The organism is Mucilaginibacter sp., assembly GCF_035492695.1.
Classification (GTDB): Bacteria; Bacteroidota; Bacteroidia; order Sphingobacteriales; family Sphingobacteriaceae; genus Mucilaginibacter.
The window spans coordinates 57,672-288,357 of the sequence record NZ_DATJJC010000012.1 but is presented as its reverse complement, the minus strand read 5'-3'; the positions used below and the strand labels follow the sequence as shown (position 1 = coordinate 288,357).

At 45.8% G+C, this 230,686-nt stretch carries 188 protein-coding genes and 1 tRNA gene (1 of these 189 running past the window's edge); 92 read left to right on the top strand and 97 right to left on the bottom strand.

From position 1 onward, the window contains the following. A protein-coding gene (locus tag VL525_RS07950; protein WP_325385167.1) for an IS256 family transposase crosses the window boundary here: on the top strand, positions 1-738 show its 3' portion. The gene continues 489 nt to the left of window position 1, outside the view; only the last 738 of its 1,227 coding nucleotides appear in the window; its start codon lies beyond the left edge, outside the window; its stop codon occupies positions 736-738. A gap of 118 nt (positions 739-856) precedes the next feature. On the opposite strand, the gene VL525_RS07945 is transcribed toward VL525_RS07950, so the two are convergent. Further along, complete coding sequence (locus VL525_RS07945) at positions 857-3,718, bottom strand: PAS domain S-box protein (protein ID WP_325385165.1); 2,862 nt, start codon at positions 3,716-3,718, stop codon at positions 857-859. Positions 3,719-4,188: 470 nt separating this feature from the next. Here VL525_RS07945 and VL525_RS07940 point away from each other — a divergent pair, with 470 nt between their 5' ends. Continuing rightward, on the top strand, positions 4,189-5,199 hold the full coding sequence (locus VL525_RS07940) for a PAS domain-containing protein (RefSeq protein ID WP_325385163.1): 1,011 nt from the start codon (positions 4,189-4,191) through the stop codon (positions 5,197-5,199). Positions 5,200-5,864: 665 nt separating this feature from the next. Here VL525_RS07940 and VL525_RS07935 read toward each other — a convergent pair. The 12 genes from VL525_RS07935 to VL525_RS07880 form a co-directional block, all read right to left on the bottom strand. Then, positions 5,865-7,688 carry a beta-galactosidase family protein gene (locus tag VL525_RS07935; RefSeq protein WP_325385161.1) on the bottom strand — a complete coding sequence of 608 codons (1,824 nt, stop codon included), beginning with the start codon at positions 7,686-7,688 and terminating at the stop codon, positions 5,865-5,867. A gap of 175 nt (positions 7,689-7,863) precedes the next feature. Then, the gene (locus VL525_RS07930; protein ID WP_325385159.1) at positions 7,864-9,567 is read right to left on the bottom strand and encodes a RagB/SusD family nutrient uptake outer membrane protein; all 1,704 of its coding nucleotides are present in this window, start codon (positions 9,565-9,567) and stop codon (positions 7,864-7,866) included. Positions 9,568-9,580: 13 nt separating this feature from the next. Continuing rightward, entirely contained in the window at positions 9,581-12,760 is a 3,180-nt protein-coding gene (locus tag VL525_RS07925; protein WP_325385157.1) for a TonB-dependent receptor, read from the bottom strand. A gap of 198 nt (positions 12,761-12,958) precedes the next feature. After that, entirely contained in the window at positions 12,959-14,302 is a 1,344-nt protein-coding gene (locus VL525_RS07920) for a vanadium-dependent haloperoxidase (protein ID WP_325385155.1), read from the bottom strand. Further along, the gene (locus VL525_RS07915; protein ID WP_325385153.1) at positions 14,299-17,634 is read right to left on the bottom strand and encodes a VCBS repeat-containing protein; all 3,336 of its coding nucleotides are present in this window, start codon (positions 17,632-17,634) and stop codon (positions 14,299-14,301) included. Before VL525_RS07915 ends, VL525_RS07920 begins: the two co-directional genes overlap by 4 nt. Before the next feature lie 131 nt (positions 17,635-17,765). After that, positions 17,766-21,893 carry a hybrid sensor histidine kinase/response regulator transcription factor gene (locus tag VL525_RS07910; protein WP_325385151.1) on the bottom strand — a complete coding sequence of 1,376 codons (4,128 nt, stop codon included), beginning with the start codon at positions 21,891-21,893 and terminating at the stop codon, positions 17,766-17,768. A gap of 226 nt (positions 21,894-22,119) precedes the next feature. Next, positions 22,120-23,655, bottom strand: coding sequence for a glycoside hydrolase (locus VL525_RS07905; RefSeq protein WP_325385149.1), 1,536 nt, complete (start codon positions 23,653-23,655; stop codon positions 22,120-22,122). Positions 23,656-23,694: 39 nt separating this feature from the next. Then, positions 23,695-25,206, bottom strand: coding sequence for an RICIN domain-containing protein (locus VL525_RS07900; RefSeq protein WP_325385147.1), 1,512 nt, complete (start codon positions 25,204-25,206; stop codon positions 23,695-23,697). Between the two features lie 218 nt (positions 25,207-25,424). Continuing rightward, entirely contained in the window at positions 25,425-26,843 is a 1,419-nt protein-coding gene (locus VL525_RS07895) for a rubredoxin (protein ID WP_325385145.1), read from the bottom strand. A gap of 2 nt (positions 26,844-26,845) precedes the next feature. Then, the gene (locus VL525_RS07890; RefSeq protein WP_325385143.1) at positions 26,846-30,367 is read right to left on the bottom strand and encodes a molybdopterin-dependent oxidoreductase; all 3,522 of its coding nucleotides are present in this window, start codon (positions 30,365-30,367) and stop codon (positions 26,846-26,848) included. 21 nt (positions 30,368-30,388) lie between these two features. After that, a complete protein-coding gene (locus VL525_RS07885; protein ID WP_325385141.1) occupies positions 30,389-31,687 on the bottom strand; it encodes an MFS transporter in 1,299 nt (432 codons plus the stop codon). A gap of 32 nt (positions 31,688-31,719) precedes the next feature. Continuing rightward, on the bottom strand, positions 31,720-33,261 hold the full coding sequence (locus VL525_RS07880) for an alginate export family protein (protein WP_325385139.1): 1,542 nt from the start codon (positions 33,259-33,261) through the stop codon (positions 31,720-31,722). Between the two features lie 547 nt (positions 33,262-33,808). Here VL525_RS07880 and VL525_RS07875 point away from each other — a divergent pair. After that, positions 33,809-34,459 (top strand): Crp/Fnr family transcriptional regulator, encoded by a 651-nt coding sequence (locus VL525_RS07875; RefSeq protein ID WP_325385137.1) that lies wholly within the window; start codon positions 33,809-33,811, stop codon positions 34,457-34,459. Between the two features lie 102 nt (positions 34,460-34,561). On the opposite strand, the gene nirD is transcribed toward VL525_RS07875, so the two are convergent. Next, the gene (gene nirD, locus VL525_RS07870) at positions 34,562-34,912 is read right to left on the bottom strand and encodes a nitrite reductase small subunit NirD (protein ID WP_325385135.1); all 351 of its coding nucleotides are present in this window, start codon (positions 34,910-34,912) and stop codon (positions 34,562-34,564) included. Positions 34,913-34,983: 71 nt separating this feature from the next. Next, on the bottom strand, positions 34,984-37,476 hold the full coding sequence (gene nirB, locus VL525_RS07865; protein WP_325385133.1) for a nitrite reductase large subunit NirB: 2,493 nt from the start codon (positions 37,474-37,476) through the stop codon (positions 34,984-34,986). Positions 37,477-37,753: 277 nt separating this feature from the next. Between nirB and cobA the strand changes: the two genes are divergently transcribed. After that, on the top strand, positions 37,754-38,485 hold the full coding sequence (gene cobA / locus VL525_RS07860) for a uroporphyrinogen-III C-methyltransferase (RefSeq protein WP_325385131.1): 732 nt from the start codon (positions 37,754-37,756) through the stop codon (positions 38,483-38,485). A 7-nt stretch (positions 38,486-38,492) separates the two neighbouring features. Continuing rightward, positions 38,493-38,873: a DUF7009 family protein gene (locus VL525_RS07855; protein WP_325385129.1), complete on the top strand. Its 381-nt coding sequence runs from the start codon at positions 38,493-38,495 to the stop codon at positions 38,871-38,873. On the opposite strand, the gene VL525_RS07850 is transcribed toward VL525_RS07855, so the two are convergent. The 9 genes from VL525_RS07850 to VL525_RS07810 form a co-directional block, all read right to left on the bottom strand. Further along, positions 38,857-39,615 (bottom strand): DnaJ domain-containing protein, encoded by a 759-nt coding sequence (locus tag VL525_RS07850; protein ID WP_325385127.1) that lies wholly within the window; start codon positions 39,613-39,615, stop codon positions 38,857-38,859. The two genes, VL525_RS07855 and VL525_RS07850, sit on opposite strands and share 17 nt — an antisense overlap. A gap of 103 nt (positions 39,616-39,718) precedes the next feature. Continuing rightward, the gene (locus VL525_RS07845; protein ID WP_325385125.1) at positions 39,719-42,097 is read right to left on the bottom strand and encodes a GAF domain-containing protein; all 2,379 of its coding nucleotides are present in this window, start codon (positions 42,095-42,097) and stop codon (positions 39,719-39,721) included. 78 nt (positions 42,098-42,175) lie between these two features. Continuing rightward, on the bottom strand, positions 42,176-44,197 hold the full coding sequence (gene ppk1, locus VL525_RS07840; RefSeq protein ID WP_325385123.1) for a polyphosphate kinase 1: 2,022 nt from the start codon (positions 44,195-44,197) through the stop codon (positions 42,176-42,178). A 2-nt stretch (positions 44,198-44,199) separates the two neighbouring features. Then, positions 44,200-45,438 carry a Pycsar system effector family protein gene (locus VL525_RS07835; protein ID WP_325385121.1) on the bottom strand — a complete coding sequence of 413 codons (1,239 nt, stop codon included), beginning with the start codon at positions 45,436-45,438 and terminating at the stop codon, positions 44,200-44,202. Between the two features lie 41 nt (positions 45,439-45,479). After that, a complete protein-coding gene (locus tag VL525_RS07830) occupies positions 45,480-49,091 on the bottom strand; it encodes a BamA/TamA family outer membrane protein (RefSeq protein WP_325385119.1) in 3,612 nt (1,203 codons plus the stop codon). 240 nt (positions 49,092-49,331) lie between these two features. Continuing rightward, positions 49,332-50,099 carry a TatD family hydrolase gene (locus VL525_RS07825; RefSeq protein ID WP_325385117.1) on the bottom strand — a complete coding sequence of 256 codons (768 nt, stop codon included), beginning with the start codon at positions 50,097-50,099 and terminating at the stop codon, positions 49,332-49,334. An 85-nt stretch (positions 50,100-50,184) separates the two neighbouring features. Further along, positions 50,185-51,156, bottom strand: coding sequence for an FKBP-type peptidyl-prolyl cis-trans isomerase (locus VL525_RS07820; protein ID WP_325385115.1), 972 nt, complete (start codon positions 51,154-51,156; stop codon positions 50,185-50,187). Positions 51,157-51,201: 45 nt separating this feature from the next. Next, positions 51,202-52,185 carry an FKBP-type peptidyl-prolyl cis-trans isomerase gene (locus tag VL525_RS07815; protein ID WP_325385113.1) on the bottom strand — a complete coding sequence of 328 codons (984 nt, stop codon included), beginning with the start codon at positions 52,183-52,185 and terminating at the stop codon, positions 51,202-51,204. 3 nt (positions 52,186-52,188) lie between these two features. Continuing rightward, positions 52,189-53,199 (bottom strand): DHH family phosphoesterase, encoded by a 1,011-nt coding sequence (locus VL525_RS07810; protein ID WP_325385111.1) that lies wholly within the window; start codon positions 53,197-53,199, stop codon positions 52,189-52,191. Between the two features lie 165 nt (positions 53,200-53,364). On the opposite strand from VL525_RS07810, the gene VL525_RS07805 reads away from it, so the two are divergent. Continuing rightward, entirely contained in the window at positions 53,365-53,784 is a 420-nt protein-coding gene (locus VL525_RS07805; protein ID WP_325385109.1) for a nucleoside-diphosphate kinase, read from the top strand. A gap of 367 nt (positions 53,785-54,151) precedes the next feature. Here the strand turns inward: VL525_RS07805 and VL525_RS07800 are convergent, their stop codons facing one another. After that, positions 54,152-54,442 (bottom strand): DUF721 domain-containing protein, encoded by a 291-nt coding sequence (locus VL525_RS07800; protein WP_325385107.1) that lies wholly within the window; start codon positions 54,440-54,442, stop codon positions 54,152-54,154. Continuing rightward, positions 54,435-55,535, bottom strand: coding sequence for a DNA replication/repair protein RecF (gene recF, locus VL525_RS07795; RefSeq protein WP_325385105.1), 1,101 nt, complete (start codon positions 55,533-55,535; stop codon positions 54,435-54,437). Before recF ends, VL525_RS07800 begins: the two co-directional genes overlap by 8 nt. Before the next feature lie 273 nt (positions 55,536-55,808). Between recF and VL525_RS07790 the strand changes: the two genes are divergently transcribed. The 6 genes from VL525_RS07790 to VL525_RS07765 all read left to right on the top strand — a co-directional run bounded on the left by VL525_RS07790 (position 55,809) and on the right by VL525_RS07765 (position 59,980). Further along, positions 55,809-56,486 carry a tetratricopeptide repeat protein gene (locus VL525_RS07790; RefSeq protein WP_325385103.1) on the top strand — a complete coding sequence of 226 codons (678 nt, stop codon included), beginning with the start codon at positions 55,809-55,811 and terminating at the stop codon, positions 56,484-56,486. An 81-nt stretch (positions 56,487-56,567) separates the two neighbouring features. Further along, entirely contained in the window at positions 56,568-57,062 is a 495-nt protein-coding gene (gene ribH, locus VL525_RS07785) for a 6,7-dimethyl-8-ribityllumazine synthase (RefSeq protein WP_325385101.1), read from the top strand. Positions 57,063-57,276: 214 nt separating this feature from the next. Beyond that, on the top strand, positions 57,277-57,606 hold the full coding sequence (gene ytxJ / locus VL525_RS07780) for a bacillithiol system redox-active protein YtxJ (protein WP_325385099.1): 330 nt from the start codon (positions 57,277-57,279) through the stop codon (positions 57,604-57,606). 93 nt (positions 57,607-57,699) lie between these two features. Continuing rightward, positions 57,700-58,578, top strand: coding sequence for a lipoyl synthase (gene lipA, locus VL525_RS07775; RefSeq protein ID WP_325385097.1), 879 nt, complete (start codon positions 57,700-57,702; stop codon positions 58,576-58,578). Between the two features lie 26 nt (positions 58,579-58,604). Next, positions 58,605-59,156 (top strand): RNA polymerase sigma factor, encoded by a 552-nt coding sequence (locus VL525_RS07770; RefSeq protein ID WP_325385095.1) that lies wholly within the window; start codon positions 58,605-58,607, stop codon positions 59,154-59,156. A 2-nt stretch (positions 59,157-59,158) separates the two neighbouring features. Further along, positions 59,159-59,980, top strand: coding sequence for an anti-sigma factor (locus VL525_RS07765; protein ID WP_325385093.1), 822 nt, complete (start codon positions 59,159-59,161; stop codon positions 59,978-59,980). Positions 59,981-60,240: 260 nt separating this feature from the next. On the opposite strand, the gene VL525_RS07760 is transcribed toward VL525_RS07765, so the two are convergent. From VL525_RS07760 to VL525_RS07735, 6 genes are all read right to left on the bottom strand, one after another. Further along, positions 60,241-61,746 (bottom strand): NAD(P)H-hydrate dehydratase, encoded by a 1,506-nt coding sequence (locus VL525_RS07760; RefSeq protein ID WP_325385091.1) that lies wholly within the window; start codon positions 61,744-61,746, stop codon positions 60,241-60,243. A gap of 58 nt (positions 61,747-61,804) precedes the next feature. After that, positions 61,805-62,536 (bottom strand): phosphodiester glycosidase family protein, encoded by a 732-nt coding sequence (locus tag VL525_RS07755; protein WP_325385089.1) that lies wholly within the window; start codon positions 62,534-62,536, stop codon positions 61,805-61,807. Between the two features lie 29 nt (positions 62,537-62,565). Beyond that, complete coding sequence (locus VL525_RS07750) at positions 62,566-62,820, bottom strand: Txe/YoeB family addiction module toxin (protein WP_325385087.1); 255 nt, start codon at positions 62,818-62,820, stop codon at positions 62,566-62,568. Beyond that, the gene (locus VL525_RS07745) at positions 62,817-63,068 is read right to left on the bottom strand and encodes a type II toxin-antitoxin system prevent-host-death family antitoxin (RefSeq protein ID WP_325385085.1); all 252 of its coding nucleotides are present in this window, start codon (positions 63,066-63,068) and stop codon (positions 62,817-62,819) included. The genes VL525_RS07750 and VL525_RS07745 overlap by 4 nt, the downstream gene beginning before the upstream one ends. A gap of 61 nt (positions 63,069-63,129) precedes the next feature. Further along, positions 63,130-65,976, bottom strand: coding sequence for an excinuclease ABC subunit UvrA (gene uvrA, locus VL525_RS07740; RefSeq protein WP_325385083.1), 2,847 nt, complete (start codon positions 65,974-65,976; stop codon positions 63,130-63,132). 281 nt (positions 65,977-66,257) lie between these two features. Beyond that, positions 66,258-67,037: a lytic transglycosylase domain-containing protein gene (locus VL525_RS07735; protein ID WP_325385080.1), complete on the bottom strand. Its 780-nt coding sequence runs from the start codon at positions 67,035-67,037 to the stop codon at positions 66,258-66,260. Positions 67,038-67,257: 220 nt separating this feature from the next. Here VL525_RS07735 and VL525_RS07730 point away from each other — a divergent pair, with 220 nt between their 5' ends. From VL525_RS07730 to VL525_RS07720, 3 genes are all read left to right on the top strand, one after another. Next, a complete protein-coding gene (locus VL525_RS07730; protein ID WP_325385078.1) occupies positions 67,258-68,838 on the top strand; it encodes a pseudouridine synthase in 1,581 nt (526 codons plus the stop codon). A gap of 335 nt (positions 68,839-69,173) precedes the next feature. Then, positions 69,174-70,301 (top strand): lactonase family protein, encoded by a 1,128-nt coding sequence (locus VL525_RS07725; protein ID WP_325385076.1) that lies wholly within the window; start codon positions 69,174-69,176, stop codon positions 70,299-70,301. A 389-nt stretch (positions 70,302-70,690) separates the two neighbouring features. Beyond that, entirely contained in the window at positions 70,691-71,806 is a 1,116-nt protein-coding gene (locus VL525_RS07720) for a sulfotransferase (RefSeq protein WP_325385074.1), read from the top strand. A gap of 269 nt (positions 71,807-72,075) precedes the next feature. Here VL525_RS07720 and bshA read toward each other — a convergent pair whose 3' ends face one another. The 4 genes from bshA to VL525_RS07700 form a co-directional block, all read right to left on the bottom strand. Continuing rightward, a complete protein-coding gene (gene bshA, locus VL525_RS07715) occupies positions 72,076-73,218 on the bottom strand; it encodes an N-acetyl-alpha-D-glucosaminyl L-malate synthase BshA (protein ID WP_325385072.1) in 1,143 nt (380 codons plus the stop codon). Between the two features lie 204 nt (positions 73,219-73,422). Further along, positions 73,423-75,240: a serine hydrolase domain-containing protein gene (locus VL525_RS07710; RefSeq protein WP_325385070.1), complete on the bottom strand. Its 1,818-nt coding sequence runs from the start codon at positions 75,238-75,240 to the stop codon at positions 73,423-73,425. Further along, complete coding sequence (locus VL525_RS07705) at positions 75,227-76,870, bottom strand: amidohydrolase (RefSeq protein ID WP_325385068.1); 1,644 nt, start codon at positions 76,868-76,870, stop codon at positions 75,227-75,229. Before VL525_RS07705 ends, VL525_RS07710 begins: the two co-directional genes overlap by 14 nt. Before the next feature lie 124 nt (positions 76,871-76,994). Next, positions 76,995-77,309: a hypothetical protein gene (locus VL525_RS07700; RefSeq protein WP_325385066.1), complete on the bottom strand. Its 315-nt coding sequence runs from the start codon at positions 77,307-77,309 to the stop codon at positions 76,995-76,997. Between the two features lie 219 nt (positions 77,310-77,528). Between VL525_RS07700 and mutL the strand changes: the two genes are divergently transcribed. The 6 genes from mutL (at position 77,529) to VL525_RS07670 (ending at position 84,906) form a co-directional block, all read left to right on the top strand. Continuing rightward, the gene (mutL, locus tag VL525_RS07695; protein WP_325385063.1) at positions 77,529-79,388 is read left to right on the top strand and encodes a DNA mismatch repair endonuclease MutL; all 1,860 of its coding nucleotides are present in this window, start codon (positions 77,529-77,531) and stop codon (positions 79,386-79,388) included. A 17-nt stretch (positions 79,389-79,405) separates the two neighbouring features. Continuing rightward, positions 79,406-80,128, top strand: coding sequence for a rhomboid family intramembrane serine protease (locus VL525_RS07690; protein ID WP_325385061.1), 723 nt, complete (start codon positions 79,406-79,408; stop codon positions 80,126-80,128). 32 nt (positions 80,129-80,160) lie between these two features. Beyond that, positions 80,161-81,039 (top strand): rhomboid family intramembrane serine protease, encoded by an 879-nt coding sequence (locus VL525_RS07685; RefSeq protein WP_325385059.1) that lies wholly within the window; start codon positions 80,161-80,163, stop codon positions 81,037-81,039. Further along, a complete protein-coding gene (locus VL525_RS07680; protein WP_325385057.1) occupies positions 81,029-82,141 on the top strand; it encodes an endonuclease/exonuclease/phosphatase family protein in 1,113 nt (370 codons plus the stop codon). Before VL525_RS07685 ends, VL525_RS07680 begins: the two co-directional genes overlap by 11 nt. Before the next feature lie 301 nt (positions 82,142-82,442). After that, positions 82,443-83,906, top strand: a complete 1,464-nt coding sequence (cysS, locus tag VL525_RS07675; protein ID WP_325385055.1) for a cysteine--tRNA ligase — start codon at positions 82,443-82,445, stop codon at positions 83,904-83,906. A gap of 127 nt (positions 83,907-84,033) precedes the next feature. Continuing rightward, complete coding sequence (locus VL525_RS07670; RefSeq protein ID WP_325385053.1) at positions 84,034-84,906, top strand: hypothetical protein; 873 nt, start codon at positions 84,034-84,036, stop codon at positions 84,904-84,906. A gap of 60 nt (positions 84,907-84,966) precedes the next feature. On the opposite strand, the gene VL525_RS07665 is transcribed toward VL525_RS07670, so the two are convergent. Then, the gene (locus VL525_RS07665; protein WP_325385051.1) at positions 84,967-85,929 is read right to left on the bottom strand and encodes a MoxR family ATPase; all 963 of its coding nucleotides are present in this window, start codon (positions 85,927-85,929) and stop codon (positions 84,967-84,969) included. 9 nt (positions 85,930-85,938) lie between these two features. Continuing rightward, on the bottom strand, positions 85,939-87,327 hold the full coding sequence (locus tag VL525_RS07660) for a peptidylprolyl isomerase (protein ID WP_325385049.1): 1,389 nt from the start codon (positions 87,325-87,327) through the stop codon (positions 85,939-85,941). Positions 87,328-87,452: 125 nt separating this feature from the next. Here VL525_RS07660 and VL525_RS07655 point away from each other — a divergent pair, with 125 nt between their 5' ends. After that, entirely contained in the window at positions 87,453-87,956 is a 504-nt protein-coding gene (locus VL525_RS07655) for a hypothetical protein (protein ID WP_325385047.1), read from the top strand. Between the two features lies 1 nt (position 87,957). After that, positions 87,958-88,545, top strand: a complete 588-nt coding sequence (locus VL525_RS07650) for a non-canonical purine NTP diphosphatase (protein ID WP_325385045.1) — start codon at positions 87,958-87,960, stop codon at positions 88,543-88,545. On the opposite strand, the gene VL525_RS07645 is transcribed toward VL525_RS07650, so the two are convergent. Further along, a complete protein-coding gene (locus tag VL525_RS07645) occupies positions 88,539-91,070 on the bottom strand; it encodes an OstA-like protein (protein ID WP_325385043.1) in 2,532 nt (843 codons plus the stop codon). The two genes, VL525_RS07650 and VL525_RS07645, sit on opposite strands and share 7 nt — an antisense overlap. A gap of 50 nt (positions 91,071-91,120) precedes the next feature. Between VL525_RS07645 and tilS the strand changes: the two genes are divergently transcribed. After that, positions 91,121-92,452 (top strand): tRNA lysidine(34) synthetase TilS, encoded by a 1,332-nt coding sequence (gene tilS / locus VL525_RS07640; protein WP_325385040.1) that lies wholly within the window; start codon positions 91,121-91,123, stop codon positions 92,450-92,452. 149 nt (positions 92,453-92,601) lie between these two features. Next, entirely contained in the window at positions 92,602-93,087 is a 486-nt protein-coding gene (locus tag VL525_RS07635) for a hypothetical protein (RefSeq protein WP_325385038.1), read from the top strand. A 1,359-nt stretch (positions 93,088-94,446) separates the two neighbouring features. Here VL525_RS07635 and VL525_RS07630 read toward each other — a convergent pair. After that, complete coding sequence (locus tag VL525_RS07630; RefSeq protein ID WP_325385036.1) at positions 94,447-94,887, bottom strand: Hsp20/alpha crystallin family protein; 441 nt, start codon at positions 94,885-94,887, stop codon at positions 94,447-94,449. Positions 94,888-95,345: 458 nt separating this feature from the next. Between VL525_RS07630 and VL525_RS07625 the strand changes: the two genes are divergently transcribed. Further along, a complete protein-coding gene (locus tag VL525_RS07625) occupies positions 95,346-96,167 on the top strand; it encodes an alpha/beta hydrolase (RefSeq protein ID WP_325385034.1) in 822 nt (273 codons plus the stop codon). On the opposite strand, the gene VL525_RS07620 is transcribed toward VL525_RS07625, so the two are convergent. After that, positions 96,157-96,387, bottom strand: coding sequence for a hypothetical protein (locus tag VL525_RS07620; RefSeq protein ID WP_325385032.1), 231 nt, complete (start codon positions 96,385-96,387; stop codon positions 96,157-96,159). The two genes, VL525_RS07625 and VL525_RS07620, sit on opposite strands and share 11 nt — an antisense overlap. Positions 96,388-96,706: 319 nt before the next feature. On the opposite strand from VL525_RS07620, the gene VL525_RS07615 reads away from it, so the two are divergent. The 13 genes from VL525_RS07615 to VL525_RS07555 all read left to right on the top strand — a co-directional run bounded on the left by VL525_RS07615 (position 96,707) and on the right by VL525_RS07555 (position 114,657). Then, positions 96,707-98,026 (top strand): hypothetical protein, encoded by a 1,320-nt coding sequence (locus VL525_RS07615; protein WP_325385030.1) that lies wholly within the window; start codon positions 96,707-96,709, stop codon positions 98,024-98,026. 163 nt (positions 98,027-98,189) lie between these two features. Continuing rightward, positions 98,190-98,756 (top strand): HD domain-containing protein, encoded by a 567-nt coding sequence (locus tag VL525_RS07610; protein ID WP_325385028.1) that lies wholly within the window; start codon positions 98,190-98,192, stop codon positions 98,754-98,756. Positions 98,757-98,759: 3 nt separating this feature from the next. After that, positions 98,760-99,632 carry a YitT family protein gene (locus VL525_RS07605; protein ID WP_325385026.1) on the top strand — a complete coding sequence of 291 codons (873 nt, stop codon included), beginning with the start codon at positions 98,760-98,762 and terminating at the stop codon, positions 99,630-99,632. A gap of 232 nt (positions 99,633-99,864) precedes the next feature. Further along, positions 99,865-101,859 (top strand): tetratricopeptide repeat-containing sensor histidine kinase, encoded by a 1,995-nt coding sequence (locus tag VL525_RS07600; RefSeq protein ID WP_325385024.1) that lies wholly within the window; start codon positions 99,865-99,867, stop codon positions 101,857-101,859. 3 nt (positions 101,860-101,862) lie between these two features. Next, entirely contained in the window at positions 101,863-103,878 is a 2,016-nt protein-coding gene (locus tag VL525_RS07595; RefSeq protein WP_325385022.1) for an ATP-binding protein, read from the top strand. Next, on the top strand, positions 103,875-106,088 hold the full coding sequence (locus tag VL525_RS07590) for an ATP-binding protein (RefSeq protein ID WP_325385019.1): 2,214 nt from the start codon (positions 103,875-103,877) through the stop codon (positions 106,086-106,088). Before VL525_RS07595 ends, VL525_RS07590 begins: the two co-directional genes overlap by 4 nt. Next, positions 106,085-108,229 carry an ATP-binding protein gene (locus tag VL525_RS07585; protein WP_325385017.1) on the top strand — a complete coding sequence of 715 codons (2,145 nt, stop codon included), beginning with the start codon at positions 106,085-106,087 and terminating at the stop codon, positions 108,227-108,229. The genes VL525_RS07590 and VL525_RS07585 overlap by 4 nt, the downstream gene beginning before the upstream one ends. Before the next feature lie 4 nt (positions 108,230-108,233). After that, positions 108,234-110,462 carry an ATP-binding protein gene (locus VL525_RS07580; protein WP_325385015.1) on the top strand — a complete coding sequence of 743 codons (2,229 nt, stop codon included), beginning with the start codon at positions 108,234-108,236 and terminating at the stop codon, positions 110,460-110,462. A 47-nt stretch (positions 110,463-110,509) separates the two neighbouring features. Beyond that, on the top strand, positions 110,510-111,820 hold the full coding sequence (locus tag VL525_RS07575; protein WP_325385013.1) for a sensor histidine kinase: 1,311 nt from the start codon (positions 110,510-110,512) through the stop codon (positions 111,818-111,820). A gap of 26 nt (positions 111,821-111,846) precedes the next feature. Further along, positions 111,847-112,224, top strand: a complete 378-nt coding sequence (locus VL525_RS07570; protein ID WP_325385011.1) for a response regulator — start codon at positions 111,847-111,849, stop codon at positions 112,222-112,224. After that, complete coding sequence (locus VL525_RS07565) at positions 112,224-113,267, top strand: adenylate/guanylate cyclase domain-containing protein (RefSeq protein WP_325385009.1); 1,044 nt, start codon at positions 112,224-112,226, stop codon at positions 113,265-113,267. The genes VL525_RS07570 and VL525_RS07565 overlap by 1 nt, the downstream gene beginning before the upstream one ends. 86 nt (positions 113,268-113,353) lie before the next feature. Continuing rightward, positions 113,354-114,256 (top strand): metallophosphoesterase family protein, encoded by a 903-nt coding sequence (locus tag VL525_RS07560; protein ID WP_325385007.1) that lies wholly within the window; start codon positions 113,354-113,356, stop codon positions 114,254-114,256. A gap of 38 nt (positions 114,257-114,294) precedes the next feature. Continuing rightward, positions 114,295-114,657 carry a glyoxalase superfamily protein gene (locus VL525_RS07555; RefSeq protein WP_325385005.1) on the top strand — a complete coding sequence of 121 codons (363 nt, stop codon included), beginning with the start codon at positions 114,295-114,297 and terminating at the stop codon, positions 114,655-114,657. On the opposite strand, the gene VL525_RS07550 is transcribed toward VL525_RS07555, so the two are convergent. Beyond that, a complete protein-coding gene (locus VL525_RS07550; RefSeq protein ID WP_325385003.1) occupies positions 114,654-115,412 on the bottom strand; it encodes a PIG-L deacetylase family protein in 759 nt (252 codons plus the stop codon). The two genes, VL525_RS07555 and VL525_RS07550, sit on opposite strands and share 4 nt — an antisense overlap. 57 nt (positions 115,413-115,469) lie before the next feature. Here VL525_RS07550 and VL525_RS07545 point away from each other — a divergent pair, with 57 nt between their 5' ends. After that, positions 115,470-117,446: an FAD-dependent oxidoreductase gene (locus VL525_RS07545; protein WP_325385001.1), complete on the top strand. Its 1,977-nt coding sequence runs from the start codon at positions 115,470-115,472 to the stop codon at positions 117,444-117,446. Here the strand turns inward: VL525_RS07545 and VL525_RS07540 are convergent. The 5 genes from VL525_RS07540 to VL525_RS07520 all read right to left on the bottom strand — a co-directional run bounded on the left by VL525_RS07540 (position 117,443) and on the right by VL525_RS07520 (position 120,996). Then, on the bottom strand, positions 117,443-118,093 hold the full coding sequence (locus VL525_RS07540; RefSeq protein WP_325384998.1) for a 4'-phosphopantetheinyl transferase superfamily protein: 651 nt from the start codon (positions 118,091-118,093) through the stop codon (positions 117,443-117,445). The genes VL525_RS07545 and VL525_RS07540 overlap by 4 nt on opposite strands. Beyond that, positions 118,093-118,347 carry an acyl carrier protein gene (locus VL525_RS07535; protein ID WP_325384996.1) on the bottom strand — a complete coding sequence of 85 codons (255 nt, stop codon included), beginning with the start codon at positions 118,345-118,347 and terminating at the stop codon, positions 118,093-118,095. Before VL525_RS07535 ends, VL525_RS07540 begins: the two co-directional genes overlap by 1 nt. After that, positions 118,348-119,619 (bottom strand): beta-ketoacyl-[acyl-carrier-protein] synthase family protein, encoded by a 1,272-nt coding sequence (locus VL525_RS07530; protein ID WP_325384994.1) that lies wholly within the window; start codon positions 119,617-119,619, stop codon positions 118,348-118,350. Further along, positions 119,612-120,076, bottom strand: coding sequence for a 3-hydroxyacyl-ACP dehydratase FabZ family protein (locus VL525_RS07525; RefSeq protein ID WP_325384992.1), 465 nt, complete (start codon positions 120,074-120,076; stop codon positions 119,612-119,614). The genes VL525_RS07530 and VL525_RS07525 overlap by 8 nt, the downstream gene beginning before the upstream one ends. Positions 120,077-120,198: 122 nt before the next feature. After that, the gene (locus VL525_RS07520; RefSeq protein ID WP_325384990.1) at positions 120,199-120,996 is read right to left on the bottom strand and encodes an SDR family oxidoreductase; all 798 of its coding nucleotides are present in this window, start codon (positions 120,994-120,996) and stop codon (positions 120,199-120,201) included. A gap of 209 nt (positions 120,997-121,205) precedes the next feature. Here VL525_RS07520 and VL525_RS07515 point away from each other — a divergent pair, with 209 nt between their 5' ends. The 8 genes from VL525_RS07515 to VL525_RS07480 all read left to right on the top strand — a co-directional run bounded on the left by VL525_RS07515 (position 121,206) and on the right by VL525_RS07480 (position 127,553). Continuing rightward, on the top strand, positions 121,206-121,694 hold the full coding sequence (locus VL525_RS07515) for a hypothetical protein (RefSeq protein ID WP_325384988.1): 489 nt from the start codon (positions 121,206-121,208) through the stop codon (positions 121,692-121,694). Positions 121,695-121,706: 12 nt separating this feature from the next. After that, entirely contained in the window at positions 121,707-122,606 is a 900-nt protein-coding gene (locus tag VL525_RS07510) for a hypothetical protein (protein WP_325384986.1), read from the top strand. 4 nt (positions 122,607-122,610) lie between these two features. Beyond that, the gene (locus VL525_RS07505; RefSeq protein ID WP_325384984.1) at positions 122,611-123,759 is read left to right on the top strand and encodes a beta-ketoacyl-ACP synthase III; all 1,149 of its coding nucleotides are present in this window, start codon (positions 122,611-122,613) and stop codon (positions 123,757-123,759) included. Between the two features lie 90 nt (positions 123,760-123,849). Beyond that, entirely contained in the window at positions 123,850-124,257 is a 408-nt protein-coding gene (locus VL525_RS07500) for a hypothetical protein (protein ID WP_325384982.1), read from the top strand. Next, the gene (locus VL525_RS07495) at positions 124,247-125,257 is read left to right on the top strand and encodes a BtrH N-terminal domain-containing protein (RefSeq protein ID WP_325384980.1); all 1,011 of its coding nucleotides are present in this window, start codon (positions 124,247-124,249) and stop codon (positions 125,255-125,257) included. Before VL525_RS07500 ends, VL525_RS07495 begins: the two co-directional genes overlap by 11 nt. Next, positions 125,251-126,009 (top strand): ABC transporter ATP-binding protein, encoded by a 759-nt coding sequence (locus VL525_RS07490; protein WP_325384978.1) that lies wholly within the window; start codon positions 125,251-125,253, stop codon positions 126,007-126,009. Before VL525_RS07495 ends, VL525_RS07490 begins: the two co-directional genes overlap by 7 nt. Continuing rightward, positions 126,002-127,282 (top strand): ABC transporter permease, encoded by a 1,281-nt coding sequence (locus VL525_RS07485; RefSeq protein ID WP_325384975.1) that lies wholly within the window; start codon positions 126,002-126,004, stop codon positions 127,280-127,282. The genes VL525_RS07490 and VL525_RS07485 overlap by 8 nt, the downstream gene beginning before the upstream one ends. Before the next feature lie 7 nt (positions 127,283-127,289). Next, positions 127,290-127,553: a phosphopantetheine-binding protein gene (locus tag VL525_RS07480; RefSeq protein ID WP_325384973.1), complete on the top strand. Its 264-nt coding sequence runs from the start codon at positions 127,290-127,292 to the stop codon at positions 127,551-127,553. Here VL525_RS07480 and pfkB read toward each other — a convergent pair whose 3' ends face one another. The 12 genes from pfkB to acpS form a co-directional block, all read right to left on the bottom strand. After that, positions 127,554-128,495 carry a 1-phosphofructokinase gene (gene pfkB, locus VL525_RS07475; RefSeq protein ID WP_325384971.1) on the bottom strand — a complete coding sequence of 314 codons (942 nt, stop codon included), beginning with the start codon at positions 128,493-128,495 and terminating at the stop codon, positions 127,554-127,556. A 113-nt stretch (positions 128,496-128,608) separates the two neighbouring features. Next, on the bottom strand, positions 128,609-129,634 hold the full coding sequence (locus tag VL525_RS07470; RefSeq protein WP_325384969.1) for a M64 family metallopeptidase: 1,026 nt from the start codon (positions 129,632-129,634) through the stop codon (positions 128,609-128,611). A gap of 58 nt (positions 129,635-129,692) precedes the next feature. Continuing rightward, entirely contained in the window at positions 129,693-130,067 is a 375-nt protein-coding gene (locus tag VL525_RS07465; RefSeq protein WP_325384967.1) for a hypothetical protein, read from the bottom strand. Between the two features lie 9 nt (positions 130,068-130,076). Continuing rightward, positions 130,077-131,132, bottom strand: a complete 1,056-nt coding sequence (locus VL525_RS07460; RefSeq protein WP_325384965.1) for a beta-ketoacyl synthase chain length factor — start codon at positions 131,130-131,132, stop codon at positions 130,077-130,079. A gap of 1 nt (position 131,133) precedes the next feature. Then, the gene (locus tag VL525_RS07455) at positions 131,134-132,333 is read right to left on the bottom strand and encodes a beta-ketoacyl-[acyl-carrier-protein] synthase family protein (protein ID WP_325384963.1); all 1,200 of its coding nucleotides are present in this window, start codon (positions 132,331-132,333) and stop codon (positions 131,134-131,136) included. Continuing rightward, complete coding sequence (locus VL525_RS07450) at positions 132,333-132,788, bottom strand: hypothetical protein (RefSeq protein WP_325384961.1); 456 nt, start codon at positions 132,786-132,788, stop codon at positions 132,333-132,335. The genes VL525_RS07455 and VL525_RS07450 overlap by 1 nt, the downstream gene beginning before the upstream one ends. 192 nt (positions 132,789-132,980) lie before the next feature. After that, on the bottom strand, positions 132,981-134,087 hold the full coding sequence (locus VL525_RS07445; RefSeq protein ID WP_325384959.1) for a beta-ketoacyl synthase N-terminal-like domain-containing protein: 1,107 nt from the start codon (positions 134,085-134,087) through the stop codon (positions 132,981-132,983). A gap of 199 nt (positions 134,088-134,286) precedes the next feature. Further along, positions 134,287-134,709 carry a 3-hydroxyacyl-ACP dehydratase gene (locus VL525_RS07440; protein WP_325384957.1) on the bottom strand — a complete coding sequence of 141 codons (423 nt, stop codon included), beginning with the start codon at positions 134,707-134,709 and terminating at the stop codon, positions 134,287-134,289. A gap of 1 nt (position 134,710) precedes the next feature. After that, on the bottom strand, positions 134,711-135,430 hold the full coding sequence (gene fabG, locus VL525_RS07435) for a 3-oxoacyl-ACP reductase FabG (protein ID WP_325384955.1): 720 nt from the start codon (positions 135,428-135,430) through the stop codon (positions 134,711-134,713). After that, positions 135,427-136,974, bottom strand: coding sequence for an aromatic amino acid ammonia-lyase (locus VL525_RS07430; RefSeq protein ID WP_325384953.1), 1,548 nt, complete (start codon positions 136,972-136,974; stop codon positions 135,427-135,429). The genes fabG and VL525_RS07430 overlap by 4 nt, the downstream gene beginning before the upstream one ends. Before the next feature lie 163 nt (positions 136,975-137,137). Continuing rightward, entirely contained in the window at positions 137,138-138,427 is a 1,290-nt protein-coding gene (locus VL525_RS07425; RefSeq protein WP_325384951.1) for a phenylacetate--CoA ligase family protein, read from the bottom strand. After that, positions 138,424-138,801, bottom strand: coding sequence for a holo-ACP synthase (gene acpS, locus VL525_RS07420; protein ID WP_325384949.1), 378 nt, complete (start codon positions 138,799-138,801; stop codon positions 138,424-138,426). Before acpS ends, VL525_RS07425 begins: the two co-directional genes overlap by 4 nt. A 119-nt stretch (positions 138,802-138,920) precedes the next feature. On the opposite strand from acpS, the gene VL525_RS07415 reads away from it, so the two are divergent. After that, a complete protein-coding gene (locus VL525_RS07415; RefSeq protein ID WP_325384947.1) occupies positions 138,921-139,850 on the top strand; it encodes an alpha/beta hydrolase in 930 nt (309 codons plus the stop codon). Between the two features lie 363 nt (positions 139,851-140,213). On the opposite strand, the gene glgP is transcribed toward VL525_RS07415, so the two are convergent. Beyond that, a complete protein-coding gene (glgP, locus tag VL525_RS07410) occupies positions 140,214-141,863 on the bottom strand; it encodes an alpha-glucan family phosphorylase (protein WP_325384945.1) in 1,650 nt (549 codons plus the stop codon). A 100-nt stretch (positions 141,864-141,963) separates the two neighbouring features. After that, positions 141,964-142,731 carry a ThuA domain-containing protein gene (locus VL525_RS07405; protein ID WP_325384943.1) on the bottom strand — a complete coding sequence of 256 codons (768 nt, stop codon included), beginning with the start codon at positions 142,729-142,731 and terminating at the stop codon, positions 141,964-141,966. Positions 142,732-142,784: 53 nt separating this feature from the next. On the opposite strand from VL525_RS07405, the gene VL525_RS07400 reads away from it, so the two are divergent. From VL525_RS07400 to VL525_RS07375, 6 genes are all read left to right on the top strand, one after another. Continuing rightward, positions 142,785-144,113: an APC family permease gene (locus VL525_RS07400; RefSeq protein WP_325384941.1), complete on the top strand. Its 1,329-nt coding sequence runs from the start codon at positions 142,785-142,787 to the stop codon at positions 144,111-144,113. A gap of 217 nt (positions 144,114-144,330) precedes the next feature. Next, positions 144,331-145,737 (top strand): glycosyl hydrolase 53 family protein, encoded by a 1,407-nt coding sequence (locus VL525_RS07395; protein WP_325384939.1) that lies wholly within the window; start codon positions 144,331-144,333, stop codon positions 145,735-145,737. A gap of 145 nt (positions 145,738-145,882) precedes the next feature. Continuing rightward, positions 145,883-146,653 carry a Ku protein gene (locus VL525_RS07390; RefSeq protein ID WP_325384937.1) on the top strand — a complete coding sequence of 257 codons (771 nt, stop codon included), beginning with the start codon at positions 145,883-145,885 and terminating at the stop codon, positions 146,651-146,653. 3 nt (positions 146,654-146,656) lie between these two features. Further along, positions 146,657-149,158, top strand: a complete 2,502-nt coding sequence (gene ligD / locus VL525_RS07385) for a DNA ligase D (protein ID WP_325384935.1) — start codon at positions 146,657-146,659, stop codon at positions 149,156-149,158. Positions 149,159-149,177: 19 nt separating this feature from the next. Continuing rightward, a complete protein-coding gene (locus VL525_RS07380) occupies positions 149,178-149,627 on the top strand; it encodes an AraC family transcriptional regulator (protein WP_325384933.1) in 450 nt (149 codons plus the stop codon). Positions 149,628-149,671: 44 nt separating this feature from the next. After that, positions 149,672-150,085, top strand: coding sequence for a VOC family protein (locus VL525_RS07375; protein ID WP_325384931.1), 414 nt, complete (start codon positions 149,672-149,674; stop codon positions 150,083-150,085). A gap of 46 nt (positions 150,086-150,131) precedes the next feature. Here VL525_RS07375 and VL525_RS07370 read toward each other — a convergent pair whose 3' ends face one another. Both VL525_RS07370 and VL525_RS07365 read right to left on the bottom strand, forming a co-directional pair. Beyond that, complete coding sequence (locus tag VL525_RS07370; RefSeq protein WP_325384929.1) at positions 150,132-150,287, bottom strand: lmo0937 family membrane protein; 156 nt, start codon at positions 150,285-150,287, stop codon at positions 150,132-150,134. A gap of 128 nt (positions 150,288-150,415) precedes the next feature. Beyond that, on the bottom strand, positions 150,416-152,170 hold the full coding sequence (locus VL525_RS07365; RefSeq protein WP_325384927.1) for a M61 family metallopeptidase: 1,755 nt from the start codon (positions 152,168-152,170) through the stop codon (positions 150,416-150,418). A 174-nt stretch (positions 152,171-152,344) separates the two neighbouring features. Here VL525_RS07365 and VL525_RS07360 point away from each other — a divergent pair, with 174 nt between their 5' ends. From VL525_RS07360 to VL525_RS07335, 6 genes are read left to right on the top strand one after another with little or no spacing between them, the layout of a single operon-like run. Next, the gene (locus VL525_RS07360; RefSeq protein ID WP_325384925.1) at positions 152,345-152,797 is read left to right on the top strand and encodes a MarR family winged helix-turn-helix transcriptional regulator; all 453 of its coding nucleotides are present in this window, start codon (positions 152,345-152,347) and stop codon (positions 152,795-152,797) included. Further along, the gene (locus VL525_RS07355) at positions 152,794-153,870 is read left to right on the top strand and encodes an efflux RND transporter periplasmic adaptor subunit (RefSeq protein ID WP_325384923.1); all 1,077 of its coding nucleotides are present in this window, start codon (positions 152,794-152,796) and stop codon (positions 153,868-153,870) included. The genes VL525_RS07360 and VL525_RS07355 overlap by 4 nt, the downstream gene beginning before the upstream one ends. Before the next feature lie 7 nt (positions 153,871-153,877). Next, entirely contained in the window at positions 153,878-157,003 is a 3,126-nt protein-coding gene (locus tag VL525_RS07350; protein ID WP_325384921.1) for an efflux RND transporter permease subunit, read from the top strand. A gap of 5 nt (positions 157,004-157,008) precedes the next feature. After that, complete coding sequence (locus VL525_RS07345) at positions 157,009-158,322, top strand: TolC family protein (RefSeq protein WP_325384919.1); 1,314 nt, start codon at positions 157,009-157,011, stop codon at positions 158,320-158,322. A gap of 47 nt (positions 158,323-158,369) precedes the next feature. Further along, on the top strand, positions 158,370-158,753 hold the full coding sequence (locus VL525_RS07340; protein ID WP_325384917.1) for a response regulator: 384 nt from the start codon (positions 158,370-158,372) through the stop codon (positions 158,751-158,753). After that, on the top strand, positions 158,750-159,601 hold the full coding sequence (locus VL525_RS07335) for an N-acetylglucosamine kinase (RefSeq protein ID WP_325384915.1): 852 nt from the start codon (positions 158,750-158,752) through the stop codon (positions 159,599-159,601). The genes VL525_RS07340 and VL525_RS07335 overlap by 4 nt, the downstream gene beginning before the upstream one ends. A gap of 49 nt (positions 159,602-159,650) precedes the next feature. On the opposite strand, the gene VL525_RS07330 is transcribed toward VL525_RS07335, so the two are convergent. The 3 genes from VL525_RS07330 to rsmI all read right to left on the bottom strand — a co-directional run bounded on the left by VL525_RS07330 (position 159,651) and on the right by rsmI (position 162,550). After that, positions 159,651-160,091 carry a thioredoxin family protein gene (locus tag VL525_RS07330; protein WP_325384913.1) on the bottom strand — a complete coding sequence of 147 codons (441 nt, stop codon included), beginning with the start codon at positions 160,089-160,091 and terminating at the stop codon, positions 159,651-159,653. Between the two features lie 16 nt (positions 160,092-160,107). Further along, complete coding sequence (gene lnt, locus VL525_RS07325; RefSeq protein ID WP_325384911.1) at positions 160,108-161,754, bottom strand: apolipoprotein N-acyltransferase; 1,647 nt, start codon at positions 161,752-161,754, stop codon at positions 160,108-160,110. A gap of 124 nt (positions 161,755-161,878) precedes the next feature. Further along, positions 161,879-162,550 (bottom strand): 16S rRNA (cytidine(1402)-2'-O)-methyltransferase, encoded by a 672-nt coding sequence (gene rsmI, locus VL525_RS07320; RefSeq protein ID WP_325384909.1) that lies wholly within the window; start codon positions 162,548-162,550, stop codon positions 161,879-161,881. A 111-nt stretch (positions 162,551-162,661) separates the two neighbouring features. On the opposite strand from rsmI, the gene serS reads away from it, so the two are divergent. Next, positions 162,662-163,933: a serine--tRNA ligase gene (gene serS / locus VL525_RS07315; RefSeq protein WP_325384907.1), complete on the top strand. Its 1,272-nt coding sequence runs from the start codon at positions 162,662-162,664 to the stop codon at positions 163,931-163,933. 230 nt (positions 163,934-164,163) lie between these two features. On the opposite strand, the gene VL525_RS07310 is transcribed toward serS, so the two are convergent. After that, positions 164,164-164,571: a hypothetical protein gene (locus VL525_RS07310; RefSeq protein WP_147030768.1), complete on the bottom strand. Its 408-nt coding sequence runs from the start codon at positions 164,569-164,571 to the stop codon at positions 164,164-164,166. 148 nt (positions 164,572-164,719) lie between these two features. Then, a complete protein-coding gene (locus tag VL525_RS07305) occupies positions 164,720-165,415 on the bottom strand; it encodes an SIMPL domain-containing protein (protein WP_325384904.1) in 696 nt (231 codons plus the stop codon). A gap of 138 nt (positions 165,416-165,553) precedes the next feature. On the opposite strand from VL525_RS07305, the gene VL525_RS07300 reads away from it, so the two are divergent. Beyond that, positions 165,554-167,194 (top strand): M28 family metallopeptidase, encoded by a 1,641-nt coding sequence (locus tag VL525_RS07300; RefSeq protein WP_325384902.1) that lies wholly within the window; start codon positions 165,554-165,556, stop codon positions 167,192-167,194. A 238-nt stretch (positions 167,195-167,432) separates the two neighbouring features. Here the strand turns inward: VL525_RS07300 and VL525_RS07295 are convergent, their stop codons facing one another. Genes VL525_RS07295 through ileS form a run of 3 tightly spaced genes read right to left on the bottom strand, consistent with a single transcriptional unit; the run spans position 167,433 to position 171,838 of the window. Then, positions 167,433-168,038: a lipoprotein signal peptidase gene (locus tag VL525_RS07295; RefSeq protein WP_325384900.1), complete on the bottom strand. Its 606-nt coding sequence runs from the start codon at positions 168,036-168,038 to the stop codon at positions 167,433-167,435. Further along, positions 168,038-168,424 carry a TraR/DksA family transcriptional regulator gene (locus VL525_RS07290; RefSeq protein WP_325384898.1) on the bottom strand — a complete coding sequence of 129 codons (387 nt, stop codon included), beginning with the start codon at positions 168,422-168,424 and terminating at the stop codon, positions 168,038-168,040. Before VL525_RS07290 ends, VL525_RS07295 begins: the two co-directional genes overlap by 1 nt. After that, on the bottom strand, positions 168,425-171,838 hold the full coding sequence (gene ileS / locus VL525_RS07285; protein WP_325384896.1) for an isoleucine--tRNA ligase: 3,414 nt from the start codon (positions 171,836-171,838) through the stop codon (positions 168,425-168,427). A gap of 72 nt (positions 171,839-171,910) precedes the next feature. Here ileS and VL525_RS07280 point away from each other — a divergent pair, with 72 nt between their 5' ends. Continuing rightward, positions 171,911-172,114 carry a hypothetical protein gene (locus tag VL525_RS07280; protein WP_325384895.1) on the top strand — a complete coding sequence of 68 codons (204 nt, stop codon included), beginning with the start codon at positions 171,911-171,913 and terminating at the stop codon, positions 172,112-172,114. A 13-nt stretch (positions 172,115-172,127) separates the two neighbouring features. Continuing rightward, positions 172,128-172,313 carry a hypothetical protein gene (locus VL525_RS07275; RefSeq protein ID WP_325384893.1) on the top strand — a complete coding sequence of 62 codons (186 nt, stop codon included), beginning with the start codon at positions 172,128-172,130 and terminating at the stop codon, positions 172,311-172,313. Between the two features lie 150 nt (positions 172,314-172,463). On the opposite strand, the gene VL525_RS07270 is transcribed toward VL525_RS07275, so the two are convergent. Together VL525_RS07270 and VL525_RS07265 are read right to left on the bottom strand one after the other, a co-directional pair. Further along, on the bottom strand, positions 172,464-172,883 hold the full coding sequence (locus VL525_RS07270; protein ID WP_325384891.1) for an endonuclease domain-containing protein: 420 nt from the start codon (positions 172,881-172,883) through the stop codon (positions 172,464-172,466). Positions 172,884-173,053: 170 nt separating this feature from the next. Next, positions 173,054-173,830: an SDR family oxidoreductase gene (locus tag VL525_RS07265; protein WP_325384889.1), complete on the bottom strand. Its 777-nt coding sequence runs from the start codon at positions 173,828-173,830 to the stop codon at positions 173,054-173,056. Between the two features lie 215 nt (positions 173,831-174,045). Here VL525_RS07265 and VL525_RS07260 point away from each other — a divergent pair, with 215 nt between their 5' ends. Beyond that, complete coding sequence (locus tag VL525_RS07260; RefSeq protein ID WP_325384887.1) at positions 174,046-174,414, top strand: diacylglycerol kinase family protein; 369 nt, start codon at positions 174,046-174,048, stop codon at positions 174,412-174,414. Continuing rightward, a complete protein-coding gene (gene recO, locus VL525_RS07255; RefSeq protein ID WP_325384885.1) occupies positions 174,404-175,129 on the top strand; it encodes a DNA repair protein RecO in 726 nt (241 codons plus the stop codon). Before VL525_RS07260 ends, recO begins: the two co-directional genes overlap by 11 nt. A gap of 37 nt (positions 175,130-175,166) precedes the next feature. Here recO and VL525_RS07250 read toward each other — a convergent pair whose 3' ends face one another. The 5 genes from VL525_RS07250 to VL525_RS07230 form a co-directional block, all read right to left on the bottom strand. Continuing rightward, positions 175,167-175,712 carry a hypothetical protein gene (locus VL525_RS07250; protein WP_325384883.1) on the bottom strand — a complete coding sequence of 182 codons (546 nt, stop codon included), beginning with the start codon at positions 175,710-175,712 and terminating at the stop codon, positions 175,167-175,169. A 625-nt stretch (positions 175,713-176,337) separates the two neighbouring features. Next, a complete protein-coding gene (locus tag VL525_RS07245; protein WP_325384881.1) occupies positions 176,338-176,589 on the bottom strand; it encodes a hypothetical protein in 252 nt (83 codons plus the stop codon). Positions 176,590-176,670: 81 nt separating this feature from the next. Then, positions 176,671-177,153: a hypothetical protein gene (locus VL525_RS07240; protein ID WP_325384879.1), complete on the bottom strand. Its 483-nt coding sequence runs from the start codon at positions 177,151-177,153 to the stop codon at positions 176,671-176,673. Then, on the bottom strand, positions 177,153-178,460 hold the full coding sequence (locus VL525_RS07235; RefSeq protein ID WP_325384877.1) for a caspase family protein: 1,308 nt from the start codon (positions 178,458-178,460) through the stop codon (positions 177,153-177,155). Before VL525_RS07235 ends, VL525_RS07240 begins: the two co-directional genes overlap by 1 nt. A 35-nt stretch (positions 178,461-178,495) precedes the next feature. Further along, positions 178,496-179,128, bottom strand: a complete 633-nt coding sequence (locus VL525_RS07230; protein WP_325384875.1) for a papain-like cysteine protease family protein — start codon at positions 179,126-179,128, stop codon at positions 178,496-178,498. A gap of 216 nt (positions 179,129-179,344) precedes the next feature. On the opposite strand from VL525_RS07230, the gene VL525_RS07225 reads away from it, so the two are divergent. The 3 genes from VL525_RS07225 to VL525_RS07215 are packed head-to-tail and all read left to right on the top strand — an operon-like array spanning position 179,345 to position 181,280. Next, complete coding sequence (locus VL525_RS07225) at positions 179,345-180,055, top strand: glycosyltransferase family 2 protein (protein ID WP_325384873.1); 711 nt, start codon at positions 179,345-179,347, stop codon at positions 180,053-180,055. A 5-nt stretch (positions 180,056-180,060) separates the two neighbouring features. Continuing rightward, positions 180,061-180,414: a DUF2304 domain-containing protein gene (locus VL525_RS07220; RefSeq protein ID WP_325384871.1), complete on the top strand. Its 354-nt coding sequence runs from the start codon at positions 180,061-180,063 to the stop codon at positions 180,412-180,414. Between the two features lie 5 nt (positions 180,415-180,419). Further along, positions 180,420-181,280 (top strand): class I SAM-dependent methyltransferase, encoded by an 861-nt coding sequence (locus tag VL525_RS07215; protein WP_325384869.1) that lies wholly within the window; start codon positions 180,420-180,422, stop codon positions 181,278-181,280. A gap of 42 nt (positions 181,281-181,322) precedes the next feature. Here the strand turns inward: VL525_RS07215 and VL525_RS07210 are convergent, their stop codons facing one another. Next, a complete protein-coding gene (locus tag VL525_RS07210) occupies positions 181,323-183,656 on the bottom strand; it encodes a tetratricopeptide repeat protein (protein WP_325384867.1) in 2,334 nt (777 codons plus the stop codon). A 170-nt stretch (positions 183,657-183,826) separates the two neighbouring features. On the opposite strand from VL525_RS07210, the gene VL525_RS07205 reads away from it, so the two are divergent. Next, positions 183,827-184,195, top strand: a complete 369-nt coding sequence (locus VL525_RS07205; RefSeq protein WP_325384865.1) for a hypothetical protein — start codon at positions 183,827-183,829, stop codon at positions 184,193-184,195. Positions 184,196-184,276: 81 nt separating this feature from the next. Here the strand turns inward: VL525_RS07205 and VL525_RS07200 are convergent, their stop codons facing one another. The 3 genes from VL525_RS07200 to VL525_RS07190 are packed head-to-tail and all read right to left on the bottom strand — an operon-like array spanning position 184,277 to position 187,272. After that, positions 184,277-186,118, bottom strand: coding sequence for a hypothetical protein (locus tag VL525_RS07200; protein ID WP_325384863.1), 1,842 nt, complete (start codon positions 186,116-186,118; stop codon positions 184,277-184,279). 25 nt (positions 186,119-186,143) lie between these two features. Further along, entirely contained in the window at positions 186,144-186,704 is a 561-nt protein-coding gene (locus VL525_RS07195) for a hypothetical protein (RefSeq protein ID WP_325384861.1), read from the bottom strand. A gap of 28 nt (positions 186,705-186,732) precedes the next feature. Then, positions 186,733-187,272, bottom strand: a complete 540-nt coding sequence (locus VL525_RS07190) for a hypothetical protein (protein ID WP_325384859.1) — start codon at positions 187,270-187,272, stop codon at positions 186,733-186,735. 208 nt (positions 187,273-187,480) lie between these two features. Here VL525_RS07190 and VL525_RS07185 point away from each other — a divergent pair, with 208 nt between their 5' ends. From VL525_RS07185 to VL525_RS07170, 4 genes are all read left to right on the top strand, one after another. Then, positions 187,481-189,535, top strand: coding sequence for a tetratricopeptide repeat-containing sensor histidine kinase (locus VL525_RS07185; RefSeq protein WP_325384857.1), 2,055 nt, complete (start codon positions 187,481-187,483; stop codon positions 189,533-189,535). Between the two features lies 1 nt (position 189,536). Then, positions 189,537-190,289 carry a LytTR family DNA-binding domain-containing protein gene (locus tag VL525_RS07180; protein ID WP_325384855.1) on the top strand — a complete coding sequence of 251 codons (753 nt, stop codon included), beginning with the start codon at positions 189,537-189,539 and terminating at the stop codon, positions 190,287-190,289. A gap of 4 nt (positions 190,290-190,293) precedes the next feature. Next, complete coding sequence (locus VL525_RS07175) at positions 190,294-191,181, top strand: glutamate--tRNA ligase family protein (RefSeq protein ID WP_325384853.1); 888 nt, start codon at positions 190,294-190,296, stop codon at positions 191,179-191,181. A 118-nt stretch (positions 191,182-191,299) separates the two neighbouring features. Next, the gene (locus tag VL525_RS07170; protein WP_325384851.1) at positions 191,300-192,400 is read left to right on the top strand and encodes a hypothetical protein; all 1,101 of its coding nucleotides are present in this window, start codon (positions 191,300-191,302) and stop codon (positions 192,398-192,400) included. 20 nt (positions 192,401-192,420) lie between these two features. On the opposite strand, the gene VL525_RS07165 is transcribed toward VL525_RS07170, so the two are convergent. Both VL525_RS07165 and pafA read right to left on the bottom strand, forming a co-directional pair. Next, positions 192,421-193,446 carry a hypothetical protein gene (locus VL525_RS07165; RefSeq protein ID WP_325384849.1) on the bottom strand — a complete coding sequence of 342 codons (1,026 nt, stop codon included), beginning with the start codon at positions 193,444-193,446 and terminating at the stop codon, positions 192,421-192,423. Between the two features lie 54 nt (positions 193,447-193,500). Beyond that, the gene (gene pafA, locus VL525_RS07160) at positions 193,501-195,159 is read right to left on the bottom strand and encodes an alkaline phosphatase PafA (RefSeq protein WP_325384847.1); all 1,659 of its coding nucleotides are present in this window, start codon (positions 195,157-195,159) and stop codon (positions 193,501-193,503) included. Between the two features lie 85 nt (positions 195,160-195,244). On the opposite strand from pafA, the gene VL525_RS07155 reads away from it, so the two are divergent. Next, positions 195,245-195,886, top strand: coding sequence for a Pycsar system effector family protein (locus VL525_RS07155; RefSeq protein WP_325384845.1), 642 nt, complete (start codon positions 195,245-195,247; stop codon positions 195,884-195,886). Between the two features lie 6 nt (positions 195,887-195,892). Here VL525_RS07155 and VL525_RS07150 read toward each other — a convergent pair whose 3' ends face one another. The 9 genes from VL525_RS07150 to VL525_RS07110 form a co-directional block, all read right to left on the bottom strand. Next, positions 195,893-196,918, bottom strand: coding sequence for a phospholipase D-like domain-containing protein (locus VL525_RS07150; RefSeq protein ID WP_325384843.1), 1,026 nt, complete (start codon positions 196,916-196,918; stop codon positions 195,893-195,895). Positions 196,919-196,953: 35 nt separating this feature from the next. Then, on the bottom strand, positions 196,954-198,813 hold the full coding sequence (locus tag VL525_RS07145) for an ABC transporter ATP-binding protein (protein ID WP_325384841.1): 1,860 nt from the start codon (positions 198,811-198,813) through the stop codon (positions 196,954-196,956). A gap of 86 nt (positions 198,814-198,899) precedes the next feature. Then, positions 198,900-200,321: a glycoside hydrolase family 140 protein gene (locus VL525_RS07140; RefSeq protein WP_325384839.1), complete on the bottom strand. Its 1,422-nt coding sequence runs from the start codon at positions 200,319-200,321 to the stop codon at positions 198,900-198,902. Positions 200,322-200,336: 15 nt separating this feature from the next. Continuing rightward, positions 200,337-202,496, bottom strand: a complete 2,160-nt coding sequence (locus tag VL525_RS07135; RefSeq protein WP_325384837.1) for an FN3 associated domain-containing protein — start codon at positions 202,494-202,496, stop codon at positions 200,337-200,339. Positions 202,497-202,499: 3 nt separating this feature from the next. Next, positions 202,500-203,525 carry a hypothetical protein gene (locus VL525_RS07130; protein ID WP_325384835.1) on the bottom strand — a complete coding sequence of 342 codons (1,026 nt, stop codon included), beginning with the start codon at positions 203,523-203,525 and terminating at the stop codon, positions 202,500-202,502. A gap of 108 nt (positions 203,526-203,633) precedes the next feature. Next, a complete protein-coding gene (locus VL525_RS07125; RefSeq protein ID WP_325384833.1) occupies positions 203,634-205,091 on the bottom strand; it encodes a DUF1501 domain-containing protein in 1,458 nt (485 codons plus the stop codon). A gap of 5 nt (positions 205,092-205,096) precedes the next feature. Beyond that, positions 205,097-207,412 (bottom strand): PSD1 and planctomycete cytochrome C domain-containing protein, encoded by a 2,316-nt coding sequence (locus tag VL525_RS07120; RefSeq protein ID WP_325384831.1) that lies wholly within the window; start codon positions 207,410-207,412, stop codon positions 205,097-205,099. A gap of 572 nt (positions 207,413-207,984) precedes the next feature. Continuing rightward, positions 207,985-208,059, bottom strand: a tRNA-Val gene (locus VL525_RS07115). Between the two features lie 101 nt (positions 208,060-208,160). Continuing rightward, positions 208,161-208,565 carry a response regulator gene (locus VL525_RS07110; RefSeq protein WP_325384829.1) on the bottom strand — a complete coding sequence of 135 codons (405 nt, stop codon included), beginning with the start codon at positions 208,563-208,565 and terminating at the stop codon, positions 208,161-208,163. 250 nt (positions 208,566-208,815) lie between these two features. On the opposite strand from VL525_RS07110, the gene cysC reads away from it, so the two are divergent. Next, the gene (cysC, locus tag VL525_RS07105; protein ID WP_325384827.1) at positions 208,816-209,379 is read left to right on the top strand and encodes an adenylyl-sulfate kinase; all 564 of its coding nucleotides are present in this window, start codon (positions 208,816-208,818) and stop codon (positions 209,377-209,379) included. Positions 209,380-209,411: 32 nt separating this feature from the next. Continuing rightward, positions 209,412-210,242, top strand: coding sequence for a sulfotransferase (locus VL525_RS07100; RefSeq protein ID WP_325384825.1), 831 nt, complete (start codon positions 209,412-209,414; stop codon positions 210,240-210,242). Here VL525_RS07100 and VL525_RS07095 read toward each other — a convergent pair. From VL525_RS07095 to VL525_RS07085, 3 genes are all read right to left on the bottom strand, one after another. Further along, on the bottom strand, positions 210,239-210,694 hold the full coding sequence (locus VL525_RS07095) for a 3-oxoacyl-ACP synthase (RefSeq protein ID WP_325384823.1): 456 nt from the start codon (positions 210,692-210,694) through the stop codon (positions 210,239-210,241). The two genes, VL525_RS07100 and VL525_RS07095, sit on opposite strands and share 4 nt — an antisense overlap. Positions 210,695-210,774: 80 nt before the next feature. Then, on the bottom strand, positions 210,775-211,086 hold the full coding sequence (locus tag VL525_RS07090; RefSeq protein WP_325384821.1) for a hypothetical protein: 312 nt from the start codon (positions 211,084-211,086) through the stop codon (positions 210,775-210,777). A gap of 301 nt (positions 211,087-211,387) precedes the next feature. Then, entirely contained in the window at positions 211,388-213,061 is a 1,674-nt protein-coding gene (locus tag VL525_RS07085; protein WP_325384819.1) for a DUF6600 domain-containing protein, read from the bottom strand. Positions 213,062-213,241: 180 nt separating this feature from the next. On the opposite strand from VL525_RS07085, the gene VL525_RS07080 reads away from it, so the two are divergent. The 6 genes from VL525_RS07080 to VL525_RS07055 all read left to right on the top strand — a co-directional run bounded on the left by VL525_RS07080 (position 213,242) and on the right by VL525_RS07055 (position 220,794). Continuing rightward, entirely contained in the window at positions 213,242-214,204 is a 963-nt protein-coding gene (locus VL525_RS07080) for an isopenicillin N synthase family dioxygenase (protein WP_325384817.1), read from the top strand. Between the two features lie 174 nt (positions 214,205-214,378). Beyond that, the gene (locus tag VL525_RS07075; RefSeq protein ID WP_325384815.1) at positions 214,379-215,203 is read left to right on the top strand and encodes a universal stress protein; all 825 of its coding nucleotides are present in this window, start codon (positions 214,379-214,381) and stop codon (positions 215,201-215,203) included. 18 nt (positions 215,204-215,221) lie between these two features. After that, entirely contained in the window at positions 215,222-217,768 is a 2,547-nt protein-coding gene (gene mgtA, locus VL525_RS07070; RefSeq protein ID WP_325384813.1) for a magnesium-translocating P-type ATPase, read from the top strand. Between the two features lie 83 nt (positions 217,769-217,851). Beyond that, complete coding sequence (locus tag VL525_RS07065; RefSeq protein WP_325384811.1) at positions 217,852-218,286, top strand: hypothetical protein; 435 nt, start codon at positions 217,852-217,854, stop codon at positions 218,284-218,286. Positions 218,287-218,441: 155 nt separating this feature from the next. Beyond that, positions 218,442-219,911, top strand: coding sequence for a L,D-transpeptidase family protein (locus VL525_RS07060; protein ID WP_325384809.1), 1,470 nt, complete (start codon positions 218,442-218,444; stop codon positions 219,909-219,911). Positions 219,912-219,936: 25 nt separating this feature from the next. Beyond that, a complete protein-coding gene (locus VL525_RS07055; protein ID WP_325384807.1) occupies positions 219,937-220,794 on the top strand; it encodes a universal stress protein in 858 nt (285 codons plus the stop codon). A gap of 20 nt (positions 220,795-220,814) precedes the next feature. Here the strand turns inward: VL525_RS07055 and VL525_RS07050 are convergent, their stop codons facing one another. After that, complete coding sequence (locus VL525_RS07050) at positions 220,815-222,068, bottom strand: divalent metal cation transporter (RefSeq protein WP_325384805.1); 1,254 nt, start codon at positions 222,066-222,068, stop codon at positions 220,815-220,817. A gap of 142 nt (positions 222,069-222,210) precedes the next feature. Here VL525_RS07050 and VL525_RS07045 point away from each other — a divergent pair, with 142 nt between their 5' ends. From VL525_RS07045 to VL525_RS07010, 8 genes are all read left to right on the top strand, one after another. Beyond that, positions 222,211-224,604, top strand: a complete 2,394-nt coding sequence (locus VL525_RS07045; protein WP_325384803.1) for a heavy metal translocating P-type ATPase — start codon at positions 222,211-222,213, stop codon at positions 224,602-224,604. Then, positions 224,601-224,774 (top strand): cbb3-type cytochrome oxidase assembly protein CcoS, encoded by a 174-nt coding sequence (ccoS, locus tag VL525_RS07040; RefSeq protein WP_325384801.1) that lies wholly within the window; start codon positions 224,601-224,603, stop codon positions 224,772-224,774. The genes VL525_RS07045 and ccoS overlap by 4 nt, the downstream gene beginning before the upstream one ends. 85 nt (positions 224,775-224,859) lie before the next feature. Further along, on the top strand, positions 224,860-226,986 hold the full coding sequence (gene ccoN / locus VL525_RS07035) for a cytochrome-c oxidase, cbb3-type subunit I (protein ID WP_325384799.1): 2,127 nt from the start codon (positions 224,860-224,862) through the stop codon (positions 226,984-226,986). 4 nt (positions 226,987-226,990) lie between these two features. Then, positions 226,991-227,182 carry a hypothetical protein gene (locus tag VL525_RS07030; RefSeq protein WP_147030710.1) on the top strand — a complete coding sequence of 64 codons (192 nt, stop codon included), beginning with the start codon at positions 226,991-226,993 and terminating at the stop codon, positions 227,180-227,182. After that, positions 227,179-228,105, top strand: a complete 927-nt coding sequence (locus tag VL525_RS07025; protein WP_325384795.1) for a cbb3-type cytochrome c oxidase N-terminal domain-containing protein — start codon at positions 227,179-227,181, stop codon at positions 228,103-228,105. Before VL525_RS07030 ends, VL525_RS07025 begins: the two co-directional genes overlap by 4 nt. 23 nt (positions 228,106-228,128) lie before the next feature. After that, a complete protein-coding gene (gene ccoG / locus VL525_RS07020; protein ID WP_325384793.1) occupies positions 228,129-229,520 on the top strand; it encodes a cytochrome c oxidase accessory protein CcoG in 1,392 nt (463 codons plus the stop codon). After that, the gene (locus VL525_RS07015; protein WP_325384791.1) at positions 229,507-229,944 is read left to right on the top strand and encodes a FixH family protein; all 438 of its coding nucleotides are present in this window, start codon (positions 229,507-229,509) and stop codon (positions 229,942-229,944) included. The genes ccoG and VL525_RS07015 overlap by 14 nt, the downstream gene beginning before the upstream one ends. Further along, complete coding sequence (locus tag VL525_RS07010; protein ID WP_325384789.1) at positions 229,941-230,627, top strand: sulfite exporter TauE/SafE family protein; 687 nt, start codon at positions 229,941-229,943, stop codon at positions 230,625-230,627. Before VL525_RS07015 ends, VL525_RS07010 begins: the two co-directional genes overlap by 4 nt. Positions 230,628-230,686: the final 59 nt, after the last annotated feature.

Here is a 230,686-nt window from a genome sequence, read left to right as displayed (position 1 = left end):
CTCTACACGATTGTTTGGCTGGACGCCATGCATTACAAAGTTAAAGAGGATCACCGGATGGTATCCCACGCTGTTTATAATATCCTGGGCATCGACCGTCATGGCCACAAAGAGTTGTTAGGGATGTATGTATCTCAAAGCGAAGGTGCTAACTTTTGGTTAAGTGTGCTTACCGACCTGCAGAACCGGGGAGTAAAAGATATCCTGATTGCCTGTATCGATAACCTGAATGGCTTCCCGCAAGCAATAAATGCCGTGTTCCCTCAGGCAGAGATACAAACGTGTGTAGTGCATCAAATACGTAATAGCCTAAAGTATGTAGCCTCGAAAGACCAAAAGCCATTTATGAAGGACCTTAAGCCCGTCTATCAGGCGGAGACGCTTGAACTGGCTGAACTTCGTTTAGATGAACTGGAAGAGAAATGGGGTAAAAAATATGAGAAAGTGCTGGAGTCGTGGCGTAGAAACTGGCCGAAACTGACCACATATTTCCGATATGACGCAGCCATCCGTAAACTGATATATACCACTAACGCCATCGAAGGCTTTCATCGTCAGGTCAGGAAAGTGACTAAAACCAAAGGAGGATTTACTTCCGATATGGCGCTGTTAAAGCTAATTTACCTGGCCCATAACAACATTAAAGAAAAATGGACGATGCCACTTTCCAACTGGGCGACGACCGCCCAAAAGCTGGCAATTTGGTTTCCTGATAGAATGATATTAGATTTGAATTAGCAATCAAGCCCAGGCAGGCTCCGGCCCATGGGCCGGAGCCTGCCTGGGCTTGACACAGTTTATTTTACAGACCCTATTATTCAGCATTTTTGTATTGAATACAAGCTATTGTGCTTTCTCAAACTGGCAACATTACCTTAAATGTAGTTCCTTGTCCTGGTGTGCTCTGAATGCTTATCTGACCTTTCAACGCTTCGACGTGGCTTTTGACCAGAAACAGCCCCAGTCCCTTTCCTTCAATGTGAGAATGGAACCGCCGATAAGGTTTGAAAATCTCATTTGAATGCTTTAAAAGGTCGATTCCGACACCATTGTCCGATAGTTCAATCAGCACCTCATCAGGTTTTTTGATAATATTTACTAATATCTTCAGCCTCTTTTCAGATCGATACTTTATTGCGTTCGTAATAAGATTATAAAAGATGCTGTACACGTAAGCTTTATGGGATTTTATAATAAAAGATGCTGACGGGTATTCAATTTCAACTTCAAGGCGGCTAATTGAATCATTTAAAGCTTCAATGATCTCCGCTACAATACCACGTAGATCAACTGTTTCTTTTATTAATTCCACCGAACTGTCGGTAACCGATAAAATCTTACTCATATCCCGGATAACATTGTCCAATCTTGTTACGCTGAATTTCAGATCGATTGCACATTTTTCAACGGTTAGCGGATCCTCCTTGTCTAGTTCCAGCAATTCGGAAATGCCCATGATATTAGCCACGGGAGACCGTAAATTGTGGGAGATCATATAACCGAACTGCTGGAGCTCCTGGTTTCTCTTATAAAGATCGTCAGCGAATAACTCAAATTCTGCTTCTGCTTTCTTTTTTTCAGTAATGTCGCGTTGTATGGTAATATGGTGACTTACGACATCCTTCTCGTCCCGTACCGGAGTCACAGAAATATTCGCCCAAAATTCTTCACCGGTGCTTTTATAATAAATTGTATTGATCTCACAGGGTTGGTGGCATCGTAACGCTTCGCTTAACCTGTGTAACTCGTCTTTATCGGAGCGCGGCCCTTGCAGGATCTTTGGCGTTTTTCCAAGCAACCCTTCAGGGGTGTGCCCAGTCATTTCTGCAAACGACTCATTTGCGTAGACGATAACCGCATTTAACCCATCTTCCGGAGTAGCCAGGGTAATCAGCACGCCATCCCGAGTATTCATGATGACCGACTCTAACAGCCTCAAATGTCGCTCTTCGTTCTTTCTGCGCGTTATGTCGTGCATTGAACCGATCATTTTTAAAAGCTCGCCCTGATGGTTTCTTAGTAATATTGATTTCTCCTTGATATGAAGGTAATTCCCTCCTGCCGTTTTGAAGCGATATTCCAGCGTCCATTCATTAATATCCGGATTTAATCTGGCTGCCCCCATGGCTGCCCATATCCTGTCATAGTCCTCCCGATGTACCTTTGACTGCCAAAAAGCGACTTCACCCTTATTGCCGGAGAGTTGATAACCGAAAAGCTCGGCATATCCATATTCTTTAAACACCGAAGGTTCGCTGGCATTCCATTCCCAAATCGCCTGGGATGTGGCCTGCGCAGCATATTGAAAGCGCTCATTGCTCTCTTGCAATGACATTGCCAACAGCTTTTGTCCAGTGATATCCTGAATGGTACCTTGTATTTTCAATGGCCGTCCGTTTTGATCCCGGACCACCTTTCCAATTTGGCGTACCCACTTTATTGTAGAATCTGGCAAAACCACACGGTATTCCAAATCGACGTTTTTGGCAGTCCCCAGCAACTCAGCCCGTTCGGCAGCGAAGAAATCTCTGTCATCCGGATGTACTCTCTCCCGTATGTAACTCCAATCATTCAAGTCGGCATTCTTGGGAATCATCCATATATTAAATACCTCATCAGACCAATACCTATTCCTGCCTTCAGCATCTATCTGCCAATACCCTAACTTTGCAATAGTTGTGGCATCAGTTAACCGCTCATCTTTTTCTTTTAACAGATTGAGAGCCTTCTCTTTGTCAGTAACGTCATTGGTGAGAACCATTACACATTCCTTACCCATATATTGGAACCGATGACCATACACTTCCACCCTGATTACCTCGCCGCCCTTTTTCAGGTGGCTGAAGATTCCTGTAAGATGCACCTGTTTGTTATTTTCAACCTGCTTTTGCGAACTCAAAAATTTGGAGGTTTCTTCTTTAGGCCGGATATCCAGCAAGCTCCTGTTCAGGAATTCTGCCTTCGAATAACCATATTTGTTTATTGCGGTCTCATTGACCTCCAATATTTTCAGCGTATCCGGGTCGTAAATCCACATTGGCAACGGGCTGGACTGAAACACAGTCCTGTATTTAGCCTCGGACTCCCTTAACTGTTTTTCAGCTAACTCCATATCTGCATTAATCGAAATCAGTTCTGCATTCGCGTCCGTAAGTTCCTCGTTCATAGCTGTCAATTCTTCATTCAGTGTTTGCTCCTCTGCGAGCAACAGCGATACTTCGCTGCGACTTTTCACCAGTGCTGTGGTCTCATTGCAAATAACCAATACTCCCCTAGTTGTTCCTGCCTCGTCCAGCGTTGGGCTAATGCTGAAGGTCCAGTAGGAGGCGTTCAGTGTATTATTGTTATAGAACGAGAAAAGGAAATCCTCGGTGAAAGTGGCTTTGCCTTCTCTTAACGCCTGGTCAATTAACGGATTGATTTTAGGCCAGATTTCCTGCCAACAATCTTCAACCCGCTGTCCCAACGCCCCTGGATGTTTGGAAAATCGAGTTAAGACCTCTTTATAAGCATCATTGTAAAATTGGATCAGTTCGGGTCCCCAGCATAAAAGCATTGGGAATTTGGAATTGAGTATCGTCCCCAATACTACAACAAGACTGGCGGGCCAACTTTCAGGAGAACCTAATGACGTTTGTTCCCAATTAAACCGCTGGATTGACTGTCCCATTTCGCCGCCTTTATTGAGAAGATCCGTCTCTTTGCTTTCAAAATCCATGTAACCGTTTAATTTCATTCAACTTGCTATTTTTTCGTGATAACATGTTTACGTTAATTTTCATGACTCAGTTGCTAAAAAATTGCCTTTTAATTTATAAAAATTACTATTGATATATTTTCAAGTTAAAACTCATCAGGCCTGAGGTCGGCTAAACTGTCTAGTTGGTTAACTTTAAAAAATGGCATTAAGGCATCGATTTAAATCAATGGTGCTTTTACAGCACTTTCATAAGCATCGGATTTTTGATATGTAAAATCATTCTCACTTGGCCGGCGGCAAGCTTGTATGAAAACAAGGCCGCCATACTTTAACCCTATCATTCTTTGAATGGATTCTTGCGTCAGCTATTCATTTATATAAAAACTTGTAATACAGTGCATAAGAAGCCATTTTTGTCAAACAAAAGCATTGTTATGTCGTATATCTAATATACCATCATATTATTATGGGAGTATTAGTTCTGAACGATGAGTGATTCTTTTTACTTTAGGGAAAACAGGCTCGAGGCATTAATTGAAAGTGGAAATGACTTAATCGCTATCCTTGACGTTAATGGCATTTATACGTATGTCGCTCCCTCAGTGAAGAAAGTTTTAAATGAAGATCCGGAAGCTTTTGTTGGTCGATCCTTTACTGAATTCATCCATCCGGAAGACTTTTCAAGATTGACCGACGCTTTCAGGCTAATATTAAATGGCATCAATGAGCTTCAATTAGCACCATTTAGATTTTTAAAGAAGAATGGCGACTGGTGCTGGGTCGAAACTTTTGCAACCAACAAAGTCGAGGACCCTTTAATTCAGGGCATAGTAGTTAATTCGCGCGACATAACCGCTAAAATAAAGGGTGAGCATGAAAAGGCTGCCATGTTTGAACAGTTGCGCTTAGCAAATGAACGGTATGACCTTGTAATGAAAGCTACCCATGACGTTATATGGGAGTTGGATATTCAATCGAACCAAAGGACAGGGGGCAAGATTTTTAGGAAGTTTTATGCTGATTACAACTATTATAACGGCAATTTGGAAAGGTCTTGGGAAGATAACATCCATCCAAGCGACAAATTACGAGTACTGAAAAGCCTGAAGGCGGCCAGAAGCGATCCAAACGCTAAATTCTGGCGATCGAATTACAGATTTATGAGAACCGATCAATCAATAGCCTATATAATTGATCAGGCTTACATTGCCAGAGACAATGATAAAAACGCGATTCGAATGGTAGGTGTAATGCACGACAACACGAACTTAAAAGAAAAAGAGCTTAGCATATTGGAGCAAAATAACCGATTGCGCGAAATAGCTTATATCACCTCCCATGAGATTCGAGGCCCCGTCGCCAGCATTTTGGGGCTTTTAAATATTTTTGACAAAAAAGCACTTGGAAACGAGGAAAACCTGGAAATATTTAATTTACTGTGTACGGCGACCTCGGCATTAGATGACATCATAAGAAAGATTGTCAATAAGGCGGGTTAGGCAAAAAGTTGAAAAAATCTGATGAGATGACTAATTATTTCGATCTTAATGAGGGCGGCGATTCGAGCACATCATTGAGATTTTCAATCTTCTAATCGGCTTAAATGGAATTTTCATGTAACTAAGCATTCAAGAAGGGGCTCTTCTGCGGGCCATATTAATTGGGTATCCGACCAAGATATTCCGTTTCACGATAGTCTATCCAAAATTACTGGAAAGCTTGGTGACGTTTCAAAAGGATCAAAATCGTTTCAAATGCACGTAAATAATGTCAGTTGCCATCAGAAAAATTGTTCAGCCTGTCATTTTTTCATATTTTTGAGATAAGTTATTTAAAATCAACAAAGAATAAATTCACTCGGTTACCTAATCGGTTACCTGTTGATTTTGGAAACGAAAATCACTGATATAAAGGCATTTACGGCAATGGTTCGAGTCCCGTCCATTCCGCTAAAAGTTTATAGATGCCTGTAGTTCCACGAATTGCAGGCATTTTTTGTTTACTCCAAAAACTGGGAACATTTACGCCAAATATTCTGACTTGATCGTCAATATAATTAAACGATGGTCTGCCCCGACGAACAGGTTTGCAGCTTTATCATCATCAAAAAAGCGGAATATCTCTTCGATTTCCGCTTTTCTTTTACCATGCTGATCGCTACCGGTTATTTGAGTTTATCCAAAATTGGCCGTGCAAGTGATGAGAGATCGCTTCCGCGCTGAAGCAGTTCGAACACCACAACCTCATTATTGCCTTTCTTCAGCCATTCAACCGGTATATACAGTGTTTGCTGCGGACCTATATTCCAATATCTGCCCAGGTTATGGCCATTTATCCAAACTACCCCTTTGCCCCATTTGCTCATATCCAGGTAGGTATCGCCCGTCTTTTTCAACTGAAACACACCATGGTACAACGATGGCTGACTTTGTGTTGAAGAAATGTTAGCCAGGTATCTAACCGAATGAATATTGCTAAAAGGGTACTGATACATTTTCCAATTATCCACTTCTTTTCCGTTAAACGTCACCTTTCCGGTAATACCTTTCTTATTTTGAAGCAAATACTTACCGAAATTTATCCGGCCCAGGTTTTCTGCAAGTATATCCAGTTTTACTTTGCCTTTCGGGAGTTTAATTAATAAACTGTCCTGTTTTAAACGCCGATCGAGTACGCCGGCTGTTTTGCCATTGACTACCACAACAGCGTAATCGCGGAGGCCATTAATTTTGAGGAAACCTGTTTTGCCACCTTCGATAGCCGCCCGGTACAACACGTAGCCGTAGGCTTGTTTCATATCTTCGAAAGTGAGCGGTTCCTTACTCAATTTAGCTTTTGGCAGGTTATCTTCCAGGGTCGCCGAACCCGTAAGTTTAATTGATGGAATTGCAATTGCTGGCTTGGCCGGGGGCACTTCAGGAAGTGCTTGCCCAACCGGCAAGTGCTTTTCTATAACTTTCCTGAAAGCCATGAATTTCGCCGTGGCGTTACCGGCTTCATCCAGCGGAGCGTCGTAATCATAACTACTGATCTCGGGTTCAAAAGGAGTACCATCTTTAAAATTGGCGCCATTCATAAAACCACGGGTAGTGCCGCCGTGAAACATGTACATATTGATAGAAATGCCCGCGGCCAGGATGGTATCCAACTGGCCCGTATATTTTGCGGCCGGCACGGTATGATGTGCTGTGCCCCACCAATCGAACCAGGCAGGGTACCACTCCGCAATGTAAAACGGCCCTTTGCCATCATGGGCTGCTTTTACCAGCGATTTTACCTTTCCCGGATCGTCGCCGTTTACAGCTGGTAACAGCCCTGGCAGGTAGCCTTTCATCAGGTCGGCCGGCGGATCGCAAGTATACAACAGTCCGTCAAAACCGGCGTCGCGAAACATTTTTTGATTTATGGCCAGGTATTCCCTATCGCTGCCGTAGGATCCATATTCGTTCTCGACCTGGACCATCAAGATATTCCCGCCATGATTAACCTGCAAAGGCGCCAGTTGTTTTCCCACCTCCCTGATGTAGGTATCATACGCTTTAAGGTATTGCTGTTCCTTGCTTCGCACCTCGAGGCCTTTTTCGTTTTGCAACCAATACGGATAGCCGCCAAATTCCCACTCGGCGCAGATATAGGGGCTTGGCCTCAGTATAACCCAAAGCCCTTCTTCTTTAGCAATTCTTACAAATTCAGCAACGTCGTTATTACCCGAAAAATCAAATTTCCCCTTTTCAGGTTCATGCACATTCCAAAACACATAAGTGCCAATGGTATTCAGCCCCATGGCTTTAGCCATCTTCATTCGCGCCCTCCAGGCTTCGCGGGGTATGCGGGGATAATGCATCTCGCCGCTTATCATCTGGAATGGCTTACCGTCCAGCAAAAAAACTGAGTCGCCAAGCGAAAAAGTGTGCTGACTTTTTTGCGCAAACGACGACGATACCACAAACGATATAATCAGTAGTAAAAAATATTTAATATTCCTCATTTTAAAAATTACAAACCGCCCCTGTCGTTGCAAGGGTCATTTAGTTTAAGAAGCGCAAGGTGATCCTGTAGCAACATCGTCACGGCTTTCATTGCGCAGGGAATAAAAGCGGAACCGCAACACTTAAAAAAGCCGGGCCAAAGATCGCCTTTGGCCCGGCAACAAACCAATTCAACTAGTACCCGGGATTCTGCTGTAACTGATTCCCTGAGGCCTGTATTTCAGACCGTGGAATAGGCAGCCAGTAGTGCTGCGGCAGGAATAACCTACCGTCTAACGCCACTTTTGGAGTGTAGGTGAATGAGCCATCTGCATTCTTGGTAATGATTACGCCTGCAGCTGGTTTATTTTCGGTAACATCGGCAATCTTCCACCGGCGGACATCGTAGAAACGATGTTCCTCAAACGCAAGTTCCACACGGCGTTCGTAACGTACGGCATCGCGCATTTGCGATTGTGTCAAACCGGCGGGCAGGTCGGGCATGTTAACACCGGCACGTTCGCGGATCATATCGATAGCCTGCCTTGCCGAGAACGTTGATCCGGAAGGGATCTGGTCAGGACCGTATGCTTCATTTGCTGCCTCGGCAAAGTTTAACAGTATCTCGGCATACCTGAAATATATCCATGGATGGAAACCTGCATTGCCCCATGGGTTTACCAGCGGGTAAGCGTCGTCCATATATTTACGCAGGTAGTAACCCGTTTTGGTAGTGTTCCAATTGCTTGGACCATCCTTGCTGTCTTTACCCCCCGGAATAAACGCCTCAACAACATCGCCCCTGTATGAAGAGCCATTATGGAGGACAGTATAATCAAAGCGCGGATCGCGGTGATCATACGGATGGGTTGGGTCGTAGCCCGACGCAGGGTCGGTTATCGGCTTACCATTGTCCATCTCGTAATCATCTACCAGATTCTGAAGCGGGGTGTTACCGGCCCAGCCTCCATAACCGTTGGGGCCGTTGGCGATCTCCATGTGTGTATGGTTGGCATTTTTTGTATATAAGCGCTCAAATATCACCTCGTTCGTTTCGTTGGTTAGAAACATATTGGCATAACCTCCCTGGTAGATACCATACTTGTTAAGGTTGATGACAGCCTGTGCGGCGGTTACAGCGTCTTCCCAGGTGCCGGCACTATACAACGGGCTGGCGGCATACAATGCCAGGCGCGATTTCAGAGCAAGCGCGGCACCTTTGGTTGCACGGCCCAATTCCCACGATCCATCATTGTCTAAAGGAAGTTTTGATGCTGCATCATCTAATTGCGCAAGTACATAGTCCATGCTCTCCTTGATAGTTGCACGCTTAAATAAAGAAGGGTCCTGCAGGTTATCGGTCAGGCTGAGCACTTTATCACCCATCAGCACCGCACCGCCATAATTGCGGATTATGTCCTGGTAGCGGAAAGCGCGGATAAACTTAAGCTCGCCTTCAAGACGGGTTTTATGGCCGGCGCTCATATTCAGCTTTGGCAATACACTTAACCCATAATTGCACTCCCTTATGCCCCGATAACTGCGAGCCCAAAGCACGCCGGCATCGCCGAGGTTTTCCGGAGCCAGCTGCCCCCTTTGTATCAGCCACGTAGCATCATCGTTGTTATATATAGATTCATCAGTCAGAGAACTCCACATGGCGTATTCGAAGCCCCGGCCAAAACCAGGGTTCGAACCGTCCCCCTCTTTATCCTGGAGCTTAACACCGATATATCTGTTGGTAACGTAAGCCTCAAACACCGATGTATCTGTCTCGATCGCCGAGGTCGATATCCTGTCTGTTGGCTGTATCGTTAAAAAGTTTTTCTTACATGCCGTCATCCCAAGCATCCCGCACAGGATAATATATAACGACGGCCTTTTATATTGTAATTTCATTTATCTTATCTGATTAAAATTTCACGTTAACACCTAAGTTTATAATTTTCTGCTGCGGATAGAACTGGCCGCTGCCGCTTGTCCCTTCCGGATCATAGTCCTTAACCTTGGTTATGGTGAACAGGTTGAACGCACTGGCGTAAACCCTCAAGCCCGAAACTTTGATCTTCGATAAAAAAGCCGATTTAACATTATAGCCCAACTGTATATTCTTTAAGCGTAAAAAGGAGGCGTTATTCAGCCAAAACGTATTTGGAAAAAGCCCACCGCTTATTGCGCTGGAAGCACGATCGGAAACACGCGGGTAAGACCCGTTAGTGTTCGAAGGGCTGTACCGGTTATCGGCCCAGCTGCTGTAAAAGTTGCCGATGGTACCAGATTCTGGCAGTACATATTGGCTAACATGGGTTTGCCCGGCAAATAATACAGACAGATCGAATTGCCTGTAAGCTGCGTTAAAGCTAAACCCGTAAGTAATTTCGGGGATGTTGCCGTATTTGCTTCTCACCTGGTCGTCGGCGGTAATTTTTCCATCATGGTTATAATCCTCCAAAATAACATCGCCAACCTGTGCCCCGGTCACGTGCGGGGTAGCATCCAGTTGCTCCTGCGATCTGAAAATACCTACGGCCTTATATAACAGATAAGTATTCAGAGGGTGATCTGTTTGGCGCTGGTAGCTCAGCGCGCCACTGGCTTCGTCAACAAAAATGACCTTACTTTTCGCGTAAGTGATATTGCCGCTTAATCCCCAGCTAAAGTCGGACGTATTATGGCTATAGCCCAGGGTCGCCTCAAAGCCCGAACTGTTTACCTTACCGATATTTTCAGAAGGCACAAGAGGATCCGAGCCATAAGGATTTACAATTCCCGACGTTGCAGGCAAGGATGCATTCCTGGTGGCCAGGATGTCCGAACGTTTTTGCTGGAAATAGATCATCTCGAGGCTGAAATCTTTCAGGAAGATCGCATTGATACCGATATCGAGTTTTTTTGCAACTTCCCAGGTAATATCAGGGTTAGCCAGTTTTGAGAGCGTTACGTTTGGTTGGATAACGTTTGAACCGCTACCCGGTACGCTGGCCACAAAACCGTTGCCCACCAATATATAATTGTCGAAGTATTGAAACCCGTTAACGTTATCATTACCTAACGAGCCATACGAAGCGCGCAGCTTCAGGTCGTCAATAAATTTTACACTATTTTTAAACCAGTCTTCTTTTGATATTCTCCAGCCTATTGATGCCGATGGGAAATAGCCCCATTGTTTACCTGAAGGAAATATAGAACTTCCGTCGGCACGTAACTGGCCTTCAAACAGGTACTTCTCGTCATAAGAATACGCCAACCGGCTGATAACGCTTTGACGGGTATAGTTTGAGCTATAGCCCGAATTTAAATAATCGGTTGCTGCGGTACCACCCTGTGATAACTCGGGCAATGTCGACGACAGGTAGTTATAACGGGTCGCGTCAAAGTATTCCAGGTGATTTTTGCTCTGCTCGTACCCAACAAATGCATTGATGTCGTGCTTGCCAAAAGTGCGAACGTAATTTAACTTTATGTTGGATGTTATAAGCGACTTATTGGTTTGGGATTCGAACAGCATTGGGTTACTGTTATTACCGCCGACAATGATCGGTGTATAAACATCTGTGCTTGATGAATATTGGTAAACATTATAAGGCTTGCTGAAATTCTTATCAAACGCATCCGATCTGTCAACAGAAAAGAAACCGTCCAGCGATAATCCTTCTACCCCCGGGATGGCATAGCTGCTATGCAATATTCCGTTAAAAGTTTGGGTTGGGTTGTTATTGGTACCGCCTATATCAGTAACCTGTAAAGCGGGGTTGTTACCCTCAATACCATAAGTTGGCAAACCGTTAGGGTAAAATGCGGAAACTGTGGGATAGGCGCGGTAAATGGATCTGAAAATATCGCCTGCACCGGTTTCAGGAAATACCCTGTCCTCTTCCCTGCCTGACAACGACAGTCCTACCTTCAAACGTTTAGTAATATTCGCATCAACATTCGACCGAAAATTATACTGATGATACTTGGTCGATCCGTTTTGGTATAAACCGTCCTGGTAAATGGTCCCTGCTGAAACGAAATACTTAACGTCTTCGCTACCGCCGGTTACCGAAAGGCTCTGCTGGTTTTGGAGCGTAACATTTTTCAGCACCTGCTTTTCCCAGTTGGTATTTGGATAATTGAGCGGATCAGAGCCATCTTTAAACTTTTGTATCTGATCGTCCGAATAAACCTGGTTCATGCCGCCGCCCGTATTATCATAGTAGTTGATCTCGTTGACGAGCTGGGCGTAGGTTGCCGCATCGGCCATTTTGGGCAGGCGCGTTGGCGAGCTAAAACCCTGGTTAAAACTGTAATTAATGGTAGGTTTACCCAGCCTGCCGTGCTTGGTTGTAACGAGAATAACGCCGTTGGCTGCGCGGTTACCGTAAATAGCTGCAGACGCGTCTTTCAGTACAGACATGCTTTCAATGTCATTCGGGTCGAGCCTTTCTAAGCCACCTATCTGGCCGGGCACACCGTCCACTACAATAAGTACACTGTTGCTTCCGGTAGTAGCCAAACCACGTACGCTGATGTTGGAACCATCATAACCTGGTTCGCCACTGGTGTTATTCACAATAACACCCGAAATACGGCCGGCTATCGAGTTGGATAAGTTTGGCTGCGGGCTCTTTAGCAGATCGGCACCTTTTACCTGCGATATGGAACCCGTTAAAGTAGCCTTTTTCCGTGTACCATACCCTACAACCACTACCTCGTTCAATGATTTTGCGTCCACTACCAACTGCACATTTACCACACCATCTGCGGGCACTGTCACTTCCTGGGTCAGGTAACCGGTCATGCTGAATACCAGTTTGGCGCCGGCATCAGGAACCACGATAGAGAAGCTCCCTTTCTGGTCGGTTGCTACTCCGCGGCTGCTTCCCTTTATTATCACGGTTACGCCAGGCAGCGGTAAACCCTTTTCGTCGGTCACTGTACCGGTGACGGTGATATTTTGTTTATAGGCCGATAGCCGTATGCCGGGCTTGCTTGCGGTACCGGCAAATGCCGCCAAACATGGGTTAACCATTGTCGCGGCTAACACCAGGCATAACAAACGTTTTTTTCCTCTCGGAGGAGAGAATTCACAAAGTAGTTTTTTCCTCATGTTTTTAATAATAAAATAAATAATTGGTTTCTCTTTCGTTCAATCTCCTGCCCGGTGGTTTAAGGATCAAACGAGGTTGGTTAGGGCTAATGTCAAGTAAAAACTATAATTTAAAGAGGGGATATATCGCATAATTGAAGGGGTAAATAAGTATTTAAGTTGCAAAAAGGTGGCTTTTCTGCCATTCTGCCTATTTTCTCATTTTTTGTTCCTGTTATAATCCCGCCCGGCTATTTTGCCAAGCACCCAATTGCCTACGTTTATCCCCTGCAACCGCCCGTTATCGATAGCGTCTTTAAAATGGATACCTCCATATAACCTGGAAATACCCGCTTCAATGGCTGCTTCGTCGAATGAGTGGAATTTGCGCGGCTTCAATCCATAAGACTCTTCAACGTTATCGGTATACTCAAAATGGTCGCCGAAATAGTAAGTCAGTATCACGGCCGAGGTTGCAGAAATACAAGAGTGCCCGCTTAAATACTCGGGAAACGGAGGGGTTTGCAGCAACGGTTTCCAATCAGGATCCAGTAATTGACGAATGGCTGTTTCAGGCCTTATCCGGTTACTCCGGTACTTTTCATCCCAGCAGCAAATGAAACTATCCATCAGGCCAACCGATACGGCTGTATTTATTTCCATTGTTTTTGAGAAACCTGTTTTAGATTCCTGGCAGGCAATCGCTGTTATACCCAGCCAATGCGCTCCCGGCGATATCTTTTTTAGCCCTACGAGCATATGCCCGTCGTCCTGTACGGCAAAAGGATTACAATCCCAAAAGCCGGCAATGCTACGCTTATCTGCCGGCAGCTTTGAAGCATCCTGATCGGCTGTCAGTAACATAAGTTTGTAAAACGGCGAGCTTTTTTTTGTTGAGAATTTAGCAGGTAGGGCCGGCTTAAACTGCGAACATGAATCGAGCGTGAATGAACGAACTTTTTTAAAATACGGCTCGACTGGTGGCAAATATGCCGGGGGGGTAGGATACCAGGCTCCCGGGGTGTCCAAAGCAACGTACCTTTTGTAATTGCTGATATTCCTGTACCCGTCGGCTTTGGCATAAGCAAGTATTACTTTCGAAACGGACAAGGCATATTTCAGGGAGCTGTCGATAACGGCCTGCTCATAACCCAACGCCCTGCAAGAATCAAGGAATTGTTGTTTATACTGAACCACCGCAGTGCCGGAGGGTTGTAGTTTCGCGGCGGTTTCCATCATGGCAAGTAACGCGCTTAAGCGGTAATCGTACCCTTTAACCGATGTTGGCCTAAAGTGAGGATAGCCATTTAGGTTATGTTGCCATGGCCTTGCATTGGGGTCATTCTCGGTAACCACTTCGTAGCCCGCCAGACATGAGTATGCAAAAAATCTCGCCGCCAGTGGAGGGTTGGTAACATCATGCACCATGATCCGCGTCATTGTTGTTACAACGCCGCTTATATCCTGGTTCCGAAGACCGGGTTTTGGCAATGAATGTTTACAGCTGATACCGGCGGAAAGCAGAGCCGGCAACAGCGCATAAATAGTTAGTCTTCTAATCATCGGTTTTTAGCTTGATAGGCCTCAACGGGCTTTTGGTTGATACCAAACAACCAGGTATTATTCACACCGATCACACTTCTCACGTCGCCGCTTAACTTAAAGCCGGATTCGGACTGATCTATGTAGGAAAAACCGCCCTTGCCATTTCCCTTGAGCAACATACCAAAGTTGGCATCGCATTTACCCAGGCGAAGTTTGGCCTTATTCATATTGCCGCATATCAACAGGTCGGCGTTACCGTCATGGTCAAAATCGAGTGTGTTGATTGTAAAAACCGGGGCAAACTCTACCTGCAAAGGCAATGTTGATGGATGCCATTTGCCTTTGCCATCGCTCAGGAAACAAGTAGTTGCAAATGTATTGGCTACCAGGTGGCCTGCGCCGCGCATTTCCTCGGCAGTAAATACATCGTTGATGGTTGCATCTGCATAGCTTTTATAGTCAGGGAAGCGCGTACGCATCATGCTTAACTGGTCGGTAAGTTCATCACGGGTGATATAAGGGTAGCTTTTATGCTGAACATAGAAACACAAAACAGGGTCGACGGAACCATTATCATCAAAATCTTTGTAAAACATTTCAGCGGGTTCATCATCGCTGGCTTTACATTGTGTGTTAAACCCCTGGTTACCCACTATAAAATCCGGATGGCCATCATTATTAAAATCCCCAACTGTTAAACAGTTCCACCACCCCGAATAACTCTTTCCCAAATATTGTTTAGTTGCCTCTTTTAGGCGGCCGTGTTCGTTGGTAAAAATACGCACCGGCATCCACTCGCCGACAACAACCAGGTCGGGTTGTTTATTCCCATCCAGATCTATCCAGGCGGCATCTGTAACCATCCCGGGTTTCACCAATGCCGGACAAATGTTAGCCGTCTGGTCCGAAAAATGGCCCTTCCCATCATTGATAAGGATATAGCTTACAGGTGTTTCGGGATATCTCCCCGGTATTACGCGACCACCCACAAACAGATCGGGATAGCCATCTCCATTGATATCGGCGACGCGTACGCAACTTTTGCTAACAAGCATTTTGGGTAAAGCATTTTCGGACCGTCTGAAATTTCCTTTCCCATCGCCCAGCAACAGTTCGTCCTGCAAAACAGGGTCATCGGGCATAATATCGCCGTAGCCTCCGCATGCCAGGTATAAGTCGGGCTTCCCATCTCCATTGGCATCAAAAATGGCCGCACTTGCGATATGTTTATTGCTGACCTGGTCAAACACCTGTTCCGGCTTCTTTAAAAACCCATCGCTTTTTTGACCGAGATATAATACAGGCGGCTCGCCGTTGCCGCCGGCAATAAAAATATCTTCCAGATGGTCGCCATTTACGTCTCCTTTGATCATGCACGGCCCGTTGAATGATAAGGGGTTTACCAAAAGTGGCTGACGTTTAAAATCATTAACAGTAGTCGGTTTATCTGCGTAAACGATAGGCGACGTGAGTGGTGTAAATACCGGTTTGATTGCAGGCTGCACGGCTGACGGCTTAAGTGCACCCCGTTCGTCGAGCGTTAGCAGCTGATCGGCCTTTACGTGGTATAAAAATTGCGATAGACCCGAACGCCACGTTATTTTCAATGAGTCGATCTCTTTCACTTTTCCAAGGCCAAAATGCAGCACCGGCGAAACACAGGATTCGTAGCCGCGGGCCGGCATTTGTTCAAGCCCCTGGGCGTTGCCTCCGGCATAGATAACAACCTTTGACCCTATACCCTCAGTATTCCCACGCAAACCTTTCAATGATATGCTGAGATAATGGTTGTGATTTTGCCCATGTGAACGGTTTTCATAAACAAATGCAGGCTGGTTAACATTATTAACCACAAGGTCCAGATCGCCGTCGTTGTCCAGATCGACGTAGGCCGCGCCATTGCTGTTCGAAAAATCTTTGATCCCCCAGGCAGCAGACACATCGCTAAAAGTTAAATTGCCGTTGTTTTTGAATAAGTAACTTTTAACCTTCGACGAGGGCATCTTTTGAACGATATCTAAAAGATCCTGCCGCGCCACACGCCTGTCCTGCAGATAGTCGCCCATATATTTCAGGAAATCCATATCGGTATAATCGCGCAGGAAGCCGTTGGTTACGAACAAGTCCTTCCATCCATCATTATCGTAATCTGCAAGCAATGGCGCCCAACTCCAGTCGGTATTGGAAATTCCTGCAACCTGGCCAATCTCACTAAACTTCCCGTTTCCATTATTAAGCTGCAGCATATTGCGCATGTATTGGTAATAAAATCCATTTTTAACGTTCAGGTCGAAAAGCTCATAATTATCCGGTCCGGCTAACAGCTTTTGACTATGGTTATCCCCGGGCAGCATGTCCAGCGTAATGATGTCAGGTTTTTCGTCGTTATTTATATCGGCAATATCATTACCCATCGAATAGAATGACGTATGTCCCAGGTAATCCTGCAAATGATCGGTAAAAGTTCCGTTTTTATTGTTGATATAAAGTTTGTCGGGAATATTATAATCGTTATTGATATAAATATCGGGCCAGCCGTCGCCATTGATATCAGCAATACCTGCTGCCAAACCATAGGAAACAGTGCCGTTTTCAATATGGCTCTCTTTTGTACGATCCGTAAAATGCCCATTCCTGTTCTCAAGGAGGCGCACCCCCCGCTCTTTATCCTCTTTTTTGATCAGCAAAGGCAATTGGTTTATATCGATATTGTTCAGGCGTTCGGGACTGTGATTGACCAGCAGCAGATCGAGATCGCCATCGCCGTCATAGTCAAAAAAGTACCCCTGAGTTGAATAGGATGGAAAGTCGAGGCCAAATTCAGTGGTCATATCCTTAAAAACAGGCACATTCTGTCCATCGTTACCCTGGTTGATGAACAATTGATTTACTCTTTTTTCCGGCCTAAGCTTCCCCGAATAGCAGATATAAATATCAAGTTTGCCGTCCCCGTTTACATCGGCAATAGTGGCACTGGTTTTCCAGGGTCCGCTTCTGCCTGCCAACCCGCATTTATCGGTCACATCTTCAAACTTCATGCGGCCTTTGTTCAGGTACAATTTATTATCAACCATATTGCCGGTGAAGTAAATATCCTGGAGCCCGTCTCCATTCAGATCACCGATGGCTACGCCGCCACCGTTATAAAAATATTCGTAAAGCAACACGTTGGTGTTCAGCCCTTCGGTAAGTGTATTTTCAAAATTGATATTCGTTTCGGCGGGGGTAAGCTGGCGGAACAAGGTATCCTGCGCGTGTACCACGGGCGTTTTATGGGAGCAACCAATCAGGCCGGCAAATATAAACAGGGCAATAAAACCCAGGATACAGCTCGTAAAAATTTTCATCATCAGGAATTGGTAATAAGCGGGATATAAACATGGAGTATGGTTATCCTGCCACAATTCAAAACAACTCAATTAAGCCAATATGGAGACGGGGGTAATCTGTCAAGTTAGAGGGGTAAATTCATAAAACAGGCTTAACTGTACAAGCTCCTGCCTGTTTCGTGGTGAACCAACTCGTTCGAGAAAGTTTTGCGGTATTTCTTAATATATTGTGATGGGTTCATGTTGAAGAGTTTTTTAAACTGCTCCCTGAAATATTTAATATCATTTATACCCACCAGGTAGGATGTTTCCAATATGTTGTAATTGGTGTTGATAAACAAATGCGCCGCCTTTCTAAGCCGTATGGACCTTATAAAACTGCTTGCCGATTGCCCGGAAATAAACTTGATCTTTTTGTAAAGACTGGAATGCGAAATTGACAATTCTGAAGCGAGAGTTTGAATGTTGAAATCGGGGTCGGTCAGGTGTTTTTCGACTATATTGATACAATTTTCGAGAAAACTTTTGTACTCGATGGATATTTTATGCGGGTTCTTATTAAGCGTGATCTCGTTGTAGAAGTATTTTTGCAGGTTGTTTTTACTTTTCAAAATACCGGCAACCCTGGCCTTAAGAATATCCTTATCAAAAGGCTTACTGATGTAATCATCAGCGCCACCTTCGAGGCCTTTCAGTTTGATCTCGACAGATGAGCTGGAGGTGAGTAAAATAATGGGGATATGGCTGATGGACATGTCCTCGCGTACCATTGAACATAACTCGATACCGCTCATGCCTTCCATCATTACATCGCTGATCACTATTTCGGGTAATATTTCCCGTATCATCTCCAACCCTATTAAGCCGTCAGAGGCCTCATACACGTTGTAATCGATCTTGAAGATCTGTTTCAGATACTCCCTGAAATCGCGGTTATCGTCTATGATCAAAATAGATTTCAACTCAGAGTTCAGGTCTGATTCTGCCAACAGTTCGTTAGCTTCTTCAACTACTGAGTTTACCGTTATTTCATCCTCTATCAGCTCTTTAAGCATACGTGAACTGCTGGCCTCGTCGTCTGCCCAAATTTCACTGTCCAAATGCCCCGTTCCTTTCAGAAGCGTGATAGAAAACACTGTTCCCATGCCCGGTTCGCTCTCATAGCTAACACTCCCCTTGTGACGTTCAACAAAGGTTTTAACCAGGAACAACCCTACGCCAAACCCGCCTTGATCATTCTTGGCGCCGTTATACTCCTGGTAAAACCGGGTATAAAGCTTATCTCCGGCCTCCCTGGGTATGCCGCAGCCCGAATCGCTTACCTCAATTAATACCTGCCGATCGTCTTCTTTAATGGCAAACGTCACCTGTCCATTTTCAGGTGTAAATTTCAGCGCGTTAGTTACCAGGTTAAATAAAACGATCTCGAGTTTCTCCCTGTCGCCGTATAATTCAACCTCTTCGCTGCAGGTATAAAAGTCGAATCGTATTTTCTTCGTTTTGGCCTGGTGCGAAAAGCATAAAAACACCTCCCGGCTTAAATCTGCAATATTCAGCTTACTAACCATTAGTTTTTCCGCACCAGCCTCGGCCTTTCTGAACAGCAACAACTGGTCGACCAAACCCAACAGACGCCGGGCGTTGCGATAAACCGTATTTATACCCGAAATATCCACCTCATGCTCCTCCTCGTACAGCAACTCCTTAAGCGGGTTAATAATGAGCGTGAGGGGGGTACGGAATTCATGCGATATATAAGTAAAAAAGGAAAGCTTTTTTTCATTCAGTTCCTTTTCCTGCTCGCTTTGCAAATGCGCCAGCTTTATCTCGTAGTGCAGCCTGGCTTGGTTCTCCCTGTATTTTACATAAATATAGACCATCAGCACAACAATCAGCAGGTAAAGCAGGTAAGCATACCACGTTTTGTACCAGGGCGGAGTAACAACGATAACCAGTGACCGGCCCACCTTATTCCAAACCCCGTCGTTATTGGCCGCTTTTACTTTAAAAGTATAAGTACCGGGGTCAAGGTTAGTGTAGGTGGCCTTATGCTGGGGGCCGCTGAAATTCCATTTTTTATCAAAACCCTCCAGCATATAAGCATATTGATTTTTTTCGGGAAGCGTGTAATTAAGTGCAACAAATTCGATGGAAAACACGCTCTGCCTGTAGTTCAGCACAATTTTTTCCGCACTGTTGAGATTTTCCTTTAACGGACCGGAAGCGGTCACATCGATCGACTTGTTGAATATCTGAAAATCCGAAAGAAACACCGGAGGTATCTCGCGGTTACGTTTCATTTTTAACGGGTCAAAAAATTCAAGCCCCTTATCGCCGGCCAGGTAAATGTTGCAGCTTTTATCACAGCAAATGGCGCTGTTCACAAAGGCGCCATCTGCGTCATCATAATTTCTGACTGCGCGGGTGGCGGGATTAAATTGCGATATTCCCTTTTCGGTTGTTATCCATAGATTGCCGTTACGGTCTTCTACTATACTATTGAAGACATTGCTCGCAAATCCATCGACTTTTGAATAAACAACAAAAGAGTCTGTGGCCTTGATATATTGATTAAGGCCATCGGGCGTACATATCCAGATATTGCCGCGGCTGTCAAGAAACAGTCCCTGGATAGTGTTGTCGCTTATTGCGCCTTTTATCTTATCGTTGCTGAAATAGGCTTTAAATTTTCCCGTCCGCGGATCAAACCTGTTCAGGCCGCCCCCTGTTGTACCGATCCAGATATTACTACTCCTATCCTTAAGTAAGCAATTGAGGTGATTGTTGCTAATACCCGAAGGGTCATCGGCCCGGTTGAAATAATGACGGAACTGCCCGGTCTTGCTGTCAAATATTTTGAAGCCGGCATCGGTCGCCAGGCCGTATACGCCTGGTTTGATCTCGATCATATCCCGGAAAACGTCTTCGTTAAAGAGGCTCCCGAGAGCGGAATGGTGGTAGTGGTGCCGGAATGTTTGAGATTTTGCATCAAACTCGTCAAATCCAAACTCGGTTAGAACCCAAATTTTGCCAGCCTCATCCCGGTAAATCTTTCTTACCTGGTCGCTACCGATGCTGCCCAGGTTGGCAGAATGCTTAAACAGGGTTGTTGTTCCCGCTTTAAAATCATACTCTGTCAACCCCTTATTCGTGCCAAGCCAAAGGGTGGAGTCTGTCACCAGCAAATCCGTGACTTCCCGTTGTTTGTTATCAAGCGGCAGGTAGTTAAACTTATTTTGATTTTGATCGATCTTGCTTAAGCCGTTTTTCGACCCTATCCAGATCAATCCATCGCGGTCGCGGTAGGCATGGCCGTGCGGGTTATTCTCAATACTCGCTATTTTTGTCCATGTATTTGCCGATGTGTTAACCCACCAGAAGTTTTCGTTGCCGCCCACCAGTAACGTGTTCCTGTCAATAGTAAGCAGCGTAAAAACAGATGTGTTATTTGTTAAAGGGCCGTTAACCGACCTGAACGTTTGCGTTGAAGGGTCGAAACTGTAAAGACCTTTCCAATAAGTACCTACCCAAATCAACCCGTGCTGGTCTTTACAAAGCGACCAAATGTCATTCGGGCTTTTTTCTGCCGACGACGACACCTGTTTAAAATTGTAAAACCTATTTGTCCTGGTATCGAATTTATTTAAACCTTCGCCCCAGTTTCCCAGCCATAAAGTATTACCATCTTCGATGATGGCGTTAACCGACTTACCTTTCATAGCATACCTGTCCGCTGCATCGGGATGGTAAGTTTTAAACGTGCGTGTATTTTCTTCGAAAAGGTTGAAACCGTCGTCGGTGCCAACCCAAACACGATCGATATGATCGGCCAACAGGCTCCACACTTTATTGTTGCTTAAAGAATTTTGCTTTCGTTTGTTATGATAAAACCTGCTAAATTTTTCGGTGGCGGGGTCGAAAACGTTAAGGCCGTCCATGGTACCTATCCATATACGCCCGCGTTTGTCTTCGATAAGTGCGTTAACGAAATTATTAGAAATACTTGTACTGTCTCCCTTTTTGTTAATATAGTTTTTGAATGTGTAACCGTCAAACTTACACAGGCCATTCTCTGTGCCTATCCACATAAATCCCCTGGAGTCCTTTATCACAGTTGTACTATTCCTGGACGGGAGCCCGTTCAAGATAGTATACCGTGTTATCGCGTCATTTTCGGTTTCGGCATTATTAATGCGGCCTTTCTTCCATATCTGTCCATAGGAATACTGCAAAAGAAAACAGCAAAAACCGCAAAGTAATACCTTCGAAATACGCATCATTTTACAGATACAGGGTAATTGGTTAAGCTAAATTGGTTTATATGGCAACCCGTTAAGGCGGTTACGCCATAACTAAGGTAACGCTAAATTTACAATTGTTAAAATAACATTTAAAAATATTATAAATATTTATCTGCGTATAAAAAGCAAAAAGGCGCAGTCGTGGTGACTACGCCTTGATTATAAATTATAAATAGAAGTTTAGCCTATGATGATGTCCGGGCAATTACTTTATTATGCCGGTGATGCTTGTAACCGAGCGCCCTGCAATATCTATTTCGTCCCCGTTAGGCTCCAGGAGCCCTGCTTTTAAGTCGCTTGTTTCTGAAGTAACATAGCTGCGGTGTAAGGATATTTGCCCGCTGTTGATATATAATTTGACCCTAACCGGGTCATCATTTGAATTAATGATTACCATTGTAAAGGCTTTTCCTTTTTTATATGCAGAGACGAATACCGGCTTATTAGTTGTTTGCATGCCTTCAATTGCCGCACTTAGCCTGACCGCACCCGGCCTGATGAACCTGCTGTAATTACCGAGTGCCCAAAGCATTTTGCCTGGATAAAAGTTACCACCGGCTTTTTCCTTATCAATGTAAATAAGTCCGTCTTTGTAGTCATAAGGCGAAAGCGCCATCCACCACTGCCAGGCTGAGGCGTTCGCAACGGTCAGGTCGTTATGGATGACACCTGCCATATAAAGTGCCGCATCCATCCCTAAGTCCCGTTTGGAGCCATTGATCTCGCCACTATTATCCCCTAAAATGCAATACTCTGACTGCCAGAACCTAAGGCCGCTGATACGCGAAATCGTATCGGCCAACATCGTCCTCATTTCAACCGAGCGCGATAATGGCGATGTTGTAAAATAACTGTGCGCTGAAATTATATCAGCAACCCGGGACAGGCCGCCTACATGATCGGACGATGACCCTTTAAAAAAGTCGTCCGCCTGGTTACCCTTACCTCCCTTATTGTTTGTATACAAGTAATCAATGCTTCCGGCCTCGCCAATCACGATTTTCGATGAAACGTTTGACGCCTTGAATGCCGAGTCGATTACCCGTACCAGCGCGGCTATTTCTTTGTTGGTATACGGGCATCCTTCCTGCCCCCCGTCGCTCCAGGCCCATTGCGGTTCATTAACCGGGCTGATATAGTTCAACCTGATTTTATAGTTCCTATCCAGTCCGTTAACCACATCCGCCAGGTAATTAGCAAAAGCATGGTATCGACCCGGTGAAATATTAGTACGGCCCTTATCAGCAAAAGTTTTGTGGTTAAGTGTGTACAGTGCGGGAGGGCTGTTACAAAATCCCAGCAATTGCTTTACTCCGTAAGCCTTTGCCGCTTTTAAAAACCATAACTGCCCCGGCTGCCGTTCCCAGTTATACCTGCCTGTACTGTCCAGGAAAGACTCTGTACGCCGCCATTCATCCCTGATCCCGCTTTGCTCTCCCTGCTCTGCGCTACCGGCGCCGATATTGAACCGCCATAACGAAAGTGCTATACCTTTTGGTGATCCGTCATCAAGCGTATCTCCGCTAAAAAGCAATTCTGCTATCCGTCTTCTTTTTGCGTCAGGCCAGGTACCCGCGTACTGGCACGACCAGGCGTCCGATGCTCCGAAATTGTCTATCGTTTGATAAGTTTTAGATAAATCTATCCGGATGTCGATTGTTTTAGACTGAGCCCACCCGAACTGAACAGTGGCAATAGCTAATAAGTAATTCAAAAAAGCTTTTTTAATATAAGCTGACATAAAAATAAAGTTAAAAGGTAATCAGTTTCTATTACCCGGTTACTGCTGCACAATCAGCCATTGCTGGTTAAGCCCGCCGTTCGCGGACCATTGAATAAGATTGGCGCCGTTATTCTTTGAAGCGCCGTCAACATCTAATGCCTGGCCGCTATTCCGGTTTACTACCTTATAAATAGCGGTACCCGCCAAAGTAAGCTGCCATTGCTGGTTGCTACCACCGTTCCAGGGCCATTGAATAATCCCCGCCCCATTGGCGGTTGAAGCGCTATTGACATCCAATGCCTGGCCGCTGTTTCGATTGGTTATTTTATAGTAGCCATTTCCATTATCAGTGATGATCCACTGCTGATTGCTGCCGCCATTTTGAGGCCATTGAATGATACTTGCTCCATTTACCGCCGAGCCTCCATTAACATCCATAGCTTGTCCACTATTTTGATTCAGGAAACGATAAAAGGCGCCTGTATAAAATACGTCCGTTCCGCCAGTACCGATTCCCCAACCGAATTTTAAACGGCTAAGTCCTGAAGAATTTGTAATGGATAAGGTAGGGTTCCCTGCATTGCCACCTAATTGAAGCAGCGCATAACCATCGCCGTTACGTATACCCGGCCAGTAAACGCTTCCCATGCCCAGCATCCTGACCTGGTTTGTCAAACCCTGCATATAGGCGTTATCCTGGCTTCCACCTATCGCGCCCGTATAGTTGATACCGCTATTCATTGTATCACCAAATTCGGTCAAAACGGTGCGGCTTCCGTAGCCTCCAACATTGGCAGCCAACCTGCTCTCCCATTGCGCAGCGGTGTTTAATGTTCCATTGCTAAAAAAAGTGTAGTCGTGTATTGACAGGAGGCAACCTGCCAGGCGGCTGTCGGCACCCACTCCCTTTATATCCTGGGCGTACGAAGTGCCGTCCACTAATACACGCCCCGGTGATACCGATCGGTAATTATTTAGCCATTGAGCACAAATAGACGTCCAATTCACCAATGAATAGCCATGCGGTTCGTTAAATATCTCGAAATATACATGCGGATTGTTCCCGTACTTATTGACAACTGTTTGCCACATCGACCAAAACTGCGTGGTATCATCTATCAGCCCATCTTCTGACGATTTACCTTCCCAGCAGGCTATAATTACGTTCATACCCTTGCTCACGGCCTTATCTATCACCCCGGTATAGGAGTTCCACCATGTTTGCGAGGCAGTAGGGTAGTTGATGGGAATACGGATAGTGTTAGCTCCCGTACTGGCTTGTATTCCTGATAGAATAGCTGCGCTCTTCGCTTGCACCGTGTTGTAGCTGTCGGTTGCCGACAAACCACTTAAGACAAGTATGGTATCGCAAAAATTATCCGCCGTGCATGCCCAGTTGACCCCGTTTAATGCGCCGGCAGCTGTGGTTGTATTTATAGTTTTGACATTTGCTGTTGTATCCCCGGTATTTGTCACCCTTCTTTGCACCGCATCTTTTTTACATCCTGCTATTATATAAAGCCATAGAACTGCTGCCAAAAATAATATCTTCCTTATCCTGTTTTTCATTCATTAATGGTTTGACCGGGTTTATAACTTTCAAACGGACGCTAAGTTGATGTAAAAAGCATATATACATGAGGGGGCAGGCCACAATGTTTAAGGGGTAAACCGGTAAAACTGTGAATATTTGATATTCACATGAACCGCTTGTCCGAACGTGAAGCATTTTGATGGAAATCTGCCGGGCTGTAAGAGGCCAATGCCTTTTAATTACCCGCCGCTTGTCAGCTGAGTCGGCTAAACTCAGTTTTTGGAGCCTCACAAACCGGGCAACGATAATTCGTTAAGGCAGCAAACTCAACATATTTGCTGATATTATTTACGTAATCTCCGTATTGCTTATCATAACGGGTTAAGCAATTGTTGCATTGATAAATTTCGGTCTCGTAATGTTTAGGAGTGGGTTCTTCTGGAACAGTAACCTGTACCGCATTGTTGTTTTGAATAGTATAAAACCCGGCACAAAGCTCAATTAAACACGCACCCAAATCTGAAACATCTATTTCTTGTAAATAGGTAACGTAATCTTTTGAGTTGGGATTGAAATCGCGGGTATGTAAAATATCATACAGGCAGGTATTGCATTTCTTTAGAATAATCGAACCGGTCAAGCCGGTTTTGGGTTGTGTTTTGACGGCGAAACAAAGCTGATAGGTCCGCATGTCTGCCTCTTCAAACTCGCGTACCAACTTTTGCTTCAGCTCTAAGCCTTCGCTGCAAATATCTTCTATTTGCCAATTTAACTCGTTTGCGGCATGGCGCACATTCAGGCGGTACTTACTCAATATCAGGCCCCATTGACTACGGTCGGTTTGCTCAATACCTTTTATAATGATAGACTTCCAGGGCGTGGTATATATTTGACCTATGCGGGTCTTAAGGCATAGTAAACATGTGTCTTTCAAAAAATCAATTGAAAAAAGTTCGTTGCGGCGATATATACCAAGCCAGTATTTATTGTTATATTTATTAAAACCCTCATAATAAGGCAGGTAAAAATCCGGAAGTTTCAAGGGCGGCGCCATTTCCTGAAATTTGGCATCGCTTTTTTTTGAAAGCATTTTGAAAAACTGCTGTTCATCCGCATCCTTCTGATCATAAAACAGGCGTTTGTTTTCGAAGATGATCTTTTCAGCTGTTTTAGCCACCCGGGGTATATCTTCCGAATAAACAAGGTATGGGTAACAGTGCTGCTTCCCTGATTTTGGGAAGCGCATATATAGGTGCCAGTAATTATTGGTCTCGGAAGCGATAAAATTGATGTTTCCCGTAAAAAACGGAACAAATGACTGCTGGTTATCAACCAAGTTTATTTTTAAACCGGGGGCGTAATCAAACAGGTCGAGGATATCCTTATAAACCCCTTCGCGCAGCCAGCCCTCCTGGTTAAAGATCGAATCGGCAACGTAGGAGCTTACAATGTTGGGCCGCAGGTCGGCGTTGATCTCGAATTGTATCTCGGCGCCCAGCATCGCTGTTTCGATATCCTCCAGATGCTCATCCGGAACTGTAAAATAAAGCTGCTGCCTGATACCAAACCTTATGTGCCCGGCGCCTGCATTTTCGGCAATCACCAATATCTCGTAAAGATCCCCTGCCGATATAAAACCTCCGGGAAGATTAACTTTTACCAGGTTTTCCATGCCTAATTAATTGTAGCCGCCATATTTTGCAATGCCTCGTCGAGGAGGCGTTTTACCTCGGGCCTGCACGACCCGCAACCGGTACCTGCGCCGGTTGCGTTACAAAGATCATGGATGTCCGTACACCCGCCACTTATTTTTTTCCGGATATTTTCGCTGCCTACGTTATTGCAACTACACACCAGTTTGCCAAGTACCGGGTCGACCTTTTTACCGCTGCGCAGTAATTGCAGCCTTTTTTCGCTCAGTTCGGTTTTATTGGTAATAAGCCCGCGGTATTCCAAAAATTCGGCTTTATCCCCTATCAAAATGGCCCCCACCAGGCGGTCCTGGTGGATGATACATTTTTTATAATAGCGTTTGGCTTTATCAATAAAAACAACCTCTTCATACGCCTTGTCGTCGGGGCATTCAGGTATCCCGATACTGCAAAGGTCGAACCCATGGATCTTGATAATATTCATCAGCAAACTCCCTTTGTAATAGCTGGCGATATCTCCGTTCAAGTAGGCGGAAACTACCTCCGCCTGCTGTTCGGCAGCAGCAGTAATGCCATACAACATACCATTGAACTCAGCGATCTCACCGACCGCATAGATATCGTGGTCGCTGGTTTGCATACGTTCATTAACCAAAACTCCTCTGCGGCAGTCGAGCCCGCAATCTTTTGCTAGTTCAAGGTTAGGAGTGGTGCCAATAGCCAGTATCATGGCATCGCAGTTGATCTTACGGCCGCTTCTTAAACTGACACCGGTTAGTTTCGACCGCCCGTAGTATAATTGCACCTCGTCATCATAATATATATCGCAACCCTGGTCGACCATTTCTTCGTGCAAAAGCTGGCTGCCAAGCGCATCAAGCTGCCGGTTCAGGAAAGCCGATGTGCGTTGTATAATAGTGACCTTAGCGCCGGTTTCCCTTAGCGATGCTGCCATTTCCAAACCCAATAAACCGCCGCCTACTATTACCACGTGAGCGTTTGGCGGAGTATGTTTTTTAAAATTATCGGCATCGGTGCGGTTACGCATAGTGAATATGCCGGGTAGTTTTGGCACATTTTTAGGCACGGCTGCCCTGCTGCCTGTGGCAATAATTAAAACGTCATAATCTGTTCGTATTCCCCTTGAATCGGTTACCTGCTTCTTCTCCCTGTCTATTTTCTCAACGCCCACCCCCCTTAATAAGCGTATGTTATACCCCGGCTCCTCTTCATCTTTCATCTTCACCAATTGCTCCCACTGCTGTTCGCCACTGATATAATCCGGCAGCATTACCCGGTTATAAAAAGGGTAGTTTTCCTTGCTGAAGATGGTTATCGTATCGTCCGGATTAAGTGTGCGATACGACCGGACAAAACCATAGGAACCGGCGCCGGCGCCGATCACTACAATACGTTGAAAAGGCTTTTTATATTTAGCTATGCTAACCGCACAATATTTAAAATCGGGCTCTTTGGAGATCGGGTCCACACGGTCGGACGTAATATTATTCACCCGGTTTAAGTCGTTTCCTAATATCTTACCCCAGTGCATGGGCACGAATACTACTCCTTTCTTAATTTGAGCTGATAGCTTGGCTTTTACCCTGATCTCGCCACGGCGCGATGCGATCACAGCAATATCGCCTTCTCCTATTTGCAGCGCCGAGGCGTCTGCCGGGTGTATCTCTGCAAACGACTGGCTGTAATGCTGGTTCAGTTTGTTTACCTTACCGGTTTTGGTCATGGTATGCCATTGGTCGCGGATACGACCGGTGGTGAGAATAAAAGGAAAATTAACATCTGGTTCTTCGCTGGTATTTGCATCAGCTATGGAATATATTATTGCCTTTCCCGACGCGGTATAAAATCGCCTGTTGGTAAACAGGCGCGGCGTTCCGGCGGCACCTGCCTTCTTTTTATATGGCCATTGTAAGGCACCGTGCTCTTTCAACAAGGCATAATTAAGGCCACTCATATCCATATTGGTTTTGGCGGTCAATTTTACATGCTCATCAAATATTTCAGCGGCTGAATCAAAGTTAAATCCGTTGTATCCCATCTTCCGGGCAAAACGGCATACGATCTCTGCGTCGGGCAATGCCTCGCCCGGCGCGTCTGCTATCTTATTCAAATAACTAACACGGCGTTCGGAATTGGTCATTGTGCCCTCCTTTTCGGCCCAGGCGGCCGCAGGCAGTATCACATCAGCATAAGCCAGGCTTTCGGGTTTATTGCTTATCTCCTGCACAACAACAAACTTGGCCTTCTTTAAGGCCTCTTCGGCCAGGCGAACATTAGGCAGGCTGGTCAACGGATTGGTACAAAGTATCCAAATCGCCTTTAGACTGCCCTCGTTTAGCGCTTCGAACATCTCGGTTGCCGTTAAGCCAGGTTTAGGGTCGATAACCGTCCCGCCCCAAAATTTTTGCACCTCTTCGCGATGCAGCGGGTTTTCCAGGTCGCGATGAGCGGGCAGCAAATTTGCCAGGCCACCTACTTCACGGCCACCCATAGCATTTGGCTGGCCGGTTAAAGACAGAGGCCCCGATCCCGGCTTGCCAATGTGACCGGTTATCAGGTTAAGATTGATCAGGCTCAAATTTTTATTAACCCCAACCGAGCTTTGATTAAGGCCCATTGTCCACATCGAAATAAAGCCTTTTGCTTCGGCGATGTAGCCGGCAGCTAAACGGATGTCTTGTTCGCTCACTCCGCATATCTTTGCAGATTCAGCAATGCTTTTCCGGAAGACCTGTGCACTGTACAGTTCAAAGCCTTCAGCGTGATCGGTGACAAAATTCAGATCGATGTCGCCATTTTCTATTAATATCCTGCCAATAGCGTGATTCAACGTGATATCAGTGCCTGGGTTTATCTGCAGGTGCAAATCGGCAATTCCGCAGGTATCAGTGGCCCGCGGATCGACGACGATTATTTTGATATGCGGATTAGCCGCTTTATGTGCCTCTACCCTTTGCCACAAAATAGGATGGCACCAGGCAGGGTTCGCGCCGGCAACATAAAAACAATCAGCCAGTTCAATATCATCATAACAAACAGGAACGCTATCTTCACCTAAAGCCATTTTATAAGCAGCAACGGCGCTGCTCATACAAAGCCGCGAGTTGGTATCAATATTATTACTGCCTATAAATCCCTTCATCAGTTTATTGATCACATAGTACTCCTCGGTAAGGCATTGGCCCGAAGCATAAAACGCAACCGAACCGGGACCGTACTTGTTAATAAAGGTTTTGAAGACGGCGGCGGTCCGGTCAAGCGCCTCATCCCAGCCAACCCGTTCCATAGGCATATTTTTGTTGTATCTCATTTGCGGGTAAAGCAGCCGGTCCGACCTGTCATTCACCGTATAATGCAGGTTAAGCCCTTTACTGCAAAGCATCCCCTTGTTAACGGGATGCTCCTTATTACCTTCAACCATTAGGTTGCCACTCTTATCCTTGTGCACAAGGACGCCGCAGCCAACCCCGCAATAGCAGCAGGTTGTTGTGGATGTTTGTATATGCTGTTTTTTTACCGGCATTTATCTAACTTTATTTTACCTTCAGGCTACACTCTGCACTAAAATTTCCCTTGGTTCGGCGGCCTCTTCCGCGGCTTGCTGCCTGTGAAACCGCGTTATCAGGACGATCAATGCCACCGCAATTACCCCATAACCGATATGGGTGAATGCCTGTACATAAGTAATGGCTGATGACTTGAACAGGAAACCAAAAAGCATACCCCCCATATTGCCCCCCGCACCGACGATACCGCTTACCAGCCCGACATTTTTAGTGTTAACAAAAGGCACAATGCCATAAGTTGCACCATTAGACATCTTGAGGAACAAAGCGAACGTGAGCATGGAGACGATAGCCATGATCAATGTACCCGACGCAGCAAACAGGATGAGCCCGCAGCCCTCAAGCAACAGCACACCGGCAAGTAAAAGGCCTTTCCCCCTCATGCCGAATTTGCCGCCGACCTTATCCGACACTATACCGCCCAGCGCACGCGCAAACAGATTCATGAAACCGAATATCCCCGCCCAAAAACCTGCTGTGCTTTGCGAAAGATGGAAAGAATCGACAAAATGGAGCGAGGCAACATTATCAAAGGTAATCTCCATGCCAAAGCACATGGCATAAGCTATCGTCAACGCCCAAATACGCCAATCTATTAAAACCGACCAATCCGTTTTGGCTTGCTTTTTACTATGCCCGATCTCATCATAGTTACCGTTTGGCGTGTCTTTTGTATACTTATAATAGATATAAGCAATAATGAGCATCATTGTTCCGGGTACGATCATCGCATAGCGCCATGCATCGGCTTTGGTATAACCAAAGCCCACAATAGCAGCAAATATCAAAGGCATTACCATATTGGTTACGCCCCCGCCCAGGTTACCCCAGCCGCCGGTAATAGCATTTGCAGTGCCTTTGATCTTAGGGGCAAACATCATCGATGTGTGGAATTGAGTAATCACAAAGGATGCTCCTATAATGCCAATCGCCAGTCTGAACAAAATGAAAGTTGTATAGCTGTGCGCAAGTCCCACAAAAAAAACCGGCACCGAGCCGATCAACAGCAACCTGACGGCCGTTTTCCGTGGCCCCCATGTGTCGCACAATTTGCCGATAATTAAACGGGAAACAATTGTGGCAGTCACGGAGGCAATGATAATATTACCTACCTGCCCTTTGGTCAAATGCAGTTCGGCCCGTATGGTCGGCATCAACGGCGCAAGACCGAACCACCCGAAGAAGCACACAAAAAACATGAGCCAGGTAATGTGAAAAGTGCGCATCTGCACGCCTTTGAGGGAAAATATGTTGAGTTTGGTTAATTGATTCTTCATGATATTTAAACTTTATCAGTTTTTAAATTCTGTTACTTATTTAAAAATTCGGGCCGTATGTTAAATTGCAGGTAAGCCCAAACCGGACTTAGTTTTGCGCTGCCGGGTGCAACGTTCTTTGCATATTCCATACTGCTTGTGGCCGCCATATAGGACAGTCCAAAATCGACCGAAGTGAATTTGTTAAGTTTGTAGGCGGTTGTCAGGTCAAATTCGGTTCCAAGGTATTTACTTACCGATGCGCCGCTAACATCCTTTTGACCGTTAGCGAGGTAGAAATAATGATTTGCCAGCTCCGCTGAAAAACGCTTATCGGTTGTTATATACTTCACTTTTAAGAATGGGTTGCTCAAACCGCCTGATGGTGAGCCGCTGCCGGCATAGAAATAGTCCATATAACCCCAAAACTTATGAGGTGTGCCATACAAGGGATCGAAGCGATGATCGGTTGTTGAAGTTGAAAATGAGTTATTGCCCGACAAGTAGTCCCAACCCACTGTATAACTCACACCGCCTAACCTGTAAAGTATGGCTATGGTTGAGGTGTAAGCACTTAAAACAGCGCCGTCCTTATCATGCCCGCCCTGGTAATAGAACCCTCCGTTTACCGACCATTCGTTGCTGCTCCCAAATACGGGGTTAATTAAGAGTCCGGTTGTATATCGTGAGTTTACTCCGGGCTGATTGAATCGGCGGCCATACACGTAGCCAACATCGGTACCGGACGCATTTTTGACCGAATCGAGTTTATATCTGCCAAACTGATCGCTCAAAAACAAGCCTGTAAACCTGGTTTTCCCAGTTTTCTTAGCGAAATATAAATACTCCATTGCCTTATAATTTTGATTGAGGCCATTGGTGCCTGGTGGATTTACAAATGCCGGGTTGCCGTTTTTGGCGCTGATTCCTGAACTGCTGACCAGGGGTATGAGCCCGGCGGGAGTATTAACCAGGTTGCCCTTGCTATCTTTAATAGTTGCCGGAATATTGGCAGGTGTGTAATAAGTGCCATTGTAATTGACGGCATCGGTATTCTGATTGAACGCGCCCCCGATATCTACCTGCCAACCTTTTTCTATCATTTTAAAAACAATAGCGTCATGGCGGCGTGCCTGTTGCGCCCAATCCAGGTTTCCCAGCAAACGCTCGTCATCATAAACCAACTCTTGCCGGCCAATTTTGATAGCGAAATAGTCAAAAGGAGATATTTTAAAAGAAGTATCTTTCTTATTGAATAAGATCAATTCGGCCCAGGCTTCGTGCAGCTCCAGTTTATTACCATCGGCACTACTTATGGTAGAGGCATCCTGCCCCCACAACCTTACATCCTGTATGGCTGTATGAAAAATTAGCTTACTGCTGTTGTAATTAAAGGTGAGGCGGGTTCGCTGAGAGATAAATGCAGCATTTTTATTCCCAATGGGCTCTAAAGTACCGTAGCCATCGCGTAATTCGGCTCTCGTACGCAGTTGACCTCCCAATGAGACCTGCGAAGATGCTCTATATGACGAAAAACATGATGAAAGTAATAGAATTGCCCCAACTGTATATTGGTTTAATACATTTTTGTACATTTGATTTAGTTTTTTATTTGTTAAAGCGATTAAAAACTATTTAACCCTGCCCGGGAATGCGACCTCCCGGCAGGGTTTTTTTATGTTTACTGAGTCTTGTCTTCCGCCATAGGCCCAAATTATTTATGAACTACTTAAATTAGTTGACTTATTTGTTATAAATATAGCTCTCGCAATGGAAAATATCAATTACAAGTGTACAATAGACACACTTTTATGATTTATATTATATAATTCCTGATTTTTTAGAAAATTATTAAAAGTTGTAAAGGAATATTTAAGCATAATGTGAATTTTATAATGAAATTTGGACTAATCGATTACATAAAATTACTTTCCATGAAAAAAATATCATAAAAATTCTCAATTTTTATGATTTAAGTCATTAAAAAATTAAAAATCGCCTACTATTACACCAAATTCCGATAATTTTAACCAGTAAAATCACTATAATCGTCCATACAATAAATTTTTAGCACAGCATATAAGGAGATATCTATTGAAGATGAAAAAAAGCAAGACCGAATGCGATATAAATAGCTGTTTTATGTGCCGAGGTTGTTTAAAACAATGGGAGCCAGCCATAGCGGCCAACAAAAAGAATTTTAAGGTAAAAAAAGGCGAAGTGATATTTAATGAAGGCGACGAGGTGAAAGGCGTTTACTTTGTTTACGAAGGGATTGTTAAAGTTCATAAAAAATGGGGATCCGATAAAGAGCTGATCATCCGGCTGGCATCTGCCGGGGCTATTTTGGGGCACAGAGGACTTGGCGGGAACAAAATTTATCCTATTTCGGCGACTGCACTGGAAGATGGAATTATTTGCTATTTTGATATTGAATTTTTCGAATCGTCCTTAAAGGTGAATGCTGATTTTACCTACAACCTGATGATGTTTTTTGCAAGCGAATTGCAGGAGTCGGAACGGAAAATGCGGAACCTGGCGCATATGTCGGTAAAGGGAAGGGTTGCACAGGCATTGGTCTCGTTACAGGACCAATTTGGTACCAGGCCCGACCGATCCATCAACATCGAGCTCTCAAGGCAGGACCTGGCCTCCTATGCCGGTGCAACCTACGAAACAGTGTTCAGGGTTTTAAATGACATGTTAAAGGACGACCTAATAAAAACATCAGCCAAGAAGATCACTATCAATGATCGGGAGAAACTACTGGAATTAACTGCAGAGGAATTGTAAAAGAAGCCTCGCGCCGGGCGGCGGCGAGGTCTTCGTCATTCTTCTCAAATAAAATAGGTTCAACCTGCGGTTGCAAATTGAAATTTCCTGGCCTGCTCAATATCAGGCAAGTCCAATATAAACTTTCCCATCAGCTACCTTTACCGGGAATGTTTTTATGGAGTACGACCCATTTGTTAAGCACTGCCCATTTAGCAGCGAAAATGTGTTTTTATGGAATGGACACGCCACTTTGGGTTCACAACTTTCACCGGCGCTGCCTATCATACCTCTCGATAGCACCATTTGCTGTTTATGCGGGCATAAATTTTGGGTAGCGTACCATTCGCCGCGTCGGGCAAAATTATAAACCGCTATTTGTTCGTCCTTTAGTTTAACGCAAGCACCGCCATTCGCCGGAACGTCGTCCGCGTAGCAGGCCAAAATCCATTCGACAGCAACTGTTGCTTCCATAGTTTTTAAATTCTAAACTTTATCACCAAAATTCTATTTATCTCATCAGGTATTCAGCACCAATAAACGAGCTACCATTTAGCTTTTACCTGTTCGCGCATTGACTCAAATTGCACCGTCGGATCTTTTTCTTCGGGCGCGTTAATAAAGTGGCTGAACCTTTTACGTAACGAAGGGTCGTTAACAACCTCCTTCCATTCGCAATGGTAAGTGTTCACCAGCGACTGCATTTCATCTTCCAACTGGGCAGCTATCCCGAGGCTATCGTTTAGTACCACGTTTTTCAGATAACTAAGTCCGCCATCCATCTTATTGAGCCATGTTGCCGTACGCGACAGCGGCTCGGCTGTTTTGATGTAAAACATAAGGAACCTGTCGAGATACTTTACAAGTGTTTCCTTGTCAATATCCGCCGCGAGTAATTGTGCGTGCTGGGGCTTCGATCCGCCGTTACCACATACATAAAGGTTCCAGCCTTTTTCGGTGGCTATAACACCAAAATCTTTAGCCTGCGCCTCGGCGCACTCGCGTATGCAGCCGCTTACGCCGCCTTTGATCTTGTGCGGCGCGCGAATGCCCTTATACCGTTCCTCTATCTCGATAGCAAACGACACACTGTCGTGCAAACCGAAGCGACACCAGGTGCTGCCAACGCAGCTTTTTACCGTTCTGAGCGCCTTTCCATAAGCGTGCCCGCTTTCAAACCCTGCGTCTATCAGTTCTTCCCAAATTTCCGGCAGATCATTCAAATGCGCACCAAACATATCTATGCGCTGCCCGCCAGTTATTTTGGTATATAAGCCGTATTTTTTTGCCACCTGGCCCAATACGATCAATTTATCCGGCGTGATCTCTCCGCCGGGAATACGCGGAACTACTGAGTAGGTGCCCCCTTTTTGAATATTCGCTAAAAATCGGTCGTTGCTATCCTGTATGGTATCCTGCCTGACAATAACATCGTTCCACAAACCCGAGAGTATACTGGCCACGGCAGGTTTGCAAACTTCGCAGCCATCACCTTTACCAAAGTGATCGAGCACGAGGTCGTAATTTTTAAGCTGGTTGATCTTTACCAGGTCAAAAAGCTCCTGCCTCGAATAATTAAAATGCTCACATATAACGTTTTTGATATACTGCCCGTTGGCTTTCATGGTGCCGGCCACCAGGTCCTTGATCAAAGGCACACATCCACCGCAGCCCGTTCCGGCTTTGGTACATTTTTTTATACCGTCTACCGAGGTAATTCCAAGGTCAGTTACAGACGAGCATATAGTTGACTTATTTACCGCTTCACACGAGCAGATCAGGGCATCGTCTGGAAGGCTCATCACCCCGGCGCCTTCACTTTCGGCACCACCCCGCAATCCCAGTATCAGGTCTTCCGGGTTGGGCGGCAAAACAATTTTATTGCTGACCGTTTGCAATAACATATTGTATGCTTCGGCATCGCCTATCAAAACACCACCCAGCAGATGCTTTCCGTCCGTGCTTATATTGATCCGTTTATAAACACCTTTGTGCGTATCCTCAAAGACTATGGTACGGCAATCGGGCTCTGTAATAAAAGCGTCCCCGAAGCTGGCCACGTCAACACCTATTAACTTTAACTTGGTGCTCATGTCATATCCATGAAAAAACTTATCGCCGTTGGTGAGCTGACTCACCACAGTATCGGCCATTTCATATCCCGGCGCCACAAGGCCATAGACCATGCCTTCGAATAATGCGCACTCACCAATAGCGAAAATACAACTATCACTGGTTTGCATGTTTCCGTTAACTACAATTCCGCCCCTGGAACCCGTGTGCAGGCCCGATAGTTTGGCCAGTTCATCGCGGGGCCTGATGCCCGCAGATATCACAAGCATATCTACCGCCAATAAGCTTTCGTCTGTAAAGTGCAGGGAATTGATATTGTGATCGCCGCCTATATAGGCCGTACTTTTATTAAGATGAATGGTTAGCCCAAGTTCTCCCAGTTTTGATTGCAACATAGCGCTGCCAGCAGAGTCGATTTGCCTTGGCATTAAGCGCGGGGCATATTCTATCACGTGGGTTTCTCTGATACCAAGGTCAAGCAAAGCTTTTGCAGCCTCCAAACCCAGCAACCCGCCACCCATTACCGCACCAATTTTTACGTTTACGGCAAATGCCTTTATCAGGTCCAGATCCTCGATGGTACGATAGACAAAAACCCCCTCTTTTTGCACACCGGGCATATCCGGCACAAAAGCCGATGAACCGGTGGCCAACACGAGAAAATCGTATTTAAGGTTAAGACCAGACATAGAACTGACCGTCTTTGCCGGCCGATTTATCTCGAGCACAGGATCGTTGACATGAAGGGTAATATTGTTCTCCTGGTACCAGGAGAACGTCGACATGGAAAGATCATCTGCAGATCTGCCGCTAAAATACTCACTCAGGTGAACGCGGTCGTAAGCATGGCGTGGTTCTTCGCCAAATACAATTATATTGAAATCAGCCGACCTGGCTACCAGTTTTTCGCAAAACTTATAACCAACCATACCGTTCCCAACTACAATTACCGTTGGTTTGATCATACCAAATTTTTTAAATGTTAAAGCTTTTAAAACCAGTAAATGAAATTAGTGCGACCTTATTTGCATTTACAATAGCAATTATAGAGAATAAAAATCATTATTCCAATGTTTTTTATTACTTTAGTCATGTTTTATATATGTTTTTATAACAAAAAATTGAATAAATATGATTTTGAGTCAATTTTAATTGATATTTTTAGATTCAATCTCCGATATAATTAAATTTTTGATTGATTTTGGTAAAAAAAACGACATAGATTTTAAGAAATTAGTAAAAATGAAGGAAATAAGTGACACCATACCGGAGTTATATGTATTAGGAGCAGGACCGGGCGATCCGGAATTGATTACGGTGAAAGGTTACCGGATATTACAGAAAGCAAAGGCGGTATTGTATGATAACCTTGCGAATAAGGACCTACTAAGCCTGACCCCCGACGGCTGCGAGCACATATATGTTGGCAAGCAGCCATACGGCGATTATACGCCGCAGGAACAGATACATCAACTGATAAAGCACTTTGCGTTTAACAAAGGGACGGTTGTTCGCTTAAAGGGCGGCGATCCATTTATATTTGGCCGTGGGTTTGAGGAAGTACTTTTTGCGAGAGAAAACGGCATTAAGACCTGCTTTATCCCCGGCATAACCAGCATGCAGGCGTCAGGCCTGGAGGATATCCCACTAACACACAGGACCATAAGCGAAAGCGTATGGATAGTGACAGGCACAAAGAAAGATGGCCGCTTATCGGCGGATCTTCAATTGGCGATACAAAGTAAAGCAACCGTTGTTATCTATATGGGCATGAAAAAGCTGGATGAAATAGCCCAAACATATATTGAAGCCGGCTGTGGAAATATGCCGGCGGCAATTATACAACACGCTTCGCTCCCGAATCAGAAGTCGGTACGGGGAATGGTGAAAGATCTGCCCGAACTGGCAGAAAGCAACCAGCTTACGTACCCAGCCATTATCATTATAGGCGAAGTAACAAATCTGTCCAACTAAAAATAGTATGAAAATCAGGATAAAAGGAAATTCATTGAGGTTCAGGCTCACTAAAAGCGATGTGGCACAATTTGCCGAAGACGGCTATGCAGAAGAAACAACTGATTTCGGCAACCATGTATTTACTTATGCCGTTCAAAAAAACAATCTCCATAACCTTTCGGCTGTATTTGAAAATAGCAAGATCACTTTATTTATGCCCGAATATATGGCCAACGAGTGGGCAAACACTGATAAAGTTGGTTTCGAATACACAGAAAACGACCTGTATCTTTTGATCGAAAAAGATTTCAAATGCCTGGACACTATAGCCGAGGACCAAAGCGACAATTACCCTAACCCCCTTGCCATAGATCATACATCGCCGCGTGTTATGGCCGGCCGTTGATACTACTGCTGAGCACGTATCCTATCTGCCCATTAAAGGCTATTTTGCAGTAGAGCTTCCCTTTCTGCATCAACTGAACCCTGGTTTCGCCGGGTATCTTTGCGATAACCGGCGAATTATAATCGGCCGATTGATGAAGATAAACGATACCTGTGATATTGGCATGCAGGGTGGGGAAACCTGGTTCCGGCGTCTGATCTGACGCCATTGTGTCGGGCACAGGCGTCACGGCTTGCACAGCGGGAGGAATCGGTTTAATTGGCGCTGCCTGATCATCCGTTGCCATACCGGGCGCGGCAAGTCGGTTTTTGACCGGCTGCATTAAAGCCTTGCGATGCCTTTTGGGGACGATGGCCGTTTTGCTTGCAGCAGACTGTTGCATAACAGCTTTTACAGGTGGCCTTTTTGCCGGGCGGCCCCGAAGGGCGCTGATAACATAGCTGGCAAAAAGCGCCGTTACCGCCAGGAATGTAAGCGTGAGCGCAATATTAAGATACTTGAGTTTGAACGCAGCAAGGCCGTGTTGCTGATTTCGCTTAAAGGCAGCATCATACTTTCGGCGGCGCACTGCGTCGCGCAGGATATCATAAGCTTCGGCTATTTCGCGGAAATGGGCATCCATAAATTCATCCTGCCCCTCGCCGTCACGATAAAACTTTCGGGCAAGTTTCTGATATGCCGCCTCAATTTCGGGCTGACCGGCATCGCGGGGTGTACCAAGAATGTAGTAAAAATCCTTCATGTTTGCTGCTGCAATGATTGGATTTGTTTTTGGCAGGATGGTTTAACGGGAGATGCCCGGCGGGCAAGGCACGTCCATAAAATAATTTCAGGCGATAGGAATTTTAATTAGCCGGCAGGCTATCAAGGTGTTTATAGACCTGCTCATAAGAAAAACTTCCGGACATAAAGCTTTGAGAATTGTACGAAACGCCCACACGGAGAGCCTTTAATCCGGATACGCCCTGCAGATCCTCGACATCAAAGTGTTCCAGGCTGTCGGTCAGCAAGCCTGCCGATTGCATAACCTTAATATAACCACGGTATTCGGCCTCTTCCCCGGCTTTTGAATAAACAACGGTTATGGTACCCTCGCGAGTTATACGCTCGTAGGTGCCTTTTATATGGGCCTTGTCAATACGCTTTTTTATCACTTCGTACCGGATGTTATAAGCGCCGTCGATATCAAAATGCTTCTCATCCATCCTGAAGCGGATAGCAATGGTATTGCTGAAAACCAGTATGAGTGAAGTAACATCCAGGTGATACGGCAGAATGTCCTTTAGCCGGTGCTGTTCTATTTCCATTTCAGCAGTCACCATTAGCTGCCAAAGCCTGAGGCGATGCAGATCGGTCATTTCAAAACCTGCTTCGGGCGATATAGCGGTACCGATATAGAGGTTATGCTCTACACCATCCGTCTTAAAGCGTTCGTAATAATGCGGAAAAAATGCTTGTATCTCGGCCTGGCGGCCATCCAGGATGCTGACCAGCTTTTCATTAACCAGGGCAAGCGTTTTTTCATAGTTTCGGCGGTTCAGGTAGAACGCGCCGGTCGCTTCGTCGGTCTGGTTAAAATAATCATCGATCCCAGCTGTACGTTCGTCGCTAATGTCGCCTTCTTTCAACAGCGGATACAGGTGTATTTCAAGATAGTGCTGGATATTTTGCTCCGTGTCTGCCTTGATACCGCTTTCAAGGTCGTCAATAAACTCGCGAAGGTCGTACAAACTCTGCTCAGCCAGTATTATCTGTCCCGTTTGGCGTAATGGTTCCAACAGCAACATCAGTGCATCAAGCTGATTCTTCAGATCGTTCTTAACGCTGAGGTTACGGGTGATAGATGAATTTTTAATATCCACTTCGCCGTATAGCGGGTAAACATGCTTGAACCTGATCTCCTTTAGCGCATAGGCCAGGCCAAGGTTAGCATTGATAATATAGTTTTTTGCCTCGCGCCTGAATTTCCAGTTTACACTCGGGTGCATTGTGGTGTAGTTGTTTTGGATGACGGCCTCGATCTTGTTTTGAAAATCGGTGATCTTACGATCGACAGTATCTACCAGGAAGGGCATCACTATCTCCAGTTTGTGGACATTGACACTATTAAATTCACTTATTTTTGATGAAACCAACTCGACGATCCCCATAGGCAGGCCATCCTTTACCAGCGGCGCCAGGATGAGACTTCTTATGCCCTGCGCGTACAGTTGCGCGGCAGTGTAGTTATCGGGATTTTGCCGCACAAATTCGGAAAGATCCGAAAGGGCAATATTATCTTTTTGTTTGATCAGCTTATCATAGGTATCCTTTGAAAATACTTTTCCGCAACTATCTTCATCCTTATCCGGCAAAAGGAAGCTTTGAACTCGCCGTCCCATGATCAGTGTGCTAAATTTTCCCTCGTCTTTCTGGAAAGAGGTGAAACCAACCCTGATATCGGGCGACCTGAAGATTGATCTGAATACCGTTTCGAGTGTATGCTGTAGTTCGGGTGCATCGGCGTTTGCCAGCAAGTCTGTCTTTAAGGCCGATACTGCATTTTCCGTAGTAACGTCAAATAACGTAACTAATGCAAACCCTTTCAGAATATAGCTATCTGCGGGAAATTTCGATTTCCATAAAGCAAGGTCATCATAATTATCCAAAAGCAGGCTGATATCCTGCTCCGTAATTTTAACAGCCCTTTCAGTTGGTACAACTTCCATGAAGTCGGCATTGTACGTAATGCGGTAATGTTTCATAACGCCGTTTGCGGCGGGGATGTCGTAAAAAAGGGGCTTGCTAAAGTCGACGCTTGTACCGTACAGCTGATTAAGAATAAGGCAACAGCTTCCTACATAAAACTGGTGTTCATCAAAATCACGGATGGCCATGTCAAAAGCTATCCCTGCATCGTCAATTATCCTCCTGAACCTTTCCGTATAGTTAAAGGTGAGCCCCTGGTAAGGAATAGTAACCGCCTTTATTTCGTTTAAATTGAGCGGAGCGGGAAATAATTCAGATAACATGCGCGAGATCAGCCCTGCATTGTCTTTGATCTGTGAGATATCTTCGATACCATCCCGCAATTCCGGCACAGCATTTATTTCGGCCAGCAATGCCTTAACATCCATACCAAAATAGTGTGATTGTATGGTTGCGATATATTCCAGCCTTTCGATGATCTTATGAAAGGATAGCCTGACCTGGAAAGGATTATCAAAGAATTGCGGCAGCAGCATATACGGCAAATTTATATAAAAATAAATACGGCCGTTAACTTCGCTGCTGTTTGTGACATGGTGGTGAAAAACAGCCGATTAACGATATTCAGAAGATAGCATTTTATAGATCTCCTGCTGTGCATGTATCGCAGGATCTGTCGTTTTTATTTTTACATTCTGCAGGTTTTCGTCCAGCTGAACTGCCTGTATATTATCCCTGAGTAACAGATCGACAATAGCTTTGAGTTGCTTTTTTATCTCTTTGTCAAGTATTGGGAAACAAACTTCAACCCGGCGATAAATATTGCGGTTCATCCAATCGGCTGAGCCTAACCAGACTTCTTCATCGCCCTTGTTGTGAAAGATAAATATCCTGCCGTGCTCCAGGTAGCGGTCGACAATGCGGTGTACCTTTATATTTTCGCTCATGCCTTTAACTCCCGGCATAAGGCAGCAAATACTGCGTATGATAAGCGATATCTTAACGCCGGCCTGCGAGGCTTCATACAATTTACTGATCAATACCTGTTCCTCCAGGTTGTTCATTTTGATGGTAATGCCGGCGGGCAGCCCGTTGCGAGCGTTACCGATCTCCCTGTCTATCAATTCAACAAATCGCTGCTGCAGGTTGAAACCCGCAACCAGCAGGCGCTCAAATGCTATCGGCTCAAACGCCTGCGGCCGTTTACGCTTGGCCAGGAAAATAAATAACAATTCCACCTCGCGAAGCAGGCCGTGATCCGCTGTGAACAGAACATGATCGGTATAAAATTTCGCAGTCGACTCGTTGAAATTCCCTGTAGCCAGCAAACCTGTATAAACCATGCGGTTGCCAATTTGGGTTTTTACCAGCGCAACTTTAGCGTGCACTTTAAGTGCGGTAACGCTGTAAACTATCTTCACCCCGGCATCTTTCATCCGTTTGGCCCATTTAAGGTTATTGGCCTCGTCAAACCGGGCCTTAAGTTCGACCATAACTTGTACGGCTTTGCCATTTTTTGCGGCACTTATCAACGCATTGACAATGCGCGAGTTGGCCGCAACACGGTACAGCGTAATGTAAATTTCTTTCACATCGGGATTAACGGCAGCCTCGTTAAAAAACCTTAAAACAGCGCCGTAATTTTGATAGGGCGTATTGATGAGGATATCCTTTTTCCTGATCACTGATTGCATATCGCCCCCCGTATCCATCCCGGGCAGGTTTACTGCGGGCCAGGCATCGTAAGCCATACCGGGCAAACTGACCGGTAACGAAAAAAGATCCTTCAGGTTGTGATAGTGACCGCCTATGGTCATGATTGTATCTTGCAGCGCCAGCTTTTGTATTACAGTTTGCAGGGTACGGAGAGGCATGTCCGCGTCGTACAAAAAGCGGGTGGCCAGACCCATATCGCGCTTTCTCAGCTGAGTTTCTATTTCTTCGGAAAGGTCGCCGCCGTATTCATCCTTCAGGTCGAGTTCGGCATCACGGGTTACTTTGATGCTATAGCATCCCCTGATAGTCTTTCCTTTAAATACCCTGTCCAGGTTATAACGGACAATATCATCCAATAGAACAATGAAAGTTTTTCCATCATCCTTTACCGTAAAAAACCTGGGCAGCTCGTCCGACGGCACATTAAGCAGGTACAGATCTTCCGTGCCTGATACGTCTACTGTATTAACTACCAGGTACAGCTTATTATTCCCCGGGAAAAAAGAGCTGCCATTGTTTAATTGGGCCGGCTGTAAAAATGCAAGCACTTCGGAAAGGAAATATTCTTTGGCTGCTTTTTCGACCACAGGTGGAAAAGGAACATTGTATATCAAATGGATATTCCTTTCCCCCAACAAGGGCAACAACTGTTCCCTCAATATTTGCCCGAACCTGTTTTGCTGATGGTTGATGGTATCCTTTGCCTGCTGTAATACATCATTTGCATCGTTGCCAAGCTTTTCAAAGGCGTGCAGTACCGGCATCCGTACACGGTAAAATTCGTCGAGATTGGATGAGAAAATGCTAAGAAATTTGATCCGCTCCAGCAGCGGCACTTTGTCATTTGCCGCTTCTTCCATTACACGCCCGTTGAAGGACAGCCAGCTCAGGTCGCGGTTATAAAACTGGTAGTTTGCCATGCTTATAAAGCTGCATTTGGGCTAAAAAAAGCTGAAGCGATGATAAAAGCAAACACGGCGATGATGAGTCCGTACATAAAGACATTGTAGGAGACGCGAAGCAAATGATATTTTTTGCCGAGCACTATTCCCTGCGCATACAAATCCTTTATCAGGCTGCCGTACAAAAATTGCTTGTCCTCCATCATTTGTTCCATGCCATAGTTAAATTCATCCAGCTTCATCTTGTAAAAATTACCAAAGAACAGGAGGTTCACTTTTTTATTGTCGACATCCTCCCGCGAAAAAACACCATTCGGAATAGACGGCCGGGTGGAAAGTATAGCAAATGTCATGGCGGCAACACTGATGCCCAGCAATATAAACGATGGTACAATGAGGTATCCATACTCATTTAGCCTTCGTAATACCAAACTGATAATGGCCGACAGGATAATAGAGTTGACCGTTATCATGATATGCGCCTTGCGGTCGGCCATATCGCTCAAGCGCTGGTGATTGCTTGAGCTGATCCGGAACATGGTTTCGATGCCTTTATCGGGGCGCTCGCTGTTCTTTTTCTTTTTAGGTGATGCCATTTCTTCCTGCGTGCCGGCAATTGCTTCCTTCGGCGCTGAGGTTGATTCTTCGTTCGTTTTTTTATCGGCTTTGGCTACCTTTTCCTTCAACTCTTGCAGGTGTTTATTTTTAGTATCGTTCAATAATACTTTGCAATATTCGGTAAAGTAATGGTGCGATTCTAAAAAAAGGATCGTTTTGCGGCGCCATTCCTGTTTATTCAGGTCCTTGTGGTACAGTTCAAAAACCTCGCTGTGCATCAGCTTATCTTTTTTGGCGAAATCATCAGTACCTAAATGAAAAACATCGGCATCGCAAACAATTTCTTCGAGCAGAGTTTTGGGCGATTGCGGCATTTTGGTTGCCAAAATGCAGCCGCGTACCAATTGGATATCATTGTCACTTACGCGGTGGTTCATTAAAAATTCCGCGGCAATGTCAGCGCCCTTTTCTTCGTGCGCCATAATATCCACCATGTAACCCAGGTCGTGAAACCAGGCAGAGATCACCACAATAAAAAAGTCGGCATCATCCAACTGGTAATGATTAGCTATACGGGTTGCCGCTGTAACAACATCTTCGGTATGTTGCAGGTTATGATAGATGAGCGCAGGCATCCCGTGCTCCTTATAATAGCCCCGCACGTATTCACTTGCTTTCTCCAGTATATGCTGATAATTCATCGGCGAAAAATTAGATAACTAATATAGACTTTATTCCGTTGTTAAAACCTGAACTGGAGCGAAAAAGAAGGATACCAGCCCTCTTTGGAATAGCCGGCCTGTATTTGCAATACCGTCAGCACCGCGGGCGCAAAGTACACCCCGCCGCCCACGCCCTGGTGCCAGGTTTCCGACTGATCATTTTTATTCCATACCCGGCCGGCATCGTAAAAGGCGCTTAGCCCGAATTGGCCGGGTATCACATAACTGGCCACATCGCCCAGCCGCAGCCGGGCTTCCAGGTTATTGTAGAACATGTGCTGTCCTGCAAATCGGTTTTGACGAAAACCCAGCAGATTACCCTGCCCGCCCAGGAATAACGATTGATAAAAGGCCGTTTGGCCAAGGGTAACACCGCCTCCCAATCGCTCGGCAATGATCAGCCTTGAATCAGACCCAATGCCACGGTAAAAGGCAATTTCAGGTATGAGCTGCGCGAATGATTTTGAATACGTATTCAAACCCGCATAACCCTGTAGTTTTACATTAATATAAATGCCCGATGAGGGAAATATAGGGTTATTGCGTTTGTCGCTGATATAATTCATTACTATGCCTGCGTGTATCCGGTCCTTACTGACAGTCGTGCTATCGTAAGAGCCCACTTCAGAAGGATTATTGATCAGCCTGCCTGTATTATCAGCGGGATCGAGGGTGTAATAACTGAGCGACGGCCCTATACTGAACGTTGCCCCAGTGTGCGTGTGCCAGCGCAATGCCGGGTTAAGATCATATATATTGAAGCGTATGCGGTAATAACCTATATCGGCCGATTTGTTATAAACCGACCCATTGCCGCGCCCGAAAAAGTTCATGGTGTTATCCGGGGCTTTTACAATTGCCTGCATAAGCAGGTCGGCATTACCTACGGCTTTAGTCCATGTGCCGCTGTAATTGATGCTGAATGCATTTGTACTGAACGAATGGGTGACCATTAATTCCTGCAGGCTGGTAAAAGGAAATTTCCGGAATCCATCCTGCCCGGTATGCCGAAAGCCGAGCCCCAGCAAAAAGCCATCGTCGCGGTTTACATTGGCGGTAAGCAGCGGCATCCACACATCGTACATATTGGAGTTATGGATCGCTGTTGTCGCCGTATCATTATTAAAATGCGTAATAAACCGGGTCGAATCGCCAATAAAAGTATGATTAGCCGGTTTTCCATACAACCTTACCTTGTTGTTGGCGCCAATTACTTCGTATTCCTTTTGTCCTTCGCCGCCAACTATACGCAATTTGATATCTGTACGGCTGGTATTCAATGTCACATGGTCGTCGCCACCGGCAGTAAATAATCTTACTTCTTTAGTAATTGCGGGATCGTAAGCCGCTTTAAGTAAGGTATCGCGAAGTTTCCCTTTTTTATTAATCTTAATCACGGTTACCGACAGCCCATTATTGGGGGCGTCGCCAATCTCCACCTGCTCATTTTTATCGCTGAGCCTGATGTCGGCGATCTTGTTGGCAAAACGGTAATATTCGTCCATAGCAGGCAGGAAGTTTTCGCGGCGCTGCTTGAACTTCCGCATCAGTTCATCGTGCCTTATCCTGTAAATTTCTGACGGAAGCCTGCGTAACCCCTCCTCAAAAACAGTATCGGTAAGGGTTGCTTTCACTTCGGCGGCTATCTTCATCCATTCCGTGTAACCAAATTTCGATTCAGGATACGGATTCATGAACCTGCTTTTAAACATAGAATAGCGAACGTCGGTTATCTTTCCGTCAAAGCCCTGTAAAGGCGGCAATATCCATCGCCGGGCGGCAACATCTTCTATGGCCTCGCGTGTATACAAGGTCTGGTCCCGATCGCGCGGAACACCGGTATACATCAAATTACCATTATCATCTTTCCCGCGCTGCCATCGCCATTGGTCCTCGTGCCTGTCCCAATCCCCTATCATAACATCCAGCATGCGGGCCTTCGCATAACGGTGCCCGTCAAAATGATTGTCATTATCCTTCTCCAGCATCTTTTCCATCTTTTCGGTATTGTCCGATCTTCCAGTTGGTTCCCGCTCCTCGAACAGGCAAACCTTTCCGATATAGAAACCTGCATACTGCCCCAAATTAGCATCGGGCGCCACTACGCCGATGACGGGGTTTGAATGAGGTATATTAAGCGCATCGGCCATAGGTGGAACTATCAACGCGCCAAAAGGGTGTTGTCCGCTGGTGGCGTCGTCAAGCAAGCCAAATGCAAATGTTTGTATCAACTCCTCTGGCAGTAGTTTAGTGGGGTCTTTCTCTACTGTACGAAGTACCCATTCCTTGCCTCCGGGATCGATCAGTCTTAAGGAATGCGACTGGAAACCGCCCCCTTGCTTTTCGGGAGTGAGACCTCCGTGAAGTTGTGATATCTTAAGATAAGGAAGTTTTACTTTGGCCGCCCATTCCTTACGGTAGTTTTCGCCGAAGATAGCCCGGTGCAAGCCACTCACGCTATCATATTTGGGGTGGACGCTTACAGTGACACTATCGGCGACCGGCGAGGTTATTGTTTTTGATATTAGAGCCGTTACCGGTACATAAGGTTTGCTATAGGTAAACGCAGCCTTCATACCCTTATCAGTATACGTATAGTAGGTGAACTTCATACTGTTATCAGCCATCAGGTCGGCAGTAACAAAGCCTTGCACAGCTTCGGCAAACAAGGAATTTTTTCCCTTTCCTACATGAACTTCTTTGGCGCCGGCGCCGCTTACTATTTGTATTTCGCCTTTATCGTCCTTAATAAATTGCAGGCCATGATCATGCCCGGCAACATGGACCAGGTCGGGATAGTCGCCAAATACACCGCCGATCTTTTTGATCATATCCTTGTATTCGGGATGGCCCAAATCTTCGGGGTCTACAAAAACAGTGCGCAGCAGTGGATAAAGCGATCCTACTACGGGCATGGGTATATACAGGTTCTTGTTGACGGCTGTTAACGGAAAAAGATGGTCCTTTACCGAAAATACTCCTCCGTGCACACCATAGCTTTGAAACGGGTGATGTGAAGCGAGTATAATGAATTTTCCGCGGTTCTTATAAAAAAGCGCCCTCAGCCGGTCAGTAACGTCGCTTTTGGTGTTGCAGCTGCAATCGGCCCCGGGATTACTTTTGTGATAAGGGAACAGCCACCATTCGCTATCGTAAGCAATAATTACTACCTTATCGTTAACTTCAATCTCATAAGGATCGGGGCAGCCGTTTTCGGGCACTACACGTAACAGCGAATCCTGCAATTGATCGATATATTCCCATTGTCTTTTTATTTTTTCCAGGCCATTCAGACCCATTCTGTCCCAATCATGATTCCCCGGGAGAAAATAAACAGGAGCGCCTTTAGCTCGCATCGGCCCATATTCCGACTTCAGGATGTTTTGCGTTCGCGTGGTATCAGGGCTTTCCGGCAGGGCCATACCCCGCGGATAAATATTATCGCCAAGAAATAATACAGTGGTCTTGTCTTTAATAATGGTGTTAGCGGCAAAGCCGAGTACGGCCATTTGCTGTTTATCTATTTCTCCTGCATCGCCGATCAGTATTATCCGGTGAACGACGCTATCCTGCGCTTTGGCTGTAAAAGCAAAACAGGCAACTATTACCCAGAGCAATAAATGTTTTTTCATAAGCGATGGCCTAATTTACTTATTATACTGGAAAAAATATCTATTACCTCATTTTCAGCACCCTGCAATTCTTCATCGCTGTGCATTTACAGGCGATTTAATTTAGCATATAACGATATTTCGTTATTTCGCAAAGGCTTTTTCCAAATAAAGTCGCCCTAAGTGCTTAACAAAGCAATGTCATAATACTTTAGGCAAAAAAAATAAAGGGAGAATAATATCATTTTTGCGTGTGCCGCTTCAAACCCCGAAAATGTTTTTTGAGTTTTTGGTCGTAATATCAGCTACGGTTTCGATACTTACCTGGTGAAGATCGGCCACTCTCTGTGCTACATAAACAAGGTACGAACTCTCATTGGGTTTGCCGCGAAACGGTACCGGGGTTAGGTATGGCGAGTCTGTTTCTAAAACGAGGTGTTTCAAATCGATCTGTTCCACCACTTTATCCAGCCCTGAGTTTTTGTAAGTTACCACGCCGCCAATACCCAGGTAAAAACCCATATCGATAAGCCGCCGTGCCTGTTCCACCGTACCGGTAAAGCAATGTAGTATACCGCGCAGGTTTTCATCCTGTTCTTCTTTCAGCACTTGTAATACTTCGTCGTATGAATTGCGGCAATGGATAACAATAGGCAATTTCAACTTCTTTGCCCAACCGATCTGTATCTTAAATGCCTCGACCTGTATGTCGAGGGTGGTTTTGTCCCAATAAAGATCGATGCCTATTTCGCCGATGGCATAAATTCTATTAGACGGGATGGCATCACCTATCAGTTTTAGTTCGTTCTGCCAGTTCTCCTTCACATCGCAGGGATGCAGGCCCAGCATAGCAAAGCAGTTTTCGGGGAAAGCAGCTACCTGGCTGAACACCAATTCCATCGAAGCTGAATCGACATTTGGTAAAAAAAGGCGCCCGATATTATTATCAAGGCAACGCTGCATTAGCTCCTGCCTTTTTTGCGGGTCCGTTTGGTAATATTGATGAGTATGGGTGTCTGTTAGTAACATAGGTATCTGCTAAATCCTCTGCAAAGCGCGGATTTTTAATAGGGCAAAGTTAATAAAAAAGCCCCCGGTCAACGGAGGCCTTATATCAGCTTTTCTTTTTTGCAACGGCGTGCTTTTTAATCCCCGGCTTTTTAGCGGCCGGTTTGGCTGCCGGCGGCGTATGCTTTACCGGCTTTATGCCTGCAAGTTCAAGGTCGAATACCAATGTGGCAAACGGGGGTATATCGCTGTAGCCTTCCTGCCCGTAAGCCAGGCTGGATGGTATAACAAAAGTTGCTTTTGCGCCATTGCCTAACAAAAGTAAACCCTCATCCCAGCCGGCAACCACATTGCCTTTGCCTACCACAAATTTGTATGGCTCGTAGGTACGGCCCGGTTGATTAAGCCCGGCTTTTTCCGCCTCGGTTTGAATACTGGTGTCAAATATCTGCCCATTTAAAAACCGACCCACGTAATTAACCAATACGGTATCGCCTGCCAGCGGTTTGTGCTTTAACGAAGGCTTTGTTATTACATATTGAAGGCCTGAGGCCGTTGTTTTGAGAACGAGTTTATGATCGGCAATATATTTATTGCGTTCGGCGGTCTCATTAGTTTTCATGCTGTCGATGATCTTATTACGCTCGGCCATGGCATCGTCAAGCGTCTGTACACGCTCTATTTTTACCTGGCATACCAGGTAGCTGCCTTTGGGCAGAAACGGGGGCCGCTGATCGTCGTGTCCTTTAAACAGCGAGTCGGTAGGAATTCTTACCAAAGCACTGTCCTTTTCGGCCAGCACGGGGAATATGTCCATCAGGTCCGCCGCATTCTTTGATTCCTGTACCTGTATTTTGATAGGGCGGCCCATCGTATAGGTTGACCCCAATACCGAGTCCTTTTCAGTTTTCTGGGTGAGGTTAAAAGTCACCACATCGTTCACTTTTATTTTATCACCGGGTTTATTGGTAACATTCTTCACAAGATCACCCTGCGGCGTTTTCACAAAACCATCCTGCGCTTTCAACCCAACGCTTATAGCCATGAACGATAAAAGCGCTACTGCAATTTTTTTCATATTTAAAATAAAAGCCCCCGCAAAAGCGGGGGTTGTATTGATAAATTAGTTATGGGCCGGTTTTAGCTTTGCCGTCGGCTGCAACGCCGGGGGCGCATTTTTCGGCGCGTTTGGATCTGGGTGAATAATATTCAGCAGTTCTACTTCAAATACTAATGAAGAGTATGGAGCTATAACCGGATAATATCCCTGCTCGCCATACGCCAGTTTTGAAGGTATAACGAAAGTTGCTTTTTCGCCTTTGCTCATTAGTTGCAATCCCTCGTCCCAGCCTGCTATTACTCTTTTAACACCTACCGGCACACGTATAGGCTTATACTGCAACCCGGGATTATAATTATTCCCCTTTTGAGCTACTTCCTTAATGTTGGTTTCGAAAACCTTGCCTGTAAGGAATTTACCTGTGTAAAATAATTCTACAGTATCTCCCACAGCTGCTTTTTCACCATTGCCCGGTTTATTTATCACGTAATATAAGCCGTCGGCAGTAGTTGTACCGTTAAGCTTATTATCCGTAATATATTTTTTCATACTTGCATCTTCATGTTTTGCCATTGCCTGCACTTGCGAGGCCATATATTTTTTAACCTGGCCGTTAAAGCTGCTATCAGCATCTTTGCCTGTACCTTTTGAGATCACCTTCTCGATCTTTATCTCGTAAACGATGTATTTTCCTTTTATAGGCGGCTTGCGCATGCCTCTTTTCACCATCGAATCGATATTGGCTTTTACTGTAACGCTGTCGCCTTCGGCCAGGTATTGGAAAATATTCGACACGTCACCTACCGGCCTGTTTTTCTGCATGATGCTGTTTGATGCAGCCCCTTGTTCATAACTGCTGAACAGCACCGAGTCGCCGTCGGTTTTGGTAACGGCATTCAGGCTGATAAAATCCCCTTCTTTTATTTTAGGGCCGCTTTTATCAATATGGATATTATATAACAAACCGCCCGGCGCCTGTTTAAATCCTCCATTACAGCTTGCCAATCCAAGCGCTGCAATCACCAAAAACATTAAGTTTTTTTTCATTATTTACTGTATTAATAGTTTTTTATATTCAGGTAAAATTAATTTGAACTTATTGACCACCTCTTCCAGGCTATCGGTCGATTCTCCTCCTGCAGCGTTGCGGTGACCGCCCCCGTTAAAGTATTTTTTACATATCTCATTCGCCGGGAACTCCCCTTTCGACCTTAACGACAATTTTATTTTGTCTTTTCGTTCAACGATAAAGGCGGTAAGCCGCACACCTTCCAGCGATAATCCATAGTTCACAATACCTTCCGTGTCGCCTGTCTCCACCTGGTATTTTTCCAATTCCTCCTTGTTCACCGTTATCAGCGTCGTGTTAAATTCGGGAAACACCTCCAGCTTGCTGCTCAGGCAATGGCCCAAAAAACGCAGGCGATTTTCCGACATATTGCTGTAAACCAGGTCGTGAATATGCCAGTTAACGGCGCCGAGGTCGATCAGGTCGGCCGCTATGCGGTGCACACCCGATGTGGTGTTCGGAAGTTTGAACGAAGCCGAATCAGTCATGATACCTGTGTAAAGGCAGGTGGCCACGTCCTTATTGATCAGTTGTTTGTTATTAAGTTGATTAACGATAAAATCGTAAACCAATTGTGCCGATGCGCAGGCATTGATATCCCAATGGCGGTAATCGTCGAAATCCTCCGGCTCAAGATGATGGTCTATCATTACTTTTACCGCAGTGCTTGAGCGCACCAGTTCGCCCAGTTCATTTATGCGGCTCAGCGTATTAAAATCAAGGCAGAATATCAGTTCGGCATTGGCAACCAGTTCGGCACTTTGTTGAATGTTATCGGTATAAATGATCACCTCGCCGTTGCCCGGCATCCAGGCCAGGAAATCGGGATAATCTGTCGGTGTGATCACTTTGGTGTGGTGGCCCTGCTGTATCAGGTAATTGTATAAACCCAGCGACGAGCCCATAGCATCACCATCAGGTTTATGATGGGTAGTTATGACAATTCGGCGGGGTTGTTCTAAAAGTTCCTTAAGCGCGGCTAATTCCAGCATTCATTTAAAAATAGCGTGCAAAGCTAAGGAAATAAATTAAATACAAACTATTACCGGCAAACACTTATTCAATTGTATTTGAGTTTTAAACTAAGTGTAAGGTTTACAAAAAGGGTTTATTTATTAACATTAAAACGCTACTTTTGCGGCAATTTAAAAGAGACGATGGAAACCAATAAAACATTCACCATGATAAAGCCCGATGCTGTCGCTAACGGACACATCGGCGCTATTTTAGACCACATTATAAAAGGCGGCTTTAAGATCACCGCGATGAAATATCTTTGGCTGACACCCGAGAAAGCAGGGCAGTTTTACGCTGTGCACAGCGCGCGCCCGTTCTACAACGATCTTGTGACTTTCATGTCATCAGGCCCGATAGTAGCGGCTATACTGGAAAAAGACAATGCGGTTGAAGATTTCAGGAAACTGATAGGCGCTACCGACCCGGCTAAAGCCGAACCCGGAACTATCCGCAACCTGTTTGCCAAGTCAATTGATGCGAACGCGGTGCATGGTTCAGATTCGGACGAAAACGCTCAAATTGAAGGTAATTTCTACTTTTCGGCTTTCGAAAAGTTCTAAATGCTATATTCCGGAAAGCGGTAATTTGCTTCCGCTTTCCGGAAATATTTTCCCCGTCCCCCTTGTTTTTCCTGATTTAAGTTGATACCTTTAGGTTGTTGTAAGCCTGCAACTTATGGATATATAGGCGTTGGCAGGCTTTTTGTATTGGTTTGTGATACCTTAAAACAAAATTTTATGAAATTACTCATCAAAAGCCTTATATACGCTGTATTGATTGCAGCCATAATATTCATTAATTCACTGTTCTTCATTCATCACCCGCCTGAAGTGCAACTGTTATTCATCACTCCCGGATTTATGATCCTGGGCTATTCTATTATCAGTGATGATTTCAGGAAAAAGTCTGTAGCAAGGTCCCGCTGGTCTAGAGGAAGATAACTTCTTCGATCAGCAACGCGTTAGCATCTTTATTTATCTTTTCGATTATCTGCGAACGCATCATCAGCAGTTCATTTTTTATTACAGACGATTCGATGCGCAGGAAAAGCTTTTTATCGCTAATGAATATTTCCTTTGTACGGTTTGCTACCGACTTACCCACCAGTTCGGGCCAGGCAGATATAATGCCCGTTTCGTCGTATCGCCGTTTTATCTTGTAAACTTGCAGCATCTGCTCTATGGCCTCTTTCAGGGTCTTATCGTTGGCTTTACGCATTTACTTCGCCTCCCTTTATATCAAACATGCGGATATCTACCCCTATCTTATTAAATATCCCTTCCACTTTTGCGGCGCTGGTATCGGTTAAAAAAACCTGGCCAAAGTCATGGTTCGATACCATCTGCATCAGTTTGGTCACGCGCTTATCGTCCAATTTATCAAAAATATCATCAAGCAGCAACAAGGGTTTAAAGCCCTTCTGCTTATAAAGGAAGCTGTATTGCGCCAACTTTAAGGCGATTAGGAAAGACTTCTGCTGTCCTTGCGATCCAAACTTTTTCATCGGCATGCCGTGTATGGCAAACTGCAGTTCGTCGCGGTGGATGCCGGTGGTGGTCCGTTCCAGCGCGCGGTCCTTTTCCGTATTCTTTTTTAACAGCGAGGCAAAATCGTCCTGTAACAATTGGGATTCATAAACCAGGTCGACCTGCTCGGCTTGTTCGCTCAAAAAACGATAGTGTTCATTAAAAATTTCCGTAAAGCTTTCCATAAAAGCTTTACGTTTTTCGAATATCTGGTTGCCTGATGTTATCAGCTGTTCGTCAAAAACAGCCAGCAGGTCGGGATCATAGCGGCCGGTATCGGCAATGCGTTTAAGCAGCGCATTGCGGTTCACAAGTACCTTATTATAGGCTATTAATTCGTCCAGGTAGCGGTTATCGGTTTGTGATATTACATTATCGATAAACTTGCGGCGCTCCTCGCTGCCCTCAATAATGATACTTATATCATAGGGCGATATCATCACCAGCGGGAACAGCCCGATATGGTCGGCCAGTCGGTTGTATTCTTTTTTGTTGCGTTTGAATTGCTTTTTCTGGTTACGCTTTACGCCGCATGATATGGTACTCGGTTCTTCATTCTTATCAAAAACACCGTTGATAATGAAAAAGTCGGCACCCTGTTTTATCTGCTGGGTATCTATCGGGTTGAAATAACTTTTGCAAAGCGAGAGGTAGTGTATGGCGTCCAGCAGGTTTGTTTTTCCGGCACCATTATCACCTGTAAATGCGTTTACGCCTGCGCTAAAAGCAAGTTCGGCTTCGGCATAATTCTTAAAATTGATGACAGATAATTGCAGGAGGTACATTAGTTGCAAAGGTAGTGATTTGTGGTTAGTTGATTGGTGATTAGTTAACTTGTTAATTAGTGATTGGTTAACTGGTGCAATTACCCGATTGCAAGTCAATAACTACCAATTACAGGTTAATTAATCACAAATCACCGGTTACCGAGTCGACCAAATAACACCAACTAATCACTAATCACAAGCTAACCAATCACTAATAACCAAATATTTCGATCCGCCTATTGCTAACAAACTTGAAAACCGTATTTTTGCAACCTTTAATTTAGAATAGAAATGTCGAAAACGCAAGCGAACAGCAAAGCTCCGGTTAAAAACAATGATTTTGGGCAATCGGGCAAATTTGTACGCGACAACCAAAAAAGTTTAGTTTTTATAGCGGGTGCTATCGTCCTGATGATACTGCTGTACCTGGGATACCAGAAATTATACCTTGCCCCGCGCGAGGTGACAGCCAACAAACAAATGTATGTGGCGCAGGATTTTTGGGCCAAAAAAGAATGGGATAAAGCAATAAAAGGCGATGCCGGCTATCCGGGTTTCGAAAAGATCATTGCTGATTATAGCAATACCAAAGCTGCAAACCTGGCTTATTACTACCTGGGTATTGCTTATTTGAATAAGGGCGAGTTCCGTAAAGCGATAGACAACCTGACCAACTACCGCGGCAGCGACAGCATGGTGGCAGCCGAAGCATTGGGCGGTACCGGTGACGCTTATGTTGAACTGAAGGATTACGACAAGGCGGAGACCTACTTTAAAAAAGCGGCAGATAAGGCCAGCAATAAGTTCCTGTCGCCTTTTTACCTTAAAAAACTTGGATTGGTTTACGAGGCCGAAAAACAATACAAAGACGCATCCGATACCTACAAAAAAGTAAAAAGCGATTATCCTGAAAGCAATGAGGCGCAAAACATCGACGCTTATATTGCAAGGGTTGACGCTCAACTATAAAAAATATCATGTTGATATTATCAGACGGCCTCATTCATCATGAGGCCGTTTGTTTTTTTATTAACTTCGGACCGATAAATAATGGCCACACAACTTAAAAACCTTTCTGATTTTTCGCACACCGACGTTCCGTCTGCCGAGCGATACCGTTTTGGCATTGTAGTAGCCGAATGGAACGCTGAAATAACCCATGCGCTGTACCAGGGCGCTTACCAAAGCCTGGTAAATAATGGTGCATTGCCTGATAATATCTTTAATTATTCGGTACCGGGAAGTTTTGAGCTGACATCGGGCGCGGACATTTTATTAAAAAATCTGCATCTTGATGCGGTAATATGCCTTGGCTGTGTGATACAGGGCGAAACCCGGCATTTTGATTTTATTTGCAGCGCAGTAGCCAACGGCATAAGCAATGTTGCCATAAAATATTCAAAACCTGTTATATTTGGGGTATTAACCACCGACAATCAGCAACAGGCAATTGACCGCGCAGGTGGCAAGCATGGCAACAAAGGCGATGAGGCGGCAATAACCGCTATAAAAATGGCAAGCCTGGCTGAAACATTGAACGGCTGATATACGTTTAACCGGAAAGTAATTTGAACGATGAAAAAGATAATTTACATAGCCCTTTTAGTTTTGATAGCAGGCAGCATAGCCTCATGTTCAAACAAACTTTGCCCGGCCTACGGATCATATCCAAAAAACAGCCGATAGTCATTTTTACCTTTCAGTAAAACTAATTTGTCTTTCGCTGCTTATTTTTGCGGATTAGTTTATCAATATTTTTATGAATTGGATACCGTTGGAGTCTGCTGAGCAGGTGAAAGAGATAAAACAGCAACAGGGCTATAGCATCATTTTCAAACACAGCATCCGTTGTGCCACCAGCCTGATGGCAAAAAGAAGGGTTGAAATGGACGAGGAACATTTACCCGAAGGACTCCATATCTATTTCCTCGACCTGATACGGCACAGGGACATCTCTAATCAAATAGTGCACGATTTCCATGTGCATCACGAATCGCCCCAATTATTGGTTATTAAAGACGGCGAATGCATACTCGACCAATCACATGGCGGTATATCCATCGAGGAGGCTATTTCGGTACTAAATTAAAACTGTTAAAGTATTGCCACGTTTCAGGCTCTACCCCTTTTAAGGCTATCACAACCTTTCAACTTATATACGGTTTTTACTTAACTTTGCATCATGATCGAATTACCGGTAGTGCCCGTAAATCAAACCCAGCGCAAACCTGATTGGTTACGGGTAAAACTTCCTGTCGGGAAGGAATATGCCGAGGTACGCAGCCTGGTAGATACGCATAAGTTGCATACCATTTGCGAAAGCGGCAATTGCCCTAATATGGGCGAATGTTGGGGTGCAGGCACCGCTACATTTATGATACTGGGCAATATTTGTACGCGTTCATGCTCTTTCTGCGCAGTTGCCACCGGCCGGCCCCTGGCAGTTGACACGGATGAGCCAAACCGTGTAGCCAACTCGGTAAAACTGATGAGGGTAAAACATTGTGTGATCACATCGGTTGACCGCGACGACCTGAAAGACGGCGGCTCCATTATCTGGGCCGAAACGATCAATGCCATCCGCAGGGAAAGCCCTGAAACTACCCTTGAGACCCTGCTTCCTGATTTCAGGGGCATTTGGGATAACCTGGAGCGAGTTTTAGAAACCAGGCCCGAAGTTGTGTCGCATAATCTCGAAACCGTTCGCCGACTGACAAAAGAAGTAAGGATACAGGCCAAATACGACCGCAGCCTCGAATGCTTAAGGCATGTGTCGCAAGCCGGGCTTCGCACCAAATCAGGCATTATGCTTGGCCTGGGCGAAACGGAGGAAGATGTTTTAGAAGCTATGAACGACTTGCTGCAAGCAGGCGTGCACATCCTTACCCTAGGGCAGTATTTGCAGCCGACGCGGAGTCACCACCCGGTAATTGACTGGATACATCCCGATCAATTTAATAAATACAAACAATTGGGCCTTGATATGGGTTTCAGGTACGTGGAAAGCGGCCCGTTAGTTCGTTCGTCCTATCATGCAGAAAAACATCTGTTTGAATTATAACCAAAGCTTCCTATATTCACGACGGATTGGCCAGAAAACTTAAAATATCCCTTTCAGAGGAGGAACTTATACGCGCCTTGCGTAATCGCGAAAAAATAGCGGTTGAGGCGTTGTATGATATGTATTCCTCGTCGTTGTATGGTGTAATTTCGCGAATTGTCATCGATACGGCAACAGCAGAGGATGTTTTACAGGATACCTTTGTTAAGATATGGAATTCGTTTACTACTTATAGCTCTGACAAAGGGCGGCTATTTACCTGGATGGTGAATATTGCACGAAATTTGGCCATTGATAAAATCAGATCCAAGGATTTCAAGAACCAGAACAAAAACCAGGAACTCGAAAATAACGTAACTTTTATCGACGAGCAGAGGAACACCGTTTACAAGCCGGAACTATTAGGCATTAAGGAGCTGGTAGACAAACTTAAACCCGAGCAGAAATCGATCCTTGACCTGGTATATTTTAAAGGTTATACCCATGTTGAAGCTGCCGACGAACTCGGTGTGCCCTTGGGTACCATAAAAACACGTTTGAGGATGGCAATAGTGCAGTTGAGGAAACATTTTAATTGATAGTGGAAGATATTAAGGCATATATCGAATCGGGGATACTGGAACTTTATGTTTTGGGCGATGTCTCACACGAGGAAAAACTCGAAGTGGAGGCTATGGCTGCGAAACACCCTGCGGTAAAAGCTGAATTGGAGGAGATAGAAAAGTCGCTTGAATTATATGCAAAGGCAAATGAAGTTGACCCTGCGGAAAATTTGCGCGACCGTATACTGAACAGCCTGGTAGTAAACCTGGGCGACGACCGGAATTTTGTATCGAAAGAAAAAGTTCAGGATGCTAAGGTGGTTCCTTTAGAGCGGCCCAAAACATCTGATTTTTATAAATATGCATTTGCTGCCTGCCTGGCCTTGCTGGTAGCAAGCGTTATTGCACTGATATCGGTTTACAGCAGGCTACAGGAATCAAATAACCTGGTGGCATCTTTGCAAAGTCAAAATCAAAAGTTTGCCAATACTGTAAGCTTTAAAGATGACGAAATAGGCGTACTGCGCGATCGCTCCTATAAAGTGATAAGAATGGGCGGCACAACCAAATCGCCTAATTCGGGCCTTACCGTTGCCTGGAGCCCGGCTAAAAAGAAGGTGTGGATAGATATGTCGGATGCTAAAATGCCAGCAAACGACCAGGCTCACCAATACCAGTTATGGGCACTGGTTGGCAAGACGCCGGTAAGCCTTGGCGTTTTCGATGCAGATACCACTTCAAAGGATATGAAACAAATGCAGTCCATCGCATCGGCCGATGCATTTGCGGTAACGCTTGAAAAACGCGGCGGCAGCGTTGCGCCAACCATGGATCAAATGGTTGTGATCGGTAAATTTTAACAGAAAGAAATATTTTAATATAAAGGTCCCGGCGCAAACAGTTCCGGGACTTTTTTGTTACCAAAGGTGAGTTTGGCACACAATATGTCGCTCAATTGTTAATTTTTGTTAAAAAACCGAGGCGTAAGGTGCCATAGTGTAACAAATACTCAATACCAACGTCTTGTAAATAAACCTACAAATAAGAGTATTTCGTTCTTTATAAGATCAGTTAATATATTAATTAAAAATGCGGCCGGATAATACTACGGCCGCTTTTTTTATGCCATTAACTTAGCCATGGTGACCGGTAATTGGGTCATGAGCCGGCCAGGTAACACCACATACATTCGGTTTGGCAAAGCCAGTTCGTCGCCTGCTTTGCCATGTATATAGTTACCGATGATACATGCATCCTCCGGTGTATACTTTTGAGCTAATAAAGCGCCCATTATTCCGGTCAGTACGTCGCCCATACCGCCGGTTGCCATCGCCGCATTGCTGGTTGAGTTGAAATAAAATTTTTCATCAGGCGTAATGGTTATGGTATAATCATTTTTTAGCACGATGTACACGCCGTGTTCCTTTGCTTTTTGTTTAGCTGTTTGCATACGCTGCCACCAATTTTTATGTTCGCCAAACAGGCGGTCAAACTCTTTAACGTGCGGCGTAAGTACTGAGCCTTTAGGAACGTACTCCCACAGACCCTGATTTGATGCCAGCATATTGATCGCATCAGCGTCGATAACCATAAGATTATTAAAATTTTTAAGCACCGCCGTAAATAACTTTAATGCATTCGCGTCTTTTCCCAGTCCCGGACCTATAGCTATAGCAGTAAATTTTGTCCAGTCGATATCGGGCAAAGTGTTCCCTTTCCGAACGATTGCCATAACTTCAGGCTGATGACTGTTTAAAGCGGTCAACCCGCTTTCCGGAATACAAGCCGTTGTAAGCCCTGCCCCGGCGCAGGCACAAGCGGAGGAACTTAATAGCGCGGCCCCCATCGTCTCAGGCTGACCTGCTATTATCAGTGCATGCCCGTAAGTACCCTTGTTGCTGAACCGGTGACGTTGTTTTAGTTTAGCGCGGATATCTTTCTCTTCCACCAACTGGTATGGAGAGTTTAAAGAGCGGATGAATTTTTCATTAAGGCCAATGTTAACTACTTCGAGGCATCCTACGTAAGGGCTGGATTCGGGCAGCAGAAAGTTGATCTTAGGCTGCTGAAAGGTGATAAGCAGGCCGGCCTTCAGGATCGTGGCATTAGGGTTAATTTCCCCATCGGCAAAGAAACCGGTGGGGATATCAACGGCTACCATCGTACATTCAATGCTATTTAAATATTTAACCAGCTTTTCATAATCTCCTTCGAGGGGCTTATTTAACCCGGTCCCGAGCAAAGCATCGATGATAATGCCGCTGTTTTCTTCGGGCAGATCGTCGCCGTTTTCTATTTCGGTTAATGGAATATCCAGTCGTTTTAACCGGGCAAGATTCTTATCAAACTCGTCGGTCGACCGGGAAGAGAAACGGGCTATTTTAACAGATAAAGCCTCGTAACCGTGATCGTAGAGCATACGCGCGATGGCGACGCCGTCGCCACCATTATTCCCGGTGCCGCAATAAATTGCAATACTTTTATTTCTATCGGGAAAATGGTTAACAAACCAGCCCACAAAAGCTTTGGAAGCACGTTCCATCAGATCAATAGAAGCAATAGGCTCATGCGCTATAGTATACGCATCCGCTTCGCGGATTTGGGAGGCAAGGAGTAGTGGTAACATAATTCTTAAAGTTAAGAATTATGGGGATTGTTTTGAGAAGAACCTTATTCGCCGGAGATTAATCTGAACTTATAGTTACGCCAACGATTACGCCGAAGTTCCCATCGGTCTGCGTCCAACTCTTTTCAGGCAAATAAGTACGGGAAACCAGACCATCAAAATACAGGGCATTTTTGCAGCCGAGGCTTTTAAAGTAGCTGGCGAAGTCGAAAAAGTTGACGGCTTGTTTCGACATAGCAAACACCACCCGGCCGTCAGTCAAAAGTCCTACGCCGTTCCTTATATTCAAGTTTTGAGAGCCTTGTTTAAATGCAGGATGCATCTGCCCGTCGACGATGAGCATTGGGCCCGATTGCGTCGCATATTTTATCTTACTGCTAACAGGGAATTTTTCGGTAAGGCAAATACCGGGAACATTATTAGTTGTTAAATAAAAAACGCCGTTGGGCTTCAGGTAGAAATTTCCGCCGCCGGCTGAAGTGTCTAATGGAGATAAAACTTTCCCGTTTTCTATAAACAGCCCCTGGGGCGAACCATCTGGCTTATACATTCCGCCATTCATGGCAAAAATAAGTCTTCTTTTGTGCGTCTCAAGCCAAGTCCGAAGATTGCCAATACTCCCGAAATTTTCACTCTTATTATTTTGCCAGTATAGTTTCAGATCCTGCTTTTTTGGGTCGACGATATAACTGACAAAACGGTCATCCTGCTGCCTGTTAGCTATAAAAGCCGATAGACCGATAGCAAGGATAAGCACGCTAATAACAATAAATGCCTCCAGGCGCTTCATGCGGTCGTGATTATTAAATTATTAAATCATCAATAATGATATCGGCATTGCAGGATGACTATTGAATGATCCTCAACCTTGTAAACTAGTCGATGCTCCAGGTTTATCCGTCTCGACCACCATCCTGCTAAATTGTGACGTAAAGGTTCGGGCTTGCCACTGCCTTCAAATGGGGTTCTCTCAATCTCTTTGATTAAAACGTTAATCTTCTTTAATACAGATTTATCAGAACCCTGCCAGTACAAATAGTCTTCCCAACCGGAATCAAGAAAAACTATTTTCATTCCTCAATAAGCTTCCTTTCCTGGCCAAAACCTTTTTCATAATCCTCTATTCCTTTTAACAGGCGAATAGCATTGGCAGGACTTTTAAGCAAATAGAAGGTCTCCTCCATACTTTCATAATCAGACTTTGAAAGTACAACAACATCTTCCCCGTTAGCGCTGGTAACGAAAAGAGGTGTATGGTTATCTCTTACTTTATCCAGATAAGTTCTCAATTTTTGCCTGAAGTCGGTATAGGTGGTGATCATTACTCAATAAATTTTTATAAAGTTAACCAATTAAACTAATTGTACAAGATTTTGTACATAATTACTTTACCCCCATCTCCTTCTTCAAAAACTTACCGGTAAAACTGTCTTTTACTTTGCATAGCCCTTCGGGAGTGCCGCTGAAAAGTATTTTTCCGCCGCCCGAGCCACCCTCGGGACCAAGATCTATCACATGGTCGACCACTTTGATCACATCCAAGTTGTGCTCGATAACCAATACGGTGTTGCCTTTGTCCACCAGTTGCTGAAGTACGCCGAGTAGTACGTTGATGTCCTCAAAATGCAACCCTGTAGTCGGTTCATCCAGGATATAAAAGGTATTGCCGGTATCTTTTTTGGAAAGCTCGGTGGCCAGCTTTACACGCTGTGCCTCCCCGCCGGAGAGGGTGGTAGATGCCTGGCCGAGTGTAATATAGCCCAAGCCAACATCAAATAATGTCCTTATTTTGCGATGAATGGATGGGATATGCTCGAAAAAATCACAGGCTGTTTCAATGCTCATGTCCAGCACATCGCTGATGGATTTGCCCCGGTAACGTACTTCCAGCGTTTCGCGGTTGTAACGCCTGCCCCCGCATTCCTCGCACGGCACCTGTACATCGGGCAAAAAGTTCATTTCGATCACCTTCATACCGCCGCCCTGGCAAGTTTCGCAACGGCCGCCTTTTACGTTGAACGAGAATCGCCCCGGCTTATATCCCCTGATCTTTGATTCGGGCAGTTGGAAATACAGGTTACGGATATCAGAGAAAACACCGGTATAAGTAGCCGGGTTCGACCGCGGCGTACGCCCGATAGGCGTTTGATCGATCTCGATCACCTTATCGATATTATCCAGTCCTTCAATCGCCTCGTAAGGCAGCGGGTGTTTTTTGGCCCTGAAAAAGTGGTGGTTTAGTATAGGGTATAACGTCTCCGTTATCAAACTCGATTTGCCGCTGCCCGATACCCCGGTAATGCCTATCAGCTTACCTAACGGGAAATCAACCGAGACCTTTTTAAGGTTGTGCCCGGTTGCTTTTTTTAGCGATAACACCTTCCCGTTTCCTTCGCGCCTTTTGGTTGGTATTGCAATACTCTTTTCGCCGTTAAGGTACGACGTGGTGAGTGTATGCTTGCTCATTAATTCGGCAGGGGTGCCTTGCGCTACTATTTCTCCGCCATGCATGCCGGCCGCCGGGCCCATGTCTATCACATGGTCGGCTTCCAGTATCATGTCCTTGTCGTGTTCCACCACCAGTACGGTATTACCCAGGTCGCGCAGGTTTTTCAGCGCATGGATCAGCCGTTCATTATCACGCTGGTGAAGGCCGATGCTCGGCTCATCCAGTATGTACATTACGTTCATCAGTTGCGAGCCTATCTGCGTAGCAAGCCTGATGCGCTGCGCCTCGCCGCCCGAAAGTGTACGCGCGGTACGGTCGAGCGTAAGATAGCTTAGGCCAACATCCAACAGGAAAATGATACGCGCCCTTATCTCTTTCAATATCTCCCTGCCTATTACATTCTGGCGTTCATTCAGCCGGTCCTCCAGGTTGGTGAACCATTCCTGAAGTTCGCGGATATCCATACAAGCCAGTTCGAAAATGTTTTTATGGTCGATCTTAAAATGGAGCGACTCTTTTTTTAACCGCGCGCCGTCGCATACCGGGCACGTCCTGAGCACACGATAGTTTTCCATGTCCTCCATACCCTCGTCGTTACGGCGTTCCTGCTGCTCTTCCAGCATCCGTATGATGCCATCGAAGGTGATCTGGTAGTTTTGCACGTTCCACTTATTGTATTCCACCGCCACAGTAACCATATCGGGCGTACCGTTCAGGATAATATCCAATACTTCGCGCGGAAGTTTATCAATAGGGGTAGATAAGGAAAACTCATATTTTTTTGCGAGCGACTTCAATACCTGGAATATCCAGGTCTCGCGGTATTCGCCCAGGGGGGCAAGGCCGCCATTCAGAATGCTTAACTTCGGGTTTGGTATCACCGAGGCTTCGTCAACCTCAAAAATATAGCCCAGCCCGTCGCATTTTTCGCAGGCGCCATAGGGTGAGTTGAACGAGAAAGTATTAGGCTGCGGTTCGTCGTAGGAAATCCCCGAAACCGGGTCCATCAGGTATTTGCTATAATAGAATACATTATTATCCTTATCTGCTATCCTGATAATGCCCTTGGCGGTTTTTAGCGCCGATTGGATGGAGGTATGTAAACGTTTGCTGTCCTTTTCGCTGACAAGCAGCCTGTCCACAACAATATCAATATCGTGTATCTTATAGCGGTCGAGCTGCATTTTAGGTATCACGTCGACGATCTCACCGTCCACCCAAACCTTCAGGAAGCCTTGCTTGCGTATCTGTTCAAATAATTCGCGGTAATGCCCCTTGCGGCCTTTTACCACAGGCGCCAGGATATTTACCGGCTGATCTTCGAATTTTGTGGTGATGGTTTTCAGGATCTGGTCTTCCGACATCCGCTCCATCTTCTCTCCCGTAACATAAGAATAAGCCTCGCCGGCGCGCGCAAAGAGAAGGCGCATAAAATCGTATATTTCGGTAATGGTGCCGACCGTTGAACGCGGGTTTTTGCTGGTGGTTTTTTGCTCGATAGCGATAACCGGGCTAAGGCCCGACACCTTATCCACATCGGGCCGCTCCATACCGCCCATAAACTGGCGCGAATAGGCCGAGAAGGTTTCCATGTACCGTCGCTGGCCCTCGGCGTAAATGGTATCAAATGCCAGCGAGGATTTGCCGCTCCCGCTTAACCCCGTTACCACAACCAATTGGTTGCGCGGAAAGGAAACGTCGATGTTTTTTAAATTATGCACCCGGGCACCGTACACTTCAACTTCGCTTTGCTCGCCCAGGTCAACAGGTTTTGTAATCATTTATAGATTTATTGAATTATTGATTTACTGAATTGAAAAACCCAGCTCAAGAATAAATTTAGCTTAATCAGCATACGCCAATCGCGATTGCTAAATTAGTTAGTATTTTGTTAATATAAATGTCAATTTTTAAATAACCTTTAATGACCGGTAAAAGTTTAAGATTCAGGCGAATTGCCCCCTGCTGCCGACCCGTTATTTAAGGGTGCAAAGATACAAAAAAAAGGCCGCTTTACCATTGGGTAAAAGCGGCCTTCCAGTGCTCCGTGAACTAAGGGCAATTAATTGAATGCCATTAAGTCTGCAGGCTGCAGATTATCAAGGTTGTAATATTTTTTGTAGCCGTATTTTTGGGGCCGTTCTATCACTGCCTTCATCGCAATTATACGGTAAAGGTAGCTCCCGGTCTCGGCGTTAAAGTGCATACGGAAATAATTATCTTCACTTTGTGCTTTTATGGCCCTGGCCATTTTTATCTCGCCTATATTATAGGCGGCAGCGGCAAGTGTCCAGCTATTAAACTCAGCGTGAAGTTCATTCAGGTATTTACAGGCAGCAATGGTCGATTTGCGGATATGGTACCGCTCGTCCCTGCCGTGGCCAACTTTTAACCCGTAGGTACGTGCCGTACCCGGCATAAACTGCCACCAACCCGCGGCGCCGCGTTTTGAAACACCCGACTTAAGCCCGGCCTCAACCAGCGGCATATACTTAAAATCTTCAGGAATACCATTGGCCTTTAAGATAGGCTCGATGATCGGGAACAATTTTATCGCTTCTTCCTGTAAAACATTCGACTGGATATGACTGTAGCTGGTGCGCACAAGTGATTTGCGCAGCTTTTGGTTTATCCGTTTGTCGTTTAAAGGTATCGCCTCATCAGCGAAGTTAAAATCATTACTAAAGTCATTTTTGGCGTAAATAAATCTGTATTCTGCCTTGTGCCTGGCCACCTTTTTGGTGTCGGTTTTACCGCAGATAAACAGCCCGGAAATGAACGCCAACACACCCAACACGGAGCACGTAATTAAGTGTTTTTTTGTCATTTCTTTTTTCGTCATTAATTAAATATAAGAGATAAATGTGATGCAAATGTAGGGTATATAAGTCAGACTATCAAACACTTATAACCGGCCGATTGTTTTAGGGTGCCTGGAATTTATTTAAAATCAATGTTTAAAGTATGTTAAACGCCGTTTTTGAACCGAATAAAAAAGTTGTAAAATCTTTCCACATTTTGTACCTTTGACCCTCTCTTAGAGATAGCGCAAAGCAAAAATTATGGTATTTAAAAGACCAGCGAACAGTCGTGATGACAGGTCCGCCAGAGCACCTAAAAGATCCCTCACAGGTGACGATAAGGCGAAAAAAACTACTAACTCCAGGACTGCTAAATCCGGTCCTGAGAACACAGGTAGCAAACTCAAACGAAATCATTATGGCGACGAAGCGGCCGGTGGCCGTAAAAAATCATTCGCTTCAGGTAAGTCGTACAGCGGCCGTGCCGGATCGGATGACCGCCCTAAAAAAAGCTACGGGGCTGATGCACCGGGTGAAAGAAAAAGCTATTCGGACAGAACCAATCCCGATAACCGTTCAAAAAGGACGTTTGACGGTGACGGGGAGAAGAAAACCTTTAAACCACGGAATACACCTTATTCGGGCCGGCCATCTTCGGATGATCGTCCAAAAAGGAACTATGGCAGCGACTCAGCAGGAGAAAAGAAAGATTATAAACCAAGAAGTGCCCCTTATTCAGGCAGGCCATCTTCGGATGACCGTCCGAAGAGAAGCTATGGTGGCGACGCTGCGGGAGAAAAAAGAGAATATAAACCAAGAAGTACCCCTTACTCAGGCAGGCCATCTTCGGAAGACCGTCCAAAACGTAGTTTTGATGATAAGCCGGCCGGTGAAAGAAGATCAACAGGTTATAAAGGCAGCGAACGCAGCGATAAGAACGCAGATAGCTATCGGGGCGGCAGCCGCGGCGCAGTCAGTGGCGGTTTCAAAAAACGCGACAGTGACTTTAAGGGCAAACCCTTCCGCAATTCAGAAAATTCATCTTATAACAATAAACCGGTAAGAAGCGAACGCAGCCCCGAGGACAGGGTAATGCGCAGCCGCAAAAAACCGGGGAGCGACGATTCGGGCCTTATCAGGCTGAACCGTTATATATCCAATGCCGGTATCTGTTCGCGCCGTAAGGCTGATGAACTGATAGCTGCCGGTGTAGTATCGGTAAATGGTGAAGTGGTATCGGAACTTGGCCATAAGGTTGACCCGCTGAAAGATGTGATACGCTATAATGGCGAAACATTGAAGAGGGAGAAAATGGTTTACGTGTTACTGAATAAGCCTAAGGATTATATCACTACCACCGACGATCCGCAGGAACGCCGTACCGTGATGCAATTGGTTGAAAAAGCCAGCAGGGAGCGCATTTATCCTATCGGCAGGCTCGACCGCAATACTACTGGTTTGCTGTTAATGACCAACGATGGCGACCTGGCCGACAAGCTGTCGCACCCAAAAAATAACGTAACCAAAATATACCAGGTTGAACTGAGCAAAAGCCTTACCCAGGGCGATTTGAACAAGATTGCCTTCGGATTGGAGCTGGAAGACGGGCTAATAAAACCGGATATGGTTTCCTACGTGCAGGGTGGTACCAAAAAGGAGATCGGAATACAAATACACAGCGGTAAAAACCGTATTGTGCGCCGTATTTTTGAGCACCTGGGATACGAGGTAGTAAGGCTTGACCGTACAGTTTACGCCAACCTAACCAAGAAAGACCTGCCCCGCGGGCGCTGGCGTTATCTGGACGAAGCAGAATTGATACAACTGAAGCACTTGGTTTGATTTAGGTGAAAGGAAAAAGGTTAAAGGCGAAAGGTTTTTAAAGCAGAAAGACTAAAGCCTTTCTGAGGATAAAGGCGAAAGGTTGAACTTTTCGCCTTTTTTTGTTATCGGCACCGGCCTGAAACCCGCAGTTACAGGATTAACAGCGCCGATAGTTCCCGCTTATTTTAACCCGCCCTGTCATTGCTGCGCTCGACCATCCTCGCCTTTGCAGGCAAAATGGAGGGAATTTAAAGGCTTCAATTAATTGGAAATGATAAATAAAAGCTTTCGGCTTTAGTCTTTCTGCTTTTCGCTATAAAATTTTAGCTTTGGAAACTAACCATTCCTGAAAAATGAAAAAATTCCTGCTCATCATTTCCCTGCTGTTCCCGGTGCTTACCTATGCGCAAAAGGACAAGACCCCTGCTACTTACGACCTGGTAATAGGTACTTATACCAAGGGGACCAGCAAAGGCATCTATGTTTACCGGTTTTATACCGAAACCGGCAAGTTGGCCTACCTGAGCCAGGTAGACAATGTGAGCAATCCATCATACCTGTGTGTTTCAAAGGATAACAAGTTTATTTACGCTGTGAACGAGGATGGAAAGAACGGCGGTGTTAGCGCATTTACTTTCGATCCGCATGTGGGCACCATGAAATTTCTGAACAGGCAATCATCGGCCGGCGCCGATCCATGCTATATTTCGGTGGATGAGGACCGCAAAAATGTTTTTGTGGCCAACTATTCCAGCGGAAGCCTGGCGGTACTGCCCATTAGTAAGGATGGTTCGTTACAGGCCCCATCGCAAGTGATCCAGGACCAGGGCAAGGGCCCCGATGCATCACGCCAGGAAGGTCCGCATGTGCACACGGCTTACTTATCACCCGATGAAAAGTATCTGCTTTATACCGACCTGGGTACCGATAAGCTAAATATCATGCGCTACCGTTCGTCGAAACCGCAGCCGCTTACTTTAGAGAATACCGTAAGCGTAAAACCGGGCAACGGGCCACGGCACATAACCTTTTCTCCCGATCATAAATACCTGTACCTGCTGCAGGAAATGGGCAGCGCTATTAACGTTTATGCTTACAGCGGCGGCAAAGTGAAAGAACTGCAAACTGTAAGTATGAAAGACCCGAAAGCCAAAGGCACCAACGGGGCTGCCGCCATCCACATGACGCCTGACGGGCATTTCCTGTATGCTACCGACCGCCTGGATGCCAGCTCGATACTGGTTTATTCGGTAAATCCTGCGAACGGGCAATTAACCTTTATGGAGCGCCATACCACGTACGGTCAAAACCCCCGGGATTTTACCATCGACCCGACCGGCAAATATCTGATCGTAGCTAACCAGGACGGCAACAACATTGTCGTGTTCAGGATAAACCCGGGCACAGGCACATTAACTACTACCGGCAGCGGCATCCAGCTGGGCAACCCGGTTTGTTTGAAGTTTACGGCAGCGGAATAGGCGGAAAGCTTAAAGCAGAAAGACCAAAGCTATATATGTGCCGTTGTTGGGATTGTCTCCAATAACAGACTATACATTTTGCTTGTAGGTAGCAATACCTGCGAGGGTGAATATTGCCTCACCCTAAATCCCTCTCCAAAGGAGAGGGACTTTTTACTTTTTTTTAGAGAGAATGGCTTAACCTAACCTATAATAATATCGGGAACCCATCGGGATTATAACAGCTATTATACAAACCTGCCAATACAGTAACTCCAGTGCGGCTTGTTCGTTATTTAGCATCTTGAAATATCCGGCTGCGCACTACAATTTATCCATCAAAACAACCTTTTCAAAAATAAGCCTGTATTGTTAGTTAGTAAGCGAAACACACTCGCCCGGTACGGTCAATGTTTTCGAAAATAATTAACGCAGAACAGCTGCTCAATAATTTGCTCCCCGCTACGCGGCTGGAGGGCGGGCTGCCTGCTGGTTTGATTACCACCGCCAGGGCGTGGTCGGAAATTGTATGGGCCGCTGCAGAACAATTGGGGCCTATGCCATTAAGTGATGAGCAGATTGACCAGGGCGTACGACTTGCGCAGGCGCCTGTCTTTATCTGTGGTGTCCACCGCAGCGGGACAACGCTTTTGAAAGACATGCTGGACGGGCACCCCGACCTGGTAGTTCTTCCCTCTGAAGGTACTTACTATACCAACCTTGAAGACAAACTGCTGGCGCTTCCTGAGCATGAGTGGACAGCGTTTTTAGGTAAAGAATGGCTGCGAAGGCTGGCTAACCCGATAAACCAGCCGCCGTATTGGCTGCTTGGCCGCAGCGGCGACAAGGCATCGCCCTACATAAATTTTGCGCGCTACGTAATGGCCTGGTGGCGGGCGATAGATCACATACCGGGTACGCAATGGCCGCACATGGCTATCGTGCTGGCTTATGCCTCCTGTACGGGCAATCTAACCGCCAGGGCATGGGTTGATAAAACGCCTACAAACGAGCGCTTCATTAACCGTATAAGGCAGGAAATGCCAGGCGCAAAGATCATCCACGTGGTGAGGGAGCCTGTAGCAACCTTAACATCGCGCATGAAAATGGAGCCATCGGTACGCTTGCGCAATGCACTACTCTTTCTCAAAAACTCGTTTCGTATAGCGGCACTACAGCAGAACACGCCCGGGTTTTTACTATTACGGTACGAAGACGTATGCAACCAATCGCAAACTATTACCAAACAACTGGCCGCTTTCCTCGGTATCCCGGCATTAGCTGTTTTGAACAGGCCATCGGTTGCAGGCAGGCCATCGCTGGCAAATAGTTCGTTCAGCAAACCGACACAAGCCGGTATTATCCTTAAAACCACCGGGCATACGCAAGCAGGCCTGTTAACCCATGCCGACCGGCAAATGATATCCGCCTGTACAGGAAAACTGGCAGGTAAACTTGGTTACGCATCCGAGAAGGTCGGGCTTTTACGCAGCATATACCTGAAACTTCGGTACCGGATGTTTTAAATGACACGAGTTGAAAGCAATTTCGGTCGTTGCCAACAAAAAGCCTACAAGACGTCGCCCGAAATCCTTAAAACCGGTGTTCACGAAAAGTGCAAAAATGGGGCACTTTTTGCACTTTGTAATTTTTAGAGCAGCTGATAATGAGACAATTAAACGATTGCAATGTCCGGCAAGCGGCGGTGGCGTGAACACTTAGTGTATCGGTGGGTTTATGGTTGATGGTTCATGGATCAAAGCCACCACGGAAATATTACCTGTTCCCTTTCACCTTAAAGCACGTGTGTGCGGCTTTTCTCTATCACCTCGGCATAGTAGTTCTCATATACCGGCAGGATAATGGACAGGTCGAATTCTTTGGCGCGGGCCAGGGCATTTTCCTTGAAGGTTTCAAGACGTTCCTCGTCTTCTAAAATATAGACCGCACTTTCAGCCATGCCGTCGATATCGCCTATCTCTTTCAGGAAGCCGGTGACGCCATCGACGTTTAACTCGGGTAAACCACCTGCATTCGAACTTACCACGGGCACCTTACAGGCCATGGCCTCCAGCGCCGCCAAACCGAAGCTTTCGGACTGCGACGGCATCAGGAACAGGTCGGCCACGGAAAGTATCTCCTCAATGGCATCCTGTTTGCCCAGGAAACGCACATTATCGTTCACACCCAAATCGCGGGCCAGCTGCTCGCATTCCGATCGTTCGCCGCCATCGCCTACCATCAATAGTTTGGCAGGTATCTTTTCAGTCACCTTGGCAAATATCCGGATGACATCCGTTGTGCGCTTTACCTTGCGGAAGTTGGAAGTGTGGATGAGTATCTTTTCGCCTGACGGCGCTATGGCTTTTTTGAAGTGATCCTTTGCCTTAAGGCTGAAACGGGTAAGATCGATAAAGTTGGGGATCACCCGGATCTCGTTCTCTATCTCGAAAAACTCGAAGGTATCTCTTCTCAAATGTTCAGAAACAGCGGTAACTCCGTCGGATTTATTGATGGAAAAAGTAACCACCGGGCTATAGGTCCTGTCCTTACCAACCAGGGTTATGTCGGTACCGTGCAGCGTAGTAACCACCGGGATATAAATGCCATAGGTCATCAGTATCTGCTTCGCCATAAATGCTGCCGATGCATGGGGTATGGCGTAATGCACGTGTAAAATATCCAGTTTTTCAAACCGCACCACATCCACCAGCCGACTTGCAAGGGCCAGTTCATAAGGCGGGTATTCAAATAAAGGGTATTTGGAAACTGCTACCTCGTGGTAAAAAAGGTTCTCCGAAAAAAAATCGAGCCTCGCAGGCTGATTATAGGTCACAAAATGAACCTGGTGCCCATGGTCGGCCAAAGCCTTGCCAAGCTCAGTAGCTACAACGCCGCTGCCGCCAAAAGTGGGATAACAAACTATTCCGATTTTCATCAATGTGACTTGCTATAGTAATGAAACTACCAGTTGCGGCCCCGTTAACTCAGGTCATAGTGCAAGTGGTAGTTTCACTGCTGCAAGTTTAACAGCAAAAAAAGACAATAGTGTTAAAGCTGTGTAAAGATATTAAGGAGGTCGGATTTCGGAGACTGGATTTCGGAGTTAAATCTTGAACTATTTTAAAATAGATCTGACATCCTACAACCCCTTGTCTATGGCCTGGTAAACGGCATCCTGTATCCTTGGCCTTATGTTCAGGGTTGAAAGTTTATCACTCACTTTAGGATTTACCCTGTTCGACAGAAATACGTAAACGAGGTTATACTTAGGGTCAACCCATATACAGGTGCCGGTATATCCCGTGTGCCCAAAGGTTTGATCGGATGCCAGTTTAGAAGGGTAGTGCCTTTCGGCTATGGGGTCCTGCCTGTCGAAACCCAAACCGCGGCGACTTACAGCCGATTGTTTAGCGGTGAACAATTCAACTGTCGATGGCTTAAAGTATTGCACACCGCCATAGGTGCCTTTGTTCAACAACATCTGGTATAATATGGCAAGGTCGTTAGCCGAAGCAAACAGACCAGCGTTGCCAGATACCCCTGCCAGCAGGGCAGCCGTAGGATCGTGCACATAACCGATAAGCAATGTGTGCCTGAATGCCTGGTCGTTTTCAGTGGGGATTATCCGCGTGCGCGGAAAACGATTTAATGGCAGAAAACCCGCTGTTTGCATTCCCAATGGGTCATAAAAATTCTTTTGCACATAGGTATTCAAAGGCGTCGAAGTAATGGTTTCGAGTATCTGCTGCATCATCACCATACTCAGATCGCTGTACACGTACTGGCCACGTGTACGCAGCGGCGAATTGACTATATCTGTTAACATCACATCCCTGAAATAATCCTTACGCAAAAAATAATGATCGACCACCTTATGAGTAAACAAAGCCGACGAATCGAGGCTGACGTCAGTAGGTTTTAATTTCTCGTAAGTCGGGATATCGGGTATCAGGCCCGACTGGTGCTCCAGCAGCTCCTTGATCGTCAGGTCGCTTTTGTTTGTTTTACGCGCTATCGGCATATAGGTGCCAATGGTCGAATCAAGGTTCAGGCGCCCTTCCTCGTATACGCGCATGGCCTCCATTGTAGTTGCGGAGACCTTGGTTACCGATGCCAGGTCGAAAATATCATTCAGCTTGTCGGGCATCACATTATCATAAGTATGATAGCCGTACGCTTTGTTAAAGATCACCTTGCCGTCTTTCGCCACCAATACCACGCAGCCCGGCGTGGCCTGGTTGCGAATAGCCTCGTAGGCGATCTTGTCTATCTCATCAAGATTAGAAGATTTAATACCTACTTCCTCGGGCGCGGTGTACCCCAGCCGTATCTTTTGGGTTAAAAAGCCACTGTTCCGTTTGTATTTGGCCGAATAATTGGCAATAAGGTTTTGTGTTACCGGCACGCCGCCGAATATGGCCTGCGCGCTGTAAAACGCAGCAACCGGCGAAGGCCGCGGGCACCAGATGATCGGCGCATTTACACTATCGAATTTCGCAAGGTTATCCCTTGAGCCAAAAAAGGCAACAACCACATTTTTGATACGCTGATTGTCGTTAATAAAACCAATGATGGCGGGGTTATCCAGGTCGGCGTCGTTAACCTGTACGATAAGCGTGTTATAAGTTTTGGTGTCGAAATCAAGGTCGCCCAGTGTTTTGATGGTGACATAATCGGTACCGTTATAGGCGTCGATACCGGCGTACTTATTTAGCAGGCTGTCAAACGCGGCGGCATACTGGTAGGTAAAATGAATGCTAGCGATCTTCAGCTCACCCACATCCGACAGGGGAATAAGCTGCTGCTGGTTATTAAACAGGAACGTGGCTTTTTCTACAAGTTTTTCCTCGTTAACATAAGCCTGGCCAGAGAACGGAGGGTTTTGCGCGCAGGCCGAATGAGCTAAAATAAAACCAGATAATATAAAAAGATAAGCCCATCCTTTAGTTTTTGCCATATACTTTCTCTCCGTTTATATAGGTGTACAATACTTTTACGCCGGGCAAATCAGCCCCTTTCACTTTCATAATATCTTTATTAAGTATCACAAAGTCGGCATACTTGCCCGGTTCTATGCTGCCTTTTTCTTTTTCCTCAAAGTTGGCTTTAGCGGCCCAGATCGTCATTCCTTGTAATGCCTGTTTACGGCTGAGCGCATTCTCGGGCTGAAAACCTCCCTGGGGGTACCCCTTCAGGTCCTTGCGTTCCACAGCGGCGTAAAAGGTATATATCGGGCTGATATTCTCAACCGGAAAGTCGGTTCCGAGCGGCAGCCAGCCATTTTGTTCAAGCAGTTGTTTATAAGCATAAGCAGTTTTTAACCGCTGCGGCCCAAGCCGCGTACCTGCCCACCGCATATCCGAAGTGGCGTGGGTGGGTTGCACGGATGGGATGATATTATAATCGCCAAAATAATGAATGTCATCCGGCGATAGCACCTGGGCATGCTCGATGCGCCAGCGCCTGTCGTTCTTGCCTTTCAGTACAGAGGCATAAATTTTCAGGATCACACGGTTGGCCGAATCGCCTATTGCGTGTGTACACAACTGGAAACCCTTACCGGCCACTTTCTGCGCTACCTCTTCAAAATGTTTCTGGCTGCTCAACAAAAACCCTTTCCAGTCCTTCTGATCTTTTTTGTTGTCACTATATGGCTGCAATAAACATGCTCCTCTCGAGCCAAGGGCGCCGTCGGCATACATTTTAAACGAACGCACATCCAGCCGCGGGGTTTTGAACACACCGCGTTTAAACAGGTATTCGTAATTGTCGGGGCGGTCGGACAGCATAACATACAGGCGCATTTTTAAAACGCCTTTATGCTGAAGGTCTTCAATAGTGTTGATCATGGTGTAAGGTAAACCGCAATCCGAAACCGTGGTCAAGCCGTCGGCAAAACACTTTTGCTGTGCGTCGGTCAAAGCCGTTTGTATGATCTGATCCGTCGGTTCGGGTATTTTCCGGCTTACTATACCCACTGCATTATCTACCAAAATTCCGGTAAGCTTTCCTTTAATGGTCTCAATCTCGCCACCCGTTATGGTCTGCCCGGGCTTTACTCCAGCCAAATTTAAAGCAGCCTGGTTGGCGATAGCCGCGTGCCCGTCGATGCGGGTAAGCAGTACAGGCCTTACCGGGAACATTGAATCGAGCTTAGCTTTGTCAGGGAATTTTTTTACAGACCATTTGTTCTGGTCCCACCCGCGCCCTATCACCCATCCATCGGGGTTACGTTTGGAGAACATCATCACCGAATCGGCCACCTCGCTCCAGCTTTTGGTATTTACCAGGTCCACTTCCTGCAAACTCATGCCATAGCCGTAGAAATGCGAATGATCGTCCATAAAACCGGGATAAACGGCCTTGCCTTCGGCATCGATAACGGAATGGGCCTTGTATATCTTTTCTAGGGAGTCGTCTTTCCCTACAGCTATGATCATGCCCTTACGAACTACAAAGGCATCCGCCATTGTGAAATTACTATCAACGGTATAAACTACAGCATTTTTAACCAGCAGGTCGGCATTGAAATCCTGTTGCTTACAGGCTACAGCAAAAAGCAGGAGTAAGGGTAAAAGCTTTCTCATAAGTGTGGATTTACAATTATCCAAATATTAACTTGAAACAACAACCCTTAATTGCAATTGGGGTCGGAACACTAACAAAAGACACGATAAAATGATTTGAGGAGATTGATAGATATGAAAATTTTTATGTTGCTCGGAATTTTTCTAATGCCCGGTCAAACGCCTCAGCCCATTCTATGTACTCTTCTCCCCACCCATTTGAGATTGACAGTTCCTGGAAAGCTCCGGTTGGCAAGAACCACAAATATATTTGACCTAAATCTTCATAATTAGCTGATTGAAGTTTTTTAATCTCATTCGAAAGGTTATCCTGCAGTTGCTTTGCATTGTCGAAATGTGTCCAAGCCACGTCTGTATCCGAATTAATTTTGTTTCCTATGGCAATTAGAATGTCGATTATTTTTTTAATATCAGGGTCGATTAGGTTTTCGTCTTCCATAAATCAAATATAATGATTGAGGGTTTGAGGAAGTAAAGTTATGCGCTCAAATAACTAATTTAGCACCGAAAATAAAGAAGTGACCTCTCTGTGTTCTCCGTGTAAAATCTCTGAGTTCCCTGTGGTAAAAAGCAATTCTCAATTTAACCACAAAGGACACAAAAGAAGAAACACAGAGTTCACAGAGGCCAATCATTTTAACGGGGGGAATTAATTTACATGCCAGATATAATCCAGCTTTTACCAGATTCTGTTGCCAACCAGATAGCAGCGGGAGAAGTGGTGCAACGCCCCGCTTCTGCCGTGAAAGAGCTGGTTGAGAATTCGATAGATGCCGGGGCCGATAAGATACAACTGATACTAAAGGATGCCGGAAAATCGCTGATACAAGTAATAGACAACGGCGCCGGCATGAGTATCACCGATGCCCGCATGTGCTTTGAAAGACATGCTACTTCCAAAATACGCAAGGCTGAGGATTTGTTCGCTATCCGCACCATGGGTTTTCGTGGCGAGGCCATGGCGTCGATAGCAGCTATAGCACATGTCGAACTAAAAACCCGCCGTCATGGCGACGAGCTGGGCACCTGCATCAATATTGAAGGATCGGAAGTTGTGAGCCAGCAACCTTGCTCGGCCAATACAGGCACTTCCATATCTGTCAGGAACCTTTTTTACAACACCCCCGCCCGCCGTAATTTTTTGAAAAGCAACCCGGTGGAAATGCGGCACATTGTGGACGAGTTTCAGCGGGTGGCATTGGCTAACCCCGGCATATTCTTTACCCTGCATCACGACGGGCAGGAGGTTTACCATTTGCCTGCCACAGCGTTAAAACAACGTATCGTGCACCTTTTCGGCAATAACTATAACCAGCGTTTGGTACCGGTGGAAGAAGATACTTCCATCATCAAACTCCGGGGTTATGTCGGCAAGCCCGAATTTGCCCGCAAAACGCGCGGCGAACAGTTCTTTTTCGTGAACAACCGCTACATACGCGATGCTTATTTAAATCATGCGGTGCTGGCCGCATTCGAGGAATTGCTGCCCGACGAAAGCTTCCCCCTTTATGTGCTTTTTATCGAGATAGACCCGTCGAAGATCGACATCAATGTACATCCTACTAAAACAGAGATCAAATACCAGGATGAGAAATCCATCTATGCCATCATCAGGTCGGCGGTAAAACGTTCGCTCGGAAAATATAACATTACGCCTACGCTGGATTTTGACCAGGAAAATAGTATCGGTCACCTGATAACGCCTACGCCGCTCGACCGGATCGTGCAGCCCACCATATCCTTCAACCCGGATTTTAACCCCTTTGCAGCCGAAAAGAAAAGCTCAGAACGGGAAATCCCATTCCTGAGAAATACCGGCGACTATAACAAGACTGCCATCCCTCAAAACTGGGATACGCTGTACGAGATCAGTAAGCGCGAAACAGCGCAGCAGCACGAGATTCATACCGAAAGGACGATCCCGGTTGAGGAGCAGGAAGTGAGCAAACCGAGCGAACGGCAGTTGTTCCAGGTGCAAAACAGGTATATCCTTTCGCAAATCAAGTCGGGCTTTATGCTGATCAACCAGCAGGCGGCGCACGAACGTGTACTATACGAGCGTTTTTTACAGCAGCTGGACACCCATTCGGGAACCAGCCAGCAAAGTTTGTTCCCGCAATCGGTTACGCTAAACGGCGGCGATTTTGAGTTGCTGCGGGAACTTTTGCCTGATATACGTGCCCTGGGTTTCGACATCAGGGAATTCGGTAAAAATACCGTCGTGGTGGAGGGCATACCTGCCGACCTGGGCGATGTATCGGAACATGCCCTGCTCGAACATTTGCTGGAAGGGTTTAAAAACAACCTTTCGATACTGAAACTGGACAAGCGCGATAGCCTTGCGCGGTCGCTTGCGCGTAACGCCGCCACCAAAATTGGCGTCAGGTTATCATTGGAGGAAATGAATTTGCTGATCGATCAGCTTTTTGCTTGCCAGATGCCTAATATTGCGCTGAACGGAAAAGCAATTATCAGTACTTTTACCATGGCCGAACTGGCCGAACGATTTGAGAAATAAAATAATTTAGCTAAACTATGAGTCAATACCGGCAATCACCCTTCGCCAATTTAACCCCGGTTGTTAAAAACCTGCTGATCATAAATGTTATATTCTTTGTAGCCACTTACGTACTGCGTAATACTTTCGATATGGACAAATGGCTGGCGGTTTATTATTTCGATTGTCCCCAATTCAGGCTATGGCAGGTCATCAGCTATATGTTTATGCATGCCAATATCGGGCACATATTTTTCAATATGTTCGCTTTGTTCATGTTCGGGCCGATACTGGAGTACAGCATGGGTGCTAAAAAATTTTTCAACTTTTATTTTATTTGTGGCATAGGTGCAATTGTGCTGCAAATGGTGGTGCAGGCTATCCAGATACACAGCATAACCGGCGGCATCACTATCCCTCATCCTATTACAGATCAAAGCTACCTGGCCTATGGCATGCCCGCCGCGCAAAAATTGTATGATATTTATAACTCGCCGGTAATAGGGGCATCCGGCGCTATTTTTGGGATATTGGTTGCATTTGGGTTGCTTTACCCTAATATGGAGCTATTGTTATTTTTTATACCGGTTCCTATAAAGGCAAAGTACCTTGTTTCGTTTTATGTGGTGTATGAAATATACGACGCCATTAAGCAAACCAATGGCGATAACGTGGCCCACCTTGCCCACATCGGCGGAGCACTATTTGGTTTCCTGATGATCAAAATATGGGGCATGCGGCGTACGGACAACTTTTTTTAACCGATCAGCGTTATCGACTGTAAAGAATAGCTATGAACACGCTCTGGAACGAACTCAAGATCAAAATGCTGCACTCGGGCAGCAGGGTTAGCCTGCTGATCGGGATCAACCTGATCGTGTTCCTGTTAATTAATATCCCCGCCGTTTTTGAGTGGATGTTTTGGGGCCACAGGCAAAGCATTATTGCCTACTATGCGGACGAGTATCTCGATCTTCCGGCAAATTTTTCGCATCTCGCCTACCGTTTCTGGACGCCGCTTACCTATATGTTTATGCATGCAGGGATACTGCATATCGTGTTCAATATGCTATGGCTGTTTTGGATAGGCCAGATATTTGAAGAGTACCTGGGCAACAAGCGCACCATTGGCCTGTACATTATGGGGGGATTAACCGGGGCCTTGTTTTTTGTGTTGGGATACAATTTTATACCGGTATTTGCGCAGGAAAATGCTGCATTGAACAGCACCGTAGTGGGGGCTTCGGCGGCGGTAATGGCCATCATCGTAGCCACGGCAACCCTGCTGCCCGACTACACCATGGTGCTGATGCTTTTCGGCCCCGTTAAATTGAAATGGCTGGTAATCGCTTTTGTAATACTTGATTTTCTGCTGATAGCCGGCTCGAACGCAGGCGGCGAACTGTCACATCTTGGCGGGGCCCTGTTTGGCTTTATTTACATCAAACAGCTACAGCGGGGGAACGACTGGGTGGCCTTTTTTACCAAAATGTTCAGCAGGCAGCCCAAATTAAAAGTGGCCTCAAACAATGCTGCGAAAAATGGCGGCAACGTTCCGCGGCAGGAGGATATCGACCGTATACTGGATAAAATATCACAGTCGGGCTACGACAGCCTGAGCAGGCAGGAAAAAGAAATATTATTCAGGGCAAGTAAGGATAATGAAGGCTAAAAAAGGGTTAGGTTTTATTGATAAATTATTTTTATGGATCAATATTTTCCTGTGCGCTTGCCTGCTTACCAGTTACCTGGCGCCGATAACTAATCCAACAAAATTCTGGCCCGTTGCCTTTTTTGGGCTGGCTTATCCACTGCTGCTTTTGGGCAATGCCATACTGATCGTTTACTGGCTTTTCCGCAAAAGGAGCCTGGCGCTGCTTTCGGTAATTTGCATTGCCATTGGCTGGAAAATACTGAACAGGAACATCGGCCTGCGGTTCACCTCGCCCGAAGATACCAAAAGCAGTGCGGCTTTCGCCAGGATAATGACCTACAATGTCCACAACTTTAAACGTTACGGCTCGAAGAACGACCTCTCAACCAAGCAGGAAATTTTGCAGATCATAAAAGACCAGCAGCCCGACGTTATCGGGTTCCAGGAGTTTTACACCCGTAAAAAAGGGCAATATGATATGCTCGACTCTATTCAGAAAATACTGGGTAGCAAAAATTATTATTTCGAGCCGGTGCGCAGCAATGCCGATGTGGGTATAGGGCAGGCCGTCTTTTCTAAATTCCCGATCATAGCCCATGGCATGATCCAGCTATCCGAACCCACAAGTGAGAACCAATGCATCTACGTCGATATTAAAAAGGGTAATAAACCTTTCCGCATTTACAGCGTCCACCTGCAATCGATCCGTTTTGACCCCGATGACTACCGCTACCTCAACAGCGTATCCAAACAGGACGGGAAGCCAGAAGTCGGCTCAGCCAAAAGGCTGGGAAGCAAGCTTAAAACAGCCTTCCTGAAAAGAAGCGACCAGGTTTTTAAAATAAAGGCCCACGCCGCCAATTGCCCTTATCCGTATATTATTTCGGGCGATTTTAACGACACCCCTACCTCATTCGCGTTGGCTAAAATGAGCGGTGGGATGAAAAATGCCTTCGCAGAATGCGGATCGGGACTGGGCCGCACGTATAATGGCAGTTTCCCAAACTACCAGATAGATTATATACTGGCTACCCCACAGTTCGATGTGCTCAATTATTATATCATCGAGAAAAAGCTGTCCGATCATTATCCTGTCCGCAGCGATCTTGATCTGAAATAAATCTCTCCGGTATTACCAAATGTTCCTCCGGAACGCAAAATGGCGTATTGCTGATTTCTACCAACCAGGCGTCCCTATCGGACGCCCTTATACTCACCACCACCCCATCGGGGCGATTGGTTTGTAGAGCAGATGAATATCTAAAATCGCGTTCCATCGGAACGCTTCGCGAAATTTCACTTGATAGGTAAACTTAAAAGCCTGGGATAGGGCCAAATCCTTGCAAACGGATGATAAAAAAACCGGCTATACCATTTGTACAGATTTATTGCAGGTGGTAAAAAATCGTAAGTTTGCCGGTATGAAACAAAATCTATTTGTTTACAACACTTTAACCCGTAAAAAAGAGGAGTTTAAACCGATAAACCCGCCCCATGTGGGCATGTATGTTTGCGGCCCTACAGTTTACAGCAATGCGCACCTGGGCAACTCGCGCACTTACATTTCGTTCGATTTGATCTTCAGATACCTCACCCTGTTAGGATACAAGGTGCGTTATGTGCGTAATATTACTGATGCCGGCCATCTTGAGGGTGACGCCGGCGACGAAGGAGAAGATAAAATAGAAAAAAAGGCGAAGCTGGCGCAAGTAGAGCCGATGGAGATCGTACAGAAATACACGGTCGATTTTCGCGATGTGATGCGCACTTTTAATGTGCTTCCGCCAAGCATTGAACCAACCGCAACCGGTCATATTATCGAGCAGATAGAACTGGTAAAGCTTATCCTGCACAACGGGTACGCCTACGAGGTAAACGGTTCCATTTATTTCGACGTTGAAAAATATAACAAAACCCAGGACTATGGCATATTGAATGGCCGTAAACTGGAAGACCTGATCAATAATACGCGCGACCTGGGCGGCCAGGATGAGAAACGCGGCAAGCTTGATTTTGCCCTTTGGATAAAAGCCAAGCCCGAACACCTGATGAAATGGCCCTCGCCCTGGAGCGTAGGTTTCCCCGGATGGCATTTGGAGTGTTCGGCTATGAGCAACAAGTACCTGGGCAAGCAGTTTGACATCCATGGCGGCGGTATCGACCTGATGCCTACACACCATACCAACGAGATAGCCCAAAGCATGGCTGCCTGCCATACCAACCCAGCCAAATATTGGATACATACCAATATGCTTACCATTAACGGGCAAAAAATGTCGAAATCGCTTGGCAATAGTATTTTGCCGCACGAGCTTTTCTCGGGCGATAACCCGATATTAAGCAAAGGCTACAGCCCCATGACGGTGCGTTTTTTCATATTGCAGGCACACTACCACAGCACGCTGGATATCAGTAATGACGCCATGGATGCGTCCGAAAAAGGGTTTAAACGGCTGATGAATTCGTTCGGCCTGTTGGACAGCCTCGTGGCGTCATCGAACGGCGAAGTGGAAATTGCCCCTTTAATTCAGCGTTGCTACGACGCGATGAACGACGATTTCAACAGCCCGGTACTTATTGCAGAGCTGTTTGAGGCTTCACGCATTGTCAATTCGGTAAAGGACGGCAAATTGAAGATAGATGCTGAAAACCTGGCGCTGCTGAAACAATTGATGGACACTTTTGTACAGGATGTACTGGGTTTGAAAGACGAACAGGCCGCCAACGACGACCTGCCGAACGTGCTGAACATGATCGTTGACATCCGGAACGGGGCGAAGACAAATAAAGACTATGCGACATCCGATAAGATCAGGAACGGACTGCAGGAGATCGGTTTTCAATTAAAAGACGGGAAAGACGGCACTACCTGGAGTAAAATTTAAAATGTGCGTAAAAAATTGATATTTGTAATTTATAACGCATAATGCCGTTTACTGTTGAGAATAAATCCTGGCAACCGGCGGCATTTGCTAAAAGATGGGCAGGATCGCCAAAAACCTGAAAATAAGCATGAGAAGAACCCTATTAATTGCAGCGGCAATTTTGACCTACCCCATATTTGCATCGGCACAAAAAACAGTTGCTGATGTAAACCAGGTTGTAGAAGCGGAAAAATCTTTTGACAAACTGGTAGAACACCGGGGTATTAAAGACGCCTTTTTAGCAGTGGCCGACCCGGAGGGTATTGTTTTTAAGCCCCATGTGATCAAGATAACTGACTTTTATAATTCGATAGATAAGCAGCCCGGTTCATTAAAATGGGAACCGAAATTCGCACGCATATCGGCAAACGGCGACCTGGCCTTTACAGCCGGGCCATATATTTACCAGAACGATAAAAGTAACGACGATGACAAGGTTTATGGCGATTACGTATCGGTGTGGCACTTTGACCAAACCGACAATAAGCTGAAACTACTGATCGATCTTGGCATCCAGCATCCTGAACCTGAACAATCTGAAATACCCGATTTCAGGCAGCCCGACACCGCAAAAGCTACCGCGCCGAGCAAGGACCCGTTTAATGGTAAAGGCATTATCCTGAATACAGATAAGGTATTTAATCATGAGCTTACCGTTTCGACAATTGCCTCCTATAAAGAATTTCTCAGTCCCGAAGGGCGTTATTATTTCCCGGGTTTCGAACCGATCACCGGTCCGGATAAGATCATGAAATTTATCGATAACGAAGGCATCAGCATTTCGGCGCAAACCATCAATGTAGGGCGTTCAACAAGTAATGACCTGGCTTACAGCTATGGCACAGCCCGTATCCGGAAAGGCGCTATCGTTAGCGATTACAATTATGTCCGCGTTTGGGAAATCGACGCCAGCCACAAATGGAACATTTTGCTGGAAGTGTTTTCGGCAGTGGAGCAGTGAGGGGGTAGTGATTCGTGATTGGTTAACCAGTGACTTATTGATTGGTAAACGTTCCCCAGGTTATAATAACTTCTGTATAATATCATCGGCTGAAAGTCCCTCCGCCTCCGCGTGGTAACTGCGGATGATGCGGTGCCTTAACACCGGCTTTGCGATGGCCCGCACATCTTCGATATCCGGCGAATACTTTCCGCTGATAACGGCATGGCATTTGGCGCCAAGTACAAGAAATTGTGACGCACGCGGACCGGCACCCCAGTTTAACAGGCGTTTTATTTCGGCAGGGGCAGTGTCGCCGTTTGGGCGGGTTTTGGAAACCAGTTTCACCGCATATTCGAGCACATTATCTGCTACCGGGATATTTCTGACCAGTTGCTGAAAATAAATGATCTGCTCGGCATTCAACACTTTGTTTACCTGCACTTTCGAACTGCTGGTTGTGTTTTTTACGATCTGCAGTTCTTCTTTGAACGACGGATAATCGAGCGACACATTGAACATAAAACGATCGAGCTGGGCCTCTGGCAGCGGGTACGTACCTTCCTGCTCGATTGGGTTTTGGGTAGCGAGCACAAAAAATGGCTGCGCCAGTTTATGCGTTACCCCCGCTACGGTTACCGCTTTTTCCTGCATGGCCTCCAGCAGGGCGGCCTGGGTCTTGGGCGGGGTGCGGTTTATTTCGTCGGCAAGGATGATATTGGCAAAAACCGGACCCGAAATAAATTTAAAGCTCCTGTCCTCACCTAATATTTCCGAACCGATAATATCCGAAGGCATCAGATCAGGTGTAAATTGTATGCGGCTAAAATCCAGGTCGAGTATTTGTGCTACCGTTTGCACCAGCAGGGTTTTTGCCAACCCCGGCACGCCAACTAAAAGGCAGTGCCCGTTACTGAATATCGAGATCAGGACGGACTTGATCACTTCGTCCTGGCCTATGATAACCTTGCCAATCTCAGAGATTATACGTTGGTGAGCATCTTTCAGTGCATCAGCAGCTTCCACATCCGTCCGGTATTGCATAACAGTCTATCAGGGAGTTTTAGTGGATTGTGCCGACATCGGGACATTGGCCCAGCCTTTTAGTTCGGGGCACACTTCAAATTCCGGATCGATCTTGACAAATGTTTCTTTCCTGCGTTTTTCGAACCATTCGCTGATAACCCGGTTGGTTTTATCGTCAAGCGCTGCGGCCTTTAATTTGGGAAAATCCTGTTTAAGGTTTGCCTTATGCGCATCTGTCGCCGATTTCAAATAAAGTATTTTATATACCTTCTTCCCGGTTTGTTCAGTAAAAAGCTGGGGCTGCGATACTTCACCTACCTTCATGGTGTCAATGGTCAATGCCACCTGCGGGTCGAGCTTATCGGTAGGGATATAAGTGGTGCGCGTCTCCACATTCTCGGCATTAAGCATCATACCGCCGTTATACTTCGTTTCTTTATCATCAGAATAATACGAAGCAACAGCCGAAAAGTCGGTATTCTTGTTTTTGTTAAGCAATAGGTAAACACTATCGGCTCTTTTCTTTGCCCGTTCAATACTGGCTTCGGTAACAGAAGGCATAATGAGTATATGCCGCACGTGCACCTGCTCGCCGCGGCGTTCGATAACCTGCAAAAAGTGAAAGCCATATTCGGTTTCGAATACCGGTGACATTTCACCTGCTTTCAGCTTAAAGGCCCAGGCTGCAAACTCTTTTACAAAAGTGTTCCTGTCGGCAAAGCCCAGGTCGCCGCCATCACCGGCCGAACCGGTATCATTTGAATACAAGCGCGCCAGGTTACCAAAGTCTTCCCCCTTTTTAACACGCGCAAGTAATTCTTCGGCTTTCTGCCTGTAGGGCTCTTTCTCTTCCTTATCCATTTTAGGCTGGAAGACGATCTCGCCGACTTCAACTTCCTTATTAAATGTAGGAAGGCTGTCCTTCGACAGTTTTTTAAAGTAGTTCTCAACATCAAGCGGCGTCACATTTATTTTCTCCGTTATCTTACCCCGCATCCTGGTTGCCACCATATTTTCCTTGATATCATCGCGTATCTCGTCCTTATACTGGATCACCGACCGGCCCAGGAATTGCTCGAGCCTGTCCTGCCCCCCGGCCCTGCTTATCATGCCGCGCATCCTGCGGTCAACTTCATTATCTACTTCATCATCCTTCACGGTAACACTATCGATGACCGCCTGCTGGGCAAGCAGTTTTTGGGTAATAAAACTCTGCACTATCTCGCACCGCACCTTATCATTTGGCTGGCCGCCCGAAGCCAGGTAATTAGCGTAACGCAGTTCGACATCCGACTTAAGCACGATACTGCTGCCAACAACCGCAACTATTTTATCCAGGTTCCGTACTGGCTGTGCCTGCGCAAACGACGCTGTCAACACTATACTTAAAAAAATTGCTATCCCGATCTTTCTCATTAACATTGTGTATGTTGTAAACATGCAAAGGTGCGAATTTATCGGCACACGAGCATGAATAATTTGTGCGAATATGCTGATAAAGCCTCTAACAATTAACTATTTTTGGTTAAAATTTGTTAAAAGTGAAAGTTGAAGATACAAATGCCCTGCGATACATCCTGCAGGACGAATTATACCTGCTGGCTGAAGATAAGGACCTGTACAACGAAACAAAAGTATTTGCACCCGAAATAAAAACGCCTCCGCCTGCTTTTAATTACCTCGGATCGAACAAAAAGAACTTTTTGATACTGGTAAACTACCCTGATCGCGAATTTATACAGGACGATCACCTGGTTGCGCTTGAGAAGGTATTGAGTGGCATAAAGCATACCCGTGATGACGTGGCCATACTTAACCTGGCAAAAAATGACAGCGTAAACTATGAACAGATAGCTGCATTTTTTAAACCGCAAACGATAGTCATTTTAGGTAAACCCGCTTTACCCAAAGGGATGGGCGATGCCCGTTTCAACGCCATAGAAACCCTTGATGGTGCAAAGGCACTACTTACCTTCAGTTTTGAGGAGATGATGACCAACATCGATAATAAAAAAGCCTTTTGGGAACAAATAAAGAATATTTGATATGCCTGTGAAACTTGTATTTGCTACCAACAACAGGCACAAGCTGGAAGAGGTATCGGCCAAACTCGATGGCGCTATCGAGCTGGTAACGTTGCATGACATAGGTTGTGATGAAGATATAGAAGAGACAGGCGCCACATTTTACGAGAACGCCTCGATCAAAAGCCAGTATGTTTATCAAAACTACAAACTTGACTGCTTCGGCGACGATAGCGGACTGGAAGTAGAAGCATTAAACGGCGAGCCTGGCGTATATTCTGCCCGTTACGCCGGTGAGCACGGCAACCACGATGCCAACATCCAAAAAGTGCTTGAAAAGCTCGGCGATGCAGCAAACAGGCGCGCCCGTTTTATCAGCGTAATATCGCTGATGTGGAACGGTTCCGAACATTTTTTTGAGGGAACGGTGGAAGGAACTATCCGGCACGAACGCACAGGAACAGGTGGTTTTGGTTACGATCCTATTTTTCAGCCGGACAGCTTTGATATCACGTTCGCTGAAATGACCTTAGAGGAAAAAAATATGTTGAGCCACCGGGCCCGTGCGGTTGAAAAGCTGGTTGCTTTTCTAAACCGGCAAAATCACTGATCGGTCTTTATAGCTGTTTTCTTAACTGCCAACGTATCCTTAACTTTCTTATTCGTATCTGGCTGTTGTTTTTGCAAACTATCTTTCGCTTGTTTGATGCCGGGCAATATACCCGGTTTAACAGCGGTTGAATCCTTACCCGCCTTTATTACCGGCTGACTTTTCCCTGGCAAGCTTTTTTGAGGCAGGCCTTTGATAGCAGGCTTGCCCTTTAGCGAAGGCCTACCTTTATCATCTTTTGCCGGTACTTTTTTATTAAACGACGGGATAATGGACTCTTTCGAGACAGGCCGCTCGTTTGGCTTCCAGATAAAGCCCTTCAGCAGCTTGTCTTCTTCACTAAATTTCCCCAGTGGCCCGTAGCGGTGCTCGGGCTTGTCCATAAACAGGAGCGTAGTTACCTTGCTGTCTTTAAAATTGACGCGTATCCTGCTGCTCAGCGAGCGTTGCATATTGGCCACCTTACCGCTGTCCCGCGAAAAATAGATGGTTTCGGCATTGCCCGACACATATAAGCTCTCCAGCTTATCATCTTTAAAAAAACCGCGCATCTTTTTCCCGGCCATCTGGTTATAATGTACGGAATCCTCCTTTTCGATGTTCACCACAAAAGCATTGGGGTAAAGCTCCATGTTGTTCATCTTCTTATCCTTCATTTGCAGGTTAATGGTATCAGCTGATAGCTGGGACCCTTGCGTCCATACGATGGGATTTATATATAATCGGATGGTCGAATCGCTGCTGGCATAAAACGCGGAGTCGGATTTTCCCTGCAGGTCCGACTTGAACATTTTTACATGATGGAAGGCACTTAATATCCTCACCCGGGCAGTGTCGTCCAGCTTAACTGGTCGTACCAGGTAAACCGAGTCGAGCCGGGCCTTTTTCAAACTATCGCGCTTGCTCAGCTTTTTCTCCGCAACAGGAGGCGGGGTTTTACCAGGGGCTTCGCTGCCGGGTGTCCCCGCGTCCGGCGCATCTTTCCCGGAAGCTGCTTTTTTTGGCGCGATGTTGTCTGCAGCCGGCTTATTTTTGTCTCTTTTTTTCTTCTTTTTGCCGGTAACAGGCACATCTTCGCGCTTTATGGTATCCACTTTAAAGTTATCGAAGTAATGCCTGTGCAGGTACGAACTGTCAGGTATCATTCGCGGCGGCGAAAGGTCGATATGCTTTACGGGTACTTTGTAGACTATTGATTGCGGCGCTGCCTTACTGTTACTATCTTTTTTGGTTGTATCCCTGATATGTGATAACCTTATTTTCTCTTGTATATCCTTTAAATCTTTCCAGGTCAGCACCCTGGTTTCCAGCGTATCGGCGGTCATGTAGATCGAATCGTGCTTCATCTTGGTGGTGTCTTTTTTACGGATCGAAGTATCCACCGGTAATTTGGACAGGGTAAGCGGTTTACCTTTTTTCGCAGGCTTTACGATCGCGGCATCATCCTTCGTTTTAACATCCTTTGAAACAGGCGTTTGCGCCTTGTTTTGCGGAACATTTTTCAGCGGCATGGTGTTGGGTGGCGGAGCGGTTTTCACCTGTCCATTGCCGGCCAAATCTGCTAATGTCTTTTTACCGGTATCAGTTGCCATAAGCGGCTTCTTTGCAGCCGAATCGGTCTTAGAAGTATCCTTTTGTTCCGTAACAATTACCGCATAGGCGTTTTTAGTAACTACCGTACGTTCTTCTGCTTTGTAATAATTAGCCAGGTCGCCACGCAGCTGCATCTTTTGCTCGGTGTCGTTAAAAATGATGTGATCGATGGCCTTGCCAAACCCTTTTTTGCGGTCGTAAAACAAACTATCGCCGGTCAGTGTCTTGGTGCCCTGCTTGTAAAGGTTTTTCTTACCAAAAAAAGCCTGCTCGGTGTTGGTATCGTACGATCCGTTCTCGGTATAAAGGGTATCATTATCCTTGCCCTTCTTTTTGCCATAGATATTTGTGGGGCCATAGAAATAAGCGATCTTCGAACCTGAATTATATTTCATCGTATCCGTCAGCGTTAACGCATCCGGGGTTACCAGCCTAACATCGTACCGGAAATACGAATCGCGCGTTTGGGCGAAATAATACCCGTTTTTACTGGTTAATACATTATCCTTGTTCACCAGTTTGCCACCGCCGGTGTAGGTTCCGTATTTGGTGGCTGTATTGTAGGTCAGGTAATTGGTAGTTAGCGTAGCGTCCTTATCGATCATCCTTACATTATCAGTCAGGATGGCAATTTTTGTGTTCCCGTTATAATTCAGCTTATCCGAATAGATATGCATCGTATCGCCCTGCGTGATCAGCACATGGCCGAACGCATCGAAAGTATTCTCGCGCTGATGAAAATAAGCGCTGTCCGACTGCAGGGTCGAATTATCCTGCTGAAAGATAGCGTCGTACACTTTGAGTACATCAACTCCATTTACTTTAGCGCCCTGCACGCTGGACGATTTTATCAAATTAATGACCGATTTTTGCTGGGCCGAAACAGCTGATACAGCCGCCAGCATAAAAAAGGTTAATATGTACTTGATCACGGGGCAAAATTAGTTTTTTGGATGGGGTTATTAAATTAATAATTTTGGTGATGCTGCCGACCGAACTCTTCCGGGAATTTATCGCAAAAAATAGTCTTTTCGGGCATAACGATAAAATATTAGCGGCCGTAAGCGGTGGCAAAGACTCTGTTTTGATGACGCACCTGCTTAAAACGGCCGGTTATAATTTCGGCATAGCCCATTGCAACTTTCAGCTGCGCGGCGATGAAGCATTGGCCGATAAAGCCTTTGTTAACAACCTCGCATCGGAATTGAATGTACCTGTTCACAACATTGATTTTGATACCAAAAAACATGCCGCTGATGAAAAGGTCTCTATCCAGATGGCAGCGCGCGAGCTAAGGTATCAATGGTTTCAGCAGATCAGTCGGCAACACGGGTATGATGTAATTGCGCTTGCGCATCACCAAAACGACAGCATCGAAACAATATTGCTTAACCTTACCCGTGGCACCGGTATCGCGGGCCTGCATGGCATATTGCCTAAAAATGAAAACCAGGTACGCCCGTTGTTGTTTTTAAGCAGGGAGGAGATCGATGAGATCGTCCAAAATAATCAACTCGCTTACCGGGAAGACAGCTCCAATTCTTCAACAAAGTATGCCCGCAATAAGATCAGGCTGGAGGTTATCCCGAAATTAAAAGAACTCAATCCCGCACTGGAAGAAACATTTGAGCGTAACATCGAACACTTCCGCGGACTGGAGATATTGCTTGATCAAAAACTTGCTGAATTACGTAAAGAATTAATTACCGGCGATGGCGACAGTATCCGTATCCCGGTCGGAAAAGTAAAAAAACTGGTACCGCAGAGGCTATTGCTGTACGGGCTATTGGACGAATTCGGTTTTAACGAATCAACTGTAGCCGATATTATTTCATGTCTTGATAAACATTCCGGCCGAACCTTTGAATCAGCCGGTTTCATTTTATTGCTCGACCGGGATGACCTGGTGGTTTCAAAAAAACAGATCGAACCACCCGCCATAACCATTAACCTGGGCGACCACGAGGCCCATTATGGCAATTACCGGTTGAGCATTTTGCACGATGATTCGCCGCTAATTATTAAAGATAATCCTATGGCCGTTTCGATAGATACAGATCTGCTCATCTATCCGTTAACTATACGCAGCTGGCAGCAAAGCGACTATTTTTATCCACTGGGCATGAAAACCAGGAAAAAACTAAGCGACTTTTTTATCGGGTTGAAAATTCCGCTGCATCAGAAAAAACAGGTGCCGCTTCTGGTAAACGGCAATGGCGATATAGTCTGGATCGGTGGCTTTCGTCCCGACAACAGGTATAAAGTGAGTACTAAGACCAAAAAAGTTACTATCTTCGAACTGTATAAATTATGAGCGATTTCGTATCGACTCACCCCCAGCCCCCTCTCTCCGCCTCCGGCGTGAAGAGGGGAGCAAATAACCCTCTTTGCGCGAAGCGGAGAGAGGGTGGTCGAGCGAAGCAATGACCGGGTGAGTCAATAACCAATCTGCAAATTAAAATTATGAGCGACAAACCGCAATTTATCGAAAAACAATACCTGGGCAGAGAATGGATACCGATTACCATTCGCCTGATGCTGGCTATGTTTTGTTTTGCCGCTTACACTTTCAACTTTTTTACCGATAGCACCGAAAAAGCCGACATCCTGGCCGTAGCAGGGTTTGGTATCATCACCATATCCATCATCATGGGCTTTTTCCTTCATTTCCGCACAAGGGTTATCAACGGCAGCATTCTTATCGACGGCCTGTGGACCACCAAACTGGTTAAAATAGATCTTAACAGCATTGTGAAGGTGGAAAAAGGCATTTACAGCCGCTACTTCTTTAACAACCCGGTTTACAACCTGCATCAAAAGGGCACCATCCGTTTCTACACGTCGGGCAAAGATGCCATATACCTTACCGACCGCGACGGCTTGGTTTACGTCATCGGCACCCGCCACCTCAACGAGTTTTACCGGGCGATACAGGAAGAAATAAAGTGATACACTAAGTGTTCACGCCACCGCCGCTTGCCAAGCTTATTTAAAATTAACTATTTAATAATCAGATAATTACATTTGTCATAACACCAAAAAGTGCCCCATTTTTGCATTTTTCGTGAACACCTCTCTCGTGATATGGCTGATTATCACCACAGTAAAGCACACACGCGACGGCCCTTTTTAATGCATTTTTCTGTTAAAAATTCCACAAAAGTCAAAAAAAAGCAAGATCAGGCCAATTTGCGCCAAATGGCATCTACCGCTACCATAGCGATCAACGCCAAAACAATACTGCGTCGCGCACATTTTTTTCAAATTCGGTACACTAAGTGGCCCCGAAGCTATCAGGAATGGACGTTGGCCTATTATCGCGCCGGTATGTTTCCCAACCCGGAGGTTAATTTTTACCCATAAAATTTTAACCGGCAAATAAAAGCATTTGGCCCGCCGGACTATCACCAAACGTTCCTACGGAACGAAAAATTGGTTATTGTGCTATTTTCTACCGACCATGCGTCCTTACAGGACGCTCTTTATTTTCCGCCCCATGGGGGCGGTTGGTTGGTAGAAAAATGAATGTTTGGAAATGCGTTCCATAGGAACGCCTGGTGAAATTAGCCCCCGCAGCGTCTCCGGCACGGCGCCCTGCGGAATGAACGTCTGCCGCCCCGCAGGGTCTTCGTCGAGAGACCCTGCGGCGACAAAATTTTCAATAGCTTTTAGGAGCCCTTGGGCTATTACCAAACGTTCCTACGGAACGAAAATGGGTTATTGTGTCGTTTTCTACCGACCATGCGTCCTTACGGGACGCTCTTTATTCTCCGCCCCATAGGAGCGGTTGGTTGGTAGAAAAAATGAATATTCGGAAATGCGTTCCATAGGAACGCCTGGTGAAATTAGCCCCTACAGCGTCTCAGGCACGGCGCCCTGCGGAATGAGCGTCCTGCGGCAGCGCAGAATCCTCGCCGAGATACGCTGCGGCGACAAAAAAATTTCATTAGCTTTTAGGGGCCCTTGGGTTATCACCAAACGTTCCTACGGAACGAAAAATGGGTTATTGTGTCGTTTTCTACCAACCATGCGTCCTTACAGGAAGCTCTTTATTCTTCGCCCCATAGGGGCGGTTGGTTGGTAGAAAAAATGAATGTTTGGAAATGCGTTCCATAGGAACGCCTGGTGAAATTAGTCTCCGCGGCGTCTCCGGCGGGGACTAAAAGAAAAAGAATTCGCCGAAACATTCATACCTACCCAGGCTCTTCATGCTAAGCATGATATAAAATGTCCTTTTCATATGCTGCTCCTATTAGCCAGAAAAGGCCCCTCAATGAGCGGCCTTTTCTGCTGGATTAAAAATTCACTTTACTTAACTTCTATTTGCCTGCGGACAGATTTAGCTTCTTCTTTCTTGGCAATGTTTATTTTCAATATACCATCGGTATATTCTGCTTCAATGCTGTTATCATCAGCTGTTTCCGGCAAAGTAAACGACCTTACAAACGAGCTGTAACTGTATTCACGTTTGCTGTAATTTTTCTGATCTTCGTTGTTTTCAGAGCGTTGCTCAACTGATATGCTCAGCATGTTTTTGTCGAGATTCAGTTTGAAATCCTCTTTCTTCAGGCCGGGTGCTGCCAGTTCAACATGAAAATGATCAGGCGTTTCGCTGATGTTGGCGGCAGGTACACGGGTTACCATGCGGTCTGAAATAAAGGAATCGTTAAAAAATGATTCGAAAATGTCATTAAAGCCTGGCAATAATACATTGTTCTTTTTTTCGGGATTTAATTTAACCAATGTCATAGGTTTTCCTCCTTAATATTAATGATTGAACTTCTTAATTAATTAAACTCTTTTACCCTAAAACAAAGACGATACCAATTATATTTTCGAACCAACAACTGAAAAAATTTCACTCTGAAAATGAAACTTTTTCAGTTACGCTGTCAAAATTTCTGACACATCAATTCATTAAACCGGGTTTGTAAATAGCTTCGCGTTATTTCAGTTTGTTGAAGATTTGTCATGTTCATACAGGCCGGTTGTTTTTTGGATTCGGCGAGTTGCAATCCGCTTTTTAGTTCCTACTTTTAGGCATTATTTGGCCCACGGGTCATTTTTTTACCTGTATAATGTCAGTTTGCGGCTATGCCAAAAGCTCATAAGCAGTTCCGCAGGAATTTACCCCTGCGGGTATGCTGTTCAAATACATCCATCTCTTAAAATCACACAATTCAATACATTAACCAAAATCAAGCACTATGAAAACCATTAAAGTAAAAGACGGAACCGAAATTTTTTACAAGGACTGGGGAACCGGGCAACCGCTGTTCTTCCATCACGGGTGGCCCTTATCCAGCGACGACTGGGATGCACAAATGATGTTTTTTCTTAAACAAGGCTACCGCGTTATCGCGCACGACCGCCGCGGCCATGGCAGGTCTACCCAGGCTTCGGACGGACACAATATGGATACCTATGCCGCCGACGTGGCCGCTGTCGCCGAAGCGCTCGACCTTAGAAATGCCGTTCATATCGGCCATTCTACCGGCGGCGGCGAAGCCATCCATTATGCCGCTAATCTTGGAAAAGCACGTGTAGCTAAAGTTGTACTGATCAGCGCCGTTACCCCGCTAATGCTAAAAACGGAGAATAATCCCGACGGCGTCCCGATGGAGATATTTGACGAAATACGGCAGGGTACGGCATTTAACCGGGCGCAATATTTCCAGGACTTTACCATACCGTTTTATGGTTACAACCGCGAAGGCGCAAAAATATCGCAAGGAATAAGGGACAACTGGTGGCGCCAGGGTATGATGGGCGGTGTAAAGGCGCATGTTGAAGGTATCAAAGCTTTTTCAGAAACGGACTTTACCGGCGACCTTAAAAGTGTAGACATCCCGGTACTTGTTTTACACGGCGAAGACGACCAGATCGTACCGTTTCCAATTTCGGGCGCCAAGGCCATAAAACTTTTGAAACACGGTAAACTGATCTCATACCCCGGTTTCCCGCACGGTATGCCGGCTACCGAGGCAGCAACCATTAATAAGGACCTGCTGGAATTTATCAGATCATAAATAGCAGCATTTTAACCAATTCCTTTCCTACAAAAGCTGCCATAGTTTTATGGCGGCTTTTCTTTTTAGTCCCCGCAGGCTCTCCGGCACGGGACCCTGCGGAATGAATGTCCTGCCACAGCGCAGGGTCCTCGTCGAGAGACCCTGCGGGGACTAAAAAAGCCAGAACGCTGTGGTCATTATCCGGATAGTATTTACGGGTAAACTTAAATCGGGTCAAATCCAATGGTATCGCAGAAAACCGTATATTGGTAATAATGAACCAATACCCTGACATCAGACCGGAATGGGTGCCGTCAGCATACAGGCAACAGACGGAAACACAGCCAGCACCTGCTATTGAAACTCATTGCACTAAACCTGCCTTATACAGGCAAAGCAAAATTTCTCCCGGGCAGCTTAAACGCCACAGGCAGCGGCAACGGAAGTCGCATTAAAGCAGCTTCTCCCATCTGGGGACAGGTAACGATTTGGATCAAAATACATTGTTGATCGCCGAATTTTTGTATATTTATATTCCAATTCAACCCAATTTCTTCATGCCTTCAATAAAACTAAGACGCTATCTCATCGGTTTACCGGCGCTTTTATTAATAATATGCTCAGCCTTCATCTGGCTTAAACCAAACTCCATTGACAAGCAGCCGCAATTCAAACTGACACCCACCAAACCATTTGTATTCAATTCCTTTGTCGATTGTAATATGTCCGAAGTTTGGGTGGGCGACACTTTCCGAATCTTCCCCGGAAAGTATGGCGAGGACCCGCTTTGGGGCTATTCCAACGAACTGAAATATGCCGACGGTAAGACTGTCGATCAGGCATTCGGCCGCAAATCAACAGAATTTACGGCGCCAAAAATGCCGCTGAACGCCAGGCCGGGCACACCGGGATTGCATGGCGCCGTTTGGTTCGAGTCGGTTTACCAGGATGTGAACGACCAAAGCGGCAAAACACTTTATGCGCTTTATCATAATGAGAACTACCCTTCTACCCTGCCTTATGACACCAAAACAGGCGAAGGTTATATCAATGCTAACTGGCCGCAAGGGCTAAAAGGGCCATCGTCTCCGTCGGCGGTATGCCGCATCGGTATCATGAAATCGGCAGACGGCGGCCTTAGCTGGAAAAACAACGGTTTGTTCATACAAGACCTGCAATCGCGCCTCATCCTGAAACAGCATAACACCGCTGCTAATTTTGCAGGCGGCACCGGTGACCCGTCTGCTGTAGCAAGCGGCAAATACCTGTACCTGTTTTATGGCGAATATGGGTACCCCGAAAAATACAGTAACACTGCCTACAGTGCCAAAAAGGAATGGAGCGAGCAATGTATCAGCATAGCCCGGATAGCCTTAAGCGACCTGGATAACCCGCAGGGCAAAGCCAAAAGATGGGACGGCAGCGGGTTCAATGCACCTTATAACGGTGCAGGCCAACCTGTAAAGTCTTTACAAATACCTATGGAAAAAGGCGGCGGACCCGCATCGTCGCCGACGGGGAAATATTATTGGGGACCGTCCGTCAGCTGGAATACTTACCTCAATTGCTGGGTGATGCTAATGGCAAAAGCCGAAGGACCGTCGTGGAAAGGCAGCAGCATTTATATTTCTTTCAACAAAAACGCCGATTTGGGTGCCGGCGACAATGCGCAGCAATGGTCGGCCCCGCAATTGCTTGTCGACAAACCCGGCCATACCATCTGGTACCCCTCGCTGCAGCCGGAAAGCAGCGTAGCTAATGGGACTAACAAATATTCATCCCTCAAACTCGGCCAAAAAGCACGGCTGTTTTATAAAGACAATTACAAGGACCGGGGCGATTATATTTCGGAATATACGCTGGAGTTTGTCAAATGACTGTTGGCTTCCAAGAGCCATCGGCTCGGCCCAATTTTGTAACGCCGGGTTTCAACCCGGCGCATTGGACCGGCACAATCAACCCGGCGTTAATACCCAATCAACCCTGTTTTTCGTATAAACCCGCTAAGATTTTTATATTTAGCAACGAAAACTACTAAGGATGCAATTTGAACAAGCCGGCGACTTTATATTGAATAAGCTGGAGAAGGAAATACCCGCACATCTTTGTTACCATAATATCGGCCATACCCGGGATGTTGTTAATGCTGCGGAAAGATTGGGCAGGGCCGAAAATATACCCGGTTACGAATTGAAATTGCTGCACGTGGCTGCTTGTTACCACGATTCGGGCTTTCTGAATGTATCGCACGAGCACGAAATGGAGTCGTGCCGGATAGCGAAAGAAAGCCTGCCTGCCTTTGGCTTTAGCCCGGAGGAAACAGACCGTATATGCGGGATGATCATGGCTACGCGTATACCGCAATCGCCAAATAATAAGCTGGAAGAAATATTGGCGGATGCAGACCTGGATTATCTCGGTCGTGATGATTTTTTTGCTATCGGCGATAAGTTATACCATGAACGCGGCCTGACCGATCGGGATGAATGGAACGCCACACAATTAAAATTTATGCAGGCGCACCACTATTTTACACAAACAGCATTAAATTTACGCGGCTCGAAGAAGCAGGATAATTTGGACAAGATAAAAGCATTATTACAATAAAATATGAAAAGACTCAGGTTACCCGGCCCTGTTATCGATACGATCTACGTGATCGCGGGTATATTGTTTTGTGGTTTTGCATTAAAAAGCTTCCTGGTACCCAATCAATTTTTTGACGGCGGTGTAACCGGCGTATCGCTCTTAATATCCGAACTTTACCATATCCCCATTGCTTATGTAATAGTGGCTGCCAATATACCCTTTATCATTATGGGGCTTAAGCAGGTAAACCGCACCTTTGCCATTAAAACTGTTCTGGCCATCGTCGGTCTTGGGCTATGCCTCCTGTATATGCCCGAACAGCACGTTACTTCAGATAAGCTGCTGGTATCCATTTTCGGCGGTGTATTTATGGGAATTGGTGTGGGTTTATCTATTCGCGGGGGCTGCGCCCTCGACGGCATCGAGGTATTAGCGCTTTATACAGGTAAACGCATCAGCTTTACCATTAGCGAAATTATTTTGGGCATCAATATCGTTATATTCCTTATTGCGGCCATTAAATTGGGCTTACCAACTTCCTTTTACTCAATCATAACCTATTATGCTGCTTCCAAAACCAGCCACTTTGTGATCGAAGGCCTTGAAGAATATACCGGTGTAACCATCATCTCGGCGCAAAGCGAGATCATCAAAGAGCGGCTGGTAATGGAACTTGGCCGTGGTATTACTGTTTACAAGGGAGAGCGTGGTTTCCTGAAAAACAGTTTTGATGTTAGCCACCCGGTCGATATTATTTTTACCGTTGTAACGCGCCTCGAGGTGCTCCGGCTAAAAGACATGGTGCATGACGTGGACGAAAAAGCGTTCATCTTTACCAGCACCATCAAGGAAGCCGCGGGCGGTGTACTTAAAAGGCGCGCAAGGCAGCACTAAAGTCTTGTTGAACATCCAACAATGGATTTTGAATATCGATGCCGAAGTTTGATCCTTAATCCGGTTATCAGGTTTTCAGGTTTTCAGTCTGAAATTTTTACTTCATTATCCGCTATTCAATATTCGGTGTTCGATATTTAACTTCAATGGGCTAACTGCCTGAAAATCTATAAATTCTTGTAAATTTATGGGTTATTGCTATTTTTATAAAATAACGATCAGCCCAAACCAAATGACAAAAAAGATCCTGACAATTGCAGCAATGCTTATCGCTTGCTGCAGCACTGCCTTTGCCCAAAAAAACAAGGTCGACAGCCTGCAAAAAGCCTACAATAAAAACAGACAGGATACCACGCTGGTGATGTATTATTTTTTTAAAAGCGCTACCATATTTCTTACCACAAATACCGATTCGGGCATGATCTATTCGAAAAAAGCGCTTGAGTTGGCCCAAAAAATACATTTTAAACGGGGCGAGGTTCGTGCCCTTTCCGGCATAGCTACCTTTCAGAACATCAGCGGCGATCTGCCGGGATCGTTAAAAACAACATTCGACGCGCTTCCTGAAGCTATCAGGCTCAACGAGGTGCGTGTTGTTGCTTCGTGTTATAATACCCGGGGGCTCACCTATTCTACGCTTAAAGATTTTAAAAAATCGCTTGACAATTATTACATGGCAAAGAATGTGGCTGAAAAACATCATTTAAATGATTTGCTGGTGGTTGAAATGAACAACATAGCCCGGCAATACCTGGATATGAACAGACTGGACTCCGCTTACTATTTTACCAAAAAAGACTATGATTTTGCTTTGAAATCGCATATCGTGAATAACCTGGGTTACCTGATCCGGAATTTTGGTATCATCCAGCACAAAAAGGGCGATTTCAGGGGTGCCATTGGTTATTATCAAAAAAGCCTGCGCGATTCATCGGCCCGCAATAACCATTATCTGCAAAGCGAGGACTACCGCCGCATTGCAGAGGCCTACCAGCAGATGAGAATGCCTGATTCCTGTATTGAATTTGCAAAACTGGCTTTTGAACAGGCAAAGCTCGACCGCAACCCCGACCAGGTACAACGCGCAACCAAGTTGCTTACCGATGAGTTCCTGGCCAAAGGGAACTACAAAGATGCCTTTGATTACCAGCAGATAACGCTTAAGGCCCGGGACAGCCTGTTTAGCCAGCAAAAGACCTTGCAGGTACAAAACCTGGCCTATAACGAACAGCAACGTATACAGCAAGCCCGCGCTGCAGAAATTGCTTACCAAAACCGTGTGCGCTATTATGCTTTGCTGGGAGTAATTGCAGTATTTATACTGGTAGCCGGTATCCTTATTTACGCTAACGGAAAGCGAAAAAAAGCAAACACCCTGCTCCACGAGCGTAACGCGCAAATAGAGGCACAAAGTAAAGCGATCGAAAAAACACTTGCCGACCTGAAGAATACGCAAACCCAGTTGGTACAATCCGAAAAAATGGCCTCGCTGGGCGAACTGACGGCCGGCATAGCGCACGAGATACAGAACCCGCTCAACTTCGTTAACAACTTTTCAGAAGTAAATACCGAATTGATAGAAGAAATGGAGCAGGAAATAGCTATGGGCCATTTCGACGAGGTTAAGGCTATTGCCGCCGATGTAAAAACAAACCAGTTCAAAATAAGCCAGCATGGCAAACGTGCCGACTTTATCGTGAAGGGCATGCTTCAGCACAGCCGTGCCAGTACCGGCGAAAAGCAGCCCACTAACCTGAACATGCTTGCCGATGAGTTTCTTAAACTTTCCTTCCACGGCTTAAGGGCGAAAGACAAGTCGTTTAATGCCGAAATGGCTACACATTTCGATCCGGATCTGCCCAGGATCAATGTCGCGCAGCAGGAAATAGGCCGTGTGCTGCTTAACCTGTACAACAATGCTTTCTATGCCGTAAATCAAAAAGCGAAAACAGCCGGCACTGGCTATAAACCCGAAGTATCGGTTAGTACCGCAACTGAAAACGGGCAGGTGGTGATCAAAGTAAAGGACAACGGCAATGGCATCCCGAATGCTATAAAAGATAAGATCATGCAGCCATTCTTCACCACCAAACCAACCGGCGAGGGTACAGGCCTGGGCTTGTCATTGAGTTATGATATTGTAGTAAAGGGGCATGGGGGCACAATGGATGTAAAAACCAAAGAAGGCGAGTTTACCGAGTTTACGGTTGTACTACCGATAATGTAATCTATGAGAAATACAAAATATAGTTATTTAATACTCCTGGGCCTACTGCTTTGTGTACGCATGGGGCAGGCACAAACCTATAATAGTGCCGATTCGGTGAAAAAGTATCGAAACATATATAATTCGGATAAAAGCGTTTACAATTTGGGAGCGCTGTACCATTTTGAGTCGAATTACTACAGGGGTGTTAATGCCGATTCGGCGTTGTACTACGCAAATTTATACCTTGATATTGCAAAGAAAATTAAAAACAGCCACGCGGAAACCCTTGCTCTGGCCGATATGGAACGCGCCCTTCGCCAATCGGGCAACCTGGCCGAGGCGTTAACCATTGAACTGCAAAATCTCGAACGTATAAAACAATCAGGTACGGCGTTTAGTGAAGGGTTCGAATTGAATAGCATCGGAAATACGTATCTGGATATGGGCGACCCGCGTACCGCGTTAAATTATTACAGGGCGTCGTACGCCACGTTTCTAAAAAGCGGCGGAAACAGCCATTACTGGAAATTGAATGAGTCTTCAAATATTGGTGACGCTTACGAGAAGCTAAATATGCCTGATTCAGCTTTGTATTACGAACTAAAGCTGTACAACAATAAACATTTTCCCAGCGATATTATACCCGAATTGCTTGGACGGATTGGAAATGCATACCTGGCAACCGGCAAATACCAGGATGCCTTAAATTATTACCGCAAGGGCTTACTATTAGCGCCGGCAGGCTCTAATAGTACCACAGATGCTGCATCGATGCACTTGCACCTGGCAAAATTATTTAACAGGATAAATAATGCTGATTCAAGTATTTTTTATGCCCGTAAGGCATATGCTATAGCTAAGCCAACTTCGTTTCGTGGTACGGTACTTGATGCCAGCCGCTTGCTGGCCGACCTGTATGGCAGGCGAGCTAATATTGACAGCGCTTATAATTACCTACAAATTGCAATGCGGTATAATGATTCACTTTTCGGGGCCGAAAAATTTAATCATATACAAAAAATATTATTAGGTGAACAGCGGCGGCAGCAAGCCGTTTTACAGAAACAGGAGGATCTGAAAAACCGCTACCAGCTTATTGCCGGTATAGCTATTATAATTTTTGTGCTTATAGTAGCCTTATTAATTTGGCGTAATAACAGGAAGCAAAAACATACTAACCTACTGCTAAGTGAGCAAAAAGAGGAGATAGAAGCACAACGTGATGATCTTGAAAAAACACTGACCGATCTTAAAATTACTCAAACGCAACTCATTCAATCCGAAAAAATGGCCTCGCTGGGCGAACTGACGGCCGGCATAGCCCACGAGATACAGAACCCTTTAAACTTCGTTAACAATTTTTCAGAAGTAAATACCGAATTGATAGAAGAAATGGAGCAGGAAATAACAAAGGGCCATTTCGACGAGGTTAAGGCTATTGCTGCCGATGTAAAAACCAACCAGCTAAAAATAAGCCAGCATGGCAAACGTGCCGACTTTATCGTGAAGGGCATGCTTCAGCACAGCCGTGCCAGTACCGGCGAAAAGCAGCCCACCAACCTGAACATGCTTGCCGATGAGTTTCTTAAACTTTCCTTCCACGGCTTAAGGGCGAAAGACAAGTCGTTCAATGCCGAAATGGCGACACATTTCGATCCGGATCTGCCCGGGATCAATGTCGCGCAGCAGGAAATAGGCCGTGTGCTGCTCAACCTGTACAACAATGCCTTTTATGCCGTAAATCAAAAAGCGAAAACAGCCGCCGCTGGTTATAAACCCGAAGTATCGGTTAGTACCGCAACTGAAAACGGGCAGGTGGTGATCAAAGTAAAGGACAACGGCAATGGCATCCCGGATGCAATAAAAGATAAGATCATGCAGCCATTCTTCACCACCAAACCAACCGGAGAGGGTACAGGCCTGGGCTTGTCATTGAGTTATGATATTGTGGTAAAGGGGCATGGGGGCAAAATAGAAGTAGATACTGAAATGGGGGAATTTACGGAGTTTATAATTTATCTTCCTGAACGGTTATGATAAAGAAACTGATATTTCTGTTCGCATTTTTCCTGCTGGCGGGCCGGTGCCTGGCGCAGAATGATTTCGCCCATGCGGCCATGGATTCCCTGCAAAAAGTCTTGGCAAAGCAAACAACAGCAAAAGATAGCTTACTCACGGTGCAAAAGCTGGTGGATTTTACGCCTATCCGTTCCGACGAGACATCGGGCTTCGCCGATCATTATAAAATGTTGCTTGGCCTTAATGAAAAGCTGAATCTGATAGATGTTACGCCATACCTGCTAATGCAGGATGGTAACAAATATTGGGCTAAACGGGAATATAGCGAATCGTTAAAGAGTTTCCAGGCCGCTGTTGAAATCTTTGATAAACAGCATAAGGTTATTTATCCCCTGCTGATCAACATGCGCATCCTCTATAATTTCCTGAACGACCAGGATGCGCGGCTGCACTATTTTCAGAAAAAACTGGAGTACTACCTGGTGAATGGCCCTTATGAAAACACAGCTCCCTGTTACCACGCTATCGCCGGCTTTTATTTATACAAAGGCGCTTTTAACCAGGCTATCAATAATTATATGAAGGGGGCCGAAGTATTCAGAAAATTCCAGCCTAATTTTTATGCCCAAATTATGTATGTACTCGGCATGACCTACAATCAATGGGGCAATTTTGATAAGGCGCGTTACTATGCCCACAAAGCCCTTCCCTTGTCGCAAAAGCAAAAAGATACCAGCGGGATAAATTATTGCTATGCCACGATAAGCCGTATAGAGTATAACGCCGGAAAATATAATGAAGCCCTGGCTGCGATAAATGAGAGCATTCGCTTTATGAGTAAAAGAGTATCGCAGCGCGTGGCCAACATATACGCCACTAAAGCAGAGATCTACCTCAAACTAAATCACCCCGACCTGGCATTCCCTTTACTAACCAGGGCGAAAAAGGTAACCGATTCAGCGGGTTTTAAAACGGTTAGCTCTGTTGGCTATACTGAGATCGATTACGATTTTTACGATTATTACCTGGGCCAGGGAAATAGCGCCGAAGCAGAAAGATCCCTGTTGACGGCTTATCAAAAGTCGTCCAACGAACAAGGGGTGCCGTTACAATTGAAATACCTGCGCGAACTCGGCAACTTCTACCAGAAGCGTGGCCAACCTGAAAAGTCGGAAAAGTATTTCCAGGAATTTTTTAAAGTTTTCGACGCCCGGGAGGAAGGGCTGCACGATTTTAAAGTGGCCCAGTACGAGATAGACCAAAACGACAAAGTTCAAAAAGAACACATCAATCAGCTGAAGCAGGAAAAAGCTGTTCAGGATTATGAATTAAGCAGGCGCAACGTTTTGCTTTGGGTTTCGCTGGCTATTGTGTTGCTGGTAAGCGCTCTGCTGGTGTTTATCTACCGGCAACTTAATATCAACAAAAAAACATTGATCGCCCTGCGCCAAACCCAGCGGCAGCTCATACAATCAGAAAAAATGGCCTCGCTTGGCGAACTCACCGCCGGCATCGCCCACGAGATACAAAACCCGCTCAACTTCGTCAACAACTTTTCAGAAGTTAACATCGAGCTCCTGGAAGAAATGGAAGCCGAACTGAAACGCGGCGATATAGACGAAGCCATTGACATCGCCGGCGACATCAAACAAAACCTCGAAAAAATAGGGCACCACGGCAAGCGCGCCGATGGTATAGTAAAAGGCATGCTGCAGCACAGCCGTGCCAGCAGCGGCCAAAAGGAACCAGCCAATATCAATACCCTGGCCGACGAATATCTCCGGCTCGCTTATCACGGGCTGCGCGCCAAGGACAAATCGTTCAACAGCGAATTAGCAACTGATTTTGACGAGAAACTGCCGCCCGTAAACATGATTCCGCAGGATATTGGTCGGGTGCTGCTTAACTTGTTTACCAACGCGTTCTATGCCGTTCAGCAAAAGCAAAAAACCGCCGGCGCCGGTTATAAGCCACTGGTAGAACTGGCAACCAGGCTGAAAGACGGTTTTGTTGAAATAACGGTAAAAGATAACGGCACCGGCATCCCTGATAATGTAAAAGATAAAATATTACAGCCTTTCTTCACCACCAAACCCACCGGCGAAGGGACCGGTTTGGGCCTCTCCATGAGTTACGATATTGTCGTGAAGGGGCATGGCGGAAGTATTGATGTGGATACAAAAGAGAACGAATACACCTTATTTACAATCAAGTTGCCGGTACAATGAAGAAGGCCTTCCTTTCCATACTATTAATAACAATAATGGGGGTTGCGTCCGCCCAAACCAGCCAGTTTTTTCATTTGGATAGGCTTTCGAAAAATGATACTTTATTACGCGGATGGAAATATCACGCGGGTGACAATCCGAAGTGGGCCGGTCCGGATGTTGACGATAGCAAGTGGCAGTTTACCGACCCTACCCGGGACGTAGAGAGTTTTACAGAACTTCGCAAATCAGGGATTGCATGGCTGCGCTTACACATTAGTGTGGATAGCGCCATTGCGAAACAGCAACTGGCGGCATATATCATCCAATATACTGCTTCAGAAATTTACTTGAATGGAAAACTGATCCGCAAATACGGGATCGTCAGTCCTGCCCCGGATAAGGTGTTAGCCTATCTTCCGTCGCCACGGCCTTTCAACATTGGGCTTAAGCCGGGCGAAAACGTACTGGCGGTGAGACTTGCCTACCAACCGGGAATACCCTATCTGTCAATTTTCTACACTCCTCTGCCCGTTTTTTCAATTTATGTTGACGATCAGCAAACGGCCCTGGCCAACTACGATGATAGTCAGCACAGGATGACGATGTACATTCTTATTTTTGCGCTGGCTTCGGGCGTATTGCTTATCATCAGCATTATCTACCTTGTCTATTTTCTTTATGACAAAACTCAGAAAGTCAATCTGTATTACGCCGCGTTCACCTTAGCATTGTGCATAAATTCATTGCCAATAGAAGTATGGGGTGTTGGGCGATTCGGGTTCGTGAGCTCACAAATGTGGGTATTCTTTATGGAAGGAGTGGGGGTTACTATAGGTATGCTAATGCTGCTGCTAACCATTTATACGCTATTCGGATACACACGCAGAACCATATTTAAGATTTTGGTACTCGCTGGTGTAATAGTAACTATTTTGATGTACACGTCGTCACTTTTGGGTTTTGTGATCGCCAGTATCGGATTCCCGGTAATTTGCCTCGCCGCGGGATTGCATGTATGTATTTGGGCAATAAGGCATCGCAAAAAAGACGCGGGCATAATTTTAGCCGGGGTTGTTTTCTTTACATTATTTACTGTCTCTTATTATTTTATCAATGCCGATACCGTTTTAGCCCAGGTAACCTTTTATATAGCACAAATGTCGTTCCCCATCGGCATGTCCTTTTATTTGAGCCTGCAAAGCTCGCTTACTAACAAAAAGTTGAGAACGACGCTTGAGGACGTACAAATGCTTTCGGCTAAAAACCTTGCGCAGGAACAGGAAAAGCAGCAAATACTGGCCGATCAAAATATATTATTGGAGACCCAGGTAAACGAACGCACTGCCGAACTTAACCAATCCTTAACTCATTTAAAAACCACCCAAACTCAACTTATTCAGTCCGAAAAAATGGCAAGCTTAGGTGAGCTTACCGCGGGCATAGCCCACGAGATACAGAACCCATTAAATTTTGTCAATAATTTTTCGGAGGTAAGCGCCGAATTAGTGGATGAAATGGATGAGGAGCTAGATAAAGGCGATATTAACGAAGCAAAAGCCATCGGCGCAGATTTGAAGCAAAATCTTGAAAAAATACGCCACCACGGCAAACGTGCGGATGCCATTGTAAAAGGTATGCTGCAACACAGCCAGGCGGGCAGCGGCACAAAGGAGCCCACTAATATCAATACCCTCGCAGATGAATATCTCCATTTGGCCTATCACGGCTTGCGGTCAAAAGACAAATTATTTAATGCCGAATTGGCCACCAGTTACGATGAAAATCTTCCCAAAGTAAATGCCATTCCGCAGGATATCGGCCGCGTGCTGCTCAACCTGTTTAACAACGCTTTTTACGCGGTGAATCAAAAACAGAAAGCAGCGACGGATGATTATAAGCCCGAAATATCGGTAAGTACAAGGTCAGAAAATGGACAAGTAATCATCAAAGTAAAAGATAATGGTACAGGCATCCCCAACGCTATTAAAGAAAAGATCATGCAGCCGTTTTTTACCACCAAGCCAACCGGAGAAGGAACTGGTTTGGGTTTATCTTTAACTTACGATATGGTGGTAAAAGGGCACGAAGGAACTATCCAGGTAGAAAGCGAAGACGGGCAGGGTTCAGAGTTTATTATTAAATTACCTATCCTAACATAATCACATGAAAAAAGCAGTTATCATCCTTTTACTAACTATCTTTTCCATAGCGGCCCGCGCGCAGGAGGCCCGGATCAAACAGGTTCAAAAAGATTTAAAGGAGCATACGCAAGCCGATACCTTTAGGGTGAACCGCCTGAATGAATTGCCAGGCTTGATTACCTTGCCTGCCGACCGCGTGGATAGTATGGCAAATGAAGCTTTGGCCATTTCGCGTAAGCTTCACTATGACGATGGCGAAGCAGAGTCAATGATCACCCTGGCCAGGTTAACGTACCGGAAAAATAACTTACCACAGTCGAGAGTGCTCATGCAACAGGCTATTACCCTGGCACAAAAGCTTGAGGATAAAACGCACCTGTCAAATGCTTATGCTGCAATGAGCTCCTTAAACAATCTTACAGGCGAAAGCAAACAGGCATTAGATTATGCTTTTAAGTCGGAGGCAGCCGCTCAAAAAACCATGGATAAAGCTTTGATCGCCCGCCGACAGGTCGGCCTTTCTGGTCTATACTCCGCATCGGTAGGCGACTATACCAAAGCCATGGAGTGGGCGTTGAAAGGGGAAAAAAATGCAGAGGAAGCGAATGACCTTAATGCGCTGGCACAGGCGTGGTCGGCAATAGCTACAATTTTTACCAATATTGGCGACCAGCCCAATGCTATTGCTTACTATAAAAAAGCGTTGGACGCCAACAAAAAACTCGGTAATCGTAACTTGGAATTTAACCTGCTTAATCGCATAGGTGAAATGTACCGTCTTACCGGCCGCTACCCCGATGCAATAAAGGCTTACGAGGAAGGGTTAAGCAAAACTCAGCTGCCCTATAACACCGAGCTTACACAAAGCAACCTGGCCGATGTATATGTACGGTTGGGCAATTTGCCATTGGCTTTTAAGTATGGTTTCCTGTCGCTGCATGGAGCCCAAAAAATTAATGATGCCGAAGGTGAAGAATGGATAGACGGCATATTGGCGCGGGCCTATTTGAAATTAAAGAAGCCGGATAGCGCGATTTACTATGCTGCCAACGGCTACGGAAAAGCTAATCGTACCGCAACAATAGAATTCAAGCGGGATAATAGCGAGGCATTGGCCAATGCGTATGTAATGAAAAAGGACTTCGCCAATGCCTATAAATATCATTTGCTTTATATCTCCTATCGCGACAGCATGAACAGCGCACAGGTTACCAACCAGACAAGTTTGTTGCAGTATAATTATAGCCTGGCTAAAAAGCAGTCGCAGATAGTTACCCTTAACCAGCAGAAAAAGCTGCAAAATGCTTTGTTATGGGGCTCGCTGGTAGTTGTATTGTTGATTGGCATTACCATGGTTGTATTATATCGTAATAACCGGCAAAAACAAAAAGCCAACATCCTGTTAAGCAAGCAAAAGCAATTAATAGAAGAAGAGCGCGACAAAACCAATAAAGCGCTGGCCGATCTGAAATTGACCCAAAATCAACTGGTGCAATCCGAAAAAATGGCATCGCTGGGCGAATTGACAGCCGGTATTGCGCATGAGATACAGAATCCGCTTAATTTCATCAATAACTTTGCCGAAGTGAACCGCGAGATGATAGATGAAATGACCGAAGAGCTAAAAAGCGGTAATACCGGCGATGCCCTGGAAATTGCGGCAAATATAAAAGCGAACGAAGAAAAGATAAACCATCACGGTAAACGCGCCGACGGTATTGTAAAGGGAATGCTGCAGCATAGCCGCGCCAGCAGCAACGTCAAGGAATTAACGGATATCAACAAACTGGCCGATGAGTATCTCCGGCTGGCTTATCACGGGCTGCGGGCAAAAGATAAATCGTTCAACTCCGAATTGGTTACCAGTTTTGCCGGGGAGTTGCCCGAGATCAACGTTATTCCGCAGGACGTGGGGCGCGTGCTGCTTAATCTTTTTACCAATGCCTTCTACGCCACACAGCAAAAACAAAAAACATCGGCGGCGGGTTACAAACCGACGGTCGAAGTAAGCACTTTGGCAAAAGACGGTGTTATCCGCATCAAAGTGAAGGACAACGGAACAGGTATACCTGAGCATCTTAAGGAAAAAATTATGCAGCCTTTCTTTACCACCAAGCCAACCGGCGAAGGTACCGGCCTCGGCCTGTCGTTAAGCTATGACATGGTGGTGAAAGGGCATGGGGGCCGAATTGAAGTGGATAGCAAAGAGGGAGAATACACTGAATTTACGGTGATCCTGCCATTTTCTTAGGTTTAAATAATTACTTTAGTTTTTTGAATTGAACTTACGGCAGATATATGTCAATTTTTTATTTTCTTACCGCATTTCTCCTTGTACGACGTATAAATAAGCGCCTGAAAGGCAACCTGTTCTTATATCCTAAGTGGCGTAACATTATTACTATAGCCACATGGAGTACCATAGGACTGTTTATAGCATCATGGGCCCTTCCCGAAGAATATCATGATCTGCTCGGCGCTTCGGTATTACTTAGTATGGCGTATTATGGTTATAAGGAAGAAGACTTTAAAGTTTACAAAGTGGTCTTTCAGGCCACATACCCGCTTATAGCAATTGGTTATATCAATGCAGCCGTAAAAATATTTTTTAATTTCTTTTACGAAACAGATAACTACGATCAGTATTTTGTTTTTGCGGTAATTGCGGCTTTCATTTGGACATTTGCACGTTGGGCCAGCACCAAAAAGCAGGAAGAAGCCTTACGCATAAGTGCCGACCGCCGTGCCGAGCTGGAGGTTTTGGTAAGTGAACGTACTACCGAATTGCAGCAGCAAAAAGAGGAACTGCAGGAAGCCCTGCGCGAACTGAAAACTACCCAGGCCCAGTTAATACAGTCCGAGAAAATGGCCTCGTTGGGTGAACTGACCGCCGGTATAGCGCATGAGATACAGAACCCGCTCAATTTTGTCAACAACTTCTCGGAAGTAAGCGGGGAATTGGTGGATGAAATGGAGGAGGAGCTTAAAAAAGGTGATGTTGAAGAAGCCATGGCTATAGCCAACGATATCAAACAAAACCTTGAAAAAATACGGCACCATGGCAAACGTGCTGATGGCATTGTAAAAGGAATGCTGCAGCATAGCCGCGCCAGCAGCACCACAAAAGAACCGACAGACATCAATAAATTAGCTGATGAATACCTGCGGCTGGCTTATCATGGACTGAGGGCAAAAGATAAATCATTCAATTCAGACCTTGTCACCCACTTTGCTGAAGGGCTGCCGCAGGCAGAGATGGTACCGCAGGACGTAGGCCGCGTACTTTTGAATTTATTCAATAACGCTTTTTATGCCGTTCAGAAACGGCACATTGCCGAAGGCAACGCCTTTAAACCGGTGATTGAAGTAACAACGGCGCTAAAGGGGAAAAACCTGGAAATTACGGTAAAAGACAACGGGACCGGCATACCGGATGACATAAAAGACAAAATTCTGCAACCCTTTTTTACTACCAAGCCAACCGGCGAGGGAACGGGCCTGGGTTTGTCGCTTAGTTATGATATTATCGTGAAAGGCCACGACGGTAAAATTGATGTAAAAAGTAAAGAAGGTGAGTTCACCGAGTTCAAAATAACCCTGCCTGTATAGTTTAATTAAGTATATTTATCACAATTATGAAAATACTCGTAGTAGACGACGAAGCTGATGTACAGCCGCTTTTCCTGCAAAGATTCCGTAAAGAGATACGTGAGCATGAGTTCGAGTTCGACTTTGCCCTTTCCGGCGAGGACGCGCTCAGCTACCTGCACGATAAGCATTCGGAGATCGTGCTGATCCTTTCGGATATCAACATGCCAGGCATGAGCGGGCTCGAACTGCTGTCGCGTATCCGGCACGAGTACGACACGCCGCCGCCGATGGTAATGATGATAACAGCGTACGGCGACGAGGAAAATCACCGCCAGGCAATGGAGCGCGGTGCGAATGATTTTTTAACCAAGCCACTTGATTTTAGCCTGTTGAAAGAAAAACTAAAAACCTTTAGCATATAATGGCCAAGATACTTGTTGTTGACGACGAGGCTGACCTGGAAGCGTTGGTAAAGCAAAAGTTTAGACGAAAGATACGTGAGAACGTGTATGAGTTTGTATTTGCCCAAAATGGCGAGGAAGCTCTGCAGAAAGTAAGTGAGCACCCCGATCTGGATATCGTGCTTTCAGATATTAATATGCCAGTGATGGACGGGCTGACCCTGCTTAGCCGCCTGCCCGAGGCAAACCCGGTTTTAAAAGCCGTAGTCGTTTCTGCCTATGGCGATATGCAAAATATCCGCACTGCCATGAACCGCGGCGCTTTTGATTTTGTATGCAAACCTGTCGATTTTGATGACCTTGACCTGACCATGGAAAAGACCATCAACTACGTAAAGCAACTGCACGAAACCATGCAGGCCATTAAGGAGAATAACATCCTGAAAATGTACGTTGATGCTAATGTGCTCAACTTTATGTCGCATAAGGAGTTTGAAAGCACATTGCTGAAAAACGAGTTGATGGATGCTACCGTAATGTTTATTGATGTATGCGGTTTCACCAAAATAACCGAACACGTACCTGCCAATAACGTAGTGAATTTACTGAACGGCCTGTTCGATAAAATAGTGAAGGAAATAATTGCACAGGACGGGCACGTAGATAAATTTATGGGCGATGCCGTAATGGCCGTTTACCGCGGCGATTACCACCTCGACCGTGCTATCGATACCGCATTAGCTATACGTACCGAGTTGGCCAAAATGGACCCTGTATCAGCAGGCGACAAAACGTTTAAAGCAGAGATATCCATAGGCATCAATTCGGGCGAAATGGTTTCGGGTAATATCGGATCAGCTTCACTGAAAAGGCTCGACTATACGGTTATAGGCGACTCGGTAAACGTTGCGCAGCGCCTGCAGTCAGTTGCCAAAGCGGGGCAGATACTGATTACCGAAGATGTGCATGAAAAGATCAAAGAATCTTTCAAAAGCGAAATAAACGGCGAATTCACCTTAAAAAACAAGGAGAAGCCCGTTGTTACCTATGCGGTGATAGAATAAACTTTCATTTAACTTTCTGTTAAGACAAAATCCAAAAAGATAAAGCAAATTTGTCCAGGTATTTATATCCCTGCAAATTCTTTACTATGGAAAGACGATCGGCCCTCAAAGGCATCGGCAGCATGCTGCTGGCACCGGCACTGCCCTTTAAGAATATTTTACCTGGTGAAAAACCCGTATTACGGGTGGCCCATCTAACAGACATCCACCTGAAGAACAAGTTTGATGCGCCCGCGCGGTTCACCAAATGCCTGCACCACATGCAGGAGCAGTCCCCTAAAGTCGACCTGGTACTGAACGGCGGCGACGTGGTGTTCGACATGAATAAGGAAAATATCGGCACCATCACCGATCAGTGGAAACTCTATAAGTCCGTCTGGGAAAATGAATGCAAACTACCCGTTAACTATTGCCTCGGCAATCACGACATCTGGTGGAACGAGAATGATAAAGCCCAGGCGCTGTATGGGAAAAAATATTCGATGGATCAGCTGGGCCTTCAAACCCCTTATTACAGTTTTATAAAAGGCGGCTGGAAATTTATTTTACTGGATAGCGTTCATCTTGACATCGACAATACCTGGTACATTGGCAAATTGGGCGATGAGCAGTTTGCCTGGCTGGAAAATGAATTAAAAACCACAAACCCCTCAATGCCTGTGCTGGTGATGACACACATCCCTATCCTGACCGCCACCAACCTCATCGAAGATAATATTGTGAATAAATGGACGATGCTTGGCGGCGATATGCACACCGATGTTTCAAAGATCATCAGCTTGTTTTATAAGCATCCTAACGTGAAGCTATGCCTGAGCGGTCATATCCACCTGCGCGAAAAATTGATCTATAACAACGTCACCTACATCTGCAACGGTGCAGTAAGCGGCGCCTGGTGGGAAGGCAACCGTCGTGAAACAGCCCCGGGTTACGGCGTTATCGACCTTTTTGCTGATGGCAGCTTTAAGGAAGATTATGTCAATTACTGATTGTTTTAACTATACATTTGTTATACAATTAGTTAGCCATGGAATTTGAAAGCCTCGTACCGATACTCTATTCGGATGATATCCCCAGGAGCATCGCTTATTATAAAGATATCCTCGGTTTTGACAACGACTGGATATGGGACGAAGAACCAACTTTTGGCGGCATAGGGTCTGACCCGGTCAGGCTCTTTTTCTGCAAGGGAGCACAGGGTCATCCCGGTACCTGGATATGTGTCAACCTGGATAATTTGGACGAATACTACGGGCAAATTAAAGCCAAAGGCGCCATCATCTTATCCCCTCCTAAAGACAAACCCTGGTTTATGCGCGAAATGCTGGTTGGCGATCCCGATGGGCACGTGATCCGCTTTGGGCATGGCATAGAATGCCCGGAGGACTAAGAAGCAATAACACCGCCCATCCCTTTCCCGGTCATAAACACAAAAGCCTCAGCAGCTTTTACACCCAATTCGCGCCCTCGAAAATCTTCCATAGAAGCGTGTCCGCAGCCATATATCCCCGGCGGGTCCTGGCTGGTATGGCAATACACTGCTTTTCGCTTTTGTTCCTGCGTTTCGCTGATATCTACGTAATCTGTTGGCTTAAAACCCATAGTTTGCTCGCCCGTACACACCTCGAAAAAATACAGCGGGTATTTATGCTCCGCCCTCACCCAGGTCTGTATCATCAGTAAGCTGGCTATTTGGTGGTCTTTATGTGTATCTACCGGCCAGTGCGTAAAAACAATGTCCGGCTTTTCGTCGGCTACCAGCTTTTGCACTTTAGCCAGCCAGGCATTATCCATAATGGTGTCGCCATCTATCTGTCCGGCAAAAACAGGTTTAGCTTTTAACACGGCACAAGCGTTTATCGCTTCCTGTTTTCGTATCGCGGCAGCTTCGTTATGGCTTTTTCCTACAATGCCTGCTTCGCCGGTTGTCAGGTAAATGATCGTTACCTCGTGCCCCATAGCCGCCAGTTTGGCCAGCGTGCCGCCGCAGCCACTTTCGGGGTCATCGGGGTGAGCGCCAAAGCAAATTACTTTTTTCTTAGCTGCGGTCGATTTTGGCTTTGCCTGAAGTAGGTTGGGCAGCGTCAAAAAGCCCAGCCCGGCTGTTTTAACAAAATTGCGGCGGTTTGTAGAACGTTTTTCCATATACTGAATTGAATAACTGAAATTACATATTTACCTTAGATTTACGCTATGTATCTTATGAAACGTTACTTACTTATCTGCCTGCTGCTGCCTTTATCCTCATTGGCCCAAACCCTGCCGGTTAAAACTTACGACATCTGTGTTTACGGCGCAACATCAGGCGGGGTAATAGCCGCTTATAACGCCGCCGCACAAGGCAAAAAAGTGGTACTGATAGCAACCGGCAACCATGTAGGCGGTTTATCATCAGGCGGGCTGGGTTATACCGATATCGGCAATAAATATGTGGTGAAGGGCCTGGCGCTGGATTTTTACCGCCGGGTTGGTAAACACTACGGCAAGCTGGAGCAATGGATATTTGAGCCGCATGTGGCAGAAGATATTTTCAGGGAGTATTTAAAGCATAAAAATATCACCGTTATTTACGGGCATAGCTTAATCAAAACCGACCTCAGTATCAAAAAGATCGGCATTACCATCAAAGGGATCAGTCTGCATCCTTCCCTTACTGATAAGGAGCCTGATATCAGGATAGCGGCAAAAGTTTTTATCGACTGCTCCTACGAAGGCGACCTGATGGCTAAAGCAAAGGTCCCATACATCGTGGGGCGCGAGGCCAACAGCCGGTATAATGAAACTTATAATGGTGTCGAACTGCGCGACAAGCACCAGTTTGCCGATGGGGTAGATCCGTATAAAGCTTTGGGCGACCCGAAAAGCGGCCTGTTATGGGGCATTAGCAGCGATATATTAAAGCCTAACGGTACCGGCGACCGCCGCGTGCAAACTTATAACGTACGTGTTTGCCTGAGTAACGACCCGGCAAACATGATCCCGGTCACCCGCCCGGCCGATTATGATTCGACCCATTACGAGCTTTACCTCCGGATGATCCACTATAAAGCACCAACCAGTCTGCCCATGTACATCAGCATGATGCCGAACCATAAAACGGATATCAACAATAATGGCGCATTCTCCACAGATATGATCGGCGTGAATTATGATTATCCTGATGGGGATGAAGCCACGCGCGAAAAGATCGTGCAAATGCACAAGAGCTACACCCAGGGTTTATTTTATTTTTTAGGGCATGATGCCCGGATTCCGGAGAATATCCGCAAGCAAATGCTGCAATGGGGCTACCCTAAAGATGAATACACTGATAACGGTAACTGGACGCCACAGATCTACGTTCGTGAGGCGCGCCGGATGATAGGTCGTTACGTGATGACACAGGCCAATTGCGAAGCTAAAACGACAGTTGACGATGGTATTGCGATGGCCGCTTACACGATGGATTCGCACAATGCCGAGCGTATAGTAACCAACGGCATGGTAAAAAACGAGGGTGATGTGCAGGTAGGTGGTTTCGGGCCTTATCCGATCTCGTACCGGGCAATTACGCCTGAGCATGTTTTCAATTTGCTGGTGCCTGTTTGCCTGTCGGCCAGCCATATCGCCTATGGTTCTATCCGGATGGAACCTGTGTTCATGGTATTGAGCCAGAGCGCTGCTCAGGCAGCCATTTATGCCATCGACCATCGCACCACGGTGCAAAAAGTGAACGTAAAGGATATTCAAAAAGCGCTGCGGGAAAACCCATTAGCCGACGGCAGTACGCCGGACATCATCATCGACGATAATGATAAAAAACAGGTTACCACAGCAGGCAAATGGATAACCGGTAAAAACGGCTACGGCCCAACTGTACTGATCAGCGACACGGCCGGCACATCAATTAAAACAGTAAAGTACTCGTATCCGGTAACCAAACCGGGCTTGTATAAAATTTATACCTATTCGTCGACCGAAAATAAAACCCCGTTCCGGGTAGATGTAAGCAATGGGTCATTGACTAAAACTTTAACGATAGATCCGGGTGAAACAGAGGTAGAAGGCCAAACCAGCGGCGAATGGGTATCCCTGGGTGAATATCAAATGCAAGCAGGACGGATAAACATAAAAATTTCAACTATTCATCCAACGGACAAGATACATGCGGATGCTGTTTTGCTTGTTCCTGATCGCTAATTATTTAATACAAAAGAGTAGGCGATCCAATGGTCGTGGTGGGCAAAAGAAACGATCACTGGTAATTCCTTATCACCACTTGAAACGAAGGGATAGCCATGCGGGCTTTTTTCGATACGGAGATCTTGCCTGGGAAATAAGTCGGGCAATGTACCTGAGATAAGTCTTCTTACCTCAGCCGATTGCACATCCGGCTCTGATGAACCGATCTTTTTGACAGCCCAATGTATGCCGGTAAAATCATCGCTATCGTTTACGGCCGAAAAAATGAAATCGCCCGTTATTACCGATGCTGAATGAAACTGCCGGCCGTCAAACATAACAAGCCCCTTATAGACGGTATCACTATCAAAACCCCGTCCTCCGGTTAATGAAGAAGCAGAAGCCGGAACCTTTAGTTGCTGAATAACCATCTTTGATGGTGAAAATACCAGGTCCGGTTTCCCCCGCTGCAAAAATTTATACACCGATTCCTTCACCGACCACGCCAGCCAAACAAAATGTTCAAGCGGCATTATAGCAGAAAGAGCCTTATCATAAAAGCTCTTTTCCACATCGGTGATTATCTTCGAATAAAACCTGGATTGCTGGCTGCGGGCAACATTGATAGCTTTTAAAGCCACAATATCGCAGCCTGTGCCGCTCATTACTTTTGATTGAGTTTGTCGTATATCACATCAATGCAGCTTCCCACATTGATCATCTTATCGGCCGAATCATAATCGATCTCGATATTGTACTTTGCCTCCGCGTCGATAATAATATCCACCAAATTTGCCGAATTGATCTTTAAATCTCTTATCAGGTCCGTTTGGTCATTGATGCCGTCCAGCATCTCCTTATTGGTTGTGTATGGCGCGAAAACCTTTTTAAGCTCATTTAAAATCTCTTCCCTGGTCATTTAATTTTTGAATTTTGAAAATATCAGGCAGCAATTGACATCACCGAAGCCAAAATTTGCCTTTGCAATTATATTAATTTCTTTCTTTATCATACTTACCGGCAAACACGTCTCATCTACTACGTTGAGTATCTCGGGGTTTGGGTCCTCTAAGTTAATATTTGGATGTACAAATCCATGCACTATTTGCAATACGCATGCCACAGATTCAATAGAGCCCGCCGCGCTTAAACAGTGGCCTATCATCGACTTTACGGAATTCGTCAGCGGGAAGTTTTTCCCGCTCCGTCCCAGTGCCTGCGCCCAGCTTTGTATCTCGTACTTATCAGCCATAGTAGCCGTAAGGTGACCGCTTATGAGGTCGATATCATCGGCCTTAATGCCTGAATTTTCTATCGCTTCGCTAATACACCTTGTTACCCCTGCCGGGTTAGGCGCCGTCATGGTGCCGCCTCCGCGTTGCCCACCCGAATTAGCACATCCGCCCAATACCTCGGCATATATTCTTGCGCCGCGTGCTAACGCAAAATCAAGATCTTCCAGTACAAACGCCGCTGCGCCCGAACCAGGAACAAATCCGCCATACGACGCACTCATTGGCCGCGAGGCCCGTTCGGGCTGGTCGTTAAATTTTCGCGAAAGCACCCGCATGGAATCAAACGTGCCGAAAATATAAGAGTCGATATATTCGCCGCTGCCCACAAGCATCCTTTTGGCAAGGCCGCTCTGAATATATTCACAGCCCATCAAAATAGCCTGGGTACCCGTGGCACAAGCGGTTGAATTGGTTACCACCCTGTTCCCCAATCCTAATCTCCCTGATATAAAGGAGGTAACACCACTATTCATGGTTTGCTCTACCACGCGCGAGCCTAATTTTTTAACCTCTTTATTATCAACCTTGATAATAACATTCTTGGTAGCCTCCGAATCGGGTGCGCTATTGCCAAACACGCAGCCGGTTTCCCAGCGCGGCTCGTCAGTGTCGTAAGGCAACCCTGCATCGGCCCACGCGTCAAGTGCAGCGGTGATACCGTAGGCAATATTGGTGCCCTTCAGACCATGATAGCTGACCTCGGATATATAATTTTTTAAATTTTCCCACTCAAATTCGGGGATACCGGCTACATGGCAGCTCATATGCAGGTCCTCGTATTTCGGCACGAAACGGATACCCGATATACCGTTTTGAATTGCGTTTAAAAAAGCGGGAATACCGACACCATTGGGAGAAACTACTCCCATGCCCGTGATCACTACGCGTTTAGCCATTCTTTAGATCCACTTTTTTGACTATCCCCGAAAACATTCCCTTGGCGACCAAATCGCCCGAACTGTCATGCATCTCAACATAACACTTCAGCTTACCGAAACGGAAGTATTCTTTTTCGGAAGTAACCTTTACCTTTTGGCCGGGTAAAACCATTTTATGAAAAGACACTTCAGTCGATGTTAGCAAAGGAAACGCAGCAACATCGTCGCCGAAATTAAAATCACTTTCCTTTAACAACAAAAATATACCCAACACCACCAAGCCTATCTGCGCCATTATTTCAGTAATGATAACACCGGGCGTCACCGGGTTACCCTCAAAATGATCCTCGTAAAAAAAGGCATCTTCCCGTAAAGTGTATTCGCCCGCTACGCCATCTTCACTCAATTCAGATATATGGTCAACAAACCTGAATGAGGATTTATAGGGTAAATGACTAAGTATATGATTATTCATAAATTCATTTTAATGTGCGGATGTGCAAATTACAGATGTGCAAATGTAATCCACGAACCAGCTAAATTTTTATTGTCATGTTATTCATCTGCATATCTGCACATTTTAAATTTGCACATCACCTAACGGCAGTGTTCGCCGCCATCTACATGAATTAACGCCCCGTTTATCCAGAAAGCCTCGACGGTACAAAGCAGGTAAATAACATTTGCCACATCGCCGGGCTGTGTAATACGTCCCATCGGGTTGCGCTCGTTGCCTATCGCCATCAGCTTTTCGCTCCCGGGAATCATTTTTAACGATGATGTCGGGGTAATGCCCGCCTGTATGATATTGGTTTTCAGCCCAAAGGGCGCAAACTCCACCGCCATATATTTCGCCAGGCTCTCCAGTGATGATTTTGCAAGCGATACTGCCGCGTATCCCTCCCAGTGTTTATGGGCGCCCTCGCTCGTCAGTCCTATAACACGGGCGTCCTCATGAAAAAGATCAGCGTTCAGGATATCCCTTGTCCAGTCTAATAAACTGTTCGACATAGCGTAAGTAGTAAACTGGATATCATCGGTAGTCAGAACATCATTACCTGTTAAAGGTTTTAAATTGCCACGGGCGATGGAATGCAGCAATAGCTTTACTCCTTTTTTGGCGATGCCTTTTTCGGAAGTTAGTTTTTGTATGACAGATGCACGCCCCTCGGCAGTTAAAGCATTAACATTAAATGGCAGGATAGTAACGCCGCTTTCGGCTGCGATCTCCGGGAATTTCTCCAGCAAAGGTTTTTCGCCAACGGCAGTCTCGCGGTAAAGTACGGCGATATTCATGCCATGCCGGGCCAGTTTTTCAACCGAAGCAAAACCAAAACCGCTTGATCCCCCCAAAATAACCGCCCACAAACCTGAAAACTGCGTGTTTGTATCCAACTTTCGATTTTTTAAACTTTTACAACCTTAGCCTGTCTTAACAAGGGGTATCATAAAGGCAATTTATTCTCAAAACAGAAAAAATTGCAGCCTCAAAGTAAGCAAAAGTAAATTAGTTTTAAGGTATAAATATCAGATATTCTCACAACTATGCAGCCCTTGCGTTGTTGCGGGGCCATCGAATATTTGTTATGTTTGGTATAACTACAATGAGAAAAATAATATTTGTTATAGCACTGACAGTACTAACCGGAGGTATCGCCATTGGCCGGCCTTTACAGCAGAAATTTGAAAAGGCGGCATTTTACGCGGTGATGAAATCGGGCGATATCGCGGCTATAGATAACGAGATCCAAAACTTATCCACCGCACCAGAAAAGGATCGCGACGGCTACACCGGGGCCTTATTGATGAAAAAGGCAGACCTGCTAAGGAAAAACAAGGACAAGTTAAAGTCTTTTAAGGAAGGCCGCATTAAGCTGGAAACAGCGCTTATAGCCGAACCGGATAATACCGAGTTTCATTTTTTACGGCTAACCATCGAGGAACACGCGCCAAGGATCGTGAAATACCGGTCTGATATTGAAAAAGATAAGGCATTTGTCATCAAAAATTTTAAAAACCTGTCGCCTGCCGTTCAGCATGCCATTTTAGATTATTGTTCAAATTCCAAAGTGTTGCATAAAGAAGATTTATAATTTTGCCGCGGAATGAATAAAAAGGTTTTGGCCATTTACTACACGCAGTCCGGGCAGATGCGCGATATTATCGATTCATTCACAGCCCCGCTTATTGAGGCGGGTAACAGTGTCGAAAAGGTGCAGGTAAAACTGGTATCCGATTACCCCTTCCCCTGGACAGGGCAACGCTTTTACTCCGTAATGCCCGATTGTGTGCAGGAAATCGCAGCGGAAGTAGAGCCATTTGATCTGAAAGAAAAGCTATACGACCTGGTGATCCTGGGTTATCAGCCCTGGTTCCTGTGGCCAAGCATACCATCCAATTCTATATTAAATAACCCCAACATAAAAAGTATCATCAAAGGTACTCCCGTTGTAACCGTCAGCGAGGCGCGAAATATGTGGCTGAATGCTTACGAGCGTATCCGACAGAAATTGAAAGATGCGGGGGCAAACCTGGTCGGCAATATCGCGCTGGTGGACAAACATCCCAATGCCATCAGCTTTTTCACTATCTTCCATTGGATGCTTGGGGGTAAAAAGGACAAATACCTGGGCATATTTCCAAAACCGGGGGTATCTGCTGATGATATCGCCCATACTAAAGTTTACGGGCAAACCGTTTGTAAGCATCTGGCGATGAAAGATTGGGAAGGCTTGCAGGACGAACTGCTGAAACAAAACGCGGTAAAAGTAAAATACCCGCTTATGCTGCTGGAAACCACCGCTGTTCCAACTTATCTGAAATGGGTAGGATTTATTGAACGCAGGCGCAATCGCGGCTTCTGGCTCATGGTATTTAAGTATTATCTTTATGTGGCGCTTTTCGTTGGTGCGCCTATTCTTCTTACCTTAGATGCAATTTTTATAAAACCTTTTTCCCAAAAAAGAATTAAAGCTAAAACAAAAAACTATTTACAAGTAAGTTAGTAATATGTCTGTAAACCAAGTTTATATAAATTCTACCTCTAAATTTTTCCCTAATAACCCTGTTTCGAACGACGAGATGGAGGAATACCTGGGCTATATAGACGGCCGCCCCTCCAAATCAAAAAAAATAGTATTGCGCAATAATGGTATTGTTAACCGTTATTATGCGCTGGATAAAAACGGCAAGTCGACCCATACCAATGCCGAAATGACCGCTTTGGCGGTGAAGGAACTATTGAAAGATAACCCCGAAAAAATAAAGGAGATCGAACTGCTTTCCTGCGGCACCTCATCGCCCGACCAGGTAATGCCGAGCCACGGTGTGATGACGCACGGCTGGCTGCCCGAGTTTGAATCGATTGAAGTAGTATCTCCGGCGGGTGTATGCTGCGCTGGCATGCATGCGCTTAAATATGCATACCTCGCTATTAAGTCAGGCGAGGTAAAAAATGCTGTCGCTACAGGCTCCGAGCGGTTTTCCGGTCTTTTAGTTTCAGATGTTTTCGAAGAAGAAGCGCAGAAACTGAAGGAGATGGAAGAAAACCCGTTCATCGCTTTTCAGAAAGATTTTTTACGATGGATGCTGTCCGACGGTGCTTCGGCGTTTTTAATGTCAGATCAGCCCAATCCTGATGGATTGAGCCTGCGTGTCGATTGGATAGAAGGCGCTTCGTACGCCAACGTAATGGATACCTGTATGTACATGGGTGGCGAGAAAATGGAAGATGGTTCGCTGAAAGGCTTTATGGACTATACGCCGGAAGAGATCATGAACAAATCCATATTCAGCGTTAAGCAGGACATCACTTTGCTTAGTGATAATATTGTTCACCTGGGTGGAAAAAAGATCAAGGAGATCATGGATAAAAAAGGCCTTACGGCTGACGATGTGGACTACTTTCTACCGCATATATCCAGCGATTTTTTCAAAAGTAAGATATACGACCTGGTGCAATATTATGGCGGCGGCATTCCTTACGAAAAATGGTTTATCAACCTGTACACGGTGGGTAACGTAGGCGCTGCATCGGTTTATTTGATGATAGACGAGCTGTTTCACAGTGGCAAACTAAAAAAGGGAGACAGGCTATTGCTGCTCGTTCCGGAAAGTGCACGCTTTTCATATATGTATGCAATGCTGACGGTTTGTTAGCTTGTTATTAGTTAATTAGTGACTTGTGATTAGTTAAGACGAATCTGTATATGATCTTTTCAATCCATAAAATCCCATAATCGTGTCATCATGAAGAAGGAAAATGTGCCGCAGGACCTGGGTGCGCTCGGGAAGATCACGAAAGAGGTTTGTTATGCCACGGATAGCTCGGGCAAATACGTTACGGAGCTGAGCAATGGCTGGGAGGTAAAAACCGAAGCGCTTAACGTAGCCTGGAAGGATGTGGAAGAACGCATAGCCAAAGCCCGGCAGCAGGTTTTAAACGGCGAAGCCAGCCCGCTTTTATTTTTTATGGAGTACCGTTTAATGGATATCGGGATATTGTCCGATTATACCGGCTATTGGAAATGGCAGATCAACCGTCATTTAAAGCCCGAAAAATTTAACCGTTTATCAGCCAAAAAACTACAAAAATATGCCGATGCCTTTAACGTAAAGGTAGGTGAGCTAAAAACAATGACCGTGCATGAAGCTTGATTTTGAACACCGCCAATCGGCACATTGCGAATCCGGTGTTACCAGCAGCTTACTGCGCAAAATATCAGGAGGCAAAATAACCGAGCCATTGGCTTTTGGCATTGGCGCGGGGCTTTTCTTTACCTATCTGCCATTTATTAAGATCAATAATGGTCCGGCTATCGCTTTCCGCACATTTCCGGGATTGATATTCAAAAAAACCTGCCAGGCTTTGGGCATACCTGTTGTCCGCAAAAAGTTCGGCTCAAAAGAAAAAGCCGAAGCTGCCCTAAAGCAATGCCTGGACGAAGGCCGCCCCGTAGGCTGCCAGGTCGGGGTTTACTACCTATCCTATTTTCCGCGCGAGTACCGCTTTCATTTCAATGCCCATAACCTCATCGTTTTTGGCAAGGAAGATGATAACTATCTCATCAGCGACCCAGTGATGGATACACCCACCAAACTAACAAGCTATGAGTTGGAACGTGTGCGGTTTGCCAAAGGCACTCTTGCCCCCAAAGGGCAGCTTTACTATGCGGAAAGCAAAACGGAGATAACCGACGACCAAATACGCAAGGCCATCATTAATGGCATAAAACGGAACACGTTTATGATGCTGGGCATACCCGGCCCTTTTGCAGGGGTTAAAGGCATCAAATACCTGGCGGGAAAGATCAGGAACTGGCGGGATAAACTGGGTGTGCAAAAAGCCGGGTCGTACCTGGCACAACTGGTTCGTATGCAGGAAGAAATAGGTACGGGCGGCGGCGGATTTCGCTATATTTATGCAGCGTTTTTACAAGAGGCGCATGCCTATACCCGCAATGATGAACTGCTTGAGATCTCAAAAATATTTACCCAATCTGGCGACCTTTGGCGCACCGCAGCCGTACATGCTGCGGGGATATATAAGGGCCGGTTGGGCAGTCAGCAGGATTTTGACCAGATGGGCGAGTACCTGCTTGAAATTGCCGAACTGGAGAAAAACGCCTTTTTGGCTTTGAAAAAGATAAAATGGTAAGTAACGAACTGGCTGTAAATATCGAAAACCTGGGGTTTCATTATCCCGGCAACGACGGCGTAGCCTTTTCCGGACTAAACCTGAAAGTAAAAAAGGGCGAACGTTTTGGCCTGTTCGGACCGAACGGGGCGGGAAAAACCACCCTGCTTAGCCTGATGACCGGGCTATTGTCAGCCGACCAGGGTACCGTTGAATTGCTTGGTCACGATGTAAGCAAACATAGCAATAAGGTAAATGCGTTGTTCGGCTTTGTCCCGCAGGATTTTTCTTTTTACCAGGAAATGAGCCCGGTAGAGAACCTGGAATTTTTTGGCGCGTGGGCCGGGCTTAACCGGCACCAGATAAAAACGCGGACGGACGAGTTACTGCGTATACTCGGACTGGAAAACGTCCGGAATAAACAGGTGGATAAATTTTCGGGCGGGATGAAGCGCAGGGTAAACCTGGCTATCGGGGTTATCCATAACCCGGCCGTATTGATACTGGATGAACCAACCGTAGGCGTGGATGTACAAACGCGGCATGCCATTATTAATTACCTGCTCGAACTGAATAAAAACGGCACCACGCTCATTTACACTTCGCACCAATTGAGCGAAGCTGAAGGTTTGTGCGAGCATGTCGCACTGATCGACAGCGGCGAGATCATCGCCCAAAATACCTTGACCGAATTATTAAAAGAACATAGCAAGGATAGTTTAGAAGGTTTATTCCTTGAACTTACCGGCAAAGAATACCGCAACGATGTTTAAACTTTGGGCCGCTATATTGAAGGATCTCCGTGTACTTCTACGCGATGGGGTAGGGCTGGCCCTTATGTTCGTAATGCCTATTGTGCTGGTGGTGGTGATCACTGATATCCAGAACAGCACTTTCCAGCTCATTAATAAAAACAAGCTGCCTGTTTTGGTATGCAACCGCGACACCGGGGCATCAGCAAAACAACTGATTGCGGCTATTGAAAAAATAGGGATGTTCAGTGTATCGGCGCTGCCCAAAAACCAGGATGAAAAAACCATTGCCGATTCGATGAAGAAAAATGATGCGTTGATGAGCATCATTATTCCAGCGGATTTTACACAAAAAGTAATGGCCAAATCCAAAACAACTGCCGGGAAGGCGCTCACCAGCTTTGGCCTGCAAGCTGATTCAACCCAAAAGGATCTGGGCGACCCGGAGCCGTTAAAGTTATATTATAACCCTGTTTTGCAGGAATCGATACGCTTGTCGGTAAAAGGAGCTTTGCAAAGCGCATTGCAGTTGGTGGAAAGCAGGCAGACCTTAAGAAGTCTTTATTTTTCCATCAACGAAAAACCGCTGCCTTCCAAACTGGAGGACGAAATGCTGAATAATAAAGCGGCAATTAATGATATCCCGGTTTCTATCAGCGGCTCCCTTAAACCGCCAAATGCCGCACAGCACAATGTTCCGGCCTGGACGATATTTGCCATGTTCTTTATTATCATGTCACTTGGTGGCAGCGTGGTAAGGGAAAAAGTGAGTGGCAGCTTTATACGGCTTAAAACTTTGCCGACAAGCTACCTGGTCGGTATGGCTTCCAAACAGATCGTATATATTGTCGTTACCCTTATACAAGCTGTTGTAATATTCTCGCTGGGTATATGGTTATTCCCGCTGATAAATTTACCTGCGCTCAATTTACCCAATGATATTTTGGGCCTGTTTGTGGTAACGATTCTGACGGGGTGGTGCGCGGTAAGTTATGCTATTTGCGTGGGTGTATTTTCAGAAACCCATCAGCAAAATAATGGGTTCGGTGCAATCTCTATCGTCATTTTAGCGGCCATTGGCGGATTGATGGTGCCCACTTTTTCAATGGATACCTCGCTGAAAGCCATAGCCAATTTCTCGCCGATGCACTGGTGCCTCGAAGCTTATTATGGCTTATTTTTGGAGAATGGCAAACTAATCAATGTAGCAGGTTATCTTGCGCCGCTTGTGGTGATAATAATTGTGCTCCAGTTGGTGGCGTTTTGGGGACTGAAAAGAAAAAATTTAATATAATTACCAAATGGAAATTGCAGAACTGAAAGAAAAGCTGAAAAGCCAGATCATATTATTTTTAAACCTGACCGATCTTACTCCAGCCGATATTAAGGACGACGAGCCTTTGTTTGGCGATGGTCTTGGGTTGGATTCTATCGACTCGCTCGAGTTGATCGTATTACTGAAACGCGAATACGGCATTACTATACAGGACCCAAAAGAAGGCCGCAAGGTACTGGTGGATGTGAATACCATGGCTGAATATATTCAGCAGCACGGGAAGCAGTGATTAGGCGAGGGCATTTTGCCTGACAAGCATTTTATACAAACGCTCTACATCATCTTTATTGCACAAACCGGTGCCTGGGTTCATCGTTGCAGCGGTGCCACAGGCCACGCCGTATTGAAGCGCTTTTTCCAAAGTGCCATTGCGCGCCAGGCTAAGTACCAGCCCTGCCACCATGCTGTCACCCGCCCCAACGGTTCCTTTTACATCGACGGTCGGCGGCTTTGCCTTCAACACCACGTCTTTTGTTACAAGTATCGCTCCATCACCACCCATCGAAACCACCATCACTTCGCATCCACCCATGTTGATCACTTCTTTTGCCGCATCAATAACGTCTTGTATTTCCATATGTTCCCGTTTTATCAGGGCCGCCAATTCTTTTGTGCTGGGTTTTATCAGATAGGCACCCGCTTTTATGGCATCTTCCAACGGCTTACCCGAAGTATCAACCACCAATTTGGCTTTCTTCCGGTGGGCTATAGCTGCTAATCGTGCAAAAATATCAGCGGGCATCCCGGCGGGTAAACTTCCGCTTGCAACAATAAACGGTACGTCGGCTAACTTTTCGATACTATTAAGGCAATTCATCCATTCTGCTTCAGCTATGGTTGGTCCGGGCATAACAAAACGATATTGACGGTTCGTTCCCGTTTCGGAAACAACCAGGTTTTCCCGGGTATTTTCCTTGATCTCCGTAACTACCGATGTCACCGCTTCTTCCGCCAATAATTGATTGAATTTTTTCCCTGAATGCCCACCGGCCATATAAACTGCGATCGCGTCGCCACCGAGTTTTTTTATCACGCGGGCCACGTTTACACCGCCGCCCCCGGGTTCATAAACAGGCTCAGAACAATACATCTTCTTTTCCGCAACCAGTAGAGGAATCGTTGTGCTTTTGTCGATCGCAGGGTTAAAGGTAATGGTGATTATTGGTTGCATTTCAGGGTTTGTTTCATAGCATAAAACAACCCAATTTTACAAAGCTTCACAATAGCTATCGTCATGGCAGATAATGACCTCTGTCACTTTTGCGCGGAGAAACGGGCCGGCCTTTATTGCTTTTTATTCTTTTTCATCCTCATTATCCTGTCTTTTCTGCCGATAAAATCATGCATTGGGGGGCGCATTGGTCCAATTCCCAGTACAGTTGCAAGAGCCGACGAACTGTCGGTTTTCAAAAAGGCGTTAAAATCAAAAGGGACATTCAGGATGGCATCTATCTGGCGGCTTATCGCTTCCCTGCTGGGTGCATTGTAATTGGGATGGCCCAGGTCGGCCATTACGCTGTAAAGCTCGGGGCGATAAACGCCCGTTGCCCGGTAATACCCGCCGGCATAAGCGCCGACGATCCCTTTATAAGCATGTACCGGGAAATATTGCGCCCATTTTATCTTCGTGGGGTCATTCGTTGTATCCGTATTCGGGAAAAATTGAGCATCAGAGGCTGTTGTAAAAGCAGCTTCCTGGGCATCGATATATTCGTCGGCCAAACCGCCGAAGGAATGGCCGATCTCGTGGATCATGATATATTTTGAAAGCTCATTGGTGGATACTACGGCTAAATCCCCACCCGACCCACCATAAGTCTTATCATTCACCAGTACTACCATCATATTAGCTGCGTAAAGCGGAACGGCATTCTGGACATATTTATAGCAAGTCGCGTAATCCCCTACCTGGAGCAGGCGGGTGACATCTGTCGAAAAATAAGACTTTAACCTCGTGGAGGTATCGTCAGGATGATACCCCTGGGACGCACCCCGCTTATTAGATTGCGTATAGACTACATAAACATTAAAATGTTCCTTATTTTGTTTATAAGGCGGCACACTAAAAAAATAATCAACCAGCATCTTAACCTGTTGGTCGTAATACCCGCCGGTATCAAGGTCGTCTTTTATAAAAGCATCGCCCACAATAACCATGTTAACACCATTGGGGTCATTGTCGTGCAATTTTTTTACCTCTCCGTCAGTATGATAAACAAGGGGTTTAGGCTCGGTTTTAACTGGCTTTTTCTGGCACGAAAAGAAAGCCACCATCAGGCCAATGCAACCAACGATAAGGCATTGTCTCATTTTAATCGTTTACGTTTAATCAGGATTACAGGTAATTGCTTAATATGAAACAAGATAGCTACATTTTTACGAAAGTACATTGCAATTTAAAATATAAATTCTCTCCTGAGAATAACCTGGATGTGAGAAAGACAGCGTCCTCATCCAAAAAACGGTATGTTATTTCAAGCTGCACAACGCGTTGGTTATCAGCTGCTATCAGCGATACGAATTTCAAATGGTCGGCCTTCTTTAGTCGGAGTGTCCTGTCCAGCGCTCTTTCCAAAACTTCTTTTACGACCTGCAGCATACAGGCGCCCGGCACGACAGGGTGACCCGGGAAGTGCCCTTTCAATATCGGGCTATTGGGGTTGACGGAAATGTCAGCCAGCACTTTGCCTTCTTTGTGTTCGGTTTGAAGGGCACGGAAAATATCGTTGCCTGAAGCGTCCATCGTGCAGCATTAAACAGCAGAAACAAGTATCAGCGAATGATACTTGTTTTGATAGTGATTATAAATGAGAATATTTTTAGGAGCGCCATCGCCCGCCTTTCTTTCTAAAACCACCCTGGGAATAACCCCTTTTTTCGAAATATTTGCCGCCAGCCATAAGGCAAATGATGTCGATACCGGGTACTCGCCGCAAAGATGCTTGTAATTTGCGATGGTGCTGTTTTTAAATAACCCGGTTGATAGTTCCTTGTAGATCGAATCGTTATTTATATCGCCGTTTTTGCCTGTGATCAGCAGGCCGATATCTTCTGGCCCAAGTTTATTTGCAGCAAGGAACGCCCTAATGGTTTTTTGCAGGTTATCCGGCTTATAGAATGCCTGTACGGCAAGCAACGTAGCCATATTTTCGGCAGATGGCTTATCGGTAAGCAGGAAAAATGCAGCCCCCTCGCCGCCTATAGTGCCCTTTGATTCCTCTTCAAAAAGTTGGAGGTTAGAAACCGGGTGCCGCTTGTACAGGCCGAGCCGTGTCAGCACTTTAAAGCTGGTATCTACCATTTCTTCGGTACCGCCAACCAATATGTTATTGGCGTCGCCTTCGTTCAACAGCATTATAGCGTCGGTAAGTGCGCTTTCAAAAGAAATACCCTTATGCACAAAAGTATTGTTGTATTCATGGCATTTCAGCATCAGGGCTATCTGCGCGGCAACGGTGTTGTGGGTTGATTGAATAAATGCCGTTGGCGGAAGCATCTCCTCGTTGCCTTCAACTATCCGGGTTAAAAAAGTAATAGTATCTTCCATACAGCCGAAAGCCGTTCCGGTTATTACAGCACCCGGCATTTCGATATCGGCCTCGTTCAGGCATTCTCTGGCAGCTGCAACCCCTCTTTTGATCACGTGGCTCATGCGCCGTATCAGTTTGGGATCGATGTATTCTTTATAGTCAGGCTCGATAATAGGCAGGCGTGTGCCGGTGTGCTCCACAGGATCATCCAGGAAGCCTTCGTTACGAAAGGTGTTTTGTGCAGATATGGCGGCGGCCGACCGGATAAATACTTTCATATTATGCCTGCGAAAATATTAACGATGTACAATTACCACCAAATCCAAACGAGTTGGACATAACGTTTTTAATGTTTTGCCCGCTCAAAAATTCTGTTTCCGGTGCAAAGGGCAGCTCGCTCATTTGCGTTTCAAAACGCAGGTTTGGATAGATGATGCCATGCCTGATAGCCAACACCGAAAACACTGCTTCGATTCCACCACTTGCCCCAAGCGTGTGCCCGGTATAGGATTTGGTCGAACTCATCGGCGGATAATGCGGGTCGAACAGGCGCTTGATAGCTGTGCCTTCCGCGCTGTCGTTATTAGGTGTTCCCGTGCCATGCAGGTTGATGTAACTGATATCCGACGGTTGCAGCCCTGCCTTTGCCAATGCCCCCTTCATAGCCAGGTACGATCCCGTACCATCAGGCGACGAGGCCGTTTGGTGATAGGCGTCGTTGCTGTTATTGTATCCGCTTATTACTCCATAAGGCTCCTTGTTCAAGGCTCTCATCACCTTATCCGAAACCAATACAAGGTATCCGGCGCCTTCTCCCAAATTCAACCCCTCACGGTGCTCGTCAAATGGCTTGCAAAACTGCTTATCCAATATCATCAGCGTATTAAAACCATTAAGGGTAAATTTGGTGAGCGCATCGGCCCCGCCGGCAATCACGACATCCAGCACCTCATTTTTAATAAGCCTTGCGGCATAAAATATAGCGTTTGCAGATGACGAACAAGCGGTGCTGATAGTTGTCATGAAATCACGGATACCCAACTGGTCGGCTACGATCTCGGTCATGCTGCCGCATTCGTGATCGAATACATTCCGAAGTTTACCCTTGTTATTATCCGCCAGGAAGTCGATAAAGAAATCCTCGCTTTTGTCCATACCGCCCACTGTATTTGCCGAAACAAAGCCAACACGCAATGAATTCAGATCAGGAATACCTGCATCCGCCAAAGCTTCTTTAGCCGCTACCAGGCTCAATAGGGTGGTGCGGCTGTTGTGCGTGGTCAGGCCGGTCATGGCAACCATTTCAGCATCGGTCAGCTTTACTTCAGCAACGGGCAATTCGCCTTTGTGAATGGTATTAAGCATGGTAATATCACCCATCCCCGCCTCTTCTCGCTCAAAAGCGGTCAAATGCTCCGCCACGTTATTCCCGATAGCCGAAATAACCCCTGCACCTGCTATATAAACTGTTGAACTCATTATGATAAAAAGATCTTAGTCATGTTTTCAGCAGAAAATTCGATGGCCGATCGGCCGCCTTCCTTTTCCACCAAATATAAAACCGCCTTGTATTCTTCACCCAGCACATCTACCCAGCCACAAATACAAGCCTGTAAAATATTATTACCCAACAGGTAATTTACCTGCTTCGCTATAAAATCGGCGTCAAACTGCTCCTGTATATAAAAAGTATGTTCACCCTTAAAATGATTGCGGATGCATATCTCGCCGATCACAATATTAGGCAAAGTATATACGAATAAAGACGGACTTGCGACTTCCTTTGCCGACTCCCAATATTTAATATCATCGTCCAGGCTCGAGTTTCTGTTTGCCAATACCAAGCCCACTTCTTCCGGCTTATAGCGATCTTTTTTAAAATCCTTCAGTAACACCTCCGCTGCCAGCCAGCCCAGCTTGCTCAAATTATCCATCTTATAAAATTTAGGATAATTGATTTGGAAGCGTTGGTAAATTGAAAGTAAAAACGCGGACATATCAAGCCCGTCGCATTCAAAAAGGGATTCACCATTCCTGAAAACGGTTGCATTGCTGATGGTACAGCTTGCTGTTGTATATAAAATTCCGGACAATGTGTTCTTTACCTTAGCCGCAAAAATAATCGATTATTTGCCAAAAACCACGGCAGCATTACAACCGCCGAAGCCCGATGCTGTTTTGAGAATATTTTCAGCTGAAATATTCAGCTGTGAGGAGCAGACATTTACCGTTTGCGTAACACCCAATTCGTTGAACCCTGGAGTAGGTAGGAACAGACCCTCTTTCATAGACCGGATAGATATAATGGATTCGATCAACCCGGCCGCACCCAAAGTATGACCGTAATAACCTTTCAGGCTATTCAATGGCACATGCTGCAGTTCCGATAAGCCGATAGCGTTGGCTTCCATTTCATCGTTATACAGCGTAGCCGTACCATGGGCCGAAATAAATTCAATATCCCCGGCGGTAAGCCCTGCATCCATTAATGATCTGTTTATGGCGTAAGCCAGTTCCTCGCCCGTACGCGACGGGCCCGAGATGTGATTGGCGTCATTACTTATACCGCCACCCAATACTTTAATACTGCCGGCATACTTTTCATGAGACGATAGTATCATCGTCGCCGCTCCTTCACCTAAATTCAAACCATCACGCGATTTGTCAAATGGCCTGCATACCTCCGCACTTAATGCCTGGAAGGACCGGAAACCTGACAATACAAATTCTGAAATAACATCGGCTCCCACAACCACAGCGGTTTCATATTGCCCGGTACGAAGTAACCGCATAGCGGTAATAATAGCCACTACGCCTGAAACACAGGCATTGGAAATAACGACGGGTTGATTAACAAAACCAAAATGTGCTGCTACCAATTTCGCTGAAGTAGATAAAGCAATTCGTTCTTGTAAACCGGGACTATTTTCTTCCGTTTCCAGCAAGCTGATATTTCCCTTGGTGGAGGATACGATCAACACAGTATGGCTATCGGCGGCATCAATATTGCCTTGCTTTAGTGCATCAGCAATTGAAGCGATGAGCAACTGCTCAAATTTGGTACAAGCTGTACCGTCATTAAGATCCATATCACCGAAAAACGCAGCGCAATGATCCCCGTGCCGCTTTACAGCGGACAGGTTTTGCGTCAGGTTCGAAAAATTTTCCGTGGTAGTTTTACCCAAAGGGGTATAGACATTATCGGCAACTACAAATACATCCGTTTTAATCATATCTCTATTTTTCCAGCAGTATTTTCTTATTTTGGCTAAAGCCGAATGTTGTTCACTTTTAATCCGTCTCATAAATGGGACGGCAATGAAGTCCGATCTGTTATCATAGCCCTGCCCTTTAGGGCGGGGTTAAGAAGAATCAAAAATCTGGCTTTAGCCAAAAATCGCCTTCAAAGAAGCGGAACAGATACAGAAAAACTTATTCATTTTTGCTGAACACTTTCATTTCGCATTGAGCTATCAGCGTTTCCCCCAGCCAAACCTTTCCTGAAAGTACGGCAATGTCAAATACCTGGTTTTGAATGCTGATCTCTGTCACAATTTCGTCGCCTGTTTTGGGCAGGTCAAATACTTCAAATTTGCTTACCGCGCCTATATACCCTACGGCAACAGGCTTATTTTCTGCCTGTGCTATATAGCCTGCACGTAAGGCGGCAGTTTGGGCGATGTTTTCCATCAATCCGGCTTCCTGGAAAAATGTATTCTTCACAAATACGTTATTTGCCGGGATAACAAAACTGCTCCGGGTCAGGTTTTCATCACTGCTGAGCAGTTTACCAACCATCACAAACGGCGGCTTTTGTGGAATTAACGGGATAATATCTTCAACCGGCAGTGTCATGTCAGGTATATAACCCTCCGTTGATCGATAACACCTGCCCGGTAATATAAGCCGCCTCCGGCGACGCGAAGAACGCAGCGGCATGGGCAACTTCTTCGGGCAGACCGAAGCGTTTGGCAGGTATAACGGCTTTCAATTCTTTTTCATCCAGGCCTTCGGTCATGTCTGTTTTAATGAAACCGGGGGCCAGCGCATTTACAGTAATGCCCTGCCGCGCAACTTCCTGCGCCAGCGCCTTGGTGGCGCCGATAACCCCTGCCTTGGCAGCCGAATAATTGGTTTGCCCGGCCAGTCCTTTGATGCCCGAAAGAGATACGATATTGATAATGCGCCCGTATTTATGGGCGAGCATGCTGTTTAAAACGATGCGGGTGACATAGAAGAAACTATCAAGGTTAGTTTTTAATACGTGGTCCCATTGCTCCTCGCCCATCCAGGCCATCAGGCTATCATCGCGGATGCCGGCGTTGTTCACCAGCACTTCTATTGGCTTATCTTCATTGGCGGATATCCAGCCGCCTAATATCTGTTGGATCTGTTCCCGTTCCGCTACATCAAATTGCAGTAATTCGCCTTTGCCGTTTATTTGTGCAAGTGTATTTTCAGCTTCCTCTTTATTGCTTTTATAGTTAACCAGTACATAATAGCCCCTGGCAGCCAATTGCAGGCAAATGGCCCGGCCAATACCCCTTGAACCGCCGGTAACTAAAGCGCATTTCATTTTACTGAGATGAAATTATCTGAATTTTCGAGGAAATCCTTAACCAGCGCCATTTCCTTATAGCGCGCCTTATCTTCCACAAATTTGGGAAATATCGGGCGAACACGGTCGTATAACGACATGGAAACCGAGGCCAGCCTGTCGTGGCATTCGATATAATCGATAGCTTGTAAAATAGTTACCAGGTGTATCGCCAGCACTTCAAACGAGTTGTCGATAACGCGTTTGGTCATCAGTGCAGCATTACAGCCCATGCTTACAATATCCTGGTTATCGTTGTTATTCGGTATACTGTGCACATACATCGGGAACGACATCGTCTGGTTTTCTGCCACTGTAGACGTAGCTGTAAATTGCATCCCCTGCATGCCGAAGTTAAATCCCAATACGCCCAGGTTCACAAACGGCGGCAGCTTTTGGTTCAGTTTATTGTTTAACAGGTAGTTCAGCTGGCGCTCGCAAAGCATGGATAGTTTGGTAATAGCGATCTTCAGCTTATCCATTTCCAGCGATACATAATCGCCATGGAAATTACCGCCGTGGAAAATGTTATGATTCACATGATCGATAACCGGGTTATCATTTACCGAATTCAACTCGTTTACCAGCACATTTTCAGCCTGCGCAATAGTATCGTATATTGGTCCCAAAACTTGCGTTACGCAGCGCAGCGAATAATATTCCTGTACCTTATCTTCAAACACTTCCTGGTCAAGGTTATCCGGGTTGTATAAATGTTCTGAGCGGTCGCGGATCATTTTACTGTCCTTCAAAATATCACGCATGGTAGTTGCCACGGCATTCTGGCCTTTGTGATGCTTAACGATATTAAGCTCGTGCGAATAATGGTCGTCAAAAGCCTGTACCACTTCGTTGATCATGGCAGAAAACAGCACCGCCCAGTTTAGCAGTTTCTTAGCCTGTATAATATTGATCAGCCCGATACCCGTCATGGCTGAGGTGCCATTGATTATCGCAAGCCCCTCCCGGATATGGATGGAAAGTGGCTTGATATTAAAGCGGTTGAATATTTCGATGGTAGGGTAAACGCCTCCCTCAAACTGCACCTCGCCTTCGCCAATCAATACCAGGCCTAAATGCGCCAATTGTACCAGATCGCCGCTGGCGCCTACACCGCCGTGTTCGTAAATGCAGGGGCAAATGTCATGATTGATCATGGCCTGCAACAATTCGATCACTTCGCTATGAACACCCGAATAAGCCTGCATAAAGCTGTTTAGCCGGGCTACCATCAAAGCCCGCGACAATTGTGGCGGCATCAGTTTACCGCTGCCGGATGAGTGGCTGCGTATGAGGTTATATTGAAGCTGCAGGATATTCTCCTCGCTTACTTTGTATTGCGCCATTGGCCCGAAGCCGGTATTGATACCGTAGATGAGCTTATTTGACGAGAATTTTTTCAGGAATTCAAAATTGGCCTTTACCTTATCCATAGCGGCCTTATCCAAAGCAACCTCCTTGTGTTTAACTACCAGTTCAGCAAAATCTTCGAGGGAAAGCGTGCTTTGTCCAATTCGTATCATGGGCAAAAAATAATGTTTTATGAGGTTAAAAATAATGGGCTAAAGTAGGAAATTAGTCGGGAAGTCCGAAAGTTCGCTTAAGTCCGAAAGATGACAATCAAGGAGATTATTTGTTTCGCATAGGGCCGTCTTTCGGACTTTCCGACTTATGCGGACTTTCGGACTATCTTCTATCAATAAATTTTATCGCTTTGCGGCTTGCTTCGTTAAACTGCATTTTGTGGATCTGCTCGGGAGTGACATATTTAATATGCGGACTCACACGTAACCGCGCCTGCAAATATGCCCGTATGCGGTGGTCGCATTCCTCACTGTTATCTGCCGGAACAAGGTAAAGCGACACCTGGTCGAGACCAATATCATTGGAATACACTTCAACAACGAAATCCATTATCTCTTCGCGCTCAGCAAGCAGGTCAAACAAAGCAGGTGGATATAAAGTGGTCCCCTTGAATTTGATCATCTGTTTCTTACGGCCCATCAGGGGTGACAGGCGCAATGTGGTTCTGCCGCACGCACAGGGTTCGTCAAAATACATGCAGATATCGCCGGTTTTGTAGCGCAGCAAGGGCATACCTTCAACGCCAAGGGTCGTAATGGTAACTTCGCCGGGCGTACCGGGTTCAACCTGTTTGTCATTCTCATCCAGTACCTCAACAATAACAAGATCGGGCTGGCAATGGCCGCCCGCGCCCTCACTGCATTCCGTAAAGGCTGTCTGCATTTCGGTGGAAGCATAGGTGGAGTATAAATGAATATCCCAAGCTTCGGTGATCTTTTTGCCGAGCATATTCAGCGAAAAATCAGTATTGCGGATATTCTCCCCTATACAGATAGCTTTTTTGACGGACGAAGCATTAATATCGATATTATTCTCTTTTGCAAAATTGATCAGCTTTAAAATGAAGGAGGGAACCGCAACTATTGCCGTCGGTTTCAATCTCTTGATGGTTTCCCATTGCAAGGCAGGCACACCCGGACCAAGCCGGATGATGCCTGCGCCTATTTTCCGGATACCGGAATAATAAGCAATGCCGGCCATAAACTGCCTGTCGAGCGTAAGCATCAATTGGTAAATGTCATCCTCCGAACCATCGGCACAGAGGAAAGAGTTGTATTCGTTATGGGCCAAACGAACCAGGTCATTCTCTGTCAGGGCAATGGTGACCGGTCCGCCCAGTGTTCCGGACGTAGAAGTATATTCAACCACTTTGCCCGGCGGAACGCATAGAAAATCATTATTCCGTTTCTGAATATCGTCCTTTTCCGTTGTAGGGACCTTGTAAAGATCATCAAGCGTATTAATACCGGCGGCGTCAATATTATGTTTGGCAAATAACTCGCGGTAGAATGGCGAATTGGCCGCAACATATTGCACCAGCTCCCGCAGTCTCTCTTCCTGCATTGCTGTTGACGTGCCAGCGTACTTTTGTTTTTCCTGTATTACTGTCATTGCTTTTCTATAATCACGATAGCCGATGCCATTGTTTTGGTATGCGTTAATGAAACTGAGAATCTCAGCTCTCCCGCTTTGCCGATCGTTTCAAACGTCAGGCCTGTCAAATTTATTTCGGGTTTCCCGTTTGCTGTATTTATTATTTCAACTTCGTTAAAGCTCGTGTTATCCGCCCAACCTGTCCCCAGTGCCTTAAAGAAAGCTTCTTTGGCAGCAAACCGGGCAGCGTAATGCTCGAATTTTTGTGTCTTTGACTCACAGTAAGCAATTTCAGCTTCCGAAAACACCAATTCCCTGAACCCGCTTTCCTTGCTGATACTGGCTGCTATACGCTCCACTTCAGCCATATCTATACCTACACCTAATATCATGTCCGGGCTTTTTGTTTAGTTTGGCTATTTTTCAAATGTAATAAAAAACGCAAATGACTATTGAATTCAATAGTTCCCGAACATCCATATTTACCAATTGTATCGTATATTATTCCGTTATGCGTAAGTATTTTATATTATTCTCATTCGTTTTTTTGCCATTTTTTTCAGCAGTAGCGCAAACCGGCAATGGCTACCGGTACAAGGATATTGTTTTTCCCGATATCACCATCGAGAAAAATTTGGTCTACGATGGCGACCTTGTTTCTAACAAAAAGAATGCGCACGCCTTTGATCTTTACCAGCCCAAGGCCGATTCGGCAATTGACCGCCCGCTCATCATTTGGATGCATGGCGGCGGATTTAAATACGGAAGCAAAGAGGCAAAAAGCATGAAAATCTGGTGTGCCTCATTTGCCCGGCGCGGTTATGTATGCGTGGCTATTAATTATCGTTTAAGTAAACGAAATCCTGTGTTTCACTTCGACCAGTTGCTCACCAGTTCTTATTACGCAGTGATGGACGCTAAAAAGGCTGTGGAATTTTTTAGGAAAAATCATTTACGCTATGGTATCAACCCGGATAAGATCATCCTGGCCGGTAATTCGGCGGGCGGAATTATTGCTTTGCAGGCGGCATTTGCTACCGATAAGGCTTTTGGCGGAATGGCCAAAGTGCCTGATACCACGGAGAATGCCGGTAATGCTGAATTGCCCGGTATAGCGGGCGTAGTCAATTTTTGGGGAGCGATATTTAACCTTGACTGGCTTAAAAATGCACATACGCCAATAGTAAGCGTTTTGGGTAGCGATGATTCGCTGGTGCCCCCAACACATAAAAGCGCTCCGCTATACGGGGGCATAGATATTCATAACCGTGCCGACTCTCTACACTTGCCAAATGCATTAAAAGTGTACAAGGGTTACTCGCACGAATTACAGAGATATTTCAACCCGTTTTTCAGGAGCCCGGATGGAACAAAGAAACGGTGGCGTGAAGCCGGGCAGTTTGCCGCTGATTTCCTATATGAAAACGTAATAAGCAGGTAGCAACAGCGCATCCCAAACATTATAAAAGCTCAGGAGTTATGAGTATACTTGTTAACCAACAATAATCGCAGATAATGAAATTGATCAGACTTACCATCGTGACAGCGTTGTTTATTGGCTGTTTGTCCATGGCACAGGCCGAACCCGGACTACGGCTAAGGGTATCACAGCTTCCACCCAGGCACGCCCCGCCACCGCCGCCAAGGCCTCCGCGCCATCCAAGGCACCCGAGATTGCATATACGGAAACCTCATATTCATAAATTGCATGTGAAATTGCCGCCGCCACCACCCAGGCCGCCGGCACCGCCACCGCATCCATGATGTAAATAAAAATGCCCTCGCACCGGAGGGCATTTTTATTTTATGCGTTATACATTATGTTATAATATTCATCAGCCATCCGGCCCGAGTCAAATGCCGGGGCAACGTCTGTAGCTGCCGTTTTAATAATAGACAACCACTTCTTTTGGTCGTTATAATACATAGGCAGGATCGTATTTTCCAGGGTATCCATCAAACTTTCGGCTTCCTTGTGGTCTTTCTCGTCGTTGGAAAGGTTACTATCGGCTGGTGCGATAACAAAACTATTCTTTCCGTCTTTGGCAAATTCCGGCACCCAACCGTCTGGTAACGAAAGATTGATACTGCCGTTAAAGGCAGCCGTCATACCGCTGGTACCCGACGCTTCGCGATACATGCGCGGATTGTTCAACCATACGTCCGAACCCTTTTTTGCAAGCGCCGAAAGCGCCAGTTCATACCCTGTGAGCACCGCACAGTTGGCTAAGGGACGGGCACGCCGTATGATCTGGTTAAATTGTTCTATTGCGCCATAATCCTCGGGGTAGGGCTTGCCCGCCCAAATTACCTGCACAGGATAGTCAGCATTAAACACAAGTTTGATGAACCTGTCCCAATCGCGCATCATCAGGTCGGCTCTTTTGTAACCGGCAAAACGCCTGGCCCACACAATGGTCAACACATTTTCGTCAAATATTTTCCCGCATTGGTCGGCAACAACTTTAAAAAACTGGCGTTTCATTTCCTTTTTCCGCGTAGTTATGGCCTTATCATCATTGTTCGCCAATGCCTTTTCCAATTCATCATCCTTCCAGTAAGTCTTGTTCTGCGCGTTGGTAATGTCAACAATATCGCAAATGCCCGAATTACCTTTCCACATCTCGCGCGCCACCTCGGCGTGCATTTTGGAAACCCCGTTAGCTTTTTTGGCAAATTTTAACGCAGCAACGGTATAGTTGAGCGAATCACCCTCAAGATTTAAGATGTGCTTTACTTCATGATCCTGTAAATGGTAAAAGAAAGACATTTCTTTCAGCAGGGCGTACCGGTGCTCCTCGTTACCGGCAGCTTCGGGCGTATGCGTGGTGAATATAACCCTCTTTTTTACCTCCGCCAGGCTTTGATATTTCGAATAGAGATAAAAATTCAAAGGAAGCGAGTGCCCTTCGTTCATGTGATAAATATCAATGTTCAATCCAAGCTTATCGATCAGCATGGCGCCGCCTATTCCGAGTATGATCGACTGCGCGATACGTGTAGCCTCGTTTGAATCGTATAATTTATAGCTGATCGAGCGCGATTGTTCGTCGTTTTCATTCAGGTTGGTTGTCAGCAAAAAAATTGGCGCCGAACCAAACGTTGATGGCTGCAGCAGGTATGCCCTGACATGCACCTGCGAATCGTGCACGGGCACGGTAAACATAATGCCCGTGTCTTTAAGGAAAGAATATCCCTTTTCCACAAACATTGGTTTCATTTCGGCATTCAGGTCGCGAAACTGGTCGTAGTAACCATATTTCCACAGCATACCGATGCCAATTACATTTTGTTTCAGTTCGTAGGCGCTGCGCATGTGTGAACCAGCCAGGAAACCAAGACCGCCGCTGTATATTTTCAACGCCTGGTCAATCGCAAATTCCATGCTGAAGTAAGCAACTGCTTTGTTATATTTTGGGTCGGGAGTATAGCCGAATATCTCTTCTTTTGTCATATTGAATTAAATAATAATGATCTGTTTTTCAGGGGCGCAATATAGCAAAAGATGGAATGCCGATCAGAATTTCTGTTATTCAGAAATGTTCAATATGCCTTTACCGCGTTGCACCGGCTGCCCAGAATATTGCGTTCGAGAATATCTTTTTATAGGCATCGTTCTCAAAAAGGATTGGCGAATGCCCCATAAATATGTAAACATTGCGGGCTTTGACATGCTCGTTGGTCCAGATAACCGGGTGGTCGCCCATTTTGACGTCTGAACCCGGCGAATACGTGTTTTCGTCCACGCTGGCTATAACATGTACGTTGGGCCGGGGGCTCTTATCGTAGGTATAAAATTCTTCTTTTTTTACAAGAAATGAAGCCGGAACGCCTTTCATAACCGGGTGCTGCCTGTCTTCCACATTTACCTGTCCCTGTACAAAAGTGGCGATATAGCCCTTCCAGCGGATACCGCCCATAAACTGGTGAAACCATTCCCACATGGGGTAGCCGTCAAATTCGCCGAGCAACGATGCATGATGAAAACCTATCCATCCCCCTTTGCCCGCATCAATATATTTTTCAAATGCAGCAACCGCACCCTGCTTCCAGGCGTAAGGTGGATAATCGAGCTGGATGAAAAGCTGGTAGCGACTTAAAAATTCATCGTTTATCTTATCGGTATTTTGTATGTAGTCGATGCTGAAATTGCTATCGGCCGCCAGTTTATCAAGCCAAACTTTTGCTGCTTTGGAATATTCGATATGATGGCCGCCATTTTCATAAAGAGCGATAACATGGAAGCGGGGCGCCTTTTCCTGTGCGAAGGCTGAAGTAAAAATGCATAGCAACGCAATTACAGTTATGGTAATTTTTCTCATCCCGGTCGATTTTAGCCAAATATAAATTACAAAAACAATATTTTTAGTCCGTTATGCCATCAACATCTGTCATAAAAAAAATACGGCCGCTTCAACTTATAGCTGTAATATTTTTTACTGTATCCGGCGGACCGTATGGATTAGAACCGCTATTAGGTTATGCCGGTGAACACGCTGCTTTATTGGTACTGATGATAACGCCCATGCTATGGGATGTGCCCGCCATATTTACCGTACTTGAATTGAACAGTATGATGCCAGTTGAAGGCGGATATTACAAGTGGGTTAAATATGCTTTGGGCACGCGGTGGGGCTTTTTCGAAGGCTGGTGGACCTGGCTCTATACTTTTATTGACCTTGCAATATACCCGGTACTATTTGTAACCTACGCTTCGTTTTTCTTTCCCGAACTCGCGCACTATAAGATACCGGTGTGCCTGTTGGTGATCTGGTCTTCTGCCGGGTTAAATATTTTGGGCATTGTTCCTGTAGGCCGTGTTTCGCTCCTGCTTAGCGTGTTCGTCCTTATGCCTTTTATCATCCTGATCGCAGCATTTTTCTATCACCACTCCGGAGGTGTCGCTTTGCCTTCACCATCGGTAAAAGGTATTGGTTTCCCGTCAATGGCTATGGCGCTGTACACCGTTATGTGGAACTGCCTGGGCTGGGATAACGTAACTACCTATGCCGAAGAAGTTGAAAAACCTGTGAGATCCTATATGGTTTCCGTAATTGTCGCTTTCATCCTGGTATTGATCGTCTATTTTTTTACCATACTGGTAGCACAGCAATCACACATAAATTATGGAGCGCTTGAAAAAGATGGTTTTCCCGCGCTGGGTACCCTGGTCGGAGGCAATTGGCTGGGTATATTGGTGGCTGCGGGTGGCATGGCCAGTACTTTAGGCATTTATGCTGCCGTGTTATTATCGGTGTCAAGGGTGCCCAAGGTGATGTCAGATGATAACCTGTTGCCCGGCTGGTTCAATAAGCTTCATCCAAAATTTAATACGCCGTATGTTTCCATCATCGTATGTTCGCTGGTAGTAAGCCTGATGGTGCTGTGGAGCTTTGCCGAACTCCTGATAATAGATGTTACGGTATATGGAGCGGGACTTTTTTTAGAATATGTTACCCTTATCAGGTTGCGTATTAAAGAACCATCCACTCACCGGCCTTTCCGCGTGCCATTGAACATTACCGGCCTTTGCCTGGCAACCCTGTTTCCTGTTGGGGTGTACGTAGTTGCCCTTACAGGCGCCCTCGTATCCGACGAAGGGGGCATTAAACCAGCCATTTTTGCCGTATGCACATTGCTTACTGCCGAGGTAGCCTGGCAACTGGTGAAATGGATCAGGCTCTCGCCCGGGACATCGTCCTGATCTTTGTAAAAAATCAGCTATTAAGTAGCATAACAGGGTTAACATGGTTAACACAATTTTGATTATTTTGAAGTTAATATACTCATTATCAATTTTTTACATAAAAATGGTGTTAACCATAGTTTGAGCAGTCCGGCCATTACTTTTATTTTCTTTTGCTTTATAATTGTCACTTATACAATTTATTAATTACCTTTAGCTACCAATTGTTAAGGCTATGTTCAGGAGGTTCTTCTTACCCGCACTCATCGCGTCTCTATTTATTTTTTCTTTTTCGGCAACAAATGCACAAGGTAGAAGAAAGGGCTCACCGGGACAGCCCTTTGAAGTACAGATAACTCCCTATAAAACAACCATGAAGGCCGATGGTAAGGACACCGCCCTGATAGCGGTAAACATCATCGACAACCAGGGTAAAACTGTTGAAACAGCCAATAACCTGGTAACTTTTGTGGTGAGCGGCAAGGGGGGAAAGATCGTAAGCGTTCGCAGTGGTGATAAGGCAATTGAATCCCCGGCGAATGGCACATGGCAGGCGCAGGTTTATCATGGCAAATGCGATGTTATCCTTCAAACCACAACGGAAAGGGGCGCTATAAAATTTGAAGCCAAAGCCGATAGTTTGTGGACCGGCTCGACCGATATACAGGCTGTTTGGCCAGGCACGCCGCACGCTGTTACAAACGCAAAATATAAACCCAGATTTGTGAAAGACAGGATATTAGGCGCCGATATTTCCTTTTTGCCCGAACTGGAAAGCCGGGGGATAAAATTTTCAGATAAGGGCGTGCAGAAAGACGCCATCGAGATATTGAAGGACCACGGTTTTAATTATATCAGGCTGCGGATATTCAATGATCCTGCGGAACCGAAAGGCTATTCGCCCGGCAAAGGATTTTGCGACCTGGAGCATACCAAAGCTATGGCCAAACGGATAAAAGCTGCCGGAATGAAGTTCCTGCTCGATTTTCATTACAGCGATACCTGGGCCGACCCGGGCAAACAATTTAAGCCGGCAGCCTGGGAGGGCGAGGATTTTACCGCACTAAAAAAATCTATTCATGATTTTACCCTAAAAGTGATGCAGCAACTGAAGGACCAGGGCACAACCCCCGATATGGTGCAGGTGGGCAACGAGATCAATCACGGCATGGTATGGCCCGATGGAGCCATCAACAACCTGGATACCCTGGCGCAGTTTTTTTATGCGGGTATAACGGCTGTCAAAGAGGTCGCCCCAAAAACAACCATTATGCTGCACATTGCATTGGGAGGGCAAAATGCCGAATCGCGCTTTTTCCTGGATGCTATGGCTGAGAGAAAAGTCCCTTTTGACGTAATAGGGCTATCCTATTATCCAAAATGGCACGGTACGCTGGTCGACCTGAAAAACAACATGGCCGACCTGGCCAAACGCTACCCGCAACAGGTTTGCGTGGCGGAATACACCCAGCTTAAATGGGAGGTAAACGATATCGCCTTTAACGTACCGAATGGTAAAGCCCTGGGCACTTTTATTTGGGAACCATTAAACACATGGGAGCAGATATTTGACCATGATGGTAAATCGAACCACCTGATAGACATTTACCAGGAAGTGGCGAAGAAATACGATGTGAAATAGTCCCATGCTTTGTAGAGACGCAAGATTTTGCGTCTCCTCCATAATAACATTTTCATCAGAGGCGCAAAATCTTGCGTCTCTGCGATTATCATAAAACCCTTTCCCCTTTTCCATAGTTATAGTAATTACAACAATTATATTGACTATGAGATCGATCTGGAAAGGCTCGATAGGTTTCGGCCTGGTAAGTATCCCTATCAAATTATATTCGGCGGTGCAAACCAGCTCGCTTGACCTGGACATGCTGGACAGCCGCGATCATGCGCACATACGCTACATGCGGGTGAATGAAAATACGCATAAGGAAGTCCCATACGAAAAGATCGTCAAAGGTTATAAGCTGAACGATGATTACGTGATACTGGAAGACCGCGATTTTGAGGATGCCGCGCCCGAAAAAAGCAAAGTGATCGAGATAGAAAGCTTCGTCAATATAGCCGAAGTTAACCCCATGTATTATGAGACCTCGTACTACACCGAGCCGGAAACCAAAAATAACAAGGCCTATGCCCTGCTGGTGGAGGCCCTGAAAAAATCGGGTAAAGCCGGGCTGGCGCGTTTTGTTTTAAGGAACAACGAGAACCTGTGCATTGTGCACCCGCAGGAACACGTGCTGGTGGTTACGCGTATCCGTTTTGGGCAGGAATTGAGAGGAACGGAAGATCTGAATATCAGCGATGATGTAAGTGTGAGCAAAAAGGAACTGGACGTGGGCCTGGCGTTGATTAAGCAATACGAAGAAAAGTTTGATGTATCGAAATTCAAGGATGATTACCACGAGGAATTACTAAAGATCATCCATGCAAAAGCCAAAGGCAAACGCCCGACCATCAAGAAGCTGAAACCACACAAAACTAAAAACGACGACCTGTATGAACAATTGATGCAGAGCCTGAACACCAAAAAAGGAGCGTAGCAAATGAGTTTAGCGGAGTATGTGAAGAAACGGGTTTTCTCGAAAACACCGGAGCCGAAAAGCGGCAAGGCAAAAGGCAAAACACTCAATTTTGTGGTGCAACGCCACCATGCATCGCATTTGCATTACGATTTCCGGCTCGAATTAAATGGTACGCTTAAAAGCTGGGCAGTGCCAAAAGGGCCGTCCATGAACCCCGCAGACAAGCGGCTGGCTATGATGGTGGAAGACCATCCCATAGATTACCAGCATTTTGAAGGCATTATTCCCAATGGCAATTACGGCGCAGGGGTGGTGATGATATGGGACAAGGGAACCTATACCTCACTGGCAGATGACAGGGAAGCGGATGTAAAAACTTTGCGCGCTGGGCTTAAGTCGGGCAACCTTAAATTCAGGCTGAATGGTGAAAAATTGAAAGGTGAATTTGCGCTGGTCAAACTGCACGGCGCGGAGGATAATTCGTGGCTGCTGATAAAACATAACGATGAATTTGCAGTACATAAAGAATATCACAGCGAGGATTTAGTGCCTGCTGAGATAAAGCAAATGTTGAATAACAAGAACGGCAAAGCCACCAAATTGCCGCGGGTAAAAAAGTCAGCAGCGGAAAAAAAAAGCACTGACTTAAGCGACGAAACTGAAGAAAGACCGCGCGCCGAAAAGGCCTACACGCCTATGATGGCGAAGCTTGAATCCAAAGTTTTTGATAACGCCGATTGGATATACGAAAAGAAGCTGGACGGCTACCGGGCATTGGGTTATACCGGCAAAAGCGCCAAACTTATATCCCGCAATGGCATCGACTTTAGCCATAAATACCAGGAGATACTGGACGAATTAAAAGTAATAGAAGAAAGCGCCATACTGGATGGCGAACTGGTGATAGAAGATAAAAAAGGACAAAGCAAATTTCAGCACATACAAAATTATGACGGTGACAAAGACGGCTTGACCATCAAATATTATGTTTTTGACCTGTTGAAATTGAACGGCCACGACCTGCGTGGCCTGGAACTGATCAAAAGAAAAGGCCTGCTTAAAACATTGATCTCATCCCTGAAAAGCAAACGCATTATTTATAACGATCATATTGAAGGGAAAGGAACCGACCTGTTCAAAAAGGCGGAGAAAGAGGGATGGGAAGGTATTATTGGAAAAGACGCTTACAGCTATTACAACAGTGGCACACGAACGGACCGGTGGTTGAAATTTAAACTCCAAAATTCGCAGGAGGCGATCATTTGCGGGTTCACTGCGCCTACAGGTTCGCGCAAGCATTTTGGCGCATTAGTATTAGGAATTAACGAAGGTAGCCACATCAGCTATATCGGCAATTGCGGTACCGGGTTTAACGAGGCATCGATAAAAGAACTTTATGACAAAATGCACCCGTTGGAAACGGATAAAAAGCCTTTTGAAGAAAAAGTGCATCAACGCACAAAAGTCACCTGGATAAAGCCGAAATTAGTATGCGAAGTTTGGTACGCCGAATGGACCGCGGAGCGGCATTTGCGCCAGCCGGTTTACAAGGGATTGCGCATGGACAAGGAAAAAGAAAAAGTAGTTATGGAAACACCGGATACACAGCTTGCCGATGAGGAGATCATCAAACTGGGCAAGGCGGAACTGAAGCTAACTCACCTGAACAAGGTCTTCTGGACAGACGAAGGCATAACCAAAGGCGACCTTATCCACTATTACAAGGATATGGCTGAACGGATAGTGCCTTACCTTAAAGATAAGCCCATCAGCATGCGCCGCCAGCCTAATGGCATTTCCGACCCCGGGTTTTTTCAAAAAGATACCGATTCGGCCCACATGCCTTCATGGATAAAAACCGAGCCGCTTTATTCTGAAAGTAACGATAAACACATCAACTATATCATTGGTAAGGATGCTGCCACGCTGCTTTATATGGTCAACCTGGGCTGTATCGAAATAAACCCCTGGCTCAGTTCGTACAAAAAGCCGGAGAACCCTGATTTTGTCGTGATAGACATCGACCCGCATGATGTGCCGTTTTCAGAGCCGGTTGCCGTTGCGCTGAAGACCAAAGAGATATTCGACAGGATGAAGCTGGACGTGTTTATTAAAACATCCGGCTCCAAAGGGCTGCACATTTACTGCTATGTTGGCGCTAAATACGATTATGATTTTACCAAAATGTTCGCCGAATACGTGGCAGGTATGGTACACGATGAGTTGCCCGATATTACGAGTATCGAGCGCAGTCCGGCAAAAAGGCCGAACCGCACCTATGTCGACTTTCTGCAGAACAGGCGCGGACAAACCATCGCCTGCCCATATTCGGTAAGGCCAAAACCGGGTGCCACCGTATCGGCGCCGTTGCATTGGCACGAGGTTAATGATGATCTGAAACTATCCAACTTCACCATACACAATATGCGCGAAAGAGTTAAGAAGGTAGCTGATCCCTGGAAAGACCTGACCAAAACCAAAGCCGACCTGAAAAAGGGTCTTGAGTTATTGAAGGCGAAATAATTTATCATAGCTTTGGGTAATGCATGGCGAAAATTATCCGAAAGTATACCTTTACCGGCGCATTGTGAAGGCCAAGCTTTTTATCGACGAGAACTTTGCGGGCGATATAGACCTGGATCACATTGCTGATGAGGCCTTTTTTTCGAAATTTCATTTCATCCGGCTATTCAAAAACACCTACGCAAAAACGCCGCACCAGTACCTCACTGTTGTCAGGATAGAAAGATCGAAACTATTGCTGAAGGATAACAAACCCATTGCTGAGATTTGTTACGCAGTCGGTTTCGATAGCATCAGTTCGTTTACCGGCTTGTTCAAACGACTTACCGGCCAAACGCCTTCAGCGTATCAGCAACTGCAGAAAAAGATCAGGGAAGAGATCAAAACGACTCCGTTAAAACACATACCCAATTGCTTTGCTGAAATGAAGGGTTGGACACAAAACAGCAATTTTGAAGAAGTGCATTGATTTCCCAATGGCGATATTTGAATTCACCATTAAAACAATTGCACATGATAACCCGGTTAAACCACGTCAGCATTTTTGTCCTGAACCAGGACAGCGCTTATGATTTTTATGTAAACAAGTTAGGATTCAAAGTACACACCGATGCACCTATGGGCCCGGGCATGCGCTGGCTTACAGTTTGCCCGCCCGAGCAGCCCGAACTGGAGCTTTCCTTAATGTCTATCGATGCAGGAATGATGTTCACCAAAGAATCAGCGGAAGCTATGCGCAAGCTGGTTAGTGCGGGCACATTCGGCTTTGGCGTATTTGAGTGTAACGACCTGCTGGCCACTTATGAAGAATTGAAAGCTAAAGGGGTTGAGTTTACCAAGCCACCGAAACAGGAATTCTATGGTTTTGAAGCTTTATTTAAGGATGACTCCGGAAATTGGTTTTCCCTGGGCCAGAAAGCAAAATAAAAAAGGTCCCCGATCTGTCAGGGACCTTTTCCGAAGGTTAATCTATTTAGATTGCTGTGGGTCTTCTGATCAGTCCAAGGATCAATGATATTATGGCAATAACCAACAATATATGTATCAATCCGGTAACAGAGTAGACAAATACGCCCAATGCCCATCCTATGATGAGAATTATGGCTATGATATACAATATTGAATTCATGGTAGCTTTGTTTTAATAATGTTTATTGTTATTAAAAGCGTTTTGGACACCAAAAAGTTTTAAAATTTTGACAATAACCACGAAAACCGCCCTTTTGAGGCGGTTTTCCTATATATCGGTAAGGCGGATCATTGAATGCTCAGCCACTTTTTCCTGACCAGCATTTGCTGTTCGCCGGGCTGTTCAACGCTATCAATTTTGTACTTCACTTGTGTCCGCTTTAACAGTGTGACCGGCAGAGTGAGCGGTAGCCCGTCGCGCAAGACACTGATATTGATCTTATCCCCAACCTTTTTGCCGTTCAGTATAGTGTTAACATCGGTGACTTTAGCGCTGTCAACGGCAATTATTTCATCCCCAACATTAATACCATCAACCCATGCCGAACTGTTCCGCATAACATTCGAAACAAATATCCGCCCGTTGGGCGTTTGGGTAACAATGCCCAGGCTGGGTTCGTTGATACCTGCGAGCTCGTCCGTCAGGTGATAACCTGCATAACCCAGGTATTTGTCAAAATCAATATCTTCCAGCCCATAAACATATTTCTTGTAAAACTCGTCCAGGTTCTTTCCGGCGAATTTTTCTACACCCTGTTTAAATTCTTTATCTGTGTAACCTCGTTTTAATGTTTTATAGTACTTGTGGTACATATAATGCATCACATCGTCCAGGCTGTACTTGCCTTTGGTATCATGGATGATCTCCAAATCGAACATCAGCGCCATAATGGAGCCTTTGTTGTAATAGGAAATATTGGTATTCGGCGAATTTTCGTTAGGCCGGTAGTATTTTATCCAGGCATCGTAGCTCGCTTCGGCCAGGGTTTGTATTTTGTTACCCGGCTGGTTGGCTACATAGTTAATATCCGCTGCAAGCACACCCAAGTAATTTTCAACGGGGTACAGGTTGGTACGGCGAATAATAATATCCTGGTAGTAAGCGGTAAACCCTTCGGCTATCCAAAGGTCGGTAGTATAATTTTCATTATCATAATCAAACGGACCAAGCACTATCGGCCGCAGGCGCTTCACGTTCCACAAATGAAAGTGCTCATGTGCCACCAGGCTCAGGAAACCCTGGTAGCCGCGTTCGCTGGCGTAATTCTCGCGCGAGGCGCCCAATACGGTCGAGCTTAAGTGTTCCAGGCCCCCGCCACCTCTTGAAGTATTGTGAACTATAAATACATAACGCTTATTGGGGTTTTCGCCATATATCGCCGCCTCACGTTCGATGACCTTTGGCATATCCCGGGTCAGTTTTTCTTTATCATAATTACCTGCGCCGCACATAGCCACTTCGTATTCGGTATTGCCAACTTTAAAGCCGAAAACATCCTGGTTGCCCACTTCAATAGGGGAATCGAACAAAATGTCATAATCGGGAGAGTGAAGCGTAAACGGATCGCCATTAACTTTATCCAGGCTCGTGGAAACTTTTGTCCAGCCCCGGTATGGTATAATATGAATGGTTGACGCGTGATGCAGCATGCCGTCGGGATAAACAAAAATGCCGGCGTTTGACAAAAACGCATGGGCTGCATCTATAAAACTTGTGCGTACGGATAATTCGAACGCGTACACCCTGTAGCGTATTTTAACCGCCGAAATGTTTTCAGTATTGATGCGCCAGGCATTCTTGCGGATCTTTTCCGCAGCTACAGCCTTACCTTTAACTTCGGCCGTAAAAGATTCCACATTTTTGGAATATTCGCGCACCAGGTACGACCCTGGTGTCCAAACGGGCATCTTTAGCACCAAAGTTTTTTGCTGCAAACCGGTGATGTTCATTTCAACATCGGCGTAGTGTGCCTGGGCTTCCGGAAACATTACAGTATAGGAGATATTGACAGAGCCTGCTGCTTTGCCGGTAGTTGAATTCATGCACAAAAGTATTAAACAAATGAATTGTGTAAGGCTCGATAATTTCATGCAGCCAAAATAAAAAATTTACCCGCCGATTTTAAATTTGATTGTCAGCGACCGATGTAAAATGGTTGATACATGAAACTATTATAAATACTAACCATTTAACTTCGTAGCGCCGCATTGACAAACGTGAAAATAGTAGAACCCATATCCCGCAAGTTGATCCGCCTGGGCAAATTGTACCTGAGCGAACTGGAAAAAGTCACCAACCATCTTGATATAAACCAATATTATTATGTGTTAACGCTGATCTGTTATCACGACGGCAAACTCACACAGACAGCACTTGCCGATATGCTGGGTAAGGATAAGTCGGCTATGGTATCTATCATCGATAATTTATCCGAAAACGGCTTTGTGTTCCGCGAAGTAAACCCGGCTGACCGGCGCGAACACCTGTTAAGGGTAACCGAAAAAGCCAGGGATGCGGTGCCCGAGATCGTCGGCGCTTTTGAAGATATGAATAACACGATGACGCAAAATATATCGGCAGATGATATGGCTGTGTTCTACAATGTTCTGTTACAAATGCAGCAGAACCTGAATTCGATGCAAACCCAACCGCACAATATAACTATATGAAAACCAAGCATTACATATATGCCGCCCTTATTTTGTTAGTAGGCTACCTGGTGTATAATAAATTTTACAGTGCAGCGGGAAAGGAGGCTATGGCCAATAACGCCAGTAAAAAAGGCAAACGGAAGAACGGGCCGGTTCCGGTAGACGTAATGATAGTTAAAGACACCGCGCTGAATAATTCTATTGACGTAACGGGGACTATTGATGCCAATGAGCAGGTAAACCTGACGAGCGAAGCAGCCGGAAACATTATAGGCATATATTTTAAAGAAGGAAGCCGGGTGCAAAAAGGGCAATTGCTGGTGAAGGTATATGATAAGGACCTGGTGGCCTCGTTAAAACAAAATGAATACCAGGTGGCCCTGGCTAAGCAAAACGAATACCGCAACAGCATCCTTTTGCAAAAAGAAGCTATAAGCAAGCAGGAATACGATACTTCGCTTACTTCGCTGCAAACCTTAACAGCGCAGGGCGAAGTTATTAAAGCGCAGATAGCCAAAACGGAGGTTAGGGCGCCTTTTTCGGGCACGATCGGTCTCCGGAATGTGAGCCCGGGCGGATACCTGGTGCCCGGCGCAACTATTGCCTCGCTTGTCAATATCGATCCGGCTAAGATCACATTTTCGGTGCCGGAAAGATACCTTGACCTGATAAAAGTGGGAAGTAAGATCAATTTTACCATTGAAAGTTCGCAGGAAAAATTCGCGGCGAAGGTGTACGCAATTGAACCGGCTATCGACCTTAATTCAAGGACGGTTACCGTGCGCGCAGAAGCGCCAAATCCTAAAGACCTGCTGCGGGCGGGGGGGTTTGCCAAGATCAATTTTGCCCTCGACCAGATACCCAAAACTATTATGGTGCCTACCCAATGTGTGATACCCGATCTGAAGAGCAGCATTGTATACGTCGCTCATAATGGCCAGGCACTTGCAAAGCCGGTGCAAACCGATTTGCGCACGGACACAAAAATTCAGGTGATCAAAGGACTCGCCCCCGGCGACAGCGTTGTCGTCACCGGTATTATCCAAATGCGGCCGAAAGTTCCTCTAAAAGTTATGAAAGTTATAAAGTGATGTCACTATGAGTTTATCCTCGGTAAGTATAAAAAGGCCCGTGCTGGCTACGGTGATGTCGATCGTTATCGTCGTATTTGGCATTATGGGATATAAATTTCTGGGTATCCGGGATTTTCCCTCAGTCGATCCGCCGATCATTACGGTGACTACAAGCTATTCAGGGGCGAATGCTGATGTTATCGAATCTCAGATAACCGAGCCACTTGAAAAAAGCATTAATGGCGTACCGGGTATACGCAATATTTCATCCGTCAGTTCGGTAGGTTCAAGCCGTATCACTGTTGAATTTAACCTCGATGCCGACCTCGAAACCGCTGCAAACGATGTGCGCGATAAGGTGGGCCAGGCACAACGGCAATTACCACAGGACATTGACGCGCCACCCGTAGTAACCAAAGCCGATGCTAATGCCGATAACATACTTACCGTTACTTGCAGCAGCAACACGCGTAATATAAACCAGGTGGATGACTACGCCGAGAATGTATTACAAGAGGGGTTGCAAACCATACCAGGAGTTAGCCAGATAAATATTTTCGGGCAGCGCCAGTACGCCATGCGTTTATGGATAGACCCTAATAAACTGTCAGCATTAGGGCTTACCGCCACTGATATAAGTACCGCGCTCAATGCGGAGAACGTGGAACTGCCCGCCGGCAAAATTGAAGGTAATAATACCGAAGTTGTTGTCAGGGCGGTAGGTAAGCTATCAACCGAAAAAGAATTTAATAATCTCATCATACGTGCCGACAGCAACCGTGTAATTCACTTCAGCGATGTGGGATATGCCGTTTTAGGATCTGCAAATGAAGAGACCGCGTTGAAAGAATCAGGTGTGCCTATGATCGGCCTTGCCATAATTCCGCAACCGGGTGCAAATTATGTTCAAATAGCCGAGGACTTTTACAAAAGGCTCGACCAGATAAAAAAGGATCTTCCGCCCGATATCCAGGTTAAAGTTATAACCGACAACACCAGGTTCATCAAACAATCGATAAGCGAAGTTGAAGAGACCCTGATAGTTTCTTTTGTGCTGGTTGTTATAATTATTTACCTGTTCTTCAGGGATTGGCTTATCGCTTTCAGGCCACTCATCGATATACCGGTTTCGCTGATCGGTGCATTTTTTATTATGTATATTTTCGGGTTTTCGATCAATATCCTGACATTGTTAGGCATCGTGCTGGCTACAGGCCTGGTGGTTGACGACGGTATCGTGGTAACTGAAAATATTTATAAAAAGGTAGAAGGTGGAATGCCTATACGGAAAGCTGCGTTTGAGGGATCGGCCGAGATATTGTTTGCGGTGATTTCAACCTCGGTTACGCTTGCTGCGGTTTTTCTGCCAATTGTATTTATGCAGGGTTTTACCGGCCGATTGTTCCGCGAGTTTGCAGTAGTGGTAGCCGGTGCTGTATTGATCTCAGCATTTGTTTCACTTTCGCTGACACCAATGCTGAACGTCAAACTGATCCGCAAAAACTCGAAGAAATCAAAATTCTACGAAAAGACAGAGCCGTTCTTCGAAAATATGACCAATTCGTACCGCGACACTTTGATCAAATTTGTTAAAGTGAAGTGGGTTTCATTCGTCATACTCGGGCTCTCACTGGTTATAACCGCTCTGCTATATTCTTCAACCCCCTATGAGTTAGCGCCGCTGGACGACCGCAGTATGTTAAGATATTCGGTTACCGGTTCAGAAGGGGCCGGCTATGAATTTATGGCCCGCTATATGGACAAGGTTGCTGACCTTGTTGCCGATTCGATACCCGAGGAAAATGTTAACCTTGAAGTTATTTCGCCGGGAAGCGGGGGCGGTGGTTCATCTAACAGCGGTTTTGGCCGTATTGGTTTGGTACCGCCCGATCAACGAACCCGTACACAACAACAGCTTGCCGATTTTTTGAGTAAAAAGCTCAGTCATTTTCCCGACGCACGCGCACTTGTAATACAGGAGCAAACCATAAGCGGTGGCGGCAGCGGGTCAAAAACATCATTGCCGGTTCAATTTGTGATCCAGAACCAGGATTTTGAAAAGATAAGAAAAATTTTACCCGAGTTTTTCTCGGAGGTATCAAAAAGCCCTGTTTTCCAGGGTACCGATGTCGATCTTAAATTTACAAAGCCCGAGATAAGGGTAACTACCGACCGCGACCGCGCCAGGGACCTTGGCGTATCGGTATCGGATATAGCCACAACATTACAGCTTTACTACAGTAATGGCCGGATAGCTTATTTCCTGATCAACGGGAAGCAATACCAGGTAATAGCCCAGGTAGACCGCGCAAACCGCGATCAGCCGCTGGACCTGAAATCAGTCTATGTCCGGAATAATAAAGGCAAGCTTGTACAATTGGATAATGTTGTGAAAATATCGGAAGACGCAACGCCCCCTGCTATCTATCATTTTAACCGTTATAAATCGGCCACCATTTCTGCCGGTCTTGCTCCGGGCCGTACCGTTGGCGACGGGATTGTGGAAATGAACCGCATTGCAAAAAATTTGCTCGACGATACCTTTAGTACTGCACTTAGCGGCGCTGCACGCGATGCCAGCGAAAGCGGCTCGAGCCTTGTTTTCGCCTTTGTGTTTGCTTTATTGCTGATATACCTGGTGCTGGCTGCACAGTTCGAAAGCTTCGTCGACCCGTTTATAGTGATGTTTACCGTACCGCTGGCTATTGCGGGTGCATTTTTATCGTTGTGGCTGTTTAACCAAACGTTGAATATCTTCAGCGAGATCGGTATGATAACGCTTGTCGGACTGGTAACCAAAAACGGCATCCTGATAGTGGAGTTTGCCAACCAACGGATGGAACACGGCTTGCCGAAATACGAAGCTGTTATTGAAGCGGCAACGTCCCGTCTCCGGCCTATATTGATGACGAGCCTCGCCGTTGTGCTGGGTTCGGTGCCTATAGCTTTCGCATTGGGCGCAGGCGCCAAAAGCCGGGTTTCGCTGGGTATAGTCATCATGGGCGGTATGCTGTTTTCACTGGTGCTTACTTTGTATATTATCCCATTGATGTACCTTATTTTTGCTCCAAAAACACACGTGGATCCCGATAAGGAACCTGAGGAAGAAGAGCAAAAGATTCGCGAACCAAAATTAATTGAAGACTATTGAGCAATATGGATCTGAAAAAAACCGCCTGCCTGCTTTTTTTCCTGGTATTCATTATTGCGAATTGCCGGGCGCAGGATACCCTGCTTACTTTGAAAGACGCTGTTGAGATCGCGTTAAAGAATAACTACCATATTCAAATTGCAAAGAATAACTCTGCCGTATCGCAAAATAATGTTACCCCCGGCGCGGCGGGCATGTTGCCATCGCTGACGGGTAATTTTTCCCAGTCGAATAGTGTTCAAAACGTTAATCAAACCACATCATCAGGACCTAAAACTTTAACCAACAATAAAACAAACAACCTGAGTATTGGTCCGAACCTGAACTGGACCATCTTTAATGGCTTCGGAATGTTCGCCAATTACGACCAGCTAAAGCAATTTAACCAACTAAGCCAGGTAATGCTGCGCGATACGGTATTGACCACCGTGAGCGACGTAATGGCAACCTATTACAATCTTATCAATCAATACCAGCAATTAAAAGCGTTAAAAGGCGCTATCAAGATTTCAAGGACACAATACCGCTATGCGAATGATAAGTTCCAGGTAGGTACGGCCTCGAAGCTTGATGTATTGAATGCCCAGGTAAATCTTAATACCGATACTGCAAATTATTTGAGCCAGTTACAGCAATTTAAAACTGCCAAAGTGCAAATGAACCAGTTGCTGGTGCGCGACCTGCAAACGCAATTTTCGGTTGCTGATACCATCATCGTCGACCAAAAGCTAACGCTGGGCGATATCTTAACCAGGGCAGAAGACCAGAACCAGGTGATCCTGGCTGCGCAGATCAATAAACGCCTGTCCGAGATCAACCTGCGCCAGGTAAAGGCAGGGCGCTATCCGCAGGTGGCCCTAAACGGCGGCTATTCCTATACCAATAGCAGCAATCCTGCCGGGTTTGCGCGGGCGCAAAATACACATGGGTTTACTTACGGCATTACCGCCTCTATCAATATTTTCAATGGCTTTAACCAAAGCCGTTTAGAGAAGAACGCAAAGCTGGGTATAGAAAATGCTGAATTAAACCAGAAACAGGCTTTACTTAATGTGCGGGCGCAGATCAACAATCTTTACATCAGCTACCTTTCGGGACTCGATCTTATTAAATTAGGAGAATCCAATGTGATGATAGCAAAACGGAACCTTGAAATTTCCCTCGATAAATATAAACTCGGCAATATTACGCCGCTGGAGATACGCGAAGCCGAACGGAATTACCTGGATGCCGAATCCACCTTTTTTGCTGCACAATATCAATCAAAAATAGCCGAAATAACATTAAAGCAGATCACAAACAGCATTGATATTCAATAAATAAAATAAGTTCATTTTTATTTTTATAAAACCTATTTTTGGGGTGAATGTCAAATCATTATAAAACCTGCTTCCTGATCGACGACAATTACATTGATAATTTTGTCACACGCCGTATTTTGGAAAGCAGCAACTTTGCCGAAACCGTTGTAGTAAGCCAGTCGGCTACCGAAGCTATCGAATCCCTGCGGTCGGGAAAAGTAGTGCCCGATGTTATTTTTTTGGATATCCGCATGCCGATGATGGGTGGTTTCGAGTTTTTGCAGGAGTATGATAAGATAGACATCGAAAACAAGAAGGAGATCAGGATATTCATGCTTTCCTCCTCGCTTGACCCCACCGATCTGAAAAAATCGGTCAATAATAAGTATATCACCAATTTTATCCATAAACCGCTTACGCAGAAAGCGCTCGACGAAATTGCTACATGATATTAGTTGCTGACAGCGGCTCATCCAAAACAGACTGGTTACTTGCTATTCCAGGGCAGGAACCCCTTCAATTCAGAACCGACGGTTTAAATCCTTATTTCCGCACCGAAAAGGAAATGGTGAAAATATTGCATGACCAGGGTACAAAACTGGTTAAACATGCTTCCGACATTACCGAGATCTATTTTTTTGGTGCCGGTTGCTCAAGTCCCGACAGGCACGAGATAGTTTCTAACGCGCTAAGCCAGTTATTCCCAAAAGCATACATTAGTGTAGATAGCGACCTTTTAGGCAGCGCCTACGCTACCTGTGGCCATGAGAAAGGTTTGTGCTGTGTGCTGGGCACAGGTTCGAATATATCTTTTTTTGATGGCGAAGAAGTGCATTCGGGCAAACACGGTCTGGGCTATATCCTGGGCGACGAAGGATCGGGCAGCTGGTTCGGAAAAGCGCTGGTAACTGATTACCTGTACGGCAACATGCCCGGGGACATCCACTCGCAATTTAACAGCGAATACGCGATAACCAAGGAAAGTGTTATCCAGAACGTCTATCAAAAGCCCGGTGGGAACTTCTATCTCGCGTCGTTCACCAGGTTTATAAGTAAGATACGCGATTCACAATACGGGCAGAACCTGCTGGCAAGCGGCTTCCGCGAATTTATTGATACCAACATCAAATCCTACCCCCAATACCATAAGTACAATTGCAATTTCGTGGGTTCTGTAGCCTATGTGTTTTCTGATGAACTGATCCGCTTATGCGAAAGTAACGAGGTTAAAGTGGGCAAGATCATCCGGCAGCCGATACATGATCTGTTGCAGTTTATACTGAGCAGGGAGGCGTAATTTTCGGAATAAGGTTATGCAGAATTAAAGCAGCCAGCACTGTTGAAAATTATTGCGCCGATTTTTCAATTCCTGCTTTACCAAACTTTATTAGCGTATTAGCATCCAGGTAACCCATGGTAACGATGATCGGCCTGCCGGTATTATCCAATATGATCATTGTAGGATACGCCGTTAACTTGTAAGCCCGGACTAACTGAAGCCCCTCACCCTCTTCGCCGTTTAACGATAAGTTTACAAAATTCTCATTAAAAAAGTCACCCGCCTTTTTGCTGGAAAAAGTCCTTAATTTAAGCATGGCACATGGGGCACACCACGTGGCATATATATCTATAAAAATGAGCTTTTTTTGCTCTTTAGCCATTCGGATGGATTGTGCCAGGGTAATGGCGGTAAACTTTATACCATTACCAAATTTTACCGGCTCAGGCTTTGCCCCGGTAATCAAAACCAGGGAAGATAAACATATAAGCAGAATAAGTTTTTTCATAATGCTGATTCAATTATCATGCTACCGTTTTTCTGACCTTTTTCCTATATACATTAATTTTGGAAAAAACAATCCACAGTATTCCCAAAACAGCCAGTAAACTCCCCGCCCGCGCAAGGTAATCGCCATGCAGTACGTAAAAGGTCTTGTCCGAACTCAGGTTAATATCCTGTTTAATAGCCGTCCGTGTCCACCATTTGGTTTGTTGTACAATATCTCCGCGCTGGTTGATAAAGGCTGATATGCCCGTATTGGCCGACCGGCATACCCAACGGCGTGTTTCTATCGCCCGCAGCTTGGCGTAATCCAGGTGCTGGTCCTTGCCCGAAGTATTTTCCCACCAGCCATCGTTGGTAATTATGGCGATAAATTGCGCCCCTTTATGTACCGACTGGCCTATCCATTCGCCCCATAGTGTTTCATAACAAATAACAGGAGTGGCGCCTATGCCGCTCTGTGAATAAAATACGCCAGGCTCAGCCTGCGTGCCATACCCGCCCGTTGTGCCGCCCAGGTGTTCGAAAACTGGTTTCAGGAACGATAAAGCATTCCCGAATGGCATTGACTCGACCCCGGGTACCAGTTTCGATTTATGATAAAACTGTACTTCGGCCGAATTTTCAAAATTTGCCGCGGCATTAAACACATCGAAATATTCATTGCCTTGCGGATCAAACGGGGTGGCTGTCGCTGTTTTTCTCGAATTGTATATTTTAATATCTTCCGAGCCCGTCAGCACATTGCCGTTTTTGTATTTATTTAAAAAATGTTGCACCTGTTGAAAATAGGGGCTCGACCGTACCCGGTCCTCGTTCAATCCCTGCTGGTCTGCGATGGCGGTTTCGGGCCAGATGAAAAACTCCGTATTAGGCTGCCCCAGCGAATCGGACAAATGGGTTAGCACCTTTATCTGTTGAGCCGGCGGCATAGCCCCTTCTTTCATATAAGGGTTTATGTTAGGTTGGGCAACTACGATATTTGATGGGTTCAATTGCTCGTGGTAATTGCGGTAGCGGTATAGCGAGAACGCAATGGGCAATAATAAAATGAGCCCAACGGCCAGTATCTGCTTCAAGCGCATCGATCGCGCCCGCGGCTTATGTAACCCGTTATAGACCAGGAAGGCGAAAATATTCACTATCCATATCCATATCGTGCCGCCATATACACCGGTGTATTCGTACCACTGTACCCATTTATGGCTTACGGCAAAGCCATTGCCCAACGTCATCCACGGAAAATTAAGGTCCCAGTTTTGGTTCAGGTATTCGTATGCCACCCAAAAACAAGTCAGCCCAAGTAAGGCCACATTACGCCTTGTTATTCTGCGTAAACGGTAATAAAGCCAGCACGCGGTCGACATTAACAGGGGAGCCAGCGCATACGGTATAATAGCTACGGGTACCGCAGCTACCGGACCAACCTGTTTTAGCGCATTATATACCCAGTAGATACTTAACGTGTTCCAGATAAAGAAACCAAGAAAGGTTGTCCAGAATAATTTCTTTCCTTTTTTAACCGATTCGGATTGTATGATATTCTCTATCGCCACCAGCATCGGCACAAAACCCACAAACAGCAGAAAGGTAAAATGCGGTGTGGGCGGCCAGGCTATCCACAACAGCAAACCGGAAAGGATGGAAAGGAAGATGTTTTTTTTCATTACTAACTAATAAAACCTGTCATTGCGAGCGATAGCGTGGCAATCTCGTCGGACTGCATAGCGGATATGCATAGTTACGAGATTGCTTCGTCGTTCCTCCTCGCAATGACATTTTTTTATATTATTACTTGCCCGCCACACATATCACAAACTCACCCTTAACCGGGTGCGTTTCAAAGTATGTTTTCACTTCGGTTACCGTTCCGCGCACCGTTTCTTCGAACATCTTTGTCAGCTCGCGCGATACCGATATTAGCCTGTCACTGCCAAACCACGTTGCCATTTCTTCCAGCGTTTTCATCAGCCGGTGCGGCGATTCGTACAGGATAATGGTCCGCTCTTCTTCGGCTAATTGTTTATACCGCGTTTGCCTGCCTTTCTTCACCGGTAAAAAACCTTCGAAACAAAACCTGTCCGTCGGGAAACCAGAATTCACCAAGGCCGGCACAAAAGCCGTAGCGCCGGGCAGGCATTCTACCGCAATATCGTTCTTCAACGCCTCGCGCACCAGATAAAAACCCGGATCGGATATCGCCGGCGTACCCGCATCGGATATCAGGGCGATATTTTTCCCGTCCTTCAAAAACCTAACGATCTCGTTAGACGACTGATGCTCGTTATGCTGGTGATGTGCGAATACCTTTTTATCGATACCGAAATGCTTTAGCAACGGCGCCGATGTACGCGTGTCCTCTGCCAGTATCACGTCCGCCTCCTTTAAAACGCGTATCGCCCGGTAGGTCATATCCTCCAGGTTGCCTATTGGGGTGGGTACTAAGTAGAGTTTTCCGGGCATTATTTCAGTTTGCAGTTATAAGTTGGCAGTTGGCGCCCCTTTGCAAATAAAAACTGCAAACCGCGCACTGCAAACTGTCAACTGACTATATTTGCGAAAAAATTAAAATCAATGCTGCAAGTTAATTATATCCGCGAGAACAGGGAAAAGGTTTTGGAACGTTTGGCTGTAAAAAATTTCAAACAGCCCGAATTGGTGGACGAGGTTATTGCTTTGGACAACGACCGCCGTCAAACACAAAACAAACTCGACTCCGTTTCCGCCGAAGCTAACGCCGCAGCAAAACAAATTGGCGACCTGATGCGCGCTGGTAAAAAGGACGAAGCAGAAAGCATTAAGGCCAAAACAGGTGCGTGGAAGGAAGAAATAAAAATACAGGGCGACGCCCTTGCCGCAATAGAAAACGAGCTGCAGCAAAAGCTGGTGCTGCTGCCCAATTTGCCGCATGAATCCGTTCCGAAAGGGTTGACCCCAGAAGATAATGAGGTGGTACTTGAAAATGGCAGTAAACCCAACTTGCCCGAAAATGCCATGCCGCATTGGGAACTGGCGGCCAAATATAAACTCATAGATTTTGAATTGGGCGTAAAGATCACCGGGGCGGGTTTCCCGGTTTATACAGGTAAAGGGGCCAAATTGCAGCGCGCGCTTATCGCCTATTTTTTGGATGAAGCCGAAAAAGCAGGTTTTGCCGAAGTGATACCCCCGCTGGTAGTGAACGAAGCCTCGGGCTTTGGCACTACGCAACTGCCCGATAAAGAGGGCCAGATGTATTACATCAACGAAGACAAATTATACCTGATACCCACTGCCGAAGTACCTGTTACCAACCTGTACCGGGATGTGATACTAAAGGCCGACGAACTGCCGGTAAAAAACTGCGCCTACACCCAGTGCTTCCGACGCGAAGCGGGCTCTTATGGCGCCCACGTGCGGGGGCTGAACCGCCTGCACCAGTTTGATAAAGTGGAGATCGTACAGATAGCCCATCCTGATAAATCATACGAAGTATTGGAACAAATGAGCCTGCATGTACAGGGCCTTTTACAAAAATTGGGATTGTACTACCGTGTGCTGCGTCTTTGCGGCGGCGATATGAGCTTTGCTTCGGCACTTACTTATGACATGGAAACCTGGAGCGCCGCCCAGCAGCGCTGGCTTGAAGTTTCATCTATTTCAAATTTTGAAACTTTCCAGAGCAACCGCCTCAAATTGCGTTTCCGCAATGCTGAAGGCAAAACACAATTGGCGCATACCCTTAATGGCAGTGCATTAGCATTGCCCCGTATTGTGGCTACACTGCTTGAAAACAATCAGACCGAAAAAGGCATCAAAATACCAGAAGTTTTGGTGCCCTACACGAAGTTTGAATGGATTGATTGAGGGTAGTGATCAGTTAACTGTGATTTGTTAACAAGTGATTGGTACGCCCATATCTAATTCACCACGTCATTGCGAGGAACGAAACAATCTCTAAACAGGACATTCAATATCCTTAATTTCGTTCAATGACGAATCAATAAAGGAGACCTCTTTCCAGGAAATTTTACTATTTGATTTTCATACGCAGAGATGGCTTCGTTCCTCGCCATGACGCTGCTAATCACGGCGATTTAAAAAGAAGCATTAACCAGGAGATCCGTAACTGTCGAATCCAATATAGATTTTACGTGACTGATGGTTTCTTTAGTAGGGTGTTGCAAATCGTCCTTATAGATGACATGATTCACACCCAGGACTTTCAGCAGGCTATCTATTTTCCTGCTTTGGCCGCTTTTAAAGCAGCATATTTTTATTTTGTTGTAATATGGGTTGGTGCGGATACGGCGCAAAATACGCTCCATATCCTGGCTTAAATAGTCGTAGTCAAATATGATCATGTGAGGCGCCATTTCATATATGGCAGGGAAAACACGATCCACCGATGTAATATGCCGGATCTGTTTATTATTAGCCAATATCTGTACCGAAAATATATTGGGAGCAACCAATAATACCCTTTCGGTCCTAAAATGTATCATGCTCAATTAGTTTACGGATACCTAAAGATATATTCTATATTTTATATTGTCAAGTGACTGTTAATCAGTAAAGTAAAAAATAGGCAAATATTAACAAATGTTGGGTCAGCATTTGCATCTTTAGTATACGCAAGGTTGGCGCAAAAAGTTACGGCGCTATTTCAAAAACCGCCGAAACCTGGAAGCTTAATTTGATCTTCTTGAAATCGATATCAGACTCCGGAGCAGCATCCGCATTCGACTTAAATACAGCCCGGTTAGCAAACATCTGGTTAGCCATTGGATAATTACTATTGTCGCTTTCCGAAATATCTATAGCCTTTCCCAGCTTTTCATTAATGCTGTTCAATAAATAGGTTGCCTTCTCTTTAGCAGCAAGCAGCGCCTGTATCTTCAATTCCCGTTTCAATTCAGGCATTTTCGAATAATCGTAACTGCTTATATAGGTGGATTGTATGCCTTTAGGGTCGATACTGCTCATTATCGGGTCAAACTTGTTCAGGTTATGCAGTCTTAAAGTATATTGCTTGCTTGCCAAAAAATCGGGCGTCTTTTTCTTTTGCCAGGTATTGTTCCACGCCGAAACGTTGTTCACGGTAAAATCTTCTTTTGTAATACCGGCTTGTTTTACCGCTGCCTCCAATTGATTTTCAAGTTGATCGATAGTGATCTTCTTTTTACCATCCATATATTCTTGTAACGAGATTGATACGTTAATAATATCAGGGGTAACCTCCTGTTCGGCTATGCCGGTCACGGTAATTTTTCTCCGGAGGTCCACATTCTGTGCAAAGGCCGTAAAGCTTAAAAGGCTTATTACAGCCGCTATCAATAGTTTTTTCATACCAGTTTTCATATTTATTTATATAGACTATTAACGAAGGTAAAAGTTAATTCGCAACAGTTAAGATGAAAAGCTTTGGACTTTCTGCTTTCTCCTTTCACCTCAACTTATTACATTTGAGACTGACCAATAATTAAAATGAACAGAAATAACATCCTGCTTCTTATTCCGGCAGTTGCGTTGCTGTGGAGCTGCAATCGCCAGGCCAAAACAACCGGCCCTATTACACCCGAAGACATCAAGAGCCATATCGCTGTACTGGCTGACGATTCGCTGATGGGACGCAAACCATTTACCGAAGGCGAAACCAAAACCATCCGCTACATCTCAACCGAATTTAAAAAGATCGGGCTCGAGCCGGGCGACAATGGCAGTTACTACCAGGACGTACCGCTTGTAGAAATAAAAGGGACGCCGTCTGAAACGATGGAGGTAACAGGTGGAAAATCAACTATTCAATTGCATAATTCCACCGACTTTGTTGCCTTTACCCGGCAGGAGTCAGAGCAAATCGACCTAAAGAATTCACCGTTGGTTTTTGCAGGATATGGTGTTGTTGCGCCGGAATATCATTGGAACGATTATGCTGGGCTTGATGTAAAAGGGAAGACGGTAGTGGTGCTGGTTAATGACCCGGGGTTCAAATCCGGCGATCCAAAATTATTTAAAGGCGATACCATGACCTACTATGGCCGCTGGACGTACAAATACGAGGAGGCTGCACGCCAGGGTGCTGCCGGCGTGATCATTGTGCACCAAACCGAGCCGGCCAGCTATCCATGGAGTGTAGTGAGCAGCAGCAATACCGGCGCCAGGCTGTACCTGCAGCAAAGCAATAAACACATGGACCGCTGCAAAGTGGAAGGCTGGATGACCGAAGACGCCGCTAAAAAGATATTTGCGCAGGCAGGCATAACAGGCGACTTCCGCGCAATGGCCCGCAAGAAAGATTTCAAAGCGATACCGCTGAACATGAATGTAAACCTGACCATTCATAACAAGCTTAAATATTCACTTTCGCACAATGTCATTGGTGTTTTAAAGGGGAGCACTGCACCCGATGAATATATCATTTATACCGCGCACTGGGACCATTTTGGCATCGGCAAACCGGATGCGAAAGGCGACAGCATCTATAATGGAGCTGTGGACAATGCCGATGGCAGCGCAACGCTCATCAGCATGGCTAAAGCCTTTAGCGAGGCAAAAGAGAAACCAAAGCGCTCTATTATCTTCCTTGCTGTTACAGCCGAGGAACAGGGCCTGCTGGGTTCGGAATATTATGCCACCCACCCTGTTTTCCCATTAAATAAAACTGTTGCCAACATCAATATGGACGCATTAGGCAACTATGGTGAAACTAAAGATATTTCCATCACCGGCAAGGGGCAAAACGACCTGGAAGATTATATCGAAAAATACGCAAAAGAGGATGGGTTAACCGTTGTAGGCGATTCCAAGCCTGGAGCAGGCGGCTATTACCGGTCGGATCATTTCAACTTTGCCAAAGTAGGTGTACCGGCGCTTGATATGAATAACGGCATAGTTAGCGCCACGCACGAAGCTGGCTGGGCCAAAAAACATCAGGACGACTACACCGCCAACACCTACCACCAGCCATCGGATAACTACAGCCCGGATATGGATGCTTCGGGCATGGCGCAGATCGCCAACCTGCTTTACCGCCTCGGCTCCGACCTGGCAAATGAAAGCACCTTCCCTGGCTGGAAACAAGGCTCCGAATTTAAAGCGGTCAGGGATAAGTCGATGGCTAAATAGTGCAACTTACTGCGTAGTTCGGACATCACAAAAATGGATATAATAGCAAAAAGACAACCACATTTTTGCAGTTGTCTTTCCGAACCTGATAAAGTTTAGGCTTTGAAGTAAAATAATAACTTTTAAATTAAATCCACAACCCGTGTTTACACGGTATTTTCAAATTTACAAAAAGCAAAAAAGCCGCTCTGGCATGCCCAGAGCGGCTTTTTGTATTTTAATTTAACTATTACTTAAATCATTCTTCTACAACTTCGCTGTTCGGAGTGGTTGCTTCGGCAGTTTGGTGTTTAAAATAGTGTTTTTGTTTGATCAGTATCATGATCACACCAACGGATATCGAAGCGTCGGCCAGGTTAAAAATTGGCCGGAAAAATTCAAAATCCTCGCCTCCCCAAAATGGGAACCAATGAGGGAAATTGCCCGAGAAAAGCGGGAAGTAAAACATATCCACCACGCGGCCGTGAAATAACGGGGCATAATGATAAATGATGCCATAAAATGTGGAGTCGATAATATTGCCCAAAGCGCCTGCAAATATTAACGCTACGTTGATGATCAGCCCCCGATGGTACTTATGTTTGATCAGGTGAACCAAACCCCAGGCTATCGCTATCACGGCTCCTATGCGGAACAGTGTCAGGAACAATTTACCCCAATCGCCGCCAAATTCCATACCGAAGGCCATGCCATTGTTTTCGGTATAACGCAGCATGCCCTTGCTCCCCAAAAAATGGATCTCCTGGCCCATGGTCATATGACTATGCACCCAAACCTTGATTATTTGGTCAGCTATAATAACAAGGGCTGCAATAATAAATGGCCTGGTATAAGCAGCCTTCATTAATATTGCTTCAGTTTGGCTTCCATGCTCAGCGTGGTATGTGGCACGGCACGCAGGCGTTCTTTTTGGATCAGCTTGCCGGTCTCGCGGCAAACACCGTAGGTTTTATTTTCAATACGCATTAGCGCAGCTTCCAGCTGCTCTATAAATTTTTTCTGACGCGCAGCCAGCTGATTGATAGATTCCTTTTCCAGCGTAGCCGAACCATCTTCCAATGTTTTATATGTACCGGCCGTATCGTCGGTGCCGTTGGCGTTTGGTGAACTTAGTGATGATGCCAGCGCATTCAACTCTTCTTTAGCAATACGCAGCTTTTCCAATATCAGCCCTTTAAACTCCTGCAGCTCTGCGTCAGAGTACCTGGTTTTTTCGTTTTCTTGTTTCATTTACACTTTAGTTATAAAAATCAATATTTCATTCCCGTCAATTTGTACCGTATCGCCTTCTCCCAACTGATTATCAAGTACTATGCGCCCAGCTAAAATTTCGGCGCAAATATAAGATAAATTATTTTCTATCGCCTTGATAATCACGGATGATCCGGTACGGTAATTAACGTTTATTTTATCGGTAACCTCAAGGCCCTTTTCTTTGCGCAGATTCTGTACCCGGTTGATAAATTCGCGGGATATCCCTTCCTGTTTCAGCTCGTCGGATATGTTAACATCTAACGCTACGGTTAGTTTTCCCATATTGGCAACCTGCCAGCCGGGAACGTCTTCGGCGATGATCTCAACGTCGCTGATGGCTATTTCGAATTTCGAATTTGCAATATCAAATATTACTGACCCTTCCTGCTCAAATCGGTTCAGCGCGTCCTGGTCCATGTTCACTATCGCATCCGCCACTGCTTTCATATCCTTACCCACCTTTGGTCCTAATGCCTTGAAGTTTGGCTTTACCTTCTTTTTGATAAAACCCGAAGCATCCGTAATATACTCAATATCTTTGATGTTTGTTTCAGAAAGAATAAGATCTTTTACCAATTCAACCTGGTGCCTGAAATTTTTGTCCAGTATCGGCAGCAATATCCTGCTCAATGGCTGGCGTACGTTGATTCCTACTTTTTTACGCAGCGACAGCACCAGCGACGATATGTCCTGCGCCAGTTGCATACGCTCTTCAAGGGCTTTGTTCACCAGCTCTTTGTGGTAAGCCGGAAAATCCGCCAAATGCACCGACTCAAAGCTTTCCTTTTTGGTAACCAGGTTCAGATCATTATATAACCTGTCGGCAAAGAACGGCGCTATGGGCGACATCAGCTTGGCGATGGTAGTTAAACAGGTATATAATGTTTGATAAGCGGATAGTTTATCCTGTGAGTCATCCGATTTCCAGAACCGGCGGCGACTCAAGCGAACGTACCAGTTGCTCAGGTGTTCGTCAACAAATTCCTGTATGGCGCGCGCGGCTTTGGTCGGTTCAAAATCAGCATAAAAAGCGTCCACATCCTTACTTAAAGTATTCAGTAAGGAAATGATCCATTGGTCTATCTCAGGGCGATTTTTTAACTCGATCTCCGCTTCGGAATAAGTGAACTTATCAATATTAGCATACAGCGCAAAGAAGGAATAAGTATTATAAAGCGTACCGAAGAACTTACGCCTTACCTCGTCCAGCCCTTCCATATCAAACTTTAGGTTATCCCAGGGCGACGCATTGCTGATCATATACCAGCGGGCAGTGTCGGCGCCATATTGTTCTATGGTAGAGAACGGATCGACCGCATTGCCCAGGCGTTTGGACATTTTGTTGCCGTTCTTATCCAGCACCAGGCCGTTCGATACCACATTTTTAAATGCGATGCCTTTATTACCTACTTCCTCATTGACTGCTTTAATCTCGTCGCTGCACTCGCTCAGCATTACGGCTATGGCATGCAGGGTAAAGAACCAGCCACGGGTTTGATCCACACCCTCAGCAATGAAATCTGCCGGGTAAGCGTTTTTGAATTGTTCCTTATTTTCGAAAGGGAAATGCCATTGCGCATAAGGCATGGCCCCACTGTCGAACCAAACATCGATCAGGTCGGGTTCGCGGAACATCTTTTTGCCGGTGGCCGATGTTAATATCACATCATCCACAAATGGACGGTGCATATCGGTCAGCTTAAAGCCTTTCGGCATAAAACCTGCTGCAATAGATTTTTCGATCTCTGCTTCCATTTCGGCAATAGAGCCGATACATTTTTCTTCCGCACCATTCTCTTCTCTCCATATCGGCAGCGGTGTACCCCAGTAGCGCGAACGGGATAAATTCCAGTCCACCAAATTCTCCAGCCAGTTGCCAAAGCGGCCCGTGCCGGTTGATTCCGGTTTCCAGTTGATGGTTTTATTCAATGCAACCAGTTTATCCTTCACCGCGGTAGTTTTGATGAACCAGCTATCCAGCGGATAATATAGTATCGGCTCGTCGGTACGCCATGAATGCGGGTAGCTGTGCTCGTATTTCTTTACGTCGAACGCCTTATTATCGGTCTTTAATTTGATCGATATCAGCACATCCGTAGCCCTGAAACCCGGCTCTTCGCGTTCTTCTTTTGAATAATATTCTTCTTTTACATACCGACCTGCAAAGTCGGTCACCTCATCCACAAAACGGCCCTGCTTGTTTACCAATGGTACTTCCTTGCCGGTCTCATCCAGCACCATGACCGACGGCACACCATTTTCCTTACAGGCCCGGAAGTCATCCGCACCAAAAACCGATGCCGTGTGAACGATACCCGTACCATCCTCGGTGGTCACAAAATCAGCCGGGATAACACGGAAGGCGTTTTGTTCCAGATCAGCATTCGTTACGTAAGGCATCAGTTGTTCATAGTGAATGCCAACCAAGTCTTTGCCTGAAATGTACCCTGTTGATGAACCCGTCCTATCATAAGTGTATGGTTGGAGTTTGTTTTTAGGGTCAAATTCCAAGCCTTCAAGAGTTTGAACTGCATTCGGGCCAGCAACTTTTTGTACTAAAGCATCAGCTAAAATGACAGTTACCGGAACGCCTGTATACTGATTAAAAGTTTTCAGTTTAACATATCGAATATCTGGTCCAACTGCCAAGGCGCAATTAGATGGCAAAGTCCATGGTGTGGTAGTCCAGGCTAAAATGTATATATCAGTGTCAACACCTTCGAATAAGAACTCTGAATCTTTGTCTCTTTTTATCTTAAACTGCGCCGTTACTGTGGTATCCTTGACATTCTTGTAAGTACCCGGCTGGTTCAGCTCATGCGAGCTTAGACCGGTGCCAGATTTGGGCGAGTAAGGCTGTACGGTATAGCCTTTGTACAGCATGCCCTTATTGTAAAGCTCCTTCAGTATCCACCAAAGGGTTTCGATATATTCATTCTTGTAGGTGATGTAGGGATCATTCAGGTCGACCCAATAACCCATCTTCTCGGTCAGGTCGTTCCACACATCGGTAAACTTCATTACCTCCTTGCGGCAGGCTTCGTTGTACTCCTCGATGGATATTTTTTTGCCGATATCATCCTTGGTAATGCCCAATGTTTTTTCGACACCAAGCTCGATAGGCAAACCGTGCGTATCCCAGCCGCCCTTGCGTTTTACCTGGTAGCCTTTAAGGGTTTTATAGCGACAGAAAATATCCTTAATGGAACGCGCCATAACATGGTGGATGCCGGGCATACCATTTGCCGAAGGCGGGCCTTCGTAAAAAGTGTAGGGATTATTTTCGGGACGGCTCGTAATGCTCTTTTCAAAGATGTTGTGTTTCTTCCAAAACTCAAGTACATCCTTGCCTGTCTGCGATAAATTTAACTGCTTATATTCCTTGTACATCAATATGTTCCACCTAAAATTTTAGAGGTGGCAAAAATACGGAATTTTACCATTAAAAGCTATATTAGCGGTATGAAATTCAAATTACGCATCGTTATATTCACGGGGATTTTAACAGCGTTATTGCTGGTTATTGATTTAAAGACCGTCAACCATTCAGCCGGCGATAAATGGGCCAGCTTTGGACTGGGATTTTGCTCCGTCGTATTCCTGAGCTGCCTGTTATCATTGATAACATCATACCGTAAACAAAGGACGGCCCGATCGGGAGAGTAAATTCAGTATGTCCATGGCGCGGTTCCGCTATCCCATTGTTTTGTTTGCAGCGAGTTTGGTATTCCTTTTTATCGGCATGCTCTTCCGTATACAGCATTGGCCCGGCGGCCGGCTGATAACCGGCAGCATGATGATGGTGCAGGGATTTGCCGTTGTCTGGCTTATCGTTTTGCTTTTCCGGGGCGATAAAAAGCTTTGACAGGGTCTGCTGTCCACACTTGAGCGTGGACGCTCAAGACTAACTTAGTTCAAGCGCAGACGCTTGAACTGGCGGGGGGTTCGAAAAAATAAAATGAGCCTGGAAATGTGCGATTCCCGCCTCGGGGCGGGGCAGGGTGGGGTTTCGCCGCTATGCTAACAAATCACGATCAAAACTTTCAGGTAATTTAATAGCGGGGTTATTCCTTACAATCGTAATAATTGCTCCTTCAATCGCCCTTATCACATTTATCATGTCGGATTTAATTTCTGCTTCAGTAAAACGAATTACGGTAATTCCAAAACTTTCTAATTTCCCTTGTCTTTTCTCATCCTTTGTAAAAGCTTCCTCGTAGTTATGTGACATGCCATCAATTTCAATAGCCAGCATTAAACTTTTGCAATAAAAGTCGACAATGTAGTTATCAGTACAGCGCTGCCTGTCAAAATCTAACCCCCATAATTTATCGCGTTTTAATTCGTTCCAAAGAAGCACTTCACCAAATGTCATATCCTTGCGGAGTTTTTTGGCAAATTCCTTCAGTTTGGGATTATATGGAATAATCTTCATCAGTCTTAAAATATTCTAATCACAATAATCCTGACCCCAACCTACACCCGCCCCGAGGCGGGAATCGCACTGCCAGCCGCTTCTTAAAATTTCTTCTAAATACTGTGCTACTAAAAAACCTCACAAATAAAATACTTTCCTGATTTTCGGACCTCCGACTTCCGACCTCCTTAAAAAATCCCCCTGCTTGCCCCGCCATCCACTTGTATCGTTGTCCCGCTGATGTAAGCCGCCTGCTCCGAAGCCAGGAACGCAACCAATGCACCCAATTCTTCCGGCTTGCCAATACGCCTTGCTGGAATAGTTTTCGCACGGTCTTTTACGGCTTGGTCGTGGTCAACATCTTTAGGTAAAACCTCCTTAACGCGGTCGGTCAGGATCAGTCCGGGTGCGATGTTGTTTACCGTTATCTGGTCAGGGCCAAGTTCATCGGCCATCAGCTTGGCCATACCCACAACGCCCATGCGCATAGCGGTAGAAAGCACAGCATTATTCAATACTGCCTTTACCGATCCGCTGATGATATTAATAATACGCCCGCTGCCGGCTTTTTTCATATAAGGCAACACCTCGCGACCTGTACGAGCGAACGCAAACAGGGTTAACTCAAAAGCCTTTTGCCAGGCTTCATCGTCAAAAGTTTCAAATTGAGCAAAAGGTGGCCCGCCACCGTTATTCACGAGGATATCTATACCGCCAAAGGTTCCAGCCGTTTCCTTAATAAGGTTTTTAACCTGCGCGGCATCCGAAACATCCGCTGTGATAACTATCACCGGGTTGCCTGTTTGCTGATGAATTTCAGCAGCCGTTTTTTTTAATTCTTCGGTATTGCGGGAACAGATAGCCACTTTAGCGCCTTCGGCGGATAAGGCTAAAGCCGATGCCCGGCCCAGTCCTTTGCTGGCGGCGAGAACAAGGGCAACTTTATCTTTGAGTTTGAGATCCATTTTGATAGATATTTAAGGCATAAATCTAAGCGTTTTATGCTCCGATGTCGTTAGGCTAAAGCCAACGCACACTTTTTTTACATCCGCCCCATAAATGGGACGGCAATGAAAGATATTATCATTGCCGTTGGCTTCAGCCAACGGAATAATGACAAAGCGGGCATGGCTTTAGCCAAAACAATGCGAAATGACAGGTTTTATTTAAGTTTGTGCAGATGAACAAATTTATCCGTGGATTCGGTTATGCATTTAAAGGGCTTTGGTACGCAGCCAAAACACAGCTTAATTTCCGCGTGCACCTGCTTTGTACGGCTATCGCGCTTATGCTGGGTTATGGCCTCGACATATCCGCTTCCGAGTGGCTCTGGATCATCATTTGCATTGGGTTGGTGTTACTTACCGAACTGCTGAATACCGCGCTTGAACTTTTATGCGATGTTATCTCGCCCGAATACAATGAAAAGATCGGTCATGTTAAAGATATAAGCGCCGGCGCGGTGCTGGTTACCGCCGTTACTGCCCTGGTTATCGGCGCTGTCATTTTCCTGCCCAAATTATTATTGCTTGTACATCATGCTGCATAAAACCCGTGGCATCGTTTTCAAAACCACCGACTACGGCGAAAGCAGTGTAATTGTGCAAATTTTCACCGAGAAGTTCGGAATGCAGTCCTATATCATCAACGGCGTGAAAAAGCCGAGGGCCAAAATAAGCCGCAATATGCTGCAGCCTATGCACCTGCTCGACCTGGTGGTGTATCATAAAAATACCGGCTCGGTACAGCGCATAGCCGAACTGAAAAACTCGCCCCTGCTGCAAAGCATCCCTTACGATGTGATCAAAAGCAGCCTGGCTATCTTCCTGAACGAGATCGTTTACAAAGCCGTCCGCCAGCAAACAGCCGATGAGAATTTATTTGATTTTATCTTCAGCGCCATCGAATGGCTCGACCATCAGCATGAAGGGCTGGCGAATTTCCATTTATTGTTCCTGGTAAGGCTGACACGGCACCTGGGCTTTTTCCCGGAGCAGTTTAAAGCAGGCGGATCTGATTATTTTGATATGAAAGCCGGCACCTTCAGCCGGTATAAGCCCGATGGGCTATATTATTTATCCCCGCCGCACACGCAAAACTTCGGCGCGTTGCTGCAATGCAGTTTTGAAGGTTTGAACCTGCTGCATTTCAGCAACGACGAGCGGCGCTACCTGCTGTTAAAATTATTGGAATATTACGCCCTGCATATCGAGGGCTTTGGGAACATTAAGTCGCACGAGGTGTTGGAAGAGGTGTTGGGATAAACCAAGACTACGATAAGACTTAATAGGATGGAGAATATCAGAAATATTCCTTTAATTCTTTAATGTATTCATAAGATTGATATCCAAATGGCTTATCCATTGGAAAGGCTTTTTGCATAATTTCAAACAAAATGCCCATCAATTTCCCATCCTCCGAGCCTCTTTTAGGAGACCAAAAATGGTATTTGCTGGTATTTGCATTGACAGTCAAACTTAAATCTACATTAATACCGTCAAATCCAATATCTTCATATTTTGGTAAATTTCCGTGTTTCTTTTTAAAGGTGCTCTTTTTGGTAGCTTTCACTGAAAGTTTATACGTTTTTAAAAAGGCAGTTAGCCTGGAAAGGTCAATAGCTTTTAAAGTAGATGTGTCACAAAAGGAAAGCTCTTTTTTATTTAAAGATTTATAACCTTTTAATACAATAAAACTGGAGTCTGCGCCGCTACGCACTGTCAATGTACTTCTATTCATAAACGATGGTGAAAACTCAACGGACAGTGTATAAGAAAGCGCTTTTGATTGCCCGAAACATGGTAAGCCAAGTGCGAAGAAAAAAAAGATGAGAAAAATTTGTTTCATGAGTAAGGCTTGAGTGGCATACTAAGTTACAATTATTTGCATAGAAGAATAAGCGAATTTAGATGGTTTTTAAACCTGTATCAGATCGCACGAGATATTAGAAAGAGGTGTTAGGATTACGACTTTGTCGATGGCCCCTTCTAATGGATTGAGAAGAAGACTGAGCTTGCTATGCATTACTTCCCTGCCCTAAGTGTATCGAATTTTGAAATAGGCGATGCAGGCATCCGGCGTTTTTTATCAAAACTCAGCTTTTGGTCTTATTCCTGCAGACAACCATTTGCCTGAACATGCCTTTTTTGGCTCAAACGAGGCTTTTTCGGACTTTTTTTGACTATTCTTGATTTTGAAGCAAAAAACAACCCTCAAACGCAATTATTACGCAAACAATTAAATAGCTGACGTTCAGAAAAATACAAAGGCGGCGTTCACGAAAAGTGCAAAAATAAGGCACTTTTTCAGATTCTGAATTTTTAATATACTAATAATAAACCACTTATAACATAATACCATACGCAAGGGGCGGTGGCGTGAACACTTAGTGTAGCGGGATAATGCAGGCTATTATGCACCTTGCCGGCATTCACCTATGCAGGTCGGCCCGCCGCTTTGCAAGGCAGGAAATTTATTTATCCTGCCCCAAAACGTGTTTCTTAATAAACCCGATGTTTGAGTCGGGCAACGATGTCCCGGATATTTGAGTGATCGACCCATCCCAATGCAGTTCCAGTTCTGCCTTAGTATTATTGTCGATGCTTACATGCAGCTTTTCGCCTTCTTTTTCAACCCTGCAGGATAATTCCCTGCCGCCGTATTGCATGGTAAACTCATGAACGCCATCGGCACCCATGGTTTTTGTATTTTCTGTGTTGGTCATGACGTTCCTCGTTTCACATGATAACACGATTACATCTTGTATGTTTTAGCAAAGGACCGCTCTTCTTCCGGCAGGTTAGCCTTAATCCAATAACTTAAGATTGTCGGCTTTATAATTTTGTACAAATTGATTTTTGCCCGCCCCGGTTACTTTTATTACTTCCACCGTATTGCCACATACGCCTGGCTTCGAAAAGAAAAGCAGCAACTCCTCTTTTCGGTATTTGATCTGCAGGCAATACGCCGATAATATGGTGCACCGGTTGGTTTCGGGCTGAATGTTATTACAATTCGTCAATATGCTGATGAGTTTGTAATATTTCTCCTTATCGATCTTCTCTTTAGAGGCAGACAGGTAGTTCATGATATAAGTAGCGCCGGCCTTTTTCAAACTATCGCTTACCGGCGATCCCTCGAGCCTGTGATAGGTCACGTTCCTGCTGTTGAGCAATATCTTAATATCGTTCTGATTAAGGAAAACCGAGTCACGCATCGGTGCCTTGTTTTGTGCTCCGCCGCAATTCCATATTACAGCGAACAAAATTATGCTGGTGATCAGTTTCATTAGTTTATTTTTACGTAACTAACTGCGGTTTCTGAACATATCGACTCATTGCAATTCTGGCCGTTCGTCATTTCAAGCACTGCGCTCCTGGTTTCGGATATGATATTGGACCACGATGTATTCCCCTCAAATACGCTTAACGACTTATCCAGCGATTTAACAAAATTATAGATGAAGAACCCGCCGATATCCGCATTGCATTTGGCCGTTTCACCCTTTGATGCCGCCGTTGCGACAACAACGCCCGACTGGTTAAGGAACAGCGACTGGCAGTTGGACCGGCTCCATTGCACTATGGAACGCGCTGTAGCGGCCCTCGAATTGCCAAACGGTTTGGCCACGTTAAGGTAGCTATTGCAGCAATCAGACAGAATGATCTTCAGATGAGCGTTTTGCGATTTGAGCGTCGAATAAATATCCGAAAGATTGAGTGTATTAGCGTCGAGGGCGTCAAACTTGCCGCTCCGCAGATCGAACTGGGGGTAGGCGTTGCTTTCGTCATTCCGGTAATGAAACCCATGGCCCGAATAGCAAAATATTAATATATCATTGTTGGACGTGCTCATCGAATTCAGCGTGTTAACAACGGTGGCTTTACCAAAATTGTCGCCCGATATCTCCTTGTATTCAAAACCAAGATTCAGCATCCTGGATACGTCCCTGAACATTCCTTTAACGTGATCTATATCCCGTTGACAGGTACTGCCTATATTGTCATCGTTGGTATTGGCTATCATGATGAGTTTGATGGTCCCTGAATTAGAAGCATACGAACTTGTATTATTGCCTGAAGAAGTATTGAACAGGTTGACAAAGAAAGGCTCGGATTTACCAAAAAAGTAATTGGCATACTCCTCCGTTATATCGCTGGTGTTTAATAGCTTCACGCTGGTAATACTCCCCTGGTCGGTGGTGCCGTTAGGATTGGGCGATGTCACCCCCCAGGGTTTGAAAGTACTTTCTCCGGGTAGTTTTTTGAACCATAAATAATCCGGGTAGTATTTGTCTGTGGCCTCGCCTAAAATAAAGACCGGGTTCCGGCCCGTAAACCTGATCGTTTCGTTACTGGCACCGTCGATGGTGTAATTTCCACGTATCTCGTCAAAATCCATATTTACAACCTTCGCCGTGCCGTTAATGATGTATCTCACTCGCATAAACCCGGTATTGTTCTCGTACCTCACCAAAAATGCGGCATATATCCTGTCGCCGGTGTTAGCGAAAGTGTATTTGATCTCATAAATGGTTGTTGCCTTTGCAGCATAGCAAACAACGGTTAGCGCGAATAGTAAAATGAGCCTTTTCATGTCTTATTGTTTTAATGCATAAACTCTTAACAATGTTAGTACACCCTTATCCTGGCCAGGAAACTGGTACTGAACCATTCCTGAACGCTCAAATATCTTTTCCGGGCATTATATGGCCACGGATCTCTTACCGTCGCAACAGTGACATTTCCCCGGCCATACGCATCATGATCGTATTCCAATGCGGTTAATACCATGGCATGGCCAAGTGTCCCGATGATTAGCGGATGGTCCGCAGCCAGGTCCTGAGCAGCGGCGGCAGGGGTTACAGCGATAGTTGTCGCCCTGACGGAAAAATCATTTCCGTCATCGTCGGTCCAATTTTTATTCAAGGCAGATAAAATGGCATTGGGCGATCCCGGTACATTTTCTATCCTTCCGAATGTTTCCCCAACGATCCTTTCCTGCGAAACATTATGCCCGTAATAATTGAAAACAGCTGAAATTGAAGCCGCCCAGCACCATTCACTGTTATGCTGCGTATCGCTGGCTGTTACATCCAAAATTTCCGAATTGATGCCCGCTATACAATGCTGCACCCCATAAACATTATATTGGGAACAATCCAGGCCGGCAACATGACGTTCGATCCCGGATATGCCGGGATGATTTATTTTACCGCCGAAAATAGGCAGAATACTCAATATCAAAATAACCGATGTTTTCATATTTAAATGAATTGTGATTTATCAAGTGATTATCAAGTATATATGTATAAATGTAGTAATCAGGAATGTAATTTCCCAAGGGTAAAAACACCCATTTTTTCACTTGTCTTAATTTCGGATTTTTACGTACCCACCTGTTTAAAACATGCTGGTATTTTTACAAAAAACCTTTAATTTCACCACTGAATTTTAACACCTGTTAATACCGCTGAACGAATGCCCGGCAAAGTTTTGATCGTGATACCATGTTATAATGAAGAGGCATCGCTGCCCACGCTCCTACCCGGGTTACTTGCCACAACATTGCCGCAGGGCTATCAATTGGAGGCGCTGATCGTTAACGATTGTTCAAAGGATAACACCTCGGCAGTGGCCAAAAAACATAGGGCAACGGTTATCGATCTGCCGGTAAACCTGGGCATTGGAGGTGCGGTGCAAACCGGCATTTTATATGCCCGCGATAACGGGTTCGACATGGCCATCCAGTTGGACGGCGACGGCCAGCATCCCCCGAAAGAGCTGCCGAAACTGATCAACCATCACCTGGAAACCGGGGCCAACGTGGTTATCGGTTCACGCTTCCTGGAAAAGGAAGGTTTTCAATCCTCGTTCACGCGTAGGCTGGGTATCAAATATTTTCATTGGGTTAATCTATTGCTAACCGGTCAGCAGATATATGACAGCACCTCCGGGTTCCGTTTGTTCGACCGCAAGGCTATCGAACTGGCGTCCATCTATTACCCTGACGAGTACCCCGAGCCTGAATCGCTGGTTGTATTTTCAAAAGCAGGGCTGAAGGTAGCCGAAGTAGCCGTAGTAATGGCCCCAAGACAGGGCGGGCAATCATCTATCCGTAGTTTCGGCTCGTTATATTATTGTTTTAAAGTGAGCCTGGCCATGTTCTTTTCATTCATTCGTAAACTCTGATCATCATGCTAAGGATACAGATCATCACCATCATCGCGAACATTTTGTTCATCCTGTACATTTCGCGGCTAATTGTTAAAGGCAAGCTGCGCGAGGAATATGCCATTGTATGGATAATATGCACAGTATTCCTCATGGTATTCTCGTTCTGGACCGATGGCCTGGAGGTTTTGCGAAAATTAACGGGTGTTGTGGTTGCGGCAAACCTGGTATTTACCGGCTTTATCTTCGCGATATTGATATACCTGCTGCACCTGAGCGTAGTAGCATCAAAACTTTATAACGATAACAAAAAGCTTGGCCAGGAAATAGCGCTGTTGAAGGAAGAGTTCAATAAACACCTGGAGAGCAAAAAATAGTATCCATGGATCACACCACCTGCCCCGTTTGCGGAAGCCCGCTTAAAGTGTTGTTTAAACTGCGGTTTAATGTTTATAAATGCAACAACTGCGGCCTGCTGCATTCAGATGCACAGTTCGAACATTCGTTTGAATCGGCCCTGCAAGCCGGTGCGCGCGACCCGGGCCTGAAAGCGTTGCGGCTACAAAACTTTATTACCATTATAGCTAAACTGAAAGCTACGAAAGGCGGCGACCTGAACGGCCTGGAGATAGGCAGCGGCAACGGCTGGTGGCTGGAAACCTGCCAGAGCCAAAGGGTGGGCTGTATCGGTATCGAGCCGGAACATGTTTACGAGGATTACCACAAGGAAAAAAAGCTGGATGTTATTTACGGTTTCTATCCTGATGTAAGCCCCAAAAAGGAAAACGGTTATGATTTCATCATTTTTAACGACGTTTTCGAGCATATTCCTGATATCAACAGCCTGGTTGAAAGCCTGAAACAGGACCTGGCCGACGACGGCATCCTGATCATTAATATCCCCATGAGCACTGGCTTCTTTTACCGGATAGCCACGTTGCTGCACAAATTCGGCATGAATAGCTCACTGACACGCATGTGGCAGTTCAACTTCCACAGCCCGCACATGAACTATTTTAATGAAGGCAATATGAAAATGCTTTTGGATAAACATGATTTCAATTGCATCGATGTTTTCAAGCTAAAATCGCTCGATATGCAAAGCACGAAGGACCGCATGCTGGCCGATAAGGGCATGAGCAAATGGAAGGCATCGCTGATGGCATTGGCACTGAAGATGATGAAACCGACTATTGATAGTTCGGAGCCGGATATAAAAGCATTTTTCTTCAGGAAAAAATAATCCGAAAAAATCCCGGTCATTTGGAGAGCGCTGGTTGGGGCGCTATTTCCCGGCTTGGGCTTTCCCGGCCCTTGCTTGCGCCAGGTTATTCTTCAGCAATTCGTTTTTAGGGTTTATTTGCATCCCCTTCTCGCCGGTTTTTATCGCGTTGTCCCATTGGCCCAACGCATTGTAAGCCGCGCACATATTATTATAAGCAAGGTCATAATCCGGATTCTGCTCCAGCGCGCTCTCGCAGGCTACAATGCACAGGTCATACAATTTAAAGTTATAATAAGTCAAACTCTGATTTACATATTCTTCGGCCGTAGGCGGCTTTACCGGGTAAGTAAGGCCTGTTATATGATTTTCCGCCAGCGAAAGATTGTTTTTTGCCAAAACGTAATTAGGCTGAATGCTAAGCGCCTTTTTTAGCGGCTCCAAAGCCTGGTCAAATTGTTCCAGGGCTATATAGGCGCTGCCTATGTTGTTATAAGCCGCCGCATAATTTGGTTTAAGTTTGATGGCTTCCTGTGCAGCTGCTATACAAAGGCCGAACCGCGCATCCAGGTAATAGTCGAGGCTCAACTGTAAATATTTCTCGGGTGTAGGTGAAAGTTCAGCCTTTTCGGCCTCCAAGTCGGCCTTGTTTTTTTGTTTCGCGGCATCTTCGAGATAAGCCAGCGCTTCGGGGTTTCCGGGCTCAAGTTGTAGCGTGCCTTTTGCAAGCAATTTCAGATTGTCCCATTCCCCCAAAGCATCAAAAGTTTGCAGCAGGTATTGGTGGGTTTCCAAATCGCCTGCAGAAAGATTCAGTGACCTTTCCAGCTCAACTTCGGCCTCGCGGTAACGCCGCATATCATACAGGAACTTTCCATATAGTTTGTGATGAACCGCATATTGCGGGCCGAGAAGGATGCCCTGGATAAAATAACTTTCAGCATCCTTAAATTTACCCTGTTTATCCTTCAGCACGCCCATGTTTATATAAATGAAGGAATAGTTGGGCAGCAATTGCTGTGCGCGGTTAAAATAGTTTTCCGCTTCGGCATATTTCCCTTCCGATACCAGTATGTTGCCATAATTCATTAGTCCCCTTCCGTTCTTTGGGCTTTTGACGGTAACATTCAGCCATAGGCTTTCCTCGCTATGCCATACGTTATTTCGCTTCCATGTGCCATAGGCGCAAGTAACAAATATTGCCAGCACAGGTACCCAAAGCAGTTTCGCATTCTTTGCCAAAAACGACTCCTTGGCGGCCATTAATTTAAATACAAGCAAGCCTATTGCCCAGCTTACGCTTAACGTCAGACCAACGAACGGGAAAAACATACGGTGATCATTAAGCACTTCGCCAAGCGGGATGATACTTGACGTAGGCGCCAGAGCGATAAAAAACCACAGAATGCCAAAACTGATGGGCCTTAGTTTCGACGACCTTGAAGTGTAAAAAGCAATGCCGATCATTATCAAAAGAAACAGGCAGCCGGCAAAAAAGCGCCAGTCTTTAATACTGTCTAATACGCCCCAGTCGCTGTCGGCACTTAACCCTGTCGGCCAGAAAAACGTTATAAAATAATGCAGGATCACAAATGGCTGCGTAATAAGATATTGCAGCGGCGAATGGCCGCCCGGCTCCCAGGTTTTCGGCGTCATCCTGTCGACCAGCAGATACATCCCGCCGCACACGATAAATGCCGGCACCGATCTCCATATCGCCTTACCCAATTGTTTCAGGTGAACCCGTTTGAATATATCGGTGAGGCTCAGTTTCTCCTCGAACATCAGCACATAAAAGAAAAAGATCGGCGCAAACATTACTGCCGGTGGCTTGGCCAATACACCGATGGCGACAGGCAGCAGATAAATAAACGTCCTCCTGCAAAAAGGCGAGCGGGCATACAATACAAAACCGGCCAACACAGCGACGGTGGATTGGATGTCGGCCCGGGCTATAATATAATTCACGGTTTCGGCTATAGCGGGGTGCAGCAGGTACCAGGTGGTAGCGAACAACGCTACGTACATGATGTTGCTGTTTTGCGAGGACAGCCCGAAAAGCCTGTTAAAAAAAAAGATCATCAATATGCCCTGCAGCAGGAACAGGATGAAAGTTGATAAATGATAGAAAAACGGGTCGTATCCTTTACTCAGCCAGTAATCGATGGCCAGCGATGCAGTGGTAACCGGCCGGTACGATTGGTTTTGTGGTAAGATACTGCTGGTTGTGCCGTCTTTAAAAAACTTTGGGATATTTTGGATATGACGGATATTGGGATTGTCGTAAATCGAATGACTGTCGTCGAAATGAAAGCCGTTGTAGAAGTGGTTCGAATATACCGCAGTAACTGCCAGTATAATGAGTAAAATATAAAATAGCAGGGTGTTTCTTTTCACGGTATCCTTAAAGTATTATCGGTGCAAAAATTACTAACTTTTGAGGAGAATCGGCAAATAGTAATTATTAACACCTTCAAATTTAGCTGTTTTGCGTTCCGGTTTGTAAAATACTTGTTGTCCTGATGTTTTCCGGCCGCCGGGATAATTCTTCTGCCTACATTTACATTATGAAACGGACAGTTATTTTAAGCTTGTTTATGATGCTGGCAGCTTATTCAGCATCGGCGCAAATGACGATCGCCGCCAAAGACGCGACAAAACATATAGGCGAAACGGTGGTGATAACTGATAAGGTCTACGGAACAAAATTGTTTGATAATACGAATATGACCTTGCTCGACCTGGGCGGAAGCCACCCCAACCAATATCTTACGGTAGTAATAAACGGCGCCGACCGGGCTAAATTTAAAGACAAACCCGAAGAATATTACAAAGGAGCAACCGTTTCGGTTACGGGCAAAATCATCGATTATAAAGGCAAGCCCGAGATCATCATCACCGACCCCAAAGACCTCAAAAAAATCGAGCAAAAATAGCGGTCACCTGCAATACAAATGGCTGCACTTAGGCAGCCATTTTGCAAACCAACCATAAACTGTAACAACGGTAGAATAGTATCATTTTTTTACTACTGCACGGGCGACATACGCCTTGCTTAGGTTTTCTGCATTTATGCTCCTCAATTTCCGGTAGTCAGCATCGGATACGTTACGGTACAACACATATTCTTTACCGTTCCATCGCCATACCGGGAAGTTATTTCCCGGCCCGCCGATCAGCAGATCGGGGTAGCCTGCGTTTCCGGTTGCCAATACATCTGGTGTCACACCGGGAAAACCGAGCTCCTTGTGCCAATCGCCATAACTATCCCTGATAAAAAGCACCACGCTCGACCCGGCAAGACCCGAGGTATAACTGTTGCCGAAGGTCATAAACACCTCTTCCACACCGTCCTTGTTCATATCCGTCGGGTACACTTGAACATCAAATGGATAATCCGCCGCATCCGCCTCCAAAATAAATTGCTTTTTATCCTTCGATAACGGGAACGCCAGTAGTTTTGCAATGGCGTTTTTGTCTTTTATCGATAGCCTGGACCTTGCATTTTGGAACAATACTTTGGTTTCTTCATTCAATATGGTCGCCAGTTCTTTTTTCGATCTAGTGGTGATAACCGGTACAGGGAAATCCTTTACCTCGGCAGGGGCATTTGAATATGCACCACGCACCGTTTTCCCCGCACCAAGCTGTCCGTAATAGTTGCCTCCCCAGGCCCACACCCTTCCGTTGTTCATCAGGGCCACTGCATGGTTTTGGCTTACGGCCACGCTACTCCATCCGCCCGGCAGGTTAACTTTTTGCGGGGCCACAATATCCCCCTGGCCGCTAAGCTGGTTGTTACCCCATTGCCACAGGGATCCATCTGCTTTTATAGCTATCGTGTTCATGCTGCCATTAGCCAGCGTTACCCAATCATGGTCGGTACCAACCTGTGTCGGGCGGTCGATGCTTTTCACATTTCGGCCCAACCCCAGCTGAAATGAGCGGCTCACGCCCCAGGCCCATAAGGTGCCGTCTTTTTTTATGCCGAAGCTGCCAAAGCCGCGCCATCCGGTAAAAATCTTAACCCAATCTTTATCGGTCCCTATCTGTATGGGCGCCTGCTGTACTTGTGTTACGGTTGGGGCGCCCAGGCATCCGCCCGTGTTAACGCCCCAGGCCCAAAGGCTGCCGTCTTTTTTTAATGCTATGGTATAGGCATCGCCTGCAACCACCGTCGCCCAATCACGGTCACGGCCCATCTGGTAAGGGTGCCGGCAGGTGCTGTTTACAGTTGGGCCAACGCCCAGCCGGGCGTCAACATTATTGCCCCACACCCAAAGCGTACCATTCTCTTTCAGCGCCGCAGTGTGCCCGTCTGACGTTGATACCCAGGTCCAGTCGGTATCGCGCCCCAGCCTTGTCGGAAATTCGACCCTCGTTCCAAGTTGATCCAGGCCCATCTCACTGTCGTTCCCCCAGCCCCAGGCCCATAAGGTGCCATCTGTTTTTATGGCCAGCGTATGGTAACCTCCCATGGTCACCATTTTCCAGTCGTTATCCGTGGTGATCTGCACCGGGGTAAAATTCGATCCCGATTTGCCGACGCCCGACTGCCCGTAACTGTTGTCGCCCCACCCGTAAAGCACACCGTCTTTTAAAATGATGGAGCAATATTCCCCCGATGTCAAATTGCCCTGCGTTATGGGCAGATCGCCCGAAGCCACCTGACCGATGCCATCGTTTTGCGCGGTATTCGTTTGGGTACCTGTAGTTGCGGTCTGTTGTTTATTTTTCTTTTTGAACAGGTCAAGCAGCTTTATTGGTTTTGGCGGAGGAGGGGGTGGCGTCCTTTTTTGCTGGGCAAACAAGCTGCCACAGATCAAAATCAGCAGTACACCTGTGCTTATCTTTTTCATATCGAAACGTTTTGCCTGGTTATTATTATGCCAATACAGCCGGCGGAAGTGATACCTGCTCCTTAAACTCGCGGAGCTTTGGCCCGTTCCAGGTTACTGCCCACATCAGCAGGCCGAAGAGCAGCCCGAAAACACCCCCGGTTATGCTGCGGCCAAGTACCAGCCCCAGCAAAAACCCGCCGCCCAAAAAGTACCATATATTAAAGCGAAAAATCTTTTTCAGCGCCTTATCGTTATAAAAACTTTTTCGTGTAGTGTGATTAACAACCACAACGTATGGCCCCAGTTTTTTTCCTTTTTTTATCGCCCATACAACCGAGATCAGGTTAGTTTCGCGGCAAGCCACATTAAAATCCTGTAACTGGAAAGCATGTTCGGTACCGCTGTCTTCGGTCAAAAATATCTGGTCGTGTACCACGGTGGTCGAGGTGATGGTCACCGGCGCGGTTCCGCCGGTTCCGCGATAACTGTAGCCACCGCCGCCGCCGCCCTGGACCCTGGTTTCCATATTCTTCCCGGCCTCGTTTACTCTGCCGGTTACCGTGTAGACGTCGTACTTTCTTCCGCTGATTTCTAATTCCTTCATGATTGATTCGTTTGGTTATCAAATAGATCTATAGCGAACGGCCTACGTAAAATTCGCCGTCGGTAATATTTATAAAAGTTGTCGTAGTAGCCGATTTGAGAAGTTTCCCCGAAAATGTGCCTTTAAAATGGTCATCAGATATTTCGGTAATATTCAGCGTTACGTTAGTACCCGCTGCCGCCGGGCTGGCCAGGTAGGTCGAATTATCCTCGTCCTTGTAAATGAATGTTGTTTGAATAGTTGTGGTACCGCTAACGTTAATATATTTCCCGGTATAGGTAGTAGTCGTATTGAACGCTGCACCATCATTCAGCCCTATGGTTACTCCTGCAACCGGGTTTGACGTAAACTCGGCGCTTATTGACAATGCGTGAATAATGCCTGACACCACGCCCGAAATTGTCGTCGCATTGACTGTCATGGTCTTGGCAACGCCATTTACTTTTAGCTTGATATAAAAATCTTTGGTATCAACCTGCTTGTTTGTTTTATTACTGTCCTTTTTGCACGCAGTACACAATATCACCAGCGCGAAAACAGTCAGCAGTATTTGAATTATCTTTCTCATAAAAGCATGTTTTTAAACAAGATAGTTCAGGTACATACGCGCCTCAAGCTATATTGATTAAATGCACTATCTCATTTATTTTTCGCTGCGTAGGTGGATGTAAACTGATTTTGACGTATCTTTTGCTATGCGTTTGCCGGGGTTTCGTTTTTTGGTTATTTTCTGGCGGAGAGGATGGTTCTCACTGTCCCTGATCGCGCTGTGTCAAATGGTCTTCGCCCAGCAAAAACAGGCAGATAGTCTTCGCAAAATATTGGCCGTACATCAACAGAAAGACACCGCTTATATCGGCCTGCTGAACAGGCTTGCCGTCGCTTATGCACCATTTGATAACAAAACCGGTATGGACTATGCAAACCAGGCCATATCGGTATCAAAAGCACTCAACAACAGCCTCGCCCTTGCCAGGTCGTATATGACGCAGACCAGGGTATATGAATTCCGGTCGGAACCCAAAAACGCTATTATCCCGGCTTTGCTTGCGCTTGATCAATTTAACAAGGTTGATGATAAACCCGGGCTCATCAACTGTTACCTCAAACTTTCCACCAATTATTACAATACGGCCAACTATATAACCGCACTCGATTATGTCAACAAAGCATTACCATTAGCACAGCAAACAGGCGATAAAAAGCGGGTTGCAGCCTGTTATAATACGCTCGGTTCATGTTATACGCTTCTCGCCGACTATCCCAAGGCAAGCGGATTTTACTACAAAGAGTTAAAATTAGCTGATTCGTTGCAGGATAAGTCGATGATAGCCAAAACCACAGGCAACCTCGGCGTAGTGAATTATTACCTGAAAAATTATAGCGTCTCGTTAAAATATTATAACCGATGTTTAAAAGTGCTTGAAGAACTGGGCGATGAAATATGGGCGGGAGCGGCCCTAAGTAATATAGGCGCCGTATATCTCGATACGAAAGACTATCAAAATGCGATTGCTTATAATAAACGTGCACTTGCTATCAACCTGCGGCTTAAAAGTAAAAAGGGGGAGGCTAACGACCTGTCGGATATGGGCGTTGCCTATGGGCACCTGGGCAAATACACCGACGCGTTCGCCTGCCTTAACAGGGCAATCAGCCTTTATGATACCATCGGTTCAAAAAATAACTCATCCTCGACGCTGGGGCACCTGGCCGACCTTTACCTTTCCGCGTCCGATAACATCCTTCGCGCCCAAAAGGTTGAGCCTTCAAAGCGGCTGGATAAAGCATTGGAAGTGCAGATGAAGGCGGTAAAGCTGGCCCTTGAGATACGCGATCTGAATACCCAGGCCGACCAATGGAAAAAACTGAGCCGTATTTACGAGTTGCAAAAAAATTACAGTACCGCGCTTAGCAGTTACCGCAATTATGCTGAATTGACCGACAGCATACGGAACGATAAAAAACGTACAGAAATTACCCGCCTGAATATCCAATACGATTACGATAAGAAAGAAGCCGTTTTAAAAGCCGAGAACCAAAAGAAACAGGCCGAGCTTTCGCGGCAGAAAGTGATCAAAAATGCATCGATCATCATTGGCGTTATCCTGTTATTTTCTGCAGCCCTTTCCTTCGTTTTTTATTCGAGGCGAAAGGATGCCCGCGAGAAGCAAAAAGAGGCGGAATTAAAAGCGCAGGTTTCTGAAACCGAGATGAAGGTTTTAAGGGCACAACTGAACCCGCATTTTATATTTAATTCGCTTAATTCGATTGGCGATTATATTGCCCGGCACGACAAAGAAACAGCCGACCTTTACCTGGTGCGTTTTGCCAAATTAATGCGGATGATACTGGAAAACTCCGAACAGGAAACTATTAGCCTGGCCGACGATCTGAAAGCATTGGAGCTTTATATCCAGTTAGAAGCGTTGCGGCTGGGCAACAAATTTCTGTATTATATAGAAGTGGACGAAGATATCGACCCTGAACAAACCCTGGTGCCGCCGATGCTGCTACAGCCTTTTGTCGAAAACAGCATCTGGCATGGCATATCGCCTAAAAACGGCGATGGGGTTATCCATATCAAAGTTCAAAAAAGAGACGGGATGATAGAATATACGGTGCAGGATAACGGCGTGGGCCGTGTGCGGTCCGCTGAATTAAAAAAGAATAAAATACGCCAGGGCAGGCGTTCGTTTGGCATTAAAGTGATCCAGTCCAGGATCAATATGATCAATAAGACCAAGCAAACAAACGCCAAAGTTGAGTTGACCGATCTGGATGAAGGAACCAAAGTAAGTATTAAATTGCCGCACGATTTAAGGTTTTAACATGATCAGGGCGGTTATTATTGACGACGAAACGCATTGCACCCAACGCCTGGCAGGCCTGCTGGACAGGTACTGCAAACAATCCGTATGGGTAGCGGGCACTTTTGATAATGTGGATGATGCGGTTGCCGGCGTAGCCGCCCTTAAGCCCGAATTGGTATTTCTCGATATCCAATTGCACGAACAAACCGGCTTTGATCTTTTAGGGCGCCTTCCTCAAATAGATTTTGAAGTGATATTTACAACGGCCTATGATAATTATGCAATACAGGCATTCAAATTCAGCGCGGTGGATTACCTGCTAAAACCTATCGACCCGGACGACCTGTTACAAGCCATTGTCAGGCTGCAAAAAATATTAGATCAGCGTCAGTTGACAGAAAAGTTTAATACCCTGCTTCATAATCTTAAAACAACAGACAACACTTCCAAAAAGATCACGGTGGCAACAAACAAAGGGCTTCTTTTTTTGCAGGTAAGCGACATTACCCGCTGCCAGTCTGATGTAAATTATACCACCATCTATCTGAAAGATAAGCAGCAGATCATGGTGGCGAAAACATTAAAAGATTTTGAAGATATGCTGACAGATCACAATTTCTTCCGCATACATAACAGCCACCTCATTAACATGGATTGCATTAAGAGTTACCACAAAGGGAAAGGGGGCTACGTGACTTTGAATGACAATACAAGCCTTGAGGTATCGACCCGCCGCCGCGATTTATTCCTGAAAAAGGTTGAGGAAATGTAGTTTCATGGACCCCGTACTGCCTAACTTCAACAAAACCCGAATAGCCCCGACGCCCAGCGGATTCTTACACCTGGGTAATGTTTTGTCCTTTGCCATCACTGCGTCTGTCGCAGAAAAAACCGGTGCAAAAATACTATTGCGTATCGATGACCTCGACCGCGACAGAATGAATCCCAAATATGTTCAGGACATATTCGATATGCTCAATTTTCTCGAAATACCCTGGCACGAAGGTCCGCGTAATTTACAGGAGTTTGAATCTGAATATTCCCAATTGCACCGGATAGATATTTACCGCGAAGCGTTAAAAAAATTAGAGGAGAATGATTTGGTATTTGCCTGCACTTGTTCGCGCTCGCAGATCAGGGAAAACAATCCAAATGATATTTATCCCGGCATCTGTCGTGATAAAGCACTTTCGTTGAATACACCCGGCGCCTGCTGGCGGTTTAGAACAAATGATGATGCAGAACTATCGGTGAAAACGCTAAACGGCGTTGCAAAAGCAAGTCTGCCCGCAGATATGCATAATTTTGTAGTGCGAAAAAAAGATGGCTACCCTGCCTACCAGTTAGCCTCGGTCATAGACGACATACATTTTGGCATCGACCTGGTTGTCCGTGGGCAGGATCTTTGGTCATCAACACTGGCTCAGCTCTACCTGGCCAAAGAAATTGAGTCTTCGCAATTCCAAAAGATTGTTTTTCATCACCATCCATTGCTTACAGAAGCAGGAAAAAAGCTTTCAAAATCGGCAGGCGACACCTCGGTTAGCTATCTTCGCCGGCAGGGCAAAAAACCTGCAGATATCTTTGGAGAGATAGGCCGAATGGTGGGCTCAACTGATCATATAACCAGTTGGCGGCAACTTGGCGGGACGTTTTGGCACTAAAATTGGTCGGCTCATACCGCTAATTCGTCGGCACATCACAATATTTTTTTGCTGTGACGTTATTTTTTGGCAACAGTTTAAACCATTTGACACGTATCAGGTTTAATACAAAACATTTATGCGCAACACGTATACTGCTTCAAGATCCGGTCTTGCCCTATTATTGCTGCTCACAGTTGCTATTTTCTCCTGTAAAAAGGACAGTAGCAAACCCTCTACAACCAACACTACTGTTAACCCTGTGGTAATGGGTTTATATGAGTATGCAATTGATACCAACAAGCGGATTTTTATTCCGATCACTAAGATAGGCACTAACACCACAACCTATTACGGCATTTTCGACACCGGCTCTACCGGCATGACCATTGACGCGCACGACCTTATACCGGCATCGATGATAACCACAAATGGCATCCAATTCACCGGCGATTCGACGGTGGTGAACGGCATCACCATTACCTCCCAAACAGCTACCATAAGTTATGGCAACTCATTAAGCCTGACTAAAGAATATGGCAACCTGGCTTATGCTTCGGTCACCATAGGTAATTCTGACGGCAGTTTTACTGTAAAGCGGTTGCCGTTCTTCTTATATTACAAAATAGTTTCGGGTACCGGCACGGTATATCCGGCGCATTCGAATGACGTATTCGGGGTAGGGCCGGGTGTCAGCTACACCAACAGCAGCATAGCCAGCCCTTTGAGTTATTTTAATACCGGCAGCAACCTTACCAGCGGTTTCAAGCTTGCCACCTTAAGCATGGCTCAGTTCAACAGTAATGGCAATTATGTCTCGAGCCTGTTAACGGTTGGGCTTACTTCTTCCGATCTTAGTTCGGCAGGTTTTATCATGCATCCGCTATCCCCAATTAATCCCGGAGGATATTCACCTAATATACCGTCTACCATAACTTATGGCAGCAAAAGCGTTTCCGCCAATGTCTTGTTCGATACAGGGACGCCAGCCTTAACCATTATCGAGGATAAAACAGCGGTACGCACTATAGGCCAGCTGCCTGCCAATACAGTGGTTAAAGTAACTACCAACAAAGGTTTCGTTTATCAATACACCACTACCTCAACAGAAAACCTGACCGAGGTACAAAACCCCAATAACACCAACGATTTCAGGACCATTTTCAGCCTCAGCTTTTTTATTGAGAATGAGTACCTGACAGATTACAAAAATCACCAGATAGGCCTAAAGAATAATTGACCTTGCGGGTTGATACCGGTCTAATTTACACGCGCATTATTAACAAAAACTGACTTAACCGACGAATCGTCATCTATCTTGTCATAAAATTCATCAAGATATTTGATCATATCTTTTTTGGTATAAGGGTTAAGCAGGTTAAAGTTGTTAATGAGTGCGTAGATGTTTTCTTTTTGTTTTTTAAAATCATTCAGTACGTCGTGTAATTCATCCATTGTTCGCGGAAATCCCCGGTAGACCCTCTCCCTGACGGTTGAGGTGCCGAGGTGCTCATCGGGTGCTGCATAGTTGGTATTTACCAGTCCCGAAAAATCAAAATCATAAGGCACCGCATAAGAGCGCGAAAGCGAATCTGTTTTAGAGTGCAATATCTTGATGTTATGCTCAACCGGCACCGACCAATCCGTATTACCTATCATATATTCGAACACGGCAACCATGGTCATTTGCCTCCGGTCGGTTCTTTCGGTGGGAATTTTCCTGTCATTCCATTCTTCACAATCATTCCTCTTGGCCAGTTGCCTGGCATCCTCTATCAGGAATGCGTGCCGGGTCAATGGATTTTTTTTCCCTGCGCTGTCCAGATAGGTTAGGTTCAAAAGCCGCACTCTAAAACTTTTTTCGCAAAGCAGATTGTACATTTTGTAAATAAGAAACTCTTTAAGCAGATTTTGGTCATCCGCGTTGCTGGTCATGCAGGCACTTACCAGTTTTAGCGACTTTAATTGATAGAATGCGGCCGAGGGATCGTTTTTATAGATCAGTTTCAATGGCGGCAGGTAACAATGTTCGCGCCTGAAATGCCCCCGCACCTCTATCTGGATGGGATCGTGCACTTCCAGGTCTTCCATTTTGCAGATAAAGGTTGCGGGGAAGATAGCCCCTTCCTTTTCCTTATTTGATATCACCTTTTTGAAGTTGAAACTCAGGGTGCCGCTAAGTACCGAGGTGTCTGTAAAGAACTTTACTTTGTCGACAGGTTTTTGAGCTTTAACTGTTAAACATGCAAGGCAAAAAAACAACACGGCTGTAAAAATTCTATTCATCCTGCTAGTTTTATGGTATGTGATCAGTTTTATCAAAGCTATGTAAACCCGGCTCTATTTTGATACTTCCGGTATAACCTTCCCCACCGTACCGCTTGGCATCTGGATATGCAGTAACGAGGCAACAGTAGGCGCAATGTCTGTCATATAAACTTCCCTGCTCAACTGCCCCTGCTTTATACCCCATCCGTACCACAGCAGCGGTATATGCGCATCATACGGCCCCCAGGCGCCGTGCGTGGTGCCGCCATGTTCAAAATTTTCTATCCATTGAGGTTTAAAAATGATTTGAATATCTCCACTGCGCGGCGGATAATAACCGTTCGTCGCATCCCTTTTGATAGTCGCGTTTAACGTAGTCTCTGTCGTTTTATCCAGCGCAAACGCCCTGTAAATGGCCGTCTGTGCCGACAGGTAGTCTATAACTGCTTTGTTTACGGAATCTTTATTAAGGCCGAACCGCTTTATTTCCAGCCGGTTAAGATGCACCTGGTAATTAGATACATTGATCAGCAATTTATCCGAATGAAATTTCGCATTCAAAAGCTGGCCTATTTCATCGTTATACCCCCGGTCTATTGCATTGCCCGTAGGTATGGAGTGCTGACCAAGAAAAGCGGGAACATGAGCCCCTCCGTGGTCGGCGGTTAAAAATACCAGGTACTCGCCTTTTCCTACTTTCTGATCAAGGAAATCAAGAAAAGCGCCAAGGTCCTTGTCCAGCCGCAGGAAGTCATCCTCTGCCTCTACCGAGTTCGGCCCAAATGTATGCCCGATATAATCCGGTGTCGACAGGCTTATCGTAAGCATATCCGTTACAGAATCGGCGCCCATTTTTTCACCGTCGACCGCGGCTTTTGCCATGTCGAAGGTAAAGCTGTTGCCGTAAGGGGTTACATGCAGCATCCCGTAATTTTTGCCGGCAAATTGTTTCAGATCGTACGGAAATCCTTTTACGTCTTTCCCGAATGGCCGGTATTCATAAGGTTCGGCATCTGCGGTGCTTTGGGTGTAAGTATTCAGGGGGTAAAGCGTATTCCAGTTTTTGGCAAAATACTGGTCGGGCAGTTTTTTATTGTTGAGATCATCAACCCATTTCGGCAGCCCAATGGAATAATAAGACGATGATATCCAGTTGCCTGTGGCCTCGTCGAACCAAAAAGCGCCGTTGGCAGTATGCCCTGCCGGCAGTATAGCGGCACGGTCCTTCATTGCTATGCCTATTACTTTACTTTTGAAATTGGTGGCAAGGTGCAGTTCATCGCCTATTGTAGTTACCAGCAGGTTATGCGGGCTCATCTGGCCGGCTGCGCCTTTACCGCCCACAGTGGTAACCTGTTCATCTTCAGTACAGTAAACCTGTTTGTTCAGGTCATAATCATACCATTCATTACCCGTAATACCGTTTATGGCGGGCACCGTTCCGGTGTAAATACTGGTATGCCCGCAAGCAGTTACTGTAGGGATATACGGTATAATAGCATTTTCGCAGGAAAAGCCATTGAGCAAAAGCCGTTTGAACCCGCCGTCGTTTTGGTAGCGGTTATAATAGCGGTACAGGTAATCCCAGCGCATCTGGTCAACCACAATACCGACAACCAGTTTTGGTCTGCGGATGCCTTGCTGGGTTAAAGCAGGGCTATTATCGTTGCTTTGAGCAACCGCCTGTAATAACAGGACACTAAATAAAAATGTAAAAAGGAACCTCGCCATAAAATTGAAGAACTGAATGTAAGAAAATTCTTAAAAATGTTAGCCGGGAAAAACAATATATTTGGTTCGCTTCAAACCGAAAAAGATGAGCATGCCGGAAGAAAATATACCACCCGAAGGAAACATAAACGATTTAACGGGTAACAAACCCGTCGGGCCAAAAGATCCGAAAAGCGTATATGTACATCATTTGAAGAAGAAAAAGCATCACCTGCAGGGGGTGCAAACTATGTTCAAATCGTCGTCGGCCAACCATCAGCGGCTCAGTGTAATGGCTGATAACAAGGCTTTTATTATGATATCGGTTAATTCCATTATCATCACCGTGGCTATAGGTTTGCTCATCAGTAAATTTTCGGTAAACCCGCGCCTGGTGGCTCCAACGGTTCTGTTGCTTATTATAAGTGTAATAACCATTATTTATTCGGTACTGGCAACGCGGCCCAATATCCCGAAAGGCACCTTTACCCGTGAACAGGTGGAGCAGAAAAAGGTTAACCTTTTATTCTTTGGCAGCTATTATAGAATGGACCTGAAGGAATTTGAATATGGCATCACCCAAATGATGGACGACAGCGATTTCCTTTACGGTAGTTTTATAAAAGATATTTACTGGCAGGGACGCGTTTTGGGGCGAAAATTCCGTTTGTTGCGCATTGCTTACGATATATTTATGTACGGCATAGCGCTTTCTGTTGCAGCTTATCTTTTTGCGGCGCTGATATAGGTTTTATTAGTGGTGCTTTTTTTTCTTGTGGTGATGTTTCTTTTCGTCCTTATCAAGCACCAACTTTTCCGAGCCGCCCTGCCCACGCCGTTCCAGGTCGTCGTATAACCCCTCGTCAGACAAGTCGAGCGTGTGCGAATTCTCCCAGTCGTGATGGGCTATTTTCTGCAGCCGTTCTATCACCTCGGCATCATGTACTTCAATAGCCAACTCCCTCCTATGATCGAAACTTCCCGGCGCAAGATTTATCGATCCCACTACCGCCCTGCAGCCGTCTGCTAAAAGCATTTTACCATGCAATTTCAAATGCTTTAGTTTATGGATTTTGATACCTACATCATCCATAATGCGCAGCCCCCCAACACCCTCTACAAGCTTGTCCTTTTTCAGCGTATGTGGGGGAGCAGCCATCACATGCACTTTCACACCCCGGCTTGCCGCGCGTACTATCCGTTCGATGATCACCAGGTCCTGGAAACGTTCGTTCTGAATAAAAAGCGTGTGTTTGGCCTGGTCGATAAAATGAGCTATCCGCGCGCGACCGTTCAGGCTGCACCATATCAACCTCGCTTCTTCTCCGGGATCAAATTCTTTGCGGTGCCAGTCGGCATCAAAACACAGTATGATCTCTTCTACCTCGTTAGGGTGCGAAGTAATGATGGCATAATCCCTGGTTTCGGTAAGGTTTTTGGTTTCCCAGTTCAGTGATTTTACAAAGGCCAGCCTGCCGTCCACCACCATCGATTTTTCGTGGGTGATGATAAAGCTCGGGTTGGTGTCGCGTACGGTTATGCCTGCCGCCTGGAGTCGGGCGTGGGTTTCCTCGTTCTCATCTTCGCCGTTCCTGCGGGCGGGGTTCAGCATTACCTTTACTTTTACGCCGCGCTGCCTGGCAGCTATCACCGCATCGATCAGTTCAGGATCCGAAAACAGGAACATTTTTACCAGGATAGATTTTGTGGCGCTATTGATAGCATCGATAATAGGCTTTACCGTATCATCCGGGAAAACGATAATGGAACGCTGAAACATGGCCTGGTTAGATGTATTCCGTTAAAAACGTGAAACTACAAAATAATTTTGTGAAGCGGATGCTTCGAGCTTGATTGGTTGTTGTACAGCCCGGCGTATATCTGTCCAAGTTCTATCAGCTCATCGTGAGTGCCTTCCTCGGCTATCACACCATCGTGCAGTACAATGATCTTGTCCGAATCGGCTATGGTGCTCAGCCGGTGGGCGATGGTGATGACCGTGCGCCCCTGCATCAATTGTTCTAATGCCTCCATCACTATCTTTTCGGCCTCGGTATCCAGCGCGGCTGTCGGTTCGTCTAAAACAAGGATGGGCGAATTCCGCACCACTGCCCTCGCGATCCCAATACGCTGCCGTTGCCCGCCTGAAAGTGTTACGCCGCGTTCGCCAACCATCGTATCGTAGCCATGCGGCATGTGTCTGATAAACTCGTGCGCGTTTGCCAGTTTAGCAGCTTCTATAATTTCTTCCTCCGTAGCCTCCGGCCGGCCGTAAGCAATGTTGTCCCGAACGGAGCCATAGAAGAGTACCGTATCCTGTAAAACAAAAGCGATCTGCGAACGAAGCCCGTCGATACTGAACCGGGTAATATCCTTTCCATCGATATATACATGCCCGCCGGTGGTGTCGTAAAACCGGGCGATCAGGCTTAATATAGTCGACTTTCCACTGCCCGTCGGTCCGCAAATGCCTACTCTTTGCCCGCTTTCAATATGCAGGTCGATTCCTTTTAAAACTGGTTCTTCGGTATTATAAGCAAACGAGACCTTGTCAAAAACGATGTCGCCCGTTAGCCTGCCCGGGTCCTCGGCACCGGGAAGGTCAGCAATAAGAATTTCAGTATCTAAGATCGATTGTATCCGTTCCAGCGCAACAGTTGCCTGGGCTATGGTGCTGGTCATTTTCGCCAGGTCCTGCACAGGTGAAAAAAATTTGTTCATGTACCACAGGAAAACAGTGAGCGAACCTACGGTCATTGCACCTTTCAGCACCAGGTCGGTTCCCTGCCATAAAACCATCGCTGTGCAGGCGGCTACGATCAGCGTGATAACCGGGTTCAGTACCGATTTAACACGCCTTGCTTTTAACGCCGCGCCAACGGTTTCCATGCTCACTTTTTTCAGCTTATTTTCCTCCAGCTCCTGCCGCCCGAAAGCATTTACCGCGCGTATCGATTCCAGCCCCTGCTGCATCACCGTCAGCATATTGCTTTGATCAACGCGCACTTCGTGCGTGGCCTTTTTCATCACCTTCTTAAAACGCGAAACGAAGAACAGCAGGAAAGGTGTAATGCAGATGGCTAATAAAGTGAACCCGGCATTCAGGTAAAACATAATGCCGAGCATTCCAATGATGGTAAGAAAATCGACAGTGATGCTCATCATGGTAGCCGAGGCAAAGTCCTGTATAGTGGATACATCACTGGTAATAACACTTAGTAATTTGCCGGTTTGATGCGTGTCGTAATAAGCCAGCGACAGGCGTTGCAGATGATGATAAATACGCCTCCGCAAGTCGTTCGAAACGTATTGGGCAATACTTTCGGTAAAATAGCTGTTGAGGTACCCTGCTAAAGCACCAATAGCGGCCATAACGATGAGGCTGATCGCTGCCACTGCGGCAAACTGCATCTTGTTTTCACCGTGGAAAACCCTTTCCATCCAACTGAGCCAATCAGGTAGTTTATGGTGCCCGATGACGTTATCGATCAGTATCTTCAATGGCCAGGGCGTAGCCAGGCTCATCAGTGTCTCCAGCATCATTGCCGCAAAAATGATGGCCATCCATTTTTTATAGGGCCGCACCAGCGTCCAAACCAGCTTCGCCAGGCTTTTGGAAGGCAGCGCCTTCACTTTTTCCGATGGGCTGTCTGTATTTGGGACGTCAAATTTCATGCAGGATTACTTGTATCGCTTGGGTTGTTTACCCAAAGATAGAAAATACGGGGGCTTTGGCAATATCACCGGTAACAGCCGCCCGGCTATTGATAAACGTAAGGTCGTTTGGCAGGCTCCTGGTAATTATATTTCGGATCATCCAGTACCAATACCCAATCGTTTCCTAATCCGGTAGTTGGCGGTGTGAATTCCATTTTATCCTGCCGGGTTATCAATTGTGCTGTTTTTACATTGCCCGTTTTGGGGTCGAACCACGAAGCCACTATCTTGGCGTTTTTAATAGCACGGGTATCCACCGCTATCTTTTTACCGATGGGCAAATAAACCATCACGTACCTCCCCAAACTATCGCTGAAAGCACAGGCATGTTCACCCTTTTTGCCTTGCCCAGATAAAATGAGGCCGTCATCCGGCACACGCTGAAGCAATGGTCTCGACCGCATGAGTTTGACCAGGTAACCCGACTGAGACGCTCCGGGCCTGTCAACGGCTTCCGTCCAATACATTTTGGCATGGTTTATCACTTCCTCGCGCCGATTATAAAACTGCCATACGCTATGGTGCCCATACGTAACCCCTGCCGCTCCCGCGAAAACAGAGCGGTACAATTGTTTGCGAACATCATAGGCATCATAATACCCCGTCGCCGGGTCCCATTTTGGCCAGGGATTTACAGGGTGGTCCTCGTAATTGGGTTCGGCATCTATTACGGGTTTATGCGGCAGAAGTTTATAGTCCCGGCCTATCAGGTCCCAGGTCGCTACATCATGCCCGCCGCCATGGCCCGATTGTATCATGTTCATATCCAGCCACGGTTCGGTATGAATATATTGCGATGTAGAATAAGGGCCTCCCGAAGGATGGTAAGTGATGAAAGCTTTGTGGTCCGTAGCATCCAATACCCCGTTTGCCATGGCTGTCCATATCGGCCGCCAATCATTAGTGTCCTGTTTGGCGGGCCGGTCGCCTCCCAATATCCATAAAACATTGGGTGAATTTTTATACCGGCTGGCTATCCAGTAGCCATATTTATAAGCATTGTCCTTATTAAAAACTACCGGCCCCGCTCCCCAGGCAAGCGTAACTTTATCACCCCAGGTTGGTAGCAGGCCGATGTACAGACCTCGCCTTTCGGCCATTTTAACCACGGTATCAACCAGTTCGAAATATTTCTCATTCGGCTTAAGCGGGTCGTTGCCGATCAAAGGCACATCACCATATTGGTTGGGCTTGGTTAAGCCATCAAATTCTGCTAGTGCCACAGCCTGTATCACATTGAAGCCTTTTTGCTGACGATTTTTCAAATAGGTATCTATCTCTTCGATCTTCAGCCGGTGGAAAAGTTCCCAGGCGGTGTCACCCAGCCAAAAGAAGGGCTGCCCGTCCTCGTATTGTAAATAATGTCCGTTAGGGGAAACTATGACCCGGCCATGTTTGAAAACGTCCTGTGCTTTAGCGAATTGTAATATCAGCAGTAACAAACAGAACAGGAATAGCTTTTTCATTTCTTATTTCGACGATCAGTTCACCAGCACCTCATCCACAAACACCCATGATGGTTTGCCTTTTGCGGGGTGCCAGTCGGGCAGTTTATATATTGGTTTAGCTATTACTTTGATGCAGCTTATCGGTCCGGTTTCCTTCAGTTTACAGTTGAGGCCAAGCACTATGTTCGGATCATTTTTTTTCTGCAAGCCGGGTTTCAGGCCGCCTATCAGTTTCAGGTGCTGCTCGTCTGCACCGCCCCAAACCTGTATTTCGTTGGGCAAAAATATCTGGCTGCCTATTACTTTCAGGCAATTGAGCGTCAGGGTGCCCGGTTTTATCGGGGCGTTAAAATAAAGTAAAAACTCCATATCCTGCTGCGAACCCAGCCATTTGTTGTTACCGAAATTCATCCCGCCAAGCTCGCCATCTATCAGGGTTTTTGCGCCATCAGCCTGGTAACGCTCATTTACTGGCTTTAAAAGCCTCGCACTATCGGGCCAATAGGTGTTTTTAAAGAACGAATAATTAACCACATCGCTTCCAAACCAGCCTGTTTTGTAAGCTTTGGCTTTGATCATTGTATTATCGCTGATGACAATTCCCGGCTTGTATAAAGCGGACTTAATGCTATCGGGATCGGTGCCATCAGTCGTATACCGGATATCGACACCTTTTATCGGGTTGGTGATAACCAGCGTAACTGGCTTTCTCAACACAAAGGCAGTATTCTTAACCTGCGGCGGTATCAGCTTCATCGCTTTGCCGTCATCTTTAAACCCTTCGATAAAGGTGATACCCTTATTAGATTTTTGCAGCGAAGCAATCTCCTCCGGCTTTAGTCCCGAGTCCCACAGCGCTATCTCTTTCAGGCTTTTGAATGAACCGAGATTGCTCAAAGCCTTTGGGGTTAATTTTGTCCCTGCCAGCGATAGCGAACGGAGGTACTTCAGCGATGCCAGATCTTTCAGGTTCGCGCCGGTAATATCCGAAAAGTTAAGATTCAGCGTTCTCAGGTTCTCAAACCCGGCAATGGTTTTCAGGTCGGCATCCTTAACCGGCATTTTATTCAGGTTGAGCGATACAACCTGTTTTTTGACCGGGCTGAGTTCTTCCAGCACTTTGGGGGTGTATTTAGCTTTGTTGTAAATATCCACCGCCAAAGCAGGCGAGCCTTCTGACAGCTGGTAAATGCCCCGGTAATTATTATTCAGTTTTTTTATTGTTTTTTCATCTGCTGCCGCGAAATCAAACTTCTCGTCGGTAGCCTCGGCAGGTTTTAGGAATGGCATGGAAGCTATTCTTAATGAGTCGGTCAATGGCAGGTCAGTCACTTTCTTTCTAAAGTCAGCATTCTCCTTCACCCATTGAAAAAGCACCACCATTTCGGCGGCTGTCAATTGCGGCTTGCCTGCCGGCGGCATGTGTTTTTTCTCTTCTTCGGGCAGGTGAATGCGCTGTAGCAATAAACTTATCTGCGGCTGACCTGGCACGATCAGCTTCCCATCCTTGCCGCCTTTGAGTATTGATTTTTCGTCGGTTAGCATTAGCCCGCCTTTCAATTTACTTTCATTGTGGCATCCGATGCACTTGCTTTCAAAGATGGGCTGCACCACATCGCGGTAAACCAGCGCCTGATCTACAGGCACCAAATCGCGACCGCCCTTCATCACCGGCGCCAGGATAAAATTATCGCCATGCGTAACATCGGCGCCAAAATGCCCCCCTACCAGCAGGAAAAGCACCATCACCACCGATGCCTTTTTTGCCATGGGCGAATCATACCAGTTATCGCTCCGGAAAATATAGATCAGTGAAGCAATAAACACGATACTTACCCCGAACCAACGGTGCCATTCGATATCGACACCCTGATAACCGGGTTCTCTCGATAGAAATAAACCCATAATAGCCGTCAACGCCGAAAGTAATGCGCCTGTAAGCCATAGTAAAGTGGTAAAGTCCTGGTAAAATTTCTCGGCAGCAAAGCTCTGTCTGAAACGGAAAAATTCCATCATCGCAGCCAGTATCAATATCACAATCGGGAAATGCAATATAAGCGGGTGCACGCGCCCCGCAGGCTGTAACCAGCGTGGTATGGTTAAATGATCGCCCGCCAGCAGCAGCACGATGATGAAAATATTAAGGGCAAATAAAGTATTATCTGCAAAAGCTTTATGCCGGCTTTTGATCATCTATTAAACGCGCGTAAATTTATACGGATATACTTTGCCCGACGCCCATTGCGCCACGTAAAGGTTCTCATCATCATCCACACATACATCGTGCGGGTTCAGGAATATTTTTTCCGCTTGCGACATGGGCTGCAATATGCCATCCTTATAAACAGGCTCAGAGCCGCCCAAATTGGATACTACTTTATTGTTTTTATCCAGTATTGTGGTAAAGCCCGAATTTTCATGGCCCAAATCCGGCGACCGCAGTACAGCAGCGTACAAATGCTCGCCTTTAATAACCGGCCGGCATACACAAGCGCCGGGCAGTTTTATCACTTCTATCAGTTTACCATCCATACTAAACCGCTTGAAGCAGTTCCGGGTGCGGTCTGTGATCAGTAAGGTTGGGGTTGCCTGGCGGCGATCTATCACAATCCCGTGCGCATTGTCAAGGTGTTCATCGCCTTCACCCCTTCCGCCGAAAAAATTCAACAACTTGCCGGTTTTATCATAATGCGTGATGTATTGCGCGCCATAACCATCGGCAATATAAAAATCGCCGTTCGTATCCACGGTAGTTTCGGTTGGCACAAATTCTTTGGCTTCTTTATATACTCCGGTTTCCAGCGGCACATCAATGGTCATCAGTATCTTCCCGTCAATGGTGGTTTTATAAACCTGGTGTTTCACCGTGTCGGTGATAAATAATACCTCAGCTCCATTCTCATCGAACCGGGTGAACCCATGCGCGCCGGGAAACTCGTGCCCCCAGGTATCCAATAATTTTCCCGACTTATCAAAGATGAGCACATTGTTTTTGGTCTCGTTGGTCAGCAGCATGATGCGGCCTTTTTTGTCCTGCACAAACTCGTGACAATCATTCACCGGGTTTATGTTCGGGTCGGCTTTGCTCCATTTGGTATTCATACGATAACGCATGTTACCATGTCCATAAATTGGCCCGTCATCCTTAGCCAGCATATCCTTTGCGATAAAAAACGATGCTGAAACTAATGCTGTCTGCTTTATAAAATTTCTTCTTTCCATGTTTATTCAATTAACATCCCTGCACTTTTTGCCTCACCCCAGCCCTCTCCAGGGGAGATGGGAAATATATTTTAAAGTCCTCTCCAATGGAGAGGATTCAGGCGAGGCCTACGAAATAATATCCCTTACCACATTCCCGGCTACGTCCGTTAGCCGGTAGCGCCGGCCCAGGCTTTTAAAAGTAAGTTTGGTATGGTCGATACCCATCTGGTTCAAAACTGTCGCGTGAAAATCGTGTACATGTACCGGGTTCTGCGTAATGTTATAACCAAAATCGTCGGTTTCGCCATAAACCATTCCCGGTGTAATGCCGCCGCCTGCCATCCATACGCAGAAGCAGCGGGGGTGATGGTCGCGACCATAATTTGCTTTCTCCAACTTGCCCTGGCTATAATTGGTACGACCAAATTCTCCGCCCCATATTACCAAAGTCTCATCAAGCAGGCCACGTTGTTTCAGGTCGGTTACCAATGCTGCCGATGCCTGGTCCACATCCTTTGCCTGTCCCGCCATTTCCATCGGCAGATTAGTGTGCTGGTCCCATCCCTGGTGATACAATTGTACAAACCTAACCCCGTTTTCAGACAGCTTTCGCGCCAGCAAACAATTGGCGGCATAAGTGCCCGGCACCAGGCATTCGGGCCCATATAATTTTACAATATCATCCGACTCTTTCGACACATCCATAATATCAGGCACGGCAGTTTGCATGCGGTAGGCCATTTCATATTGCTGCACTTTGGCCGTTATCTCGGGATCATGAAATTCATTTGCCGAAAGATCATTCAACTCAGCCAGTTTATCCAGCATTTTCCGGCGTTCGTTCCGGTCAAGCCCGTCTGGGTTATTCAGGTATAATACCGGGTTCTCACTGCTGCTGAACAACACACCCTGGTGTATCGAATCCAGAAATCCGTTACTCCACAACTTGGAGTAAACACCCTGCCCGTTGCCTTTACCTTTTGAAAGTAACACGGTAAAGGCCGGCAAATTTTTATTCTCGCTGCCCAGTCCGTAGCTTACCCATGAACCCATGCTCGGACGGTTGCCCTGTTGCGCACCTGTCTGGAAGAACGTGAGTGCAGGATCATGGTTTATAGCTTCGGTATAGATGGATTTAATGATACAAATATCATCCGCTATACTGCCGATATGGGGGAACAGGTCGCTCACCCATGCCCCGTGGCGGCCATATTGTTTAAAGTCATAATAAGAACCGGCTAATGGAAACGATTTTTGATTGGCCGTCATCCCGGTCAGTATCTGGCCGCCGCGAATTGAGGCGGGCAGTTCCTGCCCCATCATTTCGCGCAGCTTTGGCTTGTAATCGAACGACTCCAGCTGCGATGGTGCACCATCCTGGAACAGGTAAATTATCCTTTTTGCTTTGGGTGCAAAATTGGGTATGCCAGGGATAAAATCGGCCCCGCTATCACCACTAAGACCAGAAAAAAGGTCGGGTATTAGCAATGACCCCAAAGCAGCGCTCCCTATGCCCAGGCTCAGCCTCGACAAAAACTTGCGCCTGTTCAGGTGCAGGCCATGCTCTAAAAATTCCTTCTCCATCGCCATCAGGTTTTAGTAATAGCTTCTTCTAAATTATAAATTGTATCCACTACTTTCATCATAGCAGCAAGGGTTATTTTGTCAATATCCTGCGGAATAGGATATTCACCAACGTTCAGCAGTTCAGCCGCATCTTTTTTATTGATCGACCGCAACTGATCCGCATAATAGCTGCTAAGGATCGCCATCTCCTTTTCTGTTGGTCTGCGACAAATGATCCGCCTGAAGGCCTCGTATATTTTATCTTTAGTTTGATTGTTTTCTTTCAGCAACCGCGCTGCCAGCACCCGTGCCGCCTCCAGCATAGTCGGATCGTTCATCATTTCGAGTGCCTGCAATGGTGTGTTGGTACGCAGCCGCTGCACCTCGCACTGGTCGCGGTTGCTGGCATCAAAAATGGCCATCTCGACAGGCGGCGACGTTCGTTTGATCAGCGTGTACATTCCCCGCCTATAAAGATTTGGGCCGTGAACCTGCTTATAACTTGCCAGTTGCCCCCGGCCTGATGTCGTGCTTTCCCATAATCCGGGCGGCTGGTAGGGGTTTACACTTGGCCCGCCAATGGTTTTGTTCAACAGGCCGCTGCTGGCCAGTATCAAGTCCCGCACAAACTCAGCCGGGATGCGATATCGAGGCCCGCGGGCCAGCAACACATTTTCAGGGTCATTCTTAAATTTTTCAGCGTCAAATATTGCCGATTGCCGGTAAGTGGCCGACATCACGATCTGTCTGACCAGCCGTTTTACGTTCCAACCGTGTGTTTTAAAATCGACCGCCAGCCAGTCGAGCAATTGCGGGTTCGAAGGCAGGTCGCCCTGCATACCAAAATCGCCGAGTGTTTTCACAATTCCCCTGCCGAAAAGCTCTTCCCATACTTGGTTAACATATACGCGGGCAGTTAGCGGGTTTTTGTCGTTAAAAAGCCATTCTGCTAATCCGAGCCTGTTTTTTGGATAGTTATTGCCGAATTGCAGAATAGATCCAGGCGTACCGGGAAACACCTCGTCGCCATGCGAATCATAATTGCCGCGTTTCAATATGTAAGTCTTCCGGTAAACTTCGCTGTCGCCCATAACCGACACGATCAGCCTGCCCGTATCCTGTTTATTCACAAATTTCAGTATGTCTTTTGCATCCGCATTACTGATCTGCATCATGGGCCTTTTGGCGTAAGTTTCAGGTCCACCCACAGTCGATTGCAAACCGGCTTCTTTCACACTATTGAAAAACGAAAATACCTGGTAATAATCTTTTTGCGAGAATGGGTCGAATTTATGATCGTGGCAATGTGCACACTCTAAAGTTATGCCCAGCATAGCTTTGCCAAATGTATTGGTGCGGTCGGTTACATAGGCTACGCGGTATTCTTCATCAATCACACCGCCTTCTTCGGTAATTTTATGATTGCGGTTAAAAGCTGTTGCTAATAATTGCTCCTGTGTGTGATTTGGCATCAGGTCACCGGCCAGCTGCCAGGTAATAAAATCTTTATAGGGAAGGTTTTCGTTATAAGCGTGTATCACCCAATCGCGCCAGGGCCATTGCGTGCGGTAATTATCATCCTGGTAACCATGCGAATCGGCATAACGGGCAATATCAAGCCAGTGCAAGGCCATCTTTTCGCCGTATTGCGGGCGCGCCATCAACTCGTCGACCATTCGTTCGTAAGCATCCGGGCGTTTATCCGCCATGAATTTATCCATCGTTGCAAGGTCAGGTGGCAAGCCATTAAGGTCGAGACATAGCCTTTTCAACAATCGTTCTTTATCAGCTTCGGGGTTTGGTGTAAAGCCTTTCTCCTCCTGTTTGTGCAGCACAAAATGATCGATCTCGTTTTTTGGCCAGGCTTTATTCTCCACCTCGGGCACGGCCGGCAATTTCGGCGGAACGAAGGCCCAATGCTTTTCATATTTAGCGCCCTGCTGTATCCATTTTTTAATCAGGCTTACCTCGTACGGCGTCAACCGCTTCAACCCCGACTTAGGCGTGGGCATCATATCATTGGAATCGGCGGTGGTTATCCGCCGGTACAGTTCCGAGGCGCCCGGGTCGCCGGGAACCAACGCATGCGCTCCGGGATCGTCCTTTAACGCTTTATAGGCACTTTCCGGCATATCGAGCCGCAGATCGGCCTGGCGTTTATTGGCATCGGGGCCGTGGCACTTGAAGCACTTATCGGATAGGATGGGGCGGATGTTGAAATTATAACTGATAGTGTCCGGGATATCCTCCGATGCTACAGATTTTTCGGATGAGCTGTGACAGGCATAAAAGCTGATGGACACAACCGCAACAAAAACCAATGCATAAAATAGTTTCAAACGCATCCCACTAAATAACTAATCCCGGTTTAATAATTGAGAAAAACTAATGTAGAAAATTATTAAGTGATTATGAAAAAATGTGATGGAAATGTTACGGTAAGCTACAGCCCGAAAGTTGCGTACACTAAGTGTTCACGCCGCCGCCGCTTGCCAGGCATATTTGCCAATAACTACTTTATAATCACCAAATTAAGTTTGGTAAAACTCTCAAAAGTGCCCCATTTTTGCATTTTTCGTGAACACCCCTTCCAGGATATAGCTGGCAATCAGCACCATAAGGCGCTCGCGGCATACCCTGTTTAGTGCCGCTTTTTTGCGCCAAAACACTCCAAAAGCCAAAATGAGCAAGATCAGGCCATTTTGTGCCCAAACCAGTCTGGTTGCGAGATGACGGCCAAAACAAAACACAACAACCCCGCAATGGCTTTTTTTTAAATTCAGTACACTAAGTGATGCCGGTAGTTACCGGGGATGCGTTCACTCGTATGGAGCTAATAAGCAAATGCATGAAATCGGTAATAGCAGATTATCGGTAAAAAACAAAAGCCCCACATTTCTGTGAGGCTTTGTGGGAGCTACTGGGTTCGAACCAGTGACCCTCTGCTTGTAAGGCAGATGCTCTGAACCAGCTGAGCTAAGCTCCCTTCGTTTTGGGACTGCAAATATAGGATGTCTGCTCAATTAGCCAAAAAATAATTTATATTTTTTTGAAAGACCGATTTTGGCCGTTAAAAAGCCTTTCTGCTTACCCGTGAGCGGTTATTTCCTCATCAACCAGCCGCTCGAGCACCTCTTTGGTAATCGGCTTAAATACAAACGATTTTACGCAGTCGTATTGTTTTGCGTGGTTGATATCTTTAGGATTGATGGATGATGAAAGAATATACAGCTTAAACGACTTGGATAGATTGGGATATATCCGCTGCACTTTTTCCAAAAATTGCCAGCCATTAAATTCGGGCATATAAATATCCAGCAGTATCACATCGGGCAGCAGGGCCTTGTCGCGCCTGTTTTTCTCCAGGAAATCCAGCACCTCCTCGCCGTTAGCGGTACAATTTATTTCGTATGCTAAATTATACTTATTCAGTATCCTCTTCAGTATAAAATGGTCCAGGGGGCTATCGTCGATAAATATCAATTTTTTCATTGTAAAACCGCTCTTGTTCAAAGATAGATTAGCGTCCACACCCAAAAGGCAGGGTTTACACGGTATTTGCTACGTAGTACTACGCTTTTATGCTACACTAAAAATGTAAATTCGTCGATACAAACAAACGTTCTGTCGATATTAACACAATATTTGCCAACATATCAGGTTGATTGCTGTTATATGTTCATTATTAGTGACATACTATTAGCCAAATGCCTGGTTATTACAGAAAAACATAAGCTACACTATGATATTATTGTTTTGCGGTCTTTCGGGCGCCGGTAAATCCACGTTAGCCGAAAAGGTAAAAGATAAATTAGCCGCCGAAAGCATTTTTGCCGAGATCATTGATGCAGACATATACCGCCGGCGCCTGTTTAAGGACCTGGGGTATTCAATGGAAGATCGCTTTGAAAACATCCGGAGGCTGGGTTTTATTGCGAATAAATTCTCTTCCCATAATATCATCACCATTGTTAGCGCCATCAATCCTTACGAGACTATACGCACGGAGTTGGTAAGCACCTACAAAAATGTCAAGGTGGTGCACATTGATTGTGATGTGGATGAACTTATCAGGCGCGATACGAAGGGGCTATACAAACGCGCCATGCTGCCCGAAGGGCACCCGGACAGGCTTTCGAACCTGACGGGGATAAACGATCCGTTCGAGGCTCCGCAAAATCCGGATGTTTATGTAAATACCCATGCCCTTAGCGAAACGGAATGTACAAACAAAATATGCTCATTTATTCTTAACAGCATTGTTAAGGAGAGATATTTATATAATACCTATACACATGTATCCTGACCGATTTTGTAACTATTTCTGTTAATTCAAAAATGTCGTCACAAACACTCATTATCGCGGGGATGCACCGCTCGGGAACTTCTTTAATTACAAACTGGTTGTATCATTGCGGATTGCAGGTGGGCGAAAGCCTTGTGGAAGCCAATGAAGGTAACAAAGAAGGGCATTACGAAGATGTTGAATTTCTAAAAATACACGAAGAAATATTAGCCGACAATGGGTTGACGGTATCAGGGCTTGTGTACGATGAGCAACCCAAAATATCCGACTACCAGCTTGAGAAATTAAAGGCCATTATTCGGATCAAAAAACGGCGATTTGATCAGTGGGGATGGAAAGAACCCCGTACCTGCCTGTTCCTGGATACTTATCGCAGGTTGCTGCCCGATGCCAGGTACCTGGTAATCGTGCGCGACTATGCATCGGTTGTTAATTCGCTGCTGAAAAGAGATTTTGATGAGCTGGATAAATCATACCGCCAGCGGAGCTTTTTTACGCGTTTAAAATGGACGACGATCAAAAAAAGAGCCAAAAGAAAAAAGCATTACCGCAATAATGCGGAAGACTACCTGAGAGTATGGATCGAATACAATCTGAATATACTAAGTACGCTGAAAGGACTGCAGCCGGAAGATTACCTGGTGATCAATTACTCGCTGCTGCAGAAGGATGACAGGCGTGTATTTTCATGGCTTAAGGGTAAATGGGGGTTTAACCTGCAATATTTCTCATTCAGGAATATCTATAAAGAAAGCCTCATCAGCCGCGTTGCCGATCTTTCGCCTTATATAAAAAATGAGGGCCTTATTGCCGAAGCTAAGGATGTCGGCGACCAGCTTAAAAAATATATAAGTTTGGCTTAGCCTACTTGCTGTATTTGATAAGCTCTGCCGTTAAGCTCAAAAGCGTCTCCCGCTTTTTTACCTGCCAGCTTAATGCCAATAGGCGATTGTGGTGAAACCGCAAAAAACGCACGACCGCCGACAGTAAAACTACCCGCGCTTATCGCGATAAAAAAGTTTCCATTATTGGTGGTTACCAGGCTCCCGGCATCAGCCGATGAGTACCCGCTATTGTAGTTTATTTTACTTAACGCAACCATCAGCTTATTGGCCTCATTCAACTGCAATTGATACCGGTCCGTTTCTTGCTGCATCATTTCCCGCGCTGTTTCATATTTATCCCCGGCGCTGCTTTTGCTTTCTTCGGCTGCTGCATACTGCGCATCATCAATGCCCTGCTTTGCTTCATTTATCTTAGCCTGCACATAATCAATGCACATTTTATACAATTGCTCTTTCAAATCCTTCATCATACGTAGAACAAAGATTTTAAAAAAAGCTGGTAAAATGGCTTTTTGAAGGGGGTATAATTATGATATACTGAACGTCAGTACTATATGGCTATATTCCTTCCGGGGCGTGGGTCATCTGCAACAATGTTCATTTCAGGGCATTTAATATAACCGGCATACCACTGGATAGCTTCTACAATATCCAGGGCGTCGTCAGATGTAACATCGATGCTTTCAAAGGCATACAGTTTATTATGTGCCTTCCCGTACAATTGTATCTCATTCATATCGGGGTGAAATGGCTCGTTATCAAGGCAAAACACACGCAACTTAAGACTGGTATCGCGCGCGTATATCACATCCCTGCACGGATTCTTAGGATCGGTTGCCAATAAGAAAACATTGTGTTTCATGATAGACATAACAGTATACTGGTCATTTGGTTCGACCATCAACGCAAAAATAATACATATTGAATAACCGGGGAGATGAGTATTAACAAATTAGAATAATAGAATAATTATAGATAAATATTTGTCGGAATGGGCAAAAAAATCGCAAACTGTTATTAAAATAGCCGCTTATGTGGAAAACTGATTTCCGCACTTACTTAATATTATTTGCGCTATTATTAAAACGATATTTGCTTATCATTTTAATTAAAAAAGGGCGCCCAGGTTGGATGGGCGCCCTTTTAACCTTTAAAAATAGTTATTATTTCTCGTTGCCATGCCCCTTGTGCTGGGGTGGCTGCTGGCGTTGCTGAGCAGCACGTTCTGCACGTTGCTGTTGCGCTTGTTGCTGACGCTGTGCGTTCTGCTGGGCACGCTGTTGCTGTTGCTGAGCCGCGCGTTGCTGCTGAGCCTGTTGCTGGCGCTGTGCATTTTCCTGCGCACGTTGTTGCTGTTGCTGAGCCGCACGTTCTGCGCGTTGCTGCTGGTCCTGTTGCTGGCGCTGTGCATTTTCCTGCGCACGTTGTTGCTGTTGCTGAGCCGCACGTTCTGTGCGTTGCTGCTGGGCCTGTTGCTCGCGCTGTGCATTCTGCTGGGCGCGTTGCTTCTGTTGCTGAGCCGCACGTTCTGTGCGTTGCTGCTGTGCCTGTTGCTCGCGCTGTGCATTCTGCTGGGCGCGTTGCTGCTGTTGCTGAGCCGCACGTTCTGTGCGTTGCTGCTGGGCCTGTTGTTCGCGCTGTGCATTCTGTTGGGCGCGTTGCTGTTGTTGCTGAGTCGCGCGTTCTGCACGTTGCTGTTGAGCCTGTTGCTGGCGCTGCGCATCCTGCTGAGCGCGTTGCTGTTGTTGCTGAGCAGTGCGATCTGCACTTTGCTTTTGAGCTTGTTGCTGGCGCTGCGCATTTTCCTGGGCGCGTTGCTGCTGTTGCTGAGTCGCGCGTTCTCCACGTTGCTGTTGAACTTGTGGTTGATGCTCTGCAACATTTGGCCGGCCGGGCTTTGCGGAACCATGATTATCACGCGTATTAACACGGACAACTTTACTGTCAGGCTGCTGACTACGCGCAACGGCAGCAAGCCGGGCTGCGTTGGCACGGTTAATAGCTGCCTGATTTTGCGCAGCAATACGTTCATTTGGATGCTGATCGCGGTAGGCCCGTGCATCCACTACCCTTGCGGGGCGGGCATCCGGGGCTTTTCGTATAGCCGGGCGATAGATATTGATTGTGTTATTTCTCACACTCGTTGTGCCGGGCCTGCCTGTATTACTTACGTTATAAACCCTCACATTATTATTATGAGTAACACGGCGTATATCTGCAACGCGCGGACCGCTTACATACGTTACGTTGTTGTGCACGTAGGTGTTGTTGATAATAGTAGTATTATGGATAATATTGACCACTCTCGTGCGCGGCGCGTAATAGCTATAAATACGCGGACTGGTAATATATGCCTCGGGGGCGCATACCCAATAATTATCGGGAACATTATAGCCACTGCCGAAAGATACAGAGATGCTGACGCCCGGTGTTAACGGGGCCCAGCCATAATATCCGCCGCCATGACGCCAGGTAACCCATGCAGGTGCCCACGTATGCCCTGGAACCCATTCCCAGCCATAGTAATCATCGTAGCGCCAGCGGCCATAGTGAAACGGCGCCCAGCCCCATGAATAATCAGACACCCAGGTATTACCATATTCGGTAACTACCCAGTGCCCGTTGGTTGCATACGGCCTGAAATCGTCTGAAGCATCCGGGATCCAGACATCGCCGTACTGTGGGTCACTTACCCAGGTCCCGTATGGCTCAAGGTCATCGTAAAATTGCTGATCGGTAACATAGCCCTCGTCCTGGGCCATGCTACTTTTTGGGGCCAAAAGTACGGTTGCCATTATTAGCAGGCCGATACCCCATATTTTATTTAAAGTTTTCATTGGTTTCTGAAGATTTGTTAATACTATTTTAGTATTTGACTAAGTATGTTATAAAGAGTTTAACCCTGAATTTGTTTTGGCTTTAACGGGCCCTATGTTATACGGCCAATTTTTTTGGCCTTAAAATCCATTCCTACTCATATAATTAATAATTTTACCGCTTCTAAAATCTCGATAATTATGGGCTCAGTAAACATTCCAAGGCTCGACCTTGACACTTATATTAACGGCACTGCCGAACAACGAAAACGCTTTTCCGACGAGATCGGCAAAGCTTTCAACGATACCGGTTTTGTTACCATTACCAATCATGGGTTAAGTAAGCAACTGATCGACAAGCTATACCAACAGGTCAAAGCGCTATTCGCTCTTCCGGAAGATGTCAAGCTGAAATATGAAAAGGCCGAACTGGCCGGCCAGCGTGGTTATACCAGCAAAGGCAAAGAAACAGCTAAAGGTTTTAAGGTTCCGGACCTGAAAGAGTTCTGGCAGATTGGTCAAACCGTTACCGATGGCGATCCGGTTAAAAACGAGTACCCCGATAATGTAATGGTTGAAGAGTTGCCGGATTTTAACTCAACTACCCGCGAAGTATATCAAAAACTGGAAGCCGCAGGTGCACATCTGCTTCGCGCAATTGCAGTATATCTTGGTTTGCCCGAGAATTATTTTGATGATAAAGTGCATAATGGCAACTCCATACTGCGCACCCTGCATTATTTCCCTATCCCTGATCCGGATGCATTGCCGGCCGATGCTGTACGCGCCGGCGCGCATGAAGATATCAACCTAATCACCTTGTTAATAGGCGCCAGCGCCGATGGGCTGGAACTGCTTACACGCGAAGGCACTTGGTTCCCGGTAAAAGCACATGGCGAGGACGTTGTAGTAAATGTGGGCGATATGCTGCAGCGCCTGACTAACAATAAATTAAAATCGACAACACATAGAGTAGTAAATCCGCCGCGCGAGGAGATGAAGAATTCGCGGTATTCGGTGCCTTTCTTCCTTCATCCAAAATCGGATATGGATTTGGCAAGCCTGGAATCATGCATTGACGCCGGACATCCGAAATTATACAGCGATATGACCGCCGGCGAATACCTCGACGAGCGGCTGCGCGAAATAGGGCTTAAAAAATAATCCCTGCCAACAAACTTCACTTATATTGGCATAACCAAAAGCCTCCTGGTCAATTACCAAGAGGCTTTTTTACGGATAGTGATGAACATCACGTAGCCCGATGACTACCGTCACCCCCTTTCTTTGATTTATTGCCGAATTTAGGCCAGTTAGCCATCGCCGATCATAGCCGCCATGAGAACCATCCTTCTATTCAACGACAATTCGCCCGAAGCCGAAAATGCTGCAGAGTTCGCATTGGATATTGCTCAAAAAATGAAAGCTGATATCCTTATCTTGAATTTATGCGACGATGTCTTTGTCGAAAACAAACAAACGGTAACGGCAGGCGAACAGCTTTCAGCCGAAAACAGCGATTCATTCAACTTGGTTAAACAATTATGCACCATTATCACTGACGGAACGTTCAGGCCGGTAGTGAATGATATGAATGGAAGCGATTTTACGGAAAAAGACATTTGCGAACTCGTGATCGGGAAGAATATCTGGCTGATGGTAAGGGGAATAGAAACCAACGCTACCCACCGCTCGTTGTCCAACATTAATGTGCAGGCGGTTTTGAACCGCGTAGCTTGCCCATTATTGCTTGTGCCCGGCAATTACAAAAAACGGGGGTTCGAAAACATTACCTACGCTGTAGATATGCGTTATTGCCGCACCGCGGTATTGAAATTCCTTGCAGAATTTGCCAGGGAATACAGTGCCAACCTCGTAGTAGAGCATTTCTCGGCAAAAGGTTTGCCCCCATTGAGCGATGACTATGCTGCTACATTATTCGAAAGCGAGATCACCAATAAAATTTTTTACGACAAGACTTATTTTAACAATATAAAAGAGCGAAATTTAGAGGTTGCTGTCGATGTGATGATCAATAGTTTACACGCCGATCTGCTGGCATTGGTAAATCACCGGTTCCATTTTGAAGAATTGTTCGGACAGTGCATCAATGAGACATTGCCCGAACATATCCCGGTACCGGTAATAGTTTTCCCGTTATAAACGAATTGAATTTCGGCTTTGGATCAAAAGAATCATTTTTCTGAACTCGAACGTTTCTGGAGCCTTAGTCCGGAGGAGGCATTGAATATACTGTCCTGCAAAGCGGGTGGATTAACTGACACAGAAGCGGCCAAGCGGCTAAAAATATACGGACCGAATACTATAAAGCCGGGTCACAAAAGGTCAGCGGTGGCTCTTTTCCTTTCCCAATTCAAAAGTCCCATTACTTTATTATTAATAACTGCCGCTTTGTTATCAGCGGGGCTCGGCGACGTTACCGATACGGTTATCATTCTTTTGATAGTCATGATCAGCAGCGCCCTAAGTTTCTGGCAGGAACGCGGAGCCGCTAATGCGGTAGAAGAATTACTAAAATTGGTAACACTCAATTGCGCGGTTCTTAGGAATGGGCAAAAAAAGGAAATTCCATTTGAAAGGGCCGTGCCGGGCGACGTGATCTGCTTGTCTGCAGGCGACATTATTCCGGCCGACTGCCTTTTGCTCGAATCGCAGGAAGTATTTATTGATGAGGCTGCATTTACAGGCGAAACTTACCCGGTGGAAAAACGTGCCGGTGTGTGTGCTGCCGACACGCCGCTGGCGAAACGCAGCAACACCCTTTTTATGGGCTCGCATGTGATTAGCGGCAAAGTAACGGCATTGGTTATCAAAACAGGTAAGCAAACAGAATTTGGCAAAATATCAGCAGGCCTGCTCACTAAGGCTCCGGAAACCGACTTTGAACGCGGGATACGAAGGTTCGGGTATATGCTGATGGAAATAACACTGGTGCTGGTCATCATCATTTTTGCTATTAACGTGTATCTCCACAAGCCGCCTCTCGATTCCTTATTGTTTTCGTTGGCACTTGCTGTTGGGCTCACACCGCAGCTGTTACCCGCAATCATCAGCGTCAACTTGTCGGCAGGTGCCCGGCGCATGGCCGGCAAACAGGTTATTGTCAAACGCCTTGCGTCTATCGAGAATTTTGGAAGCATGCAGATATTGTGCTCCGACAAAACCGGTACCATCACCGAAGGAAAAGTAAAACTTAAGGATGCGCTTGATATTTCCGGAGCTCACAGCGACAAAGTATTGCAGTATGCCTGGCTGAACGCCTCGTTACAACAAGGGTTTCATAACCCCGTAGATGAGGCTATAACTATTGCATGGAATGGCAGTGGAAATAGTTTTACCGCAGTGGCCGAGATACCCTACGATTTTATCCGCAAGCGCCTGACAGTTCAGGTCACTGATAAAAAAGAAAGTATAATAATCACCAAAGGCGCGCTAAAGGCGGTACTGGATATTTGCGACCGTGCCGAAACGGCGGACGGCATTATTAATATAGCTGGTTGCAGGGCCGGTATTTTAAAACAATACGAGCAATTGAGCGATGCCGGTTTCCGCACCTTAGGCGTGGCTTTTAAACCCTGGGAAACAGAAACCAAGTGTACAAGAAATGACGAGCGGGAAATGATATTTCTCGGCTTTATTGCTTTGTTCGATCCACCGAAGACTAATGTAAACGAGACTATAACAAAACTAAACGGGCTTGGCGTTAAGTTAAAAATTATTACCGGCGATAATGCCCTTGTGGCGAAAAGCCTGGCCTTGCAGGTTGGCATCAAACAACCGAACATTTTAACCGGCGCGCAGCTGCTCCAAATGAATGACGCCGCATTGATCCATAAAGCTATACGTACGGATATTTTTGCAGAAGTAGAACCCAACCAAAAAGAGCGCATCATAAACATGCTTAAAAAAGCGGGTTTTGTTGTAGGATTTATGGGCGATGGTGTAAATGATGCACCTGCGCTGCACATGGCCGATGTTGGTATATCGGTTGATAGTGCGGTTGATGTGGCAAAACAGGCCGCCGAGATAGTGCTGCTAAGTCAAAGCCTGGACGTGCTGGTTGACGGCATTGTGGAAGGGCGCAAAACCTTTACCAACACTATGAAATATATTTTCATGGCGACCAGCGCCAATTTTGGCAATATGTTCAGCATGGCCGGCGCGTCGCTGATGATGAGCTTTCTGCCTTTATTGCCAAAACAGATATTACTGACAAACCTGCTAACCGACTTTCCCGAGATGGCGATAGCTACTGACAAAGTAGATGAAGCTAATATCAGATCGCCGCAGAAATGGGATCTCGGTTTCGTAAGGCGTTTCATGATCATCTTTGGATTACTTAGTTCAGTATTCGACTACCTTACGTTCGGGCTGCTTATCTATGTTATGCATGCCAATGAGAAAACCTTCCAGACCGGCTGGTTCACCGAATCCGTTATCTCAGCCATACTCATCGTGCTGGTTGTACGTACCAAACTGCCATTCTTCAAAAGTCTTCCGGGCAGGGTGTTGTCACTTGCCACTATACTGGTACTGATTTTTGTTTTATTGATACCCCTGCTCCCAGTCGCCGGCTGGCTCGGCTTTACCTGCCTGCCTTTATCCTATTACGGCTGGATGCTTCTCATTGTATCTATGTATCTTTTTTCGGCCGAACTGGCTAAAAGATTGTTTTATGGATACATGAACAAGCGCCGGCAAAACTGATGAAGATCAATTTTTTGCATGACCACCGTCATACATTGCCTATACTGTTCCACCGACCTTTATCCCGTATCAAACACAAACGTATGGAAACCACCAACAGCCTGTCATCCCGCGCACTTCAGTATTATGTTATTGCCCGCAAATGGGGTTCCGATCTTGAATTCTATAAATTCGAAACCGGTTTTTTACGCACGCTGCTGGATGATTATTATTTTAATGTTCAGCATAAGGATGGTCGCGCGGATGTATTGGAGCTAAACCGCGAGTTAATGAAGCTTGATGCCGATAAAAATCAATTAGAAAAGGCCCTGGATGAACAAATAAGGCACCTGGAGCTGATGTCGGAAGATGTTGTCCCCGAAGACGTAAGCTGGCTGGCTGGCAAACAGATCAGGCTTGAATACATGGTAACCAATATCTTTTCAGAATATAAGGAACTTAAAAAGAAGATTTTCTGCTTTTTACAAAAACCAGGTAGCCAGAATAATTTGGTTACCAACATGTTCTTACCCAATTAATCAATCAGCATATTTTTCAGTAAAAGCGCCGTGTGAATTGCACGAGCGCTTTTTTTTGCGCTTAACCAGGTGGCTCACTGTCAGAATATTATGTGACGATGGTCATTATTTCGCCGGGGCCTATTAAGCAACTTTGAGTAACAAAAAAAGAAGCTATGGAAAAGCTGATCACACCTGCACTCAGGAACAGGGCAAATGCTGTTATTTTTTGCTCATTGTTATTATTTGCATCAATAAGGGGCTTCGCGTCATGCAACGCAGTTTCATCTAACAAGGTAAATGATGCAGATACATCCGTAACCACCCTGATACAACAGTACCTGAATTCGGGAAAGGAGCCTTTGCTATACTATCCAAATTCGGTGAAAAGATTTTATGAGGGCAATGGTTACCAGGCCGCATGGGTAAACAGGCGAGACGATAGCAAACAAACCTGGGAAGCCATGATGCTGCTGGATTGCGTGCTGCAATACGGTCTTTCGCACGACGATTATCATCCAAAAGCACTACTGTACGATCCGCTGCATACCATGATAGAAGAACCCGGGAAGATCAGCAACAGCAAAAAGGCCCGGTTTGACATTTTACTTACCGATGCCCTTATCACATTTATCAATAACGTGCACTATGGCAAACTTAATCCGTGGTACGCTGCAGAAAAGATAGACGGAGATATGACGCTGCCGTTCCATGCCGAAACGGTGTTGATGAATGCCCGCCGGCAGCCTGATATGACAAATGCCATAGTAAGTGTTCAGCCAAGATCAAAGCAATACCTTGCCATGCAGGATCGCATGCGGTTGCTCAAAGGGCAGTACCAGGAAGATTGCTATGCTGTACCCGACAGCGAAGTGCACAAGATCGCTATCAATATGGAACGCCTGCGTTGGGCGGATATCGGTGGCAGTGGTTATATCCAAATTAATATCCCAAGCTACACTTTAAAGTTTTACCAGCCCGACACGGTTTATGAGTTTAAAGTAGTGGTTGGTAAAACTTCGGCCCCTACGCCGACACTAAATAGTGAGATAACCTATTTTACAACTTCGCCCGAGTGGAAAATACCCCAGAAAATATTGGTGAACGAGATAATACCCAAGGCGCTTAAGTATAACGACTACATAGAGAACAGTCATTTTTCGATTTACGACAAAGGTGGTAATTACATTACACCCGACAGGACAAACCTGCTGAAGGTAAAGCGCAACCCTCAATTGTACTATGCACGTCAGTCATCGGGCTGCGATAACGCATTGGGACAGCTTGTATTCCGGTTTGCTAACGTGTATGATATTTACCTGCACGACACACCCGAGCAACAATTATTCGGCCGTACGGAAAGGGCGTTCAGCCACAGCTGTATACGTGTCGAGCAAGCGCAGCACCTGGCCGAACTAATGTTAAAACGCGGTGGCGACAGCGACAAAATTGCAGTGCTTACCAAAGCGATGAAAAATCACCTGACAAAAAACATATCCTTTTCAAGGCCGGTGCCTATTAAGATCACCTACCTGACCTGTGAAGTAAAAGAAGGAGTGGTTTACAATTACAAAGACATTTACGAGCTGGATAAAAGTCTGGAATTGGCCTTGTACAGCACATTGCAAACATTGACAATGCAATAATAGTGGCCCATAAATAATTAAAAAGATGAAAAATTTACTGATCGCGACAGATTTTTCGGCCAACGCAACGCATGCTGCCGAATATGGTTATGCATTGGCCAGCCAGGTAAAGGCAAATATAGTTTTGTGTAACGCCTTTCTTGTGCCGGCTGAAATTCCGGAGGGCGGTACACTGGTATGGCCACAATACGAATATGAAGAATTGCAGAAGAACAGTGCTGACGAATTAAAAGAATTGGAAAAGGCCCTTCATCATAAGGTAAAAGGTGCTGCTTCCCGGCCTTATATCACCCGGATCAGCGAAGACGGAAATATGCCGGAGGTCGTAAATAAAGCTGCCAAAAAAGAGAATATTCAGCTGGTGGTAATGGGCACTCACGGTAATACAGGTATCAACGGGGCCCTGTTAGGGAACCATAGCCGCAAAATGATCGATAATGCAGCATGCCCCTTGTTGCTGGTTCCGCCAACAGCTGCCATCGCTCCGGTAAAAAAGATAGCCTTTGCCACTGATTTCAAGGAACCGGAAAAAGATCTTCAGGCTATCTTCAACCTGATCCCTTTGCTTAAGCTATTGAACGCCGAACTGCTTTTAACCCATATTTATACCGAGATTGACGAGGCATACGATTTTAAGAAAAACATCGAAGGCTTCCTGCTCGAGTTATCCAACAAAGCCAACTATCCGCATATATATTACCGCATAGTAAAAAGCGAAAAAACCGGGAAGGGCCTCGATTGGTTGTGTCGCTTCGGCAATGTGGATATGCTGGCAATGGTGCACCGTAAACACTCTTTCCTGGATAAAATACTTATTGGCAGCAACACGCAAAAAATGGCTGAACATATTTGGATACCATTATTGGTGGTTCCTGAAAAATAAACACCAGACCAAAGTTAAGTTTAAATAAAAAGGGACAGGGCAGCGCCAAGCATCAGTAAAAACGTGATGGCACCAGTGATATTTGACCACCTGTTATTTACATTATCACCCATTATTTTGCGGTTGTTGCTAATATGCAATACGATCAGGATGATGACCGGGGATGTAATACCATATAGCATGGCTGAGTAAATAAGCCCCTGCAAGGGTGTAATGCCAATAAAATTGATAAAAAGGCCGATAATCAGGGCAACGACGATGACAGCGTAAAAAGGCTTTGCCTGGAAAAATTTCTTATCGAGGCCCTCATCCCAGTCAAATGTTTCGGCAAACATATACGAAAGCGAACCGCTTAATACCGGGATAGCCAAAAATCCTGTACCAATAATACCGATCGCAAACAAAGTGTAAGTTAGATCGCCGGCGATAGGTCTGAGTGCAACTGCTGCCTGTTCAACAGTTTCTATCTGATGTACGCCATGTGGATAAAGCACGTTGCCACAGGTGAGGATGATGAAAAACATAACTATATTGGAAAATAACATGCCGATGTCAACATCCTTTCGCATATCCTTTAATATCCTTTTGTCTACGATGATAGCTATCTTGCTTTGTTTCATGCCCTCGGCTTCCATCGTTGCCTGCCAGAAAAATAAATAGGGCGAAATAGTTGTACCTAATATTGCGACCAGCATGCCGAAAAAATCCCTGTTAAGTTCAATATGAGGGACAACTGTATGCCTTAGTACTTGGAGCCATTTAGTGTCGGTGAAAAACGGCACAGCCAGGTATACCAGCAACGTAATACAAGCCCACTTTAATGCAGCAGCAAGCTTTTGATAAGGATAATAGATTATGGCCACAATAATAAGGCCGGTAAATAATATGCTAAATACAAAAGCCGGAACCGGGCGGCAGATCAGATGAGCAGCCGCGCCCATACCCGCTATATCGGCGCCTATGTTGAGTACGATTGCAGGGAACGAAAAAATGATCATGACCCAAAGTATCCATTTGGGATAATGATTTTTCAACGTGCTGGTCAATCCACTGCTTGTTACCAATCCTATCCGGGCACACATTTCCTGTATCGAGGCCATTAACGGAAACGTAACAAGAGCTGTCCAGAGCATGGAAAGGCCAAATTGTGCTCCTGCTTGCGAATAGGTGGCAATACCTGAAGGGTCGTCGTCACTTGATCCTGTCACCAGGCCCGGGCCCAATTTTTTCAGAACGGATATAGTTTTTTTGAAGATTCCTTTGGGTGCAGACATTATAATAATTTCAGCGGCAATATAATAAAGCAGGCTTTAACTATGATGTATAAAAAATGATGAAGGTCACTTTTTAGTATCAGTTAAGGTCATTCTTTTCCAGCTAAATAGCTTTCATTTTTGCCTTTAACAACAGGCGCAGATGAAACAAACTAACATACAGCAGCAAACCCGCTGCTACCATTGCGGCAATGACTGCGAAGAAGGACATATTGAGCAGGATGCTAAGGTGTTTTGCTGTAATGGCTGCCGCGAGGTGTATTCGATACTCTCACAAAGCGGGCTTTGCAACTATTATACTTATAACGCGCATCCGGGAGCTGAACAGAAAAAAGAAAGCAAGCGATTCGATTACCTCAAAGAACCCTCGATAGTTAAGGACCTTATCGACTACTCGGACGAAAAATTCACCATCGTAACTTTTTACATACCCAATATTCATTGCAGCTCGTGTATTTGGCTGCTTGAGCAATTGAACAGGATCAACCCGGCAATCTATTACAGCCGGGTTGATTTCCTGCGCAAACAAGTGAACATTCGGTTCAACAATAAGCAGATCACACTGCACGATGTGGTCGAAGTTCTCGAGCGTATCGGTTACGAACCACTCATCAGCCTGCAGGACGTAATAAGGAAGCAAGGATCGGATAAGAATGATAACCTCGTTAAAAAAATTGCGGTAGCAGGCTTTTGTTTCGGTAACGTTATGCTGCTGAGTTTTCCCGAATACCTGGGTATATCGGTTCAGGAACAATCCTTCCGCGAGTTTTTTGGCTGGCTTAACCTGGTATTTTGCCTGCCCGTGGTGCTTTACTGTGCCAGCGGGTATTTCGTTTCGGCCTGGACAAACCTGAAGAATAAAGTACTGAACATCGACCTGCCGCTGGCAATAGGTATTACGGTTCTTTTTTTACGCACAGCAGCAGAAATAATTATGCACACGGGCCCGGGCTTTGCCGACACTTGTTGCGGGCTGGTCTTTTTCCTGCTGATAGGGAAATTTGTTCAGCGCAAAACCTACTATCACCTGTCCTTCGAGCGCGATTATCGCTCATTTTTCCCGGTAGCGGTACAGGTGATAGAAGAAGAAAAAGAACGATCGGTGCCTTTGGCTGATATACAGGTTGGGCAGCGAATACTGATAAGGAATAATGAGATCATCCCGGCGGACGCGATTTTGCTGAAAGGTGAAGGGAAGGTTGATTTTAGCTTTGTTACCGGTGAGTCTGTACCTGTCGAAAAAGTGCTGGGCGAGGTGGTGTATGCAGGTGGCAGGCAAACCGGCGAGGCTATTGAACTGGAGGTAGTAAAGCCGGTATCGCAAAGTTACCTTACCCGGCTCTGGAACAACGAAGCATTTACCCGTTTGCAGGATAACCACATGCAAACCTTTAGCGAAAAGGCAAGCAAGTATTTTACAATAGTATTGCTGGGGATAGCTTTAGGTTCATTTCTGTTTTGGTTGCCAGTCGATCTTCATCGGGGTATATCAGCATTTACGGCCGTGCTTATTATCGCATGCCCCTGCGCGCTGGCGCTTAGCACTCCGTTTACCATGGCGGCAGCTTTAAGCATTTTTGATAAAAACCTGTTTTACCTTAAAAATACTGCGGTTGTTGAACAGCTTGCACATATCGATACCATCGTACTCGATAAAACAGGTACTATTACCGTTGCTGGCGGCAATACCATTACACTACATGGCGAAGTTTCCGACTACGAAAAAGAGCTGATCTACTCGGCCTGCAGTAATTCGGCTCATCCGCTTAGCAGGCTCGTCTGCCAGTTCTGGAACCACCAGCACAAGCTGGGCACCAACTCGTACTACGAAATACCCGGTCGTGGCATCACTGCCGATATCGACAGGAATATTGTCGATATCGGCAGTGAACGATTTATCAGGGGCTCATCATTCCAAAATATAAACCCGGAGTCGACCGAAGTTCACATCCGCATCAATAATATTTATAAGGGTTACTTCAGTATAAAGCAGCATTACCGCGAAGGCATAAAAAGTATAAAAGATATTTCATCCGCATACAAAGTATTTCTTCTATCTGGCGACCATGGTCACGAGCGGGAAACCCTGTCGGCAGTGTTCAAACCCGGCCACATGTTTTTTGAACAATCGCCGCAGGATAAGCTCGACTTTATTAAAATGTTACAGTCGAATGGGCATAGGGTAATGATGATAGGCGACGGACTGAATGACGCAGGGGCTTTAAAGCAAAGCGACCTCGGCATAGCCATTACGGACAATGTGAACAATTTTTCGCCCGGCAGCGACGCCATACTGGACGGCAAAGCTTTAAGCCGCCTGCCCAATTTCTTTAAATTTTCAAAGGATGCGCTAAATGTCGTATATGCATCATTTATCATATCACTATGCTACAATGTGGCCGGCCTTAGTTATGCCGTAAGCGGCAGGCTATCCCCGCTCATTGCTGCTATATTGATGCCTCTGAGCACGGTAACCATTATTTCGTTCACCAGCATCGCCACACACCTGGCCGCTAAAAAAAGGAAACTGTTATGAGTATCATTTATTTTTTGATCGGGTGCAGCATGGTGTTGGCCCTGATATTCCTGGGAGCTTTTTTTTGGGCTCAAAAGAACGGTCAAAATGACGACCTGTATACCCCTTCGGTCCGGATATTACTGGACGACGAGCCTGAAAAGAAGGAAAAAAGTGATGACGATCACTAATCAGCCCGACCAATATCATTCTGTCATTGAATTGGCAGGGATAATTTTACGCCGAGATAAATAAATCACATTAATCAATTAATATATGCAACCGGAGAAATTTTACTACGATAATAAGATCGTTCGAAATTTTGGTATTGCGACAGTTATCTGGGGTATCATCGGCATGCTGGTGGGCCTGATCATAGCAATACAATTGTACCAGCCTGCAATGAATATGCATAACCAGTACACGTCTTTCGGGCGTGTAAGGCCCCTGCATACCAATGCGGTGATATTCGCCTTTGTGGGCAACGCCATTTTTATGGGCGTTTACTATTCCCTTCAACGACTGATGAAAGCCCGCATGTTCAGCGATGTACTTAGCAAGATCCACTTCTGGGGATGGCAGCTGATCATTGTTTCCGCGGTTATCACACTTCCGCTGGGTATAACAACCTCGCATGAGTATGCAGAGCTTGAATGGCCGATAGATATCCTGATAACCATTATATGGGTGGTTTTTGGTATCAATATGTTCGGCACTATCATCAAACGCCGCGAAAGGCATATTTATGTTGCTATATGGTTTTATATCGCCACGTTTGTTACTATTGCCGTACTGCATATCGTTAACTCGCTCGAGATCCCTGTAAGTTTCACAAAAAGTTACATGGTTTTTGCCGGGGTGCAGGATGCGCTGGTGCAGTGGTGGTATGGGCACAACGCAGTAGCATTTTTCCTTACGACACCTTACCTGGGCATGATGTATTATTTCCTGCCTAAGATGGCCAATCGCCCTATTTATTCCTATAAATTAAGTATCCTTCACTTTTGGGCGCTGATATTTATCTATATCTGGGCCGGCCCGCATCACCTGCTTTACAGTACCCTGCCCGGCTGGGCACAATCATTGGGTGTTGTGTTTTCTATCATGCTTATCGCTCCAAGCTGGGGCGGTATGATCAATGGCCTGCTTACGCTGCGCGGCGCCTGGGATAAGGTTCGCGATGATGTGATCCTGAAGTTTATGGTAGTTGGCTTAACCGCTTATGGTATGGCCACTTTCGAGGGCCCTATGCTTTCGTTAAAACAAGTGAACGCCATAGGCCACTTTACCGACTGGATCATCGCCCACGTTCACGTTGGCGCTTTGGGCTGGAACGGCTTCCTGACTTTCGCCATTCTTTACTGGCTTATACCGCGCATTTATAAAACAGAGCTTTACTCTAAAAAGATGGCTTCGTTCCACTTCTGGATCGGTACGCTGGGTATCCTGTTCTATGCAATACCGATGTACTGGTCGGGCTTTACGCAAGGTTTGATGTGGAAGGAATTTACCCCCGAGGGTATTCTGAAATACCCAAATTTCCTGGAAACAACCATGCGTATTATCCCCATGCATGTAATGCGGTCGGTAGGCGGCGCACTATACCTTTCAGGTGTTATCGTGATGGCTGTCAACCTTTATAAAACCGCGGTTCGCGGTAAACTGGTTGCCGATGAAGCTGCTGAAGCGATGCCGCTTGAAAAGTTAAGGCCTGAGGCAAGTAACGAACGCTGGCACCGCAGGCTCGAGCGTAAACCCGTGCTTTTCCTGGTAGCATCATTGGTCGTGATCCTTATCGGAACATTTATAGAATTGATGCCGACGCTCACCATATCGTCCAACATTCCAACCATTGCAAGTGTGAAGCCTTATACGCCGCTTGAGTTACAGGGGCGCGACATTTATATCCGGGAAGGTTGTGTTAACTGTCATTCGCAAACCATCAGGCCATTCAGGTCGGAGACGGAACGCTATGGCGAATACAGCAAAGCCGGCGAATTTGTGTACGACCACCCTTTCCTGTGGGGCTCAAAACGCACCGGGCCCGACCTGCAGCGCGAAGGCGGCAAATACGGCGACTCGTGGCATTTTAACCACCTGATGGACCCCAGGCTGATGTCGCCGGGTAGTATAATGCCGGAGTATAGCTGGCTGATAAAACAAAAGCTGGATACTAACACCACGGCGGTAAAAATAAGGGCTATGCAAACGCTGGGGGTGCCTTATCCCGCCGGCTACGACAAAATAGCTAACCGCGACCTTGACAAACAAGCTAAAGGCATTGCCGATAACCTGGCGAAGGATAAGATCAAAGTGAAAAGCAATAAAGAGATCATAGCCATTATCGCTTACCTGCAACGCCTTGGCACTGATATAAAAGCAAACAAAACAGCAAATAATTAAGAAGATGTTTAGACAATTTACAGAGCACATCGACGGTAACCAGGTTTACCTGCTGTTCTCCATGTTCATATTCCTTGTATTCTTCATTGTGGTTACCGTACTGTTACTGCGCCTGCGCAAGCAGCATGTTGATTACATGAGCGATATACCCTTAAATGATTGTACGGAAGAAACCCCTAATCCTCTAAAGTCATGAAAACTATCCGCTTAATATTCTTATCACTTTTCGCGTTGGGCATTCAGCCGGCGTTCGCTGCCGATGACCATAGCCTTTTGCCTGGCGAGACGATGAATTATATAGGCTATGGCGCTATTATGCTTGCATTGGTGGTGCTTATCATAGCCATGCTCACGGTGCTAAAAGCATTCAAGCTTGTCGCCCGTTTATTGCTGGGCCCCGAGGCAGCTGTCGGCGCAAAAGCCGACAAAGCGGCACTTAAAGAAGCAAAGAAGGCCGCTCGTGCCGACAGGCTGAACAAGTTATTATCCCTGAAGCCTATGTCCGAAGAAAAATCGCTGCTGATAGAGCATGATTACGATGGCATACAGGAACTGGATAATCCAACACCGGCCTGGTTTATGTACCTGTTTTATGTCACTATTGCCTTTGCCGTAGGTTACCTGCTCATTTACCACGTATTTGATGCTGCTCCGCTGCAGTACGATGAATATAAAAATGAAATGGCTGCCGCTGCAAAAGAAAAGGCTGCTTACCTGGCCAAAGCAGGCAACATGGTTGATGAAAATACCGTCAAACTTACAACCGATGCGGCCGCACTGAGTTCGGGGCAGGATGTTTTCAAAAGCAGGTGCGTTGCTTGCCACGGCGATCATGGCCAGGGTAATGTAGGGCCAAACCTCACCGATGACTACTGGCTGCACGGAAATAAGATAAACGAAATATTCAAAACCATCAAATACGGTGTTGCCAGCAAAGGCATGCCAACCTGGGAAACACAACTGTCGCCAAAGCAAATAGCTGATGTTGCCAACTACGTAAAATCGATACATGGCAGTAACCCTGCCAATCCGAAAGAGCCACAGGGTGATAAAATACTTGACGACGGAACGGCCAAACCGGTGGCACCTGCCGCAAAAACTGCTGTACTGGTTAAATAATAAAAGTGATAAAGAGTAACAGGATGTTAGATACAGATATTTCAGAACAGCCACAAACCACCGGAAAGGGTAAGCGCAGATGGATGTACCCGGTGATACGGAAGGGTAAATTTTACCATTACCGCAACTGGCTGAGTTATGTTTACCTTATCCTGTTTTTCGCCGGCCCTTTTTTGCGGATAAACGGCCATCCTTTGTTACTGCTTAATGTAATGGAGCGTCACTTTGTCCTGCTCGGCCAAACATTCTGGCCGCAGGACTTCTTTCTTTTCGTATTGGCTATGCTGGCCTTCGTGGTATGTATCGTATTCTTCACCATGGCTTTTGGCCGGGTTTTTTGCGGATGGATATGTCCGCAAACCATTTTTATGGAGATGGTCTTCCGAAAGATCGAGATATGGATAGAGGGGGATGCAAAAAAAAGGAGGAAGCTGGATGAAGGCCCTTTGACGCGGGATAAGATCATCAAAAAAACATCCAAGCATATCATTTTCGTGATTGTTTCCTTTCTTATTGCCAATACGTTCCTGGCCTATCTTATCGGCAGCGAAAACCTGCTGAAGATCATGACAGAACCGGTGACACAGCATGTGGTTGGCTTTATTAGTATATGGGTATTCACTATTGCCTTTTACCTGGTCTACAGCCGTGTGCGCGAATTAGTTTGCACGGTTCTTTGCCCTTACGGCCGTTTGCAGGGAGTGCTTACTGATAAGCACACGTTAATGGTGGCTTACAATTACACGCGTGGAGAGCCCCGTGGCAAACTGTCGCGCAAAGATCCAACCCCGAAAGGGGATTGCGTGGACTGCGGCTTGTGTGTTGATGTATGCCCAACGGGTATCGACATCAGGAAGGGTGCGCAGCTTGAATGTGTGAATTGCACCATGTGTATTGACGCTTGCGACCAGGTGATGGAAAAGATACACCGCGATATGAACCTGATCGGCTTCTACTCAGAAGAAATGATCAGGGAAAATAAAAAACCAACCTTTACCAGCCGCATGAAAGCCTATAGTGTCATCATAGCGGCATTATTTGGGGTACTGGGCTATTTTATTTACCAGCGCAAGGACATTGATGTTACTGTGTTGCGATCGGGCGGAATGCTTTACCAGGAGCAACCGGGCCATTATATCAGTAATATATATAATGCTGATATTATTAATAAAACCGACAAGTTGCAGGATATCCAATTGGTGCCTGCCGACCCCCTGGTTAAGGTAAAGTATATACAGGCGCCGGGTACGCTCGGTAAGGAAAGTTCCACCAAAGCTGTCTTTTTCCTGATGCTGCCAACCAAACAAATTCATGCAGCCAAAACAGACATTAAATTGAATGTGGTAGAACATGGCAAAGTATTGAATTCCATCAGCACAACTTTTATAGGACCGTATGACGATGAAGAAGATTAAGATAAACTGGGGAAAGGGACTTGTGCTGGGCATGGGCGCTTTCATAACATTTATAGTGGTGCTGGGCGTGCAAATGTTCCGCCAGTCGCCCAACGATTTTGACCGGCAGTATTACGAGAAGGGACTGGCATTCGACTCCGTCTATAACCAGGAGAAACAGGTTGTTACCGACAAGGCGCAGCCGGTTATTAAAATTTCCGAAAATAGTCTTGCATTCATATTTACTTCCACAGCAAAAGGGAGTGTCCGGTTCGAAAGACCGGCCGATGCCACCCTCGACAAGGTTATCGACTTCAACAGCGATGGTGACGACCGTATTGTCATCCCCCGCGACGGCCTGCGCAGCGGACACTGGAGCCTGACTGTCGACTGGCAGGCCAACAGCAAAAAATATATTTACAAAAAAGAAATAGATCTGCCATGAGCACCTACCAAATAGCTTTTTATATAGGGCTGTTTGGCAGCATCCATTGTATAGGTATGTGCGGACCGCTGGCATTTGCGATACCGACCGGAGATAAGCGACGGTGGCTTTTTGTATGGGACAAGCTTGTGTACCAGGTTGGCCGCATAATCAGCTATTCGTTATTAGGGCTGCTTATAGGGCTTATCGGCAAGCAGCTTTGGCTGCTTGGCCTGCAACGTGGTGTAACCATTGCAAGCGGTATTTTAATCCTTATAGCGGCTTCTTCCCGATTATTTAAATTGTCCTTTATGAATAGCCAAAGCGGCAACAGATTTTTTTCAGCCATAAACAGGATGGTGGTTTATGCAGTAAACCATCGCTGGGGACATATCTTCATTGGCATGCTGAATGGTTTGCTACCCTGCGGATTTGTGTACCTGGCTTTGGCGGGTGCTATTAACACCGCATCAGCCGGCAGTGCTATGCAATATATGTTTTGGTTCGGCCTGGGTACACTTCCCCTTATGTTCCTGGCAACCGTCGGCTCAGGTTTCATTAATTTGAATGTAAGGCGGAAATTGAATTTGGTGGTCCCCTATTTTATGGTTTTGCTCGGCGCCTGGTTTATCCTGCGCGGCCTTTCACTCGATATTCCCTACCTGAGCCCGGCGATCAGGGCGGCGCAAAACTTTTGTCAATAAATGTTTGTGAGTACGATCACTTTTTGAAATGACGGCCGTCATCCCCTGGCAGTTCCCTC

Bases quoted from the DNA above. Each gene is read 5' to 3' on its own strand.
- VL525_RS07945 (WP_325385165.1), bottom strand. From the start codon at position 3,718: ATGGATTTTGAAAGCAAAGAGACGGATCTTCTCAATAAAGGCGGCGAA.
- VL525_RS07940 (WP_325385163.1), top strand. From the start codon at position 4,189: ATGAGTGATTCTTTTTACTTTAGGGAAAACAGGCTCGAGGCATTAATT.
- VL525_RS07935 (WP_325385161.1), bottom strand. From the start codon at position 7,688: ATGAGGAATATTAAATATTTTTTACTACTGATTATATCGTTTGTGGTA.
- VL525_RS07930 (WP_325385159.1), bottom strand. From the start codon at position 9,567: ATGAAATTACAATATAAAAGGCCGTCGTTATATATTATCCTGTGCGGG.
- VL525_RS07925 (WP_325385157.1), bottom strand. From the start codon at position 12,760: ATGAGGAAAAAACTACTTTGTGAATTCTCTCCTCCGAGAGGAAAAAAA.
- VL525_RS07920 (WP_325385155.1), bottom strand. From the start codon at position 14,302: ATGATTAGAAGACTAACTATTTATGCGCTGTTGCCGGCTCTGCTTTCC.
- VL525_RS07915 (WP_325385153.1), bottom strand. From the start codon at position 17,634: ATGATGAAAATTTTTACGAGCTGTATCCTGGGTTTTATTGCCCTGTTT.
- VL525_RS07910 (WP_325385151.1), bottom strand. From the start codon at position 21,893: ATGATGCGTATTTCGAAGGTATTACTTTGCGGTTTTTGCTGTTTTCTT.
- VL525_RS07905 (WP_325385149.1), bottom strand. From the start codon at position 23,655: ATGTCAGCTTATATTAAAAAAGCTTTTTTGAATTACTTATTAGCTATT.
- VL525_RS07900 (WP_325385147.1), bottom strand. From the start codon at position 25,206: ATGAAAAACAGGATAAGGAAGATATTATTTTTGGCAGCAGTTCTATGG.
- VL525_RS07895 (WP_325385145.1), bottom strand. From the start codon at position 26,843: ATGGAAAACCTGGTAAAAGTTAATCTTCCCGGAGGTTTTATATCGGCA.
- VL525_RS07890 (WP_325385143.1), bottom strand. From the start codon at position 30,367: ATGCCGGTAAAAAAACAGCATATACAAACATCCACAACAACCTGCTGC.
- VL525_RS07885 (WP_325385141.1), bottom strand. From the start codon at position 31,687: ATGAAGAATCAATTAACCAAACTCAACATATTTTCCCTCAAAGGCGTG.
- VL525_RS07880 (WP_325385139.1), bottom strand. From the start codon at position 33,261: ATGTACAAAAATGTATTAAACCAATATACAGTTGGGGCAATTCTATTA.
- VL525_RS07875 (WP_325385137.1), top strand. From the start codon at position 33,809: ATGTGCCGAGGTTGTTTAAAACAATGGGAGCCAGCCATAGCGGCCAAC.
- nirD (WP_325385135.1), bottom strand. From the start codon at position 34,912: ATGGAAGCAACAGTTGCTGTCGAATGGATTTTGGCCTGCTACGCGGAC.
- nirB (WP_325385133.1), bottom strand. From the start codon at position 37,476: ATGATCAAACCAACGGTAATTGTAGTTGGGAACGGTATGGTTGGTTAT.
- cobA (WP_325385131.1), top strand. From the start codon at position 37,754: ATGAAGGAAATAAGTGACACCATACCGGAGTTATATGTATTAGGAGCA.
- VL525_RS07855 (WP_325385129.1), top strand. From the start codon at position 38,493: ATGAAAATCAGGATAAAAGGAAATTCATTGAGGTTCAGGCTCACTAAA.
- VL525_RS07850 (WP_325385127.1), bottom strand. From the start codon at position 39,615: ATGAAGGATTTTTACTACATTCTTGGTACACCCCGCGATGCCGGTCAG.
- VL525_RS07845 (WP_325385125.1), bottom strand. From the start codon at position 42,097: ATGCTGCTGCCGCAATTCTTTGATAATCCTTTCCAGGTCAGGCTATCC.
- ppk1 (WP_325385123.1), bottom strand. From the start codon at position 44,197: ATGGCAAACTACCAGTTTTATAACCGCGACCTGAGCTGGCTGTCCTTC.
- VL525_RS07835 (WP_325385121.1), bottom strand. From the start codon at position 45,438: ATGAATTATCAGCATATACTGGAGAAAGCAAGTGAATACGTGCGGGGC.
- VL525_RS07830 (WP_325385119.1), bottom strand. From the start codon at position 49,091: ATGAAAAAACATTTATTGCTCTGGGTAATAGTTGCCTGTTTTGCTTTT.
- VL525_RS07825 (WP_325385117.1), bottom strand. From the start codon at position 50,099: ATGTTACTAACAGACACCCATACTCATCAATATTACCAAACGGACCCG.
- VL525_RS07820 (WP_325385115.1), bottom strand. From the start codon at position 51,156: ATGAAAAAAATTGCAGTAGCGCTTTTATCGTTCATGGCTATAAGCGTT.
- VL525_RS07815 (WP_325385113.1), bottom strand. From the start codon at position 52,185: ATGAAAAAAAACTTAATGTTTTTGGTGATTGCAGCGCTTGGATTGGCA.
- VL525_RS07810 (WP_325385111.1), bottom strand. From the start codon at position 53,199: ATGCTGGAATTAGCCGCGCTTAAGGAACTTTTAGAACAACCCCGCCGA.
- VL525_RS07805 (WP_325385109.1), top strand. From the start codon at position 53,365: ATGGAAACCAATAAAACATTCACCATGATAAAGCCCGATGCTGTCGCT.
- VL525_RS07800 (WP_325385107.1), bottom strand. From the start codon at position 54,442: ATGCGTAAAGCCAACGATAAGACCCTGAAAGAGGCCATAGAGCAGATG.
- recF (WP_325385105.1), bottom strand. From the start codon at position 55,535: ATGTACCTCCTGCAATTATCTGTCATCAATTTTAAGAATTATGCCGAA.
- VL525_RS07790 (WP_325385103.1), top strand. From the start codon at position 55,809: ATGTCGAAAACGCAAGCGAACAGCAAAGCTCCGGTTAAAAACAATGAT.
- ribH (WP_325385101.1), top strand. From the start codon at position 56,568: ATGGCCACACAACTTAAAAACCTTTCTGATTTTTCGCACACCGACGTT.
- ytxJ (WP_325385099.1), top strand. From the start codon at position 57,277: ATGAATTGGATACCGTTGGAGTCTGCTGAGCAGGTGAAAGAGATAAAA.
- lipA (WP_325385097.1), top strand. From the start codon at position 57,700: ATGATCGAATTACCGGTAGTGCCCGTAAATCAAACCCAGCGCAAACCT.
- VL525_RS07760 (WP_325385091.1), bottom strand. From the start codon at position 61,746: ATGTTACCACTACTCCTTGCCTCCCAAATCCGCGAAGCGGATGCGTAT.
- VL525_RS07755 (WP_325385089.1), bottom strand. From the start codon at position 62,536: ATGAAGCGCCTGGAGGCATTTATTGTTATTAGCGTGCTTATCCTTGCT.
- VL525_RS07750 (WP_325385087.1), bottom strand. From the start codon at position 62,820: ATGAAAATAGTTTTTCTTGATTCCGGTTGGGAAGACTATTTGTACTGG.
- VL525_RS07745 (WP_325385085.1), bottom strand. From the start codon at position 63,068: ATGATCACCACCTATACCGACTTCAGGCAAAAATTGAGAACTTATCTG.
- uvrA (WP_325385083.1), bottom strand. From the start codon at position 65,976: ATGATTACAAAACCTGTTGACCTGGGCGAGCAAAGCGAAGTTGAAGTG.
- VL525_RS07735 (WP_325385080.1), bottom strand. From the start codon at position 67,037: ATGACGAAAAAAGAAATGACAAAAAAACACTTAATTACGTGCTCCGTG.
- VL525_RS07730 (WP_325385078.1), top strand. From the start codon at position 67,258: ATGGTATTTAAAAGACCAGCGAACAGTCGTGATGACAGGTCCGCCAGA.
- VL525_RS07725 (WP_325385076.1), top strand. From the start codon at position 69,174: ATGAAAAAATTCCTGCTCATCATTTCCCTGCTGTTCCCGGTGCTTACC.
- VL525_RS07720 (WP_325385074.1), top strand. From the start codon at position 70,691: ATGTTTTCGAAAATAATTAACGCAGAACAGCTGCTCAATAATTTGCTC.
- bshA (WP_325385072.1), bottom strand. From the start codon at position 73,218: ATGAAAATCGGAATAGTTTGTTATCCCACTTTTGGCGGCAGCGGCGTT.
- VL525_RS07710 (WP_325385070.1), bottom strand. From the start codon at position 75,240: ATGGCAAAAACTAAAGGATGGGCTTATCTTTTTATATTATCTGGTTTT.
- VL525_RS07705 (WP_325385068.1), bottom strand. From the start codon at position 76,870: ATGAGAAAGCTTTTACCCTTACTCCTGCTTTTTGCTGTAGCCTGTAAG.
- VL525_RS07700 (WP_325385066.1), bottom strand. From the start codon at position 77,309: ATGGAAGACGAAAACCTAATCGACCCTGATATTAAAAAAATAATCGAC.
- mutL (WP_325385063.1), top strand. From the start codon at position 77,529: ATGCCAGATATAATCCAGCTTTTACCAGATTCTGTTGCCAACCAGATA.
- VL525_RS07690 (WP_325385061.1), top strand. From the start codon at position 79,406: ATGAGTCAATACCGGCAATCACCCTTCGCCAATTTAACCCCGGTTGTT.
- VL525_RS07685 (WP_325385059.1), top strand. From the start codon at position 80,161: ATGAACACGCTCTGGAACGAACTCAAGATCAAAATGCTGCACTCGGGC.
- VL525_RS07680 (WP_325385057.1), top strand. From the start codon at position 81,029: ATGAAGGCTAAAAAAGGGTTAGGTTTTATTGATAAATTATTTTTATGG.
- cysS (WP_325385055.1), top strand. From the start codon at position 82,443: ATGAAACAAAATCTATTTGTTTACAACACTTTAACCCGTAAAAAAGAG.
- VL525_RS07670 (WP_325385053.1), top strand. From the start codon at position 84,034: ATGAGAAGAACCCTATTAATTGCAGCGGCAATTTTGACCTACCCCATA.
- VL525_RS07665 (WP_325385051.1), bottom strand. From the start codon at position 85,929: ATGCAATACCGGACGGATGTGGAAGCTGCTGATGCACTGAAAGATGCT.
- VL525_RS07660 (WP_325385049.1), bottom strand. From the start codon at position 87,327: ATGAGAAAGATCGGGATAGCAATTTTTTTAAGTATAGTGTTGACAGCG.
- VL525_RS07650 (WP_325385045.1), top strand. From the start codon at position 87,958: ATGCCTGTGAAACTTGTATTTGCTACCAACAACAGGCACAAGCTGGAA.
- tilS (WP_325385040.1), top strand. From the start codon at position 91,121: ATGCTGCCGACCGAACTCTTCCGGGAATTTATCGCAAAAAATAGTCTT.
- VL525_RS07635 (WP_325385038.1), top strand. From the start codon at position 92,602: ATGAGCGACAAACCGCAATTTATCGAAAAACAATACCTGGGCAGAGAA.
- VL525_RS07630 (WP_325385036.1), bottom strand. From the start codon at position 94,887: ATGACATTGGTTAAATTAAATCCCGAAAAAAAGAACAATGTATTATTG.
- VL525_RS07625 (WP_325385034.1), top strand. From the start codon at position 95,346: ATGAAAACCATTAAAGTAAAAGACGGAACCGAAATTTTTTACAAGGAC.
- VL525_RS07615 (WP_325385030.1), top strand. From the start codon at position 96,707: ATGCCTTCAATAAAACTAAGACGCTATCTCATCGGTTTACCGGCGCTT.
- VL525_RS07610 (WP_325385028.1), top strand. From the start codon at position 98,190: ATGCAATTTGAACAAGCCGGCGACTTTATATTGAATAAGCTGGAGAAG.
- VL525_RS07605 (WP_325385026.1), top strand. From the start codon at position 98,760: ATGAAAAGACTCAGGTTACCCGGCCCTGTTATCGATACGATCTACGTG.
- VL525_RS07600 (WP_325385024.1), top strand. From the start codon at position 99,865: ATGACAAAAAAGATCCTGACAATTGCAGCAATGCTTATCGCTTGCTGC.
- VL525_RS07595 (WP_325385022.1), top strand. From the start codon at position 101,863: ATGAGAAATACAAAATATAGTTATTTAATACTCCTGGGCCTACTGCTT.
- VL525_RS07590 (WP_325385019.1), top strand. From the start codon at position 103,875: ATGATAAAGAAACTGATATTTCTGTTCGCATTTTTCCTGCTGGCGGGC.
- VL525_RS07585 (WP_325385017.1), top strand. From the start codon at position 106,085: ATGAAGAAGGCCTTCCTTTCCATACTATTAATAACAATAATGGGGGTT.
- VL525_RS07580 (WP_325385015.1), top strand. From the start codon at position 108,234: ATGAAAAAAGCAGTTATCATCCTTTTACTAACTATCTTTTCCATAGCG.
- VL525_RS07575 (WP_325385013.1), top strand. From the start codon at position 110,510: ATGTCAATTTTTTATTTTCTTACCGCATTTCTCCTTGTACGACGTATA.
- VL525_RS07570 (WP_325385011.1), top strand. From the start codon at position 111,847: ATGAAAATACTCGTAGTAGACGACGAAGCTGATGTACAGCCGCTTTTC.
- VL525_RS07565 (WP_325385009.1), top strand. From the start codon at position 112,224: ATGGCCAAGATACTTGTTGTTGACGACGAGGCTGACCTGGAAGCGTTG.
- VL525_RS07560 (WP_325385007.1), top strand. From the start codon at position 113,354: ATGGAAAGACGATCGGCCCTCAAAGGCATCGGCAGCATGCTGCTGGCA.
- VL525_RS07555 (WP_325385005.1), top strand. From the start codon at position 114,295: ATGGAATTTGAAAGCCTCGTACCGATACTCTATTCGGATGATATCCCC.
- VL525_RS07550 (WP_325385003.1), bottom strand. From the start codon at position 115,412: ATGGAAAAACGTTCTACAAACCGCCGCAATTTTGTTAAAACAGCCGGG.
- VL525_RS07545 (WP_325385001.1), top strand. From the start codon at position 115,470: ATGAAACGTTACTTACTTATCTGCCTGCTGCTGCCTTTATCCTCATTG.
- VL525_RS07540 (WP_325384998.1), bottom strand. From the start codon at position 118,093: ATGAGCGGCACAGGCTGCGATATTGTGGCTTTAAAAGCTATCAATGTT.
- VL525_RS07535 (WP_325384996.1), bottom strand. From the start codon at position 118,347: ATGACCAGGGAAGAGATTTTAAATGAGCTTAAAAAGGTTTTCGCGCCA.
- VL525_RS07530 (WP_325384994.1), bottom strand. From the start codon at position 119,619: ATGGCTAAACGCGTAGTGATCACGGGCATGGGAGTAGTTTCTCCCAAT.
- VL525_RS07525 (WP_325384992.1), bottom strand. From the start codon at position 120,076: ATGAATAATCATATACTTAGTCATTTACCCTATAAATCCTCATTCAGG.
- VL525_RS07515 (WP_325384988.1), top strand. From the start codon at position 121,206: ATGAGAAAAATAATATTTGTTATAGCACTGACAGTACTAACCGGAGGT.
- VL525_RS07510 (WP_325384986.1), top strand. From the start codon at position 121,707: ATGAATAAAAAGGTTTTGGCCATTTACTACACGCAGTCCGGGCAGATG.
- VL525_RS07505 (WP_325384984.1), top strand. From the start codon at position 122,611: ATGTCTGTAAACCAAGTTTATATAAATTCTACCTCTAAATTTTTCCCT.
- VL525_RS07500 (WP_325384982.1), top strand. From the start codon at position 123,850: ATGAAGAAGGAAAATGTGCCGCAGGACCTGGGTGCGCTCGGGAAGATC.
- VL525_RS07495 (WP_325384980.1), top strand. From the start codon at position 124,247: ATGAAGCTTGATTTTGAACACCGCCAATCGGCACATTGCGAATCCGGT.
- VL525_RS07490 (WP_325384978.1), top strand. From the start codon at position 125,251: ATGGTAAGTAACGAACTGGCTGTAAATATCGAAAACCTGGGGTTTCAT.
- VL525_RS07485 (WP_325384975.1), top strand. From the start codon at position 126,002: ATGTTTAAACTTTGGGCCGCTATATTGAAGGATCTCCGTGTACTTCTA.
- VL525_RS07480 (WP_325384973.1), top strand. From the start codon at position 127,290: ATGGAAATTGCAGAACTGAAAGAAAAGCTGAAAAGCCAGATCATATTA.
- pfkB (WP_325384971.1), bottom strand. From the start codon at position 128,495: ATGCAACCAATAATCACCATTACCTTTAACCCTGCGATCGACAAAAGC.
- VL525_RS07470 (WP_325384969.1), bottom strand. From the start codon at position 129,634: ATGAGACAATGCCTTATCGTTGGTTGCATTGGCCTGATGGTGGCTTTC.
- VL525_RS07465 (WP_325384967.1), bottom strand. From the start codon at position 130,067: ATGGACGCTTCAGGCAACGATATTTTCCGTGCCCTTCAAACCGAACAC.
- VL525_RS07460 (WP_325384965.1), bottom strand. From the start codon at position 131,132: ATGAAAGTATTTATCCGGTCGGCCGCCGCCATATCTGCACAAAACACC.
- VL525_RS07455 (WP_325384963.1), bottom strand. From the start codon at position 132,333: ATGAGTTCAACAGTTTATATAGCAGGTGCAGGGGTTATTTCGGCTATC.
- VL525_RS07450 (WP_325384961.1), bottom strand. From the start codon at position 132,788: ATGGATAATTTGAGCAAGCTGGGCTGGCTGGCAGCGGAGGTGTTACTG.
- VL525_RS07445 (WP_325384959.1), bottom strand. From the start codon at position 134,087: ATGATTAAAACGGATGTATTTGTAGTTGCCGATAATGTCTATACCCCT.
- VL525_RS07440 (WP_325384957.1), bottom strand. From the start codon at position 134,709: ATGACACTGCCGGTTGAAGATATTATCCCGTTAATTCCACAAAAGCCG.
- fabG (WP_325384955.1), bottom strand. From the start codon at position 135,430: ATGAAATGCGCTTTAGTTACCGGCGGTTCAAGGGGTATTGGCCGGGCC.
- VL525_RS07430 (WP_325384953.1), bottom strand. From the start codon at position 136,974: ATGATACGAATTGGACAAAGCACGCTTTCCCTCGAAGATTTTGCTGAA.
- VL525_RS07425 (WP_325384951.1), bottom strand. From the start codon at position 138,427: ATGACAGTAATACAGGAAAAACAAAAGTACGCTGGCACGTCAACAGCA.
- acpS (WP_325384949.1), bottom strand. From the start codon at position 138,801: ATGATATTAGGTGTAGGTATAGATATGGCTGAAGTGGAGCGTATAGCA.
- VL525_RS07415 (WP_325384947.1), top strand. From the start codon at position 138,921: ATGCGTAAGTATTTTATATTATTCTCATTCGTTTTTTTGCCATTTTTT.
- glgP (WP_325384945.1), bottom strand. From the start codon at position 141,863: ATGACAAAAGAAGAGATATTCGGCTATACTCCCGACCCAAAATATAAC.
- VL525_RS07405 (WP_325384943.1), bottom strand. From the start codon at position 142,731: ATGAGAAAAATTACCATAACTGTAATTGCGTTGCTATGCATTTTTACT.
- VL525_RS07400 (WP_325384941.1), top strand. From the start codon at position 142,785: ATGCCATCAACATCTGTCATAAAAAAAATACGGCCGCTTCAACTTATA.
- VL525_RS07395 (WP_325384939.1), top strand. From the start codon at position 144,331: ATGTTCAGGAGGTTCTTCTTACCCGCACTCATCGCGTCTCTATTTATT.
- VL525_RS07390 (WP_325384937.1), top strand. From the start codon at position 145,883: ATGAGATCGATCTGGAAAGGCTCGATAGGTTTCGGCCTGGTAAGTATC.
- ligD (WP_325384935.1), top strand. From the start codon at position 146,657: ATGAGTTTAGCGGAGTATGTGAAGAAACGGGTTTTCTCGAAAACACCG.
- VL525_RS07380 (WP_325384933.1), top strand. From the start codon at position 149,178: ATGCATGGCGAAAATTATCCGAAAGTATACCTTTACCGGCGCATTGTG.
- VL525_RS07375 (WP_325384931.1), top strand. From the start codon at position 149,672: ATGATAACCCGGTTAAACCACGTCAGCATTTTTGTCCTGAACCAGGAC.
- VL525_RS07370 (WP_325384929.1), bottom strand. From the start codon at position 150,287: ATGAATTCAATATTGTATATCATAGCCATAATTCTCATCATAGGATGG.
- VL525_RS07365 (WP_325384927.1), bottom strand. From the start codon at position 152,170: ATGAATTCAACTACCGGCAAAGCAGCAGGCTCTGTCAATATCTCCTAT.
- VL525_RS07355 (WP_325384923.1), top strand. From the start codon at position 152,794: ATGAAAACCAAGCATTACATATATGCCGCCCTTATTTTGTTAGTAGGC.
- VL525_RS07350 (WP_325384921.1), top strand. From the start codon at position 153,878: ATGAGTTTATCCTCGGTAAGTATAAAAAGGCCCGTGCTGGCTACGGTG.
- VL525_RS07345 (WP_325384919.1), top strand. From the start codon at position 157,009: ATGGATCTGAAAAAAACCGCCTGCCTGCTTTTTTTCCTGGTATTCATT.
- VL525_RS07340 (WP_325384917.1), top strand. From the start codon at position 158,370: ATGTCAAATCATTATAAAACCTGCTTCCTGATCGACGACAATTACATT.
- VL525_RS07335 (WP_325384915.1), top strand. From the start codon at position 158,750: ATGATATTAGTTGCTGACAGCGGCTCATCCAAAACAGACTGGTTACTT.
- VL525_RS07330 (WP_325384913.1), bottom strand. From the start codon at position 160,091: ATGAAAAAACTTATTCTGCTTATATGTTTATCTTCCCTGGTTTTGATT.
- lnt (WP_325384911.1), bottom strand. From the start codon at position 161,754: ATGAAAAAAAACATCTTCCTTTCCATCCTTTCCGGTTTGCTGTTGTGG.
- rsmI (WP_325384909.1), bottom strand. From the start codon at position 162,550: ATGCCCGGAAAACTCTACTTAGTACCCACCCCAATAGGCAACCTGGAG.
- serS (WP_325384907.1), top strand. From the start codon at position 162,662: ATGCTGCAAGTTAATTATATCCGCGAGAACAGGGAAAAGGTTTTGGAA.
- VL525_RS07310 (WP_147030768.1), bottom strand. From the start codon at position 164,571: ATGATACATTTTAGGACCGAAAGGGTATTATTGGTTGCTCCCAATATA.
- VL525_RS07305 (WP_325384904.1), bottom strand. From the start codon at position 165,415: ATGAAAAAACTATTGATAGCGGCTGTAATAAGCCTTTTAAGCTTTACG.
- VL525_RS07300 (WP_325384902.1), top strand. From the start codon at position 165,554: ATGAACAGAAATAACATCCTGCTTCTTATTCCGGCAGTTGCGTTGCTG.
- VL525_RS07295 (WP_325384900.1), bottom strand. From the start codon at position 168,038: ATGAAGGCTGCTTATACCAGGCCATTTATTATTGCAGCCCTTGTTATT.
- VL525_RS07290 (WP_325384898.1), bottom strand. From the start codon at position 168,424: ATGAAACAAGAAAACGAAAAAACCAGGTACTCTGACGCAGAGCTGCAG.
- ileS (WP_325384896.1), bottom strand. From the start codon at position 171,838: ATGTACAAGGAATATAAGCAGTTAAATTTATCGCAGACAGGCAAGGAT.
- VL525_RS07280 (WP_325384895.1), top strand. From the start codon at position 171,911: ATGAAATTCAAATTACGCATCGTTATATTCACGGGGATTTTAACAGCG.
- VL525_RS07275 (WP_325384893.1), top strand. From the start codon at position 172,128: ATGGCGCGGTTCCGCTATCCCATTGTTTTGTTTGCAGCGAGTTTGGTA.
- VL525_RS07270 (WP_325384891.1), bottom strand. From the start codon at position 172,883: ATGAAGATTATTCCATATAATCCCAAACTGAAGGAATTTGCCAAAAAA.
- VL525_RS07265 (WP_325384889.1), bottom strand. From the start codon at position 173,830: ATGGATCTCAAACTCAAAGATAAAGTTGCCCTTGTTCTCGCCGCCAGC.
- VL525_RS07260 (WP_325384887.1), top strand. From the start codon at position 174,046: ATGAACAAATTTATCCGTGGATTCGGTTATGCATTTAAAGGGCTTTGG.
- recO (WP_325384885.1), top strand. From the start codon at position 174,404: ATGCTGCATAAAACCCGTGGCATCGTTTTCAAAACCACCGACTACGGC.
- VL525_RS07250 (WP_325384883.1), bottom strand. From the start codon at position 175,712: ATGAAACAAATTTTTCTCATCTTTTTTTTCTTCGCACTTGGCTTACCA.
- VL525_RS07245 (WP_325384881.1), bottom strand. From the start codon at position 176,589: ATGACCAACACAGAAAATACAAAAACCATGGGTGCCGATGGCGTTCAT.
- VL525_RS07240 (WP_325384879.1), bottom strand. From the start codon at position 177,153: ATGAAACTGATCACCAGCATAATTTTGTTCGCTGTAATATGGAATTGC.
- VL525_RS07235 (WP_325384877.1), bottom strand. From the start codon at position 178,460: ATGAAAAGGCTCATTTTACTATTCGCGCTAACCGTTGTTTGCTATGCT.
- VL525_RS07230 (WP_325384875.1), bottom strand. From the start codon at position 179,128: ATGAAAACATCGGTTATTTTGATATTGAGTATTCTGCCTATTTTCGGC.
- VL525_RS07225 (WP_325384873.1), top strand. From the start codon at position 179,345: ATGCCCGGCAAAGTTTTGATCGTGATACCATGTTATAATGAAGAGGCA.
- VL525_RS07220 (WP_325384871.1), top strand. From the start codon at position 180,061: ATGCTAAGGATACAGATCATCACCATCATCGCGAACATTTTGTTCATC.
- VL525_RS07215 (WP_325384869.1), top strand. From the start codon at position 180,420: ATGGATCACACCACCTGCCCCGTTTGCGGAAGCCCGCTTAAAGTGTTG.
- VL525_RS07205 (WP_325384865.1), top strand. From the start codon at position 183,827: ATGAAACGGACAGTTATTTTAAGCTTGTTTATGATGCTGGCAGCTTAT.
- VL525_RS07200 (WP_325384863.1), bottom strand. From the start codon at position 186,118: ATGAAAAAGATAAGCACAGGTGTACTGCTGATTTTGATCTGTGGCAGC.
- VL525_RS07195 (WP_325384861.1), bottom strand. From the start codon at position 186,704: ATGAAGGAATTAGAAATCAGCGGAAGAAAGTACGACGTCTACACGGTA.
- VL525_RS07190 (WP_325384859.1), bottom strand. From the start codon at position 187,272: ATGAGAAAGATAATTCAAATACTGCTGACTGTTTTCGCGCTGGTGATA.
- VL525_RS07185 (WP_325384857.1), top strand. From the start codon at position 187,481: ATGGTCTTCGCCCAGCAAAAACAGGCAGATAGTCTTCGCAAAATATTG.
- VL525_RS07180 (WP_325384855.1), top strand. From the start codon at position 189,537: ATGATCAGGGCGGTTATTATTGACGACGAAACGCATTGCACCCAACGC.
- VL525_RS07175 (WP_325384853.1), top strand. From the start codon at position 190,294: ATGGACCCCGTACTGCCTAACTTCAACAAAACCCGAATAGCCCCGACG.
- VL525_RS07170 (WP_325384851.1), top strand. From the start codon at position 191,300: ATGCGCAACACGTATACTGCTTCAAGATCCGGTCTTGCCCTATTATTG.
- VL525_RS07165 (WP_325384849.1), bottom strand. From the start codon at position 193,446: ATGAATAGAATTTTTACAGCCGTGTTGTTTTTTTGCCTTGCATGTTTA.
- pafA (WP_325384847.1), bottom strand. From the start codon at position 195,159: ATGGCGAGGTTCCTTTTTACATTTTTATTTAGTGTCCTGTTATTACAG.
- VL525_RS07155 (WP_325384845.1), top strand. From the start codon at position 195,245: ATGAGCATGCCGGAAGAAAATATACCACCCGAAGGAAACATAAACGAT.
- VL525_RS07150 (WP_325384843.1), bottom strand. From the start codon at position 196,918: ATGTTTCAGCGTTCCATTATCGTTTTCCCGGATGATACGGTAAAGCCT.
- VL525_RS07145 (WP_325384841.1), bottom strand. From the start codon at position 198,813: ATGAAATTTGACGTCCCAAATACAGACAGCCCATCGGAAAAAGTGAAG.
- VL525_RS07140 (WP_325384839.1), bottom strand. From the start codon at position 200,321: ATGAAAAAGCTATTCCTGTTCTGTTTGTTACTGCTGATATTACAATTC.
- VL525_RS07135 (WP_325384837.1), bottom strand. From the start codon at position 202,496: ATGATCAAAAGCCGGCATAAAGCTTTTGCAGATAATACTTTATTTGCC.
- VL525_RS07130 (WP_325384835.1), bottom strand. From the start codon at position 203,525: ATGGAAAGAAGAAATTTTATAAAGCAGACAGCATTAGTTTCAGCATCG.
- VL525_RS07125 (WP_325384833.1), bottom strand. From the start codon at position 205,091: ATGGAGAAGGAATTTTTAGAGCATGGCCTGCACCTGAACAGGCGCAAG.
- VL525_RS07110 (WP_325384829.1), bottom strand. From the start codon at position 208,565: ATGAAAAAATTGATATTTATCGACGATAGCCCCCTGGACCATTTTATA.
- cysC (WP_325384827.1), top strand. From the start codon at position 208,816: ATGATATTATTGTTTTGCGGTCTTTCGGGCGCCGGTAAATCCACGTTA.
- VL525_RS07100 (WP_325384825.1), top strand. From the start codon at position 209,412: ATGTCGTCACAAACACTCATTATCGCGGGGATGCACCGCTCGGGAACT.
- VL525_RS07095 (WP_325384823.1), bottom strand. From the start codon at position 210,694: ATGATGAAGGATTTGAAAGAGCAATTGTATAAAATGTGCATTGATTAT.
- VL525_RS07090 (WP_325384821.1), bottom strand. From the start codon at position 211,086: ATGAAACACAATGTTTTCTTATTGGCAACCGATCCTAAGAATCCGTGC.
- VL525_RS07085 (WP_325384819.1), bottom strand. From the start codon at position 213,061: ATGAAAACTTTAAATAAAATATGGGGTATCGGCCTGCTAATAATGGCA.
- VL525_RS07080 (WP_325384817.1), top strand. From the start codon at position 213,242: ATGGGCTCAGTAAACATTCCAAGGCTCGACCTTGACACTTATATTAAC.
- VL525_RS07075 (WP_325384815.1), top strand. From the start codon at position 214,379: ATGAGAACCATCCTTCTATTCAACGACAATTCGCCCGAAGCCGAAAAT.
- VL525_RS07065 (WP_325384811.1), top strand. From the start codon at position 217,852: ATGGAAACCACCAACAGCCTGTCATCCCGCGCACTTCAGTATTATGTT.
- VL525_RS07060 (WP_325384809.1), top strand. From the start codon at position 218,442: ATGGAAAAGCTGATCACACCTGCACTCAGGAACAGGGCAAATGCTGTT.
- VL525_RS07055 (WP_325384807.1), top strand. From the start codon at position 219,937: ATGAAAAATTTACTGATCGCGACAGATTTTTCGGCCAACGCAACGCAT.
- VL525_RS07050 (WP_325384805.1), bottom strand. From the start codon at position 222,068: ATGTCTGCACCCAAAGGAATCTTCAAAAAAACTATATCCGTTCTGAAA.
- VL525_RS07045 (WP_325384803.1), top strand. From the start codon at position 222,211: ATGAAACAAACTAACATACAGCAGCAAACCCGCTGCTACCATTGCGGC.
- ccoS (WP_325384801.1), top strand. From the start codon at position 224,601: ATGAGTATCATTTATTTTTTGATCGGGTGCAGCATGGTGTTGGCCCTG.
- ccoN (WP_325384799.1), top strand. From the start codon at position 224,860: ATGCAACCGGAGAAATTTTACTACGATAATAAGATCGTTCGAAATTTT.
- VL525_RS07030 (WP_147030710.1), top strand. From the start codon at position 226,991: ATGTTTAGACAATTTACAGAGCACATCGACGGTAACCAGGTTTACCTG.
- VL525_RS07025 (WP_325384795.1), top strand. From the start codon at position 227,179: ATGAAAACTATCCGCTTAATATTCTTATCACTTTTCGCGTTGGGCATT.
- ccoG (WP_325384793.1), top strand. From the start codon at position 228,129: ATGTTAGATACAGATATTTCAGAACAGCCACAAACCACCGGAAAGGGT.
- VL525_RS07015 (WP_325384791.1), top strand. From the start codon at position 229,507: ATGAAGAAGATTAAGATAAACTGGGGAAAGGGACTTGTGCTGGGCATG.
- VL525_RS07010 (WP_325384789.1), top strand. From the start codon at position 229,941: ATGAGCACCTACCAAATAGCTTTTTATATAGGGCTGTTTGGCAGCATC.